The organism is Azoarcus sp. L1K30 (assembly GCF_018122735.1).
Taxonomy (GTDB): domain Bacteria; phylum Pseudomonadota; class Gammaproteobacteria; order Burkholderiales; family Rhodocyclaceae; genus Parazoarcus.
Window position 1 is genome coordinate 2063262 of the sequence record NZ_JAGRRD010000001.1, and the last position, 230686, is coordinate 2293947.

General features: G+C 63.5%; 218 protein-coding genes, 2 tRNA genes, 1 other RNA gene, 1 pseudogene and 1 riboswitch (1 of these 223 running past the window's edge). Of the genes and pseudogenes, 151 read left to right on the plus strand and 71 right to left on the minus strand.

Annotated elements, in window-relative coordinates; translation table 11 throughout:
* The 12 genes from J5J83_RS09385 to ribD all read left to right on the plus strand — a co-directional run.
* Positions 1 to 435, plus strand: a 435-nt coding sequence (locus J5J83_RS09385; protein ID WP_212348343.1) for an OmpA family protein, incomplete at its 5' end; no start/stop codon positions are given.
* A 61-nt stretch (positions 436 to 496) separates the two neighbouring features.
* Positions 497 to 1816, plus strand: coding sequence for a TRZ/ATZ family hydrolase (locus J5J83_RS09390; RefSeq protein ID WP_212348346.1), 1320 nt, complete (start codon positions 497 to 499; stop codon positions 1814 to 1816).
* A 97-nt stretch (positions 1817 to 1913) separates the two neighbouring features.
* Positions 1914 to 2630 carry an OmpA family protein gene (locus J5J83_RS09395; RefSeq protein WP_212348349.1) on the plus strand — a complete coding sequence of 239 codons (717 nt, stop codon included), beginning with the start codon at positions 1914 to 1916 and terminating at the stop codon, positions 2628 to 2630.
* Positions 2631 to 2751: 121 nt separating this feature from the next.
* Positions 2752 to 3456: a bifunctional 2-polyprenyl-6-hydroxyphenol methylase/3-demethylubiquinol 3-O-methyltransferase UbiG gene (gene ubiG, locus J5J83_RS09400; protein ID WP_212348352.1), complete on the plus strand. Its 705-nt coding sequence runs from the start codon at positions 2752 to 2754 to the stop codon at positions 3454 to 3456.
* 85 nt (positions 3457 to 3541) lie between these two features.
* Positions 3542 to 3918, plus strand: a transfer-messenger RNA (tmRNA) gene (ssrA, locus tag J5J83_RS09405).
* A gap of 475 nt (positions 3919 to 4393) precedes the next feature.
* Positions 4394 to 5476: a TRAP transporter substrate-binding protein gene (dctP, locus tag J5J83_RS09410; protein WP_212348355.1), complete on the plus strand. Its 1083-nt coding sequence runs from the start codon at positions 4394 to 4396 to the stop codon at positions 5474 to 5476.
* A complete protein-coding gene (locus tag J5J83_RS09415; RefSeq protein ID WP_249115663.1) occupies positions 5419 to 6204 on the plus strand; it encodes a TRAP transporter small permease subunit in 786 nt (261 codons plus the stop codon). The genes dctP and J5J83_RS09415 overlap by 58 nt, the downstream gene beginning before the upstream one ends.
* Positions 6204 to 7886: a TRAP transporter large permease subunit gene (locus J5J83_RS09420; protein ID WP_212348358.1), complete on the plus strand. Its 1683-nt coding sequence runs from the start codon at positions 6204 to 6206 to the stop codon at positions 7884 to 7886. The genes J5J83_RS09415 and J5J83_RS09420 overlap by 1 nt, the downstream gene beginning before the upstream one ends.
* Positions 7880 to 8527 (plus strand): histidine phosphatase family protein, encoded by a 648-nt coding sequence (locus J5J83_RS09425; protein ID WP_212348361.1) that lies wholly within the window; start codon positions 7880 to 7882, stop codon positions 8525 to 8527. Before J5J83_RS09420 ends, J5J83_RS09425 begins: the two co-directional genes overlap by 7 nt.
* 114 nt (positions 8528 to 8641) lie before the next feature.
* Positions 8642 to 9892: a serine hydroxymethyltransferase gene (gene glyA / locus J5J83_RS09430; RefSeq protein ID WP_212348364.1), complete on the plus strand. Its 1251-nt coding sequence runs from the start codon at positions 8642 to 8644 to the stop codon at positions 9890 to 9892.
* A gap of 60 nt (positions 9893 to 9952) precedes the next feature.
* Entirely contained in the window at positions 9953 to 10468 is a 516-nt protein-coding gene (gene nrdR / locus J5J83_RS09435) for a transcriptional regulator NrdR (RefSeq protein ID WP_212348367.1), read from the plus strand.
* Positions 10449 to 11543, plus strand: coding sequence for a bifunctional diaminohydroxyphosphoribosylaminopyrimidine deaminase/5-amino-6-(5-phosphoribosylamino)uracil reductase RibD (ribD, locus tag J5J83_RS09440; protein ID WP_212348370.1), 1095 nt, complete (start codon positions 10449 to 10451; stop codon positions 11541 to 11543). The genes nrdR and ribD overlap by 20 nt, the downstream gene beginning before the upstream one ends.
* Before the next feature lie 14 nt (positions 11544 to 11557).
* Here the strand turns inward: ribD and moeB are convergent, their stop codons facing one another.
* From moeB to J5J83_RS09460, 4 genes are all read right to left on the minus strand, one after another.
* Positions 11558 to 12307, minus strand: coding sequence for a molybdopterin-synthase adenylyltransferase MoeB (moeB, locus tag J5J83_RS09445; protein WP_212348373.1), 750 nt, complete (start codon positions 12305 to 12307; stop codon positions 11558 to 11560).
* Positions 12308 to 12369: 62 nt separating this feature from the next.
* The gene (locus J5J83_RS09450) at positions 12370 to 12819 is read right to left on the minus strand and encodes a hypothetical protein (protein WP_212348376.1); all 450 of its coding nucleotides are present in this window, start codon (positions 12817 to 12819) and stop codon (positions 12370 to 12372) included.
* A gap of 23 nt (positions 12820 to 12842) precedes the next feature.
* Positions 12843 to 14216: a S41 family peptidase gene (locus tag J5J83_RS09455; RefSeq protein ID WP_212348379.1), complete on the minus strand. Its 1374-nt coding sequence runs from the start codon at positions 14214 to 14216 to the stop codon at positions 12843 to 12845.
* A gap of 51 nt (positions 14217 to 14267) precedes the next feature.
* Positions 14268 to 15584: a peptidoglycan DD-metalloendopeptidase family protein gene (locus J5J83_RS09460; RefSeq protein WP_349251878.1), complete on the minus strand. Its 1317-nt coding sequence runs from the start codon at positions 15582 to 15584 to the stop codon at positions 14268 to 14270.
* A 257-nt stretch (positions 15585 to 15841) separates the two neighbouring features.
* Here J5J83_RS09460 and J5J83_RS09465 point away from each other — a divergent pair, with 257 nt between their 5' ends.
* From J5J83_RS09465 to J5J83_RS09490, 6 genes are read left to right on the plus strand one after another with little or no spacing between them, the layout of a single operon-like run.
* The gene (locus J5J83_RS09465) at positions 15842 to 16180 is read left to right on the plus strand and encodes a metalloregulator ArsR/SmtB family transcription factor (RefSeq protein WP_212348382.1); all 339 of its coding nucleotides are present in this window, start codon (positions 15842 to 15844) and stop codon (positions 16178 to 16180) included.
* A gap of 18 nt (positions 16181 to 16198) precedes the next feature.
* A complete protein-coding gene (locus J5J83_RS09470; RefSeq protein ID WP_212348385.1) occupies positions 16199 to 16615 on the plus strand; it encodes a rhodanese-like domain-containing protein in 417 nt (138 codons plus the stop codon).
* A complete protein-coding gene (gene grxC / locus J5J83_RS09475) occupies positions 16612 to 16887 on the plus strand; it encodes a glutaredoxin 3 (protein ID WP_212348388.1) in 276 nt (91 codons plus the stop codon). The genes J5J83_RS09470 and grxC overlap by 4 nt, the downstream gene beginning before the upstream one ends.
* Positions 16888 to 16919: 32 nt before the next feature.
* Complete coding sequence (gene secB, locus J5J83_RS09480) at positions 16920 to 17375, plus strand: protein-export chaperone SecB (protein ID WP_212348391.1); 456 nt, start codon at positions 16920 to 16922, stop codon at positions 17373 to 17375.
* A 9-nt stretch (positions 17376 to 17384) separates the two neighbouring features.
* Positions 17385 to 17831 carry an SH3 domain-containing protein gene (locus J5J83_RS09485; RefSeq protein WP_212348394.1) on the plus strand — a complete coding sequence of 149 codons (447 nt, stop codon included), beginning with the start codon at positions 17385 to 17387 and terminating at the stop codon, positions 17829 to 17831.
* 5 nt (positions 17832 to 17836) lie between these two features.
* Positions 17837 to 18820, plus strand: coding sequence for an NAD(P)H-dependent glycerol-3-phosphate dehydrogenase (locus tag J5J83_RS09490; protein ID WP_212348397.1), 984 nt, complete (start codon positions 17837 to 17839; stop codon positions 18818 to 18820).
* Between the two features lie 48 nt (positions 18821 to 18868).
* Here J5J83_RS09490 and J5J83_RS09495 read toward each other — a convergent pair whose 3' ends face one another.
* The 3 genes and pseudogenes from J5J83_RS09495 to J5J83_RS23235 all read right to left on the minus strand — a co-directional run.
* Positions 18869 to 19333 (minus strand): tRNA (cytidine(34)-2'-O)-methyltransferase, encoded by a 465-nt coding sequence (locus J5J83_RS09495; RefSeq protein WP_212348400.1) that lies wholly within the window; start codon positions 19331 to 19333, stop codon positions 18869 to 18871.
* Positions 19334 to 19368: 35 nt separating this feature from the next.
* Positions 19369 to 19872, minus strand: a complete 504-nt coding sequence (locus J5J83_RS09500) for a ComF family protein (protein ID WP_349251947.1) — start codon at positions 19870 to 19872, stop codon at positions 19369 to 19371.
* A 9-nt stretch (positions 19873 to 19881) separates the two neighbouring features.
* Positions 19882 to 20247: pseudogene (locus J5J83_RS23235) on the minus strand (double zinc ribbon domain-containing protein); the annotation flags it as partial.
* Here J5J83_RS23235 and bioB point away from each other — a divergent pair.
* The 3 genes from bioB to J5J83_RS09515 are packed head-to-tail and all read left to right on the plus strand — an operon-like array spanning position 20135 to position 22723.
* Positions 20135 to 21127 (plus strand): biotin synthase BioB, encoded by a 993-nt coding sequence (gene bioB / locus J5J83_RS09505; protein WP_212348405.1) that lies wholly within the window; start codon positions 20135 to 20137, stop codon positions 21125 to 21127. The pseudogene J5J83_RS23235 and the gene bioB sit on opposite strands and share 113 nt — an antisense overlap.
* Positions 21128 to 21134: 7 nt before the next feature.
* Positions 21135 to 22058, plus strand: a complete 924-nt coding sequence (locus tag J5J83_RS09510; protein WP_212348408.1) for a methyltransferase domain-containing protein — start codon at positions 21135 to 21137, stop codon at positions 22056 to 22058.
* A 17-nt stretch (positions 22059 to 22075) separates the two neighbouring features.
* Complete coding sequence (locus J5J83_RS09515) at positions 22076 to 22723, plus strand: pyrimidine 5'-nucleotidase (protein WP_212348411.1); 648 nt, start codon at positions 22076 to 22078, stop codon at positions 22721 to 22723.
* 28 nt (positions 22724 to 22751) lie between these two features.
* Here the strand turns inward: J5J83_RS09515 and hemB are convergent, their stop codons facing one another.
* On the minus strand, positions 22752 to 23768 hold the full coding sequence (hemB, locus tag J5J83_RS09520; RefSeq protein WP_212348414.1) for a porphobilinogen synthase: 1017 nt from the start codon (positions 23766 to 23768) through the stop codon (positions 22752 to 22754).
* Between the two features lie 182 nt (positions 23769 to 23950).
* Entirely contained in the window at positions 23951 to 24625 is a 675-nt protein-coding gene (gene yihA / locus J5J83_RS09525; protein WP_212348417.1) for a ribosome biogenesis GTP-binding protein YihA/YsxC, read from the minus strand.
* A gap of 122 nt (positions 24626 to 24747) precedes the next feature.
* Between yihA and J5J83_RS09530 the strand changes: the two genes are divergently transcribed.
* Positions 24748 to 25374 carry a c-type cytochrome gene (locus J5J83_RS09530; protein ID WP_212348419.1) on the plus strand — a complete coding sequence of 209 codons (627 nt, stop codon included), beginning with the start codon at positions 24748 to 24750 and terminating at the stop codon, positions 25372 to 25374.
* A 78-nt stretch (positions 25375 to 25452) separates the two neighbouring features.
* On the opposite strand, the gene J5J83_RS09535 is transcribed toward J5J83_RS09530, so the two are convergent.
* On the minus strand, positions 25453 to 26292 hold the full coding sequence (locus J5J83_RS09535; protein WP_349251879.1) for a ferritin-like domain-containing protein: 840 nt from the start codon (positions 26290 to 26292) through the stop codon (positions 25453 to 25455).
* Between the two features lie 97 nt (positions 26293 to 26389).
* On the opposite strand from J5J83_RS09535, the gene glp reads away from it, so the two are divergent.
* Genes glp through phoU form a run of 3 tightly spaced genes read left to right on the plus strand, consistent with a single transcriptional unit; the run spans position 26390 to position 29093 of the window.
* Positions 26390 to 27640: a gephyrin-like molybdotransferase Glp gene (gene glp, locus J5J83_RS09540; RefSeq protein WP_212348426.1), complete on the plus strand. Its 1251-nt coding sequence runs from the start codon at positions 26390 to 26392 to the stop codon at positions 27638 to 27640.
* Between the two features lie 28 nt (positions 27641 to 27668).
* Complete coding sequence (gene rpiA / locus J5J83_RS09545; protein WP_212348428.1) at positions 27669 to 28331, plus strand: ribose-5-phosphate isomerase RpiA; 663 nt, start codon at positions 27669 to 27671, stop codon at positions 28329 to 28331.
* A 60-nt stretch (positions 28332 to 28391) separates the two neighbouring features.
* Entirely contained in the window at positions 28392 to 29093 is a 702-nt protein-coding gene (gene phoU, locus J5J83_RS09550; protein WP_212352941.1) for a phosphate signaling complex protein PhoU, read from the plus strand.
* 101 nt (positions 29094 to 29194) lie between these two features.
* Here phoU and J5J83_RS09555 read toward each other — a convergent pair whose 3' ends face one another.
* The 5 genes from J5J83_RS09555 to J5J83_RS09575 all read right to left on the minus strand — a co-directional run bounded on the left by J5J83_RS09555 (position 29195) and on the right by J5J83_RS09575 (position 34867).
* Positions 29195 to 29467 carry an oxidative damage protection protein gene (locus J5J83_RS09555; protein ID WP_212348431.1) on the minus strand — a complete coding sequence of 91 codons (273 nt, stop codon included), beginning with the start codon at positions 29465 to 29467 and terminating at the stop codon, positions 29195 to 29197.
* Between the two features lie 107 nt (positions 29468 to 29574).
* Entirely contained in the window at positions 29575 to 31026 is a 1452-nt protein-coding gene (locus J5J83_RS09560; RefSeq protein WP_349251880.1) for a diguanylate cyclase, read from the minus strand.
* Positions 31027 to 31033: 7 nt separating this feature from the next.
* Entirely contained in the window at positions 31034 to 32356 is a 1323-nt protein-coding gene (argA, locus tag J5J83_RS09565; protein WP_212352954.1) for an amino-acid N-acetyltransferase, read from the minus strand.
* 222 nt (positions 32357 to 32578) lie between these two features.
* Positions 32579 to 34066 carry a polyphosphate:AMP phosphotransferase gene (pap, locus tag J5J83_RS09570; RefSeq protein WP_212348434.1) on the minus strand — a complete coding sequence of 496 codons (1488 nt, stop codon included), beginning with the start codon at positions 34064 to 34066 and terminating at the stop codon, positions 32579 to 32581.
* 78 nt (positions 34067 to 34144) lie between these two features.
* Positions 34145 to 34867: a 16S rRNA (uracil(1498)-N(3))-methyltransferase gene (locus J5J83_RS09575; RefSeq protein WP_212348437.1), complete on the minus strand. Its 723-nt coding sequence runs from the start codon at positions 34865 to 34867 to the stop codon at positions 34145 to 34147.
* Between the two features lie 126 nt (positions 34868 to 34993).
* Here J5J83_RS09575 and J5J83_RS09580 point away from each other — a divergent pair, with 126 nt between their 5' ends.
* The 6 genes from J5J83_RS09580 to J5J83_RS09605 all read left to right on the plus strand — a co-directional run bounded on the left by J5J83_RS09580 (position 34994) and on the right by J5J83_RS09605 (position 41809).
* Entirely contained in the window at positions 34994 to 35803 is an 810-nt protein-coding gene (locus J5J83_RS09580; RefSeq protein WP_212348440.1) for an inositol monophosphatase, read from the plus strand.
* Between the two features lie 91 nt (positions 35804 to 35894).
* Entirely contained in the window at positions 35895 to 36158 is a 264-nt protein-coding gene (locus J5J83_RS09585) for a hypothetical protein (protein ID WP_249115666.1), read from the plus strand.
* Between the two features lie 52 nt (positions 36159 to 36210).
* Positions 36211 to 37086: a phosphoribulokinase gene (locus tag J5J83_RS09590; protein ID WP_212348443.1), complete on the plus strand. Its 876-nt coding sequence runs from the start codon at positions 36211 to 36213 to the stop codon at positions 37084 to 37086.
* Between the two features lie 193 nt (positions 37087 to 37279).
* Positions 37280 to 39301 carry a transketolase gene (gene tkt / locus J5J83_RS09595; RefSeq protein ID WP_212348445.1) on the plus strand — a complete coding sequence of 674 codons (2022 nt, stop codon included), beginning with the start codon at positions 37280 to 37282 and terminating at the stop codon, positions 39299 to 39301.
* 90 nt (positions 39302 to 39391) lie between these two features.
* Positions 39392 to 40405, plus strand: coding sequence for a type I glyceraldehyde-3-phosphate dehydrogenase (gene gap, locus J5J83_RS09600; protein WP_212348447.1), 1014 nt, complete (start codon positions 39392 to 39394; stop codon positions 40403 to 40405).
* A gap of 219 nt (positions 40406 to 40624) precedes the next feature.
* Positions 40625 to 41809 carry a phosphoglycerate kinase gene (locus tag J5J83_RS09605; protein ID WP_212352960.1) on the plus strand — a complete coding sequence of 395 codons (1185 nt, stop codon included), beginning with the start codon at positions 40625 to 40627 and terminating at the stop codon, positions 41807 to 41809.
* A 62-nt stretch (positions 41810 to 41871) separates the two neighbouring features.
* Here the strand turns inward: J5J83_RS09605 and J5J83_RS09610 are convergent, their stop codons facing one another.
* Positions 41872 to 42315, minus strand: a complete 444-nt coding sequence (locus tag J5J83_RS09610; protein ID WP_212348449.1) for a hypothetical protein — start codon at positions 42313 to 42315, stop codon at positions 41872 to 41874.
* A 103-nt stretch (positions 42316 to 42418) separates the two neighbouring features.
* Between J5J83_RS09610 and pyk the strand changes: the two genes are divergently transcribed.
* The 3 genes from pyk to J5J83_RS09625 all read left to right on the plus strand — a co-directional run bounded on the left by pyk (position 42419) and on the right by J5J83_RS09625 (position 45595).
* Positions 42419 to 43864, plus strand: coding sequence for a pyruvate kinase (gene pyk / locus J5J83_RS09615; protein WP_212348451.1), 1446 nt, complete (start codon positions 42419 to 42421; stop codon positions 43862 to 43864).
* 145 nt (positions 43865 to 44009) lie between these two features.
* Positions 44010 to 45074 (plus strand): class II fructose-bisphosphate aldolase, encoded by a 1065-nt coding sequence (fba, locus tag J5J83_RS09620; RefSeq protein ID WP_212348453.1) that lies wholly within the window; start codon positions 44010 to 44012, stop codon positions 45072 to 45074.
* 95 nt (positions 45075 to 45169) lie between these two features.
* Complete coding sequence (locus J5J83_RS09625; protein WP_212348455.1) at positions 45170 to 45595, plus strand: gamma-glutamylcyclotransferase family protein; 426 nt, start codon at positions 45170 to 45172, stop codon at positions 45593 to 45595.
* Positions 45596 to 45604: 9 nt separating this feature from the next.
* Here J5J83_RS09625 and J5J83_RS09630 read toward each other — a convergent pair whose 3' ends face one another.
* Both J5J83_RS09630 and J5J83_RS09635 read right to left on the minus strand, forming a co-directional pair.
* Positions 45605 to 47548: a GGDEF domain-containing protein gene (locus tag J5J83_RS09630; RefSeq protein ID WP_249115667.1), complete on the minus strand. Its 1944-nt coding sequence runs from the start codon at positions 47546 to 47548 to the stop codon at positions 45605 to 45607.
* Positions 47549 to 47629: 81 nt separating this feature from the next.
* The gene (locus J5J83_RS09635) at positions 47630 to 48550 is read right to left on the minus strand and encodes a LysR substrate-binding domain-containing protein (RefSeq protein WP_212348457.1); all 921 of its coding nucleotides are present in this window, start codon (positions 48548 to 48550) and stop codon (positions 47630 to 47632) included.
* Positions 48551 to 48642: 92 nt separating this feature from the next.
* On the opposite strand from J5J83_RS09635, the gene J5J83_RS09640 reads away from it, so the two are divergent.
* The 11 genes from J5J83_RS09640 (at position 48643) to prpF (ending at position 61214) form a co-directional block, all read left to right on the plus strand.
* Positions 48643 to 50109, plus strand: a complete 1467-nt coding sequence (locus tag J5J83_RS09640) for a form I ribulose bisphosphate carboxylase large subunit (RefSeq protein ID WP_212348459.1) — start codon at positions 48643 to 48645, stop codon at positions 50107 to 50109.
* A 44-nt stretch (positions 50110 to 50153) separates the two neighbouring features.
* A complete protein-coding gene (locus tag J5J83_RS09645) occupies positions 50154 to 50579 on the plus strand; it encodes a ribulose bisphosphate carboxylase small subunit (RefSeq protein ID WP_212348461.1) in 426 nt (141 codons plus the stop codon).
* Between the two features lie 110 nt (positions 50580 to 50689).
* A complete protein-coding gene (gene cbbX / locus J5J83_RS09650) occupies positions 50690 to 51691 on the plus strand; it encodes a CbbX protein (protein WP_249115668.1) in 1002 nt (333 codons plus the stop codon).
* A 23-nt stretch (positions 51692 to 51714) separates the two neighbouring features.
* Positions 51715 to 52803, plus strand: a complete 1089-nt coding sequence (locus J5J83_RS09655; RefSeq protein WP_212348464.1) for a class 1 fructose-bisphosphatase — start codon at positions 51715 to 51717, stop codon at positions 52801 to 52803.
* 12 nt (positions 52804 to 52815) lie between these two features.
* Complete coding sequence (locus tag J5J83_RS09660; RefSeq protein WP_212348467.1) at positions 52816 to 53694, plus strand: phosphoribulokinase; 879 nt, start codon at positions 52816 to 52818, stop codon at positions 53692 to 53694.
* A 390-nt stretch (positions 53695 to 54084) separates the two neighbouring features.
* Positions 54085 to 56112 carry a transketolase gene (gene tkt, locus J5J83_RS09665; RefSeq protein WP_212348470.1) on the plus strand — a complete coding sequence of 676 codons (2028 nt, stop codon included), beginning with the start codon at positions 54085 to 54087 and terminating at the stop codon, positions 56110 to 56112.
* Positions 56113 to 56141: 29 nt separating this feature from the next.
* The gene (gene gap / locus J5J83_RS09670) at positions 56142 to 57152 is read left to right on the plus strand and encodes a type I glyceraldehyde-3-phosphate dehydrogenase (RefSeq protein ID WP_212348473.1); all 1011 of its coding nucleotides are present in this window, start codon (positions 56142 to 56144) and stop codon (positions 57150 to 57152) included.
* Positions 57153 to 57185: 33 nt separating this feature from the next.
* Complete coding sequence (fba, locus tag J5J83_RS09675) at positions 57186 to 58238, plus strand: class II fructose-bisphosphate aldolase (RefSeq protein ID WP_212348475.1); 1053 nt, start codon at positions 57186 to 57188, stop codon at positions 58236 to 58238.
* A 335-nt stretch (positions 58239 to 58573) separates the two neighbouring features.
* Complete coding sequence (locus tag J5J83_RS09680; protein WP_212348478.1) at positions 58574 to 58879, plus strand: hypothetical protein; 306 nt, start codon at positions 58574 to 58576, stop codon at positions 58877 to 58879.
* A 102-nt stretch (positions 58880 to 58981) separates the two neighbouring features.
* A complete protein-coding gene (locus tag J5J83_RS09685) occupies positions 58982 to 60022 on the plus strand; it encodes an RNA methyltransferase (RefSeq protein WP_212348480.1) in 1041 nt (346 codons plus the stop codon).
* A 10-nt stretch (positions 60023 to 60032) separates the two neighbouring features.
* The gene (prpF, locus tag J5J83_RS09690; protein WP_212348483.1) at positions 60033 to 61214 is read left to right on the plus strand and encodes a 2-methylaconitate cis-trans isomerase PrpF; all 1182 of its coding nucleotides are present in this window, start codon (positions 60033 to 60035) and stop codon (positions 61212 to 61214) included.
* Here the strand turns inward: prpF and J5J83_RS09695 are convergent.
* The 4 genes from J5J83_RS09695 to J5J83_RS09710 form a co-directional block, all read right to left on the minus strand.
* Positions 61204 to 63843: an EAL domain-containing protein gene (locus J5J83_RS09695; RefSeq protein WP_212348486.1), complete on the minus strand. Its 2640-nt coding sequence runs from the start codon at positions 63841 to 63843 to the stop codon at positions 61204 to 61206. The genes prpF and J5J83_RS09695 overlap by 11 nt on opposite strands.
* A 41-nt stretch (positions 63844 to 63884) precedes the next feature.
* The gene (locus J5J83_RS09700; RefSeq protein ID WP_212348489.1) at positions 63885 to 66398 is read right to left on the minus strand and encodes a PAS domain-containing hybrid sensor histidine kinase/response regulator; all 2514 of its coding nucleotides are present in this window, start codon (positions 66396 to 66398) and stop codon (positions 63885 to 63887) included.
* A 32-nt stretch (positions 66399 to 66430) separates the two neighbouring features.
* Positions 66431 to 67549: a two-component system response regulator gene (locus J5J83_RS09705; RefSeq protein WP_212348492.1), complete on the minus strand. Its 1119-nt coding sequence runs from the start codon at positions 67547 to 67549 to the stop codon at positions 66431 to 66433.
* Positions 67550 to 67676: 127 nt separating this feature from the next.
* Positions 67677 to 68573 (minus strand): LysR family transcriptional regulator, encoded by an 897-nt coding sequence (locus tag J5J83_RS09710; RefSeq protein ID WP_212348495.1) that lies wholly within the window; start codon positions 68571 to 68573, stop codon positions 67677 to 67679.
* A gap of 123 nt (positions 68574 to 68696) precedes the next feature.
* Here J5J83_RS09710 and J5J83_RS09715 point away from each other — a divergent pair, with 123 nt between their 5' ends.
* The 9 genes from J5J83_RS09715 (at position 68697) to J5J83_RS09755 (ending at position 77447) form a co-directional block, all read left to right on the plus strand.
* The gene (locus J5J83_RS09715) at positions 68697 to 69518 is read left to right on the plus strand and encodes a class III extradiol ring-cleavage dioxygenase (RefSeq protein WP_212348498.1); all 822 of its coding nucleotides are present in this window, start codon (positions 68697 to 68699) and stop codon (positions 69516 to 69518) included.
* A gap of 35 nt (positions 69519 to 69553) precedes the next feature.
* Complete coding sequence (locus tag J5J83_RS09720) at positions 69554 to 70114, plus strand: cytochrome b (RefSeq protein WP_249115669.1); 561 nt, start codon at positions 69554 to 69556, stop codon at positions 70112 to 70114.
* A gap of 64 nt (positions 70115 to 70178) precedes the next feature.
* Complete coding sequence (locus J5J83_RS09725; RefSeq protein ID WP_212348501.1) at positions 70179 to 70769, plus strand: YceI family protein; 591 nt, start codon at positions 70179 to 70181, stop codon at positions 70767 to 70769.
* A 43-nt stretch (positions 70770 to 70812) separates the two neighbouring features.
* Positions 70813 to 71391 carry a YceI family protein gene (locus tag J5J83_RS09730; RefSeq protein ID WP_212348504.1) on the plus strand — a complete coding sequence of 193 codons (579 nt, stop codon included), beginning with the start codon at positions 70813 to 70815 and terminating at the stop codon, positions 71389 to 71391.
* Between the two features lie 125 nt (positions 71392 to 71516).
* Complete coding sequence (locus J5J83_RS09735) at positions 71517 to 72815, plus strand: DUF3422 domain-containing protein (RefSeq protein WP_212348507.1); 1299 nt, start codon at positions 71517 to 71519, stop codon at positions 72813 to 72815.
* A gap of 56 nt (positions 72816 to 72871) precedes the next feature.
* Entirely contained in the window at positions 72872 to 73807 is a 936-nt protein-coding gene (locus J5J83_RS09740; RefSeq protein ID WP_212348510.1) for a phosphoribosylaminoimidazolesuccinocarboxamide synthase, read from the plus strand.
* A 205-nt stretch (positions 73808 to 74012) separates the two neighbouring features.
* Entirely contained in the window at positions 74013 to 74786 is a 774-nt protein-coding gene (locus tag J5J83_RS09745) for a DUF2189 domain-containing protein (protein WP_212348513.1), read from the plus strand.
* A 100-nt stretch (positions 74787 to 74886) separates the two neighbouring features.
* Complete coding sequence (locus J5J83_RS09750; RefSeq protein ID WP_212348516.1) at positions 74887 to 76980, plus strand: M3 family metallopeptidase; 2094 nt, start codon at positions 74887 to 74889, stop codon at positions 76978 to 76980.
* Positions 76977 to 77447, plus strand: a complete 471-nt coding sequence (locus J5J83_RS09755; protein WP_212348519.1) for a glutaredoxin family protein — start codon at positions 76977 to 76979, stop codon at positions 77445 to 77447. Before J5J83_RS09750 ends, J5J83_RS09755 begins: the two co-directional genes overlap by 4 nt.
* Before the next feature lie 23 nt (positions 77448 to 77470).
* Here J5J83_RS09755 and J5J83_RS09760 read toward each other — a convergent pair whose 3' ends face one another.
* From J5J83_RS09760 to J5J83_RS09770, 3 genes are all read right to left on the minus strand, one after another.
* Positions 77471 to 78853, minus strand: coding sequence for a DUF945 family protein (locus J5J83_RS09760; protein ID WP_212348522.1), 1383 nt, complete (start codon positions 78851 to 78853; stop codon positions 77471 to 77473).
* Between the two features lie 123 nt (positions 78854 to 78976).
* Positions 78977 to 82369, minus strand: coding sequence for an ammonium transporter (gene amt, locus J5J83_RS09765; RefSeq protein ID WP_212348525.1), 3393 nt, complete (start codon positions 82367 to 82369; stop codon positions 78977 to 78979).
* Between the two features lie 276 nt (positions 82370 to 82645).
* The gene (locus tag J5J83_RS09770; protein ID WP_212348527.1) at positions 82646 to 83548 is read right to left on the minus strand and encodes a LysR family transcriptional regulator; all 903 of its coding nucleotides are present in this window, start codon (positions 83546 to 83548) and stop codon (positions 82646 to 82648) included.
* 300 nt (positions 83549 to 83848) lie between these two features.
* Here J5J83_RS09770 and xth point away from each other — a divergent pair, with 300 nt between their 5' ends.
* From xth to J5J83_RS09785, 3 genes are all read left to right on the plus strand, one after another.
* Positions 83849 to 84607, plus strand: coding sequence for an exodeoxyribonuclease III (gene xth / locus J5J83_RS09775; protein ID WP_212348530.1), 759 nt, complete (start codon positions 83849 to 83851; stop codon positions 84605 to 84607).
* Between the two features lie 7 nt (positions 84608 to 84614).
* Positions 84615 to 85286 carry a Crp/Fnr family transcriptional regulator gene (locus J5J83_RS09780; RefSeq protein ID WP_212348533.1) on the plus strand — a complete coding sequence of 224 codons (672 nt, stop codon included), beginning with the start codon at positions 84615 to 84617 and terminating at the stop codon, positions 85284 to 85286.
* A gap of 114 nt (positions 85287 to 85400) precedes the next feature.
* Positions 85401 to 85595, plus strand: a complete 195-nt coding sequence (locus tag J5J83_RS09785; RefSeq protein WP_212348536.1) for a DUF2892 domain-containing protein — start codon at positions 85401 to 85403, stop codon at positions 85593 to 85595.
* A gap of 47 nt (positions 85596 to 85642) precedes the next feature.
* Here the strand turns inward: J5J83_RS09785 and rsmA are convergent, their stop codons facing one another.
* From rsmA to J5J83_RS09805, 4 genes are read right to left on the minus strand one after another with little or no spacing between them, the layout of a single operon-like run.
* Entirely contained in the window at positions 85643 to 86446 is an 804-nt protein-coding gene (gene rsmA, locus J5J83_RS09790) for a 16S rRNA (adenine(1518)-N(6)/adenine(1519)-N(6))-dimethyltransferase RsmA (protein ID WP_212348539.1), read from the minus strand.
* On the minus strand, positions 86443 to 87435 hold the full coding sequence (gene pdxA, locus J5J83_RS09795) for a 4-hydroxythreonine-4-phosphate dehydrogenase PdxA (protein WP_212348542.1): 993 nt from the start codon (positions 87433 to 87435) through the stop codon (positions 86443 to 86445). The genes rsmA and pdxA overlap by 4 nt, the downstream gene beginning before the upstream one ends.
* Positions 87436 to 87440: 5 nt before the next feature.
* Positions 87441 to 88757, minus strand: a complete 1317-nt coding sequence (locus J5J83_RS09800; protein WP_212348545.1) for a peptidylprolyl isomerase — start codon at positions 88755 to 88757, stop codon at positions 87441 to 87443.
* 29 nt (positions 88758 to 88786) lie between these two features.
* Positions 88787 to 91267, minus strand: a complete 2481-nt coding sequence (locus J5J83_RS09805; RefSeq protein ID WP_212348548.1) for an LPS-assembly protein LptD — start codon at positions 91265 to 91267, stop codon at positions 88787 to 88789.
* Between the two features lie 123 nt (positions 91268 to 91390).
* On the opposite strand from J5J83_RS09805, the gene J5J83_RS09810 reads away from it, so the two are divergent.
* The 9 genes from J5J83_RS09810 to hemF all read left to right on the plus strand — a co-directional run bounded on the left by J5J83_RS09810 (position 91391) and on the right by hemF (position 100979).
* Complete coding sequence (locus J5J83_RS09810; RefSeq protein ID WP_212348551.1) at positions 91391 to 92410, plus strand: phosphotransferase; 1020 nt, start codon at positions 91391 to 91393, stop codon at positions 92408 to 92410.
* 8 nt (positions 92411 to 92418) lie between these two features.
* A complete protein-coding gene (murU, locus tag J5J83_RS09815; protein WP_212352973.1) occupies positions 92419 to 93114 on the plus strand; it encodes an N-acetylmuramate alpha-1-phosphate uridylyltransferase MurU in 696 nt (231 codons plus the stop codon).
* Between the two features lie 81 nt (positions 93115 to 93195).
* A complete protein-coding gene (pepP, locus tag J5J83_RS09820) occupies positions 93196 to 94548 on the plus strand; it encodes a Xaa-Pro aminopeptidase (protein ID WP_212348554.1) in 1353 nt (450 codons plus the stop codon).
* Positions 94535 to 95680, plus strand: a complete 1146-nt coding sequence (locus J5J83_RS09825) for an FAD-dependent monooxygenase (protein ID WP_212348557.1) — start codon at positions 94535 to 94537, stop codon at positions 95678 to 95680. The genes pepP and J5J83_RS09825 overlap by 14 nt, the downstream gene beginning before the upstream one ends.
* A 117-nt stretch (positions 95681 to 95797) precedes the next feature.
* Positions 95798 to 96820: a tRNA dihydrouridine synthase DusB gene (dusB, locus tag J5J83_RS09830; protein ID WP_212352974.1), complete on the plus strand. Its 1023-nt coding sequence runs from the start codon at positions 95798 to 95800 to the stop codon at positions 96818 to 96820.
* Positions 96817 to 97053 carry a helix-turn-helix domain-containing protein gene (locus J5J83_RS09835; RefSeq protein WP_108950997.1) on the plus strand — a complete coding sequence of 79 codons (237 nt, stop codon included), beginning with the start codon at positions 96817 to 96819 and terminating at the stop codon, positions 97051 to 97053. Before dusB ends, J5J83_RS09835 begins: the two co-directional genes overlap by 4 nt.
* Positions 97054 to 97150: 97 nt before the next feature.
* Complete coding sequence (gene purH, locus J5J83_RS09840; protein WP_212348560.1) at positions 97151 to 98734, plus strand: bifunctional phosphoribosylaminoimidazolecarboxamide formyltransferase/IMP cyclohydrolase; 1584 nt, start codon at positions 97151 to 97153, stop codon at positions 98732 to 98734.
* Between the two features lie 19 nt (positions 98735 to 98753).
* Positions 98754 to 100031, plus strand: coding sequence for a phosphoribosylamine--glycine ligase (purD, locus tag J5J83_RS09845; RefSeq protein WP_212348564.1), 1278 nt, complete (start codon positions 98754 to 98756; stop codon positions 100029 to 100031).
* Between the two features lie 39 nt (positions 100032 to 100070).
* Positions 100071 to 100979, plus strand: coding sequence for an oxygen-dependent coproporphyrinogen oxidase (gene hemF / locus J5J83_RS09850; RefSeq protein ID WP_212348567.1), 909 nt, complete (start codon positions 100071 to 100073; stop codon positions 100977 to 100979).
* A 27-nt stretch (positions 100980 to 101006) separates the two neighbouring features.
* On the opposite strand, the gene dnaE is transcribed toward hemF, so the two are convergent.
* The 5 genes from dnaE to J5J83_RS09875 all read right to left on the minus strand — a co-directional run bounded on the left by dnaE (position 101007) and on the right by J5J83_RS09875 (position 110732).
* Positions 101007 to 104501 carry a DNA polymerase III subunit alpha gene (gene dnaE, locus J5J83_RS09855; RefSeq protein WP_212348570.1) on the minus strand — a complete coding sequence of 1165 codons (3495 nt, stop codon included), beginning with the start codon at positions 104499 to 104501 and terminating at the stop codon, positions 101007 to 101009.
* 96 nt (positions 104502 to 104597) lie between these two features.
* Complete coding sequence (locus J5J83_RS09860; RefSeq protein ID WP_212348573.1) at positions 104598 to 106073, minus strand: mechanosensitive ion channel; 1476 nt, start codon at positions 106071 to 106073, stop codon at positions 104598 to 104600.
* 166 nt (positions 106074 to 106239) lie between these two features.
* A complete protein-coding gene (locus tag J5J83_RS09865) occupies positions 106240 to 107214 on the minus strand; it encodes a quinone oxidoreductase (protein WP_212348576.1) in 975 nt (324 codons plus the stop codon).
* Positions 107215 to 107263: 49 nt separating this feature from the next.
* Positions 107264 to 108451: a phospholipase A gene (locus J5J83_RS09870; protein WP_349251881.1), complete on the minus strand. Its 1188-nt coding sequence runs from the start codon at positions 108449 to 108451 to the stop codon at positions 107264 to 107266.
* Positions 108435 to 110732, minus strand: coding sequence for an NADP-dependent malic enzyme (locus J5J83_RS09875; protein ID WP_212348579.1), 2298 nt, complete (start codon positions 110730 to 110732; stop codon positions 108435 to 108437). Before J5J83_RS09875 ends, J5J83_RS09870 begins: the two co-directional genes overlap by 17 nt.
* 319 nt (positions 110733 to 111051) lie before the next feature.
* On the opposite strand from J5J83_RS09875, the gene J5J83_RS09880 reads away from it, so the two are divergent.
* Positions 111052 to 111831: a ParA family protein gene (locus J5J83_RS09880; RefSeq protein WP_212348582.1), complete on the plus strand. Its 780-nt coding sequence runs from the start codon at positions 111052 to 111054 to the stop codon at positions 111829 to 111831.
* A gap of 50 nt (positions 111832 to 111881) precedes the next feature.
* On the opposite strand, the gene J5J83_RS09885 is transcribed toward J5J83_RS09880, so the two are convergent.
* Positions 111882 to 114107: a UvrD-helicase domain-containing protein gene (locus tag J5J83_RS09885; RefSeq protein ID WP_212348586.1), complete on the minus strand. Its 2226-nt coding sequence runs from the start codon at positions 114105 to 114107 to the stop codon at positions 111882 to 111884.
* A gap of 332 nt (positions 114108 to 114439) precedes the next feature.
* On the opposite strand from J5J83_RS09885, the gene J5J83_RS09890 reads away from it, so the two are divergent.
* The 9 genes from J5J83_RS09890 to J5J83_RS09930 all read left to right on the plus strand — a co-directional run bounded on the left by J5J83_RS09890 (position 114440) and on the right by J5J83_RS09930 (position 123142).
* Entirely contained in the window at positions 114440 to 114769 is a 330-nt protein-coding gene (locus tag J5J83_RS09890) for a hypothetical protein (protein ID WP_212348588.1), read from the plus strand.
* A 252-nt stretch (positions 114770 to 115021) separates the two neighbouring features.
* Complete coding sequence (leuS, locus tag J5J83_RS09895; protein WP_212348590.1) at positions 115022 to 117643, plus strand: leucine--tRNA ligase; 2622 nt, start codon at positions 115022 to 115024, stop codon at positions 117641 to 117643.
* Between the two features lie 10 nt (positions 117644 to 117653).
* The gene (gene lptE / locus J5J83_RS09900; RefSeq protein ID WP_212348593.1) at positions 117654 to 118169 is read left to right on the plus strand and encodes an LPS assembly lipoprotein LptE; all 516 of its coding nucleotides are present in this window, start codon (positions 117654 to 117656) and stop codon (positions 118167 to 118169) included.
* A complete protein-coding gene (holA, locus tag J5J83_RS09905) occupies positions 118166 to 119173 on the plus strand; it encodes a DNA polymerase III subunit delta (RefSeq protein ID WP_212348596.1) in 1008 nt (335 codons plus the stop codon). The genes lptE and holA overlap by 4 nt, the downstream gene beginning before the upstream one ends.
* An 86-nt stretch (positions 119174 to 119259) precedes the next feature.
* Complete coding sequence (locus J5J83_RS09910) at positions 119260 to 120537, plus strand: glutamate-5-semialdehyde dehydrogenase (RefSeq protein ID WP_212348599.1); 1278 nt, start codon at positions 119260 to 119262, stop codon at positions 120535 to 120537.
* Positions 120538 to 120651: 114 nt separating this feature from the next.
* Positions 120652 to 121137 carry a methylated-DNA--[protein]-cysteine S-methyltransferase gene (locus tag J5J83_RS09915; protein ID WP_212348602.1) on the plus strand — a complete coding sequence of 162 codons (486 nt, stop codon included), beginning with the start codon at positions 120652 to 120654 and terminating at the stop codon, positions 121135 to 121137.
* Positions 121134 to 122051: a site-specific tyrosine recombinase XerD gene (xerD, locus tag J5J83_RS09920; protein WP_212348605.1), complete on the plus strand. Its 918-nt coding sequence runs from the start codon at positions 121134 to 121136 to the stop codon at positions 122049 to 122051. Before J5J83_RS09915 ends, xerD begins: the two co-directional genes overlap by 4 nt.
* A gap of 68 nt (positions 122052 to 122119) precedes the next feature.
* Positions 122120 to 122608 carry a Cys-tRNA(Pro) deacylase gene (ybaK, locus tag J5J83_RS09925; protein WP_212348608.1) on the plus strand — a complete coding sequence of 163 codons (489 nt, stop codon included), beginning with the start codon at positions 122120 to 122122 and terminating at the stop codon, positions 122606 to 122608.
* A gap of 174 nt (positions 122609 to 122782) precedes the next feature.
* Positions 122783 to 123142: an H-NS histone family protein gene (locus J5J83_RS09930; protein WP_212348611.1), complete on the plus strand. Its 360-nt coding sequence runs from the start codon at positions 122783 to 122785 to the stop codon at positions 123140 to 123142.
* 61 nt (positions 123143 to 123203) lie between these two features.
* On the opposite strand, the gene J5J83_RS09935 is transcribed toward J5J83_RS09930, so the two are convergent.
* Complete coding sequence (locus J5J83_RS09935; protein WP_212348614.1) at positions 123204 to 123581, minus strand: dihydroneopterin aldolase; 378 nt, start codon at positions 123579 to 123581, stop codon at positions 123204 to 123206.
* Between the two features lie 110 nt (positions 123582 to 123691).
* Between J5J83_RS09935 and plsY the strand changes: the two genes are divergently transcribed.
* Complete coding sequence (gene plsY, locus J5J83_RS09940; protein ID WP_212348617.1) at positions 123692 to 124285, plus strand: glycerol-3-phosphate 1-O-acyltransferase PlsY; 594 nt, start codon at positions 123692 to 123694, stop codon at positions 124283 to 124285.
* A gap of 18 nt (positions 124286 to 124303) precedes the next feature.
* On the opposite strand, the gene tsaD is transcribed toward plsY, so the two are convergent.
* Positions 124304 to 125332 (minus strand): tRNA (adenosine(37)-N6)-threonylcarbamoyltransferase complex transferase subunit TsaD, encoded by a 1029-nt coding sequence (gene tsaD / locus J5J83_RS09945; RefSeq protein ID WP_212348620.1) that lies wholly within the window; start codon positions 125330 to 125332, stop codon positions 124304 to 124306.
* Positions 125333 to 125469: 137 nt separating this feature from the next.
* Here tsaD and rpsU point away from each other — a divergent pair, with 137 nt between their 5' ends.
* The 4 genes from rpsU (at position 125470) to J5J83_RS09965 (ending at position 129743) form a co-directional block, all read left to right on the plus strand.
* A complete protein-coding gene (gene rpsU, locus J5J83_RS09950) occupies positions 125470 to 125682 on the plus strand; it encodes a 30S ribosomal protein S21 (protein WP_002924646.1) in 213 nt (70 codons plus the stop codon).
* Between the two features lie 82 nt (positions 125683 to 125764).
* On the plus strand, positions 125765 to 127576 hold the full coding sequence (gene dnaG, locus J5J83_RS09955; protein WP_212348622.1) for a DNA primase: 1812 nt from the start codon (positions 125765 to 125767) through the stop codon (positions 127574 to 127576).
* Between the two features lie 48 nt (positions 127577 to 127624).
* Positions 127625 to 129628, plus strand: a complete 2004-nt coding sequence (gene rpoD, locus J5J83_RS09960; protein WP_212348625.1) for an RNA polymerase sigma factor RpoD — start codon at positions 127625 to 127627, stop codon at positions 129626 to 129628.
* A gap of 36 nt (positions 129629 to 129664) precedes the next feature.
* Positions 129665 to 129743 (plus strand) — tRNA-Ile (locus J5J83_RS09965).
* Between the two features lie 114 nt (positions 129744 to 129857).
* Here the strand turns inward: J5J83_RS09965 and J5J83_RS09970 are convergent.
* Positions 129858 to 133064, minus strand: a complete 3207-nt coding sequence (locus J5J83_RS09970) for an EAL domain-containing protein (RefSeq protein ID WP_212348628.1) — start codon at positions 133062 to 133064, stop codon at positions 129858 to 129860.
* 189 nt (positions 133065 to 133253) lie between these two features.
* Here J5J83_RS09970 and thiL point away from each other — a divergent pair, with 189 nt between their 5' ends.
* The 12 genes from thiL to J5J83_RS10030 all read left to right on the plus strand — a co-directional run bounded on the left by thiL (position 133254) and on the right by J5J83_RS10030 (position 143472).
* Complete coding sequence (gene thiL, locus J5J83_RS09975; protein WP_212348631.1) at positions 133254 to 134213, plus strand: thiamine-phosphate kinase; 960 nt, start codon at positions 133254 to 133256, stop codon at positions 134211 to 134213.
* 25 nt (positions 134214 to 134238) lie between these two features.
* On the plus strand, positions 134239 to 134697 hold the full coding sequence (locus J5J83_RS09980) for a phosphatidylglycerophosphatase A (RefSeq protein WP_249115672.1): 459 nt from the start codon (positions 134239 to 134241) through the stop codon (positions 134695 to 134697).
* 2 nt (positions 134698 to 134699) lie between these two features.
* Positions 134700 to 135215 (plus strand): nicotinamide-nucleotide amidohydrolase family protein, encoded by a 516-nt coding sequence (locus J5J83_RS09985; protein ID WP_212348637.1) that lies wholly within the window; start codon positions 134700 to 134702, stop codon positions 135213 to 135215.
* A 28-nt stretch (positions 135216 to 135243) separates the two neighbouring features.
* The gene (recA, locus tag J5J83_RS09990) at positions 135244 to 136281 is read left to right on the plus strand and encodes a recombinase RecA (RefSeq protein WP_212348640.1); all 1038 of its coding nucleotides are present in this window, start codon (positions 135244 to 135246) and stop codon (positions 136279 to 136281) included.
* Between the two features lie 29 nt (positions 136282 to 136310).
* Complete coding sequence (recX, locus tag J5J83_RS09995; protein WP_212348643.1) at positions 136311 to 136760, plus strand: recombination regulator RecX; 450 nt, start codon at positions 136311 to 136313, stop codon at positions 136758 to 136760.
* Entirely contained in the window at positions 136747 to 137469 is a 723-nt protein-coding gene (gene lptB, locus J5J83_RS10000) for an LPS export ABC transporter ATP-binding protein (protein WP_212348646.1), read from the plus strand. Before recX ends, lptB begins: the two co-directional genes overlap by 14 nt.
* A gap of 27 nt (positions 137470 to 137496) precedes the next feature.
* Complete coding sequence (locus J5J83_RS10005) at positions 137497 to 138951, plus strand: RNA polymerase factor sigma-54 (RefSeq protein ID WP_212348649.1); 1455 nt, start codon at positions 137497 to 137499, stop codon at positions 138949 to 138951.
* Between the two features lie 17 nt (positions 138952 to 138968).
* Positions 138969 to 139292 (plus strand): ribosome-associated translation inhibitor RaiA, encoded by a 324-nt coding sequence (gene raiA / locus J5J83_RS10010; protein ID WP_212348652.1) that lies wholly within the window; start codon positions 138969 to 138971, stop codon positions 139290 to 139292.
* 130 nt (positions 139293 to 139422) lie between these two features.
* On the plus strand, positions 139423 to 139908 hold the full coding sequence (ptsN, locus tag J5J83_RS10015) for a PTS IIA-like nitrogen regulatory protein PtsN (RefSeq protein ID WP_212348656.1): 486 nt from the start codon (positions 139423 to 139425) through the stop codon (positions 139906 to 139908).
* Complete coding sequence (hprK, locus tag J5J83_RS10020; protein ID WP_212348659.1) at positions 139877 to 140839, plus strand: HPr(Ser) kinase/phosphatase; 963 nt, start codon at positions 139877 to 139879, stop codon at positions 140837 to 140839. The genes ptsN and hprK overlap by 32 nt, the downstream gene beginning before the upstream one ends.
* Positions 140840 to 140950: 111 nt before the next feature.
* Complete coding sequence (ilvA, locus tag J5J83_RS10025; protein WP_212348662.1) at positions 140951 to 142471, plus strand: threonine ammonia-lyase, biosynthetic; 1521 nt, start codon at positions 140951 to 140953, stop codon at positions 142469 to 142471.
* A 239-nt stretch (positions 142472 to 142710) separates the two neighbouring features.
* Complete coding sequence (locus J5J83_RS10030; protein ID WP_249115673.1) at positions 142711 to 143472, plus strand: ABC transporter substrate-binding protein; 762 nt, start codon at positions 142711 to 142713, stop codon at positions 143470 to 143472.
* Here J5J83_RS10030 and J5J83_RS10035 read toward each other — a convergent pair.
* Positions 143462 to 144019, minus strand: a complete 558-nt coding sequence (locus J5J83_RS10035) for a 5-formyltetrahydrofolate cyclo-ligase (protein ID WP_212348668.1) — start codon at positions 144017 to 144019, stop codon at positions 143462 to 143464. The two genes, J5J83_RS10030 and J5J83_RS10035, sit on opposite strands and share 11 nt — an antisense overlap.
* Before the next feature lie 94 nt (positions 144020 to 144113).
* On the opposite strand from J5J83_RS10035, the gene J5J83_RS10040 reads away from it, so the two are divergent.
* The 4 genes from J5J83_RS10040 to J5J83_RS10055 are packed head-to-tail and all read left to right on the plus strand — an operon-like array spanning position 144114 to position 148954.
* Positions 144114 to 146036, plus strand: coding sequence for a lytic transglycosylase domain-containing protein (locus J5J83_RS10040; protein ID WP_212348671.1), 1923 nt, complete (start codon positions 144114 to 144116; stop codon positions 146034 to 146036).
* A gap of 55 nt (positions 146037 to 146091) precedes the next feature.
* Positions 146092 to 147054: a complex I NDUFA9 subunit family protein gene (locus J5J83_RS10045; protein WP_212348675.1), complete on the plus strand. Its 963-nt coding sequence runs from the start codon at positions 146092 to 146094 to the stop codon at positions 147052 to 147054.
* 26 nt (positions 147055 to 147080) lie between these two features.
* Entirely contained in the window at positions 147081 to 147725 is a 645-nt protein-coding gene (locus tag J5J83_RS10050; protein WP_212348677.1) for a glutathione S-transferase family protein, read from the plus strand.
* Positions 147725 to 148954, plus strand: a complete 1230-nt coding sequence (locus J5J83_RS10055) for a multifunctional CCA addition/repair protein (RefSeq protein WP_212348680.1) — start codon at positions 147725 to 147727, stop codon at positions 148952 to 148954. The genes J5J83_RS10050 and J5J83_RS10055 overlap by 1 nt, the downstream gene beginning before the upstream one ends.
* A 22-nt stretch (positions 148955 to 148976) precedes the next feature.
* Here the strand turns inward: J5J83_RS10055 and J5J83_RS10060 are convergent, their stop codons facing one another.
* On the minus strand, positions 148977 to 149174 hold the full coding sequence (locus J5J83_RS10060) for a DUF2905 domain-containing protein (RefSeq protein WP_212348683.1): 198 nt from the start codon (positions 149172 to 149174) through the stop codon (positions 148977 to 148979).
* 74 nt (positions 149175 to 149248) lie between these two features.
* On the opposite strand from J5J83_RS10060, the gene J5J83_RS10065 reads away from it, so the two are divergent.
* From J5J83_RS10065 to J5J83_RS10075, 3 genes are all read left to right on the plus strand, one after another.
* On the plus strand, positions 149249 to 149869 hold the full coding sequence (locus tag J5J83_RS10065) for a glutathione S-transferase N-terminal domain-containing protein (RefSeq protein WP_212348686.1): 621 nt from the start codon (positions 149249 to 149251) through the stop codon (positions 149867 to 149869).
* Positions 149866 to 150672: an alpha/beta fold hydrolase gene (locus J5J83_RS10070; RefSeq protein ID WP_212348689.1), complete on the plus strand. Its 807-nt coding sequence runs from the start codon at positions 149866 to 149868 to the stop codon at positions 150670 to 150672. The genes J5J83_RS10065 and J5J83_RS10070 overlap by 4 nt, the downstream gene beginning before the upstream one ends.
* 209 nt (positions 150673 to 150881) lie before the next feature.
* Positions 150882 to 151094, plus strand: coding sequence for a hypothetical protein (locus J5J83_RS10075; protein WP_212348692.1), 213 nt, complete (start codon positions 150882 to 150884; stop codon positions 151092 to 151094).
* A gap of 33 nt (positions 151095 to 151127) precedes the next feature.
* On the opposite strand, the gene J5J83_RS10080 is transcribed toward J5J83_RS10075, so the two are convergent.
* Positions 151128 to 152306 (minus strand): SAM-dependent methyltransferase, encoded by a 1179-nt coding sequence (locus J5J83_RS10080; protein ID WP_212348694.1) that lies wholly within the window; start codon positions 152304 to 152306, stop codon positions 151128 to 151130.
* A 114-nt stretch (positions 152307 to 152420) separates the two neighbouring features.
* Between J5J83_RS10080 and J5J83_RS10085 the strand changes: the two genes are divergently transcribed.
* From J5J83_RS10085 to J5J83_RS10095, 3 genes are all read left to right on the plus strand, one after another.
* Positions 152421 to 153170: a pteridine reductase gene (locus J5J83_RS10085; RefSeq protein WP_212348697.1), complete on the plus strand. Its 750-nt coding sequence runs from the start codon at positions 152421 to 152423 to the stop codon at positions 153168 to 153170.
* A 57-nt stretch (positions 153171 to 153227) separates the two neighbouring features.
* Positions 153228 to 154163 (plus strand): tRNA 2-thiocytidine(32) synthetase TtcA, encoded by a 936-nt coding sequence (gene ttcA, locus J5J83_RS10090; protein WP_212348701.1) that lies wholly within the window; start codon positions 153228 to 153230, stop codon positions 154161 to 154163.
* A 100-nt stretch (positions 154164 to 154263) separates the two neighbouring features.
* A complete protein-coding gene (locus J5J83_RS10095) occupies positions 154264 to 155127 on the plus strand; it encodes an FHA domain-containing protein (protein WP_212348704.1) in 864 nt (287 codons plus the stop codon).
* Positions 155128 to 155285: 158 nt separating this feature from the next.
* Here the strand turns inward: J5J83_RS10095 and J5J83_RS22930 are convergent, their stop codons facing one another.
* Together J5J83_RS22930 and J5J83_RS23240 are read right to left on the minus strand one after the other, a co-directional pair.
* Positions 155286 to 155504, minus strand: a complete 219-nt coding sequence (locus J5J83_RS22930) for a PsiF family protein (RefSeq protein WP_249115674.1) — start codon at positions 155502 to 155504, stop codon at positions 155286 to 155288.
* 3 nt (positions 155505 to 155507) lie between these two features.
* Positions 155508 to 155789 (minus strand): PsiF family protein, encoded by a 282-nt coding sequence (locus tag J5J83_RS23240; protein WP_349251882.1) that lies wholly within the window; start codon positions 155787 to 155789, stop codon positions 155508 to 155510.
* On the opposite strand from J5J83_RS23240, the gene J5J83_RS10105 reads away from it, so the two are divergent.
* The 3 genes from J5J83_RS10105 to J5J83_RS10115 all read left to right on the plus strand — a co-directional run bounded on the left by J5J83_RS10105 (position 155788) and on the right by J5J83_RS10115 (position 160630).
* Positions 155788 to 156183, plus strand: coding sequence for a VTT domain-containing protein (locus J5J83_RS10105; protein ID WP_212348707.1), 396 nt, complete (start codon positions 155788 to 155790; stop codon positions 156181 to 156183). The genes J5J83_RS23240 and J5J83_RS10105 overlap by 2 nt on opposite strands.
* 52 nt (positions 156184 to 156235) lie before the next feature.
* The gene (locus J5J83_RS10110) at positions 156236 to 156589 is read left to right on the plus strand and encodes a RidA family protein (protein WP_212348709.1); all 354 of its coding nucleotides are present in this window, start codon (positions 156236 to 156238) and stop codon (positions 156587 to 156589) included.
* 171 nt (positions 156590 to 156760) lie between these two features.
* A complete protein-coding gene (locus J5J83_RS10115) occupies positions 156761 to 160630 on the plus strand; it encodes an FAD/FMN-binding oxidoreductase (RefSeq protein ID WP_212348712.1) in 3870 nt (1289 codons plus the stop codon).
* 65 nt (positions 160631 to 160695) lie between these two features.
* On the opposite strand, the gene J5J83_RS10120 is transcribed toward J5J83_RS10115, so the two are convergent.
* Genes J5J83_RS10120 through pyrE form a run of 4 tightly spaced genes read right to left on the minus strand, consistent with a single transcriptional unit; the run spans position 160696 to position 164849 of the window.
* Positions 160696 to 161478, minus strand: coding sequence for an NAD-dependent deacylase (locus J5J83_RS10120; protein WP_212348715.1), 783 nt, complete (start codon positions 161476 to 161478; stop codon positions 160696 to 160698).
* Positions 161475 to 163550, minus strand: coding sequence for a molybdopterin oxidoreductase family protein (locus tag J5J83_RS10125; RefSeq protein ID WP_212348718.1), 2076 nt, complete (start codon positions 163548 to 163550; stop codon positions 161475 to 161477). Before J5J83_RS10125 ends, J5J83_RS10120 begins: the two co-directional genes overlap by 4 nt.
* Before the next feature lie 35 nt (positions 163551 to 163585).
* Positions 163586 to 164221, minus strand: coding sequence for a hypothetical protein (locus J5J83_RS10130; protein WP_212348721.1), 636 nt, complete (start codon positions 164219 to 164221; stop codon positions 163586 to 163588).
* Complete coding sequence (gene pyrE / locus J5J83_RS10135; RefSeq protein ID WP_349251948.1) at positions 164199 to 164849, minus strand: orotate phosphoribosyltransferase; 651 nt, start codon at positions 164847 to 164849, stop codon at positions 164199 to 164201. Before pyrE ends, J5J83_RS10130 begins: the two co-directional genes overlap by 23 nt.
* A gap of 37 nt (positions 164850 to 164886) precedes the next feature.
* Between pyrE and J5J83_RS10140 the strand changes: the two genes are divergently transcribed.
* From J5J83_RS10140 to J5J83_RS10155, 4 genes are all read left to right on the plus strand, one after another.
* A complete protein-coding gene (locus tag J5J83_RS10140; RefSeq protein ID WP_212348726.1) occupies positions 164887 to 165669 on the plus strand; it encodes an exodeoxyribonuclease III in 783 nt (260 codons plus the stop codon).
* Positions 165670 to 165827: 158 nt separating this feature from the next.
* Entirely contained in the window at positions 165828 to 166139 is a 312-nt protein-coding gene (locus tag J5J83_RS10145; RefSeq protein WP_212348729.1) for a DUF883 family protein, read from the plus strand.
* 9 nt (positions 166140 to 166148) lie between these two features.
* The gene (locus J5J83_RS10150) at positions 166149 to 166532 is read left to right on the plus strand and encodes a phage holin family protein (protein WP_212348732.1); all 384 of its coding nucleotides are present in this window, start codon (positions 166149 to 166151) and stop codon (positions 166530 to 166532) included.
* Positions 166529 to 166897, plus strand: coding sequence for a YqjK-like family protein (locus J5J83_RS10155; protein ID WP_212348735.1), 369 nt, complete (start codon positions 166529 to 166531; stop codon positions 166895 to 166897). Before J5J83_RS10150 ends, J5J83_RS10155 begins: the two co-directional genes overlap by 4 nt.
* An 18-nt stretch (positions 166898 to 166915) precedes the next feature.
* On the opposite strand, the gene J5J83_RS10160 is transcribed toward J5J83_RS10155, so the two are convergent.
* Together J5J83_RS10160 and upp are read right to left on the minus strand one after the other, a co-directional pair.
* Entirely contained in the window at positions 166916 to 168160 is a 1245-nt protein-coding gene (locus J5J83_RS10160) for a uracil-xanthine permease family protein (protein ID WP_212348738.1), read from the minus strand.
* Between the two features lie 118 nt (positions 168161 to 168278).
* Entirely contained in the window at positions 168279 to 168911 is a 633-nt protein-coding gene (gene upp, locus J5J83_RS10165) for a uracil phosphoribosyltransferase (RefSeq protein ID WP_212352978.1), read from the minus strand.
* Between the two features lie 143 nt (positions 168912 to 169054).
* Here upp and J5J83_RS10170 point away from each other — a divergent pair, with 143 nt between their 5' ends.
* Together J5J83_RS10170 and J5J83_RS10175 are read left to right on the plus strand one after the other, a co-directional pair.
* On the plus strand, positions 169055 to 169606 hold the full coding sequence (locus J5J83_RS10170) for a hypoxanthine-guanine phosphoribosyltransferase (protein ID WP_212348741.1): 552 nt from the start codon (positions 169055 to 169057) through the stop codon (positions 169604 to 169606).
* A gap of 11 nt (positions 169607 to 169617) precedes the next feature.
* Entirely contained in the window at positions 169618 to 169953 is a 336-nt protein-coding gene (locus tag J5J83_RS10175) for a DUF1840 domain-containing protein (RefSeq protein WP_212348743.1), read from the plus strand.
* 46 nt (positions 169954 to 169999) lie between these two features.
* Here the strand turns inward: J5J83_RS10175 and J5J83_RS10180 are convergent, their stop codons facing one another.
* From J5J83_RS10180 to polA, 3 genes are all read right to left on the minus strand, one after another.
* A complete protein-coding gene (locus tag J5J83_RS10180; protein WP_212348746.1) occupies positions 170000 to 171013 on the minus strand; it encodes a glycosyltransferase family 4 protein in 1014 nt (337 codons plus the stop codon).
* Positions 171010 to 171987 (minus strand): SDR family oxidoreductase, encoded by a 978-nt coding sequence (locus J5J83_RS10185; protein WP_212348748.1) that lies wholly within the window; start codon positions 171985 to 171987, stop codon positions 171010 to 171012. The genes J5J83_RS10180 and J5J83_RS10185 overlap by 4 nt, the downstream gene beginning before the upstream one ends.
* 76 nt (positions 171988 to 172063) lie before the next feature.
* Positions 172064 to 174784, minus strand: coding sequence for a DNA polymerase I (gene polA, locus J5J83_RS10190; protein WP_212348751.1), 2721 nt, complete (start codon positions 174782 to 174784; stop codon positions 172064 to 172066).
* Positions 174785 to 174874: 90 nt separating this feature from the next.
* On the opposite strand from polA, the gene J5J83_RS10195 reads away from it, so the two are divergent.
* From J5J83_RS10195 to J5J83_RS10275, 17 genes are all read left to right on the plus strand, one after another.
* Positions 174875 to 175600, plus strand: a complete 726-nt coding sequence (locus J5J83_RS10195) for a TIGR00730 family Rossman fold protein (RefSeq protein WP_212348754.1) — start codon at positions 174875 to 174877, stop codon at positions 175598 to 175600.
* Between the two features lie 83 nt (positions 175601 to 175683).
* The gene (locus tag J5J83_RS10200) at positions 175684 to 176007 is read left to right on the plus strand and encodes a DUF2782 domain-containing protein (RefSeq protein WP_212348757.1); all 324 of its coding nucleotides are present in this window, start codon (positions 175684 to 175686) and stop codon (positions 176005 to 176007) included.
* A 17-nt stretch (positions 176008 to 176024) separates the two neighbouring features.
* The gene (locus tag J5J83_RS10205; RefSeq protein ID WP_212352980.1) at positions 176025 to 176543 is read left to right on the plus strand and encodes a DNA-deoxyinosine glycosylase; all 519 of its coding nucleotides are present in this window, start codon (positions 176025 to 176027) and stop codon (positions 176541 to 176543) included.
* Between the two features lie 26 nt (positions 176544 to 176569).
* On the plus strand, positions 176570 to 177514 hold the full coding sequence (locus J5J83_RS10210) for a homoserine kinase (RefSeq protein ID WP_212348760.1): 945 nt from the start codon (positions 176570 to 176572) through the stop codon (positions 177512 to 177514).
* A 68-nt stretch (positions 177515 to 177582) separates the two neighbouring features.
* Positions 177583 to 178359, plus strand: a complete 777-nt coding sequence (locus tag J5J83_RS10215) for a BPSS1780 family membrane protein (protein WP_212348762.1) — start codon at positions 177583 to 177585, stop codon at positions 178357 to 178359.
* 5 nt (positions 178360 to 178364) lie between these two features.
* Positions 178365 to 179135, plus strand: a complete 771-nt coding sequence (locus J5J83_RS10220) for a BPSS1780 family membrane protein (RefSeq protein WP_212348764.1) — start codon at positions 178365 to 178367, stop codon at positions 179133 to 179135.
* Complete coding sequence (nadD, locus tag J5J83_RS10225) at positions 179116 to 179811, plus strand: nicotinate-nucleotide adenylyltransferase (RefSeq protein WP_212348766.1); 696 nt, start codon at positions 179116 to 179118, stop codon at positions 179809 to 179811. The genes J5J83_RS10220 and nadD overlap by 20 nt, the downstream gene beginning before the upstream one ends.
* Positions 179808 to 180179: a ribosome silencing factor gene (rsfS, locus tag J5J83_RS10230; RefSeq protein ID WP_212348768.1), complete on the plus strand. Its 372-nt coding sequence runs from the start codon at positions 179808 to 179810 to the stop codon at positions 180177 to 180179. The genes nadD and rsfS overlap by 4 nt, the downstream gene beginning before the upstream one ends.
* Positions 180180 to 180650, plus strand: a complete 471-nt coding sequence (gene rlmH / locus J5J83_RS10235; RefSeq protein WP_212348771.1) for a 23S rRNA (pseudouridine(1915)-N(3))-methyltransferase RlmH — start codon at positions 180180 to 180182, stop codon at positions 180648 to 180650.
* A gap of 22 nt (positions 180651 to 180672) precedes the next feature.
* Positions 180673 to 181293 (plus strand): Maf family protein, encoded by a 621-nt coding sequence (locus J5J83_RS10240; protein WP_212348773.1) that lies wholly within the window; start codon positions 180673 to 180675, stop codon positions 181291 to 181293.
* Between the two features lie 114 nt (positions 181294 to 181407).
* Positions 181408 to 182862: a ribonuclease G gene (rng, locus tag J5J83_RS10245; protein WP_212348775.1), complete on the plus strand. Its 1455-nt coding sequence runs from the start codon at positions 181408 to 181410 to the stop codon at positions 182860 to 182862.
* Positions 182859 to 183815, plus strand: coding sequence for a prenyltransferase (locus J5J83_RS10250; protein ID WP_212348777.1), 957 nt, complete (start codon positions 182859 to 182861; stop codon positions 183813 to 183815). Before rng ends, J5J83_RS10250 begins: the two co-directional genes overlap by 4 nt.
* Positions 183812 to 184480, plus strand: coding sequence for an HAD family phosphatase (locus J5J83_RS10255; protein WP_212348779.1), 669 nt, complete (start codon positions 183812 to 183814; stop codon positions 184478 to 184480). The genes J5J83_RS10250 and J5J83_RS10255 overlap by 4 nt, the downstream gene beginning before the upstream one ends.
* Before the next feature lie 73 nt (positions 184481 to 184553).
* Positions 184554 to 185153: a Holliday junction branch migration protein RuvA gene (ruvA, locus tag J5J83_RS10260; RefSeq protein WP_212348780.1), complete on the plus strand. Its 600-nt coding sequence runs from the start codon at positions 184554 to 184556 to the stop codon at positions 185151 to 185153.
* Between the two features lie 44 nt (positions 185154 to 185197).
* Positions 185198 to 186256 carry a Holliday junction branch migration DNA helicase RuvB gene (ruvB, locus tag J5J83_RS10265; RefSeq protein WP_212348782.1) on the plus strand — a complete coding sequence of 353 codons (1059 nt, stop codon included), beginning with the start codon at positions 185198 to 185200 and terminating at the stop codon, positions 186254 to 186256.
* Positions 186257 to 186266: 10 nt separating this feature from the next.
* Entirely contained in the window at positions 186267 to 186476 is a 210-nt protein-coding gene (locus tag J5J83_RS10270; RefSeq protein ID WP_212348784.1) for a hypothetical protein, read from the plus strand.
* Positions 186476 to 186856, plus strand: coding sequence for a hypothetical protein (locus J5J83_RS10275; RefSeq protein WP_212348786.1), 381 nt, complete (start codon positions 186476 to 186478; stop codon positions 186854 to 186856). The genes J5J83_RS10270 and J5J83_RS10275 overlap by 1 nt, the downstream gene beginning before the upstream one ends.
* On the opposite strand, the gene J5J83_RS10280 is transcribed toward J5J83_RS10275, so the two are convergent.
* From J5J83_RS10280 to dapF, 5 genes are all read right to left on the minus strand, one after another.
* Positions 186853 to 188043: a class I SAM-dependent methyltransferase gene (locus tag J5J83_RS10280; RefSeq protein ID WP_212348788.1), complete on the minus strand. Its 1191-nt coding sequence runs from the start codon at positions 188041 to 188043 to the stop codon at positions 186853 to 186855. The two genes, J5J83_RS10275 and J5J83_RS10280, sit on opposite strands and share 4 nt — an antisense overlap.
* Before the next feature lie 77 nt (positions 188044 to 188120).
* The gene (locus J5J83_RS10285; protein WP_212348790.1) at positions 188121 to 188477 is read right to left on the minus strand and encodes a hypothetical protein; all 357 of its coding nucleotides are present in this window, start codon (positions 188475 to 188477) and stop codon (positions 188121 to 188123) included.
* 274 nt (positions 188478 to 188751) lie between these two features.
* Positions 188752 to 189660, minus strand: a complete 909-nt coding sequence (locus J5J83_RS10290; protein WP_212348792.1) for a tyrosine recombinase XerC — start codon at positions 189658 to 189660, stop codon at positions 188752 to 188754.
* 5 nt (positions 189661 to 189665) lie between these two features.
* A complete protein-coding gene (locus J5J83_RS10295; protein ID WP_212348794.1) occupies positions 189666 to 190319 on the minus strand; it encodes a DUF484 family protein in 654 nt (217 codons plus the stop codon).
* Between the two features lie 49 nt (positions 190320 to 190368).
* On the minus strand, positions 190369 to 191202 hold the full coding sequence (dapF, locus tag J5J83_RS10300; RefSeq protein ID WP_212348796.1) for a diaminopimelate epimerase: 834 nt from the start codon (positions 191200 to 191202) through the stop codon (positions 190369 to 190371).
* A 91-nt stretch (positions 191203 to 191293) separates the two neighbouring features.
* Between dapF and J5J83_RS10305 the strand changes: the two genes are divergently transcribed.
* Entirely contained in the window at positions 191294 to 191548 is a 255-nt protein-coding gene (locus J5J83_RS10305) for a hypothetical protein (protein ID WP_212348798.1), read from the plus strand.
* Here J5J83_RS10305 and J5J83_RS10310 read toward each other — a convergent pair.
* Together J5J83_RS10310 and J5J83_RS10315 are read right to left on the minus strand one after the other, a co-directional pair.
* A complete protein-coding gene (locus J5J83_RS10310) occupies positions 191542 to 192417 on the minus strand; it encodes a lipid A biosynthesis acyltransferase (protein ID WP_212352982.1) in 876 nt (291 codons plus the stop codon). The two genes, J5J83_RS10305 and J5J83_RS10310, sit on opposite strands and share 7 nt — an antisense overlap.
* Positions 192417 to 193280 (minus strand): lysophospholipid acyltransferase family protein, encoded by an 864-nt coding sequence (locus J5J83_RS10315; protein WP_212352985.1) that lies wholly within the window; start codon positions 193278 to 193280, stop codon positions 192417 to 192419. Before J5J83_RS10315 ends, J5J83_RS10310 begins: the two co-directional genes overlap by 1 nt.
* 226 nt (positions 193281 to 193506) lie before the next feature.
* Between J5J83_RS10315 and metK the strand changes: the two genes are divergently transcribed.
* The 7 genes from metK to metF all read left to right on the plus strand — a co-directional run bounded on the left by metK (position 193507) and on the right by metF (position 200879).
* Positions 193507 to 194673: a methionine adenosyltransferase gene (gene metK, locus J5J83_RS10320; protein ID WP_212348800.1), complete on the plus strand. Its 1167-nt coding sequence runs from the start codon at positions 193507 to 193509 to the stop codon at positions 194671 to 194673.
* Positions 194674 to 194794: 121 nt separating this feature from the next.
* Complete coding sequence (locus J5J83_RS10325) at positions 194795 to 195880, plus strand: calcium/sodium antiporter (RefSeq protein WP_212348802.1); 1086 nt, start codon at positions 194795 to 194797, stop codon at positions 195878 to 195880.
* A gap of 173 nt (positions 195881 to 196053) precedes the next feature.
* Positions 196054 to 196120: riboswitch (S-adenosyl-L-homocysteine riboswitch) on the plus strand.
* Between the two features lie 74 nt (positions 196121 to 196194).
* The gene (gene ahcY / locus J5J83_RS10330; protein WP_212348804.1) at positions 196195 to 197610 is read left to right on the plus strand and encodes an adenosylhomocysteinase; all 1416 of its coding nucleotides are present in this window, start codon (positions 196195 to 196197) and stop codon (positions 197608 to 197610) included.
* Positions 197611 to 197675: 65 nt separating this feature from the next.
* The gene (locus J5J83_RS10335; protein WP_212348806.1) at positions 197676 to 198332 is read left to right on the plus strand and encodes a GNAT family N-acetyltransferase; all 657 of its coding nucleotides are present in this window, start codon (positions 197676 to 197678) and stop codon (positions 198330 to 198332) included.
* Complete coding sequence (locus J5J83_RS10340) at positions 198329 to 199204, plus strand: carbon-nitrogen hydrolase family protein (protein WP_212348808.1); 876 nt, start codon at positions 198329 to 198331, stop codon at positions 199202 to 199204. Before J5J83_RS10335 ends, J5J83_RS10340 begins: the two co-directional genes overlap by 4 nt.
* A gap of 105 nt (positions 199205 to 199309) precedes the next feature.
* Complete coding sequence (locus tag J5J83_RS10345; protein WP_212348809.1) at positions 199310 to 200059, plus strand: TlyA family RNA methyltransferase; 750 nt, start codon at positions 199310 to 199312, stop codon at positions 200057 to 200059.
* Positions 200046 to 200879, plus strand: a complete 834-nt coding sequence (gene metF / locus J5J83_RS10350) for a methylenetetrahydrofolate reductase [NAD(P)H] (RefSeq protein ID WP_212348811.1) — start codon at positions 200046 to 200048, stop codon at positions 200877 to 200879. The genes J5J83_RS10345 and metF overlap by 14 nt, the downstream gene beginning before the upstream one ends.
* A gap of 41 nt (positions 200880 to 200920) precedes the next feature.
* On the opposite strand, the gene J5J83_RS23130 is transcribed toward metF, so the two are convergent.
* The 3 genes from J5J83_RS23130 to J5J83_RS10365 all read right to left on the minus strand — a co-directional run bounded on the left by J5J83_RS23130 (position 200921) and on the right by J5J83_RS10365 (position 204641).
* Positions 200921 to 202024 carry a methyl-accepting chemotaxis protein gene (locus J5J83_RS23130; RefSeq protein ID WP_212348813.1) on the minus strand — a complete coding sequence of 368 codons (1104 nt, stop codon included), beginning with the start codon at positions 202022 to 202024 and terminating at the stop codon, positions 200921 to 200923.
* A gap of 96 nt (positions 202025 to 202120) precedes the next feature.
* On the minus strand, positions 202121 to 203068 hold the full coding sequence (locus J5J83_RS10360) for a DMT family transporter (protein WP_212348815.1): 948 nt from the start codon (positions 203066 to 203068) through the stop codon (positions 202121 to 202123).
* Positions 203069 to 203144: 76 nt separating this feature from the next.
* Positions 203145 to 204641 carry a helicase HerA-like domain-containing protein gene (locus tag J5J83_RS10365; protein WP_212348817.1) on the minus strand — a complete coding sequence of 499 codons (1497 nt, stop codon included), beginning with the start codon at positions 204639 to 204641 and terminating at the stop codon, positions 203145 to 203147.
* A gap of 151 nt (positions 204642 to 204792) precedes the next feature.
* Here J5J83_RS10365 and J5J83_RS10370 point away from each other — a divergent pair, with 151 nt between their 5' ends.
* The 5 genes from J5J83_RS10370 to J5J83_RS10390 all read left to right on the plus strand — a co-directional run bounded on the left by J5J83_RS10370 (position 204793) and on the right by J5J83_RS10390 (position 207568).
* Positions 204793 to 205518, plus strand: coding sequence for a YebC/PmpR family DNA-binding transcriptional regulator (locus tag J5J83_RS10370; protein WP_212348818.1), 726 nt, complete (start codon positions 204793 to 204795; stop codon positions 205516 to 205518).
* A 71-nt stretch (positions 205519 to 205589) separates the two neighbouring features.
* The gene (locus J5J83_RS10375; RefSeq protein ID WP_212348820.1) at positions 205590 to 206471 is read left to right on the plus strand and encodes a DMT family transporter; all 882 of its coding nucleotides are present in this window, start codon (positions 205590 to 205592) and stop codon (positions 206469 to 206471) included.
* A gap of 36 nt (positions 206472 to 206507) precedes the next feature.
* Entirely contained in the window at positions 206508 to 206825 is a 318-nt protein-coding gene (locus J5J83_RS10380; protein ID WP_212348822.1) for a heavy metal-binding domain-containing protein, read from the plus strand.
* Positions 206795 to 207391, plus strand: a complete 597-nt coding sequence (gene ruvC, locus J5J83_RS10385; RefSeq protein WP_212348824.1) for a crossover junction endodeoxyribonuclease RuvC — start codon at positions 206795 to 206797, stop codon at positions 207389 to 207391. The genes J5J83_RS10380 and ruvC overlap by 31 nt, the downstream gene beginning before the upstream one ends.
* A gap of 101 nt (positions 207392 to 207492) precedes the next feature.
* Positions 207493 to 207568, plus strand: a tRNA-Lys gene (locus tag J5J83_RS10390).
* Positions 207569 to 207664: 96 nt separating this feature from the next.
* Here the strand turns inward: J5J83_RS10390 and J5J83_RS10395 are convergent.
* The 6 genes from J5J83_RS10395 to J5J83_RS10420 all read right to left on the minus strand — a co-directional run bounded on the left by J5J83_RS10395 (position 207665) and on the right by J5J83_RS10420 (position 213703).
* A complete protein-coding gene (locus tag J5J83_RS10395; protein WP_212348826.1) occupies positions 207665 to 208996 on the minus strand; it encodes a four-carbon acid sugar kinase family protein in 1332 nt (443 codons plus the stop codon).
* A gap of 4 nt (positions 208997 to 209000) precedes the next feature.
* Positions 209001 to 210275: a ribulose-bisphosphate carboxylase large subunit family protein gene (locus tag J5J83_RS10400; protein ID WP_212348828.1), complete on the minus strand. Its 1275-nt coding sequence runs from the start codon at positions 210273 to 210275 to the stop codon at positions 209001 to 209003.
* Between the two features lie 10 nt (positions 210276 to 210285).
* Complete coding sequence (locus tag J5J83_RS10405; RefSeq protein WP_212348830.1) at positions 210286 to 210840, minus strand: VOC family protein; 555 nt, start codon at positions 210838 to 210840, stop codon at positions 210286 to 210288.
* Positions 210841 to 210850: 10 nt separating this feature from the next.
* Positions 210851 to 212131: a TRAP transporter large permease gene (locus J5J83_RS10410; RefSeq protein WP_212348832.1), complete on the minus strand. Its 1281-nt coding sequence runs from the start codon at positions 212129 to 212131 to the stop codon at positions 210851 to 210853.
* Positions 212128 to 212622 carry a TRAP transporter small permease gene (locus J5J83_RS10415; RefSeq protein ID WP_212348834.1) on the minus strand — a complete coding sequence of 165 codons (495 nt, stop codon included), beginning with the start codon at positions 212620 to 212622 and terminating at the stop codon, positions 212128 to 212130. Before J5J83_RS10415 ends, J5J83_RS10410 begins: the two co-directional genes overlap by 4 nt.
* A 64-nt stretch (positions 212623 to 212686) precedes the next feature.
* Positions 212687 to 213703, minus strand: a complete 1017-nt coding sequence (locus tag J5J83_RS10420; protein ID WP_212348836.1) for a TRAP transporter substrate-binding protein — start codon at positions 213701 to 213703, stop codon at positions 212687 to 212689.
* Between the two features lie 180 nt (positions 213704 to 213883).
* Between J5J83_RS10420 and J5J83_RS10425 the strand changes: the two genes are divergently transcribed.
* The 8 genes from J5J83_RS10425 (at position 213884) to J5J83_RS10455 (ending at position 224671) form a co-directional block, all read left to right on the plus strand.
* The gene (locus J5J83_RS10425) at positions 213884 to 214921 is read left to right on the plus strand and encodes a LacI family DNA-binding transcriptional regulator (RefSeq protein ID WP_212348838.1); all 1038 of its coding nucleotides are present in this window, start codon (positions 213884 to 213886) and stop codon (positions 214919 to 214921) included.
* 124 nt (positions 214922 to 215045) lie between these two features.
* Complete coding sequence (locus J5J83_RS10430) at positions 215046 to 215561, plus strand: DUF2242 domain-containing protein (RefSeq protein WP_212348840.1); 516 nt, start codon at positions 215046 to 215048, stop codon at positions 215559 to 215561.
* Positions 215562 to 215897: 336 nt separating this feature from the next.
* Positions 215898 to 218480 (plus strand): cytochrome c, encoded by a 2583-nt coding sequence (locus J5J83_RS10435; protein WP_249115677.1) that lies wholly within the window; start codon positions 215898 to 215900, stop codon positions 218478 to 218480.
* A gap of 16 nt (positions 218481 to 218496) precedes the next feature.
* Positions 218497 to 219414 carry a hypothetical protein gene (locus J5J83_RS10440; protein WP_212348842.1) on the plus strand — a complete coding sequence of 306 codons (918 nt, stop codon included), beginning with the start codon at positions 218497 to 218499 and terminating at the stop codon, positions 219412 to 219414.
* A 108-nt stretch (positions 219415 to 219522) separates the two neighbouring features.
* Complete coding sequence (locus tag J5J83_RS10445) at positions 219523 to 221427, plus strand: hypothetical protein (protein WP_249115678.1); 1905 nt, start codon at positions 219523 to 219525, stop codon at positions 221425 to 221427.
* Positions 221406 to 221627 (plus strand): hypothetical protein, encoded by a 222-nt coding sequence (locus J5J83_RS22945; protein WP_249115679.1) that lies wholly within the window; start codon positions 221406 to 221408, stop codon positions 221625 to 221627. The genes J5J83_RS10445 and J5J83_RS22945 overlap by 22 nt, the downstream gene beginning before the upstream one ends.
* Before the next feature lie 21 nt (positions 221628 to 221648).
* Positions 221649 to 223172, plus strand: coding sequence for a cytochrome c (locus J5J83_RS10450; RefSeq protein ID WP_212348844.1), 1524 nt, complete (start codon positions 221649 to 221651; stop codon positions 223170 to 223172).
* A 14-nt stretch (positions 223173 to 223186) separates the two neighbouring features.
* Positions 223187 to 224671 carry a cytochrome c gene (locus J5J83_RS10455; protein ID WP_212348846.1) on the plus strand — a complete coding sequence of 495 codons (1485 nt, stop codon included), beginning with the start codon at positions 223187 to 223189 and terminating at the stop codon, positions 224669 to 224671.
* Between the two features lie 113 nt (positions 224672 to 224784).
* On the opposite strand, the gene J5J83_RS10460 is transcribed toward J5J83_RS10455, so the two are convergent.
* From J5J83_RS10460 to J5J83_RS10470, 3 genes are all read right to left on the minus strand, one after another.
* Positions 224785 to 225438 carry an ankyrin repeat domain-containing protein gene (locus J5J83_RS10460; RefSeq protein ID WP_212348848.1) on the minus strand — a complete coding sequence of 218 codons (654 nt, stop codon included), beginning with the start codon at positions 225436 to 225438 and terminating at the stop codon, positions 224785 to 224787.
* An 87-nt stretch (positions 225439 to 225525) separates the two neighbouring features.
* Positions 225526 to 226185, minus strand: a complete 660-nt coding sequence (locus tag J5J83_RS10465) for an ankyrin repeat domain-containing protein (RefSeq protein ID WP_212348850.1) — start codon at positions 226183 to 226185, stop codon at positions 225526 to 225528.
* A 29-nt stretch (positions 226186 to 226214) separates the two neighbouring features.
* Positions 226215 to 230180: an RHS repeat-associated core domain-containing protein gene (locus tag J5J83_RS10470; RefSeq protein ID WP_212348852.1), complete on the minus strand. Its 3966-nt coding sequence runs from the start codon at positions 230178 to 230180 to the stop codon at positions 226215 to 226217.
* Between the two features lie 413 nt (positions 230181 to 230593).
* Here J5J83_RS10470 and J5J83_RS10475 point away from each other — a divergent pair, with 413 nt between their 5' ends.
* Positions 230594 to 230686, plus strand: the 5' end (the start) of a protein-coding gene (locus J5J83_RS10475) for a monovalent cation:proton antiporter-2 (CPA2) family protein (protein WP_212348853.1). 1701 nt of this gene lie beyond the right edge of the window; only the first 93 of its 1794 coding nucleotides appear in the window; the start codon lies at positions 230594 to 230596; the stop codon falls past the right edge of the window.

A 230686-nucleotide genomic window follows, 5' to 3' on the forward strand; every position in this document is an offset into this window, starting at 1 on the left:
GCTTTCTTCGGTGCTGCCAGTCCGGCCACGCCCGCCCCGGCAGCACCGAAGAAAGCGATCACGCTGTCGTCCAAGGCGCTGTTCGGCTTCAACAAATCGACGCTGATCGCCGAGGGCCGGCAGGCGATCGACAACGAAGTCCTTGCCAAGCTGTCGGGATTCGGCCCGATCGCAATGGTCACCGTCTCCGGCCATACCGATCGTCTCGGATCGCACGCCTACAATCAGAAATTGTCCGAACGCCGGGCCGAAGTGGTAAAGAACTACCTCGTCAGCAAGGGCGTGAACGCCAACGTGATCGAAACCATCGGATACGGCAAGACCCTGCCCGTGGCGGGCATCTCCTGCCCCGATTCGCTCGGTCGCACGAAACTCATCGCCTGCCTCGAGCCACATCGCCGGGTCGTCGTCGAGATAAAGGGCGGCACGATGTAAACCCGCATGGCACTATGCCGAACCCCGCCTGGTGCGGGGTTTTTCCTCCCGGAGCCGTAGCGTGACCGAAGCTGTCGATCAACTCATCCATTCGCGCTGGCTGATACCCGTCTCACCGGCAAACACCGCACTGGAACATCACAGCGTGGCGATCCGCGCGGGACACATCGTGGACGTCCTGCCGCAAGCCGATGCGCGCGCCCGGTATCGCGCAACGGAGATCACCGAACTTCCTGACCATATCCTGCTGCCCGGTCTGGTCAACCTTCACGCTCACGCCGCGATGAGCCTGATGCGGGGAATGGGCGACGACCTCCCGCTGATGCGCTGGCTGCAGGAGACGATCTGGCCGGTGGAGGGCAGGCATGCGTCGAAGAGCTTCGTTCACGACGGAACCCTGCTGGCCGCACGCGAGATGCTGCGCGGCGGCATTACCACCTGCAATGACATGTACTTCTACCCTGAAGCGGCGGCAGAAGCGTTCACCCGGGCTGGCATGCGGGCCGTCGTCGGCATTATCCTGATCGACTTCCCGACCCCCTATGCCAGCGACGCCGACGACTACCTGCGCAAGGGCCTGAACATGCGCGATCAGTGGCGCGCGGAACCCCTTCTCGGCTTCTCCATTGCGCCACATGCGCCTTACACTGTGTCTGACGGCGGCCTCGAACGCGCAGCGACGCTGGCGGCCGAGCTGGATATCCCACTTCATATCCACGTTCACGAGACCGCGACGGAGATTTCCGACAGCCTTTCGGCGCACGGCGTGCGCCCGCTTGCCCGCCTTGAACGACTCGGTCTGCTCGGCCCGGGCCTGATCGCCGTGCATGCAGTGCATCTCGATGACACCGATCGTGCCATGCTGTCGCACAACGCTTGCAGCGTTGCACACTGCCCGACTTCGAACATGAAACTGGGGAGCGGAATCGCCCCGATCGCGGACCTTGTGAAACGCAACATCAACGTCGGCCTTGGCACGGACGGTGCGGCCAGCAACAATCGTCTCGATCTCTTGCAGGAAATGCGCCATGCCGCCCTGCTGGCCAAGGTTGCGAGTCTCGACGCAAGCGCCCTGCCCGCACACGCCGTATTGCACATGGCGACACTCGGTGGCGCCCATGCGCTCGGCATGGCCGACAAGATTGGCTCCATTGCGACCGGAAAACTTGCAGACCTTTGCGCAGTCTCGATCGCCGATCCGGTCACCCAGCCTTGTTTCGACCCCATTTCGCACCTTGTTTACGTCTGTGGCCGCGAACACGTCTCGCATGTCTGGGTGGGCGGCGTACCACGTGTACAGAACGGCCAAGTGCTGTTGCAGATAAGCGACAAAGAATTGCTCGGCATCACGTCGCTATGGCAAACTAAACTTGTTAATTGAAAAAAATAACGTGAAATCGAGTGCAAGACGGTATCGTGGCCGCTCGCACTCGTTTGCTGCGGCGCCACCAGTCACCTGCCCTTCACAAGAGGAAACCATGAACAAACAATCCAAGATCCAAATGCTCATGCTGGCCGCGATCGCTTCGATCGGTCTGTCTGCACCCACCGCTTTTGCCCAATCGACCGACGTCGTCGTGGACGGCAAGGGTGTCGTTCCCTACGTCATCGACAGCCGCAATGTCGTCGCCCGCAGTGGTACCGGCCTGTGCTGGCGCACCGGCTTCTGGAGCCCTGCTGCGGCCGCGTCCGCCATGGCAGGCGAATTCCCCGCAGGTTGCGCATGTGACAGCGACATCGTGCCGAAGGACAAGTGCGAGAAGATGGCTGCTGCTGCCCCGATGGCCAAGCCTGCCGCACCGGCACCGAAGCCGACGGCCGACAAGGTCAAGCTGTCTGCCGACACCCTGTTCGACTTCGACAAGGCCGTTCTGAAGAGCGCCGGCATGGCCAAGCTCGATGAGCTGGCCGCCAAGTCCAAGGGCGTGAAGCTCGAGGTCATCCTGGCCGTCGGTCACACCGACCGTCTCGGCTCGGACAGCTACAACCAGAAGCTGTCCGAGCGCCGTGCTGCCGCAGTGAAGACCTACCTCGTATCCAAGGGCATTGAAGCCAACCGCGTCTACACCGAAGGCAAGGGCGAGAAGCAGCCGGTCACCGGTGACAAGTGCAACACGGTCAAGAACCGCAAGGCGCTGATCGAGTGCCTGCAACCCGACCGTCGCGTTGAAGTCGAAGTCATCGGCTCCAAATAATACGGCGTTGTTGTCGAAAAGGCCCTGCCTAGGCGGGGCCTTTTTCATTTTGCGCCTCTAGAACACCTCGAGAGACGCGCTGTCACAATCCCCGTCCGCCACCACGCTTCAGACCATGACCATGACAACGTTAAATGCCGATCCAGCGGAACTGCAGAAGTTCAGTGACCTCGCGCACCGCTGGTGGGATCCGTCGTCTGAATTCAAACCATTGCACGAAATCAATCCGCTGCGCCTCGACTGGATAGACAGCATCGCCGGACTGGCGGGCAAGAAGGTCCTCGATGTCGGTTGTGGCGGCGGAATTCTGTCGGAGGGCATGGCCTCGCGGGGTGCGGACGTGACCGGAGTGGACCTGTCTGAAAAGGCACTCGGTGTCGCCCGACTCCACCTGTTCGAGAGCGGCCAGCGGGTGGACTACAGGCTCGTCAGCGCCGAAGCCTTCGCGGAAGAGAATCCTCAGACGTTCGACGTCGTCACCTGCATGGAAATGCTCGAGCACGTCCCCGATCCGGCGAGCACGATCGCGGCCTGCGCAAAGTTGGTCAAACCGGGCGGCCATGTATTCTTCTCAACCCTGAATCGCAACCTGAAGGCATACACCTTTGCGATCATCGGTGCCGAATACGTGCTGAAGCTGTTGCCACGTGGCACGCATGAGTATGCCAAGTTCATCAAGCCATCGGAACTCAGTCGCTACTGCCGGCATGCCGGTCTCAACCCGCAGGCCCTGATCGGAATGACTTACAACCCGTTGACCAAAGTCTATTCGCTCGGCCGCGATACCGATGTGAACTACCTGCTTCACACACGCCGCGAGCGTTGACCTGCAAGGGCAATTGAGCGCGTGCTACACTGACACTTGAAATTCGACCAAGACACCCCATCTTGGTCATGCTTCACCGATTTCTGGGGCCGACCTGGCTTCGACGTGGGTCGCGAAGCAGTGCAGTGCATACCGAGGACCAGTGACCTCGTAAATCCATCTGGAAAACCATAAACGCCAACGACGAGCGTTTCGCTCTAGCCGCTTAATCCCGGTTAGCGCTGCACCGACAGGTCTCTGGGTCGGGTGGTAAGGCGAAAGCCGAGCCGCTGCAGTGTCATTTACAGAGAATCGCGAGTTGCGCCGGGTTACTTGGTTCAACAGCTAAAGGTAAGGTGACTCGCCTCTGACCGGCCTGCCGACCGGCTAAGTCAGGGGTTAAATCCAAATAGGGCGGACAAGTATGTAGATCTGTCTGTAGAGGACTTGCGGACGGGGGTTCGATTCCCCCCGGCTCCACCAGCATTGGAACCCCAACCGTTTTCGGTTGGGGTTTTTTCTTGCCTTATCGCACCAGCTTCCAACGGCCATCGAGGAAACCCTAGCGAATCTGCCGACGTCGCAGTCTTCTCCCGGCCCGCTGTCTTGCGCATTCCTCTTGAGTCGCCCCCTCGGAGCGAGCCTGTCTTTCGCCATGACCACAAGCCACCGTCTGCGCAACGCCCGGCGCACACCGCCTTTTGCATGCAGGTATCGACACGCCATCAAACCAAGGCCCGGCCTCGACTGGGAGGAAATGGCGCCATCCATTGCCCAAACGAGCCACACCGCGGGAATCGCGCACATCATTGGACGACGAGATGGAATCCCCAGTTAAACGTCATTCAGAATCGGAAATGCCCGTCCCGGTTAGGGTTTTCCGCGGTTTTCCGCGGCCGCGCAATCCCTATAATCGGCCCCCAGCAGTCCGATAAAAGTCTGATAACGAGGAGAGGTCGTGGAACGTCGCAAATTTCTCAAAGGTGCAGGTCTCGCAGGAGTGCTTGCCGCCGGCACGGCGCCAGCCATCGTCAATGCCCAGCAGCAGGTCCGCTGGCGGCTCGCGTCCAGCTTCCCCAAATCACTCGATACGATTTTCGGAGCAGCTGAGGTCTTCTCGAAGAACGTGTCTGATGCCACGGGCGGGAAGTTTCAGATTTCGGTGCATGCCGCAGGCGAACTGGTACCCGCGTTCGGAGTGGTCGATGCGATCCAGCAAGGTGCCATTGATGCTGCACACACCGCACCGTATTATTTCTTCGGCAAGAACGAAGCCTTTGCATTCGACTGTGCCATCCCCTTCGGCATGAACTCGCGTCAACAGACAGCGTGGATGTACGAAGGCAATGGCCTCAAGCTGATGCGCGAATTCTATTCCCAGTTCAATATCATCAACCTCCCGCTCGGCAACACCGGCGCGCAGATGGGTGGTTGGTATCGCAAGCCGATCAAGTCCCCCGCCGACATCAACGGCCTCAAGATGCGCATCGGCGGTTTCGGTGGTCGCGTACTGGGCAAGATGGGCGGTGTGCCGCAAAACATTCCCGGTGGCGAGATCTATCAGTCCCTCGAAAAGGGCACGATCGACGCTACGGAATGGGTCGGCCCCTACGACGATCTCAAGCTTGGTTTCCACAAGGTCGCCCCCTACTACTACTACCCGGGCTGGTGGGAAGGTGGCGCCCAGCTTTCGCTCTACATCAACGACAAGCAGTGGAACTCCCTGTCGAACGAATACAAGGCCATCGTTCGACAGGCCGCCTCGGATGCGCACGTCGTCATGCAGGCTCGCTATGATGCGCGCAACCCGAACGCACTGAAGCAACTGATTGCCGAAGGTGCGAAACTCGACCGCTTCCCGAAGTCGGTGATGGATGCCGCGTTCAAGGCTCGAAATGACGTCTATGCGGAATTGAACGATACCAATCCCGACTGGAAGAAGATCTACGGCGACTACGCCCAGTTCCTCTCCAATTCCTACCAATGGGCACCGATCGCAGAGGGCAGCTACGATCAGTACATGTCGGCACAGAAGTTGTAAGCGCGAGGACTGCGCGCAATCGGCCCCAACCGGTTGCGCGCAGTCCTGGTGGCAAGCCCGTCTCCCATTCGCACACCTTGCCATTTCCTGGGCAGCGCACAGGACAATTCCGGCTCATTCAGCAATCTTGGGGCACCGCCGACGCACTCATGGATATCCTCCTCAAACTATCGAACCTCATCGACGGGTTTACACGCCTGATCGGAAAATCCATCATCTGGCTGGTTCTGGCTGCCGCCATCATCAGCGCGCTCAACGCCATTGCCCGCAAGGCGTTCAACGTTGGCTCGAACGCGTTTCTCGAAATTCAGTGGTACCTGTTCGCTGCGGTCTTTCTCTTTGGCGCAGGCTTTACCTTCCTGCAAAACGCCCACGTCCGCATTGATGCCGTCGCCAACAGTTTTTCCAAGCGAACCCGCATCCTGATCGACATTGGCGGAATTCTGATTTTTCTGCTGCCGATGTGTTACTTCATGATTGACTTCTCGTGGCCCATCGTTGCCGCAGCCTACGAATCGGGTGAGATGTCATCGAACTCGGGCGGCCTCATTCGCTGGCCGGTTTACAGCATGGTACCGATCGGATTCGGCCTCCTCGCCATTCAGGCGCTCTCCGAACTCATCAAGCGCATCGGATTTCTCGCCGGCAAGGCGCCCGATCCGACGCTCCACGGTGGCCACGGCGACTCCCCGAACGATCACGAACCCGACGCAGCAAAGGCCAAATAATGATCGAGTTCTTCGCATCGAATGCTGCCCCGATCATGTTCGGCGCAGTGATCTTCTTTCTTCTTTCAGGTTTTCCCGTTGCCTTCGCGCTCGCGGCCTGCGGACTGTTTTTCGGCTTCATCGGCATTGAAGCGGGGCTCCTGCCGTCATCCCTGTTTCAGGCACTGCCATTGCGCGTGTTCGGCATCATGCAGAACGACACCCTGCTGGCCATTCCGTTCTTCACCCTGATGGGCTTGATTCTAGAGCGTAGCGGCATGGCCGAAGACCTGCTCGATACCGTAGGACAGGTTTTCGGGCCGGTTCGGGGCGGACTGGCACTGGCTGTCATTTTCGTCGGGGCACTACTCGCCGCCACGACGGGTGTGGTGGCCGCCTCCGTCATCTCGATGGGACTCATTTCGCTTCCGATCATGCTGCGCTACGGCTATAGCCGCGAGATTGCGTGCGGTGCAATCACGGCGTCTGGCACTCTTGCCCAGGCCATCCCGCCTTCGCTCGTGCTCATCGTGATGGCCGACCAACTCGGTCGCAGCGTTGGTGACATGTACAAGGGCGCTTTCATTCCAGCCTTCATGCTGGTTGCGATGTACGCCCTGTTCATCATTGCGCTGGCCATTTTCAAACCACGAATGGTGCCGGCCTTGCCGCCCGAGGCGCTGACCCATCGCGAACCCGACGGCAGTTCGGGTTTGCGTTCGCTCGCAGTATTTGCCCTGCTCACCACGGCGATTTCGGTTGCCTTTGGCATGAGTTATGCGGACATCCTGACGGCAATGAAGGGAGCTGTTTCCAAGCCCGCGCTTGACGAAACCATTGTCATGGGTATGTCCTTTGGCACGATCTTCGCGCTGGGCGCAGCAAGTATCAGCCGCGCCCTCAAACTGGGGCTGCTGTCGCGTATTTGCCAGCGAGTCGTGTTCGTGCTGATTCCCCCTCTCGCGCTGATCTTCCTCGTGCTCGGAACGATCTTCCTCGGCGTAGCAACGCCGACCGAAGGAGGCGCGATGGGCGCGGTAGGCGCTCTTCTGCTTGCGGGCGTTCGCAAACGCCTCGATCTGAAAACGCTTACACAGGCGCTCGAGTCGACGACCCGCCTGTCGTGCTTCGTACTCTTCATCCTGATCGGCTCCACACTGTTCAGCTTCACCTTTACTGCGGTGGATGGTCAGCATTGGGTGGAACACCTGTTCGACAAGCTGCCGGGCGGTCAGATCGGCTTCCTGATTTTCGTAAACATGGTCATTTTCGGCCTGGGCTTCTTCCTCGACTTCTTCGAAATCGCCTTTATTCTGCTCCCGCTACTGGCGCCGGTTGCCGACAAACTCGGCGTCGACCTGATCTGGTTCGGGGTGATGATCGCCATCAACATGCAGACCTCCTTCCTGACCCCGCCGTTTGGCTTCGCCCTGTTCTATCTGCGCAGTGTGGCCCCCGTCAGCGCCTTCCTCGACCGGGTCACCGGAAAGCGCATCGAACCGGTGAAGACGACGCAGATCTATCGTGGCTCGATTCCGTTCGTGCTGATCCAGATTTTCGTCCTTGCGCTCGTCATCATCTTCCCGCAACTCGTGACCGGCAACCTGGACGCCGAGGTCAAGGTCGATCTGAATACCATCGAGATCGAAGCGCCGCCGTCCGACGGAGGTTGGGGTGCGCCCAAGGAGTCGGGCGGATGGTAAGGACGGCCACTCGACTGTGCGTCGTCCGCCACGGAGAAACCACCTGGAACGCCGAACGGCGGCTTCAGGGGCATCTCGACGTCGAACTCAATGAAAACGGCCTGGTGCAGGCCGAAGCAACGGGCCGCGCCCTCGCCGGACAACGGTTCTCAGCGGCCTACTGCAGTGACTTGCAGCGCGCGAGCATGACGGCATCGCGCATCGTGGCGGGCACGGACGTCGTCGTAAGTACTCACCCGGGTTTGCGCGAACGCCACTATGGGCACTTTCAGGGACTGACCTATGCAGAGGCCAGCACCCGTCATCCGGAAGAGTACGCCCGCTTCCTTGATCGGGACACCGCATTCGCGTTTTCCGGCGGCGGCGAGAGCCTGATCGCCTTCGCCGCCAGGATTTCAGACACCCTGGCCGACATCGTGCACCACCATGCGGGTGAGCAATTGCTCGTCGTGACGCACGGGGGCGTACTTGACGTCATTCATCGCTTGGCCACCGGCAAGGCGCTCGACAGTCCACGGGACTTCACCATTCCCAATGCAGCCCTGAACTGGATCGCGCACGAGGACGGTCAGTGGCATCTGATCAGCTGGGGCGACGAGGGACACCTGGGCAGCTCGCTGGACGAACTCGCCAACGCTTGAAGTCGTCCCATCGCGAACCGCCCGGCAGCGGCCACCGAAGTCAAGCGTCTTGCCGTGCGCGCTCGCCGCGCGTGGTAATATCCGCTTTTAAAACAACCCTGCCGAGTCCGTTCCATGTTCTCTTCCCAAGATACCATTGCCAAGGTCGATCCCGAGCTGTGGGCCGCCATGCAGGCGGAAAACCGCCGCCAGGAAGACCACATCGAATTGATCGCATCCGAGAACTACGTCTCCCATGCGGTGATGGAGGCACAGGGCTCCCAGCTGACCAACAAGTATGCTGAAGGCTATCCGGGCAAGCGCTACTACGGCGGCTGCGAACATGTGGATGTGGCCGAACAACTGGCGATCGACCGCCTGAAGAAGCTGTTCGGCGCAGAAGCGGCCAACGTTCAGCCCAATTCGGGCTCGCAGGCCAATCAGGCCGTGCTGCTGGCTTTCGCCAAGCCGGGCGACACCATCATGGGCATGAGCCTTGCCGAAGGCGGTCACCTGACCCACGGCATGCCGTTGAACATGTCCGGGAAGTGGTTCAACGTGGTTGCATACGGTCTGAACGAGAAGGAAGAGATCGATTACGACCAGATGGAAGCGCTGGCCCGCGAGCACAAGCCGCGCATCATCATCGCGGGCGCGTCGGCCTATTCGCTGCGCATTGACTTCGAGCGTTTTGCCAAGGTCGCAAAGGAAATCGGTGCCATCTTCTGGGTGGACATGGCCCACTATGCCGGCCTGATTGCGGCCGGCTACTACCCGAATCCCGTTCCCCACGCCGACGTCGTGACCTCGACCACGCACAAGACCCTGCGTGGCCCCCGTGGCGGCATCATCCTGATGAAGGCCGAGCACGAGAAAGCCATCAACTCGGCGATCTTTCCCGGTCTGCAGGGTGGCCCGCTGATGCATGTCATCGCCGGCAAGGCCGTCGCGTTCAAGGAAGCGGCATCGCCCCAGTTCCGCAATTATCAGGAGCAGGTGATCGCCAATGCCCGCGTCATGGCCAGGGTACTGGGTGAGGAGCGCGGTCTGCGCATTGTCTCCGGCCGCACCGAGAGCCACGTATTTCTGGTCGACCTGCGCTCCAAGAAGATCACCGGCAAGGCCGCCGAGGCCGTGCTGGGCAGCGCGCATATCACCGTCAACAAGAACTCGATTCCGCATGATCCGGAAAAGCCCTTTGTCACCTCGGGCATCCGCCTCGGCTCACCGGCCATGACCACACGCGGTTTCACCGAGATCGAGGCTGAGCAGATCGCACACCTGATTGCAGACGTGCTCGACGCACCTGAGGACGCTGCCGTCATCGAAAGCGTGCGCGGCAAGGTCTCCGCCCTGTGTGCGAAGTTCCCGGTCTACGGCAAGTAAGAAGTTTGCGCCGCCGCGCCCGCCACCGGCGCGCAGCGGCCAATTTCCCGCACGCACGCGATGAAGTGCCCCTTTTGCGGTGACCCCAACACCCAGGTCACCGACACTCGAGAAAACGATGACGGAGAGGTCGTTCGTCGCCGGCGTCGCTGCGTGCACTGTGACAAGCGTTTCACGACCTATGAGCGCATCGACCTGAAGATGCCGCACATCGTCAAGCGCAATGGCAACCGCAGCGACTTCGATCACGCCAAGCTCAGCGACAGCATGAAGCTTGCATTGCGCAAGCGACCAGTCACCACCGAGGCACTTGAACAAGCCGTCGATCGCATCGAGGCCCGGCTGCTGGCAATGGGCGAGAACGAAGTTGCGAGCGAGAAGATCGGCGAACTGGTGATGAAGGAGCTCAAGAAGCTCGACAAGGTCGCCTACATCCGTTTCGCATCGGTCTACCGCAACTTCGCCGATGTCGATGAATTCTCCGAAGTGATTCGCGAAGTGCAGAGCCGGCCGAAACGGGGCCGGACGAGCTCGCCGCCACCGGCCGATCCAGAGAATGACCTTTTCGGCAACTGATCATGCCGCCATGGCGCGCGCCATGGCGCTTGCGCGCCGTGGGCTCGAGAGCACCACGCCGAACCCGCGCGTGGGCTGCGTCATCGTGCGCGACGGCGCAATCGTCGGCGAAGGCTGGCATCGACGCGCGGGTGAGGCCCACGCAGAGGTCCTCGCCTTGCAACAGGCCGGCGAACTGGCAAGTGGCGCCACAGCCTACGTCACGCTGGAGCCCTGCGCACATTTCGGCCGCACGCCGCCGTGCGCCGAGGCGCTGATTGCAGCGGGGATTTCGCGCGTCGTTGCCGCGATGGAAGACCCCAACCCCCTTGTTGCCGGTCGTGGACTCGAACGCTTGCGCGCCAGCGGCATCGCGACAGCCCATGGCCTGCTCGAGCACGAAGCCCGTGAGCTCAATATCGGCTTCATCTCGCGCATGAGCCGCGGTCGCCCCTGGTTGCGACTCAAGACCGCCAGCAGCCTCGATGGCAAGACCGCGCTGAACAATGGCGTCAGCCAGTGGATCACCGGTTCCGCGGCGCGTGCCGACGGCCATCGCTGGCGCGCCCGCGCCTGCGCGATCCTGACCGGTATCGGCACGGTGAAGGCCGACGACCCCGAGCTGACCGTCCGTGCCGTCCCCTGCGAGCGCCAACCCTTGCGCGTGCTCATCGACGCCCGCCTCGACATTTCGCCGCAGGCCCGCATCCTGCAAGGTGCCCCGATCGTTATCGCCACGGCGGTTGATGATCTGGCGCAACATGCACGACTGACCGCGGCCGGCCACCGCATCCTGGTCATCCCGAACACTGCGGGCAAGGTCGATCTGCCGGCGCTGATGCTAGCGCTTGGCGAGCTGGGCCTGAACGAAGTGCATGCCGAGGCTGGACTCAAACTCAACGGTTCATTGCTTCGCGAGCGCTGTGCCGACGAATTGCTGCACTACATGGCCCCAATGCTGATCGGCGACGCCGCACAGGGCATGTTCAACCTGCCAGCCCTGACTCGCCTGGACGAGGCGGTTCGACTGGACATCATTGACATCCGCCAGATCGGCAGCGACCTGAGACTCATCGCCCGAGTACGCGATCGTTAGCGGTTCAGGGCGTGTCAGCGGCCGCCACAGACGGCGCAACCGGGGTCGCGGCCCAGCGAAACGCTGCGCCATTCCATGTCGAGCCCATCGAGTAAAAGCAGACGGCCGTCGAGCGATCGTCCGCAGCCGGCAATCAGCTTCAGCGCCTCGGCCGCCTGCGTCGCGCCAATGATTCCGACTAGCGGCGCAAAGACACCCATCACCGCACAACGGACCTCTTCCACCGACTCACCTTCGGGAAACAGGCAGTGGTAACAGGGACTGTCGTCGTGGCGCAGATCAAACACCGAGACCTGGCCATCGAACCGGATTGCGGCCCCGGAGACGAGCGGCTTGCGATGCTTCACGCAGGCGCGGTTCACGGCGTGGCGGGTGGCGAAGTTGTCGCAGCAATCGAGCACGACGTCGGCGGCGCCAACCTCTTCGTCTAGCGCGGTGCCTTCGAGCCGAACTGCCAGCGTCTCTACCCGGGCAAGCGGGTTCAGGCGGTGCAGGGTTTCGCGTCCCGACTCGACCTTCATGCGCCCCACACCGTCGGCACTATGCAGAATCTGGCGCTGCAGGTTAGTGAGATCCACGGTGTCGCCGTCGGCCAGCACCAATGTGCCGACACCCGCCGCGGCGAGATACATCGCAGCGGGTGATCCCAGCCCGCCCGCGCCAATCAGGAGTACCCGCGCGCCAAGAATGGCTTCCTGCCCCTCGACGCCGATCTCGGGCAACAAAATGTGGCGGCTGTAACGCAGCAGCTGATCATCGTTCATCGCGGTACCGCCGAAGAAAAAGGGCCGCAGAATGCGGCCTCGAACAGTGTCGGGGAAAGCAATTACTTGTACTCGCGCAGATCGGGCGGCGTGTCGTCATGGTCGCCGTGCGCGTGGTGACTCCACGCCTGGATATAGACCTCGTTCGATTTCTTCAGCAGGCGCTCCGGTGATACCAGATTATGGCGCTGTGTCTCCTCGCAGAAATAGACAAGCGCCCGCACCATCTTCGAATACAAGGTGTTGTCCAGTGCGAATCCCGCTTCACGCAAGGCGTCCTCGAGCGATTCGAGGCTGTAATCGAGTATTGAATACCGCACGACCAGTGCGTAGTCACCCACACCTTGCTCGACTTCCAGTCCCTTGAGCATGCTCAGTGCCCGCAGCGCCCGTTCGACCTGCCCCGGCGGCAGCTTCTTGAAGCGCAGCTCGCGCTGCTTGTCCAGTCCAGCGCCAACGACGGGATGGTCGTGACGTCTGCCAGCGAGCTTGTAGGCCGTTTCACGTCGCATCACAACCCTCCCGACGAAATGGATTATTTTTTATTCTGGACGATTTGCAGTCCCTTGAGAAGATTGATCGCCTGACCCAGCTGATAATCGTCCTTGCCGGCAGGCTCGAAGCTCGGAGTCGCCTCCTCGTCAGCGCCCGGCTTGGCCGCTTGCGTCTCGCGCGCCTTGCGCTCGGCGTCGGGATCACGATCATTACCCAAGTGCCCATCCAGGTCGGCTTCCCGCACCCGCCTGGCCGAGCCGTTCGCCGACTCTTCAACCACGATATCGGGTTCGATGCCCTTGGCCTGGATCGAACGACCACTCGGCGTGTAATAGCGCGCGGTCGTCAGCTTGATGGCCGTCGTATTGTTCAGTGGCAGAATCGTCTGCACCGAACCCTTGCCGAAACTCTGCGTGCCCATGACCACGGCCCGCTTGTGGTCCTGCAACGCGCCTGCGACGATCTCCGAGGCCGAGGCCGAACCGCCATTGACCAACACCACCATCGGCACCTCTCGGGCCCACTTGGGCAGTGCGCGCAGAAAATCGTCGCGCGAACCACGCAGGTAATCCTCGCTCGTCGCGCGATACTCGCGCTTTGCGTCTTCGGTGCGACCATCGGTCGAGACGACCAGGGTATTGACCGGCAGGAATGCCGCAGCCACGCCGACGGCTCCGTGCAACAAACCGCCCGGATCATTGCGCAGATCGAGCACCAACCCCTTCAGCGCCCCCTCTTTCGCGAGCTTTTCCAGGTGTTGAACCACCGAACTCGCCGTATTCTCCTGAAACTGGGCCACCCGCAGATAGCCATAACCCGGCTCGATCAGCTTCGACTTGACGCTTTGCACCTTGATCACCTCGCGGGTGAGCGTGACGACAAGCGGTCGCACTTCTCCCTTGCGGATGATGGTCAGCGTAATGTCAGTCTTGGGCTTGCCGCGCATGCGCTTGACCGCATCGTTGAGGCTCATGCCCTTGACCGGCGTCTCGTCGAGCTTGACGATGAGGTCACCCGCCTTTACCCCTGCCCGAAACGCCGGCGTGTCTTCGATCGGCGACACCACTTTTACGAAGCCGTCTTCCATCCCGACTTCGATACCAAGACCACCGAACTCACCCTGCGTACCGACCTGCAGATCCTTGAACGCCTCTGCGTCGAGATATGCCGAATGCGGATCGAGTCCGCTCAACATCCCGCTGATGGCGTGGGTCACGAGCACCTTGTCGTCGACCGGCTCGACATAGCCCTGCTTGATCGCGTTAAAGACGTCGGCAAAGGCGCGCAACTCCTCGACAGGGAGCGGCGCCAGCGCCGTTCTGTCGGCATTGGCGGAAAAGTTCAGACTGATCATCACGCCGGCGACAACACCGGTCATCACGAGCCCGAATTGCTTCAACTTGCTGCTGGGCATGAGTACTCCATCGGGGAATATGCCAACACGGTCATCCAACCGCGTCTGAATCTAGTTAAGCCGCACCCATTGCAAGGGGTCGAGCGCCCGTCCCTGATGACGGACTTCAAAGTATAAACCCGATTCCGGGCCCCCTCCGCTCGCCCCGACACTGGCAATGGCATCGCCGCCGTTTACGTTGTCGCCGACCACCTTGAGCAGGGCATCATTATTGCCGTAGACCGACAGGTAGTCGCCACCATGATCGAGGATCAGCAAATTGCCGTAGCCGCGCAGCCAGTCCGAAAACACCACTTCGCCTGCTGCCACCGCACGCACTTCAGCACCACTGGCGGCGCGAATGAAGACACCCTTCCACGTCGTGCCGCCTTCAGCCCTTTGAGCACCGAAACGTCCAATCAGTTCGCCGCGGACAGGAAAGCGCAACTGCCCGCGCAACTGGCCAAAACTGACGCCGGTCGGCGTCGCGCCAGCGGCGTGCCTAACCTCTCCCACCACCGGCTCCGAATGGCGCGGACTGATTCCGCCGGAACGGCCACTGCGTCCGTTGGATCGGCTCTCCGCAGTTTGGGCCTCAGCCTGCGCCCGACGCGCCTCGGCCGCACGTGCGGCAGCCTGCCGCGCCGCCACCTCGCGCGCGCGTTGCGCCAGCGTTTCGATGAGCCGGGTCAGTCGCTGCTCATCGGCCTTCAACTCGCTGACCTCCTGACGCTGCGACTTGAGCTGCGCCGCGATCTGCGCAAGGGCCTCACGCCGTCGCGCATGAACCGCGAGCAGCGCGGTCTGCTGCTCGCGCTGCTCGACCTCGAGCCTGGTCAAGCGATCGCGACGAGCGGCAATCTCAATGGCCCGCGTCGCCTTGTTGCGCAGATCGGCACGCAAATCATCGATCAATGTCAGCCGCGCACGGCCCAGATGCTCCATGTAATGGGCATCCCTGGCGAGCTGATTGAGATCTCGAGCCGAAAGAAAGGGGGCCACCCCGTCTGCTGCACCGTACATGTAGTGACGTCTCAGCCATTCGGCCAATTCTCCCTGGCGCGCATCGATTCGCGCGCCGACTTCGCGCTGCTCGGCTTCGAGCATCGCCAGCTTCTTCTCGGTATCCGAACGCTCTGCGGCCAGGCGCCGCACGCCGCGTTCGGCCGCCGATACTGCACGCTCGGCCTCGGCCAGCGCGTTTGCGGCATCCGAGCGCGTGGCCTCCGTCTGCGCCATGTCCTTCTGCAATGCACGGATACGTTGCTTGAGCTCATCCAGATCGGAGCGCTTTTCGGAGATTTCGACAGGCGCTTCCGCGCCCACTGCGCCCGGCAAACTCGAGATCGCCAGACCCAGCACAAGCGCGCCGCGCATTACGGCATTCACGCGGTCTGCATATCTCACTTTTTCGCGCGGGCCTTGGCATTCGTGACCGCGGCACGCGCCCGGGTCACGCCGCACCTGGCCCCCGCCCGAGCATCGTTGCCGTGAGTGAACAGAACATCCATGTACATAGAGAGATCGGGCCCGGAAAGAATTGATCGTAAGCTGACACCTGCCTTGCGACGATCGAACGACAGAGATGGCGCGCAAGGCGACAACGCGTTATTTTATACTACTGACTTTGCCCTTCCGGCCATCCCGTGAACAATCAAGACATCTTCGAGCTGATCAACAAGCACGAACACATCGAAACCGCTGCGCGTGCGCTCAAGGCGATCGCCCATCCGCTCCGGCTCAAGATTCTCTGCATCCTCGGCGGCGACGAGGTGTGCGTGCAAGACATCGTGGAAGCCGTCGGAACGTCCCAGAGCAATATCTCCCAGCATCTTGCAATACTGCGTGACAAGGGGGTGCTGCAGACACGCAAGGATGCCAACCGCGTCTACTACCGTGTAGGTGACAAGCGCACGCTGCAGTTGATCGTGCTGATGCGCGAGGTATTCTGCGGCGTACCCCCGACCCAACCCAACAAGCCATAACTCCGGAGCAACGATTTCGTGGAATTCCTGCAACAAAACCTTGCGTGGGCGGCGCTGGCTGCCGTTTCCGGCGGCTGGCTGCTCTTTGACTTTGTCCGCAACCAGGGCAACAAGAGCCAGCTCAGCCCGATCGAAGCAACCTCACTGATCAATCGCGAAGACGCCATCGTGATCGATGTGCGCGAGCAGACCGAGTTCAGCAAAGGGCACATTCCCAATGCACGGCACATCCCCCTGGGTGATCTCGGCCGCCGTAGCGCCGATCTGGAGAAATTCAAGGACCGCCCGATCATCCTGTGTTGCGCGACCGGTGCGCGCTCAGCGTCGGCGCTGGCCACCCTGAAGAAGGCGGGTTTCGACAAACTCTACAATCTCCGAGGTGGCATCATCGAGTGGGAGAAGGCCGGACAACCCGTCGGACGCAAGAAGAAATGAGCAAACAGCCCCAGGTCCGCATCTATACGAGCAGCTATTGCCCCTACTGCGTGCGCGCCGAACAGCTTCTGCAAGCCCGCGGCGTCACGGATCTGCGCCGTTTCAATGTCGACAACGACCCGGCACTGCGTGCCGAGATGATGCAGATCACCGGTCGAAGGACGGTTCCGCAAATCTTCATAGGCGACTACCATGTCGGCGGCTGCGACGACCTCCACGCACTCGATGCTGCAGGATCTCTCATGCCATTGCTCAATGGCAACCAAGACTGACCACTTACTCATAACCGATTCAGGCAACTCAAATGACCGAAAACGCACAACCCGTGTTCTCCATCGAAAAGATCTATGTCAAGGATCTTTCTCTTGAAGTGCCAAACGCACCCCAGATCTTCCTCGAGCGCGAGAACCCGCAGATCAACGTTCAGCTGCGCACCGACGGCAACGCCGTCGACGACGGCCTGTTTGAAGTCGTCCTGACCGTCACCGTATCCGCAAAGCTGGGCGAAGACCGTTCCGTCTTTCTCGTCGAAGTGGCCCAAGCTGGCGTATTCCAGATCCGCAATGTCCCCGAGGGCGACCTTGAGCCGGTGATGATGATCGGCTGCCCGAACATCCTGTTCCCGTATGCACGCGAAGCGGTTTCCGACGCCATCACCCGCGCCGGCTTCCAGCCCGTGCTGCTCGCACCGGTCAATTTCGAGGCCCTCTATCAGGCACGCCAGCAGCAAGCACCCACTGGCGACATTCCGGTTCAGTAAGCAGCACCCATGCGCACTCGCTATCTGAAGCTCTGGGCGGCTCTTGCGCTGGCGGCGGTCAGCACCGCCAGCTTCGCGATCGATTTTCGCTCGGTCTCTACGCCGTCGATCGTCTACGACACGCCATCGGACAAGGGCAGGAAGCTCGCCATCGTACTTGCCGGCACACCGGTTGAAATGGTCGTGACGCTCGACAAGTGGGTCAAGGTTCGCGACCCGTCGGGCAGCCTGTCGTGGATCGATCGTCGCGCACTGGCCGACAAGCGCACCGTTCTCGTCACCGTCGCTCAAGCCACGGTCAGGCAGACGGCGAACGACAACGCACCGGCAGTATTCACAACGGTGAAAGACGCCGTCCTCGAATTCGTGGAATCCGCAGCGGCGGGCTGGATCAAGGTTCGTCATGCCGATGGTGCCAGCGGCTATTTGCGCGTCAATGAGGTATGGGGGCTCTAACATAGATGCAGATTTCGGTATTCGGTGCTGGCGCATGGGGCACGGCCCTCGCCCAATCATTTTCGGACGCCCACCAAGTCACGCTGTGGGGACGGGATCCAGCCCATGTCGAAGAACTGCGCCAGGACAAGGAAAATCGCCGCTACCTGCCCGGGCTGCCGCTGAACCCGGTGCTCCGGCTCACCAGCGATTTCAATGAGGCGGCATTCGGTGCCGACCTTCATCTTGTCGTCACCCCGCTGGCCGGCTTGCGCAACACCACGCGCACGCTGCACCGACTGCAGCCCGGTACACCGCTGATCTGGGCCTGCAAGGGACTGGAGGCTGGTAGCGCGCGTCTGCCCCACGAAATCGTCTTCGAGGAACTCGGTGCCGACGCGTCTTGCGGCGTACTCACGGGGCCGAGCTTCGCGGCAGAGGTTGCGCGCGGACTGCCGGCAGCGGTTGCGATCGCCTCGGCCGATGCCGACTTCGCAACACAATGGGTGCACAATCTGCATCAACCCCTGTTGCGGCTGTACGCGAACACCGACGTCGTCGGCTGCGAGATCGGAGGGGCACTCAAGAACGTCATGGCCATCGCCGCTGGCGTCTCCGACGGCATGGGCTTCGGTCTCAACGCGCGTGCCGCACTCATCACCCGCGGCCTGGCCGAAATCGCGCGCCTCGCCGATGCCTTGGGAGGCAAGCCGGAAACATTGATGGGGCTGGCCGGCATGGGTGACCTCATCCTCACCTGCACCGGCGATCTGTCACGCAACCGCAGGGTCGGCCTCGCGCTGGCACAGGGCAAGACATTGACCGACATCCTGCGTGATCTCGGCCATGTTGCCGAGGGTGTTTCCACGGCCCGCGAAGTGGCGGCCATGGCCGAGCGCGTCGGCGTGGACATGCCGCTCTGTACCGCGGTCAATGCGTTGTTGCACGAGGGGCACGTTGCCCGTGAAGTGGTTGAACAGCTCCTCGCACGCGACCCGAAGCAAGAGTAGCGTTCAGGCGCAGCATCGAACGCGGGCTTCGACGCGACCGGCCACGGCTCAGATTGCGCCCTCGAACCCGAGTTGACGCCATCCTTCATAGACCACCACCGCCACCGCATTTGACAGATTGATGCTCCTGTTGGCCGGGCGCATCGGGATGCGCACCCGGCACTCGGGCGCGACCGATTGCAGGACCGTATCCGGCAGTCCCCGACTCTCCGGACCGAATACGAGGACATCACCCGCCCGATACTCGACCCGGTCGTGCCGTACCCCGCCTCGCGTGCTCAGTGCAAACATGCGCTGTCCCGCCAGACTCGACATGCAGCGGTCCCAGCCTGTATGCACCGTCACATGAGCCAGATCGTGATAGTCCAGACCTGCGCGCGCCAGGTGCTTGTCGCTCAGATCGAAACCCAGCGGCTCGACCAGATGAAGTCGGGTGCCGGTATTGGCCGTCAGGCGGATGATGTTGCCGGCGTTCGGCGGGATTTCCGGCTCGAACAGAACGATGTCGAACATTGATCAATGGGCGCTTGCAAAGCGCGCACTTTAGCTCAGAGCGCTGCAGGCGTGCGGGCAACCACGCAATTTTCGACCCGGCGAGCGCCTTGTGCCTTCAGGCAACGGGCCAACGCATCGAGCGAGGCGCCGGTGGTCATGACATCGTCGATGACAAGGACGGACCGGCGATCCAGCTTCAACTCGCAGGCAAACGCCGCGCGCATGTTGCTCACCCTCGCGGCCCGCCCGAGGCTTGCCTGGGATGGTGTATCGCGAACCCGCGCCACCCCTGCGAGCACCATCGGCACCCCCGACGACTTGGCCAACGGGCGAGCAATCTCCACCGCCTGGTTGAATCCGCGCTCGGCCAACCTGCGCGCGTGAAGCGGCATTGGCACGATCAGGTCGAAATCGCCTTTCAGCTCGCCAATCGCCCGCGCAAAGAACGCTGCCAGCGACAGACGGTGACGATACTTCAGCGCCTGTACCAGCACGTCGATCGGAAAGCCGTAGTCAAAGGCGGCACGGGTCGCATCGAAAGCAGGAGGCGCGACCAAGCAGTGCCCGCAAACCGCCCCGGACGGTGTCGGCAGCGCACAGATTGGACAGCCTGGCGCCAGCTGCGCGGGCAGCTCCGCCCGGCAGGCCGCACATAGAGGCTGATCGTACGAGCGCGCCGCACAGAGAAAGCAATCCTGGGGCATGACCACATTTAATGCATGGTTTATCAGGGCACGCAGTCGATCATGTAGGTTTGACAAGTTTTCCTGCTGTGAACGAAGATGGGGGGTTACGGGATTACAGCGTGGACCACGAATCATGACAAGTACATCAACCCTGCAGTTCGTCCGCAAGGCAGCATCTGACGGCAACCCTGCCGAAGTGCGCTGGCGTGTTGCCGACGTCCAGGCACTGTTCGACATGCCCTTCATGGATCTCCTGTTCCGCGCGCAGCAGGTGCACCGCGAGCATTTCACCGCGGGCGAGGTGCAGCGCTCCACGCTGCTGTCGATCAAGACTGGCGGCTGCTCGGAAGACTGCGGATACTGTTCGCAATCCGCCCGTTACGACACGGGCCTGGAACGCGAACGATTGATGCCCATTGATGAAGTTCTGGAGCATGCGCGAGCGGCGAAAGCCAAGGGTTCGTCCCGTTTCTGCATGGGCGCGGCGTGGCGTGGACCGAAGGACAAGGATCTGGTCCCGGTGCTTGAGATGGTGCGCGAAGTCAAGAAACTCGGCCTCGAGACCTGTGTCACGCTGGGCATGCTTGGCGAAGGACAGGCCGCTCAATTGGCTGACGCCGGCCTCGATTACTACAACCACAACGTGGACACGGCACCCGAGTTCTACGGCGAGGTCATCACGACCCATACGCTGCAGGATCGCCTCGACACCCTCGACCGGGTGCGTGGCGCTGGCATCAATGTCTGCTCGGGCGGCATCGTCGGACTCGGCGAGACCCAACTCGGCCGTGCAGGCCTGATTGCGCAGTTGGCAAACATGAACCCACCGCCGGAATCCGTGCCGATCAACAATCTGGTGCAGATCCCGGGAACCCCGCTGGCGGACGGCGGCAAACTCGACCCCTTCGAGTTCGTGCGCACTGTCGCGGCCGCGCGCATCACCATGCCGACCAGTTTCGTCCGCCTTTCTGCCGGACGGCAGGAAATGAGCGATGAGCTGCAGGCCCTGTGTTTCATGGCCGGCGCCAACTCGATCTTCTACGGCGAACGCCTGCTGACGACGGACAATCCGGACGCCGGCCATGACGAACAGCTCTTCGTCCGCCTCGGCCTGACCGCCATCTGACCGGAACGTGGCGCAGGACAACGACTTCGAGCTCGACCGCCGCTTGCTGCGCCGGCGTGCCGGCAAGGCGGCTGCAAGCTACGACAGCGCGGATCCCGTCGGCCGCGAGATCGCCCGTCGCATGGATGAACGGCTCGACTACATCCGCATTGCACCGCGGCGAATACTCGACCTCGGATGCGGTACCGGCCACGACCTGCTGGGCCTGCGCCGGCGCTTTCCTGACGCCGAGCTGATCGGGCTTGATTTCGCACTGCCCATGCTGCACCTCGCCGGACAGCACACCGCACCGCAGACCCGGCTGCCGCAACGCCTGATCGGCCGCCTGCTGGGCAGCGGCCCGCGTGCCATGCCACTGGTCGCGGCGGACGCGATCGCCTTGCCCTTGGCGCGCGCAAGCGTTTCCCTGGTGTGGTCGAACCTGATGCTGCCAGGCCTGCACGACCCGCTGCCGGCACTGCAGGAAATGCATCGGGTGCTCGAGATCGACGGGCTACTGATGTTCACGACCTTCGGTCCCGACACCCTGCGCGAATTGCGCACGGCCCTGCCCACCCAGACAGGCGAACGGGTGCACCGTTTCATCGACATGCATGACATTGGCGATGCGCTGGTCAAGGCAGGCTTCTCAGACCCCGTCATGGACATGGAGGTGCTGACCCTGACCTACCGTGATATCGACACCCTGCTCAACGACCTGCGCGCCAGCGGCGGCAACAACGCGGCCACCTCGAGGCCGCGGGGGCTCAGCGGCCGCAGCGGCTGGGCCGCGGCACGCTCGCACTACGAGCGGCTGCGCATGCAGGGGCGGCTACCGGCCACGTTCGAGGTCATACAGGGGCACGCATGGAAGCCGGCGCCCAGAACCGCCGAAGACGGTCGTGCGGTCATCCAGTTTCGCCCCCGCCCGGGCACCGATCACCGCGGCTGAACGACCGGATCACAATCATGACGACAGCACCTGTCTGGCTATTCGACCTGGATAACACGCTGCACGACGCCAGCCCTAACATTTTCCCCCACATCAATCGCAGCATGACGGCTTATCTCGAGCGTCACCTCGCGCTCAGCAACGACGAAGCCAACGCACTGCGGATGCACTACTGGCGACGATACGGTGCGACCTTGCTGGGGCTGATGCGCCATCACGCCACCGATCCCCACCACTTCCTGCAGGAAACGCACCGGTTCGAGCGCCTGCACAAGTTGATGGTATTCGATCGCGCCCTCAAAGCCATGCTGAAGAAATTGCCCGGGCGCAAGATCGTGTTTTCGAACGCTCCGCGGGCCTACATCGACGCCGCGCTCGAGGTCATGGGGATTCGTGGGCTCTTCGACGATGTGGTCGGCATCGAAGCGCTTGGCATGCAGCCCAAGCCCGGGATTGCCGCCTATCGCAAGATCATCCGGCGCTACCGCCTCGAGCCGCGGCGCTGCATCATGGTGGAAGACACCGCCGTCAATCTGCGCACCGCACGCATGCTGGGCATGCGCACGGTGCTGGTCGGCGCGGGCACGCGTCACCCCGCCTATGTCGACGTAAAGATCCGCTCGATTCTGAAGTTGCGGCGAGCCGCAGGCAGCCTTTACGGCTAAGTCCGCGGCGTCGCCTGGCGCAGCATGATCAGGTGCACGTGCGCATCCAGCGCGCGGCATCGAGGGCAAAGTAAGTCAGGATGCCATCCGCACCGGCACGCTTGAAGGCCAGCAGCGCCTCCATCGCGCTTGCCCGCCCATCCAGCCAGCCGTTGGCAGCCGCAGCCTTGAGCATGGCGTACTCACCACTGACCTGGTACACGTAGGTCGGCACCTGCAGCTCGGTCTTGACCCGACGCACGATGTCAAGGTAAGGCATGCCGGGCTTTACCATGTACATATCGGCGCCTTCGGCGATATCCAGTGCCACTTCGCGAATGGCTTCATCGCTGTTGGCCGGATCCATCTGGTAGGTATGCTTGTTGCCCTTGCCCAGATTGCCGGCGGACCCGACTGCATCGCGGAACGGGCCGTAGAAGCTCGACGCGTACTTCGCCGAGTACGCCAGTATCCGCGTATGAATGCGGCGGTCGGCATCGAGCTCGGCACGAATCCGTGCCACCCGTCCGTCCATCATGTCCGATGGTGCAACGATGTCGGCGCCGGCTTGAGCGTGGCACAGCGCCTGCTTCGCCAATGCCTCCAGGGTCTCATCGTTGAGCACATAAGCGCGAGGATCGGCCGGATCGATCAATCCGTCCTGACCGTGGCTGGTGTATGGGTCGAGCGCCACGTCGGTGATCACGCCAAGATCGGGGAAGCGTGCCTTCAGCGCCTGCACCGCCTGCGGCACCAGGCCTTCGGGGTTCCATGCTTCTTCGGCGGCAGCCGACTTGCGGCCGGCATCGACAACGGGAAACAGTGCCAGTGCGGGCACGCCCAGCGTCTGGGCCTCCTCGGCAACGCGCAGCAGGCCGTCGATCGTTACACGCGACACTCCGGGCATCGACGTCACCGGCTCGACCCGCCCCGCCCCTTCAAGGACGAACACCGGGTAGATCAGGTCGTCCGTCGTCAGCACGTTCTCGCGCATCAGGCGACGGGAAAAATCATCACGCCGCATGCGCCGCATGCGGGTGGAAGGAAAGTTCGAATTGACTGGCATGTCAGGTCCGGCAGCGTTGATTCGGAATGTTGAATGATCGGGCAAGGCAATCACGAAAAATTAACACACGGTAACGTTTGCCCGCGGGAACTTCGCATGGTGGAGAATATCTGAAGCTGAAGATGGTGATGAACCATCTCCCGCTTCACCTCCCTGAGCGGGGCCTCTTCACATGGAGGCTTTCACCCCCGGCCTCCCCCTTCGCCGGGGGTTTTTGTTTGTGCAGGCGAACCATCGGCCGCGGACGAAGCGGCGTCGGGCGCATCCATGCCCAGCCAGCCCGAGACAATGCGTTCGCACTCTTCGACACCCGTCTTTTTCAGGCTCGAAAACAGCTGTGCCGTGACTTGGGGGCCGTAGGCCGCCAACTCCTTGCGCACCGCGATCAGCGTTGCGGCGGCCGGACCACGCGAGAGCTTGTCGCTCTTGGTCAGCAAGACATGGATGGGTCTGCCGGAGGGCGCGAACCAGCCGATCATCTGGCGATCGAGGTCGGTCAATGGCCGCCGGGAGTCCATCATCAACACGAGGCCGATCAGGTTCTCGCGCTCTTTCAGGTAGCTCTCGATCAGCCCGCCCCACTCGCGACGAATCTTCTCCGGCACAGCCGCATAACCATAACCGGGAAGATCGACGAGGCAGGCGCCACAGTTGAGCCGAAAGAAATTGAGCAACTGGGTGCGCCCCGGCGTCTTCGACACGTAAGCCAGCCGGACATGTCCAGCCAGCGTATTGATCGCACTCGACTTTCCGGCATTGGAGCGCCCGGCGAAAGCGATCTCCGCCCCCTTCGGCGGCGGCAGGCCGGACGGCTTGGCGATCGAGATTTCGAATTGTGCGTTGCGGAAAATAGGCATCTAAATGGGGCTCAAAGGCCATTGGACTGGGTAAAAACCCTCATCGCATCGCGCAACGGGGGTTTCGTGATATAGAATACCGCGTTTTGGGACATTCTCACTTACGGCTTTCCGAGGACATCATGATCAAGCGTTCCCTGCTGCTCTCGCTGCTGCTGGTCGCAGGCAGCCTCCAGGCTCAGGATCAGGCACCCGACCTGGCCAAGGCAAAACAGACTGCAGAGACAGTCTGCGCGGGCTGTCACACCGCGGACGGCAACAGCCAACTCCCGGCTTACCCGAAGCTCGCCGGTCAGCACAGTGACTACCTGTTCAAGCAACTGCGCGAATTCAAGGGTTGGGACGGCAAGGCACCGGTACGTGAAAACGCGGTCATGGGTGCCATGGTCGCAGCGCTCGACGAAGCCGACATGAAGGCGCTGGCGGTTTACTTCTCATCGCAGAAGCTGCAGCCCGATGTCGCCAAGAACCTTGACACGATCAATGCCGGTCAGCAGATCTGGCGCGCGGGCATCGCGGCAAAGGGCGTTCCCGCCTGTGCAGCCTGTCATGGCCCCGCCGGTGCCGGACTGCCCGCGCAATTCCCTGCACTTGCCGGCCAGTTTGCGGAATACACCGACACCCAACTCAAGAGCTTCCGTGACGGCGGACGTGCAAACGACCCGAACTCGATGATGCGCATGATTGCGCTCAAGATGACCGACAAGGAAATGAAGGCCGTGGCTGACTACGCAGCCGGCCTGCGCTGAGCACGACCGACGGTGAATACGAAGGGTGGCGTAGCCACCCTTTTTTCGTGCACCGCGCGTGCGCGCCGATGATCTCTTTCAGCGACGGCCCCGCGCAAGCCGATCGAGTTCGGCCGCGCTGAATCCGGCGGCAAGTCGAGCCTCACGATGAAGCGGCGCCTGTGGCCACGGCGCGTTGAAGCGCTCCATCAACTCGAGATAGACCGCCTCCGCATCCAGCCCGCGCCGGGCACAACAATCGCGGAACCAGTAATCGCCGATCGCCACATGCCCAACCTCGTCGCGCAGGATGACATCGAGCACCGCGACACTCTCATCATCACCGATGCGCCTCAGCTTGGCGACGATCATCGGCGTCGCATCGAGCCCGCGCGCCTCCAGCACGCGCGGCACCAGCGCCATGCGCGACAGCACGTCATCTGCAGTGCGGCACGCCATGTCCCACAGCCCGTTGTGCGCCGAAAAGTCGCCATAGCCATGACCCAAGGCATGAAGACGCGCCTGCACCAGTTCAAAGTGAGACGCCTCCTCCGCGGCAACATGGATCCAGTCGCGGTGAAAGGCGGCCGGCATGCTGCGGAACCGATGCACGCAATCAAGAGCAAGATTGATGGCATTGAATTCGATATGCGCGATCGCATGCAACAGCGCGGCATGACCTTCCCGGCTGCCGATGTGTCGGCTCGACAATGCCTGAGGCGCAACCAACTGCGGCCGCGAAGGGCGTCCGGGCTCGGCTATGGCACGCGCATCGTCGCCCCCCTCAAGAACGTCGAGTGTGCGGGCAATCCAATCATGCCGCAGCGCGGCTGCCGCGGCACACTTGGCGACGGGATCGTCGATCATCAGGGCCGCCAGCGCGGCATCGTGCACATTCCGGATCATGCGCCGCATTCTAGCGGCAGCCGGTGGCCGCATGTTCGCCAAACGTCGGTTAGATCCGCCGCCCTGAACCTCGATGTGGTAAAAAAGGAGTCTGCATTACGCATCGTTACCGTCACTCCGGATTGTGCAAATGACTCAGCCAAAGCCCCCTGAAACATCGCCGAAGACTTTCCTCGGCGTCGAGCAGGCACGCAGCGCCATTCTTGCGGCAATTGCGCCGATCGTCGGCTGGGAACGCGTGGCCGTGCGGTCCGCACTGGGCCGTGTGCTTGCGCAGGATGTCATCGCGCCGTGTAACGTGCCGGCACACGACAACTCGGCAATGGATGGATACGCCGTACGTGCGGCCGACCTCGCCGCGAGCGGTGACACCACATTGACGGTGGTGGGAACCGCTTTCGCCGGACGCCCCTTCTCCGGCATCGTCGGCGCCGGACAGGCGATCCGCATCATGACCGGCGCAGCCATTCCGGAGGGCGCCGACACGATCGTCGTGCAGGAGGTCACTCGCGTCGAGAACAAGCAGGTCATCATTCCGCCCGGACAACGCGCCCTACAGAACCTGCGCCGCGCTGGCGAAGATCTCGCGCTCGGCGGCACGGCATTGGCGGCAGGACGACGTTGCGGTCCGGCCGAACTGGGCCTGATCGCATCGCTCGGGATTGCCGAAGTCACGGTATACCGCCGCCTCCGGGTGGCCTTCTTTTCCACGGGCGACGAGATCGCCTCGATCGGCCGCCCGTTGGCGCCCGGCGAGGTATACGACAGCAATCGCTACACCCTCTTCGGTGCGTTGCAGCACCTGGGCTGCGAGCTCATCGACATGGGCGTCATCGCCGACGATCCCGCCGCACTCGAGGCCGCTTTCGACGACGCCTCGCGGGCTGCCGATGTCATCATCACCAGTGGCGGCGTATCAGTCGGCGAAGCCGACTTCATCCGCGAGATGATGAGGCGGATGGGCGAAGTGGCGTTCTGGAAACTGGCCATCAAGCCGGGCCGGCCGATGGCCTTTGGCCGCATCGGCAAGGCCGTGCTGTTCGGCCTGCCCGGCAACCCGGTGGCCGTGCTCGTTACCTTCTACCAGTTCGTTCAGGACGCACTGCTCAAGCTCATGGGGGTTACGCCCCTGCCGCCGGCCGAGCTGTTCGAGGCCAGCTGCACCGAACCCATCCGCAAGCAAGCAGGACGCTGCGAGTACCTGCGCGGCCGACTGAGCCGCGAGGACGGGCAGGTACACGTTTCACCTGCCGCCGCGCAAGGTTCCGGCATACTGCGTTCGATGTCCGAAGCCGACTGCTTCATCGTCCTGCCGGAGGAGTGCACGGGCGTGCAGACCGGCGAACGGGTCCTGGTGCAGCCTTTCCACGGACTCGTGTAACTCTTTTCAACCTCATCTCGGAACATTCATGACTCAGGACGAACTCAAGAAGGCAGCCGCGCTGGCGGCGCTCGATGAAATCGAGGCTGGCAGCATTGTCGGCGTCGGTACAGGCTCGACTGTCAATCACTTCATCGACGGCCTTGCCACGCTGAGCGATCGTGTTCGCGGTGCCGTCTCCAGCTCGGAAGCCAGCTCCAAGCGACTCGCTGCGCATGGCATTCGGCTGTTCGGCCTCGACGAAGTGGACGAGATTCCGGTATACGTCGATGGTGCTGACGAGATCGACGGCAATTTCTGCATGATCAAGGGTGGCGGCGGCGCGCTGACGCGGGAGAAAATCGTCGCCGCGGTAGCACGCCGTTTCGTCTGCATCTGCGACGCCAGCAAGAAGGTCGCCACGCTGGGCCGTTTCCCCTTGCCGATCGAAGTCATTCCGATGGCGGCCCCCCAAGTGACGCGCGAGATCGTGCGCCTCGGGGGCAGACCGCAACTGCGTACCGGTTTCGTCACCGACAACGGCAACCTTATCATCGACGTGCACGGCCTGTCGATTAGCGACCCGGTGGGGCTCGAGGAGAGGCTGAACCAGATCGTCGGCGTGGTCACCAACGGCCTGTTCGCGCGCCGTGGGGCGGACGTCCTGCTGCTGGCGGGCGCCGGCGGCGTCGAGCGTCAGGTTCGTGACTGAAACAATACTTTAATTTTCGCCTGCTAGCCTATCCCCTTCCTGGATCAAGCCATGCTCAAAATGACCGAACACACCCACAAGCAGTTCGACACCGAACTGGAAAAAATCCGCACCGGCGTGCTGCAAATGGGCGGACTGGTCGAAACCCAGGTTGCAAATGCGCTGGAAGGATTGAAAAGCGGCAATGTCGCATTGCTCGACCGCGTGATCGACGGCGATCACCGCATCAATCTGCTCGAGGTCGAGATCGACGAAGAGTGCAGTCAGATCATCGCCAAGCGCCAGCCCGCGGCGGTCGACCTGCGCCTGGTCATGACCGTGATCAAGGCCATCGCCGATCTCGAGCGCATCGGCGACGAAGCGAAGAAGATCGCCAAGGCGGGCAAGCGCCTTCACTCCGGCAACCACCCGTTCTCGATGCGCATCGATCTGAGCCACGCCACAGGGCTCGTGCTCGACATGCTGCGCAGCGCGCTCGACAGCTTCGCCCGCGCGGACGTGTCGAACTGGACGGCCATCACCGCCCAGGACGAGGAGGTGGACGCCAACTTCAAGGGCACGATGCGCCAGTTGATCACATTCATGATGGAAGATCCGCGCACGATCTCCAGCAGCCTGGAAGTGCTCTTCATTGCCAAGGCGATCGAGCGGATCGGCGACCACGCCAAGAACGTTGCAGAATACGTTGTCTTTCTGGTCCAGGGCCGGGATGTGCGCTATGCCAAGTCGGCAGCGGCTGAAGGCGTCAAGCGCGACAGCTGAGCAGCATCAGCATCAATCGAAGAAAGGGGATGGCCCGCCTGCGCGGGCCATCCCCTTTCCGTTTCGTCACATCCGGCCGCAAACCGGGCCGGAAGGCTGCCTCAGTTCGCTGGCGGCACGTAGCCACCAATCTGGTCCGCGCCGCCTTCGAAGAAATGCTTCTCCATCTGCTCGGCCAGATACTTGCGCGCTCGCGCATCCATCAGGTTGAGACGATTCTCGTTAATGAGCATGGTCTGATACTTCACCCACTGCTGCCATGCTTCCTTCGACACACTGGCGTAAATCCGCTTGCCCAGTTCGCCCGGCACCGGCGGCAGGTCGAGGCCTTCGGCTTCGCGGCCCAGTTTCACGCAATTGACCATACGGGTCATCGTTCAATCCTCTTTGCAATAGTCGGGTTGGTCGGCAATTCACGCCTCCATTCTATCAGCCTGCCGAAGCCGGGCAATTGCACGCGCCCACAGACCGCGCGTCAGCTTCAGCCGTCTGCCAGCGTCCACCGGTTGCGCCCGGCCTTCTTGGATCGATACATCGCACGATCCGCCGACGCCATCAGCGATTCCACGTCGTGCGCATGAAGGGGGAAACAGGCAGCACCGATGCTGGTAGTCACGCGGGCATCCTGCCCGGCGAAGTTGAATTGCAGCGCTGACACGCCTTCAAGCAATCGCGTGGCAAGCTCCGACAGTGCATCGGTGCTCGCGTCGGGCATCAGTACCGCGAATTCGTCACCGCCGAGACGGAAGAACATCTCGTTGCGACGCACGACCCGGCGCAGGCTTTCGGCCAGTCCGACAAGCACCTGGTCTCCGGCGAGGTGACCGAAGCGGTCGTTGATGGGCTTGAAGCCATCCAGATCAAAGGACAGCAAGCCAACGGTGGACTGCCTGCGCTCCGCATCGGCGAGCAGGCGATCGAGCTCCTCATGAAACCGCCGGCGATTGAACAGGTTGGTCAGCGGGTCGCGCTCGGCCAGCGCAACGAGTTGTTCGGCCACCTGACGCTGCTCCGTCACATCTTCGTAGATCCACACTCGACCGATGCCTCGCCCGTCGAGATCGCCTTCGACCACAGCCGAGATGTCGGTAACAATGCGGCCGTCCTTGAAGTGGAACTCGTAGGGCTCACTTACCTGGGGCCTTCGTATGACGGACTCGACATGCGCGAAGTAGTCTTCGGGGGCAACGAGCAACGGTGCGATCGTATTCTGCAGAACGACATCCCGCACGCCAATCAGGTTTTCCCCTTGCGGATATGACCAGAGTTTGAGCATCGCGCTGTTGTAATAGAGCACACGATGATCACGATCGATGAACAGGATCCCGAGCCGTATCACGTTGAGCAGCGCCGACAGGCGATGACGTTCGTCATTGCTTCGCTTGAGGTAATGCTCCCGCAATGCTTGCGCCCGGCGCAGCTCGGCAACCGTCTCGAGCAGGGTATATTCGGTTTCCTTGCGGGCCTGGATGTCCTCGGCCGACATCCGCACTCCCAGAACGCCCCCATGGGCATCACGCAGCGCGCGCCAGTGGCACGCCACCCAATTGATCTTGCCGTCGTCACGCAGCAGGCGAAGCTCGAAATCGCGCCCCTCCCCAGTCGCCAGCACCTCGCTCATCGTGCGCCGGCAGTAGGCAAGATCGGAAGAATGCACCAGCATGGCCAAGGCATCGTCTGCACTCAGGTAAAGCGCCGGGAGGCGTTCCGTAAGACGCTCTACGGATGGGCTGATCCAGCGTAGCTGACCATTCCCTGAGAAAAGTGCCTCAACCCCGTGAATGCCCGCAGCAACACTGCGCAGCAGCGCAAGCTCGTCGGCCTCGGCTGCCGTCGATGTCGATACCCGATCGCCAATCCAGCGGCGCAAGCGCGGCAACAGATTCAACACACGCTCCCAGTTGTCCATTCGGCTGAACGAAATCCCGCGCACCGGATTCTCATAGCACCTTCACGAAAACCTTCGAGCGACGCTGAAGATTGTAGAGATCGCGCTTGCGCTGTGGCAGCGCCTCGGGCCCGATTTCGCTGAAACCACGTTCCCTGAACCAGTGCGCTGTCCGGGTGGTGAGCACGAACAGCCGCTCCAGCCGCTGCACCCGCGCACGGCGCTCGATGCGCTTGAGCAGCTGATCGCCCAGACCCGCACGACGATACTCGGGCACGACCGCCAGGCATGCGAGCTCGGCTGCGTTATCCTCGGTAAACGGGTACAGCGCCGCGCAGCCGACCAGCATGCCGTCATGCTCGACAACGGTAAAGCGCTCGGCCTCCTGCTCGAGCAGTTCGCGGCCCCTGCGCACCAATGTACCGTCCGCTTCCATGGGCGAGATCAGCGAAACCAGTGCAGCCACATCGTCGATGCTCGCTTCGCGCAGGCGGAACAGGGCATCGCGCGACACCACGGTGCCGACACCGGAGTGCGTGAAGAACTCAAGCAAGAGCCCGCCATCCTTGTCGCGGTCAATCAGATGGCACCGTGCGACGCCCTTGCGGACGGCGCGGATTGCGCACGGCAGGTACAAGTGCAGGTCTTCGGTCAGGCCCTCACCTGCGTCGAAATGGCGCTGCGCCTCATCGGCCGTAACGGATTCAATCAAGCCGCCCTCACCATCTAGCAGACCGGGCGCATCGCACAGATAGATCAGTTTTTCGGCTTTGACCGCAATGGCAACCGCCTCGGCGACTTCCTCCATGCACAGATTGAAGATCTCGCCCGCCGGCGACACTCCCAAGGGCGTGATCAGAACCACATTCTGCTGATCGAGGTCGGCATTGATTTCATCGGCGATGATCTTGCGCACCGCCCCGGTAAACTGGAAGTCCACCCCGTCGACCACCCCCACCGGACGTGCCGTGATGAAGTTGCCACCGGTGACGCGCATGTAGCTACCTGCCATCGGCGTATTGGGAAGCCCCTGCGACAACAGCGCCTCGACCTCGAAACGCGTGACCGCCATGGCTGCCTTTACGCATTCGAGAGCATCGGGATCGGTAACCCTCATGCCGTTGTAGAAACGCGACTCGAGACCGCGGCGCGACATCTCGGCATCGATCTGGGGGCGGGCGCCATGCACAAGCACCAGGCGAATGCCGAGGGCCGCTAGCAGATTGCAGTCGTACGCAAGCTTCTGCGCCAGTTCGCCACCGGCCACCTCGCCCCCGAAACCTACGACGAAAGTCTTGCCGCGAAAGGCATGGATGTAGGGCGCAGCACCACGCACCCAGGCGACAAAATGGGCCGTCGAGTCGACACTCGCCACCGCCTGCGCGACCGCGCCGGTTTCGGAGGACTTTTCAGGGACGGGCACATCGCTCAAGAAATCACCGCTCGGTTAAGGCGGGCAGCCAGCAGGACGTCTGCTGCCGCGCGTTTGTCATGTCCGGATTCTAGCGGAAGCGGAGCCGCAATTTCGCACCGGCCCGCTCGATCCGAAGTGCAACATTGCGTTTCGCCACCTGTCTCAGTCGCTCCGGTTGCCCCGCTACTTCGCCAGTGCAGCCTCCAGCGCCTCGCAGACGGTACGCAGAATCTTGATCCGGGCATAGAGTTTGTTGTCCGCCTCCACAAGCGTCCACGGCGCGATTTCGGTACTCGTCCGGTCCGCCATGTCGCATACCGCTTGCGCATAATCGTCCCAACGCTCACGGTTACGCCAGTCCTCCTCGGTGATCTTGAAGCGCTTGTGTGGTTCGGCCTCGCGCGCCTTGAAGCGAAGCAGCTGCTCGTCCTTGCTGATTGCCAGCCAGAACTTGACCACTACGGTCCCGGCCTGCACCAGTTGATCCTCGAAATCGTTGATCTCCGCATAGGCACGCATCCAGTCGGCCTCGGAGCAATAGCCCTCCACCCGCTCCACCAGTACCCGCCCATACCAGGAACGGTCGAAGATCACCACCTTGCCCCGTGCCGGCAGGTGACGCCAGAAGCGCCAAAGGTAGGGCTGGGCTCTCTCCTCCTCGCTCGGGGCTGCGATCGGAACGATGCGGTACTGACGCACATCGAGCGCCGCGGTGATACGTCGAACGGCGCCGCCCTTGCCGGCGGCATCACCCCCCTCGAAGACCAGCACCAGCGCGTGCTGACGAAAGGCCGCTTCACGGGTCAGCAGCGCCAGTCGCCCCTGGTAACGCTCCAGCAGATCCTCGTATTCCTTCTTCTCCATATCCTGCCGCAGCTTCAGACTGTTGAGCAGGTTCACCGAATCGATGGCTGGCGGCAGCGGCGCGGCGGTTTTGCGCGGCGCCCAGTGCTTCTGCGCAATGTCGAGCCGCTTGCGCAGCGCATCGAGCAGTACGCGGCCGACGAACAGCGCGCGAAAACGCGGATCACTACCATCGACGATCGTCCACGGGCTGTCTCCGGTGCTGGTCAGGCGCAAGGCCCGGCGGGCCACATCCCGGTAGCGATCGTACTGCTCGTAGAAATGCCAGTCGCGCTCGGTCACCCGCCAACGCGTCTTGGGGTCTTTCTCGAGATCCTTGAGACGTTTCTTCTGTCCCTCCTTGGACAGGTGAAACCAGAGCTTGATCAACAGCACGCCCTCATGGGTGAGCATCTCTTCGAAGCGCCGGATTTCGTCGATGCGCTGGTCGAAATCCGCCTTCTTGCTGCTGCGCTCCACGCGTTCGCGAATCGGATCGGTATACCAGTTGTTGAACAGCACCCCGATCTTTCCCTTTGGGGGCAGCACGCGCCAGAAAGGCCACATGAACGGTCGCCCCGCGGCCCCTTCGGGCGGGCCGTCGAAGGCCCATGCCTCGATGTGGCGCGGGTCCATCCATTCGTTGAGCAGATTGACCGTTTCCCCTTTGCCCGCGCCATCGATTCCGTTGATCAACACTACGACTGCAAACTGCTTGAGGTCGAGCAACTCGAACTGCGCATCGAGCAGCGCGGCACGCAGTGGCGGCACCGCCTCTTCGTAGGTCGCCTTGTCCGTGCTATGGCCCAACTCGGCAGATTCGAACATTCACCCTCCCTTCGCGAACATGGTCAATCCTGACTTTGGTCTTGTCGGTCGCACGCTGCGCCGACTTTCGGCACACGCTCAGAAATCTCCCCAGCGCGCCTGGATCGCGGCGACCGCGGCCAGTCCCGCCGTCTCGGTTCGCAGTATCCGCGGCCCCAGGCCCAGTGCAATGGCGCCAGCTCCTTGGCAAACGGCAAGCTCCGCGTCGCTCCACCCCCCTTCGGGGCCAATCAGCAAATGCATCGCCCCCTCCGGCGGCGACATGGTGCCAAGCGTGTGTGTCGCACCTGGCGCCAGCACCACCTTGGGCACCGCGCTCCAACCCTCGAGATAGGCGCTCAGCGTCTGCACCGGCGTGACCTCGGGCACCCGGTTACGCCCGCACTGCTCACAGGCGGCGACCGCAACCTGCTGCCAGTGTGCCTGGCGCTTCTGCGCACGCTCGCCCGCGAGCCGCAGGACCGAGCGCTCGGCCTGCACCGGGATCACACCTGCGACACCGAGCTCCACCGCCTTCTGGATGATCCAGTCCATCTTGTCGCCACTGGCCAGCGACTGCACCAAGACGATCTCCAGCGGCGACTCGCGGCTGATCGAGCGTCGCTCGCCAAGCACCGCGAAACCGCGCTTCCCGCGTATGTCGAGCCGCGCAGCCACCTCGCCTCCAGAGCCATCGAACAAGACCAACGGGTCTCCATCGCTCAGACGCAGCACGCGCAGCGCATGGTGGGAAACGGCCTCGGGCAGGGGCAACTCGCCCCCCTGTGGCAGGACACCGGGAAAATGAAAGCGTGAAATCATCGTAAGATTATAGGCATGCACGTTCTACGGCGGTGCATCGCAGCCGCAGCGGAAATGCGCTTTTCTGCGCAATATGCACGCAACCGCCAATGAAACAGCCGCCAACAGCCCCACGGAGTGCCTGAGATGCCGACTGCAGCACAACGCCTGGCCCGCGCCCGCGCCCTCGAATCGCTGGTGCGTGAGATCGCACGCGACGAAATTCTGCCTCGATACCTGAAATCCGCGCGCAACCGCAAGGCCGACGGCAGCTTCTTTACCGAGGCCGACCTCGAGTCCCAGCGCAGATTCAGCGAGGCCTTGCCGCAGTTGATGCCCGGCCCGGTGCTCGGCGAGGAGATGAGCGCTGAGGAGCAGGCCCGTCTGTGGAGCGAAGGACGCCGCGGTCTGTGGTGCATCGATCCGATCGACGGCACGACGAATTTTGCCAACGGCATTCCCTTCTTTGCCGTGTCAATCGCCTATCTGGTCGACTACGAGCCGCGGTTCGGCGTTGTGTACAACCCGATTGCCGACGAGAGCTTTTACGCCGCCAAGGGCGCCGGCGCCTTCCTCAACGGCAGCGAACTCCCCTTGCGCAGCGGCACGCTACGCCTCAAGGACGCGGTTGCCGGTGTCGACTTCAAGCGTATCAGCAACCACCTTGGCGATGAGCTCGCGGTGCGCCCGCCCTATTATTCGCAACGCAATTTCGGTTCAAGTGCGCTGGAATGGTGCTTCGTCGCCGCCGGTCGCCTGGATGTCTACCTGCACGGCGGACAGATGTTGTGGGACTACGCCGCGGGCCATCTGATCCTGCAGGAATCGGGCGGAGAGGCGATGGCGCTGGATGGCGGTACCCTGATGGCCGGCCCGGCGGTCAAGCGCGGGGTCGTCGCCGCAGCGAGCCCCGCACTTTTCAACGAGTGGCGCACTTGGCTCCAGGCCCACTCCTGAACCAGCAGGCCTGCCGCAGATGAGCAAGGTCAACTCTGCACCGCACCATCTCGCGCTATGATTGATGCGAAACGTCTTTCTGGCCGCCATCATGTCAATGCCTTCATCGTCTCCCGCTGCGCAGGATGCATCGTCCGAGCAGCGGCGCTACCACCGCGTGCGCGAAATTTTCGACGAAGCCTACACGCTGTTCGCGCCTTTTTTTGCGCGCGAAAGCCGCTGGGCGAACAGCACGCTGGATCATCTTGCCTACCGCGTCGCGCGCGAACGCTATCCGGAACTGTCGGCAGCGGAAGTGCATGTCCTCGTCGTCGCCTGCGCGCGGGCGCACGCCGCAGCCGATCGCAACAAATGACTGGCCCCTTCGACACGCGGGCGCCTGCCTATACCTGCGCGCAGAGCACATCATGTCCCTGAAACATCCAATCATTGCGGTGACGGGCTCCTCGGGTGCGGGCACCACGACGGTCAAGCACACATTCGAGGCCATCTTTCACCGCGAGAACGTCAACGCGGCCATTGTCGAGGGGGACAGCTTTCATCGCTTCACCCGCGCCGAGATGAAGTCCCTGATCGAGGAAGCCGAGCAGGCCGGCGAACGCGGCGTCAGCCACTTCGGCCCCGAGGCCAACTTGTTCGAAGACCTCGAAAACCTGTTCCGGGCATACGGCGAATCGGCGACTGGTCGCCGGCGCTACTACATCCACAACGAAGCCCAGTCGATGCAATGGAACCTGCCGATGGGCAGTTTCACTACCTGGGAAGACCTCCCGGTTGGCACCGACTGTCTGTTCTACGAGGGGCTGCACGGCGCGGTGGTGTCCGAACCGGTCGACGTATCGCGCCATGTCGATCTGCTGATTGGTGTGGTACCGACCATCAATCTGGAGTGGATACAGAAGATCCATCGCGATACCCGGGTGCGCGGCTACTCCGCCGAGGCAGTGCAGGACACCATCCTGCGCCGCATGCATGACTACGTGCATTACATCGTGCCGCAGTTTTCCCGCACCCATATCAATTTCCAGCGCGTCCCGGTCGTCGATACGTCGAACCCCTTCATTTCGCGCGATGTGCCGACGCTGGACGAGTCGATGGTCGTGATCCGCTTCAAGGACCCGCGGGGCGTGGACTTCCCCTACCTGCTGCGGATGATCCACGATGCTTTCATGAGCCGCGCCAACACCATCGTCGTCCCCGGCGGCAAGCTCGACCTTGCCATGCAGCTGATCCTGACGCCGCTGATCTGGAAGCTGATGGAGCGTCGCCGGCAATGGGTCTGAGACACACCCGGTCGCCGGCGAATGCGCAGCCAGAGCACGACAGCGCGTAATCCGGCATCCCGGATCATGCCGCCTCGCGTCCCGAAACAGGCCGGTGCGGCACCACGATCGGGCGCGGCACTACCAAACACCTCGTCTTTTCGGCGATAATTCGCGTTTTTTCCAGCCGCCCCCTCCCGGCTTCGAGGAAACCATGTCGCAGTCCAGAAACGTCACCCCCCCGGTTTTCAACCCCATCACCGGTGCGATTCGCGCGCTGGCAATGGATGCGGTACAAAAGGCCAATTCTGGCCATCCGGGCGCGCCGATGGGCATGGCCGAAATCGCCGAGGTTCTGTGGCGGCACCATCTCAAGCACAACCCGTGCAATCCGCAGTGGGCCGACCGTGATCGCTTCGTGCTCAGCAACGGCCATGGTTCGATGCTGATCTACGCCCTGCTCCACCTCACCGGCTACGATCTGCCGATCGAGGAACTCAAGCGCTTCCGCCAGTTGCACAGCAGAACCCCGGGACACCCCGAATACGGCTACACGCCGGGCGTCGAGACCACCACCGGGCCACTCGGCCAGGGCATCACCAATGCGGTGGGCATGGCACTGGCTGAAAAGGTCCTGGCGGCAGAGTTCAATCGTCCCGGTCACGACATCGTCGACCATCGCACCTATGTCTTCCTCGGCGACGGCTGCCTGATGGAGGGGATCAGCCATGAAGCCTGTTCGCTCGCCGGTACCTGGGGGCTGGGCAAGCTGATCGCCTTCTACGACGACAACAACATTTCCATCGACGGCCATGTCGACGGCTGGTTTACCGATGACACCCCCAAGCGCTTCGAAGCCTACGGATGGCAGGTGATCCGTGATGTGCAGGGCCACGATGCCGCCGCCATCGACGCGGCGGTCCGTGCCGCCCAGGCCAATACGAAGCAGCCGACGCTGATCTGCTGCAAGACCGTCATCGGCGCGGGCGCACCTAACAAGCAAGGCGGGCACGACGTTCACGGCGCACCGCTCGGTGCCGCCGAGATCGAAGCCGCCCGTGCCCATATCGGCTGGAACCACGCGCCGTTCGAGATTCCGGCGGAGGTGTATGCAGCCTGGGACGGTCGTGTCAAGGGCGCGTCCGCAGAAGCCGGCTGGAACGAGCGTTTCGCCGCCTATGCTGCGGCCTATCCGGAGCAGGCGGCGGAGTTCCGTCGCCGTGTGATCGATAAGGCACTGCCGGCGGACTGGTCCGCCCACGTCGACAGCGTGATCGCGAAGATCTGCGACAAGGCCGAAACCATCGCCACGCGCAAGGCAAGCCAGAACAGCATCGAGGCGTTTGCGCCGAAGCTGCCGGAACTGATCGGCGGCTCGGCCGACCTGGCGGGCTCCAACCTCACGCTGTGGTCCGGCGCCAAGGGCGTCAGCCGCAACAGCGGCGGCAATTACGTGTACTACGGCGTGCGCGAATTCGGCATGGCTGCGATCGCCAACGGACTCAGCCTGCACGGCGGCCTGATCCCTTACACCGCCACCTTCCTGATGTTCAGCGAATACGCCCGCAATGCGCTGCGCATGGCGGCGCTGATGAAGCTGCGGCAGGTCTTCGTATTCACCCACGATTCGATCGGCCTCGGCGAAGACGGCCCGACCCACCAGCCGGTGGAGCAAACCGCCACGCTGCGCCTGATTCCGAACATGGATGTGTGGCGTCCGTGCGACACGACCGAGTCTGCCGTGGCCTGGGCCTGCGCGATCGAACGCAAGAACGGTCCCTCCGCGCTGTGCTTCTCACGTCAGAACCTGCCCTTCCAGGCGCGCAATGCCGAGCAGATCGCCAACATCCGCCGCGGCGGCTACATCCTCGCGGAAGCGGCAGGCGGCAAACCACAGGCCGTGATTCTGGCAACCGGCTCGGAGGTCGCGCTGGCCATGGCGGCGCAGCAGTCATTGCTCGACAACGGCATTGCGGTCCGCGTGGTATCGATGCCGTCGACCAACGTCTTCGACCGCCAGGATGCAACCTATCAGGCACAGGTACTGCCCACCGGGGTGCCGCGCATCGCGGTCGAAGCCGGCGTCACCGACGGCTGGCGCAAGTACGTCGGTCTCGAAGGCGCGGTGATCGGCATCGACAGCTTCGGCGAATCGGCGCCGGCCGGCGAGTTGTTCAAGCATTTCGGCATTACCGCCGAGGCGGTCGTGGGCGCAGTGAGACAACGCCTCAACTGATTACGTCGGCGTCCGCAGGCCGGCGCATGAGGTGCCGGCACCGCGGGTGGCGGCACCTTTTCTGCTTTTCTAGTCTGGGAGACTTTTTCGATGACCATCAAGATCGCCATCAACGGCTATGGCCGCATCGGTCGCTGCACCGTCCGCGCACTCTACGAACTCGGCCTGCGTGATCGATTCGAGATCGTGGCCATCAACGCGTCTGGCGACCTGGCCACCAATGCTCACCTGACCCGGTACGACACCACCCACGGCCGCTTCGCCTTCCCGGTGGAGACCGAGGGTGAGAACATGATCATCATCAATGGCGACCGCATCCCCTTCTTCTCCACCAAGGATCCACTTGCCATCAACTGGGGCGAACTCGGCGTAGACGTGCTGCTCGAGTGCACCGGTGCCTACACCGCCAAGGCCAAGGCCGAGGTCCACCTCAAGCAGGGCGCGAAGAAGATCCTGATTTCTGCGCCCGGCGGCGACGACGTCGATGCCACCATCGTCTACGGCGTCAACCACGACGTCCTCACCAGTGCGATGACGGTGGTTTCGAACGCTTCGTGCACGACCAACTGCCTGGCCCCCGTGGCCAAGGTGCTGCAGGACAACATCGGCATCGAGAAAGGCCTGATGACCACCATTCACGCCTACACCAACGATCAGGTGCTGGTGGATGTCCGGCACAAGGATCTGCGCCGTGCGCGCGCCGCCGCGCAGAACATCATCCCCACCAAGACCGGTGCGGCCAAGGCGGTGGGACTGGTGCTGCCCGCGCTCAAGGGCAAGTTCGACGGTTTCGCGCTGCGCGTGCCGACCATGAACGTATCGCTGGTCGACCTCACTTTTACCGCCAGCCGCGCCACGTCCAAGGAAGAGATCAACAATCTGATGATCGAAGCGTCGAAGGGCGCGCTCAAGGGCGTGCTCGCGGTAAACGAAGCGCCGCTGGTATCGATGGACTTCAACCACGATCCGCACTCGTCGGTCTTCGACGCGACGCAGACCCGGGTCATGGACGGCAACCTGGTGAAGGTGCTGGCGTGGTACGACAACGAGTGGGGCTACTCCTGCCGAATGCTCGACGCAGCCGGCGCACTGGCCAAGGCCTGATCACGCCACGCAAGCGCTCAATGCCGACACCGATGAACAGTGCAATAGTGGCTGCGCGTACCACCTGTAGCCGCCGCTTGGCGCCCAGCGCGTCCGGCCCGCACACGACGTCCGGGGAGTCCATCGGCCATGGCGACACCGGGCGCGATATTCGGTAATCAACCAGCCGGGCCGGACTCCTGTCCGGCCCGGCTTTTTTGCGGAACTCATACCATGCCTCTGCAAGTAAAGAAACTCGCCCAACTCGATGTGCGCGGCAAGAAAGTCTTCATCCGTGCCGACCTCAACGTACCGCAGGACGACGCCGGCAACATCACCGAGGACACCCGTATCCGCGCCTCGATCCCTTCCATCCAGTACTGTCTCGACAACGGCGCCGCCGTGATGGTGACTTCGCACCTTGGTCGTCCAACCGAGGGCACGGTCGGCCCCGACGACACCCTCGCGCCGGTTGCAGTGCGTCTCGGACAGTTGCTGAACAAGCCGGTGAAGCTGGTCACCGACTGGGTTGACGGCGGTTTCAGCGTCGAACCCGGCCAGGTCGTCCTGCTGGAAAACTGCCGCTGCAACAAGGGCGAGAAGAAGGACAACGAAGAACTGTCGAAGAAGATGGCTGCGCTGTGCGACGTTTATGTCAACGATGCATTCGGCACCGCGCACCGTGCCGAAGCCACCACGCACGGCATCGCGCGCTTTGCACCGGTCGCGTGCGCCGGCATGCTGATGGGCGCGGAAATCGACGCACTGTCGAAAGCGCTGCATGCGCCGGCACGGCCGCTGGTGGCCATCGTCGGCGGCGCCAAGGTGTCGACCAAGCTCACTATTCTGAAGACCCTTGCCGAAAAAGTCGATCAGCTGATCGTCGGTGGCGGCATCGCCAACACCTTCCTGCTCGCTGCCGGCAAGCGCATCGGTGAGTCGCTGGCGGAACCGGAAATGGTGCGTGAGGCCCACCAGGTGATGGACATCATGAAGGCCCGAGGTGCAGAAGTCCCGCTGCCGGTGGACGTCGTAGTGGCGGACGAGGTCTCGGCACTGGCACGCGCCAACCGTATTCCGGTCGACGAGGTCGGCCCTCACGACCGCATCCTCGACTTCGGCCCGAAGAGTTCGGCAAAGCTGGCAGACATCATCGCCCATGCCGGCACCATTGTCTGGAATGGCCCGGTCGGCGTCTTCGAGCACGCCCAGTTTGCCGGGGGCACGAAGATGATGGCCTCGGCCATCGCGCACTCGGAAGCGTTTTCGATCGCGGGCGGCGGTGACACGCTGGCGGCGATTGCCAAGTTCCACATCGCGGACGACGTCGGTTACATCTCCACCGGCGGCGGTGCCTTCCTGGAATTCCTCGAAGGCAAGACGCTACCGGCGATCGCTGCACTGGAAGCACGTTTCAACGACTGACAGCCCCCTCGTCACCGGCGAGTAAGGGCCATCTTGCGGGATGGCCCTTACACTGCGCGCCATCAGTGCCCAAGATTGAGCATCCGATCGGTATAACGCCGCCCCTGCTGCCTGCGCTCCTGCATGCGCTCGCCCTGTTTGTACGCCTTGTGCAGATAGCCATCCCGGCGCTGGCCCACACGCCTGTCCTCGTAGTGGACGTACACACACGAACATTGCTTTTGTGAGCAGTTCGGCAGCGGAATGGGGGGCGCCTCCGACGACAAGAAGCGCTTGCCTCGAAATGCGCGCACAGTGGCGCAGGCGGGGCCACTCGGCCTGATTTCAACGGCATGATATAAATGCTTGGGATGGCTGTCGCCCTCCTCCACGGGCTCTGGGACATCCTCTCCTTGCCTGTTGCGCATGATCACGAACGCCAACAGACCAAGCGCAATCAGCGCCAAAACCATTGCTGCAGTCTCCATACGGCACCTCCGCACATTCTTGCCTTCAGCATAGAACATGAAGATCGCCCCGTCGCCCCCGCATTGTGCTGCGCGACTCCGCTAGAATCACGCATTGCCTGCACGCGCGCCCATTCGCCGCCCCCCAATTACAGGAGACCACATGGCCCGCCACACCAAGATCGTTGCTACGCTCGGCCCCGCCTCGACCGATGCCCAGGTGCTCGAACGCATGGTCCATGCCGGGCTGGACGTTGTGAGGATGAACTTCTCTCATGGCAAGCCCGAAGATCACATCGCCCGCGCCGAGGGTGTCAGGGAAGCGTCGGCACGGACCGGACGGCCGGTAGGCATCCTCGCCGACCTGCAGGGGCCCAAGATCCGTGTTGGCAAATTCGAGAACGGCAGGATTACGCTGGCAGAGAATGCTGCCTTCATCCTCGATGCACGCTGCGAACTCGGCAATGAACATCGTGCTGGGCTCGATTACAAGGACTTACCCAAGGATGTGAAGGTGGGTGACATCCTGCTGCTCGACGATGGTCGCCTCAAACTGCGGGTGGAACGGATTCTGGGTCACGAGATCCATACCAAGGTGCGTGTGGGTGGCGAACTGTCGAACAACAAGGGTATCAACCGCCAGGGGGGCGGACTGACAGCCCCGGCGCTGACCGCCAAGGACATGGACGACATCAAGACTGCGGCATTGATCGGCGTCGATTTCGTCGCAGTCTCCTTCCCCAAGAGTGCGGCCGACATGTACATGGCGCGCCAACTACTGCGGGCGGCGGGAAGCGACGCCCTCCTCATCGCCAAGATCGAACGCACCGAGGCCGTTGCCAATCTCGAGGAGATTCTCGACGCCTCCGACGGCATCATGGTGGCGCGCGGAGATCTCGCCGTCGAAGTGGGTGACGCTGCCGTTCCGGCGCTGCAGAAAAAGATGATCCGTGCCGCGCGCGACCGCAACAAGCTCACCATCACCGCCACGCAGATGATGGAGTCGATGATCCTGAGCCCGGTGCCCACCCGTGCGGAAGTCTCCGACGTCGCCAATGCCGTGCTCGATGGCACAGATGCGGTCATGCTGTCGGCCGAGACCGCGGCGGGGAAATTTCCGGTTGAAGTCATCGAAGCCATGAGCCGGGTCTGTCTCGAAGCGGAGAAATCCGCCGAAGTGAGCCTCGATCGCGAAGTGCTGAACCGTCAATTCACCCGCATCGACCAGTCCATTGCGATGGCGGCGATCTGGACTGCCTACCACCTGAAGGTAAAGGCCATTGCCGCCCTCACCCAGACCGGCTCCACCGCCTTGTGGATGAGCCGCCTCAACAGCGGCGTGCCAATCTATGCACTGACGCCCGAAACCAGTTCGCGCAACCAGATGACGCTGTATCGCGAAGTCTATCCGCTGCTGATGAGCCAGCTTCATATCGATCGCGACGTGCTGTTGTGGGAGGCAGAGCAGATCCTGCTCGATCAGGGCGTGGTCGAGTACGGTGACCTGATCGTGCTCACGATTGGCGAGCCGATCGGTTCGTCGGGCGGCACCAATACGCTCAAGATCGTGCGCGTCGGCGATCATGTTCCACCCGACGACGCCGACTGATCGCCGGAGCCCCGGTCTCATCGTTCGTGTCGATTGTCTCAATCCATGTGAGCCTGTTTCGGCCCTGCCCGCTCACAGGATAAAATGACAGCTTATTCAACCTGAACCGTCCGGCGACATTGCGCCGGCCCCCCGGAGATTCCTGATGCCTCTCGTGTCCATGCGCCAGTTGCTCGACCACGCCGCCGAACACAGCTATGGCCTGCCCGCGTTCAACGTCAATAACCTCGAACAGGTCCAGGCCATTATGGAAGCGGCCGCCGAGGCTGACAGCCCGGTGATCATGCAAGCGTCTGCCGGCGCGCGAAAATACGCCGGTGAGGCATTTCTGCGTCACCTGATCGACGCCGCCATCGAGACCTATCCCAACATCCCCGTGGTCATGCACCAGGACCACGGCCAGAGCCCGGCAATCTGCATGGCCGCAATCCGCTCCGGCTTCTCCAGCGTGATGATGGACGGCTCGCTGCTCGAAGACGGCAAGACGCCCTCGTCCTACGAGTACAACGTTGCGGTCAGCCGCGAGGTGGTGAAGTTCTCGCACGCCATCGGCGTCACGGTCGAGGCCGAACTCGGCTGCCTCGGATCGCTCGAAACCGGCCAGGCCGGCGAAGAGGACGGCGTCGGCGCCGAGGGTACGCTGGACCATTCTCAACTGCTCACCGACCCCGACCAGGCCGCCGATTTCGTCAAGCAGACCGATTGCGACGCACTCGCCATTGCCATCGGCACCAGCCACGGTGCGTACAAGTTCACCCGAAAGCCCACCGGCGATATCCTCGCCATCGAGCGCATCAAGGCCATCCACGCCCGCCTGCCCAACACCCACCTGGTCATGCACGGCTCGTCGTCGGTGCCGCAGGAACTGCTCGAGATCATCCGCCAGTATGGCGGCGACATGAAGGAAACCTATGGCGTGCCGGTCGAGGAGATCGTGGAAGGGATCAAGTACGGGGTACGCAAGATCAATATCGACACCGACATCCGCCTGGCGATGACCGGTGCGGTGCGCAAGTTCCTGTTCGAGAACCCGTCCAAGTTCGATCCGCGCGAATTCAACAAGCCCGCGCGTGAGGCTGCCAAACTGGTGTGCAAAGCACGCTTCGAAGCCTTCGGCTGCGCCGGCATGGCGTCCAGGATCAAGCCGATGTCGCTGGACCGGATCGCCGCCCGCTACAAGGCTGGCGAACTGGCCCAGGTCGTGCGCTGAGCATCACGCTGCGCGGGCGTAACGGCAAAGCAATATCGAGCGCGCCACCGGCGCGCTTTTTCTTGCCGAGAAACCTGTGGAAAGGGACCTGACCGATGAGCACACCACACCGCCACTGCTTCACCTACGGATCGCTGATGACCCCGCACATCATGTTCGACGTGTGCGGCACGGCGCTGTCTGCCATCGCAGCCCGGCTCTCCGGTTTCAGCCGTCACCCGGTGCGCGGAGAAGACTATCCGGGCATGATCGGAAATGCCGGCCACGAGGTCGCCGGCATTCTCTACCTCGACGTGCCAGCGGACGCCCTTGCCCGGCTAGACGCCTTCGAAGGCGAGCAGTATCGACGCAGCACCGTCACCGTACGCTGTGATGACGGCCGGCACCTTCCTGCCGATACCTATGTGTTCCGCTCCGAATACGCCCACTTGCTGCTACCCGGCGAATGGGACCTGGCGGCCTTCGAACGCGACGGACGCGCGCGCTTCGAGCGCAAGTTCACCGGTATTCCCAAACGTTGATCGGGTCCTTCAGTAGGTTTCGACCTGACCAGTCCACATTTCAGGACTGAAGCACACCACGCGATTGCGACCGCTCTCCTTCGCGCGATAAAGCGCCACGTCGGCGAACTTGACGGTCTGCCAGAAGGTGTTGCTGTCATCGGCGAGCATTGCCACCCCGACCGAGATGGTCTTCTGCAGCACATGGCCATTGATCTGCACCTTCAGCGCTGCAACCGCCTCGCGGATGTTCTCGGCAATTCTGACGGCCGCTGCCTCGTCGGCATCTTGCAACACGATCAGGAACTCTTCGCCGCCGAAACGGATCACCATGTCCGACGCCCGCACCGACTGCCGCAGCACGCCGGCGAGCGCTTTCAATACCGCATCGCCGGCATCATGGCCGTGCGTATCGTTGACGACCTTGAAGTAGTCGAGATCGAGCATGAGCACTGCCAGCGGCGTCTTGCGCCGGCGCGCATTCGCAATCAGCGTATCGACGTACTCTTCGAGGAAACGGCGATTGTTCAGCCCCGTCATCGCATCGCGCAGCGATGACTGGCGCAAGGTCTCGTTTAGACGCTTGGCCTCGAGTACCGGTGCCATCTCGCGCAGATAGACATGTACGTAAGGCACCTGCTCTATCGTCGCCTCGGCGCGCGAGGCGGGAACGACGAGCTGAACCACGCTTCCCACCGAGCCCGACTGGATGATCGGCACACAGTAATACCGTCGGGTCTCGCCGGCATCCACGGGGGCATGGAAGGCGTTGCAGATGTCGGGGCTGACGAGCCCGTCGACCGGATGACCGGTGCGACGCGCGCGGCACATCTCACTGCGTCCCATGATCTGCGGATCGCACCAGCGGCACTCCGCGCCGGGCAGGCCGTCGACCATAATCGACGCCATCTGCTTCGCGCCTTCGGTCTCGTAGATGGAGAACTCGTCGATGCCGAAGCGCTCGACCAAAACCTTGCCGAAACGGCCGTAGATCTCGCGCTTGTTCTCATCTTCCTCGATCGCCTGTTTGAAAGCCGACGCATCTGCCAGGCCATTGACCATGTCGATGGTGGCTTCGAGCTGATTCTCGCCCTGGCGCGGATTGCGGCCGGTCAGTTGCGTCACGCGCTGAGTGATGCGCGACAAGCCCTCGTCCAGGAAGCTCAGCAGCTGATTGGTCTGGCTGGCGATCTTGCCGATCTCGTCCTCGGTGCGCTGTTCCAGCCGCCCCTTGAAGTCCCCCTTGAGCGCACGCTGGACGGTTTTCTCCACCGCCTGTGCGGTATCGCCGACGGGCAGGATCAGGCGTCTGGCCAACAACAGCGACGCCAGCGAGATCGACGCCACGGTCGCCAGGATGATGGCGATGGCGAACAGGGCCGTACGCTTGATCTCGGCCAGGGACAGCTCGATGGTCACGGCCCCCAACACCGTCCCCTCCGACACCTGGTGACATTGCAGGCAATTGGGCGAACCATGCGAACTCGCCGCAAAGGGGATGGTGCCGCGAAAGACGGTTTCACCATCGGCATCATCGAGAAAATAGCGCGCCCGCCCGTCGGCAAGAACATCGCGCTCGGTCGAGTCCGCCGGCGCCTCCTGCGGCATGCCTTCACCAAACTGCTGATTGACGTGCGGCGAACGGATCACACGCGCCGAACGCAAGCCCTGGACTTCACGCAGGCGATCAAGAAACTGCTCGCGCTTGTCGATCACGCCGTGAATCATCGCCTCGGTCAGGTGCACCCGGACCATTTCCGCTGCGGTCCGGACGTGCGCGGTCGACGACGATATCGAAAAACTACGAAAGGCATAAAGGCTGATGATCGTAAGGGTAACCAGGATACCCAGTGTCACGGCGACCAGCAGCAAGGTGACCTTGCGGTTCAGGTTCATTGCAAATCCATCCTGACCGATAATGTTGAAGGTGATGACGAGCGCCGGATTATCGCAGAAAGTCCATGCCAAAAACATGGACTTTCCGTCTTTGTGCCGGGTAGTGTGCGATGCTGCACAAATAAGCGGAAAGTAATATTCGATCAGGCCCCCGTCCGGTCAGTCCGACATCGCCCGCATCATCGTCGCGCCGTCGGACTGCAGAAAATCCAGCAACGCCTCGAGCGCCGGCGTCAATGGCCGGTCGGCATGCACCAGCACATTCCACTCGCGAATCACCGGCGTATCGGCCACGTCGAGGCGCACCAGGCGTCCGCTTTCAACCTCCATCGCAAACGTGTGATGCGACAGGAAGGCGATGCCCATCCCCGCCATCACTGCCTGCTTGAGCGTTTCATTGCTGCCCAGTTCATCGGCCGCGAGCGGCTTGATGCCGTGCGCGCGCAGGAATCGTTCGAGATTGGTCCGCGTTCCGGAGCCGCGCTCGCGCAACAACAGGCGCTCCCCGGCCAACGCCGATGGCGGTATGTTGCGCCGCGTCGCCATCGGGTGATCGGGGCGGGCAACGAAAGACAGCCTGTGCGGGTAGAACGGAATGCGGCGCAGGGCCAGGCCACTCGGCGGCTGTCCCATGATGGCCAGATCCGCCCGCTTCTCCTGCAGCAAGGCATGCACGCGATCGCGGTTCTCCACCGTCAGGCGAAACTTGATGTCCGGATGGCGACGGCCGAACTCGGCCAGCAGATGGGGGACGAAATACTCCGCGGTGGTAATGGCCACCACCTCCAGCGTTCCCGCGGCCACACCGAGCATCGACTTCAGCTCGACCTCGGCCACGTCCAGCGCCACCAGCGCGTCCCGTGCCCGCCGCACCAGGACCTCGCCCGCGGCGGTCAGCCGAATCTCGCGGCGGCCGTCGACCAACACCTGCCCCACCAGTGATTCCAGCTCCTTGATCTGCATCGACACTGCAGGCTGGGTCAGGTGAAGCAAGCGCGCCGCCTGGGTGAAGCTTGCGGTATCGGCGACGGCAACAATGGCGCGCAATTGCTTGAGGGTCAGCCGCTGAGCCAGTTTCATCAGGCTTCCTTATCTCAAAACGACAATATTTATCATTAGATCTTATATCAGCGAGAGCTTAATGTCGCTCTACCAGACCAGAGGAGACAGACATGGGCGCACCCGACAATCCGCAGCAGATTCTCGACCCCAGGAAGCGTTACCAGGCCGGCGTGCTCAAGTACGCCCAGATGGGGTACTGGGACGCGGACTACGAACCGAAGGACACCGACGTCCTCGCCGTCTTCCGCATCACACCGCAAGAAGGCGTGGACCCGATCGAAGCCGCTGCCGCCGTGGCGGGCGAATCATCGACCGCCACCTGGACCGTGGTGTGGACCGACCGCCTGACCGCGAGCGACACCTACCGTGCGAAGGCCTACCGAATCGACCCGGTGCCGGGCCAGCAGGGCCAGTACTTCTGCTGGGTCGCCTACGACCTCGACCTCTTCGAGGAGGGTTCGATCGCCAACCTTACCGCCTCGATCATCGGCAACGTGTTCAGCTTCAAGCCGCTCAAGGCTGCGCGTCTGGAGGACATGCGCCTGCCCTTGGCCTATGTGAAGACCTTCCGCGGCCCGCCGACCGGCATTGTGGTCGAGCGTGAGCGCCTGGAGAAATACGGCCGCCCGCTGCTGGGCGCGACGATGAAACCCAAGCTGGGGCTGTCGGGCAAGAACTACGGACGCGTCGTGTACGAGGCGCTGCGCGGCGGGCTCGATTTCACCAAGGACGACGAGAACATCAATTCGCAGCCCTTCATGCACTGGCGCGACCGCTTCCTGTACTGCATGGAAGGCGTCAACCAGGCCGCTGCGCAGAGCGGCGAGATCAAGGGCCATTACCTCAACATCACCGCCGGCACCATGGAAGAGATGTACAGGCGGGCGGAATTTGCCCGCGATCTCGGTTCCTGCGTGGTGATGATCGATCTCGTCATCGGATGGACCGCAATCCAGTCGATCAGCAACTGGTGTCGCGACAACGACATGATCCTGCACATGCACCGCGCCGGCCACGGCACCTACACCCGCCAGAAGAACCACGGCGTGAGCTTCCGCGTCATCGCCAAGTGGCTGCGCCTGGCCGGCGTCGATCACCTGCACGCAGGCACCGCGGTCGGCAAGCTCGAAGGCGATCCGATGACCGTGCAGGGCTTTTACAACGTGTGTCGCGACACGGTGACGAAACAGGATCTTCCCCGCGGTCTGTTCTTCGACCAGGACTGGGCCAGCATCAAGCGCGTCATGCCGGTCGCTTCGGGCGGCATCCATGCCGGCCAGATGCACCAGCTGCTCGATCTGTTCGGCGACGAGGTCGTACTCCAGTTCGGCGGCGGCACCATCGGCCATCCGATGGGCATCCAGGCCGGCGCCCAGGCCAACCGCGTGGCCCTCGAAGCCATGGTGCTGGCGCGCAACGAAGGCCGTGACATCGTCAATGAAGGGCCGCAGATCCTGGCCGATGCGGCCAAATGGTGCCAGCCCCTGCGCGCCGCCCTCGATACCTGGGGCGACATCACCTTCAATTACACCAGCACGGATACGTCGGACTTCGTTCCCACCGCCAGTGTCGCCTGAGTGACCCGCGTTCAGGCACCAGAACAGCAAGAGGAGACATCATCATGCGCATTAATCAAGGCTGCTTTTCCTTCCTTCCCGATCTCGACGACACGCAGATCGCGGCACAGATCGGCTACTGCCTGCGCCAGCACTGGGCCGTCGCGATCGAATTCACCGACGACCCCCACCCGCGCAATACCTACTGGTCGATGTGGGGACTGCCGATGTTCGACCTTGCCGATGCGGCCGGTGTGATGCACGAACTGCGGGCCTGCCGCGAGGCCAACCCGGAGCACTACGTCCGCGTCAACGCTTTCGACTCGACCAAGGGCTGGGAGACGGTGCGCATGTCCTTCATCGTCCAGCGCCCGACCAAGGAACCCGGCTTCCGCCTCATTCGTCAGGAGACCAGCGGGCGGAACCTGCGCTACACGCTCGAGAGTTATGCGGTGACTGCCGCCACCGAAGGCGCGCGCTACGCCGGCTGAGCGCATTTTTCGTTGTGGCACGGTCGGGGCAGCCGCCCCAGCGGCGCCGCAAGAACGGGCCGGGACCATCCGCAGTCCCGGGCCAGCGATGACGAACACAGGAGACCACCATGAGTGCAAGTGATCTGCAGGGGCTGAGCCCTGCCGCACCGCCGGCGTCCGACATGCACATCGACCTTGCCGCCGAATATGCCGATGCCGGCATCGGCGACGTGCTCGAGCGCCTGGAGCGCGACCTCGTCGGACTGGCCCCGGTCAAACGCCGGGTGCGGGAAATCGCCGCCCTGCTACTGGTCGACCGCGTCCGCCAACGCCTCGGCCTCACGACCGCCGCGCCGTCGTTACACATGAGCTTCACCGGCAATCCCGGGACGGGCAAGACCACGGTCGCCCTGCGCATGGCTGAAATCCTGCAGCGCCTCGGCTATTGCCGCCGCGGCCAGGTGGTGGCCGTGACCCGTGACGATCTCGTCGGTCAATACATCGGTCACACCGCACCCAAGACCAAGGAGGTGCTCAAGCGCGCGATGGGCGGCGTGCTGTTCATCGACGAAGCCTATTACCTGTACCGCCCGGAAAATGAAAAGGACTACGGCCAGGAGGCGATCGAGATCCTGCTGCAAGTCATGGAGAATCAGCGTGACGATCTGGTGGTGATCCTCGCCGGCTACGCCGATCGCATGGAGCGATTCTTCGAGTCGAACCCCGGCATGAAATCGCGTGTCGCCCACCATGTGGACTTTCCGGACTATGCCAATGCAGAGCTGGGCGAAATCGCCGAGCGCATGCTGGCGCAGTGGAACTACCGTTTCGACCCCGCCGCCCGCCTCGCCTTCGACGAGTACATTGCGCTGCGCCGCGATCGCCCCCACTTCGCCAACGCCCGCAGCATCCGCAATGCGCTCGACCGCATGCGCATGCGCCAGGCCCTGAGGCTGTTCGAGTCCGGTGCCACGGTGGATGCCGACACACTGAGCACGTTGAGCGAAGCCGATGTCCGCGCCAGCCGTCAGTTCTCCGAGCCGTCCGCGGCAGCACGCCGGGATGAGCCAGAGTTCGACAGCGAACTCGACTTCGATCCCGAACGCGGTGCCGACCGCATCGACTACTGACCCGACTCGCCGAGACCGCCACCATGTTCAACATCGAGCGTAGCACCCTGACCGAATACCTGATCGACCAGCGCCGCCATCACCCCGATGCCACCGGCGAACTCAATGCTCTCATCCTGCAGGTTGCACAGGCATGCAAGGCCATCTCGCGCGCCATCGCCCATGGCGCGCTGGCCGACATGCTCGGCGACCACGGCGCCGACAACGTGCAGGGCGAACAGCAGAAGAAACTCGACGTCCTCGCCGATAACATATTCCTGCGCGCCACGCACTGGGGCGGCAGCCTCGCCGGCATGATCTCGGAGGAGAACGAGGCACCGATTCCACTGCCCGCAGGTCACAGCCGCGGCAAGTACCTGCTCGCCTTCGATCCGCTCGACGGCTCCAGCAATATCGATGTCAACGTGGCCGTGGGATCGATCTTCTCCATCCTGCGCGCCGCCACCCCCGGCGAAGACGCCGGCGCCGACGACTTCCTCCAGCCCGGCACACGGCAGGTTGCCGCCGGCTACGCCATCTACGGCCCGTCCACGATGCTCGTCCTCAGCGTCGGCAAGGGCGTGGCGGGGTTCACTTTCAATCCGATCCTGGGCGACTTCTTCCTGACCCATCCGGACATCCGCGTGCCGTCCACCACCCGCGAATTTGCGATCAATGCCTCCAACTCGCGCTTCTGGGCGCCCCCGGTGAGGCGATATGTGGACGAATGCCTGGCCGGGCGCAGCGGTCCGCGCGGCACCGACTTCAACATGCGCTGGATCGCCTCACTGGTGGCCGAAACCCACCGCATCCTGATGCGCGGCGGCGTGTTCCTGTATCCGCGCGACAGCAAGGACCCGTCGAAAGCGGGTCGCCTGCGCCTGCTTTACGAGTGCAACCCGATCGGCTTCATCATCGAGCAGGCAGGCGGGCGCGCCTCCACCGGCCACGGCCCCGTACTCGAGGTCACGCCGGAATCGCTGCATCAGCGCATTGGCTTCGTGTTCGGCTCCAGCGACGAGGTCGAGCGCATCGAGCGCTACCACCTGGAGCCGGCCACGACCGCGGAGCGCCCGCTGCCGCTGTTCAACACCCGCTCGCTGTTCAGCGACAGCCCCGCATTCACACAGTAAGGAGGGCACGCCATGTCCGAACGCCACCCCATCGTCGCCATCACCGGCTCTTCCGGCGCCGGCACGAGCACCGTGCAGCGCACCTTCGAGGAGATTTTCCGGCGCGAGAGCGTCACCGCGGCGGTCGTCGAGGGCGACAGCTTCCACGCCTACGACCGCAAGACCATGCGCGCCAGACTTGCCGAGGCGGAGTCCGACGGCCAACTGTCCCATTTCAGTCATTTCGGCGCCGAAGCCAACCTGTTCAGTGAGTTGGAGCAGTTGTTCCGCAGCTACGCCGAGACAGGCAGCGGCCGACGGCGGCGTTACCTGCACAGCCGCGAGGAAGCCGAGCCCTACCATCAGGAGCCAGGCACCTTCACCCCGTGGGAGGAGATCCCGACCGGGACTGACCTGCTGTTCTACGAAGGTCTCCATGGTGCGGTGCAAGGCGAAGGGCTTGACGTCGCCCGCTTCCCCGACCTGCTGATCGGCGTGGTGCCGGTGGTCAATCTGGAGTGGATCCAGAAGCTGCATCGCGACAAGAACATGCGCGGCTATTCGACCGAGGCCGTTACCGACACCATCCTGCGCCGCATGCACGACTACGTGCATTACATCGTGCCGCAGTTTGCCCGCACCCATGTGAATTTCCAGCGCGTGCCGATGGTGGACACCTCCAATCCCTTCATCGCCCGCGCCATCCCCACCGCCGACGAATCAATGGTGGTGATCCGCTTCGCCAACCCCAAGGGGATCGATTTTCCCTACCTGCAGAACATGATCCACGGCAGCTTCATGAGCCGCGCCAACACCATCGTCGTGCCCGGCGGCAAGATGGAGCTGGCGATGCAACTGATCTTCACCCCCTTCATCTGGCGCCTGATGGAACGGCGAAGGAAGCTGCTGTGACGCCCGCCCTTGTTGTCGGCGCCAGCCGTATGTGCCCGCGCTTCGTGGCGCACGGGGTATTCACTCCGACGGCTGCGAAACTCACTCGCTGCGCTCACTCGGACAGTCCTCGCCGTCTCCGTGAATACCCCGCACACCACTTCGTCCGTGCAGGCTCGACGAAAGATCAATCGACGTCTGCCGCCGATACCGGCAGCGGTCGCGCCGCGCACTGGCACCACGGCCAAGCCGGCTGTGCGGGGTATCTGTGGCGTAGCCGAGGACTGTCCGAGCCCGCAGGGCGAGTTCCGCAGGCTACAGAACAGATACCTCGTGCAGCCAGCGGTTCGCAGCACAAACGGCCCCGCTCGAGCTGATTCCCTGATCGACCTTACCCGGAGGAACACTCCAATGAACATGCGCCTGTCCCAAACCGCGCAGGACACCCTGTGTGCCAACGCCCTGCGTTTCCTCGCCATCGACGCCGTCGAAGCGGCGCAGTCCGGCCACCCCGGCATGCCCATGGGCATGGCCGAGATCGCCGTGGCCCTGTGGACCCGCCACCTCAAGCACAACCCCACCGATCCCGCGTGGCCCGACCGCGACCGCTTCATTCTCAGCAACGGCCACGGCTCCATGCTGCATTACGCCCTGCTCCACCTCAGCGGCTACGACCTCCCGCTCAACGAACTCAAGCGCTTCCGCCAGCTCCACAGCAAGACACCCGGCCACCCCGAGCACGGCCTCACCCCCGGCATCGAAACGACCACCGGCCCGCTCGGCCAGGGACTCGCCAACGCGGTCGGCATGGCGCTCGCCGAGAAGCTCCTCGCCGCCGAATTCAACAAGCCGGGCCATCGCATCGTCGACCACCTCACCTGGGCCTTCGTCGGTGACGGCTGCCTGATGGAAGGCATCAGCCATGAGGCGGCCAGCTTCGCCGGCGTGCAACGCCTGTCCAAACTGATCGCACTATGGGACGACAACCGCATCTCCATCGACGGCGACGTCTCCGGCTGGTTCGGGGACGACACCCCGGCGCGCTTCCGCGCCTATGGCTGGAACGTCGTCGAGCAGGTGGACGGCCACGATGTCGACGCCATCGACCGCGCCATCCGAGAAGCGCGCGACAACGCCGCCAACGACCTTGGCCCGACCCTGATCTGCTGCCGCACCGTCATCGGCCGCGGCAGCCCGGCACGCGCAGGCACCGCCGGCATTCATGGCGCGCCACTGGGCAAGGATGAGATTGCCGCCACCCGAACGGCGCTGGGCTGGGATCACGCACCATTTGACATCCCGGCGGAGATTCGCAGCAGTTTCGACGCCCGCGACCGCGGCAGTGCGCGTCAGGCCGAGTGGCAGGCACGCTTCGATGCCTACGCACACCAGTGGCCCGAGGCGGCGGCCGAATTCAGCCGCCGCGCAGGCGGCCAGCTGCCCACCGGCTTCGGCGTGCTCGCCGACGCCATCCTGCGCGGCGTTCACAATGAAGGCATCACCGTTGCCAGCCGCAAGGCCAGCCAGCAAGCCATCGGCCGCCTTGCCCGCGCCCTGCCCGAGCTGCTCGGCGGCTCGGCCGATCTCACCCACTCCAACCTCACCGACTGGCCGGGCTGTGGCGCAGTGCGAGCAGATCAGGGCGGACGCCACATCAACTGGGGCGTGCGCGAGTTCGGCATGGCCGCCGCACTCAACGGCATCGCCCTGCACGGCGGCTATCTGCCCTTTGGCGCCACCTTTCTCGTCTTTTCCGACTATGCCCGCAACGCCATGCGCATGAGCGCGCTGATGCGCCAGCGCGTGGTGTACGTGATGACCCACGACTCCATCGGCCTGGGCGAGGACGGCCCCACCCACCAGCCGGTCGAACACCTGCCCAGCTTGCGCCAGATTCCCAACCTCGACGTGTGGCGACCGTGCGATGCGGTCGAGACACAGGCTGCCTGGAACGCCGCGGTCACGCGTAGCGGCGGCCCCAGCGTACTCGCCTGCTCGCGTCAGAACCTGCCCCACCAGACCCGCGACGCCGACCGTCTGGCCGACATCGCACGTGGCGGATACATCCTCGCCGAGGCACACGGCAACCGCCCCGCGCTGGTGCTGATCGCGACCGGTTCCGAAGTCGCGCTGGCGATGGGTGCGCGAACGCTGCTCGAGGCCGACGGCATTCCCACCCGCGTCGTCTCCATGCCCTGCACCAGTGCCTTCGACCGCCAGGAACCGGGCTGGCGCGACGTGGTGCTCCCGCCGGGCGTGGCGCGCGTCGCGGTCGAAGCCGCACAACCGGACGGCTGGTGGAAATACCTCGCCAACGCGCCCCGCGCCGCCGTCGTGGGCATCGACCGCTTCGGCGAATCGGCGCCGGCGGCCGAGCTTGCCGCGCTGTTCGGCATGACACCGGAGCGCGTGGCCGACACCGCCCGCCGATTGTTCTGACACCGGATCACATCACTCGAGGAGACACCATGAGCATCAGAGTCGCCATCAACGGCTATGGGCGCATCGGCCGCAACGTGCTGCGTGCCCACTACGAAAGCGGCAAACGGCACGACATCGAGATCGTCGCCATCAACGATCTGGGCAGTCCCGACACCAACGCCCATCTCACCCGTTTCGACAGCATTCACGGCCCCTTTCCACACTCGGTGGAGGTCGGTGAGGGCAGCATGGCGGTGGCGGGCGACACCATCCGGGTGTTTGCCGAGCGCGACCCGGCACGCCTGCCATGGCAGCAACTGGGGATCGACGTCGTGCTCGAATGCACCGGGCTCTTCACTTCGCGCGACAAGGCCGGGGCCCATCTGGCTGCCGGCGCGCACAAGGTGCTGATCTCGGCCCCGGGTGGGGACGACGTCGACGCCACCATCGTGTATGGCGTCAATGATCACATCCTGCGCCGCAGCCATCGTGTGGTGTCGAACGCAAGCTGTACCACCAACTGCCTCGCCCCGCTCGCCTTCGCGCTCCATCGCCCGCTGAGCATCGTGCGCGGTCACATGGTGACGGTCCATTCCTACACCAACGACCAGGTGCTGATCGACGTTCATCATACCGACCTGCGTCGCGCCCGCTCCGCCACCCAGTCGTTGATCCCGACCAGGACGGGCGCCGCCGCCGCGGTCGGCCTGGTGCTGCCCGAACTGGCCGGCAAGCTCGACGGCTACGCCATGCGCGTACCCACGCCGAATGTCTCGTTCACCCACTTCACCTTCGCCGCATCGCGCCACACCAGTGTCGGCGAAGTCAACGACCTCGTCCGCGAAGCCGCCCATGGAAGCTTGCGCGGCATTCTCGGCATCAACGATCTGCCATTGGTGTCCTGCGACTTCAACCACAACCCGCACTCGAGTCTGTTCGACGCCACCCTGACCAAGGTCGACGACGATCTCGTCACCGTCACGGCCTGGTACGACAACGAATGGGGGTTCTCCAACCGCATGCTCGACACCGCGTGCGCCATGACGCAAGCCGACTGAGCCCTGCCCACAAACCGCCAAGGAGACAACCCGATGGCCATGATTTCCCTGCGACAGCTGCTCGACCATGCCGCCGCTCACGACTACGGCATCCCCGCCTTCAACATCAATAACATGGAACAGATTCAGGCCATCATGCTGGCGGCCGCCGCGACCGACAGTCCGGTCATCCTGCAGGCGTCGGCCGGCGCCCGCGGCTATGCCGGCGAAGCCTTCCTCAAGAAGATGGTGGAAGCGGCGGTGGAGCAGTGGCCGGACGTCCCGGTCTGCCTGCACCAGGACCACGGCGCCAGTCCGGCCATCTGCCAGCAGTCGATCCGCGCCGGCTTCACCAGCGTAATGATGGATGGTTCTCTGCTAGATGACATGAAGACACCGGCGAGCTACGACTACAACGTCGATGTCACCCGTCGCGTCGTGGACATGGCACACGCAGTCGGGGTCTCCGTGGAAGGCGAGCTCGGCTGTCTCGGCTCGCTGGAGACCGGGCAGGCCGGCGAGGAGGACGGCGTCGGCGCACAAGGCACGCTGGACCACACCCAGATGCTGACCGACCCACTCGAAGCCGCAGCCTTCGTCGCCGCCACCGGCGTCGACGCCCTTGCAGTCGCAATCGGCACCAGTCACGGCGCATGGAAATTCTCCCGCCCGCCGACCGGGGACATTCTCGCCATCGAACGGATCGCCGCCATCCATCGGAGTATTCCGGACACCCACCTGGTCATGCACGGCTCGAGCAGCGTACCGCAGGAATGGCTCGCCATCATTCGCGAGCACGGTGGCGACATCAGCGAGACCTACGGCGTGCCGGTCGACGCCATCGTTGAAGGCATCCGCCACGGTGTGCGCAAGATCAACATCGATACCGACCTGCGTCTGGCCATGAGTGGCGCCATCCGCCGTCTGGTCGATACCGATCGCAAGGAGTTCGACCCCCGCAAATTCTTCAAGGCGGCGCGGGTGGCAGCCGAGGGCATCTGCAGGGATCGCTTCGAAGCCTTCGGCTGCGCCGGACAGGGCAGCCGGATCAAACCCTTGCCACTCGAGGCATTTGCGCGCCGCTACGTGCTCAAGCGCGCCGCTTGAACGCGTCCCGGGTCTCGATTTTCCCTGCCCCTTCCGGGCTTGGGTGTCCCGTATCCAGCCGATACGGGGCACCACTTTCTGGCGCCGGCATGCGGCTCCGCACCTGCCATCATCCGCCCGGTGCGCACCGATCGGAATGGACAAATGAGACCGCAACAATCGGCCCGCACACTCTCGATCAACCCGCCTGAGGCTTGGGGGGGAACAACCCGCATCTCGCTCGGCCGTCCGGAGACACGGCAAATGAATTTGGGGAAAAAAACATTTGACAATGCGGCTGAAGGGCGTAGAGTCATGGTTATTGTGCACCGCAACATAACCACCGGAGGAACACCATGGCCGCAAAACCCGATTTCCAGAACCCGATCGAAGCTGTTCAAGCCCTTATGGCTGTCCAGGCTCAGACCATCGGCAAGTCCATCGAACTGCAGAAGAAGGCCAGCGAAGAGCTGATGGCCTTCTTCCAGGCTGAAGCCCAGAAGGCCACCAAGCTGAAGACGCCGGAGGAGCTGGTTCGCTTCAACGTCGACGCCAACACCGCGCTGTTCAAGCTTCTGCAAGCTCAGGGCGAAGCCTTCACCGCACTGGCCACCGAAGTGAGCCAGGCTGCCATGTCCAAATTCCAGGGCCTGGCGAAGTAATTCACCCCCCTGCTGGACTGCATCACCCCAAACCCCGACGGGTCGCCGTCGGGGTTTTTTCTTGTCCGCGGCGAGCGGGCCAGTGCTAGCATTCCGGTCGCCATGCGACTCGATCAGATTTCCACCCGCCTCTTCAATTCCGGTGCACTCGCCTGCCATGAGCAACGCGTCTTGCGCGCCTGGGTTCAGCGCCGGGCGCTCGATGGCGGACGACGTCCTGCCGAACATTTCCTGCCACAAAGTGTTCGCGATATCGTCCCCGCACTGATGACCGAACTCGAAGGGCTCGCCCGCCTGCGCAGCGAGCATCCGGGCGAGGACGGCTCGTCCAGACTGCTGGTGGACCTGGCCGACGGACAGAGCGTGGAAAGCGTGTTGTTGCCACGCGACGGCCTGTGCGTATCTAGCCAGATCGGCTGTGCGGTGGGTTGCCTGTTCTGCATGACGGGCAAGGACGGCCTTCTGCGCCAACTCGGCAGTGCCGAGATCGTTGCCCAAGTGGTGCTCGCGCGCAGCATGCGCCCTGTGAAAAAGGTGGTGTTCATGGGCATGGGTGAACCTGCGCACAACATCGACAACGTCGTCGATGCCATCGAATTTCTCGGCACCCTCGGCGGTATCGGGCACAAGAACCTGGTGTTCTCCACGGTGGGCGACGCACGGGTCTTCGAACGCCTGCCGAAGATGACGGTCAAGCCTGCGCTGGCGCTCTCGCTGCATTCGAGCATCGCCGACATGCGCGCGAAACTGCTGCCGCGCGCGCCGCGCATCAGCCCCGAGGAGCTTGTCACGCTCGGCGAGGTCTATGCGCGCGCAAGCGGCTATCCGATCCAGTATCAATGGACACTGATAGAGGGCGTAAACGACAGTGAGGACGAGATGGAAGGCATCGTCCGCCTGCTCAGGGGCAAGTACGCGATCATGAACCTGATCCCCTACAACACCGTGGCCGAACTCGACTTTCGCCGCCCATCGCCGGCGCGGGCAACCGAACTCGGGCGCTGGCTGCATCGACGCGGCGTGCTGACCAAGTTGCGCCAGTCCGCCGGACAGGACGTCGATGCCGGGTGCGGGCAGTTGCGCGCACGTTCGATTCGCATCGATCGCCGACGTCCTGCCACAATCGTGGAAACCAGGGCCTGAGGCGCGGATCATGAGACAGGATCGCATTCCAGCCGCCTGGATGCGCGGCGGCACGAGCAAGGGTCTGTTCCTGCTGACCGACGACCTGCCGCTCACGCCAGCGATACGCGACGCGCTGCTGATGCGCCTGATCGGCAGCCCGGATCCGTATGGAAAGCAGATCGACGGACTTGGTGGCGCCACCTCGAGCACCAGCAAGGTCGTCATCGTGTCGGCGTCGTCCCGCCCAGGCCACGACGTGGACTATCTGTTCGGTCAGGTGCCGATCGATGGCGGGCACATCGACTGGTCGGGCAACTGCGGCAACCTTACGGCCGCGGTCGGTCCATTCGCGATCAGTCGTGGCCTGATTCGAACGCCATCGGACGGCATCGCCACCGTCCGCATCTGGCAGGCGAACATCGGCAAGACCATTGTCGCCTATATCCCGATGCAGGGCGGCGAAGTGGTCGAGCATGGAGACTTCGTTCTCGATGGTGTCGCCTTTTCCAGTGCCGAGATCCGGCTCGAATTCATCGACCCCGCCGGCAGTGGCGCCGCGGGGCTGTTTCCATCCGGGCGGACACTCGAGCATCTGCACACCGCAGCAGGTTCGATACCGGTCACCCTGATCAGCGCCGGCAACCCGATGGTGCTGGTCGATGCCACCGTGCTCGGCGTCGACTGCAGCGCACCGCAGGCCGTACTCAATGTGCAGCAGGACCTGCTGGCGCGCTGCGAACAGATCCGCATCGCGGGTGCGATGGCCATGGGGCTTGCCACCAGCGTGGCAGAAGCCAGTGCGCGCGGACACACGCCCAAACTCGCGATTGTGGATGCGCCGTGTGCATTTCGTGCTGCCAGCGGCCACACGTTCGACACCGCCGACACCGACCTGGCTTGCCGGGTGCTGTCGATGGGACTGTTCCATCATGCCATTCCCGGCACCGCGGCGATCGCCATCGCGGCCGCTGTGGCGGTACCGGGCACCCTTGCCGCAGCGCACGTACGCGATGTCCGCCCCGGCCCGATCCGGATCGGCCAGCCTTCGGGGCGCACACTGGTCGAGGTGGAAGCGGTACGTGACGGCACCGCCTGGAAAATCGGGAAAGCAGTCATGACCCGCAGCGCGCGCATGCTGATGGACGGTGTCGTCGGCGTACCGTCCTCGATGCTCCGTGCCGCCAGTGGTCAGTCCCGATCTAGCCGATGAATCCGGCCTCGGTTGTTCGCCGGGCCATCGCCTCGAGCGCCTCTGCTGGCATCGGACGGCCGAACAGGTAGCCCTGATAGGCATCGCAGCCCGCCTGCTCGAGGAAACTGCGCTGCGCTTCCGTTTCCACGCCTTCGGCAATCACGCTCAGGCCCATCGTGTGCCCCAGCGCAATCACCGTCTGCGCGATCGCGGCATCGTTAGGATCGATCAGTACATCACGTACGAAGGACTTGTCGATCTTGAGCTCGGTCAGGGGAAGCCGTTTGAGATAGGACAATGACGAATAGCCGGTACCGAAATCATCGAGCGAGAATCTGACCCCGCGCTCACGCAAGACGCGCATGCGCGCGATCACGGTTTCGGCATCCTCAAGCAGCAGACTCTCGGTCAGTTCCAGACGCAGCAGTTCGGGCCGTGCGCCCGCCTGCGACAACGCAGTCATGACCTCGTCGCAGAATTCAGGGTGATGGAACTGGCGCGCACTGACATTGACCGAGATGGCAAGCGACGCCAGTGCCGGATCATTCGCCCACGCGGCGAGATGGCTGCAGGCCGAGCGCAGCACCCAATGGCCCATTTCCAGAATCAGGCCGCTCTCTTCGGCCACGCCGATGAAACTGAGCGGCGATACCATGCCGCGCTGCGGATGCTGCCAACGCAAGAGCGCCTCCACACCCAGCCAGCGCCCTGCAGCGTTGACCTGAGGCTGAAAATGCAGCGACAACTGCCCCAGCGCAAGCGCGTCGCGCAGATCCGACTCGAGTGCTGCGCGCTCACTGAGCCGCGTCTGCATCGCGAGGCCAAAGAAGCTCAGGCGGTTGCGACCATCCGACTTCGCGTGATACATCGCCAGGTCGGCCCGTTTGAAGAGTTCGTCGGTGCCAGTATCGTGTCCGGCGAACAAGGTTGCGCCGATGCTGGCGGCACTTACGGCCTGGTTGCCGCCGAGTCCGTAGGGCTGATTGAGGGACTCGAGAATCTTGGCACCGATCGCCTTCGTCTGCGCCGTGGCTTCGTCCTCCTGCGCGCTCAGCCCCTCGACGATAACGACGAACTCGTCCCCCCCCAGACGCGCCACGGTGTCGCCCTCGCGCACCGCGGCCAGCAGACGGCTGGCAACTTCCTTCAACAGGAGATCGCCGAGGTCATGCCCCAGTGTGTCGTTGAGTGTCTTGAAGTTGTCCAGATCCAGAAACAGCAGGGCACCACGCTGACCGCTGCGGGTGCTGTGGGTCAGCGCACGCTGCAGCCGATCGCCGAGCAGACGACGGTTTGGCAGACCGGTGAGCGGATCGAAGAATGCCAGCGTATTGATGCGGTCCTCGGCATCCTTGAGCTCCCTGACCTGGGCATTGAGGCGCTCGGCATGGTCGCGCAAGGCCATCTGATTGCGTTGCAGCATCTCGCGCATGCTCTCCTGCGCCTGCGCCAATTGCGCAATCTCCGCGATCGGGCTGGATATCGGCGCCGACGCATTGAAGTCCAGCGCGCCGATCCGCTTGCTCGATTCAGCCAGTGTTTCCAGCGGTTCCGCGATATTACGTGCCTGGGCATGGGCAACGATCGCCGCCGTCGCCAGCACCAGCACAAGGCCACCGCCAAGCGCAAGCGCCAACGTCGACCATCGCGGGGCGAAGTCCGAAGCGGGCGCGAAGACCAGCACCCACAACGACTGCGCCCCCAGCGCGTAAGGCTGCGCGCTGAGCAGCCAGCGCTCATCGCCGGAAACGAACCTGCGCACACGAAACGGTTTGCCATCTGCATGGGACCATTCCGCCACCGCGGCGGAGACCACATCGACACCGAGCGTATCCGCCGGCTGCAGCACCCGCTTGAACCACGCAGCCGCGCTCAAACCTTCGGGACGATTCGGCAGGCCGAGGACGAGACCATCGTCGGTAACGATCAGCGCCATGCCGTGTTCGCCCACCCGTGCGCCGATCGTGGTCAACGACAGGTCGCGCAACATCAGGTCGAAGCCGATGACGAAGTCACTGCCGTCGCTCAACATATTGCGCAGTGAAACCGTGATGCCAGGATCGCCCGTGGTGAAGAAGGTATAGGGTCGCGTCCAGTGCACCGAGCCGGGTGACGCGCCCGACACTGCGCCGACGAACCAGGGTCGCGAGCGAGGATCATAGTCCACACGCTCCCATCTGCTGGTAGCGCCGCCATCGGCCGAAATATCGACAAAGTGCTGCAGTGTCCCCCGGTTCGGGATATCTGTCAGGCGGTTGCGCCACCCTCCGTCCGGTCGCTGCAGCAGCATCCATCCCTGACCGCTCGAGGTGCCCGCAACGATCGAGGTGACGTAGGGCGATGCAGACAGCAAGGGCATGAAATAACGATTGAACGGTGCGGGGTCATCAACGTCCGGCGCCCTGCCGCCAAACCAGCCTGCGCTGATTTCCAGCAATCGCTCCTGCGGCTCGAACGTCTGCCGCAAGCGGGCTTCCACGCGTTCGGTTGCAAGCTGGAATTCGCTTGCGGCGACCCGCTCGAGCACGGGCAACAAGCCAAGCGCGATAAAACCAAGCGTGACGACGAGCGAACTGACGCCGACAAGCAGCAGCGCCCGCACCAATATGGTTTTGCGCAATGAAACGGCAAGGCGTCTGGAATCCACGTCAGCCAGATCTCCGAACAGTCATTCGCATGCCCTGCACCTTACCCCGTTCCCTCATCGACCACACCTGCGGGCATGTGCTGCAGCAACAAGGCCAGCGCCTCGGCATAGCGGAAGGCGCGCATGTGGCGTTCGAAGCGCGCGTAGTCGGTACCGAGTACGGAGACGAACAATGGCCGTTCCGTTTCAAGCAACTGGCTGGCGCGCATGTTGGCCGCGCCGAGCAGGCTCCGCATCTCGACCAGTGCCGCATTGCCGGCATCGGCAGCGGCGACATCGAACAAGGCGGGTGCCGACGGCTGAACGAGTCCCGGGCAAACGTCGCCGGCTTCGGGAAGCCAGCGCAGCAGGGTCGCAAACAGGACGTCAGGATCGACCGGCTTCGCGATGAAATCGTCCATTCCGGCAGCGAAGCAGGCGCGCTTGTCCGCTTCGAAGACGAATGCGGTCAAGGCAAGGATGGGGACATGGCGATCGAACACCTGTTCGCGAAGGACGCGGGTTGCGTCGAACCCGTTCATGTCGGCCATGTGGATGTCCATCAGGACCAGATCGTAGTTCGCGTGGCGGCACCGCTCGACCACCTCGAGTCCGCTGCCCACGGCATCGACCCGGATACCCGCACCCGCGAGCACGTCGAGCGTGACCGCGCGGCTCACGGCGTCATCGTCGCACAGCAACACGTAGGTGCCGCCCTGACGGGCGCGCAACTGTATCGCCGCTGAACGGCTCTTGGCGGTCGGAACCGCAGGCGATTGCGAACCACGTCCGAACAGCGCGGTGAACCAGAAGGCGCTGCCGCGTCCAGGTTCGCTGTCGGCACCGGCCTCGCCCCCCATGAGCTGCGCAAGGCTGCGCGTGATGGCCAGTCCGAGACCCGACCCGCCATAGCGTCGCGAGGTGGACGCGTCAACCTGCTCGAAGGCCTCGAACAACCGCGGCAATGTATCGGCAGGGACACCAACCCCGGTATCCCTGACCTCGAACCTGAGCAAGAGTGCATTGCCGCGATCCTCCACCACCTCAGCACGGATCACGACCGACCCATAATCGGTGAATTTGACCGCGTTCGACACGTAGTTGAGCAGCGCCTGGCGCAGGCGAAGCTCGTCGCCACGCAGCTGCAGGTCTGTCAATGCAGGATCCGCGTACAGGCGAATCCTCTTGCTTCGGGCCTGCTCGGCGACGAGCGACATGACATGTTCGAAGACGCCGCTCAGCTTGAACGCCACATCCTCGAGCTGAAGCTGCCCCGATTCGACCTTTGACAGGTCGAGGATATTGTTGATGATGCGCAACAGGTGATTCGCGGCGTTGTCGATGCGGCTGAGCCGCTCGACCTGGTGCGGAGCCGGGCGATCTTCGCGCAGCAGATGAATAAGGCCGATCACGGCATTCATCGGCGTGCGGATCTCGTGGCTCATGTTGGCGAGAAAGTCGCTCTTGGCCCTGTTCGCCGCCTCTGCACGCGCCGTGGCCGCACTCAGCTCACGGGTGCGGCTGGCCACGAGAACTTCCAGATCCCGGCGATATTGGTCCAGCTCCGCGGCAAGACGCTTCTTTTCAGTAATATCTTCCTGGATGGAGAGGTAGTTCGATATCCGACCATCCATCTGCCGAATCGGCACCACCTTAGCCGATACAACGTAGGTGCTGCCATCTGCGCGCTGATTGACGAACTCGCCGTTCCAGATCTGCCCGGCCCGGAGCGAATCCCACAATCCATCGAACACCTCGGGCGCAGTGTATTCCCTGCCCAGGGCACTCGCGGACTTTCCCTGCATGTCTGCCTGTTGGTAACCACTGTGAGCGGAAAACGCGCTATTGACGTATTCGACCCTGCCGTCGAGATCAGTGATGACGATGGCTTCGGGGCTCTGTTCGACCGCCAGTGACAATTTGCGAAGCTCATACTCCGCCGCCTTCATCGCCGTGATGTCGCGCGAGATGCCGAATATCCCGATCACCTTGCCGTCAGCGCCGCGCAAGGGCCCCTTGGTAGCAAGAAAGGTAAATTCGCCAGCAATCGAATGCACGGACTCTTCAAACGTGATCACTTCGCCACGATCGATCACGAGGCGGTCGTTCTCCATGATGCGGGTGGCCTGCTCGGGACCGAGCACCGTCGTGTCGTCCCGGCCCAGGACTTCGTCGCTCGACCAACCGGTATATCCGGACGCTGCACGGTTGAACAGCAGATAACGTCCGCGGTCGTCCTTGGCGAAGATGGCGTCGCTCGAACCCTCGGCAATCGCATCGAGCAGGCTCAAGGCATGCAGCTTGTCCGACTGCTCTTCGAGCCGACGACGGTCAGCTTCCGTGATCCGTCGCAACATGTCATGGACGACGCCATAGAGCAGGCCGGATGTCACGAGCACGAAGAACCAGCCCTTGAAGGTCTGCAACCAAGCACTGTCGCCACCTGGCAACAGGCTCAAGGCTCGATCGGACAGGACGATCCACAGACAGGCGAACACGGCATAGGGCAGCACCACGCGCCAGACTGCACGCCGGATTCGTTTCGCATCGGTCGACGCGTGTGCGTCAAGCCCCATTTTCTTCGCCTTCTGCTCCCCCGCTCACCCGGTCACGCCCCGTCTCGATAGGTGTTTGCAATCGCGACAAACTCGTCGAATCCGTTTACGAAGGCGTCGACCACGGCGGGATCGAAATGCTTCGCCCTGCCTGCCTCGATCAAGCCTCGCGCCTGTTCGAAGCTCATCGCGGCCTTGTAGGTGCGGCGGGAGATCAGCGCATCGAATACGTCCGCGATGGCCATCAGTCGGGCGGAGACCGGTATGTCCCGACCACCAAGCCCGTCCGGGTAGCCCGTCCCATCCCAGCGCTCGTGGTGCCAGCGCGCAATTTCCTTGGCGAGGGCAAGAAACGGTACGGGTTGGTCGATATCGCGCTCGGCCAGTTCGATGGCCTCGGCACCGAGTCGCGCGTGCGTCTTCATCACGGCCCATTCCGCGGCATCCAATGGCCCTGGCTTGAGCAGGATATTATCCGGAATGCCGACCTTGCCGATGTCGTGTAGCGGCGCCGAGCGCACCAGCAACTCGACGTAGAGATCATCGCGCAACGGCGAGAAATCCGGGTGCCTCTGCAGCCGCATCGCCAGGGCACGCACATAGGCCTGCGTGCGCAGGATGTGGTTACCGGTCTCCGGGTCACGAGTTTCCGCCAAGTGTGCCAAGGCGCGAATCGTTACCAGCTCGGTACGATCGTTGTCAGCCATTCTGCGTGCGACTTCGGCTTCGAGTGCGCGGTTCTGGTCGCGCAGTACATTGCGGGCACGAATGACATCCATCTGGTTGCCGACACGGCTCAGTACGATGGCCGGGCGGATGGGCTTCGAGATGTAGTCAGTGGCCCCCAACTCGAGCCCGCGCGCTTCTTCTGCCGGATCATCGAGTGCGGTCAGGAAGATCACCGGCGTGTCGCGCGTGCTGGCTTGCTGACGCAAGCGCGACAGCACCTCGTAGCCATCGATGTCGGGCATCATTACGTCGAGCAGGATGAGATCGGGTGGCGGCTGCTGCGCAGCGATCTCGAGCGCACGCGCGCCCGACGGGGCGGCAAGAACAGTGTACTTCGGTTGCAACAGGGCGCCTAACACCGCGAGATTGTCCGGCACATCGTCGACAATCAGGATGGTGGCACCCGGTTCGCTGTCCGGGCTCTTGCATAAAGGATCGTTCATCTGTTCTTGTCCGCGGATCTCGGTCGGTGGCGGTCAGGCGTGGCGGCCACTCAAGACTCTATCATCAAGACGTGCGCGAAAAACCCGCCTGTTGCGAGGGAAACACCACCTTGACGCACGCACCCGACTAGGCCCACGCGGTTCTGTCGAGCGCCTCGGCCAGATAATCCACCAGCACCCGGACCTTGACCGAGAGATGCTTGCGTGATGGATATACCGCATACACGTCGATCTGCGCCGGTGTGCACTGCGGCAAAACCTGCACCAGACGACCGGCGGCCAGATCACCGCCGACAATGAAGTCCGGCTGGAGGATCAAGCCTTGATGCGCCAGCGCCAGGGCAAGGCAGGTGTCGCCGTTGTTGCTGCGCACATGTGGCCGGGTCTGCACCTCTCGCACACCGTCTTCCGTGGTGAAACGCCACACATCGCCCCACGCCGCATAGGTGTAGGCAATGACCTGATGACGCGCAATATCCTCGACCGCGGCGGGATGGCCGTACCGGGCCAGATACTCGGGGCTGGCACAAAGCAGGATGCGTGTCGATGCGAGGCGCCGGTGCACCAGCGTCGAATCCTGCAGCCGACTGATGCGGATGACGACATCGAATCCCTCTTCGACCACGTCGACCAGACGGTCGCTCAGCGTGATGTCTAGCTCGACATCCGGATACTCGGTCATGAAGCCACCCCAAAGCGGCGCCAATTGCAGGATGCCGAAAGAAAACGGCGCATTGATGCGCAGCCGTCCGACCGGGTTGCCGCTCACAACCCCGACAACCTGCTCGGCCTCGTCCACATCCCCCAGGATCTGCTTGCAGTGCCCGTAGAAGGCGCGACCCGCCTCGGTCAGGGACAGGCGCCGCGTGGTGCGCTGGAGCAGGCGCGCGCCTAGCCGGGTTTCGAGCTCCATCACGCTGCGCGATACCGCGGCCTTCGACAGGCGCAGTTCGTCCCCGGCGGCGACAAAGCTACCGGCCTCCACAACAGCAACAAAGCAGCTCATCTCTCGAAATCGGTCCATGACGCAAATTGTCTCGAATTTCGCAACAGTAAATCAACCGTAAACGCATTTATCGATTTTCACGTCAACAATACACTGCTGTCACTGCCTGTCCTGTCACGTTGTGACCGTGAGGAGCCCTTGATGTCGCTGCCTACCCTTTTCATTTCACACGGCTCGCCGATGTTCGCCCTTGAACCGGGCGTGCTCGGTCCCCGCCTCGGCGCACTGGGGCGCGCCCTGCCACGTCCGCGGGCAGTGGTTGTCATGTCGCCGCACTGGATGACCCGCGGCCTGCGCGTACTCAATGGCGTCGAACTGGAAACGATCCACGATTTTGGCGGTTTTCCGCGCGAACTGTATGCGTTGCGGTATCCGGCGCCAGCCGCACCGGAGGTGGCCGCGGAGATCATCACAGTGCTCGCCCACCGTGGCATCGAAGCGACCGCCGACCCCATTCGAGGCCGCGACCACGGTGCCTGGGTTCCCCTGATGCATCTGTATCCCGATGCCGACATCCCAGTGATCCAGCTATCGCAACCCGCCGTACCCGCGCCACTGGCGCTGCTCGAACTGGGGCAGGCCCTGCACACCCTGCGCGAGCGGAACATCCTGTTCATCGCCTCCGGCAGCCTCACCCACAACCTGCACGACTTTCGCGCAGAACCGGATGCCGATCGCAGCGTCGAAAACTATGCATCGACCTTTGCGGAATGGGTGTGGGGCCGAATTCATGACGGCGCGCTCGGCGACCTGCTGGACTACCGCACACGGGCTCCGTTTGCTGCACGTGCGCATCCGACGGACGAACACCTCCTGCCCCTCTTCGCGGCAATCGGCGCAGCCGGGCCCGACTGGGTGCATAGCCGGCGCATCCAGGGCGGGCTCACACACGGCGTACTGTCGATGGATGCCTTCATGTTCGGCCTTGCCCAGGACATGCCACTGGCCGACGTATTCGATTGAACCTCGACCCCGACATACCGAAAGACCACAGACCAATGAAAGCTGACACCATGCCTTCCACCTACACTCGCACCGCAATTGCCCTGCACTGGCTCGTGGCGCTCGGGCTGACCGGCGCCTTTGCGCTCGGGCTGTACATGCACGAACTCCCCCTCTCACCGTTCAAGCTCAAGCTCTATTCATGGCACAAATGGGCGGGCATCAGCCTGTTCATGCTGATTCTGGTCCGTCTCGCCTGGCGCATCACACACCCTGCACCGTCACTGCCGCAGCACATGCCTGCCCACGTGCGCGCACTTGCTCATACGACGCATGTTGCGCTTTACGTCCTGATGCTGGCGATTCCACTGAGCGGTTGGCTGATGAGTTCAGCCAAGGGCTTTCAGACAGTGTGGTTCGGCATCCTGCCCCTGCCAGACCTGGTGGCCAAAAATACGGAACTCGGCGACCTCCTGCAGGCGGTGCATGAAACGCTCAACCTGACGCTCGCAGCCCTGATCCTCGGCCACATTGCAGCGGCGCTGAAACATCACTTCGTGGACCGCGACGACATCCTGCGCAGGATGCTCCCAGGCGGGCACGGCAACCCGCCCTGATCAACACGAACGGCACGGATCCGAACGTCACGGATCATCAAATCGCAGCCCCGAAAGGACAAACATGAAAGAACATCAATTCATCCATGCGTTACGCGGCGTGACCGCCGCGGCGCTGCTCGCGCTCGGCACCGTCGGCACAAGCAGCGCCGCCGAATACACCTCGATCGATCCGTCAACCAGCCGCGTGCTGTTCCAGTACACCCAGATGGGCGTAGGCATGGACGGCGCCTTCGACCGCTTCAGTGCGGCCATCAAGTTCGATCCTGCCCGCCTTGCCGACGCGCGCGCCGCGCTCGACATCCAGGTCGCGAGCATCGACACCGGTTCGGCCGAAGGCAACGACGAGGTCAAGACCAAGACCTGGTTCAATACCGCCGCGCATCCGGTCGCACACTTCGAATCGACCGAATTCAAGGCGCTTGGCGGCGATCGTTACGAAGTCGCGGGCACGCTCACGATCAAGGGCAAGACCCGTAAGGTCACCGCGCCGTTTACCTTCAAACCCGACGGCAAGGCGGCCACCGTGCGTGGCGGCTTTGCGCTCAAGCGCAACGACTTCGCCATCGGTGAAGGCGAATGGGCCGATACCTCCATCGTCGCCAACGACATTCGCATCAATTTCGACTTACGCGCCCTGCAGGGCGAAAAGTAGATCCACCCCCATCCATCCACTCCACGCAAGACAGGACCACACCATGAACAAGACCCTTGCCGCACTCGCCTTCACCCTGCCATTCACCGTGCTGGCCGCATCCGCGCATGCTGCACCCGAGCACTACACCATCGACGGCACCCACACCTTCCCCCGTTTTTCCTACAACCATTTCGGCTTCTCGAAGCAGCTCTCGCGCTTCAACAAGACCACCGGTACCGTCACCTTCGACCAGGCGGCCAAAACCGGTGCCGTGGATGTCACCATCGACATGAAGTCGGTCGATACCGGCTTCGAACTGTTCGACGGCCACATCCAGGGCACTGAGTTCCTCGACACGGCAAATCATCCAACTTCGACCTTCAAGTCGACCCGCGTGGTGTTCGAGGGTGACAAGCCGGTCAGTGTCGAAGGCAACCTCACGATCAAGGGTGTCACCCGCCCGGTCACACTGACGATCACCTCCTTCCAGGCCATGCCGCATCCGATCCTGAAAAAGGATGCAATTGGCGCCAATGCCACGACGGTGATCAAGCGCAGCGAATTCAATGCCGGCAAGTACGCGCCCAACGTCGGTGACGAGGTCACGCTCGACATCGCGATCGAAGCCATCAAGCAGTAATCGCATGCGCAGAGCACACGCGGCCGGCCGGAACCGGCAGCGTGTGCTTGTCATGCGCGCGTGCATTGGGCAAGAATGCGGCATCCCGCCCATTCCGTGGCGCCACGAGGCCCTGGACCGACGCCATGCCCCTGTTCAACGAACATCCCCTGCGTCACGCGCTCAATGACGAGGTGCACGCCCGTCCGCCGGTGCCGCTCGAGACGCCCGAGTTCGTCACCTACCTGGCCTTTCTTCACCACGAGGGCAGCGCGGGGCGCGAGGCGCTCCATCTCGAGGCGCTGACCTCGCAGCTCGGCCTTCCCGCCCCCGAAACCGAGACCGGCCACGTATTCATCGATGCCGAGTCCTTCCGCCTGAAGTGGGAGCGGCACAACGAGTTCTCCAGCTACACCTTTTTTCACCATATCGCCGCCGAGGACAGCGCCGGCGACAATGCCCTGCTCGCGGTGCCGGCCGGCTGGCGCAAGGACATTCCCGGTCAGCTCGTCGCCGCCACCCACATCGAGTTGCGCGCGGTGCGCGAAGTCCCTCCCGACACGGTCATGGTGCAGGTATCGCCCTACGGCAAGACCCTGGTCGCCGCGCAGGTCGCCGACGGTGCAGGCTGGATCTTCACCGACTTTCACATCCACGAGGACGGTTTCTCCCGTTTCCTGCTGGTCGATGCCGGCCTGACCCCGCGCCAGGCGGGACGCATGGTGCAGCGCCTGGTTGAAATCGAAACCTACCGCGTCATGGCGCTGCTGGCCTTTCCGGTGGCAAAGCAGGTCGGGCGACTGCTGTCGCGTGCGGAGGACGAACTCGCGGATCTGATGGATGGACTCGAGCAGGCGCGCAATACCGAGGACGACCGTGCCGTGCTCGGCCGCCTCACCCGGCTGGCTGCCGAAATCGAACGCTCGGTGGCTCGCACCACCTTCCGCTTCGGCGCCGCCGCGGCCTACTACCGGCTGGTCGGACAGCGCATCGACGAGCTGCGCGAGGTGCGCCTGCCCGGCTTTCCCACTGTACGTGAATTCATGGAACGCCGGCTGACCCCGGCCATCAGCACCTGCGCCACCATTGCCCGACGCCAGGAGGACATCTCCGGCCGGATTGCACGCAACTCGCAACTGCTGCGTACGCGTGTCGATATCGAGCTCGAACGCCAGAATCAGGAGCTGCTCGCGCAGATGAACCGACGGGCGAAGATTCAACTGCACTTGCAGGAAACGGTGGAGGGCCTGTCGGTGGTGGCCATCACCTACTACGCGTCGCAATTGGTGAACTACATAGCGAAGGGCGCCAAACACTTCATCGAACCGGCCACGCCAGAGGTCATCACCGCCATTTCGATTCCGGTCATTGCCACGCTGGTTGCGATCAGCCTGCGCCGGGTCAGAAACAGCCTCAACACCGACGACAAGGAGCACGCACACTGAGTGTGTGCCGCGCAGCTCACCTATAATCACGTTTTGCTCAAACCGGGAACCTATCCGTGACCACCCCGCTTTTCGAATCCACCATCAAGAGCCTGCCACTGCTTGGGCGCGGCAAGGTGCGCGACATCTACGCAGTCGACGCCGACAAATTGCTGATCGTGACCAGCGATCGCTTGTCTGCCTTCGACGTGATCCTGCCCAATCCGATTCCCGACAAGGGTAGGGTGCTGATCGCGATGGCCAACTTCTGGTTCGACAAGCTCGGTCACATCATTCCCAACCAGCTCACCGGCATCGACCCCGAGACGGTTGTCGCCGCCGACGAGCGCGACCAGGTTCGCGGGCGCGCCCTCGTGGTGAAGCGCCTCAAGCCATTGCCGATCGAGGCCGTGGTGCGCGGCTACGTGATCGGCGGGGGCTGGAAGGACTATCAGGAGACCGGTGCCATCTGCGGCATTGCGCTGCCACCGGGGCTGAAGCAGGCCGCCAAACTTCCCGCCCCGATCTTCACCCCCTCATCCAAGGCCGAAGCCGGCGCACACGACGAGAACATCTCCTTCGCCCAGGCCCAGGCGGATTGCGACGCTCAGCTCGCGAGCGCACTTGCCGGCACCGGCAAGACCGGCGCCGGACTTGCCGAAGAGGCACGCCAGGCCGCACTCGCGCTGTACACGGAAGCAGCCGACTACGCGGCTGGCCGTGGCATCATCATCGCCGATACCAAGTTCGAATTCGGTATCGATGCCGCCGGCACCCTGCACCTGATCGACGAAGCATTGACACCGGACTCCTCACGCTTCTGGCCCGCAGACAGCTATCGCGAGGGCATCAGCCCGCCGTCCTACGACAAGCAATACGTGCGTGACTATCTCGAGACGCTGGACTGGAACAAGCAGGCACCCGGCCCGTCATTGCCCGCAGACGTCATCGAGCGTACCGCCGACAAGTACCGTGAGGCATTTACCCGCCTGACCGGGCAGCATCTGGCTTGAGACGTGGCGGTCTCCGCCGCAACGGCGGGGACCACAGCCGGCGGCAGGCAGTGAAATGCCTGCATGACCCGCGCGCGGCCATTGGGCAAATGGCTGCGCGCAGCATAAAGAACTCTGCGTGAAGATCCCCCTCTAACGGACAGCCCGGGATCGTTCCGCGCCAATGACGGGACTGCCCGGCATATTCCACCCGATGGAGGTTGCCATGGACAAGTCTTTTCATACCCTGGATCACCACTTCGACCTGCCCCACGTCCGCCGGGTCGATGCAAACCGGCCATTTCAATGGCTCAAGCTCGGCCTGAGCGACATGCGGGACAACCTGGCGGCGAGTTTGACTTACGGCCTGTTCTTTGCCGTGGCGGGCTATCTCATCCTCGCCTACGCGGCCAGCATGCCTTATCTCTTCACCGGTGCAGTGTGCGGGTTCTTCCTGATCGGCCCGATCGCCGCCGCCGGGTTGTACGAGATCTCCCGTCAGCACGAGAAGGGGCGCTCGATGTCTTTCGCCGAGTCCCTGCGCAGCCTGTGGACGCACCGTGACAGCATGCTGTTCTTCGGCGTCTTTCTTGCCATCACGCTGATCGGATGGGAACGCATCTCAGCCATCATTTTCGCGCTTTTCTATCATGGCGGATCGCCGGACCTGAGCAACTTCTATCGCGAGGTATTCCTGTCTGGCGACTATACCCATTTCGTTGTCGCCTACCTGGTGATCGGTGGCGCGCTCGCCGCGCTGGTGTTCTCGCTGTCGGTCGTTTCCATCCCGATGACCATGGACCGTGAAGCCGACGGCATCAGCGCAGCGATGACCAGCATGCGCACGGTTGGCATCAATCTCGGCGCCATGGCGGTATGGGCTGCGCTGATCGTCGTGCTGATCGGCATCGGCTTCGCCACGATGATGATCGGCATGGTGATCCTGCTGCCATTGCTGGGACACGCATCCTGGCACGCTTATCGTGACCTGATCGAGTAAATCCGCCCGATCAGTTTCGCCGAGGGCGCCGATAGCGGCGCCCTTTCGATTTTTTGCGGCACAATAGGCGCATCACACGTTCTCAACCGACCCGGACATCATGCAAGCACCGACCCCCGCACCGCTCGACAATCCGCTGCTCGACTTCTCTGGCCTGCCCCGCTTCGACACGATCCGGCCCGAGCATGTGGCTCCAGCGATCAGGCAACTGCTCGACGAATACCGCACGCTCATCGAACGCCTCACCAACAGCGAAAATACACCGACCTGGGATGATTTCATCGTGCCGATGAACGCGGCCGGGGAACGTATGGGGCGCGCCTGGGGTGTGGTCGGGCACCTGCACAGCGTGATGGATATACCGGTATGGCGCGAAGCTTACAACGCCCTGTTGCCCGAAGTCTCCCGCTTCTATGCTGAGGTGGGACAGAACCTGGCCTTGTTCGAAAAGTACAAGGCGCTGAGTGAAAGCCCCGAATACAACTCCCTCACGCCGACCCGCCAGCGCATCCTGGACCACGAACTGCGCGATTTCCGCCTTTCCGGCGCGGAACTTCCCGACGAGCGCAAACCGCGCTTCCAGGCCATTCAGGAGGCGATGTCACAACTCGGCGCCAAATTTTCCGAGAACCTGCTCGACGCCACCAATGGCCATGCCGAATGGATCGAAGACGAATCGGCCCTGACCGGCATTCCCGCCGACGCCGTCAGCACCGCGCGTGCCGCAGCAGAGAAAGAGGGCAGATCCGGGTGGAAGTTCACGCTGCAGATGCCAGCCTATCTGCCCGTGCTGCAGTACGCCGACAATCGTGACCTGCGCGAACGCATGTATCGCGCCTATGCCACCCGTGCATCGGAACTCGGCAAGCCGGAACTGGACAACGGTCCGCTGATCGGACGCATTCTCGCGCTGCGTGACGAAGAAGCCCGCATGCTGGGTTACCGTAACTTCGCCGAAGTCTCGCTCGTACCCAAGATGGCCGATACGCCCGAACAGGTGCTCGGCTTCCTGCGCGAACTCGCAGCCAAGGCCAAACCCTTTGCCGAACGCGACCTCGACGAACTGCGTGCCTTTTCGCGCGACGAACTCGGCATCGTCGATCTGCAGCCGTGGGACGTCACCTATGCCTCGGAAAAACTGCGCCAGGCACGCTACGCCTACTCCGATCAGGAAGTGAAACAGTATTTCCCCGAGCCGCGTGTACTCGACGGGCTGTTTGGCGTGATCCGGGCCCTCTATGGCGTGGATATCCTGCCCGACGAGGCGCCGCGCTGGGATCCTGACGTCGGCTTCTTCCGCATCGAGAAAGCCGGCGAACTGATCGGGCATTTCTACCTCGATCTGCACGCACGCGAAACCAAGCGTGGCGGTGCATGGATGGATTCCGCCCGCAGTCGCCATGTCGGTGCGGATGGGACCACCACCCCCGTGGCCTACCTGGTGTGCAACTTCCCCGGCCCGGTCGGGGGCAAGCCCGCGACCTTCACCCACGACGACGTGCTGACGCTGTTCCATGAGGTGGGCCACGGTCTCCATCATCTGCTGACCCGGGTGGACGAGCTGGCGGTGTCCGGCATCCATGGGGTGGAGTGGGATGCGGTCGAATTGCCGAGCCAGTTCATGGAGAACTTCTGCTGGGAATGGGACGTGCTGTGCGGCATGACCCGCCATGTCGATACCGGCGAACCGCTGCCACGCGCGCTGTACGACAAGATGATCGCGGCGAAAAACTTTCAGAGCGGCATGCAGACGGTGCGCCAACTGGAGTTCTCGATGTTCGACCTCCGCCTTCACGGCGAATTGCGCCCGAGCGGTGAAGGCGATCAGGCAAGCGTCGCCATCGAGCGCGTCATGGCGCTGCTCGATGAGGTCCGGGCCGAAGTCGCGGTATTGATTCCGCCTGCATGGCACCGTTTTCCGCACAGCTTTTCGCATATTTTTGCTGGCGGATATGCTGCCGGCTACTACAGTTACAAGTGGGCCGAAGTCCTGTCGGCGGATGCCTTCGAAGCCTTCGAGGAAGCCGGCGCCGGCAAGGGCAGCCTGCTCGACGCCGACACCGGCGCGCGCTTCTGGCGCGAGATTCTGGCCGTCGGCGGCAGCCGCCCGGCGCTGGAGTCGTTCAAGGCCTTTCGCGGGCGCGAACCGCGGGTCGATGCATTATTACGCCACCTTGGAATGGTCGCCGCATGACTAGAACACGCTTCCTCGCCGTACTGATTGCACTGGGTCTGAGCGCCTTGGCACAGGCGCAAACGACTTATCGATGGGTTGACCGGCAAGGGCAGGTACACTATTCCGACCAGCCGCCACCGCCGGAAGCGGGAACGCCGGAGGCGCGCCGCTTTGCCGCGCCGCCGCCCGATCCGACGCTGTCATACACTTTGCGCAAGCTCGGCGAGGATTTTCCGGTCACGCTCTATACCTCCGCCAACTGCACCGATCTGTGCGCCTCCGCGCGCGCGCTGTTGGGCGCACGCGGCATTCCCTTTACAGAGCGCATCCTCGCCAGCCAGGACGATATTGCCGACTTTCGCGACCGCTTCGGCAGTCCGGAACAGGTGCCCACACTCAGCGTCGGACGAAAACCGTTCAAGGGCTTCGAACCCGGCGGATGGAACCGCCTGCTCGATCAGGTCGGCTACCCCAAGGCACCGTGAGGGGCCGTCACCCGAACGCCCCGTCAGAGCGCCAGCCCAAGCGCTTCAATGGCGCTGAGGGGTGATGGCCTGCCATTGACGAACAGGCTGCCCCCCTCGTAGCGCAATGCAGTGCTCAGCATCCCGTCCTTTTCCCGCAGCACGCCTGCGGCGAGAATATCCCCCATCTGCTTCTTGACCGCAGCACTGACCGCGCCATCGATCTCGGCATCCGAGGCCTCGACCTTCATCGCCTGCACATAGCCGACAACGGACTGACGTGCGTTCAATTGAAGCAGCCGCAACAACAAGGCCTTGGGCATGCTGAACTCCGCACTGGCACCAACACCGGCGACCGGGTCCCGACCCACCGCATCAGCCTTCCCGGCATAGTCGATCCGCGCACTCATCTCTGCGCGACCCTCGCCGAGACTCGCCCCGAGACGCTTGAGTTCGATCGCGGGTGCACGCCCGAGCATCGCGGGCAGTTGCTGTGAGACCACCTCAAGCACGGCAACACGCTGCATCTCGATATCGCTGTCGGCTCGTCGGACCTCCTCGGCACGGCGGGAAATTGCATCCAGCGCTGCGGCATCGATACGTTCGGCCGCAAACGCCAGGCCAAGTTCGTCCACTGTCTCGCCCCCTCCGCTCAGATTGCTGACGCGGAAGTCGACGCTCATATTCACCAAATCCCCGTCGAGCGCGATCAGCGACGCAATCTTCAAGCCGCCGAGGACAAAGCTGTCCTGCCCACTGCGGGCGGAAAACACTGCACGATCGAGGCTCAGCGAGGACGACCCGGTCCAGAACCGGTATTGCTTTGATCGCGATGAATCCAGATCGAACGCAAGATGCTCGATCGTCAGGGCACTGCCATCGGCATCGCGGATATCGAGCTTGGGCATGACGATACGACCCCGCGCCTGCGATTGCCCGGCGCCGAGATTGAGCTCGCCGTCGATGCCGCCCCAGTCGACGGACAAGCCTGCGCCCGCTGCCCCCTTGAATCCGGGTGAAGAAATGCGGTTGAACAGATCCCCGCGCCAGCCCACCACGGTCGCGACTTCGAGCGCCGCACGCCCCTGCAAGACCGCCCCCAGACTGCGTTCGAAAGCGGCCGGCATGATCAGCGTGGAATGGATGCGCGCAGCGCTACCAGCGGCGAAGACGCCTTGGTCGATATGATGGTCGACGGAAAATGTGATCGTCTCGTCGCCATCGTCGATGGTCCACGTGGTGCGGGCCTCGGCGCCGAACACCCCGCGCCGGTAATCGAGCACCTGCACCTGGAGCGCGCCCGCACACATCGCGTCGACGCTGCTGCGAAAACCCGCCTCGACCTTGCCCCCAATCACGAAATTTGCTGCTGCCACTACCACTGCTGCCGCGCCAAGCGCACCCGCCATCACCACCGCCTTGCCCATACCTATCCTTCTCAGACCCGGAACCAACGCGCGCCGGTGCAAACGGCAGCCATTATCGCCGCAGTCCGCTGACTGCAACCGGCCAGGAAGCAAATTTGGGCCGCTGTCTGCGCGTTGGCGAATTCAGCGCGGCATCATTCGAACCCGCCCCATCTCGGCCAACGCACGCGGCATGCCGAGATGATAGCCTTGGCCATAATCGACACCGATCTCGCGCAGAACCTCGAGCACGTCGGCACTCTCGACAAACTCCGCAATCGTGACCAGCCCCATGGTGTGACCAATAGTGTTGATTGCCTGCACCATGGCACGGTTGATCGGATCGGTCGCGATATCGCGCACGAAGGCGCCGTCGATCTTCAGATAATCAACCGGCAGGGTCTTCAGGTAGGCGAACGAAGACAGGCCGCTGCCGAAATCGTCGAGAGCGAACGAACACCCCAACGTACGCAGTTCGCCGATGAAGTTCACGACCCGCGACAGGTTTGCAACGGCCGAACTCTCCGTAATCTCGAAGCACAACGCGCCGTGCGGCAAGGCGGCGCGGGCCAGCCCGGTGCGGATCTGCGTCAGCAGCCCCTCGTCGCTCAGGGAGTTGCCCGACAGATTGATGCACCAGGTTCCTTCTATCCGGCCCTCCTTGCGGTAGGTATCACTCACCCAGGCAAGCACGTTGCGGAAGACCCACTCATCGATTCGCGGCATCAGGTTGTAGCGTTCCGCGGCGGGGATGAAGCTGCCCGGGCTGATCAGGCGCCCGTCCTCCTCCAGCCTCACCAGTACCTCGTAATGGATGGCCTGCGCCGCGGACAGCGGCACGATAGGCTGCACGAACAGACGCAGCCGGTCTTCGTCGAGTGCGCCATGCAGCCGCGCCACCCACTGCATCTGGCCATGCCGTTCCATCAGTTGGTCGTCGTCTGGACGATACACGTGCACCCGATTGCGCCCACCCTCCTTGGCCGCATAACAGGCGGTATCGGCCGCCGACAGGATGCGCCCGATCTCGCGATCTGAGTCGGTCACCGGTACCAGGCCGATGCTGACGCCGATGGAAAACGACTTGCCCTCCCACGCAAAGCGGTAGGCGCGAATCGCTTCGCGAAAACCTTCGGCCATCTCGAGCGCCTTGTCCACCGGGCAGTTGAAGAAGATGACGCCGAACTCGTCGCCGCCCAGACGTGCGAGCAGATCGGCTGCGCGCATGCGTTCGCGCATCAGGGTGCACACCTGGCGCAACAGCTCGTCACCGGCCACGTGACCGCAGGTGTCGTTCACGACCTTGAATTGATCGAGATCGAGATAGCACAGCGTGTGCGTGCCCCCCGGCGGAACACCCGGGATCAGCAGCTCGGAGAGTCGCCGCTCGAATTCGCGCCGGTTGGGGATGCCGGTCAGCGCATCATGACTGGCCTGACGGGTCAGCTCGCGGGTGAGATTCAACGTGACGGTCACGTCCTGGCAGACCAGTACCACGCCGATCAGATAGCCCAGGCGATTGCGGATCGGCGCGGCCGAATCCTGCACCGGCACGCGCTCGCCATCCCGCCTCACCAGCAGTCCATGGTCCATCGCCCGCGTTTCACGCCCCTGGACCAGCACCGCGCGCACCGGATTCTCCAGCGCGCGCCCGCTGCCCTCCTCCTCGAGACGGTAGATGGTGGCGATGTTGCGCCCGCGCGCCTCTTCCGCCGACCACCCGGTAAGGCTTTCAGCCATCGGATTCAGATACTGCACGATGCCGGCTTCATCGGTCGTGATCACGCCGTCACCAATGGACGCCAGGGTCACCTGCGCCAGATCGCGCTCGCGTTGCAGTTGCTCGGCAATGTGGCGCTGCTCGGTGACGTCGCGCATCAATCCGGTATATACCGTTTCGCCGTTCGCCCGCCCCTCACTCACCGAGACCTCCAGAACACGTTGCGCCCTGCCACGGCGATGCAGGCGCAATTCAACATTCTCCTGCACCCCCATCAAGCGCTCGACCTGCCGGTCCGGCCTCAGTGGCGAGTCACCTAGCAGGCTGGCCAGCGGCCGCCCCACCGCGGCCACGCCCTGGACTTCGAGCAACTTTTCCGCCCCCGGATTGAGACTGCGCAAGAGTCCGTCCGCGCCGAAGGTGACGATGCCATCACGGGCATCGCGGATGATCGCCCGCGTCTGTTCAACCGCGCGTTCGAGCGCCTCCATCATGCGGTTGTAGGCGCTGGCGATCTGCCCCACCTCGGTGAATGGCTCCACCGGCACCCGTACCGTCAGCTCCCCGGTCCGCTCCTGGGTCTCCATGGCCTGCAGCAACTCGAGCAACTCGGTGCGTGCGCCATGCTCGGAGACATTGAGCCCAAGAGCTTCGTCGTCCGCCGTCACCCGCAAGGGGATCAGGCGGTCCACGCCGTGCAGCAGCACCCAGGCCATGCCGAAGGACCACAGGCCGCAACTGACGACTCCCACCAGTTGCACCACGAACTGCTCTCCTCGCCCGAGTCCGGTTCCAAGCGCAAGCGGATCGCCGAACAGCGCGACTGCCAGCGTCCCCCATATGCCTGCAGCCAGGTGCGCCGGAATGGCCCCCACGGCGTCATCGATACGGTATCTGAGCAACAACTCATGGCACAGCAACATCACCACCGCGCCGACTGCGCCGACAATCAGCGCGTCGCCCGAGCCCAGCACATGCGCCCCGGCGGTCACCGCCACCAGACCGGCAATCCCGCCATTGAGCGTCTGAATCACGTCGGCATAGCCGCGCAGCCGCCATCCCATCGCCAGACCGGCAAGCACACCGGCCACGCCCGCAAGCACGGTATTGACCAGGATGCCAGGCACCCGCCCATCGAGGGCCAGCGTGCTGCCGCCGTTGAAGCCGAGCCAGCCGAACAGCAGCAGCATCACTCCCAGCATGGCCATCGGCAGATTGCCGCCCGAAATGGACTGAACGCGATCGTCGGCATCGAACCGGCCGCTACGTGGGCCGATAATCAGGATGCCGGCCAGGGCCACCCAGCCGCCGACACTGTGCACGACTGTAGAGCCGGCGAAGTCGACGAATCCGAGCGTGGCCAGCCAGCCGCGCTCGCCGCCGAGCGCGCCACCCCACGCCCAATGCCCGAATACTGGATAAATGAGCCCACCGATGATCGCGGCCACCGCAAGGTAGGCGGAGAAGCGCATGCGCTCGGCCACCGCCCCCGAGACGATGGTTGCTGCCGTCGAGCAGAACATGGCCTGGAACAGGAAGAATGCCGCGAGCGAATTGCTAGCGCCATGCCCCACCGAAACCATGAAGCGGTCTGTGCCCACCAGCCCCAGGGCAGACGCGCCGAACATCAGCGCGAAGCCGAAGCCCCAGTAGAGAACAACGGCAACGGCGAAATCGACCACGTTCTTGATGGCCACATTGATCGCATTGCGACTGCGGGTCAGGCCCGACTCAAGGCACAGGAAACCCGCCTGCATCAGGAACACCAGGCCGGCACACAGCACCACCCACATTACATCGATGTCTACCGCACTCATCTGATTGCCCCGACTTCCCGCCGCCCCGTCCGGAACGGGGCGTAGTCGCTCGCCTGATGCACCACAATGATGCATCCATCCGGCGCACGAAAGATACTTGCGACTGCCGTGGCGCAACCAGCAAGAACAATGCCGCACCCGCCACCACCGCGGAGCGGACGCGGCATGATCGGCACTTCAAGGTCTGCAGCGGCAACCTCCACCGGGCAATTCGCACAGATGCCCTCTGGCGGCGATGACCTCGGTGACGGGAAAGGCCAACAACGGCCAGCCAATCTAGCGATCGACACCCGATGAATAGAGCGCCAGCTTGCTCAGCCGCGCCTTGAGAAAGGCCACCAGCAAATGCACTTTCGGCGCCAGATGCCGACGCTGCGGATAGAGCGCCCACACCGCGGCGCCGGGCGGCGCATGTTGCGGAAGCAGACTCCGCAGCCCACCCGTTTCCAGGTGCTCGTAGACGTAATAATCAGGCAACTGACACAGACCGAAGCCCTGCAACGCCGCATCGAGTACGGCCTTTCCGCTGTTGCAGCGCCAGTTTCCGCTCACGCGCACCAGAGTCTCCTTGCCGTCGGCGACAAACGCCCAGTGCTCGGAAGTCCCGACCAGACAGTTGTGCTGATCGAGGTCGTTCAGCGCTCGGGGCGTCCCGTGCCGTTCGAGATACGATGGCGCAGCGCACAGATACAACCGCCGCGGAGCCAATCGCGTGGCCACCAGACGGGATTCGGGAACGTGGCCCAGGCGCACGGCCAGGTCAAACCCGTCCTGGACGATATCCCGCGGTTGGTTGCTCAACTCGATGTTGACCGACAATGCGGGGAAGGACGACATGAACTCATTGACCAGCGGCACGACAAAGCGCTCGCCGTAGGCAACGGCGCAGGTCATCCTGAGCAGACCCTTGGGCGTACTCCCCAGATCCTGAATCACGCGCAGCGCTTCGTCGAGCCCGTCCTGAAGCTGGCTGCAGTGGCGCAGGAAGATCTGTCCGGTGTCGGTCAGCGTGACCTGGCGCGTGCTGCGATAGAACAGCCTGGCCTGCAGCCGCTCCTCCAGACGCGACACGCTGCGGCTGACGTGAGAGGTCGACACCCCGAGCGCGGCCGCTGCCGCGGTAAAGCTTCCGCCTTCAGCGACCGCGACAAATTCCTCCAGCCCTTCCCAACGTTTCACGCCCGCTCCACTATTGCCCCTAGGCAAACATCTATTCGAACCATGCCGATTATGATTCAGAACGGCGGAATCCATCGCCCTCGGAACAACACAGAACACCGATCCGGCCCAATAGCCCCGGTACCCGATCGGCTATCCGGCTGGTAAGCAGCGGGCACGGATGGGACAATGCGCACCGGCCATGGCTGGATGCGATACCGGACCCGTATGGCGCAAGCCAATCGCCGGATCCGTTGCCAAGGTGATGGAAACCGCCAGAATGATGAATCTCCGTAATGCCGTCCGCGAGCAACGAACAACATGAAAATCGCCACCTGGAATGTCAACTCACTGAAAGTCAGGCTGCCCCACGTCCTCGACTGGCTGGCGGCCAACCAGCCCGATGCCCTGTGCCTTCAGGAGCTGAAGATGGAGGACAAGGCCTTCCCGGCTGCCGAACTGGAAGCCGCGGGATACCGGGCCGCGTTCGCCGGGCAGAAGACATATAACGGCGTGGCTATCCTCAGCCCCCACCCGCTTGATGCGGTCGTGCGCAACATCCCGGGTTTTGAGGACGAGCAGAAACGCATCGTTGCGGCCACGATCGACGGCGTGCGGGTAATCTGCGGCTATTTCCCCAATGGTCAAGCCGTGGGATCGGACAAATTCGAGTACAAGTTGCGCTGGCTTGCGGCGCTCACTGCCTGGGTAAGAGAGGAGATAACGCGACACCCGAGGCTTGTACTCACGGGCGATTTCAACATTGCCCCCGAAGCCGCCGACGCGCACCCGGACTGGAAGGACGAGATTCATATTTCCGAACCGGAGCGGGCAGCCTTTCGCGAACTGACGAAGCTGGGCCTGATCGACGCCTTCCGCCTGTTCGATCAGCCCGAGCGCAGCTTTTCGTGGTGGGATTACCGCATGATGGCCTTTCGTCGCAACGTCGGGCTGCGCATCGACCACATTCTCGTCTCTCCGGCCCTGAAGGACGACTGCCGCAGTTGCACCGTCGACAAGACGCCGCGCAGGCTCGAGCGTCCATCCGACCACGCACCGGTCGTCCTCGAACTGGCATGAGCACTGCATGATCGATACCGAACCGCTGCTGCACACCTATCCCGTCATCGGAGAACTGTCGGACGCCGGGCGCAAACGTCTGCTCGCATGCGCGCGCTGGATGGACGTGCCGGCCGACACCTTGCTGTTCGACGACCGGCAATCGTGTGAAGGCTTTCCCTTCGTGGTCCAGGGTTCGGTACGGGTGGCAAAGTGTGCGCCCAATGGTCGTGAGCTTCCGCTATACCGCGTCAGCCCGGGTGAGACCTGCATCATTTCCTCATCCTGCCTGCTCGGCAACGAAGACTACAATGCGCGCGGCATTACCGAATCCGATACCCGCCTGATGTTGCTGCCCAAGCCGGTGTTCGATGAACTGCTGGCCGAACCGGCTTTCCGTCGCTTCGTGTTCAACCTGTTTGCGGAGCGCATTGCCGACCTCATGCAGCTCATCGAGGAGGTTGCCTTCCATCGCCTGGACCAGCGCCTGGCCGCGCTGCTGCTGGGCAAGGGCCGCATCGTCCACACCACCCACCAGCATCTCGCGGACGAACTGGGCAGCGTGCGCGAATTCGTCAGCCGATTGCTCAAGGGTTTTTCGGCCCAGGGGCTGGTCAGGCTGTCACGCGAGCAGATCGAGATCCTCGATCCGCCCGGCTTGCGCCGTATTGCCAGCGGGAGCGACGGCCGCGCAGGCTAGGGACGCGGCAATCGCGGCAGCGCATGGTGCGGGACAGACGCTATGTATCCCCGGTCACAGACCCGGCCCCATGCGCCATGTTCCAATGAGCTCACTTTCCCCTTGGAGCACATCATGAAATCGAACGTAGGCGGCACTGACAAGATCATCCGCATCCTTGCCGGCATCGTGCTGCTGGCAATGGCCATCATGGGTATCGGCGCCCCGTGGACCTATATCGGCATCGTGCCGCTGGTGACCGGCCTGATGGGCTGGTGCCCGGCCTATCTGCTGATCGGCGTGAATACCTGCCCGCTGAAGAAAGAGTGACCCGGGTCGCATCGGAATGAAAAAGCCGGGCACAACGCCCGGCTTTTTTACGCCCGCTTGCCAGCCATGCTGCAGTAGTTGGCGATGCGGACGAAGTCGGCGACGGACAGTCGCTCGCCGCGCAGTCCCGGATCAAGATCGAGCGCGGCAAATCCCGCTTCGTCCAGGAACTCGCGCAAGGTATTGCGCAAGGTCTTGCGCCTCTGGCCGAAGGCTGCAGTGACGATGGCGCCGAGCAGCCCCTCGTCCCTGGCAGTGAGTTCCTCGGCCGGAAGCGGCACCAGGCGCACGATGCTCGACATCACCTTGGGCGCAGGACGGAAAGCGCCCGGCGGCACATCGAACATCCGCCCCATGCGAAACCGGTACTGAAGCATCACGGACAGCCGCCCGTAGTCCTCGGTACCCGGCTCCGCAACCATTCGCATCACCACCTCCTTCTGCAACATGAAGGTCATGTCCTTCACCCGCTCGGCGAAGCCGGCCAGGTGAAACAGAATGGGCGTGGAGATGTTGTACGGCAGGTTGCCGACGATGCGCAGCGGGTTGCCGAGCGCGCCGAAATCGAACTTCAGCGCATCGCCTTCATGAATGCTGAGGCGCTCGGCCGGATAGCGCTCGCGCAGACGCGCGATCAAGTCGCGGTCGATCTCCACCACGTGCAGGTGTTCGATGCGTTCGAGCAGGGGGGCGGTCATGGCGCCGAGGCCAGGACCGATTTCCACCATCGTTTCGCCGTTCTGCGGGCGGATGGCGTCGATGATGCGGCGGATGATATTGGGATCGGACAGGAAGTTCTGGCCAAAGCGCTTGCGCGCGCGATGGCCGTCGGTCTCGCGGTCGTTGCTCATGCACTGTTCCGTCTGGTTTCTGCCATCGAGATCGCCAGTTCGACAGCAGCGAACAGGCTGCCGGGATCGGCGCGGCCACTGCCGGCAAGATCGAGCGCGGTGCCGTGATCGACCGAGGTGCGGATGATCGGCAAGCCGAGGGTGACGTTGACGCCGCCACCGAAACTGGCGTGTTTGAGTACCGGCAATCCCTGATCGTGATACATCGCGAGCACGGCATCACCCTGTGCCAGCGTGTGCGGCACGAACAGGGTGTCGGCCGGCAACGGCCCCACAAGCACCATGCCTTCGGCCCTCAGGCGCTCGAGCACCGGCATGATGATGTCGATCTCTTCGCGCCCCATGTGTCCGCCCTCTCCGGCATGTGGATTCAGGCCCGCCACCAGGACGCGCGGCGCCGCCAGCCCAAAGCGGGCGCTAAGATCTTCATGCAGGATGCGCAGGGTGCGCTCGAGCAATGCAGGCGTGATCGCTGCGGGAACCGCGGACAAGGGCAGATGCGTGGTCACCAGCGCAACGCGCAGGCCCGCGCCGACCAGCATCATGACCACCAGCGGCGTGCCTGTCTTCTCGGCCAGGTACTCGGTGTGTCCGCTGAAAGACACGCCGGCGTCGCAGATCACGCCCTTGTGCACCGGAGCGGTCACCATTGCAGCAAATTCGCCCGCCACGCACCCTTGCAATGCACGATCCAGCAAGGCGAGCACATAGGGAGCATTTGCCGCATCAAGGTGGCCGGCAACGGCCGGACAAGCCAGGGACAGGTGCAACACGTCGAGGACGCCGGCCTGCGGGCCAGATCCGGGCTGATATGGGCGTACTTGCACTCGACTGCCAATACGGGCAAGACGCTCCTCGATCAGTTCGGCGTCCCCCAGCACCACCAGATGGGCCTGCCAGTCCCGCTCGGCAAGGCGCGCGCACAGCTCCGGTCCGACGCCCGCCGGCTCACCGCTGGTAATGGCCAGAACCGGTACACCCGCCGACATGCTGCTCACTCCCGGTCCTGACGGTACTCGACGTAAGTGCTGTCGCGCAGCTGGCGCACCCAGTCCTCGAACGCGGCATCGGCCTTGCGTTCGCGCAGGATGGAACGTGCGGCATTGCGCTTTCGCTCCTCAGTCACGTCCTGCATGCGTCGCTCGATGACCTTGATCAGATGCCACCCGAACGGAGATCGCACGGGTGGGCTCACCTCACCGGGCTTGAGCGCATTCATCGCGCGCTCGAACTCCGGCACCGTATCGCCAGGGTTGATCCAGCCCAGATCCCCACCCTTTGCAGCAGACAGGTCCGCGGAGTTGGCCTTGGCCAGTTCGGCAAAGTCGCCACCATTGACCACACGCTCGCGCAACGCCAGTACGCGTGCTTCGGCTTCGGTATCGGACAGCACCTCGGAAGTCTTGATCAGAATATGGCTGACATGCGTCTGCTCGAGCTGTTGCGGGCCAGCGGCCGCCCCGCCGCGCTTGTCCACAAGTTTGATGATGTGCAGCCCGGCGGAACTGCGCAGAATCGGAGACAGGTCGCCCGGTTTCATGTCCTTGGCAGCATCGGCATACAGGGCCGGCAGGCGGTCACGCTCGCGCCAGCCGATGTTGCCGCCGCTGATACCATCCGGCGCATCCGATGTCTCGGCCGCCACGCGGGCGAAATCCTCGCCGCCGCGCAGGCGAGCCATGACTTTGTTCGCGCGTTCGCGCAAACGGGCGATCTGCTCGGGCGTCGCGCCTTCCGGCGCGCGCAACAGGATGTGCGCGAGCTCGAACTCGACGCCGGAGAAAGCGTCCGGGTTGTTGGCAAGAAAGTTGTCGACCTCGGCATCGGTTACCACCACCTTGCTGTCGACTTCGCGCTCGCGCAGGCGCGCCAGCACCATCTCGGTGCGAATCTCGTCACGAAAGCGGAACCATGACACGCCGTCCTTCTCCAGCGCCGATCGCAGTCCGGTCACGGGCATGCGGTTGTTCTCGGCTATGCGCGCAATCGCCCGCTCCAGTGCGGCTTCGTCGATCTTCAACCCGGTATCACGTGCGAGCTGCAACTGCGCGCGCTCGACGATCAGGCGCTCGAGCAACTGGCGCTCGAGCACATCAGCCGGCGGCAACTGTCCGCCCTGGCGTTGCAGCTGACGCTTCGCCTGCTCCACGCGTTCGCGCAATTGCAGGGCAGTGATCACCTCGCTATTGACGACCGCGACGATACGATCGACTTCGACCGCCTTCGCGGCGACATGCGCGGGCACCGAGAGCATGAGGCAGGACAGGCTGGCCACAGCCAGCGCACGGGTACGATTTAGGAGTCGGTTCATGGTTTCTCTGAGAAATGTACCAATGTCGATCACTCGACACCGAAAACACGGTTGCTGCCGGGCTCGTTGATCTTGCCGTAGCCGGGCACACTGCGCTTGATCAGGCTGACCGGACTCGTTCCGATACTGGCCAGATCGTTAAGTTCAAGCTGAACGAAAAAGGCTTTCGTCACCTCATCCGCACTGGTGGCGAAACGGTGCATCGCCACCCGCACGACCCAGCAACCGCCGTCATATTCGACACCGCCGATGGCCTCTGTCAGTCGGTCCTCGCGCAGCGAATGGGTCAGCCGGGTGACGCCATACCAGCCCCCGCCCATCGGCCATTGGCCGGACACATCGACATCGCGCAGGATGTCCTTCGCGTAGCGGTAGCTCAGGTTGAGCGCCTTGGCAAAGCCGGGCTGAAAGCGGAAGGTCGTGTTGAAACGCTCGGTCCAGTGGTCGCGCGGGTTGTACTGCCACAAGGACTCGAGCGACGTATCCTGGGTCACGCGGCCGCTGAAGCCTGCGAGCATGTCGGCGCGGCGACTGGTGCGCGGAATCTCGTTCTGGACCAGATTTCCGTTTTCATCGTAGTAGTTGAGCGTGACACGCTGATCGTTGAAATAGTAGCGCTGCCCCAGCAGCACCTTCATGCGCTCGGCTCCGCTGACCGGATCGATCAGTCGCGATGTCACGGCCGCGGTCAGCTGGTTCGCATCGGCGATGCGGTCTCCACCCGTGTACAGGTTCTCGGAAAAAATCTGCGCGAAACCGAAGTCGTAGCGGCTGGTGTCGAACAGCGGGATTTCGTCCTGCCGCCGGTAGGCCGCATTCAGGTAATACAGCCGCGGCTCAAGGGTCTGGACGAAATCGTGACCGAAGAACGCCGCATCGCGTTCGAACGTCATGCCCGAGTCAACCGAGAAAATTGGCACGGTACGGGTGATGGAATCGCGCAGGCCGCTGGAGGCCACGCTGCGGTCGATCTCGTATCCGGTGTAATTCACACCCACTTTGGGCGTGATGTAGTAGCCCGCGCGCTCGAAGGGCAACGACAGCTGCGGATAGGCACTGATCCGGGTCGCTTCCGGCTTGTCTTTGTCGGGATGGGAGAAGCGGGTCAGCTCGCTCTGCCAGCCGAACACGAAGCCGCCGACGAGGTCGGGACGGGACGCATTGAGCAGCAGTTGCGGCAGGCGCCGGTACGGTGTCGTCAGCGGCTTGTCCGCATCCGGGCTGAGGGTCTGGTAGGCCTGCACCAGCGCCGAGGCGCTCCACCACGGACTGCCGGCATAGACGAGTCGCCCCTCGCGCAGAAGGTTGACCTTCGAGGCCACCGAGACCCGCGAGCTCAGGTCCTCGAAATAGGCGTCGTCGGACACCGCATTGATGTCGAGCGAGCCGTACAGCGTCGGCGTGATCCACTGCTGGTGCTGCAGGGAGCCCAACGCGCGTTCGCTGCCTGTGAGATTGTCACGCGCAAGATACTCCGCGCGCGCCTCGCCACGATAGGAATCGCCCAGATAGCGGATCTCCCCGCCCACCTGCATGCCGCGACGACTCATCCACCGCGGCGTGATGGTCGCATCGTAGTTGGGGGCGATATTCCAGTAATAGGGCACTGCCAGATCGAAGCCGGTCTTGTTCGACGTGCCGAAGGTCGGCGGCAACACGCCGGACTGGCGCTGACCCGCAAGCGGAAACTCGGTCCATGGCATCCAGAACAGCGGCACCCCCTGGAACACGACCGTGCTGTCGCGGGCGACACCCATGTCGCGGTCGTAATCGAGCGCAAGATCGCCGGCCTTGATATACCAGTCGGGATCGTCGACGCTGCAGGTCGACCAGGTGGCATTCTTCGCCCGATACTGGTTCTCGCCTTCGAAGTACAGCATGTCGGCATGCCCCCCGCCGCTGATCTCGCGCGGCGGATCACCCGGCTCCAGTGGTTCGGCGGGACGGGTAATGGAATAGCGCGGCGTGTCGAAACTGCCAGTCTGATCACCGAGCACGATGGTTGCCGCGGGCCCGGTCATTTCGTCGCGCCCTTGGCGCAGACGCACGTTCCCCTCGGCCACTGCCTCATCGGTGGGTTCGCGATAGACCAGCTTGTCCGCTGTCAGCAACAGCTCTCCGCGTTTGAGTTCAGCCTCGCCGTCGGCCACGAGCTCGACCGCACGGGTGCCACTGATGCGCAGCGCAGACACTTCGGTCGCACCCGGCTTGGACCCGGTGGCAGGCTTGGCCGCAGATGCCGCCCCTGGCGCTGCGGCTGGTCTGGTCTGGGTTGCTGGCGTCTCGACGCGCTGCACGGCCTGCGACTTGATCTCGCGCTCGCGCGTCTGCGTCTCGATCGCAGCGGGCGCACCTCCGCTCTGCACACGTGGCGCAGCGCTCGCGGCACGACCACCACGTTGCACGGCGGGCTCGCCACGCAACAGATCCGGCGACACCACCAGGGCCGGCAGATCGGCAGCCAGGGCGGCCCCGGACAGCCAGCACAGCAGTAGCGGAATCAGTCTCATCCGCGTGTTCAAACCCAAGTCAGGCAAAGCGAACCCCGTTCTGCAGAATGTGAGCGGCTGCCCGCACAGGCAACCGTATTGATAAACTCGCGAATTCTACACGAACGATCGCGGAGATCCCGTTTGCCCAGACTCGCCCAACTCCAGTCCTGGCTCGACGCCCAGCTTGCCGGTCGCATTTACGAACTCAGCCCGGCATCGGCCGACGCCAGCTTCCGCCGTTATTTCCGCCTCCGCTTCACCGACGGCGGCCCCAACCTGGTTGTCATGGACGCACCGCCACCGCAGGAAGACTGCCGTCCGTGGCTGAGGATCGCCGAGCTGTTCCGCGCCGCCGGCGCCCACGTTCCGGAGGTGCTGGCAGAGGATACCGAACGCGGCTTCCTGCTGTTGTCGGATCTGGGCGACACCACCTATCTTGCGGCGCTTCAACGCCCGGGGAACTCGCCGCTCGACGCCGCTCACCTCTACGCCGACGCGATCGGCTCGCTGATTGCAATCCAGGCAGCCAGCCGACCCGATGTGCTGCCGCCGTATTCGGAAACCCTCCTCCGACGCGAACTGATGCTGTTCCCGGAGTGGTACATCGCCCGCCACAAAGGAATGACGCTGGACGCCAGGGATGAAGCCACGATGATGTCAGCCTTCGACCAGATCATTGACGCCTGCCTGGCCCAGCCCAACGTGTTCGTCCACCGCGACTACCATTCGCGCAACCTGATGCGTGTCGACGGCGGCGTTAATCCGGGAATCATCGACTTCCAGGATGCCGCGTACGGCCCGATCACCTACGACCTCGTCTCCCTGTTCAAAGACGCCTACATCGGCTGGGATGAGGATTTCACACTCGATCTGCTGGCGCGCTACTGGGAAACCGCGCGCCAATGCGGCCTGCCTGTGCGCGACGACTTCGGCGACTTCCACCGCGACTACGAATGGATGGGCGTACAGCGCCATCTGAAGGTACTCGGCATCTTCGCCCGCCTGTGCCACCGCGACGGCAAGGAAGCCTACCTTCAGGACATGCCGCTGGTCATGGCCTACCTGCGCAAGGCCTGCGACCGCTATCGCGCACTCGGCCCCCTGCTCAAGATCATCGACAAGCTCGATCCGGTTCCGGTCCAGTTCGGCTACACCTTCTGATGAAGGCGATGATTCTTGCGGCCGGTCGCGGCGAACGCATGCGCCCGCTCACCGACAGCTGCCCGAAGCCGCTACTGATGGCCGGCGGCAAACCTTTGATCGTTTGGCATATCGAACGCCTGCGCGCAGCCGGCATCACCGACATCGTGATCAATCATGCCCACCTTGGCCACATGCTCGAGGCGGCATTGGGTGACGGGCGCGCCTTCGGCGTGAACATCGCCTGGTCGCCCGAAGTCAGCGCACTGGAAACGGCCGGCGGCATCCGCAAGGCCCTGTCACTGCTGGGCAATGGTGCTTTCATCGTCATCAATGGCGACGTCCATTGCGATGCCGACCTTGCCGCCCTCGGCACCGCCGCCGGCGAACTCCGCGTGGACGGCGATCTTGCCCACCTGCTCCTTGTCGCCAACCCGGCGCACCACCCCGAAGGCGACTTCGTCCTTGACCGGGGACGCGTCCTTGACCAGCGCGCTCGTGGGCAGCGCCTGACCTTCTCCGGCATCGGTGCCTACCACCCGCACCTGTTCTCAGCGCTGGAGCCCGGCACCCCCGAAAAGCTCGCACCACTGCTGCGTACCGCCATGCGCGCAAACCAGGTTGGCGGCACCATGCACCATGGGCAGTGGGTCGACGTCGGCACGCCGGAGCGCCTTCTCGCGCTCGATACCGCGCTCCGCGAAACGGCGGGCCGCACGCCTTGAATCCGATCCATGCCCGGGGCGGCACCTTCGTCCCCGTTGAAGGTCCGAAACCGTATCGCCCAGCCATGCCATAATTTCGCCATGAACGCCCTGACCGAACCCCTGCGCATCGACACCCTTCCCTTCCGGACGCGCCGCGAGCGGCTGCTGTCACGCATGAACGCGGTTGGCGGCGGCATCGCCATCCTGCCGACGGCGCCAGAGCGCACGCGTAACCGCGATGCACACTATCCCTACCGTCACGACAGCTATTTCTATTATCTCAGCGGATTCCGCGAACCCGAAGCAGTACTGGTGCTGGTGGCGGGCGCCACGCCGAAGCAGATCCTGTTCTGTCGGCAGAAGGACGAAGAGCGCGAAATCTGGGACGGCTTCCGCCACGGTCCCGAAGCGGCCAGCGCGCTGTTCGGCTTCGACGAAGCATGGACCATCGACGAACTCGAGAAGCGCCTCCCCGACCTGCTGGCCAATCAGCCCGTGCTGTGGTGCGGCCTGGGCTACGACAATGCGTGGGATACGCGCATCATGGCCGCTCTCAACACCGTACGTGCCAACGCACGCACCGGCGTCACGCCACCGCACTCGGTGCGCGACCTGCGTGCGGACCTCGACGAGATGCGGCTGATCAAGGACACCAGCGAACTCAACACGATGCGCCGCGCCGCCAGCATTTCAGCCACCGCCCACTGCCGGGCGATGCAGCACACCCGGCCGGGACGGTTCGAGTACGAAATCGAGGCTGAGCTGCTACACACCTTCCGCGCCAATGGAAGCCAGGCGCCCGCCTATTCCTCGATCGTGGCCAGTGGCGCCAATGCCTGCGTACTGCATTACGTCGAGAACGATCGCCGCATGCGCGACGGCGAGCTGCTGCTGATCGATGCAGGCTGCGAGCTCGACAGCTATGCCTCCGACATTACCCGCACCTTCCCGGTCAGCGGCCGCTTCAGTGGGCCACAACGCGATGTCTATGAACTCGTGCTGGCCTCCCAGCACGCGGCGCGCGCCGCGATTCGCCCCGGCGCGCACTGGAACGAACCGCACGAAGCCGCCGTCGCCGTGCTGGCGCGCGGCATGCTCGACCTCGGCCTGCTGCAGGGCAGCTTCGAGGAGGTCATGGAAAAGGGCGACTATCGTCGCTTCTACATGCACCGCACCGGCCATTGGCTGGGCATGGACGTCCACGACGCAGGCGAATACAAGCTTGCCGGCGAATGGCGCCAACTCGAACCCGGCATGGTGCTCACGGTGGAGCCGGGCTGCTATATCCGCCCCGCGGCCGACGTTCCGGAGGCGTTCTGGAACATCGGCATCCGCATCGAGGACGACGCCGTGGTCACCGCAGATGGCTGCGAGTACATCACCGATGGCGTGCCACGCGAGATCGACGCCATCGAGGCCCTGATGCGGGATGCGCAACATGCAGCGGCATGACCTGCTGATCGTCGGCGCCGGACCGGTCGGACTGGCACTGGCGCTGTTTCTCAAGGATAGCGGTCTCGACGTCGTGCTCGCTGACGCACGTCCGCGTGATGCCGCAGCAGCGGATCCGCGCACCCTCGCGCTGGCTCATGGAAGCCAACTCACGCTGGCGAAGCTGGGCGTATGGGAGGGCCTGGCGACCACCCCGATCAAGACCATTCACATCTCGCAGCAAGGCAGTTTCGGCCGCTCGGTACTGCGCGCGGCCGACTACGACATCCCGGCCCTCGGCCATGTCGTCACAGCAGGCGCCCTGGCCGGTGCCTTGCGGCGCAAGGTCGACGCCGCCGGCATACCCGTGCTCGACGAAACTGAAGTCACCCACCTCGCCCCTGGCACACAGGACATCGTCGCCAGCCTGGACGGCCCGCGCGTGGCAACCCTGTCGGCGCGCCTGGCGGCCTGCGCCGAAGGCGGATTGAGCGCGAATGACGACGACAGCGTCGAACACGACTACCACCAGCATGCGCTGATTGCCCATGTCGGCGCGGCGGGTGGACACCACGACACCGCGTTCGAGCGCTTCACCCGCTCGGGTCCGGCCGCGCTGCTACCCTGCGGCCGCGGCTTCGCCGTCGTACACGTGGTACCTTCCGGGGATGCTGACGCCCTGCTGGCACTCGGGGACAACACCTACCTCGATCACCTGCAAGGTATTTTCGGCCATCGCGTCCGCCTCGACGGGATTGTCGAGCGCCTGCGCTACCCGCTCGCGCTGCGCTACCGCAGGACCCCGGTCGGTCACCGTACGGTCTGGCTGGGCAACGCCGCACAGACCATGCACCCGGTCGCCGGACAGGGTTTCAATCTGGCCTTGCGCGACGTTCACGACCTTGCCGACCACCTCATCCTGAGCGGCGGCGACCCCGGTGACCCGGCACTGCTTTCGTCGTACGCCAATGGTCGTGGCCTGGACCGCCTTGGCACCATCCGCTTCACCGATGGCCTGGTCCGGCTGTTCAGCAACGATATCGCACCGCTGCGACACGCCCGTGGGGCCGGGCTCTTCGCCCTCGACCTGTGCCCGCCATTGCGTCATTTCGTGGCCAAGCGCATGTTGTTCGGCGCGCGCGCCTGGCCCTGATCGCGGCCCATTCCGGGCAGCGAGCATGAGCATATGGGTGGCGGCGGCGCCACGCCGCCACCCCAAGCGCCCACTGCATGGGGTAAAATGCCGCTCTTTTCCCGCACGCCCCAGCCCATGCAGTTCGCCGGATTCACCTTGCGCAACAACCTCTTCGTCGCCCCCATGGCCGGGGTGACGGATCGTCCTTTCCGCCAGTTGTGCAAGAAACTGGGGGCGGGCGTCGCAGTCTCCGAAATGGTGACTTCGAACTCCCTGCTCTATGGCAGCGCCAAGACGCGTCGCCGGGCCAATCACGACGGAGAGGTCGATCCGATCTCGGTGCAGATCGCCGGCGCCGACCCCGCGATGATGGCCGAGGCCGCACGTCACAACGCCGACCGCGGCGCGCAGATCATCGACATCAACATGGGCTGCCCGGCAAAGAAAGTGTGCAACGTCATGGCGGGCTCGGCGCTGATGCAGGACGAGCCGCTGGTTGCGCGCATTCTTGAAGCGGTCGTGAATGCGGTGCCGAACACCCCGGTCACCCTCAAGTTTCGCACGGGCTGGAACCGCGAGAACAGGAATGCGCCGACGATTGCCCGCATCGCTCAGGAATCAGGTATTCGCGCCATCGCCATTCACGGGCGTACTCGCGCCGACCAGTACATGGGCGATGCGGAATACGACACCATCGCCCTGGTGAAGTCGCTGGTGAGCATACCGGTGATCGCGAACGGCGACATTACTTCGCCGCAAAAGGCCAAGTTCGTCCTCGATTACACCGGTGCCGACGGCGTCATGATCGGCCGTGCCGCACAGGGTCGGCCGTGGATCTTCCGTGAAACCGAGCATTTCCTGCGTACCGGCGAAATCCTGCCGCCGCCCCTGGTCACCGAAATCCTGCAGGTCTGCCGCGAGCACCTTGCCGACCTCTACGATTTCTATGGCGAGGAGACCGGCGTGCGCATCGCGCGCAAGCACATTTCCTGGTACACCAAGGGCCTGGTGGGTTCGGCCGCTTTTCGCCATGCAATGAATCAATTGCCGGACATTCCGGCCCAGCTTGCAGCAGTGGACGAGTTCTTCGGTCGCCTCGCCGAAGCCGATGCCCGCCTGCGTTACGAAGAAGACCTGCCTCAGGAACTCGCAGCATGAGCCGCAGCAACGAGATCGCCGATTCCGTCTTTCGTACCCTCGACCAGTATTTTCGCGACCTTGACGGCGAACGTCCGGCCGCGATCTACGACATGGTGATCCGCAACGTCGAACGCCCCATGCTCGAATTCGTGCTGCAGCAGGCCAAGGGCAACCAGACCGTCGCCGCGGACATGCTCGGCATCAACCGCAACACCTTGCGTCGCAAACTGACCGACTACGATCTGCTCTGATTCGCCTGCCGCACTGGCGGCTGTACCCCTGCATGGCGCAGGGGCGTTTGCACTGCCCCACCGTTTTCCGATTCAACTCTCCAAGCCAGGCCCCACGATGAAAGTCACCCAAGCCCTGATCAGCGTCTCCGACAAAAGCGGCGTGCTCGAATTCGCCCGCGAACTCGCCGCACTCGGCGTCAAGCTCCTGTCCACCGGTGGCACTGCCAGCCTGCTGCGCGACGCCGGCCTCGAGGTCACCGATGTCGCCGAGCACACCGGTTTTCCGGAGATGCTCGATGGCCGCGTCAAGACGCTGCACCCCAAGGTGCATGGCGGCATCCTCGCCCGCCGCGACCTGCCGGAACACATGGCGACGATCGCCGAGCACGACATCGGCCGCATCGACCTGGTGGTGGTCAACCTCTACCCCTTCCAGCAGACTGTTGCCCGCCCCGACTGCACGCTTGAGGATGCAATCGAGAACATCGACATCGGTGGCCCCACCATGGTCCGCGCCGCAGCAAAGAACCACGGCAATGAAGCCGGTGGCGTCGGCATCGTCACCGATCCCGCCGACTACGCCGACATCATCGCCGAACTCAAGTCCGGTGCCGGCAAGCTGAGCTACAAGACCCGCTTCGCCCTCGCGGTGAAGGCCTTCACCCACACGGCCCGTTACGACTCCGCGATCTCCAATCACCTCACCGCACTGGTGACCAACGAAGCCGGCGACGTGTCGAAGCAGACCTACCCCGAGCGCTTCCAGCTCGCCTTCGACAAGGTGCAGAACCTGCGCTATGGCGAGAACCCGCATCAGAGCGCGGCCTTCTACAGGGAGCCGAACGCGCCCGAAGGCGCCATTGCCAGCTACGCACAGCTGCAGGGCAAGGAACTGTCGTACAACAACATCGCCGACGCCGACGCCGCCTGGGAATGTGTCAAGGCATTCGACACCGGTGCCTGCGTGATCGTCAAACACGCCAACCCCTGTGGCGTGGCGATCGGCGCCACCCCGCTCGAGGCCTACAAGAAGGCCTTCTCCACCGACCCGACCTCGGCTTTCGGCGGCATCATCGCCTTCAACAGTGAAGTCGACCGCGCTGCTGCCGAAGCCGTGTCCGCCCAGTTCCTCGAAGTGCTGATCGCGCCGTCCTACACCGCCGAAGCACTCGAGCTGTTGCGCGCCAAGCAGAACGTGCGCGTCCTCACCTGCCCGCTGGGCAAGCCCGCAGGCGCCTTCGACTACAAGCGCGTCGGTGGTGGCCTGCTGGTGCAGAGTGCGGACGAAGCCCGCATCCAGATCGCCGACCTCAAAGTCGTCACCAAGCGCGCGCCGACCGACATCGAGATGCGCGACATGCTGTTCGCGTGGCGGGTGGCCAAATACGTCAAGTCGAATGCCATCGTCTACTGTCGCGACGGCATGACCATCGGCGTCGGCGCCGGTCAGATGAGCCGAGTCGATTCGGCCCGCATCGCGAAGATCAAGGCCGAGAATGCCGGTCTGCAGATTGCCGGCTGCGTAGTGGCATCGGACGCATTCTTCCCCTTCCGCGACGGTCTCGACGTCCTCGCCCAGGCGGGTGCCACCGCGGTGATACAGCCCGGCGGATCAATGCGCGATGCCGAAGTGATCGCTGCGGCCGATGAGCAGAACATTGCGATGGTGCTGACTGGCTTCCGCCACTTCCGCCACTGATCGCCCCAGGGAGCAGTACATGAAAGTCCTCGTTATCGGCTCGGGCGGACGCGAACACGCGCTGGCCTGGAAACTCGCTCAATCGCCCAAGGTCACCCGCGTGCTGGTCGCCCCCGGCAACCCGGGCACTGCGCGCGAACCCAAGTTGCAGAACGTCGCGGCAACCGATATCGCCGATCTGGTGGATCTGGCCCGCAGCGAGCAGGTCGGCTTCACCGTCGTCGGCCCCGAGGCCCCGCTGGCAGCCGGCGTGGTCGATGCGTTCCGTACTGCCGGCCTGCCGATCTTCGGGCCGACGAAGAATGCGGCCCAGCTCGAAAGCTCGAAGGATTTCGCCAAGCGTTTCCTGCTGCGCCACGGCATTCCGACGGCGAAGTATCAGACCTTCTCCGACGCCGTCGCGGCCCACGCCTACATCGACGCCGAAGGCGCGCCGATCGTGATCAAGGCCGATGGCCTCGCCGCCGGCAAGGGCGTCGTCGTGGCCATGACGGCCGACGAGGCCCATGCCGCGATCGACATGATGCTGCTCGACAACAAGATGGGCGATGCCGGTGCGCGCGTCGTCATCGAGGAGTTCATGCAGGGCGAAGAAGCGAGCTTCATCGTGCTCGCGGACGGCAAGAACGCGCTCCCGCTCGCGACCAGCCAGGATCACAAGCGACTGCACGACTGCGACCAAGGGCCGAACACCGGCGGCATGGGCGCCTATTCCCCCGCACCGGTCGTTACACCCGACGTGCACGCCAGGGTGATGCGCGAAGTCATCCTGCCGACGCTGGCCGGCATGACGGCGGACGGCCTGCCCTATACCGGCTTCCTGTACGCTGGCCTGATGATCGGCGCCGACGGCAAGCCGCGCGTCGTCGAATTCAACTGCCGCATGGGCGACCCCGAAACGCAGCCGATCATGATGCGGCTCAAGACCGATCTTGCCGACCTGATCGAGGCGGCCATCGCCGGCCGCCTCGATCAGGTGGAGGCGGAGTGGGACCGTCGGGTCGCGCTCGGCGTCGTGCTCGCCGCCGCGGGCTATCCTGACAGCCCGCGCAAAGGCGATCCGATCAGTGGCCTGACCACCAGTGCCGACGAAGATACGCATGTCTTCCATGCTGGAACCGCAGAGCGCGATGGCCAGGTCATTACCGCCGGCGGTCGGGTGTTGTGCGTCACTGCGCTGGGGGACAACGTCAAGGCCGCACAGAAGGCGGCCTACGACCTCGCCGCGACAATCCAGTTCGATGGCTGCCAGTACCGCCGGGACATCGGCCATCGCGCGCTCGCGCGCAAGGCCTGACTCCGCTCCGCAAGCACATCCGATCGAAGCCGAAAATCAATGAACCCCAGCACCGTCAAGGCCTACTTCACCGATCTTCAGAGCCGCATCGTCGCCCGCCTCGAGCAGTTTGACGGGCAGGCCTTCAAGACGGACGGGTGGGCGCGGCCGGGCGGTGGCGGCGGCGTGAGCCGCGTCATCGAGGAGGGCAACTTCTTTGAGCGCGGCGGGGTGAATTTTTCCCACGTCATGGGCGACGCCATGCCCGCCTCGGCCACCGCACACCGGCCGGAACTGGCGGGAAGGCGTTACGAGGCCATGGGCGTATCGCTGGTGCTGCATCCGCGCAATCCCTATTGCCCCACGGTGCACATGAACGTGCGTTGCTTCATCGCGCTGGCCGACGGCAAGGACCCCGTGTGGTGGTTTGGCGGCGGCATGGACCTGACGCCGTACTACGGCTTCGAAGAGGATGTCCGCCACTTTCACGCGGCGTGCAAGGCGGCAGTCCTGCCCTTTGGCGGTGAAGCCGAGCATGCGCGCCTGAAGGAATGGTGTGACCGCTATTTCTTCCTCAAGCATCGCAACGAACCGCGCGGCGTCGGCGGGCTTTTCTTCGACGATCTCGGTGCCGACGGCAAGACGGATTTCGAGACCGCGTTCGGCCTGACGCAGTCAGTCGGCGATGCCTTCGTCGATGCCTACCTGCCGATCATCGAACGCCGCCGCGACACCCCCTATGGTGAGCGCGAGCGTGACTTTCAGGCGTATCGCCGCGGTCGCTATGTCGAATTCAACCTGGTTTTCGACCGCGGCACGTTGTTTGGCCTGCAATCGGGCGGACGCACCGAATCGATCCTGATGTCGATGCCGCCCATCGTCAAGTGGCGCTACGATTGGCACCCCGAAGCCGGTTCGACGGAGGCCAGGCTGTACGACGTTTTCCTGCAGCCCAAGGACTGGGTGTAAGAGCGCCCTGCAGGGCGCTCAACCTCATCAGTTCGGATACACCACTTCGACTGCCTCGGGCGGCAGCCACTCACGCAGGCTCTCGAGAAGGCTCTCTTCCAGCCGCACCCGCCAGCCCTCGCCCAATGGCAGCTCCGCCTCGGCCACGGCATTGCGATAACGCACCCTGACCGGACAGCCGCCGTCGCGGAACGGTGTCAGCAGGGTCTGCAGGCGATCCGCGGTCGCCGCTGCGCCACCGCTCTCCCCCACCTCCCCATTGAGCTTCAGTTGCAAGGCGCGCGCGAACCGGCTGCGAGCCTCTCCCAGCGTCAGCAGCTTGTCGGCAATGATGCGGAAACCGCCGGAGAATTCGTCGTTGCTGACCTTGCCTTCGATCACCAGCACCTCGTCGGTGACGATCTTGCCACGGTTAGCGTCGAGCACCTCGGAATACACCGCGACCTCGCGCGGCTGGGTACCGTCGTCGAGCAGCACGAAGGCCATCTTGCCCCGATTGCCGACCTTGGTCCGTACCTCCATCACCACCCCCGCCATCATGGTCAGGTCGCGCGAGGGCTCGATCTGGGCCAGCGTGCGGCGCACGAAACGGCGCACTTCGCCCTTGAAGGCGTTGAACGGATGACCGGAGAGGAAGAAGCCGATCGCGGTCTTCTCTTCCTTGAGTCGCTCGCGTTCGCTCCACGGCCGCACCTTGGCGAACTCGACCCCCGCCCCGGCCGCCTCGGGCATCATGTCAAACAGGCCGCCCTGCATCGCATTGGCCGCCGCCTGCTCGGCCGCCTCCATGGCCAGCGAAACCGTGGCCATCAGTTGCGCGCGATCCAGCCCCTTGTGTCCTTCCAGGGTGTCCATTGCCCCTGAGCGGATCAGGGCTTCGATCACCCGGCGGTTGGCCAGCCGGCGGTCGACACGCTCGCAGAAGTCGAACAGGTCGCGGAAGGGAGCGCCCTTTTCGCGTGCGGCGATGATGGCACGTACTGCCGGCTCGCCCACGCCCTTGACCGCGCCCAGACCGTAGCGGATCACCTTGCGGTCGACGGGGACGAAGCGGTAGTCGGACGCGTTCACATCGGGCGGCAGCACCTCGATCTTGTTGGCAACGGTGTCTTCATAGAAGATCTTCACCGTGTCGGTGTTGTCGAGGTCGGACGACATCGTCGCCGCCATGAAGGCCGCGCAGTAGTGGGCCTTCAACCACGCGGTGTGGTAGGTGACCACCGCGTAGGCCGCGGTGTGCGACTTGTTGAAGCCGTACTCCGCGAACTTGGTCATGAGGTCGAAGAGCTGCTCGGCCAGCGCCGGATCGTAGCCCTTCTGCTTTGCGCCGTCGGCAATGGTGGCGCGGTGCTTGGCCATCTCTTCGGCTTTCTTCTTGCCCATCGCCCGGCGCAGCATGTCCGCTCCGCCCAGGGTGTAGCCGCCGATGATCTGGCTGATCTGCATCACCTGTTCCTGGTACACGATGACGCCGTAAGTCGGTTCCAGACAGGCCTTGAGATCGGGGTGGAAATAATCGATCTCCTGCTGACCCTTCTTGCGCAGGATGAAGTCGTCCACCATGCCCGAACCGAGCGGGCCCGGACGATAGAGTGCCAGCACGGCGATGATGTCTTCGAAGCGGTCGGGTGCGAGCTTCTTCAACAGCTTCTTCATGCCGTCCGATTCGACCTGGAAGATCGCCGTGGTATTGGCATCCTTCAGGATCTGATAGGCGGCTGGATCCTTGAAGCCGAGGCTCATCAGGTCGGGGCGCTTGCCGGTCTCGCGCTCGACGTACTGAAGTGCGAGCTCGATAATGGTCAGGTTACGCAAGCCGAGAAAGTCGAACTTCACCAGGCCCACGGCTTCGACGTCGTCCTTGTCGAACTGCGACACCGGAGTCGCGTCCTCACCGTCGGCGATATACAGCGGGCAGAAATCGGTCAGCTTTCCCGGCGCGATCAGCACCCCGCCGGCGTGCATACCGACGTTGCGCGACAGGCCCTCGAGCGGCAGCGCGAGGCTCCACAACTCCTGCACCGATTCGCCGTCGTTGCCATCTTTCATCATGTCGCCGATCTGCGGCTCCATCTCGTAGGCACGCGTCAGCGACACCGGTTTCGCGCCTTCGACCGGCACCAGCTTGGACAGCCTGTCACACAGGCCATAGGGCAGATCGAGCACGCGCCCGACGTCGCGCACCACGGCCTTGGAGGCCATGGTGCCGAAGGTGGCGATCTGGCTCACCGCATCCTTGCCGTAGCGCTCGCGTACGTACTCGATGACGCGATAGCGGTTGTCCTGGCAGAAGTCGATGTCGAAGTCGGGCATCGACACCCGCTCCGGGTTGAGGAAGCGCTCGAACAGCAACGCGTACTCGAGCGGGTCGATATCGGTAATGTCTAGCGAATAGGCCACCAGCGAACCGGCACCGGACCCCCGCCCCGGCCCGACGGGCACGCCATTGGCCTTGCCCCAGCGGATGAAGTCGGCAACGATCAGGAAGTAGCCCGGAAAGCCCATCTGGATGATGGTGTCGGTCTCGAACTTGAGCCGGTCCTCGTAGCGCTTGCGCTCCCGCTCGCGCGTCTCCTCGTCCGGGTAGAGCTGGGCAAGCCTGCGCTCAAGGCCGTCCTTCGCCTCCTTGACCAGGAAGTCGTCCAGCGTCATGCCTTCCGGGGTGGGGAACTGGGGCAAGAAGTTCTTGCCCAGCTGCACCGTCAGCGAACAGCGGCGCGCAATCTCGACCGCATTCTCCAGCGCCTCGGGGAGATCGGCGAACAGCTCGCACATCTCGTCCTGATTCTTGAGGTACTGCTCTTCGGTAAAGTCGCGCGGGCGACGCTTGTCGGACAGCACATAGCCCTGGGCGATACACACGCGGGCTTCATGGGCCTTGAAATCCTCGCGGGTCAGAAACTGCACCGGATGCGTGGCCACCACCGGCAGCCCGAGCTTGCTTGCCAGCATCAGGGCCTGGCGGATGTAGGCCTCGGTGCCGGGATGCCCGGCACGCTGCAGCTCTATATAGAAGCCGCCGGGAAACATCCGTTTCCAGTCCGCCGCCAGCACCTCGGCGATCTCGGGATTGCCATTGACCAGTGCCTGGCCGACATCCCCCATCAATGCACCGGACAGGCAGAGCAGATCGCTCGCGGCGCCGTCATTGAACCATGACCGTTTCAACTCCGCCCTACCCCGGTACTTGTTCTCGAGATACGCCTGCGTCAACAGCTCGCTCAGCTGACCATAGCCAGCCCGGTTCTTGCAGATCAACAGCACCCGGTAGGGTTTGTCGCGCTCGGCCTCGTTCTCGATCCACACGTCGGCACCGACGATCGGCTTGATGCCCTTGCCACGGGCCCCCTTGTAGAACTTGACCATCCCGAACAGATTAGCGAGATCGGAGATGCCGAGCGCCGGCATGCCGTCTGCAGCCGCGGTCGAGATGGCCTGGTCGATCTGGACGATGCCGTCCGTGATCGAATATTCAGTGTGAAGGCGGAGATGAACGAAACGGGGGGAATGTGCGGAACTCATGGGTCGAATTTTACCCGAGCGACGCGATCCCCCCGCACCCCGACAAAAAAAGTCCGTCGCGCACCTTGCCTGCGCACCGGACCCTTTGTCTGCCGCTCAGTCCTTGCCGCTGTCGTCCTTGCGCATCCTGGCCAGCCAGTATTCCATCTGGCGCCCGGCGGCCTCGCGCCCTCCCAGGCCGAAAGACAGCGCCACCGCCACCGCCACGGCACCGAATCCGAGCCCGAACGCCAGATTGACGATATCGTCGGCAATGCCCATCGCACGCAGCCCCATCGCAATCACCAGGCCGAGGATGGCAACGCGGGCAATGCGCGACAGGCCGCGGCTATGCTCGCCGCTGGCCCGGTCGATGGCTTCGGCGGCGACGTTGGCAAGCCAGAAACCGGCAATCAGGATCACGCCACCGAGCAGGATGTCGCCGCCGAACTGCACGAACATCGTCACCAGCCCGCTGACCTGCCCGAAGCCGAGGCGATTGGCCGCCTCGACCACGGCAAACAGCATGGCGAAGAACAGCACCAGACGCCCGGCCAGCGCAGAGGCGCTGAGCCCTTCGCCGAGCGCATGCGCGAGCCCGAGCTTGCCCGGCAGCAGGTCAAAGCCGATGCCGGCGAGCAGGCGTGACACCAGACCGGCGGCGAAACGGGCGACGAACCAGGTTACGACGAGAATGACCGCGGCTGCCAGGATGTTCGGAACGGCGCCGAAGAACTGGTCGAGCATGCTGATCGCCGGCCCGGACACGGCCTCGATCCGCAGCGCGTCGAGCGCGGCAATGAGACTGGGCACGAACACGAGAATGAACACCAACGTACCGGCCAGACGCGACAGCTTGACCGATGCATCCATGCCGATGCAGGTGCCGAGCTTGTCCGCGCCTGCGGCCGCCAGCAGATTACCGACCAGACCACGCAGCACGTTGGCTACCAGCCAACCGACAAAACCGATGACCAGTGCGGCAAAGATGTCGGGCAGCATCTGCAGCGCGCGATCGACCATGCCCTGCACCGGTTCGAGCAGGCCTTGCAGCTGAAACGCCCCGAGAATGGCGGGAAGAAAGAGCAGTACGACGAGCCAGAACGCAACATTGCCCAGATTGGCGCTCATCGGCTCCATGCCGGCCTCGGCGGCGAGGCGCTCGTCCAGCGTCGTCGAGGCCAGGACCTTGCTGGTCAGCATGCGCAAAACGGTCGCGAGCACCCAGGCCACGACGGTGAGGATGCCCCCCGCGAGCAGATGCGGCAGGTAATTCGTGATCTGTGCCAGCAGCCCCGCGAACGGCGTCGACAAGGACTCGAGATCAAGAATGTTGAGCACCGCCACCACGGTGATCAACAGCACCAGTCCGAACACACCGAGACTGAGCATCGACTCGAGATCGACCACCTGCCCCGTTCCGGACTGGAGCCTGTGATTAACCCCGGCCACCCGCAAAAATCGGCGGCTCCCCGCGCGCAGCAGCACGGCCGCGAACCAGCCCAACGCCAGGACTGCCATCGCTGCCAGAATACCCGGCAGGCTGCCGCCGAGCGTGGCCTGCAGACTCGCCATCAAGGTGCTTTGTTCCATCGTTTTCGATCTCCCTGGTCATCATCGGTTGCGCGCAATTGACGCCATGCAGATTCCATCACGTCAATGTTGCATTGCATCATGACCACAACTTATGCCAGACCGAAAAACTTTGCAATAAACATAAAACCGTCGGGCGACCATCATGAATGGTCGCGAGCGCGCTTCAAGGCAGCAGGATGCTCGACCCTGTGGTGCGCCGCGCCTCGAGTTCTGCGTGTGCACGCGCCGCCTCGCTCAGCGGATAACGTTGATTGATCTCGATCTTCACCTTGCCGGCGGCAACGATATCGAACAAGTCCGCGGCCATTGCCACCAGGTCGGCGCGTTTCGCGGCATAAGTGAACAGCGTCGGCCGCGTCAGGAAAAGTGAGCCCATCTTCGCCAGCAGGCCACAATCGAATGGCGGCACCGGACCGGAGGCGGCACCGAACAGTACCATCATGCCCATCGGTTGCAGACACGCCAGCGAATCCATGAAGGTATCGGCCCCGATCGAGTCATACACCACCGGCACTCCCTGCCCGCCGGTGATGGCGCGCACCTGCTCGGCAAACCGCTCGCGGGTGTACACGATCGGGTAATCGCAACCATGGGCGCGTGCAAGTTCGGCTTTCGCATCCGAGCCGACCGTTCCGATCACGGTCGCCCCCAATGCCTTCGCCCACTGGCACACGATCAGCCCCACCCCGCCGGCCGCGGCATGAATCAGGATGGTGTCGCCCGCTTGCACGCGGTATGTCCGACGCAACAGGTATTGCGCGGTCAGTCCCTGCAGCATCATCGCCGCCCCCTGATCGAAGGAGATCGACTCGGGCAGGGTCACCAGGTGATGTGCGGGAATGTTGCGAACCTCGGCATAGGCACCGAGCGGACCGCCCGCGTAGGCAACGCGCTCGCCGACCTCGAGTCCGGTCACGCCCTCGCCGACCGCCTCGACCACGCCGGCACCCTCGAGTCCGATGCCCGAGGGCAGGGGTACGGGATACAGGCCGCTGCGGTGATAAGTATCGATGTAGTTTAGACCCACCGCGTGATGACGGATGCGGGCCTCGCCCGCCGCGGGAGCCTCGGGCTCGAAGGACTCCCAACGCAGGACGTCGGGCGTGCCGGTTTGATGAAAGCGAATGGCGTGCGGCATGGCGGTCTCCTGGCGAGCGGCCCCGCGGCAGCGACTGCCGGGGTTCGCATTATCTGACGATGGAAACGCCGATTCTAAACTGCGGACCGTGGCTTACGTTGTAGTCGAGCAGCGTCTCGCCGTAACCGTTGAAATACTGCAAGTGCGCGAACGCCCCTACTCCCGAAAACACGCTTTGACGCAGCGGATAGGACAGGTCGAGTTGCGAGCTGCCCACACCGGCCTTGCCACGGCGCAGGATGGCCGCAAGCATCAATCCGTCATCGCTGCCCAGACGCAGCCCAAGTTGGGCATAGCCGCGATAATCGGTGATGTCGGGGTTGTCCTCCTTGTCGATGTAGGACCACACCTTGGGCTCGACGCCGACGTAGGTGCGGCCGTTCGGCAAGTAGTAGCGCGCGTCGATGCGCGCGAAGAACGTATCGATGCTGCGCGATTTGTCGCCATCGCGACCGTTCGATTCGTGCTCATAGCCAGCCGCGAGCGCGGCGGAATTGCCGTCCGAGGGGTCGGACAGTTTCCACTGGTAGAACAGCGACGGTCTGAAACTCGTATCGCGGAAAGGCTTGGAGTCGGACGACAGATCCCACAACGAGGTCTGGGTGAAACCGAAATACAACCCGCGCACAAGCGGCAGACTCTCGGCCACGACTCCCTGGTCGTCGAAGAGCCGGTAGCGAAAGCTGATCTGATAGCGCGCCGATTTCGGGTCACTGCCACCGACCACGAAATACATCGGCTCGTGAAAGCTCAACGCCGCCGGTGCGAGCGGCGCATCCGATCGGCCTTGCTGGGTGACCGTACCGGCGTCGGCCACGTCCTGGCGCTGCGCCGACTTCAGCGGCGTTCGCAGCGCCGCCGCCGAGTCGAAGATCAGTCGCGCCGACGGAGACTCGAGCAGCGACAGCGTGGCCATGCCGACCACCTCGCTCGGCCATTGACCAACGTACCGCTGCTGCATCGGGCCGACCGCCCCCACCGGTACCAGATCCACCGCGATCCGCGGCCCACCGTCCGGCAGCTCGACCTGCGCCGGAAGCCGCGCCGGCCATTGCCCCTCTGGCGGGGAGCCAATGACGATCAGTTCGAAGGACTGCCCCGGCGCCACGCGCGGCTCTGGAGACGCCAGCAACCAGCCCCCGGCTTGCGCCGGCATCACCGCACACCACGCCAAGGAGAGCACGCAGACCCGCGCTGCACCGCGGGCCACCGACAACGCATCAAGCACCCTTGGCACGCCTCAGCTCGGCCGCATCAACCACGGCAAGTGCAGTGATATTGACCAGACGCCGGACCGTGGCCGACGGTGTCAGGATATGCACCGGCTGCGCCGCGCCAAGCAGGATCGGCCCCACGGACACGCCATCGCCATTGGCCATCTTCATCAGATTGAAGGAGATGTTTGCGGCGTCGAGGTTGGGCATCACCAGCAGGTTGGCGTCCGCGGTCAGCGCCGAATCCGGATGCAGCTTGGCGCGAATGTCCGGCGACAGCGCGGCATCGCCGTGCATCTCGCCATCGCATTCAAGTTCGGGGGAGGTCGTGCGCAGGATTGCGCTGGCAGCGCGCATCTTGCGCGCAGAGCTCGAGCTCGAGCTGCCGAAATTGGAATGCGACAGCAGCGCAACACGCGGCTCGATGCCGAAGCTGCGCAACTCGGCCGCCGCCATCAGCGCGATCTCGGCCACTTCCTCGGCCGTCGGGTTCTCGTTCACATAGGTATCGGTCACCGCAAGCATGCGCTTGGGCAGCAACAGCAAGTTCATCGCTGCAAACTGCTTGGCGCCCGGCTTGAGCCCAATGACGTCCTGCACCTGGCGCAAATGATAATCGTAGGTCCCGAAAGTGCCGCACACCAGCGCATCCGCATCGCCGCGACGCAGCAGCATCACGCCGATCAAGGTCGTATCGCGACGCATCTTGGCCTTGGCCAGATCGGGCGTCACGCCGTCACGGGCCATCATGCGGTAATAATCATTGCACAACTCGCGATAGCGGGGGTCCGACTCCGGGTTGACGATATCGAAATCGCGCTCGGGCACGAGATTGAGACCGATCTTCTTGATCCGCATCTCGATCACGCTGGGCCGCCCGATCAGGATCGGACGTGCCAGACCTTCGTCGATAGCCACCCGCGCAGCGTGCAGAACGCGCTCATCCTCGCCTTCGGCGTAGAGCACGCGCTTTTGCTCCATCGGCACACGCTTGGCGGCCGAGAACACCGGCTTCATGACAATACCCGTCGTATAGACGAAATCGCTCAGTGAAGCCGCATAAGCCTGCATGTCCTCGATCGGATGGCTCGCGACGCCCGAATCCATGGCCGCCTGCGCCACGGCAGGCGCGATCTTCACGATCAGCCGCGGATCGAAGGGCTTGGGAATGATGTACTCGGGGCCGAAGGTGAGTTCGGCACCGCCATAGGCCGACGCCACGATGTCGCTCTGCTCGGCCTGTGCCAGTTCCGCAATCGCCTTCACGCAGGCGAGCTTCATCTCCTCGTTGATCGTGCTCGCACCGACATCGAGCGCACCGCGGAAGATGAACGGGAAACACAGCACGTTATTGACCTGGTTCGGGAAGTCCGAACGGCCGGTCGCCACGATGCAGTCGGGGCGCACCGCCTTCGCGTCTTCCGGCAGAATTTCCGGGTTCGGGTTGGCCAACGCAAAGATCAGCGGCTGATCGGCCATCTTTGCGACCATGTCCTGCTTGAGTACGCCAGCGGTCGACAGGCCGAGAAAGACATCGGCGCCGACGATGGCATCGCCCAGCGTACGTGCATCGGTGACCTGCGCATAACGCGCCTTGGTCGGCTCCATCTTTTCGTCACGCCCCTGGTAGATCACACCCTTGGAATCGCAAACAAAGACGTTCTCGCGTTTCAGGCCGAGGCTGACCATGAGATCGAGGCAGGCGATGGCGGCCGCACCGGCACCGGAGCACACCAGCTTGACCGAACCGATGTCCTTGCCGACGACCTTGAGGCCGTTGATCAGGCCGGCGGAGGAGATGATGGCCGTGCCATGCTGGTCATCGTGAAAGACGGGAATCTTCATGCGCTCGCGCAGCTTCTTTTCGATATAGAAGCACTCGGGCGCCTTGATGTCCTCAAGGTTGATCCCACCCAGCGTTGGCTCGAGCGAGGCGATGATGTCGATCAGCTTGTCGGGATCATTCTCGTTGAGCTCGATATCGAACACGTCGATATTCGCGAACTTCTTGAACAGGCAGCCCTTGCCTTCCATCACCGGCTTCGAGGCCAGCGGACCGATGTTTCCCAAACCGAGCACTGCAGTACCGTTGGTGACGACCGCAACCAGATTGCCGCGGCTGGTCAGCTCACGCGCCTGCGCCGGGTCCGCGACGATTGCATCGCAGGCAGCCGCGACGCCGGGCGAATAGGCAAGCGCAAGATCGCGCTGGTTGGTCAAGCCCTTGGTCGGTACGACCGAAATCTTGCCGCGCGTCGGCGCACGGTGATAGTCCAGCGCCGCGGCGATGAAATCCTGATCCATGAGTTCTCCCTCTCGGTACGGTATGGTGCTCTTGTGAACAACCAGACCGGACGACGGGCCAATGCCCTCGTCCTGTCAATTGCGATCATCCGCGGCGTTTTCTGTTTGCTTTGGCGTCTGGCGCCTTGCTGCGGACCGGGCCCGACCGGGCCCGCATGCCGAGCGCCCCGGGGAGTAGGCTGCAACGGTCATGAATAACGAATCGGGAGTTTAGCGCAGCGCTCGCAGCTTGGGCAGTGGCCGCTCCCGCAAAACCGCTATCCGCGATCACCGCGCGGTTTTTTGGCACAATGCCGCAACAACCGGAGAGGAATCAACGATGCGACGCGTGGTATTCAATCAGAAGGGCGGCGTGGGCAAATCCACCATCACCTGCAACCTGGCAGCCATCAGCGCCAACCAGGGCCTGCGTACGCTGGTCATCGATCTAGACCCTCAGGGCAATTCCACCCAGTACCTGCTCGGCGCCGACGGCGACGCGCTCGAATACACACTGGCCGACTTCTTCGACCAGACCCTCAACTTCAAGCTCAACCCGAAGGCCACCGGCGATTTCATCGTCGCCTCGCCATTCGATCATCTCCATGTCATGCCCTCGCACCCCCAGCTCGAGGAACTGCAGAGCAAGCTTGAATCGCGCTACAAGATCTACAAGTTGCGCGACGCGCTGGACGAACTGGCGCAAGACTATGACTGCGTCTACATCGATACGCCGCCTGCGCTGAATTTCTACACCCGCTCGGCGCTGATTGCGGCCAACGCCTGCCTGATCCCGTTCGACTGCGACGACTTCTCACGTCGGGCGCTTTACTCGCTGCTGGAAAACGTCGAGGAAATCAAGGTCGACCACAATCGTGACCTCGTCGTCGAAGGCATCGTGGTCAATCAGTTCCAGGCCCGCGCCAGTCTGCCGCAAAAGGTGGTCCAGGAACTCATCGACGAGGGCCTGCCGGTGCTGCAGCCCTACCTCTCCGCATCGGTGAAAATCAAGGAATCGCACGAACAGGCCAGACCGATGATCCACCTCGACTCCAAACACAAGCTGGCACAGGAATTCATCAGCCTGCACGACAACCTGGCGCGCAAGTACGGCGCCTGATTACTCAACACCTCGCAGTGGGTCTGAGGCCTGCACCGTCCCGCAGGCGCTCACATGGGCTCGAGCTTCGCCACCCCGAGCAGCAGCCATTTCATCCCGGCGGCGCCAAAATTGACCTGCACGCGTGCATCACTGCCGCCGCCTTCGGCTGTAACGATGACGCCTTGGCCGAACTTCGCATGCCTCACGTTCTGGCCGATCCGCAGACCACCGGGCAGACTCGAATGCGCGGGGCCTGGCGCGCGCTGCGCGCTCGTCGCGCGCGCGCCGGAGAAGTAGGCCCCGCCGCTGCCACCTGTCGCGCCCCCAAGGGCGGTGCGCGTCGTCGGCGGGCTCAGCCACTTGGTGAGTTCGACCGGAATTTCCTCGAGAAAGCGCGAACGCAGGTTGTAGCGCGTCTGCCCGTGCAGCATCCGGCTCTGCGCGAAAGACAGGTACAGGCGTTCGCGCGCCCGGGTGACCGCGACGTACATCAGCCTGCGCTCCTCCTCCAGCCCCTCGGCCTCGAGAATGCTGTTCTCATGCGGAAACAGGCCTTCCTCCAGCCCTGACAGGAACACGACGTCGAACTCCAGCCCCTTGGAAGAGTGCACGGTCATCAGCTGCACCGCGTCTGCCCCCTGATCAGCCTGATGATCGCCCGCCTCGAGCGAGGCATGTGCAAGAAAATCCGCCAGCAAACGGTGCTCGGACGCATCGACCGACACTTCACCGGCAGGGAGCGCCTGCGCCTCGGCGACGAAGTTGGCGGCGGCGTTGAGCAGTTCATCCAGGTTCTCGAGGCGCTCTGCCCCTTCCTTCTCGGCCTTGTAATGATCGCGCAGGCCGCAACGCTCGAGTACGTGGTCGACGAGTTCGGGCAAGGTCAGCGCCACGGTTTCGCGACGCAGATCCTCCACCAGTCGCAGGAACTGTCCCAATGCGGCACCGGCCTTTCCCGTCAGATGCGGCACCGTGGCATACAGGCTGGTGTTGTAGGTGCGGGCCGCGTCCTGCAACACCTCGATCGAACGCGCGCCGATCCCGCGCGTGGGGAAATTGACCACCCGCGCAAATGCGGTGTCGTCATCCGGATTGGCGATGAGGCGCAGATAGGCAAGCGCATGCTTGATCTCCTGACGCTCGAAGAAGCGCAGACCACCATAGACGCGGTACGGAATGCCGGCAGAGAACAAGCGGTGCTCGAGCACCCGCGACTGCGCATTGGAGCGATACAGCAGGGCGATCTCCGCGCGCGAACGGCCATCGCGCACCAGCCCCTGGATCTCCTCGACGATCCAGCGTGCCTCGTCGGTGTCGGCGTAGGCTTCGAACACGCGGATGGGCTCGCCCGCCCCCTGGTCAGTCCATAGGTTCTTGCCCAGCCGATGCGTGTTGAAACGAATGATGGCATTTGCCGCATCGAGGATATTGCTGTGCGAGCGGTAGTTCTGCTCCAGCCGGATCACGTTACGGACGTGGAACTCGCGCTCGAAATCGCGCATGTTGCCGACTTCAGCGCCACGAAAGCGGTAAATGCTCTGGTCGTCGTCGCCGACGCACAGCAAGGCTGCGCCGCCATCTTCGCCATTGCTTGCCAGCAATTTCAGCCAACGGTACTGCAGGCGATTGGTGTCCTGGAACTCGTCGACGAGAATGTGCCTGAATCGCCGCTGGTAGTGACGACGCACGGGCTCGTTGCGCTCCAGCAACTCATAGGTGCGCAATAACAACTCCGCAAAATCCACAACAGACTCGCGTTGGCATTGCGCCTCATACTCCTGATAAAGCTGCACTCGCTGGCGGGTGAAATCATCCCAGGCCTCGACCGCATGTGGGCGGTTTCCCGCCTCTTTGTTGCCGTTGATGAAGTGCTGCAGTTCGCGCGGCGGAAATTTCTCGTCATCGACGTTGAGCGCTTTCAGCATGCGCTTGATCGCTGCGAGTTGATCTGCCGAATCGAGAATCTGGAACAGTTGAGGCAAACCGGCGTCACGATGATGGGCACGCAGCAGACGATTGCACAGGCCATGAAAGGTCCCGACCCACATGCCCCGCGGACTGACAGGCAGCATTGCGCCCAGGCGGGCGAGCATTTCTTTCGCAGCCTTATTGGTGAAGGTAACCGCAAGAATGCCCGCGGGATCCACCTGCCCGGTCTGAATCAGCCAGGCAATGCGCGTGGTCAGCACGCGGGTCTTGCCCGAGCCGGCACCCGCCAGGATCAGGGCGTGCTGAGGCGGCAGCGTCACTGCCTGGCGCTGTTCGGGGTTCAGATTGGCAAGCAGAGGGGACATGAGATTTCCTTTTCTGCCCGCATTCTAACCGCACGCGCAGCCGCCTTCGCCGTCACCACCCGGCCCCCGCGAGCGCCAGAACACCGGCGCCAGCCTCGATGTTGCAAAATTGCTACACGTACTTGCCGGATGCCGATTGGTCGACTAGCCTTGAATTGTGCACAGCAACAAATTGGTGCACTTTTTAACGGACACACTGACTGATAGCACATAAAATGGATCCAGAGAATCCAGATCACTTTTTTTTGCAGCACAACATACGGAGCGCACACCACAGGCCCACAAGGCCCAGAAGCGCACGATGGCCCACCCCGGCCTTACGGAGAACAGAGATGAAAGCACCCAAATTACTGCCGTGGTATGCCCGCAAGGCCGGCATACCGCTCGAACGTGCCAATACCTTGTGGCGCAGGGCCGTGCGCGAAGCCACCATCCAGACTGGCTGGGTGGGCAACTCCGAGTATTGGGGTGCAGCCAACGACATCTTTCTCGATCTGCTCGAGGCCGAAAAAACCACCCTGTGTTCGCCGTGCGTCACACCGATCCTGCGCAGCCAGCAGCGCATGTGGAACATGCCACTGACTGCCATGGAGGACATGTTCAAGGCCATGTCCGCGAACTGGCAGCGTCAGGTCGGTATCGAGCCGCGCAAAGCCGCCTGATCGAAACCCTGTTTCCGGCATGCCCGCGCAACGGGCATGCCACAAGTCTCCCTCCCTCTCCTATCTTGGAGATTTGGCATCCGGCCCCTCCGCCGGGTGCCATTTTTTTGTCACGCCTTCCGGTGCGGTCCGGGCGGAAGCTGCGACCAAAAGGCACTGAATCGGGGGCCATTGCACACCTGGGCACGCGCCGGCACCGGGCTTCGCGATATACTTTCGCGTTTTCAACGCTTTGAGCGCACGCACCCGCCCATGCAGGACAAATACCAGCCAGCCGCCGTCGAAACCGCCGCCCAGCAGCACTGGGACGCCACCTCGGCCTTTCGTGTATCCGAGGACGCCAGCCGTCCAAAATACTATTGCCTGTCGATGTTCCCCTACCCGTCGGGCAAGCTGCACATGGGACACGTGCGCAACTACACCATCGGGGACGTGCTGGCACGCTTCCATCGCATGCGCGGCTACAACGTGCTGCAACCCATGGGCTGGGACGCTTTCGGTATGCCCGCCGAGAACGCGGCCATCCAGAACAACGTGCCGCCCGCGAAATGGACCTACGCCAACATTGATTACATGAAGACCCAGCTCAAGCGCCTGGGCTTCGCCATCGACTGGTCGCGCGAGATCGCCACCTGCACGCCCGAGTACTATCGCTGGGAGCAGTGGCTGTTCACTCGCCTGTATGAAAAGGGCCTGATCTACAAGCGCCTGGGCACGGTGAACTGGGACCCGGTCGACGACACCGTCCTCGCCAACGAGCAGGTCATCGACGGTCGCGGCTGGCGCTCGGGCGCGCTGGTCGAGAAGCGCGAGATCCCCATGTATTACATGAAGATCACCGCTTACGCCGACGAGCTGCTCGAAGCACTGGATGGCCTGTCGGGTTGGCCGGAACAGGTCAAGCTGATGCAGAAGAACTGGATCGGCCGCTCAGAAGGGGTCGAGGTGCATTTCCCCTACGACCTGTCGACCATTGGTCAGTCGGGTGTACTCAAGGTGTTCACCACCCGTGCCGACACCCTGATGGGCGCGACCTACGTCGCCGTCGCCGCCGAACACCCGCTTGCCACCCAGGCGGCGGCGGGCAACCCCGAACTCGCGGCATTCATCGAAGAATGCAAGCGCGGCGGCGTCGCCGAGGCCGACCTCGCGACGATGGAAAAAAAGGGCATGCCCACCGGCCTGCGCGTGGTGCACCCGATCAGCGGCGAATACCTGCCGGTGTGGGTCGCCAATTACGTGCTGATGGGCTACGGTGAAGGCGCCGTGATGGCAGTGCCTGCGCACGACGAGCGCGACTTTGCCTTTGCCACCCGCTACAGACTGCCGATCACAATGGTCGTGCGCTCCACCCGCGACGCCTACGAACAGACCGTTACGCCGTGGATCGACGCCTACGCCGAACCAGGTCGCCTGATCAATTCCGGCAAGTACGACGGCCTGCACTTCCAGGATGCGGTCGAAGCCATCGCCGCCGACCTCGAAGCCAAGGGCCTGGGCAGCAAGCGCGTACAGTATCGCCTGCGCGACTGGGGCATTTCGCGCCAGCGCTACTGGGGCTGCCCGATACCGATGATCCACTGCGACGACTGCGGCGACGTACCGGTGCCGGACGAACAGCTGCCGGTGGTCCTGCCTGAGAATGTCGAAGTGACGGGTCGCGGCTCGCCGCTGGCCAAGATGGCGTCGTTCTACGAATGCAGCTGTCCCAAGTGCGGCAAGCCGGCCAAGCGTGAAACCGACACCATGGACACCTTCGTCGAGTCGTCCTGGTACTTCCTGCGCTATGCCTGCGCCGACAACAACGGCGCGATGGTCGACGAGCGTGTCAATTATTGGGCCCCGGTGGACCAGTACATCGGCGGCATCGAGCACGCCATCCTGCACCTGCTGTACTCGCGCTTCTTTACCCGCGCCATGCGTGATTGCGGCCTGGTCGATGTTTCCGAGCCGTTCGCCAACCTGCTCACCCAGGGCATGGTGGTGGCCGAGACCTATTATCGCGAGCTCGACGGCGGCAAGAAGCAGTGGATCAACCCGGCCGACGTCACCGTCGAACGCGACGAGCGCGGCCGCATCGTGGCGGCAAAGCTCAGCAGCGACGGTCTCCCGGTCGTGATCGGTGGCATCGAGAAGATGGCCAAGTCGAAGAACAATGGCGTCGATCCGCAAGCCCTGGTGGACCAGTACGGTGCCGATACTGCGCGCCTGTTCACCATGTTCGCCGCACCGCCCGATCAGCAGCTGGAGTGGTCCGATTCTGGCGTCGAGGGCGCATCGCGCTTCCTGCGCCGGGTGTGGAACCTCGGCCATGTCTTCGCCAGCGAAATGCGTGCAGCGCTGCCGTCGGCGCGTCAGCTCGCGGCAGGCAAGCTGCCGGCAGCCCTGGCGGACGTGCGGCGCGAGATTCATACCCACCTGAAACAGGCCAACTACGATTTCGGCAAGCACCAGTTCAATACCGTGGTGTCTGCGGCAATGAAGATTCTCAACGCGCTCGAAAAGGCACCGCGTGACAACCTTGCCGCCCACGCCGAACTGACCGAAGAAGGCCTGTCCATCCTGTTGCGCCTGCTGTCGCCAATCACCCCGCACATTGCCCATGCCTTGTGGCAGGACTGCGGCTATGGTGACGACATTCTCGCTGCGCGCTGGCCCGAGCCGCTCGACGCGGCACTCAAGCAGGATGAGATCGAGCTGATGGTGCAGGTCAACGGCAAGCTTCGCGGCAGCATCAAGGTCGCGGCGGAAGCCGGTAAGGCCGAGATCGAGGCCCTTGGACTGGCCTCCGAAGCGGCGCAGAAATTCATGGAAGGGAAGCCGCCGAAGAAAGTGGTAGTGGTCCCCGGCCGCCTGATCAACATCGTGGTCTGAGGACGGATCCATGCCCCACCAACCACTCCGTCGGCGCCTGTTCGCAAGGACAGCAGCCCTTGCCGCCGCCATCACCCTTGGCGGCTGCGGCTTTCATCTTCGCGGTCCGCAGCCACTCGCCTTTACGACGATGCATGTCGGCGTCAGCGAGTTTTCCGACCTGGGTGCGGCGCTGCGGCGACAGATCGCCACGACCGGCAGTACCACTGTCACCGAAGACGCCGCCACCGCGCAGGCACGCCTGCAGATTCTTGCCAATGATCGGGGCCGCGAGATTCTCAGTCTGACCGGTGCAGGCAAGGTGCGTGAATACCAGCTCACCCAACGCATCCGCTTCCGTCTCGTCGACGCCGGCAACAACGAGCTGATTCCACCCACCGCGATCGCCGCGCAACGGGAGTACACGTTCAACGATGAGTTGGTGTTGGGCAAGGAGCAGGAGGAGGCCCTGCTCTACCGCGACATGCAGTCCGACCTGATTCAGCAGATCATGCGCCGTCTTGCGGCCTACCGTCGTCCCCAGTGAACCTGCGTCCCGACCAGCTTCCAGCCCAGCTCGACAAACCGCTCGCACCACTTTGGGTGCTGCATGGCAACGAACCGCTGCTGGTGCTGGAGGCCGCCGACGCGATTCGTGCCAGCGCCCGGCGACAAGGCTACGTCGAGCGCGAAACCCTGGTCGTCGGCCAGGGTTTTCGCTGGGAAAGTCTCACCATGGCTGCAGGCAACATGTCGCTTTTCGGCGGCGAAAAGCTCATCGACCTGCGCATCCCGACAGGAAAGCCCGGCCGCGAGGGTGGCGACGCACTGCAGCGCTATGTCGCCGCACACCCGGCCGGCGTGCTGACCATGATCACCCTGCCGGAACTCGACTGGGCAACGCGCAAGACCGCCTGGTTCAAGGCCCTTGCCGATCGCGCCATCCTGATCGAGCTCAATGCCCCCGAGCGCGAGCGCCTTCCGGCATGGCTTGCACAGCGCCTGGCCGTGCAGAAGCAGTCCGCCCCTGCCGACGCGCTGGCCTTCATCGCCGATCACGTCGAAGGCAACCTTCTGGCTGCACATCAGGAGATCCTCAAGCTCGGTCTGCTGCATACCGAGGGCGCATTGACCCTGGAGCAGGTTCAGGACGCGGTGCTCAACGTGGCCCGCTACGACATCGACAAGCTGCGTCAGGCAGTGCTCGATGGCGACCCCGCGCGCTGTGCCAGACTGCTCGAGGGCTTGCGCGGTGAGGGTGCCGCCCCGCCGCTGATCCTGTGGGCGCTGGCCAACGAGGCGCGCACGCTGGCCAGCCTGCGTGCCGGCCGCGATGCCGGCCAGCCGCTCGCGGCGCTGTTCAAGGGCGAACGCATATTCGACAACCGCCGCCAGCAGGCGCTCGGCCGCGCGCTCGATCGACTGACTCAGCCCGGCCTGCGCGCGGCACTGATGCACGCGGCACGGATCGACCGCATGATCAAGGGGCTGGCGCAAGGTAACGTCTGGGATGAGTTCCTGCAATTGACACTGCGACTCGCTCGCCGATAGATTGCCTGCCATGCGTGCACACGCGGTGCACTCGACGCCCATTCAGTGTTTTAATCCTTGTTTGCTCTAGCGCTCCGGAATCTCAGATGGACATCCAGAATTACATGCAAACGCTTGGACACCAGGCGCGCGCGGCCTCCCGGCTGCTCGCAGCCGCCTCGTCCGAAGCGAAGAACAATGCACTGCTTGCGATGGCGGCAGAGATCCGCAGTCGTGCCGGCGAACTGCTCGCGGCCAATGCCCGCGACCTGGAGGCGGCGCGTGCGGCAGGGCTCGAGCCTGCCATGGTCGATCGCCTGACACTGAGCGAGACGGGTGTGGAGGCCATTGCCGTCGGACTCGAACAGGTCGCCGCGCTGCCCGACCCGGTCGGCGAAATCACCGACGTAAAGCGCCGCCCCTCCGGCATCCAGGTGGGCAAGATGCGTGTTCCGCTGGGCGTCATCGGCATCATCTATGAGGCACGCCCCAACGTCACCGCCGACGCCGCCGCCCTGTGCCTGAAATCTGGCAACGCAGCCATCCTGCGCGGTGGCAGCGAAGCACTGCATTGCAACCGGACCATTGCCGAGTGCGTGCGCACCGGCCTTGCTGCCGCCGGGCTGCCCGAACATGCCGTGCAAGTCGTCGACACCACCGACCGTGCCGCCGTCGGCACCTTGATCACCATGCCGGAATACGTTGACGTCATCGTGCCGCGTGGCGGCAAGGGACTGATCGAACGCATCTCGCGCGAATCCCGTGTGCCGGTCATCAAGCACCTCGACGGCAACTGCCACGTCTATGTGGACGACGAGGCCGATCCCGCCCGCATCGTTCCCATTGTCGAGAACTCGAAGACGCAACGTTACGGCACCTGCAACACCACCGAATCGCTGTTGGTGTCCCGCACCGTCGCCGATCTCTGTCTGCCCGCGATCGGGGCCATGCTGGCGGCCAAGGGCGTGGAAATGCGTGCTTGCCAGGAGTCACTGGCACTGCTCACCGAGGCAGGCATTGCCGCGGACAAGCTGGTGGCAGCCACTGAACAGGACTGGAGCGAAGAATACCTCGCGCCGATCATTTCGATCAGGATCGTATCCGGCCTCGACGAGGCCATCGAGCACATCAATACCTACAGCTCCGGGCATACGGAATCGATCGTGACCGAGAACTACACCAGTGCCATGCGCTTTCTGCGCGAGGTCGATTCGGCCTCGGTCATGGTCAACGCCTCGACGCGCTTTGCTGACGGATTCGAATACGGACTGGGTGCGGAAATCGGCATTTCGACCGACAAGCTCCATGCCCGCGGCCCGGTGGGCCTCGAAGGCCTGACCAGTCAGAAATGGATCGTGTTCGGCAACGGTGAGGTCCGGCGCTGAACCCAGCGCCGAACGCGGGCGGGCAGTGTAGATCTGAACAAGGAGAAAAACCCGTCCCGGCGAGGACGCTCCTTGTTGCGCCGCCCGAACCACCTGCATCGGATCACACGCATCATGCTCCACACATCTGCAGCTGAAGGCGATTTCGCCACCATTCTTGAACTGCCCTTCGGCACGTTCGGTATCTGCGTCGACGCCGAAACCGTGACCGAACTGCGGTTTCTGCCGCCGCAGACAGAGCCACGGCCAGCCACGACGGAATTCACCGCCGAAATTGCGGCGCGCATACAGACCTGGATCGCCGCGCCAAGCACGCCGCTGCAATTGCCGCTGGCAAGTCGCGGCTCGGCCTTCCAGCGCCGCGTCCGCGCCGCGCTGCAGGCCATCCCCCCCGGAGAAGTGCGGACTTACGGCGAGATTGCCCATCTGCTTGGCAGTGCGCCGCGCGCGGTCGGTCAGGCCTGCGGCGCGAATCCGTTTCCGCTCGTCGTACCCTGCCACCGCGTCGTCGCTGCCAATGGAATCGGTGGATTCGCCAATGCCCGGGACGGCTATCTGCTTGACGCCAAGCGCTGGCTCTTGAACAACGAAGCACAATGAGCCTCTCACCCGCACCGGCGCCCGATGCGCTTCGCGATGAGCTGGACGCCTTTGTCGATACACTGTGGCTGGAGCACGGCCTCGCCCGCAACACGCTGGCCGGCTACCGCAGTGATCTCGGCCTGTTCGGAAACTGGCTCGCCGAGCGCGGCAAATCGATCGATCGCGCAAGCGCGGCCGATCTCGCCGCTTACCTGGCAGCATTCAGTCAGCGCGCCAAGACAACGAGCCAACGCAGACTGCTTTCGGCGTGGCGGCGCTATTACCGTCTCCAATTGGCACACGGTCGCATCACCGAAGACCCCACGCTTCAGCTCGATCCGCCTTTGCCTGCGCAGCGTTTTCCGAAAACACTGTCCGAAGAGCAGGTGGAAGCGTTGCTGGCAGCACCGGACACCGACACCGCACTCGGCATGCGTGACCGTTGCATGCTGGAAGTGCTATATGCCTGCGGCCTGCGTGTTTCCGAACTCATCGAACTCAAGCTCTTTGCCGTCAGTCTGAATGAAGGCGTCGTTCGCATCATGGGGAAAGGCAGCAAGGAGAGACTCGTGCCGCTCGGCGAAATCGCTTCGGAATGGATTACGCGTTATATCGAGACCGCGCGTCTTGCATTGCTGGCCGGACGCCATTGCGATGCCGTTTTCGTCACCCGTCTCGGCAGTGCAATGACGCGGCAGATGTTCTGGCGAATCATCAAGCAATACGCAGTGCGCGTGGGTATTGCGGCACAACGCATCTCGCCGCATACCGTACGGCATGCGTTTGCCACCCATCTGCTCAATCACGGCGCCGATCTGCGCGTTGTTCAGATGTTGCTTGGCCATGCCGACATTTCGACTACACAGGTCTATACCCATGTCGCACGCGAGCGCCTCAGGCAACTCCATCAACGTCATCACCCCCGCAGTTGAAAGCCGCTACCCCCGATCGCGACCCGACATCACATTTCGATCCTGTACGAGAAAATGGAATCCGATTCATGAGCAAGATAGACAAGCACGCTCCCGAGACACCGGCAACCCGCTTCATGCGGCAGCACGGTATTGCCCATTCGAACCATCTGTACGAATACGAAGAACGCGGCGGCACCGAAGTATCCGCACGAGAATTGAATGTTGACGAACATTCCGTCATCAAGACCCTGATCATGGAAGACGAAAACGCCGAACCTCTTATCGTGCTGATGCACGGCGACCGCAAGGTATCGACAAAGGAGCTGGCCCGCCAGGCGGGGCGCAAGCGTATCGAACCGTGTAAACCCGAAGTCGCCAACCGACACACCGGCTTTCTGGTCGGCGGCACGTCACCGTTCGGCACCAAAAAGACCATGCCGGTTTTCATGGAAAAATCGATTCTCGATTTGCCGCTGATCTATATCAACGGTGGCCGTCGCGGCTACCTGGTAGGAATTCATCCCCACGATCTGATAAGGGTCTTGCACGCGACGCCGGTTCAGGTTGCGAACTGAAATACCTGGGTCATTGCTGCCCTGCCCTCACCATCGCGCAATTCAACCCGGCAATTGATAGAATAAGGATTCATTCCGATGGCGATTTGCTGTCAGAATACGGTTATCGAATCCGCTCGAATCCTTATTCACCCCACCCATCTTCTGAAGATGGAAATCTGCCGGAGATAAATCATGGAACTGGGTAACCTGTCGCTGACCGAACTGCGCCGTCTGCAATCGAAAGTGGAAACTGAAATCCGCCGTCGCAGCGACACCGCGCGACGCGACCTGATCAAGCGCATGCAGAAGATGGCGGCCGAGCAAGGCATGTCGCTGGACGACGTACTCGGCAGCGCGCCGGTCGAAAAAACCGCGTCGAAGCCGGGAAAATCGTCCAAGACGGCAAAGCCCAAGAAGACGTCAAAGGTCAGCGTCATCAAGTATCGCAACCCCGCAAATCCGGACCAGGGATGGAGCGGGCGCGGGCGCAAACCGCAATGGGTTCATGACTGGCTCGCCCAAGGCAAGCCAATCGAGGAACTTGCTGCCTGATTTTCCAGCAGTGCAAATGAAACCCGGCATTGCCGGGTTTTTTTGCATATAGACCCGGAAACTAGCCCATCCCGGGCGGTAGCGTGACGCCGTCCTTTCCTCGCTGAATGAAGACACCGACACGTCGCACGTCCTTCATCACGCCGATTTTCGCAATTCGGATCTTTACCCAGGGCGCACCGAATTCTTCGAACAACAGATTGACGACGAATTCGCCCAGTGTTTCGATCAGGTTGAAATGGCGCTCTGCCAGTTCGAGTCGAATGCGCTCGATTACTTCCGCATAGTTGATGGTATCGGCGATATCGTCCTGCTCCGCCGCGGCATCGGGCACCCCGAAGGTAAGGTGGAGCTCGACCGTTTGTGGTGCAATCTTCTCGCGTGCATAAATGCCGACCCACGCCTGAACACGCAACTCTTCGATGAAGATGAAATCCATGTCGTTTCCCGATTAGAATCGCCGCAATTCTAGCTGGATGGCCGGCTGCTGGCGCGCAATGTGTCGCGCAGAACACAAGACCCGCCGCATTCGCGGGTCACGGAGAAATAATGTCTGTCCTGATTTTGCTTGTCGTCGCCTACCTGCTCGGCTCGATCCCGTTTGCGCTGGTGTCCAGCCGTCTGTTTGGCTTGCAGGATCCGCGAACGTACGGCTCGGGCAACCCTGGCGCCACCAATGTGCTGCGTAGCGGCAACAAGGCTGCTGCAGCGCTCACGCTGATCGGCGACTGCGTCAAGGGCTGGATCGTGGTGTGGGTCGCGATGCGCTTGGGGTTTACTGTCGCCGAAGCCGCCCTGGCCGGATTTGCGGCCTTTCTCGGCCATGTATTCACCATCTTCCTCCGATTCAATGGCGGCAAGGGCGTCGCCACTGCACTAGGCGTACTGGCAGGCATCGACTGGCGGCTCGCCCTGGCCTCGCTGTGTGCCTGGTTCGTGGTCGCGCTCGTCAGCCGCTACTCCTCGGCCGCCTCGCTGGCGTCCGCCGCCCTGTCTCCGATCGTCGGCTATGTACTCTTCGGCGCGGACCCGGTCATCGCGGTGCTCCTTGCCATGAGCGCGGTCCTGATCTGGCGACACACAGGCAACATTCAACGTCTGCTGGCCGGCACCGAGGGCAAGCTTGGCGGCAAGAAGGGCTGATCGCCGCTCAACGCCCGATCATTCACCGCCGGGCGAGCACAACTCCGCGAGCGGCCATCGCGGCCGGATGCGAATACCCGGCACCGTCTGCGGCCGGGCGCCACCGGCAAGACGCAAGGCGCCGGCAAAGGCGATCATTGCCCCGTTGTCGGTACACAGCGAAGGCTCGGGGTAGTACACCCGCGCACCGCGGCGTCGGGTGGCGCTATTCAAGCCGCTTCTGAGTTGCGCGTTGGCCCCCACGCCCCCCGCCACGACGAGCGATTTGAGCCCGGTCTGCTTGAGCGCAGCAAGCGCCTTTGCCGTCAACACTTCGACCACCGCGAGCTGAAAATCCGCAGCGAGGTCGGCGGCCCGATCGGGTTGCCAGCCAGGACCCGACACCACATTCAGCACCGCTGTCTTCAGTCCGCTGAAGCTGAAGTCGAGATCGCCCGAATGCAGCATGGGCCGCGGCAACCTGAAGCGTCCCGTCACCCCCTTTTCAGCCAGCGCCGCGAGCTGTGGCCCGCCCGGATAGCCCAGACCAATCAATTTCGCGGTCTTGTCAAACGCCTCCCCGGCCGCATCGTCAAGCGACTCACCCAGCAGTTCATATTCACCCACGCCGGTCACTGCCATGAGCTGCGTATGGCCGCCCGACACCAGCAGCGCCACGAACGGAAAAGACGGCGGGTCTGCCGCCAGAAGCGGCGACAGCAGGTGCCCCTCCAGATGGTGAATGGGCAGAGCGGGAATGCCGGCGGCCATGGCCATGGCCTCTGCCACGCTGGCCCCGACAAGCAATGCACCGGCAAGCCCCGGACCGGCCGTGTAGGCAATGGCATCGATGGCCCCGATCGCCAGCCCGGCGTCGCGCAGCGCCTGACGCACCAGAAGTGGCAACCGCCGTATGTGATCGCGCGATGCCAGCTCGGGCACTACTCCGCCGTACACTGCATGCAGATCGATCTGTGAATGCAGGGTCTGCGACAGCAGGCCCGCCTCGGTGTCATACACCGCGACCCCCGTTTCGTCGCACGATGTCTCGATGCCCAGTACCTTCATGCCCTGCTTCCACAATGTTCAAGCACACCATTTTACCCGCCCGGCAGCACATATTCACACGGACAAGCTTGCCTTGGAGCAACATACCCGCTATATTCACGGTCTTTCTGCCCTCCAGACACTCAAGGAAGTAAGCAATGCCGGGTATCCGCGTCAAGGAAAACGAGCCGTTTGAAGTCGCCATTCGTCGCTTCAAGCGCACGATCGAGAAGACCGGTGTGCTGACTGAGCTGCGCTCGCGTGAGTTTTACGAAAAGCCCACTGCCGAGCGCAAGCGCAAGCTGGCCGCCGCGGTGAAGCGCAATCACAAGCGCCTTCGCAGCCAAACGCTGCCGCCGAAGCTTTACTGATCCCGCACCGGTTCACCCGGTCGCCTGCACGCCGGGCGAAGATCGTCAAGATCTTCGCCCGGCGTGATATTTTTTCTGTTCGATGATTCCTCAGTCTTTCGTTCAGGATCTGCTCGCCCGCGTCGACATCGTCGATGTCATCGAGCGCTATCTTCCGCTGAAGAAAAGCGGAGCGAATTACTTCGCCTGCTGCCCGTTTCACGGCGAGAAGTCGGCTTCGTTCTCGGTCAGCCCAAGTAAGCAGTTTTACCACTGCTTCGGCTGCGGCGTGCACGGCAGCGCCATCGGCTTCCTGATGGAATACAGCGGACTGGGCTTTGTCGACGCGGTCAAGGAACTCGCCAACCAGGCCGGACTCCAGGTTCCGGATGACGGCAAGCCCGGCACCGGCGCCCATGAGGATGCCACATCGAAACTGGCCGATGCCATGGCCGACTCCAGCCGCTTCTACCGCGAGCAGCTCAAGCATTCGAAGGAAGCCATCGACTACCTGAAGCGCCGCGGCCTTTCCGGCGAAATCGCGGCCCGTTTCGGCATCGGCTTCGCGCCGGAAGAATGGCAGTCGCTTCAGCGCGTGTTTCCGGACTACCAGAGCAAGCACCTCGCCGACGCCGGCCTCGTCATCGACAACGATCAGGGCAAGCGTTACGACCGCTTTCGCCACCGGATCATGTTTCCGATCCACGACCGGCGCGGACGGATCATCGGCTTCGGGGGCCGCGTACTCGACAGCGGTGAGCCCAAGTATCTGAACTCGCCGGAAACCCCCCTGTTCGAGAAGGGGCGCGAACTCTACGGACTCTTCCTCGCCCAGAAGGCCATTCGCGACGCCGGTTTCGCACTGGTCGTCGAAGGTTACATGGACGTCGTAGCCCTCGCGCAGTTCGGCGTCGACAACGCGGTAGCGACGCTCGGAACCGCCACCACGCCGCACCACATCAACACCCTGCTGCGTCACACGAGCCGCATCGTCTTTTGCTTCGACGGCGACGCTGCCGGCCGTCGCGCCGCCTGGCGCGCGCTGGAGAACGCGCTTGAAGCGCTGCGTGACGACACCACACTCGCCTTCCTGTTTCTGCCCGCCGAACACGACCCGGACTCATTCGTGCGCGAACATGGCGCCGATACCTTCCGCAAGGCGGCCGCTGCCGCCACGCCCCTGGCGAGCGTCCTGCTGCAGGAACTCAAGGAACGCTGCGAACTCGACACCGCCGAAGGCCGCGCGCGCCTGATCCATGAATCGCGCCCGCTGGTAACCCGCATTGGCGCCCCCATGCTGCGACTGCAAGTCATCAAGGCGCTGGCAGAGGCCAGCGAGATGACCCAGGCCGAGGTCGAACAGGCCTTCGGCATCAAGCCCGCGACAAGACCGAAGCAAGACGGTCCGATGCCAGACTTCAGGCGTAGCCCGCGACCAGCACAGCCAGCACGCCCGCAAGGGAGACGCAAGCCCCCGTCAGCCATTGGCACTCTGCTGCGCCTCATCCTGCAGCACCCGGCCTGGGCCGCGCGCCTGCCGATCGATCTCGTACCCGACGACAGCGCAGAAGGACGCGCGATGATCGCCATCATCGACCTCGTCAGCCTGGGAGAACCAATCCCCGCCGGCGGACTGGGTGCATTGATCGAACGCTTCCGCGACACCCCGCATGGCGAAACCCTTGCCAGGCTCGGCACGGAGCAGGACGAGAGTGAATTTGAAGACGCGGTGATCGAGACGCTCTTCGACGACACACTGCGCAAATTGCACGCCTACGCGATTGATCGTGAGATCGCCGCACTGCTGGAACACTCGAGAGACGGCTCGCTCTCGTCAGGCGAACGACATCGCCTGACAGAACTTCTGCTCGAAAAGCGGAACCTTGCCAGCGCGGGCAAACTCTCAGATCTATAGTACAATTCTCGGTTTACCCATTTATTTCGCCCTGATTCGAGGAGTGCCATGGCACGCGAGAAAGCCAAGGATACGCGCAAGGACAGCCCGAAAGGACGCACCCCCAAGGCCAAGGCCAAGGACAAGCTCGCGCTGATCATCGAGAGCCCGGAAATCGCCCCGCTTGACGCGGAAGTGCGCCGCACCCGGCTGAAGACGCTGATCACGCTTGGCAAGGAGCGCGGCTACCTCACGTATGCCGAAATCAGCGACCACCTGCCGGACGATGTTGCCGACGCCGAACAGATCGAAGGCATCATCGCCACGTTCAACAACATGGGCATCCAGGTCTACGACGCGGCCCCCGCGGCCGAAGACCTGCTCATGTCGGACAACGTTGCCACCACGGTGGACGAGGATGTCGCCGAAGAAGAGGCCGAACAGGCGCTGTCGACTGTTGACTCCGAATTCGGCCGCACGACTGACCCGGTACGCATGTACATGCGCGAAATGGGCACCGTCGAGCTCCTCACCCGTGAGGGCGAAATCGAGATCGCCAAGCGCATCGAAGATGGCCTCAAGCACATGGTGCTCGCCATTGCGGCTTGCCCGACTACGATCGCGGAAATGATCGAGACCGCCGACAAGGTGATTCGCGACGAGATGCGCATCGACGAGATCGTCGATGCCGTCATCGACCCGAACGCACCGACCGAAGCGGAAGCGGCCGCGGCGGCGGCCGAGGCCGAGGAAGAAGCCGACAGCGACGACAGCGACGACGACGCCACCGATGACGACGACGACGCCGATGACGACGGCGGCGACAGTGAAGGCGCGGCCAACGCGGCCTCGCTTCTTCAATTGAAGAACGACGCCCTCGTCCGCTTTGCCGCGATCCGCGAACATTACGAAAAAATGATGGAAGTGCTGGCGAAGAACGGTTCGCAGGACAAGGCCTACCTTCAGTACCAGCAGCTGATCTCGGACGAACTGATCAACATCCGTTTCACCGCCAAGTCGATCGAGCGCCTGTGCGACTCCGTTCGTCGCATGGTCGAACAGGTCCGCGGCCACGAGCGCCACATCCTGCAGCTGTGCGTCGACCGGGCCGGCATGCCGCGGCAGCATTTCATCAAGATTTTCCCCGGGCACGAAACCGACACCGACTGGATCGAAACCGAACTCAAGTCGAACAAGAACTACGTCGACGGCCTGTCGCGAGTCTATCCTGCGATCACCGAGGAACAGCAGAAACTCCTCGATCTGCAGGCGAAGATCGGCATCCCGCTGAAGGAACTGAAGGACATCAACCGCCAGATGTCCACCGGCGAAGCCAAGATGCGTCGTGCCAAGCGCGAGATGACCGAGGCCAACCTGCGCCTGGTGATCTCGATCGCAAAGAAATACACCAACCGTGGCCTGCAGTTCCTCGACCTCATTCAGGAAGGCAACATCGGCCTGATGAAGGCCGTGGACAAGTTCGAATATCGCCGCGGTTACAAGTTCTCGACCTATGCCACCTGGTGGATCCGGCAGGCCATCACGCGCTCGATCGCCGACCAGGCACGCACCATCCGTATTCCGGTGCACATGATCGAGACCATCAACAAGATGAACCGCATCAGTCGCCAGATCCTGCAGGAAACCGGCGCCGAGCCCGATCCGGCAACGCTGGCCGAGAAGATGGAGATGCCCGAGGACAAGATCCGCAAGATCATGAAGATCTCCAAGGAGCCGATCTCCATGGAGACGCCGATTGGCGACGACGACGACTCCCATCTTGGCGACTTCATCGAGGACACCGCCACCCTGGCGCCTGCCGAAGCCGCAATGTATTCCGGCCTGCGCGACGCCACCGGCGAGGTGCTCGACTCCCTGACCCAGCGCGAAGCCAAGGTGCTGCGCATGCGTTTCGGCATCGAGATGAACACCGATCACACGCTGGAAGAAGTCGGCAAGCAGTTCGACGTCACGCGTGAGCGTATCCGTCAGATCGAAGCCAAGGCCCTGCGCAAACTGCGTCACCCGAGCCGTTCTGAGAAGCTGCGCAGCTTCCTCGACAGCGACGCCTGACCCGCACCCACCCGTCAGGACGACCTGACGGGCCAAGGGCCTCTAGCTCATGCTTGGTTAGAGCAGCGGACTCATAATCCGTTGGTGCTGGGTTCGACTCCCAGGGGGCCCACCAGTATGTTCAAGCCCTTGCACCAGGCCTCCCTGGTGCAAGGGCTATTTGCATTGAAGCGGGCAATAATCAGCGGTGCGAGCGGTACCGACGTTCGCCTGTCGCCTCCACACTCCCCTACGACAGCGCCAGCTGTTCCGGGCCGAGCGGATAGCCGATCAGATAGCCCTGCAACTCGTCGCAGCCAAGGTCAATGAGCCGGCTCCGCTGAGATTCCATCTCGACACCCTCTGCAATGACGCGCATTTCCAGGCTGTGCGCTACCGCAATGATTGCCGACACGATGGAAATCGCGCTTTCCGACTGCAGCAAGGCGCGCACGAAGCTCTGATCGATCTTCAGTGAATCGATCTTGAAATACTGCAGATAGGAAAAACTGGAGTAGCCCGTCCCGAAGTCATCGAGTGCGATCGTAATACCCAGAGCCTTCAGCCGCAGAAGCACCTCTTCGGCCTGGTCGACCTTTCCCATCAGCATGCTCTCGGTGATTTCGAGCTCCAGCAACTCGGGCGGCAGTCCCGTCTCCATGAGTACCGCAGCGACACGCTCGGGCAGATTGCCGCCGCGGAACTGCCGCACCGAAACGTTGACCGCAACCCGCACCGGTGAGCCGGCCGCCCGCCACGCGACCGCCTGTTCGCACGCGGTGCGCAAGACCCATTCGCCGATGGGTTCGATCAGGCCAAGCTCTTCAGCAACCGGAATGAATCGGGCGGGCGAGATCGCACCCAGCGTTGGATGCTCCCAGCGCAGCAGCGCCTCGACGGCGGTGCAGCGCCCATCCTGGGCACGCACCTGGGGCTGATAGACAACGCGCATTTCATTGTGATCGAGGGCATGACGCAGGCTTTGCTCGAACATCACCCTGTCGTGCACCTGCTCGTTCATTTCCGCGGTGAAGAAGCGAATCGCGTTACGGCCGGACTCCTTGGCCTGGTACAGCGCGATATCAGCGTGCTTGAGCAATGTTTCTTCGTCTTCTCCGTCCTGCGGATAGAGGCTGACACCAATGCTTGTGGTGAGGACGAAGGGCCTACCGTCGATCTCGGCCGGCGTCGACAGCACAGTCTGGAGACGGTCGAGTACGGCGTAGGCCTGCTCCTCGTTGTCCAGGTCGGGAAGCAGCACCACGAACTCGTCCCCACCTTGCCGTGCCGCAGTATCGCCGTCGCGAAGAACGTGCTTGAAGCGTTTGGCCAATTCGCACAGCAGTCGATCACCAGTGCGATGCCCAAGATCGTCATTCACGCGCTTGAAGTGGTCCAGATCCAGCACGGCCACCCCCAGTGTTGCCTTGCGCCGCCGGGCGGCAATCATTGCCTGCGACAGGCGGTCATCGAGCAGGGTGCGATTGGGCAGACCGGTAAGCGCATCGAAATGAGCCTGATGTTCCAGTTGCTGAACATGGAGCCTGCGCTCGGTTACGTCCCGGATGACGAGCACCACGCAAGAATCCATGCCGTCCGGTACATGCTCGACCCGCCACTCGGACCACATCACGGACCCGTCGCTCCGACTGCCCTCGAACTCGAAAACTGCATCACGCCCGGCCTCCAGCGCCGCCTGGAATGCCTCGACATCTTCACGCTCCAGTACGCTGAAGGCATCGGTTCCACGCCCGATGATCTCTGCGTGCGCCTTGTCCAGAATGCTCGAGGCCGCCGCATTTGCGTCGCGAACCAGATGGCGCCCGTTCTCGGCATGAAGAATGAGCACGCCGTCCCGACTGGCCTCGATGACCCGCTGACGCAGGGTAAGTGCCTTTTCCGCCATCTGCCGGGCAGCCTCCGCGCGCAGGTTCATCAACCCGTAGCCCAGATCCTCTGCCAACTCCTCGAGCAGCTTGACGCCCGCTTGATCCAGATCCGCAGCTTGCCCGGCCCAGATCGACAGGACCCCGAGCGACGTTCCCCCGCTCACGAGTGGAAATGCAATCATGGACGCGCACCCCGACTCAAATGCCGCCCGCCGCAGCGCAGGCTCGGCGAGCTCGTTCGATCTGAGATGAATATGGCGTCCCGAATCGAGCACCATGAGAACTGCCGTCGACCACCGCACCCCATCCTGTTCCAGCGCGGCGAGCAGCCGATTGGCGTCACCATCGGCAGCCGCCCGCCTGAGCGTTCCGTCGACATCGACGACATCTATGGTCGCCAACCGGTACCCCCCTGTATGCACCAGAATGCGGCAGATCGCAGTCACCAGTTCGCGTTCGGTTGACGAGTGGACAAGTGCCTCGTTGCCACGGCTCAAGGTTCGCAACGTGCGCTGCAGGCGCAGCATGGGTCGCATGACCATGCGCCGGATGGCCATGTTCAGTCCCACCGTGAGTAGCACTGCCATGACCACCAGCCACATCGTAATTTCGGCTCTAACCCGTGCAGCGCCGCGACCGAATTCGTCCACGTAGCCGCTGGCGCCGATCAACCAGCCGAGCGATTCGCTCAGCTCGAACGCGGCCAGTTTGCTGCGCGGAGCCGTTTCGTTGCGAGCCTCGTTCTGCCACGCATAGGCCAGCACCCCGCGCCCTTGCTGCAGCATCCGACTGGCAATATCGCGCCCGATATCATTCGGTTGCACCAGCGCCGTATCGCCTTGCTGAGTCGGATGAACGATGAAATTGCCGCGGTTGCGGCCATTGCTTGCATCGACCACAAAGAAATAGCCGGTATCGCCGATCACGAACTGTCTGAGCCGCTCTCGCAGCGTCTGCAAGGCCCGCGTCAAGTCGATTCCAACGACCATGGCACCGACCACGCGCCCACGACGATCGCGTGCCGGCAATACCTCAAGCAGAAAGGGCCGTTCGTCGATGGATACCAATCCTTGCCAGCGCATGCCCGCAGCGATCCTCTCCATCGATGCCCGCTCTAGCTGCAATATCGGCGCCTGCGCATCGTCGCCCCAGCGTGTCGACGAAATCACCTTGAAGCCGTCGCCCTGCGGCACCAATATCGCTGCAAGCGTGCCTTGGAGATCCTCGCCGAATCTCGACAGATCGCCAAGCCGAGCGCTGACCGGTACGCCATCGATGAGAAAATCAGCGCCGCCACGGTCATTCGCAGCGGAATAACTGCCGTGGAAACGCAAGGCCATCGAATCCGCGAGCCGCGACAGGCCGTCGGCAATCGAGGCGTACTGCGTTTCCACAAGATCGTGTGCAAGGCGGCTCAGCGCAACGAGCTCTCCTTCCGCCTCCTCGCGCGCCTGTCGCTCCAGATAGGCATCGCCTAGCACCAGAACCGGAAGCATGACGATGCCGACAATCGCCATCACGATTGCAAGAAGCCTGCCCGCGAGCTCGCCCCGAAATACGCGGATCACCCGCCCTCCGTTTGCCTGTTTTCAGCGAGCATACTACCCAATTTGGGGCGAGGACATCATCCAGATGGCAAAATGTGCGACCTATCTGACATTTGCCTGCAAATGTCATTGGTCCGCATTCTCTGCCCTCGCGTATTTTTGCGGTAAGCTCCAACGTCGTCCTGTCCCGCCCTGCCCGCCCCACGTATCATGCCTTCAGAGTTCGAGCTGATTCGCCGCTACTTTTCGCGCGCCACGTCGCATACGGATCTTGCCGGCGGTGACGATGCCGCCTTGATGCACACGCGCCCGGGAATGCAACTGGCGGTATCGACCGACCTGCTGGTGGCCGGAACCCATTTTTTCGGCGACACGGATCCGCACGGTCTGGGCTGGAAGACGCTGGCGGTCAATCTCTCGGATCTTGCCGCAATGGGAGCGGAGCCACGCTGGGCGTTTCTGGGCCTGACACTGCCCACTGTCGATGAAGGCTGGCTGTCGTCGTTCGCCGACGGTCTGTTTGCCTGCGCGTCGCGCTATGGCGTGGACATCGCCGGCGGAGACACCACCCGGGGGCCGCTTGCACTGAGCATCACCATCCTCGGCGAAGTTCCGACCGGGCTGGCGATCACCCGCTGCGGCGGCCGCGCCGGCGACGATATCTGGATCTCGGGCCAGCCCGGTCGCGCAGCGCTAGGGCTTGCCAGCCTGCAAGGCAAGGTGAGCCTGAGCACGACCGCACAAGCCGAATGCGTTGGGGCGCTGCAACGCCCAGTGCCGCGAATCGAGCTGGGGCTTGAATTGCGCACGCTTGCAAGTGCCATGCTCGACGTTTCCGACGGCCTGCTCGGTGATCTGGGACATATCGTCGAGTGCTCGGGCTGCGGCGCCATCGTCGACGTCAGCCACCTGCCGCTGCAGCCCCTTCTCGACCTCGGCGTCAGCGAAGCCAGTGCGAGGCGGAGCGTACTTGCTGGCGGCGACGACTACGAACTGCTCTTCTGCGCCCCGCCCCGGCATCGCGCCGCGCTGCGGCAACTGGCGCAGGACAGCGGCGTGGCACTCACCCGCATCGGCGAGCTTCATGAACGCGATGCCGATCTCATGCTACGAGAGGCCGACGGCCGATTGCTGGCGCCACTGTTTTCCGGATATGACCACTTTGCCTGATCCACGCCCTACCGTTCGTCTGCTCATGAGCCATCCAGCGCACTTCATCTCGCTCGGATTCGGCGCCGGCCTGTCGCCCAAGGCCCCCGGGACGGCCGGCACCCTGCTCGCGTGGGTGCTCTATCCGCTGCTGCGTGCGCCGCTGTCCGAGCCCACCTTCCTGTTCCTGCTGTGCGCGCTGTTCATCGCCGGCATTCTTGCCGCCGAGCGTACCGGTCGCGCGCTTGGCGTGTCGGATCATGGCGCCATCGTCTGGGACGAGATGGTGGCAATGTGGCTGGTGCTTGCATTCACCCCCGCCACGCTGCTGTGGCAGGCCATTGCGGTCGCGTTGTTCAGGCTCTTCGACATCACCAAACCACCGCCGATCCGCTGGGCCGACAGCAAGATCAAGGGTGGCTTTGGCGTCATGCTCGACGATCTGCTGGCCGCCGGTTTCACGCTGCTTGTTCTGGCCGTGCTGGTCAGTCTGTTCGGTGCCTGACCATGGACCATGAACTCGAACGCCTCTCTGCCCGCATCGGCGCCGCACTCGAGCGCCGCGGATGGATGCTGGGCACGGCCGAATCCTGCACCGGCGGCTGGATCGCCGAGGTCGTTACCGCCACGGCGGGCAGCTCGAACTGGTTCGATCGCGGCTTTGTCACCTACTCCAATGCGGCGAAATCCGACATGCTCGCGGTTGCCGAACACACGCTCAACCGGTACGGTGCCGTCAGCGAAGAGACCGTTGTGGAGATGGTTGCCGGTACACTGAACAAGAGCAAGGCCGACATCGCGGTGGCAGTATCGGGCGTTGCCGGCCCCGGCGGCGGCACCCCAGCCAAGCCGGTTGGCCTGGTCTGCATCGCATGGGCAGTGCGCGGCAGCCCCCCCTTCGCCACCACGCGACACTTCGACGGCGACCGCGAAGCGGTGCGTAGACAGACCGTGATTGCCGCACTTGATACGGTGGTTCAGCTTGCCGATAGCGGCAGCATCTCTGCAATCTCTGTGCCATAATTCGCATCTCACTCAGGAAGGACCACTCATGGACGACAACAAGGCCAAGGCGCTCGCCGCTGCGCTCTCGCAAATCGAGAAGCAGTTTGGCAAGGGCTCGATCATGCGGATGGGCGACGGCAGCATCGAGCGCGACATCCAGACCGTATCCACCGGCTCACTCGGGCTGGACATCGCGCTCGGCCTGGGTGGCCTGCCGCGCGGTCGGGTGGTCGAGATCTACGGTCCGGAATCGTCCGGCAAGACCACGCTGACGCTGCAGGTCATCGCCGAGATGCAAAAGCTGGGCGGCACCGCCGCGTTCATTGACGCCGAACACGCGCTGGACGTCGGTTACGCGGAGAAGCTCGGGGTCAACATCGACGACCTGCTGATTTCCCAACCCGACACCGGCGAACAGGCGCTCGAGATTGCCGACATGCTGGTGCGCTCGGGCGGCGTGGATATCGTCGTCGTCGACTCGGTCGCTGCGCTGACGCCCAAGGCTGAAATCGAAGGTGAGATGGGCGACCAACTGCCCGGCCTGCAGGCTCGCCTGATGTCGCAGGCCTTGCGCAAGCTTACCGCCAACATCAAGCGCACCAACACGCTGGTGATCTTCATCAACCAGATCCGGATGAAGATCGGCGTCATGTTCGGCAGCCCGGAGACCACCACCGGCGGCAATGCGCTCAAGTTCTACGCCTCGGTGCGCATGGACATCCGCCGTACCGGCGCCATCAAGAAGGGTGACGAGGTCGTGGGTTCGGAGACCCGGGTCAAGGTGGTCAAGAACAAGGTTGCGCCCCCGTTCAAGGAGGCGCACTTCGACATCCTCTACGGAGAGGGTATCTCCCGCGAAGGCGAAATCATCGACCTCGGCGTCACGCACAAGATCGTCGACAAGTCCGGCGCATGGTACGCCTACAACGGCGACAAGATCGGCCAGGGCAAGGACAACTCGCGCGAGTTTCTGCGCGCCAATCCCGCGCTTGCGCGCGAGATCGAGAACAAGGTTCGCGCGGCAGTCGGGCTCGACGAAATGGCCGCGATTGGCAAGACCGTGCCAATCGCGTCCGAGGCCTGATCCGGCCGCTGACGCGGTAGGAAGCGCCGATGGGCGAGCCGAGTCTGCGCGAGCGTGCGCTGCGTCATCTCGCCCGTCGCGACCATTCGCGCCAGGAACTGGCGCGCAAGCTGTCGCCCTATGGCAGTGCGGACGAAATCGAAGCCGTCCTTGATCGCATGACCGAACTCGGCCTGCAGTCCGACCCCCGCTACGCCGAGGCCTTGGTGCGGAGCAAGGCCTCACGTTACGGCTCGACCCGGCTGCGGCACGAACTGGCGCGTCGCGGCATCGAGCGTAACCTGATCGATGAGGCAATCGAGCACGAATGTGTGGTTTCCGAACTCGACCGCGCGCGTGCGGTATGGCAGTCTAGATTCGGAACCTCACCCGCGGATCGCCGTGAATGGGCGCGTCAAGCGCGCTTTCTGCAAACCCGTGGCTTTTCCACCGACGTGATCTGCAAATTGTTGAAAGAAGCCCCCGATGAGTCTGCTTAAGGTCAGCGGCCTGCAAAAGCGCTACAAGGCGCGCACCGTGGTTCATGACGTCTCGTTCGAGGTCGGCTCGGGCGAAGTCGTGGGCTTGCTTGGCCCCAACGGCGCGGGCAAGACGACCTGTTTCTACATGATTGTCGGCCTCGTCCGTGCCGATGGCGGCGAAATCGAGCTGGACGCTGCCCGCCTGACCGACTTGCCGATCCACGCGCGAGCACGCCTTGGGTTGTCCTACCTGCCGCAGGAAATGAGCGTGTTTCGCAAGCTCACCGTGGCAGAGAACATCAGGGCCGTACTCGAGCTCAGGGGTCTGGCACAGACAAAGATCGACGAGCGCCTCGAAGAACTGCTGGAGGAGCTCGGTATTGCCCATCTGCGCGACAACACGGCCATCTCACTCTCGGGTGGCGAACGACGCCGATGCGAAATCGCCCGCGCACTCGCCACCGACCCACGCCTGATCCTGCTCGACGAACCGTTCGCAGGCGTCGACCCCATCGCCGTTCTGGACATCCAGAAGATCATCCGTTTTCTCAAGGAGCGCGACATCGGCGTGCTGATTACCGATCACAACGTACGTGAGACACTAGGCATCTGCGACCGTGCCACAATCATCACCGAAGGCCGTGTACTGGCCAGCGGATTGCCGCGTGACATCATTGCAAACGAACAGGTCCGCCAGGTCTATCTTGGCGAGCATTTCCGCCTCTGACGCCGGCCTGAGCGCTCAATTCAATCCATGAAACCGACTCTTCAGCTAAAGCTCTCGCAACATCTGACGCTGACCCCGCAACTGCAGCAATCGATCAAGCTGTTGCAACTGTCGACGCTCGAGCTGAATCAGGAAATCGAGCGCTTCCTGCTCGAAAACCCGATGCTGGAACGCGAGGACGGCGACGGCAGCGACTTCGCGCCAGCAAAGCTCGGCAGCGACGCCCAGCCCGTAACCGACACCCCGCGCGAAAGCAGTCCGGACGCCACCCCCGAGGCCGATACGCGCCCCGACAACGAGAACGCGAATTTCGAAGAAGGCATGGACTGGTCGGGCACCGGTAACGGCGCGAGCAGCAAGAGCGACGACGACGAGGATACCGATTACCAGGAGTTCCAGGCGGCCGGGACCTCGTTGCGCGATCATCTCGATCAGCAGGTCGCCCTGTCGCCCCTTTCCGATCGCGACCGCCTGCTCGTGCGCTTCATCATCGAAGCGCTCGACAACGACGGCTACCTGCATCAGGAACTCGAGGACCTGCTCGAACTCCTGCCGCCGGAGCTCGACGTCGAACTCGACGACCTCGCCATTGCGCTGTGTCACGTGCAGCAACTGGAACCGGCCGGCATTGGCGCACGCACACCGCAGGAATGCCTCGGTCTGCAACTGCGGGCCATGCCTGCCTCGACCAGCCGTGACCTCGCGCTGACCATCGTCGAACAACATCTGGAGCTGCTGGCCGAGCGCAATTTTGCCAAGCTCAAACGTCTCACTGGGTGCGACGACGATGCGCTGCGCGAAGCGCATGCCCTGGTGTGCCGGCTGGACCCGCACCCGGGCTCACAGTATTCCAGCGAGGAAACGCGCTACGTTCTGCCGGACGTCGTCGTGCGCAAGCTGCGCGGACGGTGGACGGTCTCACTGAACGCCGAAGCCATGCCCCGGCTGCGCATCAACCAGCTCTATGCCAGCCTGTTGCAGCAGAACAGGGGGCAGGGCGGCGGTCTGACCGGGCAGCTGCAGGAAGCACGGTGGCTGATCAAGAACGTGCAGCAGCGTTTTGACACGATTTTGCGCGTTTCTCAGGCCATCGTTGACCAGCAACGGCAGTTCTTTGATCATGGCGAGGTGGCGATGCGGCCGCTGACGCTGAGGGAGATCGCGGACCAGCTCGAACTGCATGAATCCACCGTATCGCGTGTCACCACGCAGAAGTACATGGCGACGCCGCGCGGTGTGTTTGAACTCAAGTATTTTTTCGGCAGTCACGTCGCCACCGATACCGGTGGAGCGGCCTCATCAACGGCGATTCGCGCGCTGATTCGCCAGTTGGTCGAGGCTGAAGACAGGATCAAACCCTTGTCCGACGCGAAGATTGCCGATCTGTTGGGCCAGCAGGGTATCGTGGTCGCAAGGCGTACAATTGCCAAATACCGCGAATCACTCAATATCCCGCCGGTCAGCCTGCGCAAAACGCTTTGATAACAAGAGGAGTTACCATGAATCTCAACATCACCGGACACCACGTCGAAGTGACCCCGGCAATCCGCGACTATGTGTCGGGCAAGCTTGATCGCGTCATTCGTCATTTCGACAACGTAACCAGCGTGAACGTGATTCTTTCAGTTGAGAAACTCGACCAGAAGGCGGAAGTGACGGTACATGTGCGCGGCAAGGACATTCACGTCGAAAGCACCGATGCCGACCTCTATGCAGCCATCGACGCAATGACGGACAAGCTCGACCGCCAGGTACTGAAGTACAAGCAGAAGAGCAATGACCACCACCACGACTCCCACAAGCACCAGACTCCCGAGGCGTGACTTTTTCAATAGATCTTCGTGCGCCGGGTGAGGCTATAATCCGCCGCACTGGTGGTCCGGTGAAGTCCGGATCTGGAAGATCTTTCAGCGTGGCGTCCGCTTCGGCGGCGCTGCGCGAGCCCCGACGCGCATGAGCCTCATTTCCCAACTCCTTCCGCTTTCCAACGTAGTCGCCAGCCTCGACGCCAGCAGCAAGAAGCGCGTATTCGAGCAGGCGGGGCTACTGTTCGAAAACAATCAGGGTGTCGCCCGTAGCACGGTTTTCGACAGCCTGTTCGCCCGCGAACGTCTCGGCTCGACCGGTCTGGGACAGGGCATAGCCATTCCGCACGGACGAATCAAAGGACTCAAGGAAGCAGCCGGCGCCTTCCTGCGCCTCGATACGCCGGTTCAATTCGACGCCCCCGACGGGCGGCCGGTCAATATGCTCTTCATCCTGCTGGTGCCCGAGCAGGCCAACGAAACCCATCTCCAGTTGCTGTCGGAGCTGGCGCAGATGTTCAGTGATCGCAGCTTCCGCGAACAGCTGCTGGCCGCGCCCGATGCAGCGGCGCTCCACGCCCTGTTCTCGAACTGGGGTTCCGATGCGGCAAACGAGCGTACGGCAGCTGTATGAGGACAATCGCGTCCGCCTGCAGCTGACCCACGTCAGCGGCAGCATCGATGCGGCGTTGTCGGTTGCGGAAGAGCGCATCTGGCCAGCCGACCTCATCGGCCACCTGAACCTGATTCACCCTGCCCGACTGCAGATTCTCGGTGCGGCCGAGCTGGCTTGGGCGCAGCGCCAGTCGCGCGACAAGGTCGCCCACCACCTCAACGACATCCTGTCAGCCCATCCACCGGCCTTCATCGTCGCCGACGGTTGCGAGGTACCCAATATCGTCTATGGCGTTTGTGCGGCGCACAACGTCGGTCTGTTCATCACGCCCCAGCCTGCCGCCGGCGTCATCGACCAACTGCGTCTCTACCTCTCGCGTCAGCTTGCCGAAAAGGTCTCGCTGCACGGCGTCTTCATGGACGTGCTGGGCCTGGGCGTTTTCATTACCGGCAGCTCGGGCGCGGGTAAATCAGAGCTGGCACTCGAATTGATCTCCCGCGGCCATGGCCTCGTCGCAGACGACATCACCGAGTTCTCGCGCATCGCACCCAATGTGCTCGAAGGTCGCTGCCCCGAACTCCTGCAGGACTTCATCGAGGTCCGCGGCCTTGGCATCCTCAACATTCGCACCATCTTTGGCGAAACCGCCTGCCGGCGCAAGATGCGCCTGCGCCTGATCTGCCATCTCGAGCGCCGCCAGCCGGGTCAGGATGATCCCACTCGCCTGCCATTGCAGCGCGAACATCAGGACATACTGGGTGCCAGCATTCCCCGCGTCACCCTGCCGGTCGCGGCTGGACGCAACCTTGCCGTACTCCTTGAGGCGGCCGTGCGGTCCACCATCCTGCAGCTTCGCGGCGTGGACTCGACGCAGGAGTTCATCGAGCGGCAGATTCTCCAGCTCGAGCGCAATGCGCCGGACGCGCCGTCGGCGACAGACGACGTTTGAACTGACGTACCTTGCCACAACGATGATTCCGGTCCCGCACTTGCCGCGGCGCCGCATCGACTGATACCCTCGTCCTCTTTACCGCAGTGTCTTGAACACAAAGCCCACGCCATGACCGCCGCCAGCCCGGATTATCTGGAACGTATCCTCAACGCCCAGGTGTACGACGTCGCCATCGAGACCCCCCTGGACTTCGCCAGCAATCTCTCTGCCCGAATTCACAATCAGGTGTATTTCAAGCGTGAAGACATGCAGCCGGTTTTCAGCTTCAAGCTGCGCGGCGCCTACAACAAGATGGTCAAGCTCTCGCCCCAGGCCCTGCAACGAGGCGTGATCTGTGCCTCGGCGGGAAACCATGCCCAGGGCGTGGCGCTGTCGGCACAGAAACTTGGTGCGCGTGCGGTGATCGTCATGCCCAGCACCACGCCCCAGATCAAGATTGATGCCGTGAAGTCGCGCGGCGCGGAGGTGGTGCTTGCGGGCGAATCGTTCTCCGAAGCGTACACGCATGCCGTGGAGCTGGAGAAGTCGGAGAAGCTGACTTTCGTGCACCCCTTCGACGACCCCGACGTGATCGCAGGCCAGGGCACCATCGGCATGGAAATCCTGCGCGCACATCCGAAGCCGATCCACGCGGTGTTCTGCTGTGTCGGCGGAGGCGGGTTGATTGCCGGCGTCGCGGCCTATATCAAGCGTCTGCGCCCCGAAACCCGGATCATCGGCGTTGAGGCGGTCGACGCCGATGCCATGACCCGATCGCTGGCCGCGGGCAAGCGCGTCGTGCTCGACCAGGTCGGCATCTTTGCCGACGGCGCTGCCGTGAAGGAGGTCGGCAGCGAGACCTTCCGCCTGTGCCAACAATACGTCGACGAAATGATCCTCGTCGATAACGATGCCATCTGTGCAGCGATCAAGGACGTGTTCGAGGATACCCGCTCCATTCTCGAGCCGGCCGGCGCACTCGCCGTCGCCGGCGCCAAGGAATATGCCCGCCGTCACAAGCTGCGCGACAAGCATCTGGTCGCCGTGGCCTCGGGTGCGAACATGAACTTCGATCGTTTGCGATTCGTGGCCGAACGCGCAGAACTGGGCGAACAGCGCGAAGCCGTTCTCGCCGTGACCATTCCCGAGCAGCCCGGCTCGTTCCGCAAGTTCTGCAGTCTGCTGGGCAACCGCAATATCACCGAGTTCAACTATCGCTACGCCGACGCCGAACGCGCCCACATCTTTGTTGGCGTCACCGTCCACAATCGCGGAGAGGCGACCCGGCTGGTCGAGATGCTCGAGCGCCATTCGCTTCCAGCGGTCGATCTGACCGAGGATGAACTGGCCAAGACGCACATCCGATACATGGTCGGGGGACGTGCGCCGCAGGCGGACAACGAGTCGATCTATCGATTCACCTTCCCCGAACGACCCGGGGCATTGACCAATTTTCTCGGCACCCTGCAGTCAGACTGGAATATCAGCCTGTTCCACTATCGTAATCACGGTGCGGACTTTGGACGCGTGCTCGTCGGCATGCAGGTTCCGCCGGAAGACGGAGCGGCCTTTGACGCATTTCTGCGGCGCCTGGGCTACGAGTACGTAGACGAAACCAGTAACCCGGCATACCGCATGTTCCTTTCCTGACCAGTGTGATTTGGGCGTCGTGGGCCGGTCCACTGTTAACTCAGCGCTTGAGTTCTTACGTCTTTTGTAATAGAAATCAGCAGTAGCCCAGCGTACTTGAGTCCCGCAAATCAACGCTTGCGGTTTCTCACGCGCCACGGCCAGGAATGTCCCGAATCGCGGCAACATTAAGGCACTGCGTGACCTGCCCCAGCCCCCTTCGCCCTATTGGATGGATTTGCGCACTGATCGGTGTGCTCATGACGTTCGCCGTCGGCTCCACCGCTGAAGCCGATCAAAGCCGACTTGAGCGCATCCAGGCCGAAAAGCGCCTGCGAGTCTGCATCTGGCCCGACTATTACGGCATCTCCTTCCGCTCGCCCGCGACTCAGGAATTGCGGGGCCTCGACATTGATCTTGCGCTTGAACTCGGCAGGGAACTGCGGGTCAGCACGCAGTTCATCGACAGCAGTTTCGCGCGCCTGAGCGAGGACGTCCTGAACGACCGCTGCGACGTTGCGATGTTTGCCGTTGGCGTCACAGCAGCGCGGGCGGAGAGGTTGCGTTTTACCACGCCACACCTCGCCAGCGACATCTACGCGGTCACCACCCGCAACCATCCGCGCATCGCGCACTGGGACGATATCGACCAACCCGGCGTTGTCGTCGCCGTCACCAAGGGCACGCTCCAGGAAAATGTCATGCATGCGAAACTGCGCCATGCCCGACTACTGGTGCTCGACTCTCCCCATGCGCGAGAGAATGCCGTAGAGTCGGGGCAAGCCGACGTATTCATGGCAGACTACCCATACAGCATGCACATGGAGCACGACGTCTCCTGGGCGCGGGTCGTCAGACCCGTGGCAAGCTACCACGTCACACCCTATGCATGGGCCATCGCGCCGGGCGACGAGCGTTGGTTAGAGCGCCTTGACCGCTTTCTCGCTGCAATCAAGCGCGACGGTCGCCTGTTGACCGCTGCACGCCGGCATGGCCTGGAGCCTATCGTCGTCACGCGTTGACGCTTTGCACGGGCGTGGCAAAAGCGCCCGCCTCGGTCACGAGCCAGTCCATGGCGCGGTCGTGTTGCTGTGGCAGTACGGAATCGACCCTGCCCAACTCGAACCCGACACCAATGGCCTGCAAACGCTTTGCCGCCAGGGTGCGGTCAAAGTAGCCACCGCCGTATCCGAGCCTGAAACCGCCGGCATCGAAGGCGTTCAGCGGAACCAGTACCACATCGGGCAAAACGGTAACGCCAGCGACGGGAAAAGGAATACCATGCCGGTCGGCCTGCATCGTTGCGCCCGGCGTCCACGCACGGAACACCAGCGGTGCATCCTTCTCCAACACCACCGGGAGTGCGGCGAGCCTGCCCTCACCGGCGCCGAGCCAGCGTGTTACCCAGGCCCTGAGATCGGGCTCGGCGCGGTATGGCCAGCAAAAGGCGAGAGACCGCGGTCGCAATTGTTCGACAAGACCATCGAGATGACCCTCGATGGCGCGCTCCATCACAGCGCGCACCTCGGACGGCAGCGCTTCGCGGGCCACCAGGGCCCGATCGCGCATGAGACGGCGGCGGCGCTGAACGTCTGCTGTAGGAGCGGGGAAAAGTGCGGTCACTGTGATATGGTGAATCGATCTTGAAAAGGAATGGTAAGGGATGCGCAAGGTTTCATGGGGGCTGCTGTTCGCCGCATGTCTGACATTGACGACAAACGCTTTCCCGCAGGAGGGCGACGCTCGCATTCTCGCCGCTCGCGATGCCGTCCGCAGCGGAGACCGTAACACGCTCGAGCGCCTCGTGCAGCAGCAGCCCGACGCCCACCCCCTGGACCCCTACGTGCGCTACTGGCTGCTGCTGAACAAGCTTGCCCGGCCCGAGGTGCCACCGACATCTGAGTTGTCCGAGTTTCTTATGCAGGAAGCAGGCTCGATGCTCGCAGAACGCTTGCGGGCGGACTGGCTGCGACGGCTGGCAAAGGATGGAGATTGGGCGGGCTTCATGCAGCTCTACCCCGACCTCCAGAACCCCGACGCCGAATTGCGCTGCCACCATTGGACTGCGCGCCTGATGAATGGTGACCGCAGTGCCTTATCCGAGGTCGGGGCGCAGTGGCATGAACTGCATGACGCGCCGGGCGCCTGCGATACGGTGCTGCGCGCGTCGATCAGCAGTGCCAATGTCAGTTCCGACGACGTCTGGTGGCGTTTCCGGCGTCAGGTCGAAGGCCGCAATGCGGCCAATGCGCGTGCCACACTGGAGTGGCTGGCACCAGGCAACGGCGGTGCATTCGATCAGGCCTTCAAGAGCCCGTCGCAATACATCGACCGTCTGCCGGCCAATTTCGCCACCCGACGCGTTGGGCGTGAACTCGCGCTCGCCGCGCTCGTGCGCCTGATGCGCGACGACATCGCCGGCGCCCATGCACGCCTGATCAGGCTTCAGGATCGTCTCGAAGGCAACGAACGAGCCTACGTGTTTTCGGCACTCGCACTTCGCGCGGCGTGGACTCAGGGCAGCGAAGCGATGGACTGGTTTCGCGCCGCGGGTGACGTGCCCATGACCCCCGAGCAGCGCGCCTGGCGGGTGCGCGCCGCGCTTCGCAACAGCGACTGGCACGCGGTACTGGACGGCATCGACCAGCTCACCGAGGATGAACAATCGCTTCCGGAATGGACCTATTGGCGCGCTCGCGCGCTGCGTGAGCATCACCGTCAGGCCGAGGCTGACGCATTGTTTGCCCGCATCGCCGGACAAGCTCACTTCTACGGCATGCTGGCTGGCGATGAGCTCGGACGTCCCTTTACCGCCCGTGCCGGCGAAACCAACCTGAGTGCGGCGCAGCTACACCAGGCGGAAGAAGACCCCGGTCTGCAAAGAGCCATGGCGCTGTTTGCGCTGGACATGCGCACCGAGGCCGTGCGCGAGTGGAACTGGTCGCTGCGTGGGCAAAGCGAATCGTTTCGTCTCGCTGCCGCGCGCCTTGCGCTCAAGCACGGCATCTTCGACCGCGCCATCAACACCGCAGAACTGGCCAATCCGAACGGCGCGTTCGACCTGCGCTTCCTGACCCCCTATCGTGAGCTGATCGAGCCCCAGGTGCGCAATCAGGGACTGGACATGAGCTGGGTATATGGTTTGATGCGCCAGGAAAGCCGCTTCGTCGTGCCTGCTCGCTCCAGTTCCGGGGCACAGGGTCTGATGCAGGTGATGCCTGCGACCGGGAAATGGGTCGCAGGCAAGATCGGCATGAGCAATTACTCGCAGAGCCGGCTCGCCGACCCGGACACCAACGTGCAGCTCGGGACCAGCTACATGCGCCTCATCCTCGAGGACCTCGACAATCACCCGGTGCTGGCCAGCGCCGGGTATAACGCCGGCCCGGGACGCGCCAAGCGCTGGCGCGACGCCAAGCCCCTGGAAGGCGCCATCTACGCGGAGACCATTCCCTTCGACGAAACCCGCGACTACGTGAAGAAAGTCATGACCAATACCGTGATTTACGCAGCCATGCTCGATGGTCGCCCGCAATCACTCAAGGCCCGGCTGGGCACCATTGCCGCACGCCCGGACGCCCGATGAATTCACACCGGGAAAGGGACACACTATTCGCAGCAAAAACGGAGCAGGCATTGCAATGAGTCCACAACGTGTCGTACTGATCGGCGGCGCCGGCTTTATCGGCAGCGCCATTGCGAATCGGCTCGCCGAAGCCGGCATCAGCGTCTTGATCCCCACACGCCGACGCAGTCGCGCCGGACAGGTGCTGCTGCTGCCTAATGTCGAGGTGATCGAGACCGACTGTCACGATGAAAGCGTGCTGAACGAGCTGTTCGAGGATGCCGACGCGGTGGTTAATCTGGTCGGCATCTTGCACTCGCGCAGTGGATCACCGTATGGCCCCGATTTCGCCCGCGCCCATGTCGAATTACCGACGAGGATCGTTGCCGCGTGCAAGGCAAGTGGTGTTGGCCAGCTCATTCACGTCAGCGCGCTGGGCGCTGACGCCGCGGCACCGTCGGAATACCAGCGCTCCAAGGCCGCAGGTGAGCAGGCCGTACGCGCTGCGACACCCGAAGTCGCGTGGACGATCTTGCGACCCTCAGTCGTGTTCGGTCGCGACGATGGCTTTCTCAACCTGTTCGCCAGGCTCGCGGGCGTGCTCCCGATCATTCCGCTTGGGGGCGCCAGCGCGCGCTTTCAGCCGGTGTATGTGGAGGATGTCGCCGAAGTCGTATGGCACTGCCTGAATGACAGCGCCGCCGCACGCGATCAAACCTTCGAGCTCGCTGGCCCCACCGTCTACACCCTGCGTCAACTGGTCGAATACGTATCGGCACTGGTCGGACATCCGCGCCCGGTCATTCCCTTGCCAGAAGGGCTGGCGATGCTTCAGGCCGGCCTGATGGAGCTTGCGCCCCGCCCGCTGATGAGCCGGGACAATGTGCGCTCGATGCGCGCCGACAACATTGCCACCGCCGCCCCGCTGCCGTTCGGACTGCGCCCCACCGCCATCGAGGCCGTGGTGCCGGGCTGGCTGGGCCCCGCGGGCAACCAGCGCGCCCGCTACAATCCCATGCGCCGCCACGCGCGGCGTTAACCCCCCTCCTACTGACGGAGTCCGCGATGAAACTCATCATCGGCAACAAGAACTATTCATCCTGGTCACTTCGCGCCTGGCTGGCAGCGCGCGCAGGCGGCTTTACGTTTGAGGAAATCCGCATCCCGCTGTTCATTCCCGGCAGCCGCGAACACATCCTCTCGCATTCGCCCTCGGGCAAGGTACCCTGCCTCATCGATCACGGTTTCGTGGTGTGGGACTCGCTGGCCATCGGTGAATACCTGGCGGAGAAGAATCCGCAGCTGTGGCCGGCCGATGCCAGCGCACGTGCCGTGGCGCGGGCGGTCAGTGCGGAGATGCATTCGGGCTTCTCGCAACTGCGCCAGAACATGCCGATGAACATCCGCAAGGACTACACCGGTCACGGCCACAGTCCCGAAGTCGACGCCGATATCGCCCGTATCGCGGCCATTTGGGCGGATTGCCGCAAGCGTTTCGGAAGCGCCGGCCCCTACCTGTTTGGCGAGTTCAGCATCGCCGATGCAGCCTTCGCCCCCGTGTGCTTCCGCTTCAAGACCTATGGCGTGAAACTCGATGGTGCAGCCGCGGCGTATCTCGATACGATGCTGTCCAACGCCGACATGCGTGAATGGGAAACCGCCGCGCTAGCCGAAACCGAAGCGATTGCCGCCGAGGACCTGTACGGCTGATGCAGGCATACGTCGTCGGTGGTGCGGTCCGCGATGCCCTCCTCGGCCTGGAAGTGAAGGACCGCGACTGGGTGGTGGTGGGGGAAACGCCTGCGACCATGCTTGCCCGGGGTTTCCGCCCGGTCGGCAAGGACTTCCCGGTGTTTCTCCACCCCGACACCCACGAGGAATATGCCCTGGCCCGCACCGAACGCAAGAGCGGACCGGGTTATACCGGTTTCGTCTGTCACACCGCGCCCGATGTCACGCTGGAACAGGACCTGCTGCGCCGCGACCTCACCATCAACGCCATCGCGCGCGATGACGAGGGCCGCCTGACCGACCCCTACGGGGGCGTCGACGACCTCCATGCACGGGTTTTTCGTCATGTCAGTCCGGCATTCGCCGAGGATCCGGTACGCATCCTGCGCATTGCACGTTTTGCTGCACGCTTTGCGGCGTTCACGATAGCACCCGAGACGCTTGCGCTGATGCGGCGCATGGTCGAGGCGGGGGAAGTCGATCACCTCGTGCCCGAACGCGTATGGCAGGAGATCGCGCGCGGCCTGATGGAGGCGACGCCCTCGCGCATGATCCGGGTCTTGCGCGACTGTGGCGCGCTGGCCCGCATCCTCCCCGAGCTGGACCGGCTGTTCGGCGTTCCGCAACCGCCGCAGCACCATCCCGAGATCGATACCGGGGAGCATGTGCTGATGGTCATCGATTGTGCCGCACAGCGCACGCAGCCGCTCGCCGTGCGCTGGGCCTGCCTGTTGCACGACCTTGGCAAGGGCAGCACACCCGATGACATCCAGCCCCATCATTACGGACACGAGGCACGCAGCGAACAGATGGCGCTCGCCGTATCCAGCCGCCTGAAGGCGCCCGCCGAATGCCGTGATCTCGCCCGCATGGTGGCGCGCGAACACGGCATCCTCGGCCAGGTCGAGGTCCTGCGGCCGGAAACGGTGGTCAAGGTACTCGAGCGCTGCGACGCCCTGCGTCGCCCGGAGCGCTTCGAGCAGATGCTGCAGGCGGCGGGCTGCGACTATCTCGGCCGCGGCGGAGAACGTCCGCAGCAGTGGCCGCCGGAAGCACGCTGGCGGCAGTATCTCGACGCATTCAGCGCCGTGGACGCCGCCGGTATCGCGCGTGAATGTGCCGACAAGTCACAGATTCCGCTCCGCATCCACGCCGCACGGGTATCCGCCGTGCGTGCATCGCGTGACCGTATGTCACCCCCAGGCTGAGCAGAACCGCACGGACAGCCGTTCAGATCGACCGCATAATGAGCCACGCCAGCAAGGACAGCACTACGGTCGTGGTAAACGGGAAATGGTAAGCTCTGCCACGAAAACGGAATGCGACGTCACCCGGCAGCCGGCCAAGCCTCAAGCGCGCGGCCGCTCCGGGTTGAATCAGGCCGGTCAACAGGACGACCAGCATGATGACCACAATCCACTTGAGCATCGGTAACTCCGAACAACGATGGCGGATTAGACCCCTTCAGGGGCGGTCACTGCAACCAACAGAGAAGCCGGAACATGATTACGCTGTACACTTGGGGAACGCCAAACGGTCGAAAGATCTCGATCGCGCTGGAAGAACTCAACCTTACATACGAAGTACGCCCGATCGACATCACCCGACAGGCCCAATTCGATCCGGCATTTCTTGCACTCAACCCGAATAACAAGATTCCGGTGCTCGTCGATGACGATGGTCCCGATGGCGCCCCGATTACCTTGATCGAGTCGGGCGCGATCCTGCTCTACCTTGCGGAGAAGCACGGCGCACTGATCCCGGCCGACCCGCGCGAGCGCTACGACATGCAGCAATGGCTGATGTTCCAGATGGGCAGCGTCGGCCCGATGCTGGGCCAGGCGCACCACTTCCTGCGTTTCGCGCCCGAGCGTATCCATTACGCAATCGACCGCTATACCGGAGAAACCGCACGCATTTACGGCGTGCTCAACACCCGCCTTGACGGCCGCAACTGGCTTGCCGGCGGGACCTATTCAATCGCAGACATTGCGACATACCCCTGGATTGCCCGCCACGACTGGCAAGGTATCGACCTTGCCCGATACCCGAAAGTGCAGCGCTGGTTCATGGCCATGGCTGACCGTCCGGCCGTGCGGCGCGGCATGGAGATTCCCCGATGAACGCATCCCGCTTCGGCGACCTTGAAGTACTGTGCCACAGCCCGGCAGAATTAACTGCCCATACGACCCCACTGCTGTTCGTTCATGGCGCCTATACCGGCGCCTGGTGCTGGGAAGAGCACTTCCTGCCGTGGTTTGCGGAACGCGGGTGGACCGCCTATGCGGTATCCCTGTCCGGTCATGGCAAGAGCCTTCACCATGACCATCTCGACGCGCTTTCGATAGACGACTATGTCAACGACGTCGCGGCGGTGGTGGCCCGTCTGCCCGGTGCGCCGGTGCTGATCGGTCATTCAATGGGCGGCATGGTGGTGCAGAAGTATCTCGAACGTGCGACGGCGCCCGCCGCAGTGCTGATGGCCTCAGTGCCACCGCAAGGCCTGATGGGGTCGGCCTTTGGCCTGATGTTCAAGAAGCCGCACCTGCTGGCGGACCTCAACCGCCTGATGAGCGGAGGCGAGGCGCAACTGGAAAGCCTGCGCGAAGCCCTGTTCCACCAGCCGATCGAAGCGCCGGCCCTGCGCCGCTACTATGCGCTGAGCCAGCCCGAATCGCACCGCGCCATCTGGGACATGACCCTTTTCAACCTGCCCCAGCCGGGCAGGATGCGGGACGTGCCGATGCTGGTCCTGGGCGCAAGTCATGATCAGCTCATTCCGCCGGACCAGGTCATGATGACGGCGGCGACCTATGGCCTGAAGGCCGAGATCTTCGACGATCTCGGCCACGGCATGATGCTCGAACACGGCTGGGAAGGCGTCGCGGAACGCATCGCCGTCTGGCTGGACACGCAAGGCATGTAACGGGCGCGCCAGCAGCGGCAAAAAAACCACAATTCGTGTTTTTTTTCATGGCCAGGCCACCGCAGTCTTGTCATGATTGCATCAAAGACGCTGCGCCAGCGTCTTGAACATCGCACCATCGGTCCCAATCTTCCATTCAAGCCCGCCTCGAAAGCGGCCGTTAATGAAATCAGGAGGCCGGCAGAACCGGCCGAGTTGTGGAGGCCATCATGGTGATCTATATGGACATGCAGACCGGCAAAGCTGTTCGGGAAGCCGGGATGCCAGATGAGGCAGTTCCAGCCACCAGCGGGCTGCAGCAGCCTTGGGCAGCACTTCAACTGCAGGAAATCGAGTTCTCCCGAGCGCAGGATCGCATGCCGCCGCCACGCGATATCGAAGGGTTTCTGCGTGCGATGTCGCGAATCGATACCGGCGAATGACCCTGCGTGCGGCCCGGATCTGGCACACCCGACTCACAGGGTGTGCAGCCGGTCTCCGCGGGCAAACCCGATCAGCGCCGTCTCGATGCCCCGCCCCACGGCGAGCACCTTGAACAACTCGCCCATCTCCTGCGGCGTCGTCAGTCGCTGCACGGCACGCGCGGCACGGACGTAATCCGCCGAGCCTTCGGGGCCACGGCGAGCCAGGCAGTCAAGAATTCCGCAATTGAACAGAAACTGCGCCTGGCTGGTATAGCCGAGCACCTCGAGCCCCGCATCGAAAGCTGCTTCGGCCATCGAGGTAAAGTCCACGAACTCCGTAATGTCGTTCAGGCCCGGCCACAGAAACGGATCGGCGTGTGCCTGGTGACGGTAATAGCACAGCAAGGTGCCGCTCGAGCGCGACGGAAGGTAGTATTCCGCGCGCGGGTAGCCATAATCGATCAGCAACATCGCTCCACGTTCGAGACGGTCTGCCCAAGACGCCATCCATGCCTGTCCGGCGAGGTTGATCTCGGTCAGATATTCCCCCTCCTCCGGCACCGGCAGATCGAGCGCAAGGGCGGCCTCGAGCACCGCCCCTTGTGCCGGGCTGTCACCCCAGCACAGAACTTCCCCCTCGCCTTTGATACGTTCGGCAAGCACCACGCCACGCTCGAGCAGCCCGTCGGCAGTCGACACCAGCAGATGTACAGGCATCACATCGAGCACTTCATTGGCCACCACCGCCCCTGAGAAGCTTTCCGGCAAGGCATGCAGCCATTCCACGCGCGCGGCCAGGTGCGGGGCGCGCTGCGCGAGGGTGTCGAACTGGCGCTCGCGCAGTTCGGCGGAAAGCTCGAGAATGCCGTAGCGCAGCGGAAGCGAGCCACGCCGCTCGAGCTCCAGGAGCAGGTCTGCGGCCAACAAACCTGTCCCGGCGCCAACCTCGATCATCTGCATCGCGCTGGCCTTCATCACCTGCTCGACCTGGCTGGCAAGCGCCTGACCAAACAGTGGCGTCAGTTCGGGCGCAGTGATGAAATCGCCCGCAGGACCGAACTTTCTCGCGCCGCCGCTGTAATACCCGAGCCCGGGCGCGTAGAGTGCAAGCTCCATGAAACGCGAAAACGGTATCCAGCCACCAGCGGCGAGGATTTCGGACTGCAGCAGGGCAGTCAGCCGGTGGCTCTGTTCGAGGGCTTCTGCTGAAGGCTGAGGCAGGGATGACATGATCGCGACGCAAAATGGAGACGCGGCATTGTAGCCGACCGTCCTGCGCTCGCTGCCGCTACGACGCGCGAGCAATCCCCCCAACCAAGCCCCTCGACCACCTACAATCGCATCATGAACGATCATTCCCCCGCCCCCGTCTTTCTGGTTACCGGCGCAGCGCGACGGGTTGGCGCCGCCATCGCAAGCGAATTGCACGCGAGTGGCGCGCGTATCGCCTTGCACTGCCGAAGCAGCCGGCTCGAGGCCGAGGCGCTCGCGGCCAGTTTCAATGCGCGCCGCCTGGGATCTGCCTTCATTGTCGGCGGTGATCTTGGCGCGGATGGCGTTCCGGAAGCACTGGCCGACGAGGCCCTGACCCATTTCGGCCGCCTCGACGGGCTGGTCAACAACGCATCGAGCTTCTTCCCCACGCCGCTGGGGCGAATCGACAGCCAGGCGTGGAACGACCTGATCGGCTCCAACCTCAAGGGTCCGCTTTTTCTTACCCAGGCGCTTGCACCAGCGCTCCGGGCCAGCAACGGTGCGGTCGTCAATATCGTCGACATCCACGCCGACAGGCCGCTGCGGCACTACGCGCTGTATTGTGCAGCCAAGGCCGGGCTGGCCGGCCTGACGCGTGCGCTCGCCATCGAACTGGCACCGGACGTACGGGTGAACGGCGTCGCACCCGGCCCGATTGAATGGCCCGAGGACGACCAGTTCGCCAACACGGAGCGTGAGCGCATCATCCGTCATACCTTGCTTCAGCGCGAAGGCAGTCCAGCGGACATTGCGCGCACGGTGCGCTTTCTACTCATCGACGCACCTTACGTCACCGGACAGATCCTCGCCGTGGACGGCGGGCGCAGCGTGCACCTGTAATCGTGCCCTCGAAAGGCAAGTGTATAATCGGGAAAGACTTTTGAATCGAGCACGAGCGTGAACACCGTAACGCCCCAGCCAAGCACCGAGCAAGCCGACAACCGCCACTCCAACACCTTCCTGCGCCTCAAGAAAAAGCTGGAACGCAGCGTTGGCGAAGCGATCGGCGACTACAACATGATCGGAGACGGCGACACGGTGATGGTCTGTGTCTCCGGCGGCAAGGATTCCTACACCCTGCTGTCCTGCCTGCTTGCGCTGCGCGAGCGCGCCCCGGTGAAGTTCCGCATCGTGGCGATGAACCTGGACCAGAAGCAACCGGGCTTTCCCGACCACATCCTGCCCGCGTATTTCGAATCGATCGGCGTCGAATACCGCATCGTGACCGAAGACACCTACTCCATCGTCAAGGACAAGATCCCCGAGGGAAAGACCACCTGCTCGCTATGTTCGCGACTGCGCCGCGGTATCATCTACCGCACCGCAGCCGAGATCGGCGCCACCCGGATTGCGCTCGGACACCATCGCGACGACATGCTGGAAACGCTGTTCCTGAACATGTTCTTTGGCGGCAAGATCAAGGCCATGCCACCGAAACTGGTCAGCGACGATGGCAAGCACATGGTCATCCGTCCGCTGGCGTACTGTACCGAGAGTGATATCGCCCGCTTTGCCCGCAGCATGGACTTCCCCATCATCCCGTGCAATCTGTGCGGCTCCCAGGAAAATGCTCAGCGCAAACAGATCAAGGCCATGCTTCAGGCCTGGGGCAGGGAGTTTCCGGGCCGCATCGAGTCGTTGGCGACATCGTTGAAGAATGTCGTCCCCTCTCATCTGGCCGATCGGAAGCTGTTCGACTTCGTCGGCATCGATCGTGGCACCCTACTGGACGAAGGCGATATTGCGTTCGATCCTCAGCCTTTGCCGGCAAGCGGAGACAATATCGTGCGCCTCGTCGGCGAACCACGAAATATTCCCGAGGCATTGCCTTAGGGCTTGCATCGCCCACGGTGTTTGATCATCATTGGATACATGACGGCGACTTCGTGCCGCAAAAGTGCCTACGCGCCAGACCAACAGTCATTCCAAACCTATGTCCGATCGCAAAAACCTGTGCGTCCTTGTGGCCGAAGTCATTGGTGGCGACCGCCTCGTCGCCCGATTGGGGAAGGACGAGGCCACGCACGCGGTTGATCGCTGCCTGAACCGCATCGACAGGGCAATAGGTGGTAATGGCGGGGAAACGCTTGAACGCAATGGATCGCGCATTACGGCAAGTTTCGAGCGCTGCGATGCGGGCGTGGTCGCTGCGTGCGAAATGCTCGAGCGGGTTCTTAACCTTCCGCCCGTGAGCGGCTCACAGCTCAAGATCCGGATTGGACTTCATTACGGTCTGACGCAGACCGACGAAGATGGCGAAGGCATCGAGGGTGCCCGCCGCTTGGTGGAGACCTGCCAACCGGGGCAGGCGTTGGCAAGCAACACGGCCGTGATGCTGCTATCACCGGCAACCCGCCATTTCGCCGCCGCAGAAGCCTTTCAATCCGAGGCGCAGCGCTCGCTCGAATGGCCAGTGTTCGCCATCGGCCACAGGGTCGGCATGGTCACATCGGTGCCCCCGAATGCGCGAATTTCGCAGCGACTCCGACTAAGGCACCAGGAAGATGTGGTCTTTGTCGAGGAGAATCGCCCGATCGTGCTGATCGGGCGCGAACTGGGCAACGATGTGGTGATCATCGATGCGCGTGCGTCGCGACAGCACGCCCGGATCGAGCGCAGAAGGGAAGGATTCGTGCTGATCGACCAGAGTTCGAACGGCTGTCATGTGTCGATCAACGGCGACCCCGAACGCTGCATCAAGGACGACGAACTGGTGCTGAGCGGTTCGGGTCGCATCGGCTGCGGCTTCTCCTCAAACGAAATCGAACGCGACCTGGTATTTTTCGATCTGGTGTGATGCCCTTATATGGCAGGCGTGCCTGGCGAGAAGGAGAGATGGACGCGCTTTGCGCGCCCCTGTCGGGCAAGTGCTGCGTGACCTGACCCACATTCCGGCATCGCGCGCTGAAGACACTTGCCCATCGGCCTCACGCGGATTGTGGCACCGACAAGGCCTCAGCCTTTAAGGCATTCTGCCATGAAGGTCTTGCGAGCCTCGCCCTTGAGCGACTGCTCGCCGGCCTGCTGATTGCACGCCTTCATTCTGTCCTTCTGCTTTGTTCTCGCCACGTCAGCGACCACCGCAGGCGCCGCCTTTGCTGAGTCCTTGCCGCCGGTCGCCGCTGCAGCGGGCGCTGCGCTACCCTCATGCTTGCCTTTCAGGCAAGTGCTCATGAACTACTTGCGCGCGTCGCCCTTGAGTGACTGCTCCCGCGCCTCCTGGTTGCAGCGTTTCATTCGTTCGTGCTGAGGGTTGGCCCAGGCGTCCGCAGGCGATAATGTTGCCAGCAAGACCCCTGCGAGCGCAGACATGATCATACCTTTCATCATATAGCTCCTCTTTGAAAACAATGAAAAAGCGCCCTCATCTTCCCATCTGGAATATGCCAACGTCAACATTTGGGCAAATAAATCGGCTCTCGAGGGGCCGCAAAATTGATTTTGCACATCATTCCGCATGAGCAGCGAAACAAGCCTTGGCGCACTTTTCGCGTCCGCCTTTCTTTCAGCAACGATCCTGCCCGGTGGCTCCGAGGTCGTGCTGGCCGGCGTATTGCACCTGCGCCCCGACCTCCTGTTTCCCGCGCTTGTCGTGGCAACACTGGGCAACACCCTGGGCGGCATGAGCACCTACCTTCTGGCGCGGCTCATACCGCGCAAGGAGTTGCCGGCGCGAATTCGGATGGCGCAACGACATGGCAGCCCGATTCTGGTCTTGTCATGGGTGCCCATAATTGGCGACGCCTTGTGTGCTGCCGCAGGGGTACTGCGCCTGAACTGGCATGCCTGCCTGCTGTGGATGGCACTGGGCAAGGGCTTGCGCTATGTCGCGATCGCTGCGGCGATGTCGTAGTCCCACCGCGGGCGGTATAATCGGTCGCCTTGTGATCCCACACGGCTAACTCATGCAATCCATACAGCGCAATGGCACGACCGCGCGCTACTCCGATTCGGTGGTCCACGGCGGTATTGTCTATCTCGTCGAGGTGCCGGCTTCTTCGGACGGCGACGTTGCCATCCAGACCCGCGAGATTCTCGACAGCCTGGCACGTCAGTTGAACGCGGCAGGCAGCGCCCCTGACCGCATTCTCAGCGCAACCATTTATCTTACCGACATGGCCGACTATGCCCGCATGAATGCAGTGTGGGATGCCTGGGTTCCGAGTGGCAGTGCGCCTTCACGTGCCTGCGTGCAAGTCGTCGGACTGGCTGATCCGGGCTGGCGGGTCGAGATTGCGATGACGGCAGCCACGCGCTGAGCGAATCGGGATTCCCGCATGGCGGGAACCCCGGAACACCCTTGACGTCCACTAAGCCCGACATGCGGAGACTGAATCCACACTTCGCATAAGGTCTTGTTTTTTGATGCATGTTGCACTGCGGTTCGATAAAATCGCAGGTTCCCCTGCAGCAGCCAACTCGGTGCACTGATGACCCAACGCCTGCGAGAAATTCCGTACAACTACACTTCGTTCTCCGACCGCGAGATCGTGATCCGCCTGCTCGGTGATGAAGCTTGGTCCGTGCTGGACGAATTGCGTACCGAGCGGGTGACAGGCCGTTCTGCGCGTATGCTGTACGAGGTTCTCGGCGACATCTGGGTCGTTCGCCGCAACCCCTATCTGGAAGACGATTTACTCGACAGTCGCGAGCGTCGCGAGGCCTTGATCAATGCCCTCCACCACCGCGTGAACGAGGTCGAGAAACGCAGGCAGGGTAATGATCGTGTTGCATTGCTAATTGCGCGCGCGCGCCAGGCCGTAAGCGATTTCGAAAGCTGGTTCGACGTCACCGCACGCAAGCGCAAGGCTGCGCTCAAGCTCCTGACCCGCCACACGCGGCGGGACAATATCTGCTTCGACGGGCATGCCCGCGTCTCGCACGTGACCGACGCCACCGACTGGCGCGTGGAGTATCCCTTCGTCGTCCTCTACCCCGACACCGAAGAGGAGATGGCGCCGCTGGTACGGGCCTGTATCGAACTGGGCATGACCATCATCCCGCGTGGCGGCGGTACCGGCTATACGGGTGGCGCAGTGCCGCTCGACGCCAACTCGGTGGTCATCAACACCGAAAAACTGATCACCATCGGCCAGGTCGAGGAGATGATCCTGCCCGACGCCCAGGGCAAGCCGATGACCTCGCCCTACGCCACCATCCGCACCGGTGCCGGCGTCGTCACCGAACGTGTGGCTGAAGCGGCCACCGCGGCGGGACGCGTCTTTGCGGTTGATCCGACCTCCGCCAGTGCCTCCTGCGTGGGCGGCAACATTGCCATGAACGCCGGCGGCAAGAAGGCCGTGTTGTGGGGCACTGCGCTCGACAACCTGGCATGGTGGAAGATGGTCACGCCGGACGGCAACTGGCTCGAAGTCGAGCGCCTCGACCACAACTTCGGCAAGATCCACGAACAGCACACGGCACGCTTCAGGTTGCGTCGCTTCGACGGCATCACCTATGCGCCGCTGGGCGAGGAGTTACTGTCCATGCCCGGCGCGCACTGCCGCAAGGACGGGCTGGGCAAGGACGTCACCGACAAGTTCCTCGGTGGTATACCTGGCGTGCAGAAGGAAGGCACCGACGGGCTCATCGTCGCCTCGCGCTGGGTGCTGCACAAGATGCCCCCGGTAACCCGCACCGTCTGCCTGGAGTTCTTCGGTCAGGTGCGCGAAGCCGTACCGGCCATCGTCGAAATCACCGATTATTTCAAGCCAGGCGGCGCGGGCAATACTGCCGGCGTGCTGCTGGCCGGCCTCGAGCATCTCGACGAGCGTTACGTGAAGGCAGTGGGCTATACTACCAAGGCGAAGCGCCACGGCCGCCCGAAAATGGTCTTGATCGGCGATATCGTCGGCTTCGACGAGAACGCGGTCATGGCTGCGGCGTCCGATGTCGTGCGTATGACCAACACCCGTGGTGCAGAGGGCTTCATCGCCGTATCGCCCGAGCAGCGCAAGCGCTTCTGGCTGGAGCGCTCGCGCACCGCAGCCATCTCGCGCCACACCAACGCCTTCAAGGTCAATGAGGACGTCGTCATCCCACTGCCACGCATGGGCGACTACTGCGACGGCATCGAGCGCATCAACATCGAACTGTCGACGCGCAACAAGCTCGAGCTCTGCGATGCGCTGGCCGAATTCCTGCGCGGCGACCTGCCGTTGAACCAGGGCGACGCCAACCTTGCCGCCGACGAGCTGATCGGTGACCGCCGCGATGCCGCGCTCAACTATGTCGAAGCAGTGCGCCTGCGCTGGGAATGGCTGCTCGAGAACCTCGACCTGCCGCTGGCCGAGGCGGAAAGCCGCTTCGCCGCCTACGGCGTTCAGGCCGGCGAACTGAGCAACCGCGCCGCCGATCCCAGGCTCTTCCACCGCCTGCAGGATTACTCGATCCGCGTGTCGTGGAAGACCGAGCTGAAGCCGCGACTGGACAAGATTTTCGACGGCACCGTGTTCGCGCCGGTTATCGAGCGCATCGAGGCGCTGCACAAGGAGGTCCTGCGCGGACGAGTCTTCGTCGCCTTGCACATGCACGCCGGTGATGGCAACGTCCACACCAACATCCCGGTCAACTCCGACAACTACGACATGCTGCAGACTGCCAACCGCGCAGTCGACCGCATCATGGCGCTGGCACGTTCACTCGACGGCGTGATTTCCGGCGAACACGGCATCGGCATCACCAAGCTCGACTATCTCACCGATGACGAGATGGCCAGCTTCTGGGATTACAAGGCAAGGGTCGACCCGGAAGGCCGTTTCAATCGCGGCAAGCTGATGAAAGGCGGCAATCTCGACAACGCCTACACACCCAGCTTCAACCTCATGGGCCACGAGTCGCTGATCATGGAGCAGACCGAGATCGGCGAGATTGCGCACGACATCAAGGACTGCCTGCGCTGCGGCAAGTGCAAGCCGGTGTGTTCGACCCACGTGCCGCGTGCCAACCTGCTCTACAGCCCGCGCAACAAGGTGCTCAGCACCTCGCTGCTGATCGAGGCCATGCTCTACGAGGAGCAGACCCGTCGCGGCGTGTCGCTCGCGCACTGGGCCGAATTCGAGGATGTGGCCGACCATTGCACGGTATGCCACAAGTGCGAAAAACCGTGCCCGGTGGACATCGACTTCGGCGATGTGTCGATCAAGATGCGCAACCTGCTGCGCAAGCAGGGCAAGAAGTCATTCAATCCGGGCAAGGCCGCTGCCATGGCCTTCCTGACCATCAAGGATCCGGCCACGATCAAGCTGATCCGGACCGGCATGATCGAATGGGGTTACAAGGCACAGCGCTTCGCCCACGGCATGGGCAAACGCTTCGGACTCATCCAGGCCCAGGTCAAGGCGCCGCCGGCAACACTGCACAAGGCACCGATCAAGGCCCAGGTGATCCACTTCATCAACAAGCCGATGCCGGGCAACCTGCCGAAGAAGACCTCGCGTGCACTGCTCGACATCGAGGACGACAAGGTCATCCCGGTCATCCGCGATCCACAGAAGGCCGGCACGGACACCGACGCGGTATTCTATTTCCCCGGCTGCGGCTCGGAGCGCCTGTTCAGCCAGGTGGGACTCGCCACTCAGGCCATGCTGTACCACGTCGGCACACAGACCGTCCTGCCGCCGGGCTACCTGTGCTGCGGTTACCCGCAGACGGCCGCGGGAGAGGAAGACAAGGGACAGAAGATCACCACCGACAACCGGGTGCTTTTCCACCGCGTCGCCAATACGCTGAACTACCTCGACATCAAGACTGTCATCGTGTCCTGCGGCACCTGCATGGATCAGCTGCTGAAATACGAGTTCGACAAGATCTTCCCCGGTTGCCGCCTGCTCGACATCCATGAGTATCTGATGGAGAAAGGCGTGAAGCTCGAGGGCGTACAAGGCGTGAACTACATGTACCACGAGCCCTGTCACACCCCGATGAAGGTGCACTCCGGCATCAAGGTGGCCAACGAACTGATGGGCACGCGCGTGGATCTGTCGGACCGTTGCTGTGGTGAATCAGGCACGCTGGCGGTCGCGCGTCCCGACATCTCTACCCAGGTGCGCTTCCGCAAGCAGGAGGAGATCGAAAAGGGCGTGGCACTGATGCAGGAGGCCGCCCCCACCGCCCCGACCAAGATCCTCACGTCCTGTCCGAGCTGCCTGCAGGGCCTGAGCCGCTACGCCAATGATGCCGGCGGCGTCGAGCCGGACTACATCGTGGTCGAACTCGCAAAGCACCTGCTGGGCGAAAACTGGCTGCCCGAGTATGTCGGCAAGGCCAACAACGGCGGTATCGAGCGCGTACTGCTGTGAATTGCTGAAAAAAGGGGGCGCCGCCGGCGCCCCCTTTTTTTTGTCTCTGCGTGTGCCACACCGGCTCAGGGCGTCGAGTGCATCCGCGCCCACAACTGCGTCATCGCATCGGCGGCGCCCATGCGCAGCCGATAGTCGACGATCGAGCTGACCTCGGTTTCGCCCGGATTGATCTCGATCGACGGGATGCCATTGTCCCGTGCCCACCACACCGGCCCCGAAATATACGGAAAGACGCTGGTCGTGCCGATCGAGACCACCGCGTCGATACCGGCCTCAATAACGTGAGCCAGGCGATCGAGCGCCTTTTGCGGCAGCATTTCGCCGAACAGGACCACATCGGGGCGCAGCAGACCACCACATACCGGGCACGCCGGTGGCAGCGCAAGGCCTTCGAAATCGATCACACTGCGCTGATGCGGGCACTCTGTGCAGCGCAGGTGATGCACGGTGCCGTGAATCTGGATCAGCTTCTGTGAGCCGGCCATCTGGTGCAGACCATCGACGTTCTGGGTGAGCACCCAGACACCCGGTTTCTCCTGCTCCAGATCGGCAATCCGCAGGTGCGCCGCATTGGGGCGCGCGCCGCGACAATTGGCCTCGATCTCGCCGATGTAGCGCCACGCGATGTCAGGTCGCGTCGCCATCATCTCTCCCGACAAGGCCGCCTCGATGGTCAGTCCTTCGGCGGTCAGGCGCTCATGGTACAGGCCGCCGATGCCGCGATAGGTCGGCAGCCCGGAATCCGCGGATATGCCCGCGCCAGTGATGAACAATATGCGCCGGGCGCGCTTGAGCACGGCGGCAGCCGCATCCAGATCGGCGTCGGCAATCGACGAGTGCGTCATACCGGCGTGACCTCGACCAGGCAGTCGTAAAAGATCGGCCCCCCGCCCATGTCCGTCAGGGCAGACGACGTGACCGCATTGGCGTTCTCACCGTCGCCCGAGAGCTTCTGCCACCATACCGACGGGCTCACGACCACGCCGGCACGCACATCCTCGGTCACCACCGCGCGGGCATGGAAGGCGCCGCGGTCGTTCTGGATGCGCACCCGATCACCATCCACGATTCCCCGCCGCAATGCATCCTGCGGATGGATCTCCAGCTTCGGAGAGCCCTCCTGCTGCACGAAACGCGGCAGATTGGCAAAGCTGGTATTCAGGAAATTGCGCGCTGGCGGGGTAATCAGCGCAAGCGGGTAGTGCTGCGCCAGCGCGGGATTGCTCGACACCGACTCGGCCGGCGGCGACCACGCTGGCAACGGGTCATGTCCCTGTTCGGCCAGCCTTTGCGAAAAGAACTCGCACTTCCCCGACGGCGTCCCGAACCCGCCCTGCGCATACGGCACAGAAGGCCGCGGCAGGTTCAGCCGCATCCACCCCTTGGCCTTCAAGGCTTCCGCACTCAACCCGAGCGCGCGCGGGTCGTCGCGCCTGAAGGCCTGCGCAGCAATCGCCTCATCCGAGTCGGAAAAAGCCGCATCGGCAAACCCCATGCGGGCTGCGAGCAGGCGAAAGACCTCGGTATTGGGTTTGGCCTCACCCAAGGGCGCGATCGCCGGCACGTTGGAAACAGCGTAAGTGTGACCGTAACTGGCATGCACGTCGCGGTGCTCGAGCTGACTGGTGGCCGGCAGCAGGATGTCGGCATAATCCGCGGTGTCGGTCTGAAACAGTTCATGCACCACGCAAAACAGATCCTCGCGGGCAAATCCCGCACGCACCTGGTTGCTGTAGGGTGCCACCGCCACCGGGTTCGAGTTGTATACGAAAATCGCCTTCACCGGCGGATCGTCGGTGTTGAGCAGCGCCTCACCGATGTTCGACATGTTGATCGTACGCGGCGGAAAACGCACCGGATCCGGATGCAGATCGGGGCGCGCCAGTGCGCTCACATCCTTCGGAAAGTGGCCCGACACCGACAGCAGCGCGCCGCCTGCTGCATGTCGCCACGCCCCGGTCAGGGCAGGCAGGCAGGCGATGTTGCGCACCGCCATGCCAGCTCCCGCGCAGCGGTTCAAGCCGTAGTTCAGCCGAATCATCGACGGCCTGGCCCGACCGTAGTCGCGGGCAAGCGTCCGGATCACATCGGCGTCAACACCGGTCAGTGGCGCAGCCCATTCCGGTGTCAGCGTACGCACGCGCTCGACCAGTGCATCGAATCCGAGCGTATGGGCAGCGATGTAGTCGTGGTCAAGCAGGTCTTCCTCGATCAGCACCTGCATCATCGCCAGTGCCAGCGCACCATCAGTGCCGGGCAGCGGTGCGATATGCTGATCACATTTCTTCGCGGTGTCCGTGCGGCGCGGATCGATACAGATCAGACGCGCGCCCCGGCGCTTGGCCTCCTGCATGTAGCGCCAGCCGTGAACGTTGGACACGACCGGATTTCCGCCCCAGATCAGGATCAGCCTGGCATCGGTCAAGGCTTCCGGATCGGCCCCCACCGCGGCCCCGACAGTCGCCTTCCACCCCGCGGCCCCGGCCGATGCGCAGATTGTGCGATCCAGCAGCGAGGCCCCGAGACGATGAAAGAAACGCCGGTCCATGCTCTCGCCCTGCACCAGCCCCATGGTGCCGGCATAACTGTAGGGCAGTATGGCGCGCGGATCTCCTGCAGCGATTTCACCGAGTCTTGCCGCAATGGTGTCGAGCGCCTCGTCCCAGGAGATGCGCTCGAAACGTCCTTCGCCCTTGCGCCCCACCCGCTTCATCGGGAACAACAGGCGTTGATCGGAATACACACGCTCAAGGTAATGAGCAACCTTGGTGCACAAGGTCCCGTTTGTAAACGGCATGTCCGACGCCCCGCGTACGCGAACGGCCCTGCCCGCCTCCACCGTCACCTCCATGGCGCAGGTGTCGGGGCAATCGTGTGGACAGGCGGCCTTGACCACCTGCGCATCTGTGGCGTTCATCAAGCCCTCTCCGGACAACGGCCGCAACGTTGCGCTCAACGCCGACGGGCGTTTGACGGCGCAGTCAATTCGAGAAAACGGCTACGGTCCTCTTCAAACCGCGACTTCACTGCTTCGCGCTCACGCATCTTGACATCGATCACCGAACGCTGAGCGGCGATCTCGCCCTCAATGTTGCGCAGATCCTCAGCCAGATCCGCCGGCAGCGGCTGGCCACGATAGAACTCGGTCTCCTGCGCCAACCTCGCCTTGCGCTCGAGCAATCCCTTCTCTCTCACGCGCAGGTCCGCAATGGTCCGGTCGATGTCGGCGAGCGCCCGATCGCGGCGTGCGACCAGCACTTCCTCGTTCGGGTAGGTATCGAGCAGCGCCCGGTCGAGCCGACGCTGCCGCAGCGCCGCGGCTTCGGCCTCCTTGCGCCGGCGCTCCTCCTGCTCGTGGCGTGCCGCCTCTTCCGCCGTCATCGGCGGCGGCACATAGCGCAGCAAGGTGCCCTGCGGGCCGATCTCGCGATAACCTCGGCCATAGCATGCGGCAGGCAGGATGTCCCCGCAGACCGGCTGACCGCCAATATCGCAGCAGAAAATTGTCCTTGCCTGCGCCGTGGCCACGGCCGGAGCGGCCAGTAGCAGCAGCGCCAGCGTGAGCTCAGGCAGCCTGATTGATGCCATAGGTTTTGCGATAAGCCCTGACTGCATCGAGATTGGCCGCAAGCTCGGGGCTGTCCGCCAGGTAGGCGATCAGATCTTCGAGTGTGGCGACGGCAATGACCGGCATGCCAAAGGTCTCCTTCACCTCCTGCACGGCCGAGAGCGCACCCTTGCCGCGCTCCATTCGATCCAGTGCGATCACGACTCCGGCAGGCGTCGCACCGGCGTGGCGAATGATCTCCACCGACTCGCGCACCGAGGTGCCGGCCGAAATCACGTCATCGAGAATCAGCACGCGCCCGGCAAGGGGCGCACCGACGAGCGTGCCACCTTCACCGTGATCCTTGGCCTCCTTGCGATTGAACGCGAAGGGCACGTCGATGCCCTCCTCGGCCAGCCGGATTGCCGTGCCGGCAACCAGCGGAATGCCCTTATACGCGGGACCAAAGAGCATGTCGAACGCCACGCCCGACGCTCGAATGGTTCGTGCGTAATGCCCGCACAGCGCGCGAAACGACACCCCGTCATCGAACAGACCGGCGTTGAAAAAATAGGGCGACGTACGCCCTGCCTTGGTCACGAATGAGCCAAAGCGCAGCACGCCCTTTTCGCAGGCGAGGACAATGAAATCCCGGCTAAAATTCACGATCTGTTTTTCGCTCCGCAACACGACTGGACGTCTGCCAATGTTACGCATCATCTCTGCCAACCTCAACGGCATCCGCTCCGCCACCAGCAAAGGATTTCTCGGCTGGCTGCAAAAACAGGATGCCGATTTCGTGTGCGTTCAGGAACTCAAGGCCCAATCGGCAGACCTGAGCGACGACATGCGGGCTACCGGCGCGCTGTCGGGCTGGTTTCACGCCGCGGAAAAGAAAGGCTACAGCGGCGTCGGCATCTACAGCCGGCATACACCCGACCGCGTCGTGGAAGGACTCGGCATCGCCGACATCGATGCCGAGGGTCGCTACCTCCAGCTCGATTTCGGCGCGCTGTCAGTAATTTCGCTCTATCTGCCTTCGGGGTCGAGCTCGGAAGAGCGCCTGCAGATCAAGTTCAGCTTCATGGACCGTTTCCTGCCCCATCTCGACGAACTCAGTGCAAGCGGACGCGAAGTCGTGATCTGCGGCGACTGGAACATCGCGCACAAGGAGATCGACCTCAAGAACTGGAAGAGCAACCAGAAGAACTCCGGCTTCCTGCCCGAAGAGCGCGCCTGGTTCAGCCGTCTGTTCGACGAACAGGGCTGGATCGACGTCTATCGACGCCTCTACCCCGACGCAGGCGACAGCTGCTACACGTGGTGGTCGAATCGTGGCCAGGCATGGGCGAAAAACGTGGGGTGGCGGCTCGACTACCAGATCGCCACGGCCGGCATTGCACAGACGGCTCAGGCAGCGACGGTCTACAAGGAGGAGCGCTTCAGCGATCACGCCCCGCTCACTGTCGACTATGCATGGACGATTTGAGCAAGAAGCTGCGCGGCACGCGTGAGGCGGCTTGAGCAAAACCGCAGCGACCTGCATTCAAATCGGGTTTGCCATCTTGCCGCATTCGGACTAGCGTGGACCTGCATTCGCAAGGTTGCGCAAGCAGCCGTTCATTGCTGCAGGCAAGGAGATCCATCATGAATGACACGATCCATCCGTCAAGCGACAAGCTCGTATCCGATCTCAAACTCGTCGTCGCAGACGCGGAAGAATTGCTCAAGATCACAGCCGACCAGGCTGGCGGCAAGATTGGTGACGTTCGTGCCCGTCTGACCGAACGTCTGGTCCTTGCAAAAGAACGTATCGCCGACGCCGAAGCGGCCCTGATCGACAAGACCCGCAAGGCTGCGCACGCGACCGACGACTACGTACACGCCCATCCCTGGGAATCGGTTGGCGTCGCCGCCGGTGTCGCTTTCCTGCTCGGCCTGCTGGCCGGGCGCAGATAAGCACCTGCCGTGGGGGAGAGAAGGAGACCGCGCCTGGCCGACGGACTGCGTGGCTTTCTCGGTCAGGCGCTGGAAACGGCGCAGACTCGGGTCGAGCTGCTTGCGGTAGAGGTTCAGGAAGAAAAGCTGCGCCTCACCGGGCTGCTGTTCAACATCCTGCTGTGTGCGCTGTTGCTGGCGTTCGGCATCGTGTTCCTGCTGATCTTTCTGACCGTACTGCTGTGGGAGGAACACCGCTTGCTGGCGCTTGGCATCGCCACCGGCGTCTGTCTGCTGGCGGCCCTGCTGACGGCCACCAATGCAGCACGCGAACTCAGGCGCGGCTCGCGGCTCTTTGCCGCCAGTCTGGCCGAACTTGCGCGTGACCGCGCCGCACTCAGACGCGAAGAATGAATCCGCGCCTGATCGAAATTGCATTGCGCAAGCAGGCGCTGCAGATCCGCGCAGAGCGGCAACGCGACGCACTGATGGCCCATCTAGAGGGTTTCGAATCGGCGCTCGATGTCGTCGACGAGTTCCGGGACGGCGCGCACTGGGCACGCCATCACGCCCCGCTGCTGTCGGGCGCCGTCCTGATCCTGCTCGCGAGCCGCCCCCGACAGACGTTCAGACTGGCAAAACGGGCATCGATCGCCTGGTTGCTTTACCGCCGCCTGCGTGGCGAGTCCTCAGCCAATGCCGGGCTGATGGCAATTGCGCTCGTGCGTCGCGCGGCTTCGCAACTGGTGCGCGCTGCCAAGGCAGGTCGCGCCCGGTAACGCCGCGCGGCGTCCAGCTCAGCGAGTGCGGGTGGCGGGCAGGAGCAGATGCAGCAGGATCGCCGCAATCCCGCACAGGCTCACGCCCTGCAGGCTGACACCATCGAGGTTGAGCGCCAGTCCGCCGATCCCGAAGACCAGCACCGCCGATACGATGACCAGGTTGCGTGGCTCGTCCAGATTGGTGCGGTCCGCGATCAGGGTCTTGAGGCCGATGCTCGCGACAGAGCCGAACAGCAGCATCATGATGCCCCCCATCACCGGTACCGGGATCGACTGCAGCAGGGCATTGAACTTGCCGAAGAAAGCCATCAGGACGGCAAACACGGCAGCCCACGTCATCACCTTGGGATTGAAGCTCCGGGTCAGCGTCACCGCCCCGGTCACTTCGGAATAGGTCGTCACCGGCGGCCCGCCGATCAGTCCGGCAAAAAGCACCCCCAGCCCGTCCCCCGCCAGCGTGCGATGCAGTCCCGGCTTGTCGGTATAGTCCTTGCCCGTGACGCCGCCGATCGCTACCACATCGCCCACATGTTCTATGGCCGGCGCCAGTGCGACCGGCACCATGAACAGGATCGCCGCCCATTCGAAGGTCGGTGCGACGAATTCGGGGATGGCCAGCCAGGGCGCCGACGCGATCTTGCCGAAATCGACCAGCCCCAGCACGGCGGCAAGCACGTAGCCGGTGCCAACACCGATGAGAATCGGCACCAGGCGCAGCAACCCACGTCCGAATACGGCCGCGGCGACGGTGGCGCCGAAAGACACGGCAGCGACGATCATCGCCGTGCCATACGGAACGAGTTCGACCTTGCCGTCGCCGGTCTTTCCCATCGCCATGTTGACTGCCACGGTCGCCAGCGACAGCCCGATGATCATGATGATCGGTCCAATCACCACCGGCGGCATGAAGCGGTGCACGATCTCCGCACCGTGGCGCCACACCAGGCCGGAAAACACGAAGTAAACCACCGATACGCAGGCCAGCGCCCCCATCGTGGCCGGCAGACCCCAAGTCTGCATGCTGTAGATGATGGGCGCGATGAAGGCAAAGCTGGAGCCGAGGAAGATCGGCACCTGGCGCCCCGTCACAAGCTGGAAGAGCAAGGTCCCGACGCCCGCGCCCAACAGGGCCATGCTCGGATTGAGGCCGGTCAGCAACGGCACCAGCACCAGCGCGCCAAAGGCCACGAAGAGGATCTGGGCACCGGAAATCGCCTGCCGCCACACGGGATCGGCAGACTCGATGGGCACTTCACGCATTGCAGTTCTCCTGTCGCGCCGGCCATGCGCGCCGGCGACGATCACTATCGTCAAGAGGAAATGACCGTGTCACTCAGCGGCGGTCTGACGCCGGACCGTCTGCGCGCACGGACCGGATTCAGTTGTGTTTGGTACCGAAGATCTTGTCGCCCGCGTCGCCCAGCCCGGGGATGATGTAGCCATGCTCGTTGAGATGACTGTCGATGCTGGCGGTATAGATGTCGACGTCGGGGTGGCGCTCGGCCATCAACGCAATGCCTTCCGGCGCGGCCACCAGCACCAGCGCCCGCACCTGGCCACAACCGTTGCGCTTGAGCATGTCCACGGTGGCCGCCAGCGAACCGCCCGTCGCCAGCATGGGATCGATGATCAGCGCCATGCGCTCACCGAGGTGACCAACGAATTTCTCGAAATACGGCGCTGGCTGGAGCGTCTCCTCATTACGCGCGATCCCCACCACGCTGACCTTTGCACTTGGAATCATGTCCAGCACCCCGTCCAGCATGCCGAGCCCGGCACGCAGGATGGGGACGACCGTCACCTTCTTGCCCTTGATCTGCTCGATGTCGACCGGACCGGCCCAGCCCTCGATGGTGACCGGCTCGAGCGGAAAATCCTTGCACGCCTCGTAGGCCAGCAAGCGCGCGAGCTCGGCGGTCAATTCGCGAAATTTCTTGGTGCTGATGTCGCCAGCACGCATGAGTCCGATCTTGTGGCGGACAAGGGGGTGATTGATCTGGTGGATCGGCATGGACATTCCTCGGCTCAAGGGTGGGTGAGCCGCAGTTTACCTCCAAGTTTGCGTGCGAGCCGGGGGGGCAGGCGCCCATTGCGATAAAATCTCGCCTTACTCCCGCCCCTCGTGGCCTCAAAGCACTCAAGAGAACCGTCATCATGAACATGGACGAAGTCCGGCGCGCGCGCGAAGAAGCAGACTGTCTGGCCGACGAAGCCGCCGTAGAGATGGCGCTGAACCGGATGGCAAAGGAGATCACCGAACGCCTTGCCGACAGCAACCCGCTGGTCTATACGGTGATGAACGGTGGGTTGATCCTGGCGGGGCGTATCCTCACCCGCCTGCCCTTCCCGCTCGAAGTCGCCTATCTGCATGCCACGCGTTACGGGCACGCCACGCAGGGCACGTTGCTCGACTGGCGCGTGCGCCCGACCCAGGATCTGCGCAAGCGGACGGTCCTCGTGCTCGACGATATCCTCGATGAAGGCCATACGCTCAATGCCGTCATCGAATATCTGAAGGCCGAAGGCGCCGCCGAAGTCCTTTCGGCGGTGCTGGTGCACAAAGCGCATGATCGCAAGGCCTACCCGGGCATGCGTGCCGATTTCACCGGACTCGACATCGCCGATCGTTTTCTGTTCGGTTGCGGGATGGACTACAAGGGATACTGGCGCAATGCGCCCGGCATCTACGCAGTGAAGGGCCTTTGAGGAGCAATGTCATGCTGATCATTTTCAAGTCGGGCGCCAGCGCGGACGTCATCATGCTGGGCGACGCAGGCAAGAAGCTCATTACGGCGATGGGTAAGGACGCAGACGATCCCAAGGGGATCGTCACGGTCGAACAACTGCCGGCCGCGATCGCGGGTCTCAAGGCGGCCATCGAAGCCGACCGTGCGCGCCAGGCGCAGCGTACCGAAGCCGACGAGGCCGCCGACCGCGAGGCCGGACGCACCGGCATGGCTGCGCCGGTGAGCCTTGCCCAGCGCGCCTGGCCGCTGCTGGACATGCTGGAACAGGCGGTAAAGGAAAAAGTGCCGGTGGTCTGGGGCGTCTGAGCAGGTCCGGAACGGCACCGGGCTGCCGGCACGCAATCAAGCAGCGTCAGCGCTCCGGCACACCGGCCCCGAGCCAGATGTCGAGGGCAAGCAGGGGCAGGTAAGCAAGTACGGTGGCAAGCGCCCCATCCACGCCACCGACTGCCACCCAGCAGGCGATCGGCAGCAGCCACAGCAGGTTGATCGCCGCCACTGCCAGAGTCACGGGCAAGTGCCCGCCGTACTTCAGTGCCGCGCGCTGATAGGCATGACTGCGATGCGCCTGATAGACCTTTTCGCCGCGCGCCAGGCGCCGCAGCAGCGTGAAGGTCGCATCCACCACGAATACCCCTGCCAGGATCACCCATGCCCAGAACAGCTCGGGCGCCTGAGCTGCTGCGTGGATGGACAGCGCGCCGATGACGAGGCCGAGAAAGCCGCTGCCCGCGTCTCCCATGAAGATTCTCGCAGGCGGCAGATTCCATTGCAGAAAGCCCGCCACTGCAGCCGCCAGCAACAGCGGCAACAGGGCGGATTGCGTCTGACCGAGCACGACATGGAGCAGCGCCCCGCCGCCGCAGATACAGATCGCCTCGACGCCGGCCAGACCGTCGATGCCATCCATGAAGTTGTAGAGGTTCAGCATCCACACCAGGTAGAACGCGCCGAACACGCCCGCACCCCAGCCCGGCGCCAGCACCCATCCCGCCACCGTGATCGGCGGCATGCCACCGAGCCATGCCAGCACGCAGGCCGCGGCGGCGAAATGCGCCAGCAGACGCCATCGCGCCGCAATATGACCGTGGTCATCCGCAAAGCCAATGGCCGCCACCAGTCCGCCACCGCAGACCAGGGACCACGATACGGCCGCATCGACGTTTCCAGCAGCCGCGGCCAGCGGCAAGGCGCCGAGAAAGCACAGGACGATGGCAACACCACCGCCGCGCGGCGTGGGCACCGAATGCGAACTGCGCGCAGTCGGTCGATCGAGCAGATCGCGCGCAAGCGCATAGCGGCGCATCCATGCGGTCAATGCCGATGAGCACACCAGTACGAGCGGCAGCAGCCACCACGGACTCATTGTTCCGTCCTCCGCGCCATATCCTGGTGCGCGAGGAAATGTCTCGCTGTCGCGCGCAGGCCGGCATCCAGTGAGCAAGGCGGCGTCCACTCCAGCATCTCACGGGTTTTGGAAACGTTCACCTGCAGCGAGCCCAGCAGGCGCGCAGCCGCCGCACGCTGCCCAAGCACAGCGGCAACGTGGGCGAGCAGCGCCGGCGGAACCGCAAACAGCCGATCTCGACAGCCGACAGCAGCGCACAGTTTTCGCAACAGCACCGACGTCGACACATCCTCGTCGTCGGACACCAGGAACACCTGATTGGCCGCCGCCGGATGGTTCATGCACAGGATGATCAGATCAACGAGATTATCCAGCCCGACCAGGCTGCGCCGATTGTCGACCGCGCCGAACGGTAGCGGGACGCCGCGTCGCACCCAGCGCAGCATGCGCTCGAAATTGGCACCGACGCCAGGGCCGTAGACCAACGGCGGACGGAGGACAACGAGCTCCATCCCCGACGCCCGGGCCATCGCCGTCAGCCGCTGCTCCGCCTCCAGCTTCGACATGCCGTACGGGCATTCGGGCGCAGGCATATCCTCCGCCCGGAACGGCCTTCCCGGCGCCGTCTGCTCGCCATTGACCTTGATCGAACTGATGAACACGAAGCGTCGCACCCCCGCCGCGGCGGCCTGCCGTGCCAGGTTCAGTGTGCCGTCGACATTCACCTTGCGGAATTCGGTCAGCGGGTCGCGTGCCGCTTCGTGCATGACATGGACCCTGGCTGCGGTGTGGACAATCGAGTCCACGCCGGCAACGAGCTGCGTCCAGTCGGCCTCTGCATCGAGCACGGGGCCGCGCTGAAAGCGGCCCTCCGCGTCATCGGTCCGCGCCACTGCGCGCACCGCGTGGCCGCGCTGTCGCAGTTCACGCACCAAGGCTGCACCGACGAACCCGCTCGCGCCGGTAACAAGGCAAACGCCGGTCTGCATCATCCGTGCATCGCCGCGCCGCCGACGCCTTGCGAAACAGCCTCGAGGCGATATTCAGCGCCAGCCAAGCTCTCCATGCTCAATGCGCCTCGTCCCAGTTTTCGCCTGCACCCACCTCCACCAGCAATGGCACAGCCATATCTGCCACGCTGCCCATCAGCCTTGGCAATTCCGCGCGTATCGTCTCAAGTTCGTCCGCCGGTACCTCCAGCACCAGTTCGTCATGCACTTGCAGTACCAGGCGCGACTTCAGGCCCGATGCTGCCAGCCAGGCGTGCACGGCAATCATCGACTTCTTGATCAGGTCGGCTGCTGTTCCCTGCATCGGCGCATTGATTGCCGCACGCTCTGCCGCCTGCCGGCGTCCGGCCTGGCTGGCACGAATGTCCGGCAGATGGAGACGACGGCCGAATACGGTTTCAACGTAGCCTTTGTCCCTGGCCTCCGCCTTGATGCGCTCCATGTAGTCCGCCACCCCCGGATAGCGGGCAAAGTAGCGATCGATCCAGGTTTGCGCGGCCGAACGTTCGATGCCCAGGTTCTTGGCCAGACCGTGCGCGCTCATGCCATAGATCAGGCCGAAATTGATCACCTTGGCATAGCGACGCTGCTCGCTGCTGACGTCTGCCGGCGCAACGCCGAACACTTCGGCTGCGGTGGCACGGTGTACATCCTCGCCGTGGGCAAACGCGTCGAGCAGACGGGCATCGCCCGACAGATGCGCCATGATGCGCAGTTCGATCTGCGAGTAGTCGGCGGACACGATGAGGTGGTCGCGCGGCGCGATGAAGGCTGCCCGGATGCGTCGCCCCTCCGCAGTGCGGATCGGGATGTTCTGCAGATTGGGCTCCGAACTTGCCAGGCGCCCTGTGACTGCGGTGGCCTGCGAGAAACTGGTATGAACGCGGCCAGTGCGCGGATTGACCATGCGCGGCAGCTTGTCGGCATAGGTGCTTTTGAGCTTGGCCAGACTGCGATGCTCGAGCAGCAGCTTGGGCAAGGGGTAGTCCTCGGCAAGCTGGGTGAGCACGTCTTCGTCGGTCGACGGCTGGCCAGTGGCAGTCTTCTTCACCACCGGCAGGCCAAGCTTGCCGAACAGGATTTCGCCCAGTTGTTTGGGTGAGCCGAGGTTGAAGGGTTGCCCGGCAAGGTCGTGCGCCTCGCCCTCGAGCACCATCAGCCGGCGACCGAGCTCCTCGCCGTGCTGGGCAAGGAGAAAGGGATCGATGAGCACGCCGGTACGCTCCATGTCGAGCAGCACAGACAGCGTGGGCAGCTCGATCTCGCGATACAGCGTGGCCAGGCGCGGCACGGACTCGACCTGCGGCCACAGCTTGCGGTGCAGGCGAAGCGTAATGTCGGCGTCTTCCGCGGCGTACTCGATGGCACGCTCGACCGCGACCTCGTCGAAGCCGATCTGCTTGGCGCCCTTGCCACACACGTCGGTGTACGGGATGGTGGTAAGGCCAAGGTGGCGCTTGGCCAGCGAATCCATGTCGTGCGTGCGGTCGCTCTCGATGACGTAGGACTCGAGCAGGGTGTCATGCGCAATGCCGCCGAGGCGGATGCCGTGATTGAGCAGCACATGGGCGTCGTACTTGAGATTCTGCCCGACCTTGGCGTGCGCATCGGATTCCAGCCAGGGTTTGAGCGCTTGCAATGCCGCATCCAGCGCCAACTGATCGGGCGCATCCGCGCCGCGATGGGTCAACGGCAGGTAGGCGCCCTCGCCCTTTTCGGTGGAGAAGGACATCCCCACCAGGCGCGCCGCCATCGGGTCGAGGCTGGTGGTCTCGGTATCGAAGGCGGTCAGCGCCGCCGCATCGAGCTTCGCCAGCAAGGCATCGAAGGCCCCCTGATCGAGGATGCCGACATACCCGGCACGATGCGCGTCGGGATCGGCCGGCGCTTCGTCGGAGGAGTCGGGCGCGGTGGCCGCCCCGTCGCCCCGGTCGCCGTCGCCCAGATCCTTCAACCAGCCGCGGAATTCGAAGCGCTCGTACAAAGCCTTGAGCGCCGCCTTGTCGTCTGCGCGCGCCGGCAGGTCCTCGAGTTGAAGCGGGAGTTCGACATCGGTGGCAACCGTCACCAGACGCTTGCCCAGGGGCAGAAAATCAAGATGCTTGCGCAGGTTCTCGCCAACCTTTCCACCGACCTTGTCGGCGTTGCTTATCAGGTTGTCCAGCGTACCGTATTCGCTCAGCCACTTCACCGCGGTCTTGGGACCGCACTTCTCCACGCCCGGCACGTTATCCACGGTGTCGCCGACCAATGCCAGGTAATCGATGATGCGATCCGGCGGCACGCCGAACTTGGCGGCGACACCGGCTTCGTCCAGCACCTCCTCGCTCATCGTATTCACCCAGCGCACGCCTGGCTGCACCAATTGCGTCAGATCCTTGTCGCCGGTCGAGATCACCACGTCCCAGCCACGTTCGACAGCCATCCGTGTCAAGGTGCCGATGACATCGTCGGCCTCGACCCCCTCGATCGACAGCAGCGGCCAGCCTTCCGCCTGCACCGCTTCATGCAGCGGTTCGATCTGGGCACGCAGGTCGTCTGGCATCGGCGGGCGGTGCGACTTGTATTCCGGATACCAGTCATCACGAAAGGTCTTGCCCTTGGCATCGAATACGCAGGCGCGGTATTCCGCCTTGTAGTCGCTCTCGAGCCGACGTAGCATCGACAACACGCCACGAATGGCGCCAGTCGGCTCCCCGCTCGAATTGCGCAGGTCGGGAAGGGCGTGGAAGGCACGATAGAGATAGCTGGAGCCATCGACGAGCAGCAGGGTGGGCATCCTGGAATATCCTTGGGGAAACCTCGGCCGTGCGCAGCGTTCAAACCCGCGTGAGCACACCGAACCAACTAGAAAAAGAGAAGAAACATCATGACCGCAAAAGAGAAACTCTCCCGCAGTGCTCCCGAGCGCACCGCGACGCGCTTTCACGCGCGCGAGTCGTGGCGAATCTTCGGAATTATGGCAGAGTTCGTCGAAGCCACCGAACGCCTCAACGCCATTCGACCGGCCGTCTCCATCTTCGGCAGCGCACGCATTCCGCCCGACCACAGCTATTACATCCTGACCGAGAAGATCGCCCGACTGCTGTCCGATGCCGGCTTTTCGGTGATCTCGGGTGGCGGGCCCGGCATCATGGAGGCCGCCAACAAGGGCGCCTACTTCGGCAAGAGCCCGTCGATCGGGCTCAACATTCAGCTGCCGATGGAGCAACAGGCCAACCCTTACCAGGACATCTCCCAGACCTTCCAGCACTTTTTCGCGCGCAAGTTCATGTTCGTGCGCTTTGCCAGTGCCTATGTCGTCATGCCAGGCGGTTTCGGCACGCTGGACGAACTGCTGGAGGCGATGACACTGATCCAGACGCACAAGAGCCGCAGCATTCCGATCATCCTGGTGAACGGCCCGTTCTGGAAAGGTCTGATCGACTGGTTCCGCGACCGGCTGGTCGCCGAGCGCATGATCAATCCTGCGGACCTCGATCTCATCCAGATCATCGACGACCCCGAGGATGTCGTCGAGGCCATCTTCAAGCACTATGAAACGCGCGGTTTCATGCCGCTGCCCGAAGAACACGAATTGATGCTCAATCTTTGACCAACGCTGCGCGGACACCGGCGCACGGCGTCCGTGACCACCCGATCCGAATGCTAGAATCCGCTCCTCTGAAGGAGAACACCATGCGCCGTACCCTGATTGCCCTGTTGCTGGCCGCATCGATGCCGGCACTGGCTCAGCAAGCCCCGAAGCTCGAACCGATCCCCGAGCCGCCACCGCCACCGCCGGGCATGACCGATATCGAAGAGCCGCAGGTCACCATCGTCAAGCGCGGCGAGGACACCGTCTCCGAATATCGCATCCACGGCAAGCTCTACATGGTCAAGGTCACGCCACCGCACGGCGTACCCTATTACCTGATCGACCGCGAAGGCACCGGTCAGATGGTGCGGGACGACAGCGCCCCCACGCTGTCCGTGCCGATGTGGGTCATCAAGTCCTGGTGAGTCTTGTCGCCCATCGCATGCTGCGCGGCTTTGCACCGGTCTATCGCAAGGATGCACGCGTGCTCCTGCTGGGCAGCATGCCCGGGCAGGCCTCGCTCGTCGCCGGCCAGTATTACGCGCATCCGCGCAACGCCTTCTGGCCGATCATGGGCGAATTGTTCGAGGCCGGCCCCGCCCTGCCCTACGCTGCGCGTCTCGAGCGCCTGCTCCACGCCGGCGTGGCGCTGTGGGACGTAATCGGAAGCTGCCAGCGCGATGGCAGCCTGGACAGTGCCATCGAATCGAACAGTATCGAGGCCAACGACCTGCAGGCCCTGTTCGAAGCCTGCCCCTGCCTGAACCACGTCTTCTTCAACGGCACTGCCGCGGAAAACGCATTCCGGCGCCATGTGGGCCTGTCGGGCACTAGCCGTCCGATGCATTTCCAGCGCCTGCCCTCGACCAGCCCTGCGCATGCCGCCCTCACCTTCAGCGCCAAGCTTGCTGCATGGCAGGCGGTACGCATGGCCGCGCACACCACTGACTGCGCGGCCTGAGCCCCAGTTCGCATCCCGGAGTTCCAATGTCCGTGTTCACCCCCGTGTCCGAAGCCGTACTGTCGCAGTGGCTGCAGAACTATGCCATCGGCCGCCTGACCGAACTCAAGGGCATTTCCGCCGGCGTCCAGAACAGCAATTTCTTCGTCACCACCACCCTGGGACGCTATGTGCTGACGCTGTTCGAGGGCATCGGCCGCGCCGAACTGCCTTACTACCTGCACTTGATGGCCCACCTGGCCCGCCACGGGCTGCCGGTACCGGCACCAATCGCGAACCGCGACAACGAGTATCTCGGCACCCTCGAGGACAAGCCGGCCGCGCTGGTGGTGCGCCTGTCGGGCGCGTCGGTGATGGCCCCGGACGACGCCCACTGCATGCGCGTCGGCGCCATGCTCGCCGGTCTCCATCTCGCCGGCCAGTCATATGGCCGCCGCCAACCGAATCCGCGCGGACAGGAATGGCGCCAGGCCACCGCGCTTCGCGTACTTCCCCACCTGCCAGCGATCGAACGCGAACTTCTCGAACGCGAGATGCAATATCAGGCCGGCATCGACACCGCATTGCTGCCAGCTGGCGCCATCCATGCGGACCTCTTCCGCGACAACGTCCTGTGGGATGGCGGCATCATCGGCGGCGTGATCGACTTCTACTTCGCCGGCCACGATACCTTGCTGTTCGATGTTGCGGTCACGCTCAACGACTGGTGCTCACACGAAGACGGCGCGCTCGATGCCGTCAGATGCCGGGCATTTCTCGATGCCTATCATGCCGAGCGCCCCTTTACCCCGCACGAGCGTGCATGCTGGCCGGCCATGCTGCGCGCGGCCGCACTGCGCTTCTGGCTGTCGCGGGCAGAAGACTTCCACCTCCCGCGCGAAGGCGAAATGGTGCTGGTCAAGAACCCCGACGAATATCGCGACATCCTGCGCCAACGAATCGCCTTCGCCCCGAGTCTGCCGGCGGTTTGAACTCACGCCCCCAATCCGCTAGCATCGATCACACGGCGCTGCGCCGCAACGCCCCTCGGAACTCCGCCATGCCAGCCCCGCACGCCAGCCATCATCGTCGCCATCCCCTGCCGCCACCGGGCACGGTCACACCTGCCCATGTGCTGCAATGGCTGACGAAAGGCTGGCAGCTGTTCCTCCTCAGTCCCGGACGCTGGGCAGTGATGACACTGATCTTCATTGTCATCATCGCCGCACTCGGTGTCGTACCCCTGATCGGCTGGGCCGCGGCACCGGTTGCCCTGCCAGTCCTGGTCGCGGGACTGGTCGCGGGCGCGGACGCCCTCAGCCGAGGCGAGGCACTGCGTGTCGACCATGTGTTCGACGGCCTGCGCCGGCACGCCGGCAACCTGCTGCTGGTCGGTGGCTTTCATCTGCTTGGCGCGCTCATCGCCGCGCTCGTTGCCGCCGCCGTCGGCGGCAGCGCGATGATGACCGGCATGATGGTGGGCACCTTCGCCGGCATGGGCATGGCAGCCGGCGGCATGATGCTGGGCGTGCTTGTCTTCTCACTGTTGTGGGGCCTGCTGATGATGGCCTTGTGCTTTGCACCCGCTCTCGTCATGCTGCAGGACGTCTCTCCGCTAGACGCCATGAAGCTGTCCGCACAGGCCTGTTTTCATAACCTGCTCACCTTCCTCGTGCTGGGCGTCATCATGTACATCCTGGCGTGGGTCGCGATGCTGCCCGCAGGGCTGGGCGTATTCGTGCTGATTCCGGTGTTCGCCGGTACGCTTCATGCCGCGTGGCGTGATACCTTCTCGCCCCTGCACGCTTTGCCGGCGCACCTTGCCCACTCCGAATAGACTCCATGCAAGCGAATCAACTTCCCACCCAACGCGGCTGGCACTGGCTGCGCGACGGACTGCTGCTATGGCGCCGCAGCCCGGCGCTGCTCAGCTTTCTTGCTTTCGGCTATCTGCTGTCGCTGCTGGTCATCAGCATCTTCCCCTTGATCGGACAGCCGATCGCATCGCTGCTGATGCCCATCCTGTCGTTGGGCGTGCTCAATGGCTGCAGGGCAATCGATGCCGGACGCAAGGTCGGCCCCGAAGTGCTGTTTTCCGGATTCAAGCGCAATGTGCAGAGCCTGATCACCATCGGCGGCATCTATCTTGTCGGCAGCGTATTGGTCCTTGCGCTGACGGCGCTCGTGGACGGCGGCGGCCTGCTGAGCGCGATGACCGGGGGTGGCATGAGCGAGACCGCCACCAACGAAGCCTCGCTTCCGGTCGCGCTGCTGTTCGCGATCGCGCTGTCGACCCCGGTGGTCATGGCCTACTGGTTCGCGCCGGTGCTGGCAGGCTGGTGGGATCTCAATGCGCCCAAGGCGATGTTCTTCAGTTTCTATGCCTGCCTGCGCAACTGGCGCCCCTTCCTGGCCTACGCCATTGCGCTGATGGTTTTCGGCGCGCTCGTACCCGGCATCATCATCGGCGTCATCGGCCTGATCTCGCCGACGTTCGCGACCATTCTCACTGTACCCCTGCCGCTGATTCTGGTGCCCGTGATCTTCGCCAGTTTCTACACTTCGGCGCGCGACGTGTTCGGCCTGCCCGACGATGTCATCATCGGGCGCTGAACAGCACGCCACGGGCCCGCTCGGCCTCCTGGGCGGCACCTTCGATCCGATCCACCTGGGCCACCTGCGCCTGGCCGAAGAGGCCCGCGGTGCGCTCGGACTGGACCGCGTTCGCCTCATTCCCGCGGGTCAGCCGCCGCATCGGGGCGAACCCGGCTCGACGCCTGACGACCGATTGCACATGGCGCGGCTGGCGATCGCGGGCAACCCGCATTTCGAAGTCGATGACGGCGAGGTGCGCTCACCGCGCAAGAGCTATACCGTCCTCACCCTCGAGCGCCTGCGTGCAGAACTCGGCCCCACCCGCCCGCTGGTGCTGATACTGGGCGCAGATGCCTTCGAAGGCCTGCCCGGCTGGCATCGCTGGCAGGAGCTGTTTGACCTCGCCCACTTCGCGGTGGCCAACCGCCCCGGCTATGCGCCACATGGCCGACGCTGGCCCGGCACCCTTTCCCCCGCGCTCGACCAGGCGTGCCGCGACCGTCAGATCAGCGATCCCGCACTGTTGCGCACGTGCAGCAGCGGTTATGTCATACCGTTCGACATGACCCCCCTGGCCATCTCGGCCTCACTCATCCGCGACCTGGTCCGTACCGGCGCCAGTTCGCGCTATTTGCTGCCCGATTCCGTTCTCGACTATATTGGGTTGCACCACCTCTACGAAAATCACGAATGAACACATCCAAGCTGGAGAAAATCGTCGTCGCTGCACTTGAGGACATCAAGGCGCGCGATATCGAGGTCATCAATACCACCAAGCTCACCGCCCAGTTCGAGCGCATCATCGTCGCCAGCGGCGAATCCAACCGGCAGACGCGATCGCTGGCTCGCAACGTGCAGAACAAGGTCAAGGAAGCCGGTGGCGAGGTGATCGGCGTCGAGGGCGAGGACAGCGGCGAATGGGTATTGGTGGACCTGGGCGATATCGTCGTGCACATCATGCAGCCGGCCATCCGCAGCCACTACAACATCGAAGAGCTGTGGGCCACCACGCCGGCGGCGCGACGCAAGGCGGCTGAGGCTGCGCGTAACGGCGACGAATAGATGAAGCTGCTCGTCGTTGCCGTGGGCCATCGCATGCCCGCGTGGGTGGAAGCCGGTTTCGACGAGTTCGCGCGCCGCATGCCAAGGGAGCTCCCGCTACAACTGCTCGAGATCAAGGCCGAGCCCCGCAGTTCGGGCAAGACGGTCGAGGCGATGATGAGTGCTGAAGCATCCCGCATCGAGGCGGCGCTGCCCGCACGCTGCCGACGCGTGATCCTCGACGAGCGCGGCGCAGACCTCACCAGCGTGGGACTGGCAGGGCGACTGACGGCCTGGCAGGACGAAGGCCAAGACGTCGCCTTGATTGTCGGGGGTCCCGACGGTCTGGCGCCGGCATTCAAGGCCACCGCCGCGGAAGCTCTGCGGCTGAGCAGCCTCACCCTGCCCCACGCCCTGGTGCGTCCGCTGCTGGCCGAGGCGCTCTATCGCGCGTGGAGCATCACCCGGAATCATCCTTACCATCGCGAATGAGCGATCCAACAGGACGCAAGCCATGACGGTCATCCAGCCACGCATCTACCTCGCCTCGAAAAGTCCCCGCCGGCGCGAACTGTTGCGCCAGATCGGCGTTCAGTTCGACGTACTCACCTTTCGCGGCGGCGAACGCGGAGAAGACGCGGACGTCGATGAGTCCCCGCAGGACGGGGAGGATGTTGCGCATTACGTCGAACGCCTGGCGCTGACCAAGGCCGAAGCGGGCATGCGCCGGGTCCTGTGGCGCAAGCTCACCCGGCAACCGGTGCTTGCCGCCGATACCACGCTCGAACTCGACGGCCGGATCATCGGCAAGCCGAATGATGTCGATGACGCGCGTGACATCCTTCGCTGCCTGTCCGGTCGCACCCACCGCGTGCTCACCGCCATTGCACTCAGCGACGGCACCCGCACCCGCAGTTGCATCTCCGATAGCGAGGTGCGATTCCGCGCGCTGACCGAGGCCGACATCAAGCACTATGTCGCCACCGGCGAGCCCATGGACAAGGCCGGCGCCTATGGCATACAGGGGCGGGCAGCGATTTTCGTCGAGGAGATCCGCGGAAGCTACAGCGGCATCATGGGCTTGCCGCTGTTCGAAACCGCCCAGCTTCTGGAGGTCTTCGGCTTCACGCTGTAAGCTGTGCTGCCGCGAACACGCGGCCGGGCGGCTTGCAGCCCGCCCCCCGATGAGCAATGCGCAATCGCAGACACCTGACTGCCATTGCGTATTTCCCATTGGATCGCAGTTAACATGAGCATCGAATTCCTCATCAACTTTACCCCGCAGGAGACGCGGGTGGCCATTGTCGAACAAGGCGTCGTCCAGGAACTCCACGTCGAACGCACCGCGAGTCGCGGCATTGTCGGCAACGTTTACCTTGGCAAGGTGGTTCGGGTGTTGCCGGGCATGCAGTCGGCCTTCATCGAGATCGGACTCGATCGCACGGCATTCCTGCACGTGGCCGACATCTGGTGTGACCGCCAGCACGGCGAAGCGTCCAAGCCGATTGAGAAAATCCTGGCAGAAGGTCAGAGCCTGCTGGTCCAGGTGCTGAAAGACCCGATCGGCACCAAGGGCGCGCGCCTGTCCACCCAGGTCAGCCTGGCCGGACGCCTGCTCGTCTATCTGCCGCAGGAAAAGCACATCGGCATCTCGCAACGCATCGAGGACGAATCCGAACGCGAGCTGCTGCGCGAGCGCCTCACCCGGCTCGTACCCGAGGACGAACCGGGCGGCTTCATCGTCCGTACCATGGCCGAAACCGCCACCGACGAAGAACTGGCAGCGGATATCGCCTATCTGCGCAAGCTGTGGAGCGAGATCCGCAACACTACGGTTGGCGCCTTTCCGCCCCGACTGCTGCACGAGGATCTCAGTCTGGGCCAGCGCGTACTGCGCGACCTCGTCGACGAGGAAACCACCCGCATCCGCGTAGATTCGCGGGAAAACTACCAGAAGCTCACGACCTTTGCTGCCGAATACACGCCCAAGGTGCTGCCGCTGCTCGAGCACTACACCGGCGAACGGCCGCTGTTCGACATCTTCAATGTCGAAGAGGAAATCCAGAAGGCGCTCGCGCGCAGGGTGGACCTGAAGTCCGGCGGCTACCTGATCATCGACCAGACCGAAGCGATGACCACGGTGGACGTCAATACCGGCGGCTTCGTGGGGGCGCGCAACTTCGACGACACCATTTTCAAGACCAACCTCGAAGCCACCCAGACCATTGCCCGCCAGCTGCGCCTGCGCAACCTCGGGGGCATCATCATCATCGACTTCATCGACATGGAAAACGTCGAGCACCGCGAGATGGTGCTCGACGAGTTCCGCAAGGCCCTGGCCCGCGACCACACCAAGATGAGCATCAACGGCTTCACCGCGCTCGGCCTGGTAGAGATGACACGCAAACGCACGCGCGAGTCGCTTGCGCACCTCCTGTGTGAATCCTGTCCCACCTGCGGCGGGCGTGGCGAGGTCAAGACCGCGCGTACAGCCTGCTACGAGATCCTGCGCGAGTTGCTGCGCGAAGCGCGCCAGTTCAACGCCAAGGAGTTCCGCGTGCTCGCCGCCCCCAACGTGATCGATCTTTTCCTCGATGAAGAGAGCCAGTCGCTGGCGATGCTGTCCGACTTCATCGGCAAGAAGGTCTCGCTACACCCCGAGGCGAGCTACACCCAGGAACAATTCGACATCGTGCTGCTATGAGTCGTCCTGCCGAACCCGCGCAAGGGGCCTACCCCAACCAGGCGGTGAAGCTGTTTCTCGCCACCCGCCCGGCATTCCTGTCGGTCACCTTCGTTGCATGCCTGGTCGGGCTGGCCAGTGCGCACGCCAGCGGCACGCCGCTGAACGTGGTCACCGCCGTCGTCACTCTGGTTTTTGCCCTCGTCGCCCACGCCGGGGTCAATGTCATCAACGACTATCACGACGCCGAAAGCGGTGCGGACGCAGCCAATACCCGGCGCCTGTTCCCCTTCACCGGCGGCAGTCGCTTCATCCAGAACGGGGTGTTGAGCGCGGCCGAGACCGGCCGCTTCGGCTATGCCCTGCTCGCGGCGGTGGTGCCTGCCGGCCTGTGGCTGACCTGGCATGCCGGCACCGGACTCATCTGCATCGGCCTGACCGGGCTCTTCGTCGGCTGGGCCTACTCCGCCCCCCCGTTGAAGCTGATGAGTCGCGGTCTGGGCGAGTTCGCCATCGCCTTGGGCTGGATTGCCGTAGTCGTCGGCACCGATTACGTCCAGCGCGGCAGCTTCAGCCTGTTCCCTTTTGCCGCCGGCCTGTCATATGCTCTCCTCGTGGCCAGCCTGCTGTTCATCAACCAGTTTCCCGATCACGACGGCGATGCTGCCGCCGGCAAGCGCACCCTTGTCGTCCGCCTCGGCCCCGACGTGGCGAAATGGGGCTATCTGCTGGTCGTGCTTGTCGCCTACATCTGGCTGGTTGCGATGGTGAGCATTCGCATTCTGCCCCAGTACGCAGCCGCCGCGGCCCTGACCCTGGTCCTGTCCTTTACCGCGGCGCGCGAACTCATTGCCCACGCCCGCACACCCGATGAACTCGAGACCCCGATCAAGCGCACCATCCTGGCTGCCAACTTGCATGGCGTGCTGCTTGCCGCCGCCCTTGCCTTTTCCCGCCCCGGGGCTCCCGCATGAGTACCTTCGACGCCCGCAGCATCCGCGCCATCATTTTGGATATGGACGGCCTGCTCCTCGACTCCGAGCGCGTGGCCTACGCCATCGGCCGTGAAGCGAGCGAGCATCTGGGTCTGGCGTGGGACCACGAGGTGGCGATGCGGATGATCGGCATGAACTCGCGCGACGGTTATCGCCTGTTGCAGGAGGCATTCGGCCCTGATTTCCCGGTCGATGCCCATCAGGCCGAGTTCGGTCGCCGCTACGAGCAGGCCATTGTCGATGGCCGCTTTCCGCTCAAACCCGGTGTCACCGAGCTTCTCGACCGGATCGAATTGCGCGGGCTCGAAAGCGCCGTCGCCACTTCGACCCGACGCAGCCGGGCGCTCCCCAAGCTCGAGGGCGTCGGTATCCTGCGCCGCCTCAAAGGCGTCATTGGCGGCGACGAAGTGCGCCACGGCAAACCCGCACCGGACATCTACCTGGCGGCGGCAGCGCTGCTGCAGACGCCGATCGAACACTGCCTGGTACTCGAGGACTCCAACACCGGAGTGCGCGGCGGATTGGCCGCAGGTGCCCAGGTGGTGATGATTCCCGACCTGCTGTCGCCCGCCGCAGACGTGCTCGCGCGCGGGGTCACGGTCATGGCCGATCTCCACGAGGTGGCCCGCCACCTCGCCGCCTGAACCCGGCCGACGTACAACCCGCAACCCGCCGCTGGCAGAGCCTGATCGCGCAGCGGCATCCGGAGCCTTATCGATGATCGGACGCATTACCGGCACACTGCTGGAAAAGAACCCGCCGCAGATCCTGATCGACGCCAACGGTGTCGGCTACGAAGTCGATGTGCCGATGAGCACCTTCTACAACCTGCCCGCAACCGGCGAACGCATCAGCCTGCACACCCACCTTGCGGTGCGCGAAGATGGCCACTTCCTCTATGGTTTCGCCACCGACGAAGAACGCACGGCATTTCGCCAGCTGCTCAGGATTTCCGGCATCGGTGCGCGCATGGCGCTGGCCGTGCTGTCCGGCCTGTCGGTCAGCGATCTCGCCCAGGCCATTGCGCTGCAGGAGGCCGGTCGCCTGGTGAAGATCCCCGGTATCGGCAAGAAGACTGCGGAACGCCTGCTGCTCGAATTGCGCGACAAGCTCGGCAAGGCCCTTCCCAACAACGGCGGAATCCGTCTCTCGGCGGGATCGGAGCACGCGCCGGACGCGAAGAGCGACATCCTCAACGCCCTGTTGGCCTTGGGCTACAACGAGCGCGAGGCGCTGGGCGCGATGAAGGGCCTTGGAGACGATACCGGCGTGTCCGACGGCATCCGGGCAGCACTGAAGCTGTTGTCACGGGCCTGAGCATTGCCTCGCACAGCGCACCGACAAGCCGCTAAACTCGCACCATGATCGAAACCGACAAGCTCCGGACTGCAGGCCAAGACAGGCTGATTTCAGCCGAACCCAGCGACCGCAAGGAAGACGCGATCGAGCGCGCATTGCGCCCGAAACGGCTGGCCGAATACGTGGGCCAGGCCAAGATCCGCGAGCAACTCGAAATCTTCATCGAGGCCGCACGCAACCGCAAGGAAGCGCTCGACCATGTCCTGCTGTTCGGCCCCCCCGGCCTGGGCAAGACGACGCTGGCCCATATCGTCGCTGCCGAAATGGGTGTGAACATGCGCCAGACCTCGGGGCCGGTGCTCGAACGCGCGGGCGACCTCGCCGCCCTGCTGACCAATCTCGAACCGCACGACGTCCTGTTCATCGACGAGATTCACCGCCTGTCGCCGGTGGTGGAGGAAATCCTCTACCCCGCGCTGGAAGATTTCCAGATCGACATCATGATCGGCGAAGGCCCGGCAGCCCGTTCCGTGAAGCTCGATCTGCCACCGTTCACACTGGTGGGCGCAACGACGCGCGCCGGCATGCTGACCAATCCCTTGCGCGACCGTTTCGGCATCGTTTCGCGCCTGGAGTTCTACACCCCGGACGAGCTCGCCTTCATCGTCAGCCGCTCGGCGCGCTTGCTCAACGTGCGTATCGACGACGCCGGCGCGCTCGAGATCGCGCGCCGGGCACGCGGCACGCCACGCATTGCCAACCGCCTGCTCCGTCGCGTGCGCGACTATGCCGAGGTCAAGTCCGGCGGCGACATCACGAGTGCCGTCGCCGATGCCGCGCTGGTAATGCTCGATGTCGATGTGCTCGGGCTCGACCTGATGGATCGCAAGCTGCTGTCAGCCATGCTGGAGAAGTTCGGCGGTGGCCCGGTCGGGCTTGACAATATCGCCGCGGCCATCGGTGAATCGTCCGACACCATCGAGGACGTCATCGAGCCCTACCTGATCCAGCAGGGCTACCTGCAACGCACACCACGTGGGCGCATGGCAACGCACTCCATCTGGCAGCACTTCGGCCTCAACGCTCCACGTGCGCCGGGCACGGACCTGTTCGGGCAATAGGCGCACAGCCGTGGCAATGGGCTTCATCCTCTTTGTCGGCGTGATCCTGTGCCTGATTTATCTCGCCAACAGGAAGGGCAAGGGGCGGGACTCAAGTGCAGACACTGGCTCTTACGCCGGCGACAGTGGGTCATGGAGTGTCGGTGCCGACTGCAGTTCGGACAGTGGCGGCGGAAGTTGTGGCGATGGTGGTGGCGGCGACGGTGGTGGCGGCGACTGATGCGAACCTTCCAGGTCCTGATGCTCACCCTGTGCGTGGTCGGCGGACTCCACCTGCTGTTGCAGGCGCCCGGCTTCTTCATGCCCGATCGCTGGGACCCGGCCGTTGGCCGTCAGTTCGATGCCATCGCATCGCGCCTGCTTGGCTGCGGTTTGCTCGCGATGGCGGCCATGGCGCTGATCTTCCTTCGCCACCACTTCTACGCTGACGTGCGCCGACTGCCATCGTCGAGCGTGCAGAAATGGTATTTCGCCCTCGTGGTTCTTGCCGTCGGCCTGATCACGCTGGCCTTCAACGTCGCCGAACAGGTTCCGAACCCGGATCGTCCGGCACTTCCAGCGCCATCAAGCCGCCAGGCTGCAAACGGTCCAGATACCTAGCCAACCTGGATGGCCAGGCCCTTGAGGTATTCACCCTCGGGCACTGCCAGCCCGACCGGGTGATCCGGCGCGGCGGCCAGACGATGCAGGATGCGCGCGTCGACGCCGGCATCGCCGGCAGCACTGGCGACGATCTTCTGGAACATCTCGAGTCCGATTCCGCCCGAACAGGAATAGGTCATCAGGATACCCCCCGGCGCCAGCAATCGGAATCCGAACAGGTTGATGTCCTTGTACGCGCGTGCGGCGCGTTCGGCGTGGGCGGCAGAGGGCGCGAACTTGGGCGGATCGAGGATGATCAGGTCGAACTTCCGCCCTTCGGCATTCAGACCGCGCAGGGCTTCGAACACATCGTCCTCGCACCAGTCCGCGCGTGAGGCGTCGAGCTGCGGATTGAGTGCGAGATTGCGCGCTGCCGTTGCCAACGCCGGGCCCGAGGAGTCGATCGACAAGACGCTGCTCGCCCCACCAGCCAAAGCCTGAAGCGAAAAACCGCCCGTATAGCAGAAGCAGTTCAGTATGCGTCGGTCGCGCGCAAGCTCCCCGGTCAGCTTGCGATTGTCGCGCTGGTCGAGATAGAAGCCGGTCTTGTGCCCACCGACGACATCAACCTCCATGCGCACGCCGTTTTCGACGATCTGCAGACCGTCGGCGGGCAGCTCGCCATATGCAAGACCGGCCCGCGGCTCCAGTCCTTCGAGCCGTCTCACTTCGGAATCGGAGCGCTCATAGACTGCCACGCAGCCGGTCGCCTGCACCAGACCGGCAACGATGGCATCACGCCACTTGTCGGCACCCGCACTGGTCAGCTGCACGACGACGACCGCACCATAGCGATCCGCAATCACACCGGGCAATCCGTCGGATTCGCCATGAATCAGGCGCACCCCGTCCTGCGCACTCAGCATGGGATGGGTCGCACGTCGAGCCACCGATTCGGCGACCTTGCGCTTGAAGAAGGCATGATCGACCGCCGCCTCGGCATCGAGCGACCATACGCGCGCGCGGATCTGCGATTCGGGCGACCACGCAGCACGCGCGATCACCGTGCCATCGGCCGCCACGACATCGACGGTATCGCCCGGGCGGGCCCGCCCCTCAAGCCGTGCAACCGACCCGGCAAAAATCCACGGATGACGGCGGAGAACGGTGCGTTCGCGACCGGGCTGGAGGTGAAGTCTGGCCATGGGCAAAGATCCTGCAAAAGGGCGCCAAGTTTAGCCCCTGCGCCTGCAGCTGCGCCACTGCCAGTACATTTCCACGTTCAATCCGGGAGAATCCTGCGCGCGCGCTCTGCCGTATCGAGCAGGTCCGCAAGCTCTCTCGAACTCAACAACTGTCCAAAGTGTTTCACTGCAACCGACGATACGTACAGATGGCCGTTGCTCCGCCTGGACACCCATCCCAATTCGACCAGTCGCACGATCTTGCGCCGCACGGTCTCGCGCGGCAGGCCGGTCGCGGCAGAAATCGAGTAGGCGTTACAGGGTTTCAGATCGCAATCATCGCCATCGGCATTGCTCCCGTTGCCGGAGCGCAGCGTAATATTGTGCAGCGCGATCTCACCAAGGAGAATGGGCAGCAGAATGTCGCGATCGAATTCCTCGAACCAGCGTCGCAAGTGTTTGACTTCATGCCGGGCAAGAAGAATAGCCACATCCCGGAGGGCACGCGACCTTCGATTGGCGCGGGACGACGCGTCTTCGTCCGCCGTTTGGCCGGGCAAGGACCCCGGCTCTAAAATCTCTGATGGCATATGCCCCCTGAATATTATGTTTTGATCAGGACGAAACGCGCTGACTGGAATTATTATGTAATTTGTTGCATATCAGCATAACCCAAGCCGAACAGCGCCAGAATTTCTCGCTACCCATTATGGGGAAGTTGCGTGAAATTCATCGTTTCCTTGCCCTGGGGTGAGCAGCATCGTAGACCTTGGCGAGATGCTGGAAATCCAGGTGGGTATAGATTTGCGTGGTACGTATGCTTGCGTGCCCGAGAAGCTCCTGCACGGCGCGCAGATCACCGCTCGACTGCAGCACGTGGCTGGCAAAGCTGTGGCGCAGCATGTGCGGATGGACGTGAACACCCAGCCCGACGGCATCCGCGCGCAAGGCCAGCCTGCTGCGAATTGCGCCCGGACTCATGCGGGTGCCGCTGCGCGTCACGAACAATAGCGGGCAATCTGTTGCGGCCAGACTGGCGCGAAGCGCCAGCCATGCATTTACGGCCTCAATGGCTTTCGATCCGACCGGTACCGTTCTCGACTTGCTGCGCTTGCCGATCACCGTCACCAGACCGCCGCCGAGCGCCAGTCCGTCGTCGAGCGTCAAACCGGACAGCTCAGACAAGCGCAGGCCGGAAGAGTAGAAAAGTTCGAACATGGCGACATCGCGACATTCGAGCAAACCGTCGGCGGGCGCATCGAGGAGCGCCTTGGCCTGGTCAGGGGATAGCACCCGCGGCAGTCTCGCGGGTGACTTCGGCGCCCGTATGCCCTCTGCCGGGTTGTGCTTCAAGCCCTGATGACGGATGAGCCAGCGGTACAGTCCGCGCCAAGCGGACAGGCAGCGCGCAATCGAGCGCCCGCCCAGGCCCTGCGCATGCAAGCGCCCGACGAAACGGCGTAATTCGGGCGCAGACATAAGGCCCGGATCACGCCCCTCGGACAGTGCGTGCAAGCGGCGCAGGTCGCGGCGATAGTTTTCCAGCGTCAGCGCCGCCGCGCGACGCTGGGTCGCCAGCCATGCCAGATAGGCTTCGATCCAGACCGGATCGGAAACGGCGGCTGGCGGTCCCGACATGGAGATCAGCCGATCTGGCCCAGCAGCGCGGCGGCGGCAAGCTCACCGATGCGGCCAAGATAGAGCGTTCCCATTTCAGGGTAGAAGCGCTCGGGCTCCTCGCTGCCAAGTGCCAGCAGGCCGACGACCCGGGTCTGGCGCACCAGCGGCATCAGCGCAACCGAACGGATGTGGGGGGCGGACTCACCGAACCAGCTCAACACCTCGATGTTGCTCGGCGCACCGCAATACGGATGACGCAAGTCGGCCGCAAACAGGCGAACCCCCTCCCCGACGGGGGAAAAATCCACTTCGCTGCGTGCCAGCACGCTGTTCCAGATACGCAGCGCCACGTGGGGAATGGCGAAGTCCTGCTGCATGCTGGCAAACAGTTCATGGCGCACGCCCTCGTACCCATGCGCCTCGAGCAACAACAATGAGAGGCGATGCACTTTTTCGCTGATTTCGTCGTTCTCTTCGCCGAAACGGATCAGCTCCGCAAGCTTGATCTCGAGCTGCCGGATCTTGTCGCGCAGGGCATGGAGTTGACGTTCGGCGAGCGAAATCGCCTGCCCTTCGTGCTGCGGATGCGGTACCGTCAGCTCAGTAAACAGTTCGCTGTGATCTGACAGAAAATCAGGGTGTTCGCGCAGGTAACGTGCGACATCATCGGCATTCATCGGCAACGACTCCACTCGGGCGTGACGCCCTTTCAAATGGCTGACAGCATCAGGCGAGATCCATCTCACCCTCGAAAACGGTAACGGCAGGCCCCGTCATCAATACCGGCGCGCCCCGCCCATCCCAGGCGATCTCCAGCGCGCCACCGCGCGTCTCCACGCGTACCGGCGACACCGCCAGCTGGCGCAGGATCACGGCAACCACGGCGGCACAGGCACCCGTGCCGCATGCGAGGGTTTCGCCCGCACCGCGCTCATACACCCGCAGCCGGATGTTGTGTTCGTCGACCACCTGCACATAGCCTGCATTGACCCGGGCAGGAAAGCGCGCATGGCGTTCGATCAACGCGCCCTGCGTGTCGACCGGCGCGGAGTCGACATCGTCCACGACCTGAACGGCATGCGGATTGCCCATCGACACGGCCGTAATGGCGACCGTGTCCCCGCCGACATCGAGCGCCTGCACGACTGCATCGGACGCGGAGACGAAGGGCACATCGGCAGACGCCAGCACCGGCACGCCCATATCGACCGTCACCAGTCCGTCCTCGCGCAGGCGCGGCGCAATGATGCCCGAACGGGTCTCGACGCGAATGTCGGTCTTGTCCGTCAGACGCTTGTCATGCACATAGCGCACGAAGCAGCGCGCGCCATTGCCACATTGCTCGACCTCGCCACCATCGGCGTTGAAGATCCGGTAGCGGAAATCGACGTCCGGCGCGCTGGGCGGCTCCACCACCAGCAACTGGTCGCAGCCCACCCCAAAATGCCTGTCGGCGATGGCCCGCACACGTGCCGGCGTGAGATCGACCGCCTCACGGGTCGCATCGATGACAACAAAATCGTTGCCGAGCCCTTGCATCTTGGTAAAGCGCAGCTTCATGGGAATCCGTAGAAAGGCACAAAATGTGTGAGGATTCTCCCCCAGCGTCGGGAGATCGTCCAGCACGGCACAACATGCGAAAATGACGTACATGACAAGCAAGCCATCTCATCGACGCCGCGTCCTGCCAATATCCGCCTGGCTATTGGGCGTGCCCGGCCTTGCCTGCCTGATCGCAGGCCTGACCCTGCTGCTCGGCGACTTCAGCGAACTTCATCCTCTGCTGGCTGAAAGCGGCACCGCGATCGCGCTCATCGTGTCCGCGATCGCCTTGCTGGGCAGCGCCGCGTTTCCGGTCGCATTGCGTCGGCTGGCAAACGCCGACACCCCGGCGCCCGATCAGTAGAACTTCACCTCACCCGGCGGCCGCGTCTTGAAGCGCCGGTGCACCCAGTAGTACTGCTCCGGCATGGTACGCACCACGCCCTCGAGCCACGCGTTCATGCGCCGGGTATCGGCTTCGACGTCAGCGCTCGGAAAGTCGGACCAGCGCTCGCCGATCTCGACCACGTAGCCCGCGCCGCCCGGCAACATCCGGGTGACACAGGGCAACACGGCGGCACCGGCGACACGCGCCAGCCGCGACAATCCGGTGATGGTCGCCGCCGGCACACCGAAAAAGGGAACGAAGATGGCATCGCGCCGACCGTAATCGAGATCTGGCAGGTAATAGAACGGACGTCCCGCCTTCATCGCCTTCACCGAACTGCGCACGCCGTCCTGGCGCGCCAGCAACAATTGGTCGCCGAACCGGCTGCGGCCATGATAGAGCCAGCGATCGAGTACCGGATTGTTCTTCTGCCTCGAGTACACGCTGACAACGTCGAAGTTCATCGTCAGCCGCGTGCCGCCCATGTCGAGCCCGACAAAGTGCGGCGCCAGCAGTATGACCGGCGTTCCCGCGGCCTGCAGGTCACGCAGGCGCTCGGCGCCCTCGACACGCACCATGCGCGCCAGGCGTTCGCGACTGCCCCACCACACCACACCGCGCTCGAGCAGGCTACGCCCCACGACGCGGAAGTGGCGGCGCGCAAGCCGCCCGCGCGCCGCCGCGTCGAGCTCGGGAAAGCACAGGGCCAGATTGGTATTCACCACACGTCGGCGCGAGTTGCCGAAAACGTAGAGCACCAGTCCGAGCACTTCACCCAGGCGCGACAATACGGCCAGCGGCAACCAGTGCAGGACCCAGAACACGACCACACCGATCCGACTCATCATGGTGTCTGTGTCTCCACAGTCGCGCGTGCCGCGCGCGGTTTCTTGTAGCGGTTGTACCCCCACATGTACTGCCCCGGGCACTGCAGGATGACACGCTCGATTTCTCGATTCATGGTGGCGACGCGTGCCTGAAGATCCCCTTCCAGCGCCTCGACCGGCGCAGACAGGCGAAACACGAAACCCTTTCCATGCGGCAGGCGCTCCGCCCAGCAGTAGATCACATGCACCCCCTTGACCTCGGCCAGGCGCGCCGCCAGCGTCATCGTCCACGCCGGACGGCCGAAGAAATCCGCCCATACGCCTTCACCCGCGCCGGGCACCTGGTCCGGAAGCATGCCGATCGCTTCACGGTTGCGCAGCGTCTTGACCAGGCGGCGCACGCCGGACATGTCCGCCGGTGCCGTGCGCATCATGCCGCGCACGCGCCCGGCCTGCATCAGGGGCTCGAGCGCGGCGTAGCGCGGCGGGCGGTACAGCACCGTCACCGGTGCGATCGATGCGGCATACTGCGCGGTAATCTCGAAACACCCCAGATGCGGCGTCATGAACAGGATGCCCGCTTCTTCCCGGTGTGCCGCCTCGACCAGCTCCCAGCCCTCGACGCGTACGACCTTGGAGACAACCTCGTCGGCCGGGCGTAGCCACATCCAGGGCAACTCGAACGCCTGCTTGCCGGCCTCGGCGATGGCGCTCCGCAGCACTAGCGGATCGTCGCGACCGATTGCCTGTGCAAGATTGCGCCGCAATCGCCGCCGGTAGGTCGGTGACGAGGCGTAGGTCACCCATCCCGCGAGGCCGCCGACAAAGTGGAGGACGAACAGCGGAAGGCGGGCAAGAATACGAAATAGGATATTGACCATCACGTTGGGGCGGCAGGTTTTGGCCCGAAGACAGATTGACCTGAGAGAAACACAGCCTATAATTGTGCCTCAGCCGCCGAGTTAACTCGACAACTTGCAGGGCGGCTGTCGCTGCAAACACGCAGTGACCCACAAATACTGCTAAAGCGTCGGCTGCTCGACGAGATCCCCGGAGCTGGCCGCCACGCCAGATTACGGGGATTTTTGTTTCGGGAGTACACGCATCATGGCTACAGAGTTCCTCTTCACTTCGGAATCGGTTTCCGAGGGTCATCCGGACAAGGTCGCGGACCAGATCTCCGACGGTGTGCTCGATGCCATCCTCGCCGACGACCCCCACGCCCGCGTGGCGTGCGAAACCCTGGTCTCGACCGGCCTGGTGGTCATCTCCGGCGAGATCACGACCCACGCCCATCCCAACTATCGCGAAATCGCGCAGGACGTGGTGCGCCGCATCGGCTACGACAGCTCCGACATCGGCTTCGACTACAAGTCGTGCGCGATCCTCACCGCCATCAATCGTCAATCGTCCGATATTGCACAAGGCGTCAATGAAGGGGAAGGCCTCGACCTCGACCAGGGCGCTGGCGACCAGGGATTGATGTTCGGTTACGCCTGCAATGAAACCCCAAGCCTGATGCCGCTGCCGATCTACTATGCCCACCGGATCATGCAGCGCCAGGCCGAAGTCCGCAAGGATGGCCGCCTGCCCTGGCTGCGCCCTGACGCCAAGAGCCAGCTCACGGTGAAATACGTCGACGGCAAGCCGGTCGCCATCGACACCGTTGTGGTGTCGACCCAGCACAGCCCCGAGGTGTCGCATGCGCAGATCTCGGAAGCCATCATCGAAGAGGTGATCAAGCCTGTCCTGCCCAAGGAACTGATGCAGGGCGAAGTGCGCTACCTGATCAACCCCACCGGTCGTTTCGTCATCGGCGGCCCGCACGGCGACTGCGGCCTGACCGGACGCAAGATCATCGTGGACACCTACGGCGGCGCGGCCCACCACGGCGGTGGCGCGTTCTCGGGCAAGGATCCGTCCAAGGTCGATCGTTCGGCAGCGTATGCCGGCCGTTATGTGGCCAAGAACGTGGTTGCAGCCGGTCTCGCCGACAAATGCGAGGTGCAGGTGGCTTACGCGATCGGTGTGGCAAAGCCGGTGTCGCTCATGGTCAACACCTTCGGTACTGGCCGGATCAGCGATGAGAAGATCGTAGACCTGATCCGTGCCCATTTCGACCTGCGCCCGAAAGCCATCATTCAGACCCTCGACCTGCTGCGTCCGATCTACGCCAAGACCGCTGCCTATGGGCATTTTGGCCGTGACGAGCCGGAGTTCACCTGGGAGCAGACCGACAAGGCAGCCGCCCTGCGCGCCGACGCCGGCCTTTGAGCCCGAGCGGTGCCGGCAAGGCACCGTCACTCACGCAACGGCTGCGCCGCCCCCGTCCGCAACGGGGAACCCGGGCGGCCGTTCGCACTCTCAAACCATCTATTCCTTTTTCACCGCCCACATGCTTGAGCAAGCCCTGTTGTTCGTCTTCGGCCTGACCACGCTTGTCATCGGCGCCGAACTGCTCGTCCGTGGCGCCTCGCGGCTGGCGGTCTCCTTCGGCATATCGCCGCTCGTGGTGGGTTTGACTGTCGTCGCGTTCGGCACCAGCGCGCCTGAAATGGCGGTATCCGTCGGTTCCGCATTCAACGGCAATCCTGATATCGCCATTGGCAACGTCGTCGGCAGCAACATCGCAAACGTCCTGCTCATCCTGGGCATCGCCGCGCTGATCGCTCCGCTTGTGGTGGCAGAGCAGATCATCCGGCAGGAAATTCCGATCATGATCGGGGCCTCGGTGCTGCTGCTCCTCATGGCCCTTGACGGCGCTATCGGACGCACCGAGGCGGGCATCCTGTTCGGCCTGGTCGTCGGCTACACCGTGTTTCTCGTGCGCCAGTCGCGCAAGGCCTCCAAAGCCGCGGAAGACGCTTTCGCAGGGGAAATCCCGACCAGCAGCTGGGACCGGCACTGGAGCGTACAGACCCTGCTGATCGTCGCCGGCCTCGGTTTGCTGATCCTGGGTGCGGACTGGCTCGTAAGTTCGGCGGTGGCCTTCGCCCGTGTCTTCGGCGTCAGCGATCTGGTGATCGGGCTGACCGTCGTCGCGATCGGCACCTCGATGCCCGAGATCGCAACCTCCATCGTTGCGGCATTGCGCGGTCAGCGTGACATCGCTGTCGGTAACGTGGTCGGCAGCAATGTATTCAATATCTGCGCCGTGCTCGGCATGACCGGGCTGGTCGCGCCGGCCGGACTGCCGATTTCCGAGGCCGCACGCAACTTCGACCTGTGGGTGATGCTGGCAGTGGCCGTCGCCGCGCTACCGGTCATGATCACTGGCCGCGAGATCGCACGCTGGGAAGGCGCCGTGTTCCTGCTCTATTACGCGGCCTATACCGCCTGGCTGGTACTCGCTGCGCAACGCCATGCCGCCCTGCAGGCCTTTTCCGGCATCATGCTCAGCTACGTGATCCCGCTGACTGCCCTCACGCTGCTCGTCAGTTTCGTCCTTCACCGCCGATCGACGACGGGAGGCGGGGACTAGACGCGCGCCGCGTGAAACATGGTGCCAAGTCGCCGTTTCATTGCCGGCTTGCGCCAACCGAACGGTCAGCCGGGAAAGCCCCACGATCCAAGGGAAACGCCTCTCGTCGCGCACTCCGCGTACCGACGCGTCGACGCCGACTGACGAATGTTCGAAGTCAAGATATAATTCGCCTTACCGAGGAGCGCTGCAAGATCTTTAGTCCCAGGCTCGGTCATTTTGGAACTGCGCTCACCTTTACCCGTGCCGGGCACGGGGTGTTCAGGTGAGCCCACCGTACCACCCCCTCCCGGCCACACGTTCAAGGAAACGACATGAACTCTGTGGCTGACAACACCTTTACCGATTTCGTCATCGCCGACCTGTCGCTCGCCGACTGGGGACGCAAGGAAATCCGCATCGCCGAGACCGAGATGCCTGGCCTGATGGCGATTCGCGACGAATACGCCGCCAGCCAGCCGCTCAAGGGCGCACGCATTACCGGCTCGCTGCACATGACGATCCAGACCGCGGTGCTGATCGAGACGCTGACTGCGCTCGGTGCCGAAGTGCGCTGGGCCTCGTGCAACATCTTCTCCACCCAGGACCACGCAGCCGCAGCCATCGCGGCCAGGGGAATTCCGGTCTTCGCGGTCAAGGGCGAATCGCTGACCGACTACTGGGACTACACCCACCGCATCTTCGACTGGTCCGACGGCGGCTATTCGAACATGATCCTCGACGACGGCGGCGATGCGACGCTGCTGCTGCATCTGGGCGCGCGTGCGGAGAAGGACATCTCGGTCGTGGCCAAACCGGGCTCGGAAGAAGAGACCATCCTCTTCGCTGCCATCAAGGCCAGACTCGCCACCGACCCGACCTGGTACTCGACGCGCCTCGCACAGATCAAGGGCGTGACCGAAGAGACCACGACCGGCGTGCATCGCCTGTACCAGATGCACCAGCGCGGCGAGCTCAAATTCCCGGCGATCAACGTCAACGATTCGGTGACCAAATCGAAGTTCGACAATCTCTATGGCTGTCGCGAATCGCTGGTCGATGGCATCAAGCGCGCCACCGACGTCATGATCGCCGGCAAGGTTGCCGTGGTGGCCGGCTACGGCGACGTGGGCAAAGGCTCGGCACAGGCGCTGCGTGCGCTCTCGGCCCAGGTCTGGGTCACCGAGATCGACCCCATCTGCGCGCTGCAGGCGGCGATGGAGGGCTATCGCGTGGTCACCATGGAGTATGCCGCGGACAAGGCCGACATCTTCGTCACCACCACGGGCAACTTCCACGTCATCACCCATGAACACATGGCCGCGATGAAGGACCAGGCGATCGTTTGCAACATCGGACACTTCGACAACGAGATCGACGTCGCATCCCTCGAACAGTATCAATGGGAAGAGATCAAGCCGCAGGTCGACCATGTCATCTTCCCCGACGGCAAGCGCATCATCCTGCTGGCCAAGGGGCGCCTGGTGAACCTGGGCTGCGGTACCGGTCATCCGAGCTACGTCATGTCGTCCAGCTTTGCCAACCAGACGATCGCCCAGATCGAGCTCTATACTCGTACCAGTGACTATCCCGTCGGCGTCTACACGCTGCCGAAGCATCTGGACGAGAAAGTTGCACGTCTGCAGCTGAAGAAGCTCAACGCCGAACTCAGCGTGCTCCGTCCCGAGCAGGCTGCCTACATCGGCGTACCCGTCGAGGGCCCTTACAAGGCGGACCACTACCGCTACTGACAAGGGGCACACGGCTGCGCTGCCAGGTTGCGAGCAGCGCAGCCGCAAGAAGAAGGAGACACAGCATGAATGCCATTAGCGTGCGACATACTCGCCCGGAGGACATTCCTGCACTGATCGCGATGCAGGCCGAGGTCTATCCGGATATTCCGCCCTGGAGCCAGCGCAAGCTGCGCGAGCAACTCGATGTCTTCCCGCAAGGGCAGATCGTCGCTGAAACTGCAGACGGGCTGGTGGGGTGCGCCAGTTCGCTCATCGTGCAGTGGGACGACTGGGCCGAATCACACAGCTGGAAGGAGATCACCGGTGCCGGCACCTTCGACAGCCACAATCCCAACGGCCGCACGCTGTATGGTGCCGAGGTCTTCGTCGATCCGCGAGTGAAAGGGCGCGGGATTGGTCACCTGCTGTACGAAGGTCGCCGGACCCTGTGCCGCGCAATGAACCTCAAGCGCATCATTGCGTGCGGGCGGCTGCCCGGCTATCGGCCGCATTCGGCAGACATGAGCCCGGAGTTCTATGCGCAGAAGGTCGTATGGGGCGATTTCGGCGATCCGGTGCTGAGCTTCCAGCTCAAGGAGGGATTCAGCTATTGCGGCGTCATCGAGGATTACCTGCCGGAAGACATCGCCTCCTGCGGTCATGCCTCGCTGATCGTGTGGCTCAACCCGGACTACCGTCCCGACCTGCCCACCACCATCCCGGAGGAAATCGCACTATGATCGTTCGAATTGCTGCCGTGCAATACCTGCTGCGTCCGATTCACGACTGGTCGGGCTTCGAGAACCAGGTCCGCTTCATCATGAAGGCTGCCGGGGACTACAAACCGCAGTTCGTGCTGCTGCCGGAGATCTTCACCACCCAGCTGCTGTCGTTCATGGATACCAGTGATGTGCGCGCCGCCGTCCGCAACATGAACGACTACACCCGGCGCTACAAGGATCTGATGCAGGAGCTTGCCGCGCAGTGGAACGTACACCTCATCGGTGGCACGACACCGCAGGTCAACGACGAAGGGCGTCTGCTCAACACGGCCTACTACTTCACCCCGACCGGAGAGATCTACGAGCAGGACAAAATTCACCGCACGCGCTGGGAACGCGAGAAGTGGAATACCGACGCGGGTGACCAGCTGCGCCTGTTCGACACCCCGTTCGGCAAGATCGCCATCCTGATCTGCTACGACATCGAGTTCCCCGAACTCGCGCGCATGGTATGCGAAGCGGGCGCCGACATCCTGTTCGTGCCGTCATGTACGGACGACCGCCAGGGCTTTCTGCGCGTGCGCTATTGCTGCCATGCACGGGCGATCGAGAACCAGGTCTTCGTCGCCATGACCAGCACCGTCGGCAACCTGCCGGTGGAGGGCCTGGGCCTGCACTACGGCCAGGCCAGCATCATCACCCCGTCCGATTTCGCGTTCGCGCGCGACGGCATCGCCGCCGAAGGTACGCCCAATATCGAGCAGATCGTGGTTGCCGATGTCGACCTCGCCGACCTCGAAAGCGGCCGCATCAACGGCACGACCATTCCTCTCTACGACAAGCGCAAGGATGTCTACGAGCACCCTGTCGAAGTGGTGAAGGTCAGCTGAGCACGGACGGAAGCGCGATTGAAATCCTTCCACCGCCGTGCCGCGCGCCCGGCCCCCACACCCTCAGTTGCGCAGCCCGGACCTGCAGCCGAACGACACGGACTGATGCGGGCGGACAGCCTCTTGGCGGCGCAGGGGCTGGCGTCTTCGCGCACCGCCGCGCGCTGCCTGATCGAGGCCGGACGCGTACGCTGGGAAGGCGGACCGGTCACCAAGGCATCACTGGCACTACCGGCATCGGCAAGGCTTGAGGTCGCACCCGACGCGGACGACTGCTTCGTTTCGCGCGGCGGCCTCAAACTCTCCGGCGCGATGGCCGCGTCCGGCGTTGCCGCGCGCGGGCGGATTTGCCTGGACGTCGGGCAATCAACCGGCGGCTTTACCGACTGCCTGCTGCAAGCCGGCGCAAGTCGGGTGGTCGGCGTAGAGGTCGGACATGGACAGCTTCATCCCCGACTCGGCACCGATGCCCGCTGCGTGACACTTGAAGGCATCAACGCCCGTCACCTCGCGGCACAAGACCTCGGCGAGCACTATCCGGCGGGCGGATTCGATCTCATCGTGTGCGACGCCAGCTTCATTTCACTCACCCTGCTGATGCCGCAGTGGCCAGCACTTCTTGCGGATGACGGCGACATTCTCGCACTGGTAAAACCGCAGTTCGAAGTGGGCCCCAAGGGGATATCAAAGGGTGGCATCGTTCGCGACACCTCGCTTTACGCCGGCGTCGAAAGCCGACTGCGGCAAACTGCGAGGCAATGCGGCCTGGCCGTCCATGGCTGGTTTGACTCCCCCATCACCGGTACCGACGGCAACCGCGAATTCTTCATCTGGATGAAACATGACCCACACTGAGCTTTCGATTGAATTCTTTCCGCCCCAGACCGAAGAGGGGGCGGAAAAACTGCGCAGTGTCCGCGCGCGCTTGGCCGAGCTCAACCCGAGCTTTTTCTCGGTCACCTACGGCGCCGGCGGATCGACCCGCGAACGCACGTTCGCCACCGTCAGGGAGATTGCCGCGAGCGGCAGCGAAGCGGCACCGCATCTGTCGTGCATCGGCTCCACCCGCGACAGCATCCGCACCATCCTGAGCGAATACGCCGATGCGGGCATCAAGCGCATCGTGGCATTGCGCGGTGACCTGCCCTCGGGTGTGGGCGACGCCGGCGAATTCCGCTACGCCAATGAACTGGTGGCCTTCATTCGTGCGGAAACCGGGAATCGCTTCCGCATCGAAGTGGCCGCCTACCCGGAATGGCACCCGCAGGCCCGCAGCCCGCTGGACGATCTGCACGCCTTCAAGCGCAAGGCCGAGGCCGGTGCGGACTCCGCCATCACCCAGTATTTCTACAACATCGATGCCTACCTGCATTTTGTGGACGCGGTGCGTGCGATGGGCGTCGACATTCCGATCGTCCCGGGCATCATGCCGATCGGAAGCTTCTCCAAGCTGGCACGCTTCTCAGACGCCTGCGGCACCGAGATTCCACGCTGGATGCGCAAGAAATTCGAAGCCTTCGGAGACGACAGCGAATCGATCAAGGCCTTCGGCCTCGACGTCGTCACCTCGATGTGCGAAAAGCTCATCGCCAGCGGCGCGCCTGGACTGCATTTCTACAGCATGAACCAGTCCGCACTCACTACCGAGATCTGCAAACGGCTCAATCTCGCCTGACGCGATGAAGGGCGTGCCCCGCAGCGGGCACGCCCGCTCACTCATGCCTTGCGCTGGGCGGACGAATCGGCAATCGACTGCAATTCGGCGAGCACGCGCACGCTGGCCTCTTCCATCTCTTCGATACCGGACAGGGCATCATCCAGACGCCCGGCCCGCAATGCTTCGAGCGCGCGCTTGCCCGAGGCGTGCACGCGCGCATGCGGTGCGTCGAGGTTGCGATAGGCCGGCAGATGCGAGAAGCACTTGCCATCCCCCTCGTGGTACCACTTGCCGAGCCGACATTCGTGGTGGCTGGCAAACTCCTCGGTCTTGCGATCAGAATGGCCCGACACGACCTGATAAACGTCGAGTTTGAAGATCAGGTGATCGAGCTTGGCCAGCTCGGCGAAGCTGCGCACCGCGGCATCCTGCATCGTTCCGGCCAGCTGGCGCGCGATGATGCACAGCTCGTCCATGCTGCGCCGCGCCTGTCCACCTTCGTCGGCGGCAACCGAAGCCCGCTCCGACAGTGCGCCGATGACGCCCTGAACCTGTCCCGTCTCACCCTGAATGGCCGTGACCAGTGCCGAGATTTCGTTGGTCGCACCCGCGGTGCGTTCGGCCAGCTTTCGCACTTCGTCCGCCACGACTGCAAACCCGCGCCCCTGCTCTCCGGCGCGTGCGGCCTCGATCGCAGCATTCAGCGCCAGCAGGTTGGTCTGGTCCGCAATCTCGCGAATCAGCCTGACGATCCCCCCGATCTGGGCCGCCCGCTCTGCCAGCTGCTGCACGGACCCCACGGTGTCACCGGTCTCGCTCGCCAGCAAGCCCAGGCTCTCCGATACACTGTCGATCGCGGCCACGCTTTCGTCGGCCGCCGACGTCGACCGCGCCGCGACGCGTTGCTGCTCGGCGAGTCGATGCGCCAGATCGCCGAATGTGCCCTGCACGGACACCAGCGTCTGGCCGTAACTGCGCAGCTGGACGAACAAGGCGTCGAACAAAGCCTCCCTTCGCCGTGCCTCGGCACACGAACGTTCCTGCTCCGCCATCCGCGCCTCGAGCGCATTCGCCCGTTCGCGTTCGGATTCGAGCGCATTGCGCGCGAGATCCAGCTCAGCCCTGAGCACTGCGAGCTCGGCGCTGTTTCCAAACCACCCCATGACCAATCTTCTCCTCAAATCCGCTCAATCGGCGCGGGATCGCGTCTGCTATTGACGATATATCGTCCGTAACAGCAAAAGCTTAAGTATGGCGCATCATTTCGCGCGCGGCCTAATCATGATCAAGATACCCGCTATTACCATGGCCGTACCCATGAGCTGCGTTGCGCCGATCGCTTCGTCGAGCAGAAGCCAGCCCAGGAAAATCGTGATTACCGGTCCCAAGGTGCCGGTCAAGGACACAGGCCCCGCACCAAGGCGGCGAATCGCCTCGGACACCAGCCACACTGGCCCGACGGTACTGAATGCAGCCATCGCCAGCGCCAAACCGTACACCTGCCATGGTTGCGCCAGCGCGTCGAGCGGTCGCATGACGATAAATTGCACGATGCTGAAGATGCAGGCGAAGGACGACGCATAGGCAGCTACGCGAGCAGACCCCAGACGGCCGACCACTTGACCGTTTCCCATCAGGTAGAGGGCGTAACTCACCGCACTGGCGAACACCAGCCCGCACCCGATCAGCACTTCCGCCGCCTCGCCGGTAACCTTGAGATCGTGCCCGACGGCGAGCCCGATCCCCAGATACGATATTGCCAGCGCGACCGCCATGCGGCGCGTGATCGGCTTGCCGAGAAACAGCGCCGAAACGGCAATCACAATGGTCGGATAGAGAAACAGGATCAGACGCTCGAGCGCGGCGGAGATATACGCCAGACCGAGAAAGTCGAAGTAGCTGGCCAGGTAATAGCCGAACAGTCCGAGCAGCGCCATCCACAACCAGTCGATACGGGTAAGGGCGACCGCCGCTTGGCGACCGCCGATGGCCCCGAGCAGCAAGAAGAAGGGCAACGAAAACGCCATGCGCAGGGCCAGCAAGGTCTCGGCATCGACGCCGAAACGGTAGGCCAGCTTGACCAGGATGGCCTTGAACGAAAACCCCACGGCGCCGGCCACTGCAAACAGCAGTCCGACGCGCATCGACGCCTGCTCCATCTCCTGAACTCCGTCGTCGGCGTGCCGGGAACAGGCCACCAGCGTCATCAATACACATCTATCCGATGCGCCCGCCCCCCTGGGGCACGAGCGCTCAACACCGCCACAATGAACAGAAACCGGCTCAGCGTTTACGGCCGAGCAAGGACCCCAGCAGGCCGCGCACGATCTGGCGCCCGATACTGCTGCCGATCGTTCGGGTGACAGTCTTGGCCGCAATCTGCACCAGTCCATCGCGCTGGCCGCCGCGCGGCCCGGTCGAGCCGAAAAGGATGTCGTTCAGCGCGCCACCGCTACTGCCGCCGTTCCCGGCCGCTGTCTCGGTGGCCGCGGCGTCGCGCGCAGCCGCCTGCGCACGCAAGCGTTCGTACGCCGACTCGCGATCTTCGACCTTCTCGTAATGACCGTAGATCACCGACGCGGTGATCGCCGTCTTGCGTTCTGCCTCCGACAGCGGGCCCAGACGCGAATCGGGCGCGACCACGAAGGCGCGCTCGACCACATTGGGGCGCCCCTTCTCGTCGAGAAAGGAGATCAGCGCCTCGCCCACGCCCAACTCGGTGATCGCCGCCGCGGCGTCGAAGGCGGGGTTCGCGCGCATGGTGTCAGCTGCGGTCTTGACCGCCTTCTGGTCGCGCGGCGTGAACGCGCGCAGCGCATGCTGGACGCGGTTACCCAGCTGCCCGAGCACCGTGTCGGGCACATCGAGCGGATTCTGGGTGACGAAATAGACGCCAACGCCCTTGGAGCGGATCAGCCGCACGACCTGTTCTATCTTTTCGATCAGCGCTTTCGGCGCGTCGTTGAACAGCAGATGCGCTTCGTCGAAGAAGAACACCATCTTCGGCTTGTCCGGATCGCCCACTTCGGGCAAATGCTCGAACAGCTCCGACAACAGCCACAGCAGGAAGGTCGAATACAGCTTCGGCGAGTTGTACAGCCGATCGGCCGCCAGCACGTTGATCACACCGCGACCGTCGGCGTCGGTCTGCATCAGGTCATTGATGTCGAGCATCGGCTCGCCGAAGAAGATGTCGCCCCCCTGCTCCTCGAGCCCGAGCAGATTGCGCTGGATCGCCCCGATGGACGCAGTCGAGATATTGCCGTACTCGGTCGTAAACGACTTCGCGTTCTCGCCCACGTATTGCACCATCGCCCGCAGATCCTTGAGATCGAGCAGCAACAGCCCGTTGTCGTCTGCCACCTTGAACACCAGTTGCAGCACCCCGGTCTGGGTGTCGTTGAGGTTGAGCAGGCGCGACAGCAGCAGCGGCCCCATGTCGGAAATGGTGGCCCGTACCGGATGCCCCTGCTCGCCGAACACGTCCCAGAACACCGTCGTATTGGCACGTGGATGAAAGGTGTCGATACCGAGCGCGGCCAGCCGCTGCATGAGCTTCTCGGAAGCAGTGCCGGCAGCGCCGATGCCGGACAAATCCCCCTTGACGTCCGCCATGAAGACCGGCACGCCAATGCTGGCAAAGGACTCCGCCATCTTCTGCAGGGTGACGGTCTTGCCGGTACCGGTGGCACCGGTAATCAGCCCGTGGCGATTGGCGAGGCGCGGAAGCAGTGTGATGTCCTTGTCTCGGGTCTTGGCGATCAATAGTGGCTCGGCCATGCGCCTCTCCTGCAGATGTACGGAATTGACGGGAAATATGCCGAATATTACCCCGCGCGCCCCGTTTACGTGCCGCCGGATACCAGCCCCGGGCGCTGCATCTGTATAATGCAGCGACTTTTCAATCGCACACGCTGCTCCAGAGGTTCGTATGGCTGGTCACTCAAAATGGGCCAATATTCAGCACCGCAAGGGTCGTCAGGACGCCAAGCGCGGTAAGGTCTTCTCCAAGCTGATCAAGGAAATCACCGTCGCGGCCCGCATGGGCGGAGGTGACGTCAGCGCCAACCCGCGCCTGCGCCTCGCCATCGACAAGGCGAAGGGCGAGTCCATGCCCAAGGAGAACATGGACAACGCCATCAAGCGCGGCACTGGCCAGCTTGAAGGCGTGACCTATGAAGAGGCGCGCTATGAAGGCTATGGCATCGCCGGTGCAGCCGTCATCGTCGACTGCCTGACCGACAACAAGGTGCGCACCGTCGCCGACGTCCGCCATGCATTCTCGAAATATGGCGGCAACATGGGCACCGACGGCTGCGTGTCGTTCCAGTTCAAGCATTGTGGTCAGCTCATGTTCGCCCCGGGCACAGACGAAGACGCGCTGATGGAAGCGGCGCTCGAAGCCGGCGCCGAGGACGTGGTCACCAACGACGACGGCTCCATCGAGGTGATTACCGGTCCCTGGGAATTCACCGCAGTCAAGGAGGCGCTGGAGCAGGCCGGCTTCACCGCCGAATTCGGCGAAGTCACGATGAAGGCCCAGAACGAGACTGAACTCAGCGGCGATGATGCGGCCCGCATGCAAAAATTGCTCGACGCACTCGAGGCCCTGGACGACGTGCAGGAAGTCTACACCTCGGCCGTCATGGACGAATAACTGCTGCAACTGCAGCTTCACGGGGCGGCGCACTGCGCCGCCTTTTTTGTTTTGGCGACGCGAGACGACTCATGACCACGACCACGCTTGCCCAACGCACCATGCCCCTGCTCTTCGTACTGCTGTGGAGCACCGGTTTCATTGGCGCGAAGTTTGGCCTTCCCTACGCCGAGCCTCTGACCTTTCTCAGCACCCGCTATGCCATGGTGATCGTACTGATGGCAGTGATCGCCACGGCGATGCGCGCACCGTGGCCGGCGTCTCCGCGAGCGGTGCTGCATATCGGCATCACCGGCGTCCTGGTTCATGCACTCTACCTCGGGGGCGTCTTCATCTCCATCCACCGCGGACTTCCGGCCGGCGTCACGGCCCTGGTGGTCGGCATGCAGCCCTTGCTCACCGCTCTTGGTGCGGGCTTCCTGCTCGGAGAGCGGATCAATATCCGGCAGTGGGGCGGACTCGCGCTGGGCTTCTTCGGTGTCAGCCTTGTCGTCAGCAACAAGATTGCCGTCGATGGCATGTCGCCCGACGAACTCGGCTTTATGCTCGCCCCCGCCTTTGTCGCCCTGATCGGCATCACGGTCGGCACCCTGTACCAGAAGCGCTTCTGCCCTCGTTTCGACCTGCGCACCGGATCCGTCATTCAGTTCGTACCCACGCTGATCCTGACCGCATTGGCCGCCAGCCAGACCGAGAACATGGAGATCGTCTGGAGCGGTGAGTTCGTCTTCGCGTTGCTGTGGCTGGTGGTGGTGCTATCGCTGGGGGCCATCAGCCTGCTCAATCTGCTGATCCGAAGCGGGAGCGCAGTCAATGTCGCCAGCCTCTTCTATCTCACCCCGCCCACCACCGCCCTGATTGCCTGGGCCATGTTCGACGAGACGCTGAGCGGCATGGCGCTTGCCGGCATGATCGTTGCGGTCGCAGGCGTATGGCTGGCGCGCAAGGCCTGATACGATTCACCAGGCATTCATTCGCGGAGAACGTTCATGCAACTGTCGACCACGCCTACCCTCGAAGGCCGCACCATCCAGCGCTATCTCGGCGTCGTCGCCGGTGAGGCCATCATCGGCGCCAACATTTTCAAGGACCTGTTCGCATCGATTCGCAATATCGTCGGCGGACGGGCCGGCGCCTACGAGCGCTCGCTGGCCGATGCGCGTGAAATGGCCATGGAAGAAATGGCGGAACAGGCGGCAAAACTGGGCGCCAACGCCGTGGTCGGCATCGATATCGACTACGAGGTCCTGGGCCAGGACAATGGAATGCTCATGGTATGCGTGAGCGGCACCGCGGTGGTGGTTTGACCCAGCCCGGCCCGAGCGGCAGCGCATCGCGCACGGTCGTCACCCGCATCCTCGGTCTCGACCCCGGGCTGCGCATCACCGGCTTCGGCCTCATCGACGTGCTCGGCAGCCAGTTGCGCTATGTCGCCAGCGGCTGCATCAAGACCCGCGACGGCGAGCTGCCCGGCCGCCTCAAGACCTTGCTCGACGGCGTGCGCGAGGTCATCGCCACCTACTCGCCGGACACCGTCGCCGTGGAAAAGGTGTTCGTCAACGTCAATCCGCAATCCACACTGCTACTGGGTCAGGCACGCGGAGCTGTGATCTGTGGTGCCGTGTCGTGCGACCTTCCGGTGGCCGAATACACCGCGCTGCAGGTCAAGCAGTCGGTCGTCGGCCATGGCAAGGCGGCCAAGGAGCAGGTGCAGCACATGGTCCAGCGCCTGCTCGCGCTCGACGCCTCGCCCAGCCCGGACGCGGCCGATGCTCTCGCCTGCGCGATCTGCCACGCCCATGGCAGCCAAGGCCTGGGCGCCATCGCCGGCATCGGGACGCGGCGGCGCGGCGGGCGCATCCAGGCGCTCTGATCAACTTTTCTTTCGAAAGTCCTTGCGCATGCGCAGCCTATTGGCTATTATGCGCGCCTCTCGACGAAACACGGTTTCGACGACGCCAGCAAGACGGCACCGGGGGTATAGCTCAGTTGGTAGAGCAGCTGACTCTTAATCAGTAGGTCCTAGGTTCGAATCCTAGTGCCCCCACCAAGAACAACAAGCACTTAGGCCAATCCTCCGGGGTTGGCCTTTTTGCTTTTGCAGCACACGGTCCGCTGTTCGACCTCTCTGCGCGGACGGATCAGATCAACTGCGCCCGTTCAGCAGGCGCAGAAATATATCGGTCGTGCCCATCTGCCCCCCCTTGAGCATCAATTCGAGGCCATCCAGGCGGCACTCATCCGCGCACGCGCGCACCACCGACACCCCGGGCGACAACACGCCAGCATGGGCCAGCGCCCACGGGGCCAACGCACGCAGGGCCAAGCTGGAGGTATCGCCTCCGGCCACGCCGACGCGACGTACATGCGGCGCCCCCTCCAACACGAGTACCAGCATGCGCGCGCACAGCGCGGCGACCATTGCAGGAGCATGGCCGTCGACGCGGGCTGGCGTGGTCCGCGCCAATACCGACCGTCCCTCGCTCAATTGGCGAACACAGCGATCGATCACAAGGTCAAAGGCCGCGGGCTGACGGACGATGTTGTCGATGTCTATCGTCACGCCGACGTATGCAGATCCTCCGCCCTCAGACGAGAGCGCATGGACCACTTGCTGTGCGGTCTGCGGAGACTGACTTCCAGCCAGCACGAACACGGGGCCGGCAGCGGGACCGACGGGCCTTACTTGCGTTTCCAGCGGCAGTTCGCCCAAGGCCTTCCAATGCAGGACAAGGGCCTGGGCCACACTGCTCGCGCCCAGCGCCAACACGCGCTGCCGGGCGGCCTGACGGCACAGCAGGCGACCGATGCGCTGGAGGTGGGCCGTGCGCAACACATCGAACAGCACGGCATCGGGCTTGCCAGCGATGGCGAGCGTCACAATTTCATCCAGCGCCGGATCATCCAGCTCGTCAAGACCGCGCATATCCACAAGTGGCACCTGCCGCAGTCCCTGCTCTGCCAGATGCTGACGCAAATCGGATTCGCGCATGGGCGTCACCGGATGACGACTCATGGTCGGATGGCGGTCGATCCGAAACACGGGACCATCGCGCGATGCAGAGGCAAACAGGTGACCGAACGCGCAGTAGCGGCCCAGACTCGGCTGGCCACCGAGCACCGGCACAAAGGCATCCGGCAATTCGGACCGCAGCATCTCCAGCGCGACCCCGAGGCTGCCCACATGCGGCGCACTGTCGAAGGTCGAGCAACACTTGTAGTGCAGCAGGCGCGCGCCCAGCCCGGCGAAGAACAATCCCACCGGCGCCAACTCCTCACGCATCGCATCGTGGTCCATGGCCCGGGCCGCGCCGGCGATACCCAGCGCATCAAGTGGCCCGACAGCGGCCAGTTGCCGAGGTGTAGGCACTCCGAGAAAGAGGCGTGCGCTCAGACCGGCGTCCGCAACCGTCGCCAGCGTATCGGAGGCTCCGGTAAAGTCGTCGCCATACCAGGCGTATCGAATGACGGCCGACACGTGCTCAGTCCTTGCCACCGAAGAATTCAAGTGCAGCGGCCAGCTCAGGCGCAGTACGCCCGGCGTCGTTCAGTGACTGGCCGCGCCGAATGGCCTGCCAGGCTTCGCGAATGCTGATCACCCCGTCCCCGGGTCCGCCTGGATGCGCCAGGATGCCGCCGCCACACATGAACATCAGATCCGCATCGGGCACAGCAGCGATCGTCTGGGGAAGGGTGCCTGCCCATTGTCCCGACGAAAACGCCGGCATCACGATATCGGCGTCATCTTCGGGATCGCTCAGGGGTCGGAGGCAGTCGTGCGCCGACGACACGACCTCCTCGTCGGACTGGGAGAACTTGCCGGAGAGACCATGCACGTGCATGTGGTCGACCCCGGCCAGACGCCAAAGCAGTTGATAGGGCTGAAAGTCCATGCCGAGCGCTGGATGCCGCGAGAACATGCCAAAGCCGTTTCGATGTCCATGCACGGCCAGATCCGTGCGCCGCCGCAGCGCCTGCACCGACGACATCCCCACCCAGTTCATGCTGACCATGACGCAACTGCCGCCCTCCCGTGCCACCAGGTCGGCGTGACGCAGCATCTCGTCGTGCTCGTCGGTGATGTTGAACGCCACCATCACATGCTTGCCGCTGCGATCCTGCCAGCGGCGCACGACCTCCATGACCGCCCGGATGCGCTCGGGCGTCGGCGCATGCTCGGGATTGCCGCAGCACTCATCATCCTTGATGAAATCGATTCCGGCATGGCACAGGTCCTCGACCAGCGCTGCGGTTTCCGCAGCGGTCATGCCGACATTGGGCTTGATGATGGTACCCACCAGCGGCCCCTCGGCCACACCAGTGAGCGCCCTGGTTCCCGCGACCCCCTGCTTCGGCCGCTCGAATCGCGCCCTGAACCCGGCCGGAATCCGCACCTGTTGCAGGCGCACGCCCGTCGTCTCGCCCAGATCGTACAGGTTGCCGGCCAGCGTCGCCGCCAGTGTCGGCAGATTGTGACCGATATTGGCGACCGGAAACGCGACCTCAACCGTCGCGCGGCGCCAGGGCCCTGCCTGCCGCCGACGTTCGAGCAAGGCGTTAGGCAGACTCGGCGCAGCCAGGGACGGCAACGCATCGACGCGCAGCACAGTCGCCCGCGAACGCGCCTTCAGCGCTTCGGTCTCGCCCGCCACACGCACGAACGTGCCACTGCTCTGCTCACCGGCCAGCACCTCGGCCACGCGTGCGGGTTCCAGCGGCGTTTCGATCAGATAGGTCGCGGTGATCAGTTCGCTCATTTCACGTCCTTCAAAGCGTGGTCAGATCGGGAAACGGGCGCACCGGATCGCTGCCGTCCCAATTCACCGCTGCCTCGCGGATGAGCTTGAACAGGCGGCCCTTGGGTCCGGCCACCTCGGACAACTCGATGACCGTGCCAGGGTGTGACTCGGGCCGCCCGGTCTTGTCGTCGAAATAGACAAAGCGGCCGTTATCGCCGACCTCCCCGCTCATGCAGACGCGGAACCCCTCCGCTTCGGCACGCGCCAGATCGGCGTCGAACTGTTCGGTCCAGTAGGCGACGTGCTGAACGCCCGACAGGCCAGCGAGCTGAAAATCCCGGTACATCGACGGCACATCATTGCGGGTCTGCAGCAACTCGATCTGCAGTCCGCCGGCATTGGCCAACGCGACTGAGTTGTGCGGCTCATACCGCATTCCGCGATACATGTAGTTTCTGATGGGAACGCGGGGGTTGTAATACCAGGGCCCTACGCCCAGCACCTGCGACCAGTACGCCATCGCCTCCTCGATATCCGGAACAAGGTAGGCAACCTGGCGAATCTCTCCGAAAAAACGGCTCATGGCGTGTCTCTCATTTCATGACTAGGTTGGGGAGCCAGGTCGACAGCGCTGGCACGAAGGTGATGATCCCGAGAGCGATGAAGAGCGGCCACAGGAAAGGCAACGCGCCGGCGATGACGCGCGACAGCGGCATGCGCCCGACCTGCGCGACCATGTACAGGCTCATGCCGATCGGCGGGGTGAGCAGGCCGATCATCAGGTTGAGCACCATGACGACAGCCAGGTGCACCGGATCGACGCCCGCTGCCACCAGCGCGGGGGTGAAGATCGGCGCCAGGATCAAGATCGCCGCAATCGACTCCATGAACATGCCCACGATCAGCAGCACGAGGTTCACCACCAGCAGCAACACCCAGGGGTTGCTCGATTGCGCGAGCAGGAACTCGCTGGCACGGGACGGCAACTGGTCGATGGTCAGCACCCAGGCGAACAGGGCCGCAGCGCCGACGATGAACAGGACGCTGGCCGTCGAATGCACGGTTTCGCGCGCGGCCTCCACAAGGCCGTTCCAGGTCAGCTCGCGGTATACGAACTGGCCCAGAAACAAGGCGTAGATCACGGTGACCGCGGCCACCTCGGTCGGCCCGAAGAAGCCGCTGGCCAGGCCGCCAATCAGGATCACCGGGGCAAACAACGCCGGCAGCGCCTTGATGAAGGCCTTGAACAGTGGCGGCGCATCCTCGGTGATGGTGTCGCGCGGCAGATTCTGGCGCCGTGCCATGACGGCGATCTGCACCATCAACACCGCCGCAATCACCAGTGCCGGCAGCGCACCGGCCAGCAGCACCTTGACCGCACTCACCTCGGCCGCGGCGGCGAAGATGATCAAGGGGATGCTCGGCGGAAAGATGGGCCCGATCGTCGCCGCCGCCATGATAATGCCCGCGGCGAATTCATCCTTGTAGCCCTGCTCCCTCATCATGCGGATCTGCGTACCGCCCAGCGCGCCGATGTCGGCCAGCGCCGCCCCCGAGATACCGGAGAACAGCAGATTGGCAAGCACGGTCACATGGCCGAGGCCGCCGCGGATTCCCCCCACCAGCAGGCGGATCAGCACGAACAGGTGCCTGGTGATTCCCGAGGCGCCGAACAGCGCCGCGGCCAGAATGAACATCGGGACGGCCAGCAGGGGCAAGGAATCGAGCGCATTGATGGTGCGCTGGGCCACTACCGTCAGTGGCATGTCGAACGCCCAGATCACGATCGCCGACGACACACCGAGGGCCATCGCAATCGGCACCCCCATCAACATCGTCAGCAGGAACAGGATCATCACGATCAGACTCATCATGACGGCTGTCTCCCGTAGATCAGAGCGGACAGGCGCGACAGCGCAACCAGCGTCAGCAGCGTCATTCCCACCGCGGCCGGCAGGTAGTAGAGCCAGTTCGGAATACCGAGCGCCGCCGTCGAAAAGTGCGCGGCACGCTTGAGAAAATGCCAGCCACCCCAAAGGAAAAACAGACAATAGGCAAGCACGACAAGCTCATTGACGAGCTTCAGGACGAAAGCCGAACGCCGCCCCAGGACATTCGGCAACCACTCGACCTGGATGTGTCCACCCTTGAGCAGGAGCAGCGGCACCGTCAGGTAAACCACACCGAGACCGCAGTAGCGTGCCAGCTCCTCCGCCCATGGCAGCCCGGCGTTGAAGAGGTTTCGCCCCAGCACCTGGACGACGATGAAGGCCGTCATGACACCGACCAGCAGCATCGCCACCGTTTCGAAGAGGACACAGGTACGCGGCAGCCAGCCTCGCGGCGGCGGCAAGTCAGAACGCATCGGAAAGCTCCTTGAGCAGGGTAAGCGGTGCCTCGACGGCAACCGCTCCGTAGGTCGTTCCGACTTACTGGATCGCGGCAATGTCCTTGTACAGATCGCCGTACTTGGCATCGAAGCGTTCATGCACCAGCTTCTGCACCGAGGTCTTGAAGGCATCGAGCTTGAGCCCCTCGCCCGTGCCGATCACGGTCATCTTGAGTGCCTTCAGCTTGGCAAGCTCGTCATCCTCTGACTTACGCACCATCTCCGTCGCGCGCAAGCGCACCTCTTCCGCCGCCTTGGTGACGGCCGCCTTCTGTTGGGCCGACAGGCCCTGCCAGACCTTCTCGTTGATCACGATCAGTTGCGCGTTCATCACGTGACCAGTCAGCATCATGTGCGACTGCGCCTCGTAGAGTTTCGAGGACAGCACGACATTGACCGGATTCTCCTGACCGCTGACCACCCCGGTCGCGAGCGCCGTCGGCACTTCCGACCAATCGACCGGCACTGGCACAGCGCCCAGCCCCTCGACAGCTGAGGTGTAGATCGGGAAAGGAATGGCGCGGATCTTCACCCCGGCGAGATCGGACGGCTGGTACACGGCCTTGTTCGCAGTCAACTGGCGGGTGCCGAAGTAGTAACCGTAGAGCACGCGTACACCCGCTGCTTTCACCAGCCCTTCGTTGAGCTTTTTCATCACCGGCGAATTGACGTCGACGACTTTCATCAGATGATCGACATCGCGGTAAAGATAGGGCGTGTCCAGCGCGGCGAACGGCTCGTAGAGCGAGCCGATGCCGGCCGCCGTGTTGTGCGACAGGGCGATCGTTCCGGTCGATACCGCCTCGGCCAGTTCCTGCAGCTTGCCCAACTGTGACGACGGGTAGACCTTGGTCTTGATCTCGCCACCGCTGTGCTTCTCTATCGCTTCGGCCAGCCAGTTGGCCTGGATGCCTGCCGCACTCGTCGGCGGGTTCATATGCCCGTAGCGGAACTCGACGCCCTGGTCCGAACGGGCACCAGTGGCGGCACCCAGCGCAAGGGACAGCCCAAGGGCAAGCGTCAGACGGCGGGTAAGGGAATGCGGTCGTGCGGACATATCGTCTCCTTTGTAGTCCCCCGGAATGGCTGACGCAGAGACGCCAGCCGCAATTCACGACATCGCACAGACACGCGAAATGCCGCAGATCGTGATGCAATCTGAGGGTTTTCATTGCATCCGTGATCGATGCTAGGCTTCGATACATACATCCGCAATCAATGGGCTTGATGTTTTTTGATGGAAAAACCCGAATCAAGAAGCCGGATTCCCGATATCGCCAGGCTCGCCGGCGTCTCCACCGCCACCGTCGACAGGGTGCTCAATGGTCGCGGCCATGTGCGCGGTGCGACGGCACAGCGCGTGCTCAAGGCGGCTGCCGAACTGCAGTACCTGCCCGAGGAGGACCTGTGGAAATCCATGCGTCCTCCGCCGATGGAGATCGTCTTTCTGATTCCCGCGGGCACCAACCGCTACCTGCACATGCTGGCCGATACCATCGGCTATGCAACCGACGCACTCCTTCCGTTCAACGTGCATTGCCGCGTCAACACCATCGACAGTTTCGATCCGGACGGCGTCGCCGCGGCCCTGCGCCACCACGGTCAACGCGTCCAGGGACTGGCCTTCATGGCCTTGGAGCACCCAAAGGTGCGCGACGCAGTAGACGCGCTCGTGGAGCGCGGCGTACATGTGATCACCTTGATTTCGGACGTATCGAATTCGCGCCGCGCAGCCTACGTTGGCATGGACAACCGCGCCGCCGGGCGTACGGCCGGCATGTTGATGGGGCGCTTCATCGGGCCGCGCAGCGGCCCCGTGGCGATGATCGCAGCATCGCGCCACTACCGTGGCCACGAGGATCGGGAACTGGGCTTTCTCCATCTGATCCAGGAACAGTTCCCCGCACTGCAGCTGGTCGGGGTCAGGGAGGGGCGCGACGACGCCGACACCAACCACCGGCTCGCCCTGTCGCTGCTACGCCAGTACCCGAACCTCGTCGGTCTCTACAACATCGGCGGCGGCGCCGAAGGCGTGGGTCGAGCACTCAAGGCGTGCAGAACGGAGCAGCCCGTCGTGGTCATCGCCCACGGGCTGACGCCCGACACGCGTGCGCTGCTGATCGACGGCACGCTGGACGCCGTCATCAACCAGCACCCGCAGACCATGATCCTCAATTGCGCGCGCATCTTCAGCAACCTGCGTGACGGGCGCAATGCGACCTCCGGCGTCGAGCCGATGCGGATCAGTATCGTCCTGCGCGAAAACCTGCCATGACCACCACCGCCTTTCCCGCGCGCTGGCGCCGAAACACGCGCCATGGCTTGACCTCGATCAGTTGTCCCACCCCTTCCCCGGGCGTATGCTGAAAACGTCGATGCGAAAAGAACAGGAGACCACCATGCGCGCAGTCGTAGCATGCCTTCTGAGCACTGCGGTGCTGACTGCCTGCGGCGGCCCGAGCGTATACGAAGACGAAACCTTCGATTCCGCGTCGCCGTATCAGGCCCGATTCGCGGCCAACGCGAGCACCACCTGCGAAGCCGCCCGGCGAACCCTGCTCAGTCAGGGCTACACCATCGTCTCGGCACTGCCCGACGCCATTCGCGCCACGAAGAATTTCCAGCCTGACGAAGACGTTCATTTCCAGATCGAATTCAACGTGAACTGCGCGGAGGCAGGCAGCGAGACCATCGCCTATGCCAATGCCGTGCAAACCCAGTACGAGCTCAAGCAATCGTCGAGTTCTGCCGGCTTCAGCGTATCGGGCGTCGGGTCGCTGTCGCTGCCGTGGAGTTCCAGAAACGACTCGCTGGTGAAGGTCGGCGGCGAAACCGTCAGCGATCCGCAGTTCTACGAGCGTTTCTTCAAACGCATGGGCGACCACGCGCCACGCGTCAAGCGCAAGGACAGGTAGTCACGCACATTGCATCCCCACCGGGCGCTGTTTCCGCAGCGGGAATCGCCCCGCCTGCACCCGTGCCTTGCGCGAGAAATGGCATTGCCATTGAGGTGCGCGCATGTTTCGAACCTTGCAAATGCGATGTTTCCAGCTATGAATGAAGTACAAGATATACAGGATGAGTGCGCCGTTGCAGTATGGCGACGCGCTCCCATGGCCGACAGAGCAGTTTGCCGCATGTAATCGAGATTGCCGACGCGGGCCTTTCCCGACCGGGAAAAGGCGCATCGCCGGACGTCCGGATGCGCGCGTCCCGAGCGACTGACGGCCCGCCCAATCGGAGAACGAATCATGAGGCGTGCGCTGTTCCTTGCCACTCTGCTCGTTGCGATTCTCGGCATCGCGTTTCCGCACACGGCAACCACCCAGCCCGCCACATCCCCGCCTGCCGCACAGACTGCGGACACGCCGACCGCGCCGCCCGCCATGCCGCGCATCGCGCACGCCCAGAACACCCCCTATTACGAAGCCTGCGCGCGCGAAGGCCTGAACGAGTCCGAATGCGCCGGGCGCATGATCTGGTTCAAGGCCACCGCGGGCAACGAGCGCTTCCACACCTACGTGTTCCAGCAACGCGTCGGCGTACTCATCGATTGGTTCCGCGTTTTGCGCGCCGACCAGCGCGGCGACCGCTTCCGCGCCTGGGGCATCATCAACGACCCCGCCTGCTGCACCCCCGGATCGGCCAATTGTCCGGCGAAGTCGCTCGACGAGACCTACGGGCTCGACTGGTGCCCGGGCGACGAAGAACTGCTCGGCTATGTCGGGCGCCAGGGCTACCCCGACCCAGCCTGCGATTTTGTCGATGCGCCGATCAAGCCCGACGACACCCACGGCCCCAAGGATCAGCGCCAGTCGGCCTGCGATCTGCGCTTCGGCACCTCGACCGGCGCACTGGGCATCCGCAAGTTCCCCAACCCACGTTTCGACAAGGCCGCCTGGCTGCGCCTGAACGGCAGCGCCGGCAGCTGGGAAGGCTATAACCGCCCGATTGCGGCGGCCGGCGGTCATCGCGATGCGGCCCGTTCCCACCTGCAGGACGGTGCGATCGAGCCGCCATTTCTCATCGGCACCGCCTGTGGCTCATGCCATATCGCCTTCGACCCGCTCAATCCGCCCGCCGACCCGGCCAACCCCAAATGGGAGAACATCAAGGGGCTGATCGGCAACCAATACACGCGGATCTCCGAGATCATGGTATCGGGCATGGCGAGCAATACGCTGGAATGGCAGATGTTCGCCCACGCCCGCCCGGGCGCGACCGACACCTCCGCGATTCCGACCGACCAGGTCAACAACCCCGGCACCATCAACGCGCTGATCAACATTGCCAAGCGCCCCACATTTGCCGGCGAGTCCGTTCTCAAGTGGCGCAAGGTCAACACCTGCGGCGAAGACAGGAACGAGGCGAGCTGCTGGTGCGAACCGGGCCGCGACGGCAAGTGCTGGAAGAAGTCCCTGCAGCCGGAGACGGTGCACCACATCCTGAAGGGCGGCGAGGACTCGATCGGCGCCATCGAGGCGATCCAGCGCGTGTATTTCAACATCGGCTCGTGCTCCGAACAATGCTGGATGAACCACCTCTCCGACCTGCGCCAGATCGACCCGCAGCAACGCGGCTTCGGCCAGACCCCGTTCAATATTGCGCAATGCCGGCGCGACTGCCCCAATTTCCGCGCCATCGAAGACCGCCTCACCAACGTCCTCGACTTCTTCCTGTCGGCCGAGGCCCATGTCACCGACCTGCGCGACGCACGCGAGAACGTTCTGCGCGCTTCGTCCCCGGCGGCGCGCTATACCGAGCAGGATCTGATCTCCGACCTCGAAACACAGTTCGGCAAGGGCGCAGTGGCGCAGGGCCGCGAAGTCTTCGCAAAGACCTGCGCACGCTGCCACTCCAGCCAGGACGGCGGCGCCGACGGCCAGTTCGTCAATGTCGATTTCCACAAGCTCGATCTCGCCACCGGCCTGCGCCAGGACTGGATGGGCAATGACCAGCCGACCCCGGTTTCCGAAGTTGGCACCTTCCGTTGCCGCGCCCTGCATTCGAACCACATGACGGGACGCATCTGGCAGGAATTCGGCTCCGAAACCCTGCGCGCGCAACCGCCCGACCCCAACGTCAAGGAGCCCGGCGATGGTGGCCGCGGCCACTATCGCAACATCTCGCTGCTCAACCTGTGGGCGCACGCGCCCTTCATGCACAACAATGCGATGGGACCGGAGCTGTGCGGCAAGCCACAGAACGCCAACAATGACTTCTACGCCAAGCGCCCGCGTTACGTCGACGCCAACAACAAACTGCTGCCTCCGGAACAACAACCGGCCTGCTTCGAGTACGACCCCAGCGTGGACGGCCGCTTCCGCCTCTATGTCGAATCGATGCGCGAACTGCTGAACCCGGCGCAGCGCCTCCCCAAGGTCACCCTGCTCAGCGAGGACATCACGCTGCGTATCGGGCCACGCCTGTGGGACGGTACCGAGAAGGAAAAGCTGCTCGGTTTCGAGCTCACCATCCCCAGCGAAATCGACGGTCGCGGCGTCACCGCAGGCACCATCGGCAACTTCCAGCACAAGCAGTTCATCGTCGATCTGGTGAAGGCGAAGACCGCACCCAAGGATCTGCAGGCCGATCTAGACAAGCGCTTCGGCGCGGATGCCGGCGGCAAGGTTTTCGCCGACCTCAAGGCCATCACCGGCGAGATCGTCGGCAAGCCCAACGCACTCGTCGAGGCCCTGAAGGCACGTCCCTACCTGATCAAGCAGGCCTACAGCAGCTGCACGGCCGAGATCGAAAATGACGGACACCGCTTTGGCGAGGACTTGTCGGAGGCGGACAAGAACGCGCTGATCGCCTTCCTGGCCACGCTATGACTCAAGGGGGAACGCCATGCAAACCGCCACCCGGATCACGCGTGCACTCTGCACCGTCAGCGCGCTGCTCGTAACCGCCTGCGGTTTCTTCGACAGCGCCGACAAGGCTGCGCCCGACATTCCGTTTGCGCCTTACAGTGCGGACTATGCCGGCAAACCCGATTTCGCCCAGCTGGAGTACGAGCACCCCATCGCCACCGCAGATCTGTACAAGATCACGCCGAAGAACCTGTCGTTCCTGGACCAGGAACAGGTGGACCAGATCTACGCCCGCCTCGCCGCCGGACCGATTCCCGACGGTGCCTTCGATGGCGATCTGTTCTTCCCCCGTGGCGGCAGCGGCAAGCTGCGGCTGTCCGAGATTGCCGGCGGCGGGCTCAAGGGCCTGGTGGTCAATATCGCCGGCGCCAAACTCGACCTGGTCGGCGAAACGCTGTGGAAGGGCAAGGTTTTCTATCGCGACGAACGCGTACTGCGCAACCGCATCGAAGACCTCTCGCTCCTGAAGAAGGTCGGCCTGGTGGAAGAGAGCGCGGACAACCCACTGACGAAAACGACGGTCAATGGCAAGGACCAGTGGCTGCTGTTCCCGGCCAAGCTCTACTGCGGACAAAGCCTGCTCGACGGTCGCCGCGAGTCGATCATCATCGACTACGCCTTCACTGACGAGCTGCCGGGCTACCACCGCATGCCGGACATGCTCGCCGGACGCGACGGTTTCGCCATTCGCGACGAAATCCGCATGGTTTACCCCGGCTTCTACCTGGGCCGCGCGTACATGGATCGCACCTTCGTGGTCAATTTCGTCCTCTACAACAAGGAGATTGCCGAACGCGCCCGCGACGAGTTCCTGAAAACCGGCCAGGTGCAGCAGGACTGCTGGACCGGCACGCAACAGCGCATGGTGGTTGCGGCACGGACGGATCGGGGCTGAGCCGTCCGACCTTGCCGGCAGACCGGATCGCACGCGCGAAGACGCCACGATCCGGCCCGCTGGTGCCAGAGCAGAACATCCCGCGGCGCGCGCAATGGGAGACGGAGCATGCTTCGATGGGCATCGCAACATGCGTGGCGGTCACTCGCTCTGTGCGGTGCGCTGCTCACTGCGCCCTCCGTCGCGGCCACCGACGCACTCGCATCCCGTGCCCCCGAAGACACTCTGCCCCCGGTGGGGCAATCGCTGTTCGACCGCCTGATGGCAGATGAGGCACCGGGCGCGCCGGACGTTCCGTTTCCGTTCGCCGCGCTGCTGCAACGGCTTGCTACCCGACTCGACAGCGAGGAAGCCTCGGGAGGCCTGTCGGTGGTGCTGATCCCGCTCGGACGTTCGCTGCAAAGGCATGCCGCGGGAGACGTCGACGCCTTTCGCTACCCCCGCGTCGTGGTCGCGGCCACGGGCGAACCGCCGCCACATGCTGCACCCGGGCACGCCTACCTCAGGGATCGCCTCTATATCGCCTACCACGAGAAGGCGGCAGCGCTCGAGGTGATCAGCTACAACGAAGACGCGGCACGCTTCGAGTTCCAGCTGGTGCGCGACTACCGCGAAGGCGGACGTCCCCGGACCGGCTACGCCAACCGCACGCTATGCCTCGCCTGCCATCACGATGGCGCACCGATCTTCTCCCGCCAGTCGTGGGACGAAACCAGCGCCAATCCGGTCATCGCCGCCCGTCTCGCTGCAACCGGGAGGTCCTTCTACGGCGTGCGTTGGCGCCACGGTGTAGACGTGCCCGACGCCATCGACGCGGCCACGAAACGCGCCGGCCTGCTGCCCATCGCGCAGCAGATCTGGCGCGACGGCTGCGAGACGGACAGCCGCGCCGCCACCATCGCCTGCCGCGCCGAGGCACTCAGGCAGGCGCTGCATTACCGCCTCACCGGCGACACTGCCTTCAGCGCCGCCACCGAGCACACGCTGCTTGCGCCCTTGCGGGCGAACTGGCGCAGGCGCTGGCCCGACGGACTGCCGATTCCCGATCCGCAACTGCCCAATCGGCAACCCTTCGCCGGGCTGCTCGCTGGCGAGAAGACACCGGACGATGCGGCCCTTCGCCTGTACGCCGACATCAGTGCGGCCTTCGATCCGCTGGCCCTGCGCGCACCGCTCGAGATCTGGCATGGCGACGACGCGAGCGACGTTCGCAGATTCATCCAGGCACTGTCGATGTCCTTCTCCGCCACCGACATCGCGCTCATCGACCGACGTCTCGCAAGCATGCGCGCAGCCCCCCGCACGCGCCTGACCATGGAATGCAGCACACGCGAACACCCCGACGGCCGACGCATCGACTACGACTGCAGTCATCCCGATGGCAGCCGCCTGCTGGCGCGCGTCGACCTTCGCGGCGAGCGCCCCACGGGCGGGACCATCGACCGTCTGCAACTGCACGGCACGCACAATGTCGGCGCGATCGCGCTGGCCGACGCCCGCCCCACCGCCGCGGACACACACGCCGCCGCCTTTGCGCTGGCGCGCGATGGCCGCAGCGTACGCACGCGCCAGGGCTCGGTCATCCGGCAGGTCGTCCTTCGGCCCGCGACGAGCACGGCGCCCGCCCAGGCAAGCCTGGACCTGGTCGCCGACCTCGCGCCGCTGAATACCGCCATCGACCGACTGTCCGCCGCGACGCTCGCCGGCACCATCGACGCACTGGCCGATCTGCCCCTGCGCCGAACGGCGGTGCTCGGCCCCCTGTTCCATCAACTTGGCATCGCCGCCACCGCGCCCCCAACAACCCCCGTCTGCCCCCACCGCGTCCAGCAGACGCCGCCGACGCGCGCGCCACGCTATGGCCCCCGGACCTGCAGGCCTTCGCCCGCCAGTGCAGCCAGTGCCACGGCGCCGCAAGCGCGTTTCCGCCCGGTTTTCTGCACGGTGACGACGAACAGGTCCGGCATCATCTGGCGGTCTGCGCGCAACGCATGTACTACCGCCTGCAGATGAACCTCACCCCGCTTGCGGAACGCAGCAAAACGCCGATGCCACCGCCGGCCGCCGCACATTCGCCCGCCTTCACCCGGTCGCCAGAACTGCCCGCCATGCTCGCCGCCGTCGAGGCGCTGCTCGCCGCCGAGGGCCAGTCCGCAGCCGCGGTGCTGAACCGTCCCTACGCCACGCTGCGCCCCTGTGTGGCCCAGGATTGAACCCGATCAAGGAGAGCGCCCGTGACCGCAACGCCAACATCCGCAAGCTCGACGCAACGCTCGCCCCTGCGCTGGATCGGACGCCTGATTGTGTGGCTGCCATGGTTGCTGATCATGATCGGAGCGATCTACGCCGCCGCGCGCTTTCTGCCCGACGAGCCCGTGACCTACGCCGACCCGGTCGAGCACTTCAAGTACGGTTCGACCGGGGGCGAGCGTGAATCCGGTTTTCCGTACTGGATCTGGCAAGCCTTGCCGCAGGTGTGCCCCGAACACCTGCCGGGCAAGGGCTACGCCTCCCTCGGCATGAGCTTCGAGCCCGGCCACGACCTCCCGATCGGCGTGTCGAAGCGGCGCCACCTCGGCATCGATCGCGTCTTCCTCAACTGCGCGGTGTGTCACACCAGCACCGTACGCGAGTCGCCCGACGCGCCCCCTCGCGTCATCGTCGGCATGCCGGCACACCGTTTCGACATTCGCGCCTTCGAAACCTTCTTCTTCAACTGTGCCGCGGGCCCGACGTTTTCAAGCAGCTTCATCGTGCCCGAGATCGATCGGCTGACGGGCGGCATCAGCCTCATCGACCGCTACCTCGTCTATCCGGTGGCGATCGCCCTGATGCGCGAGCGCCTGCTGATGCTGCGCGGCCGCTTCGAATTCGTATTCGACCAGCCCGAATGGGGGCCGGGTCGCGTCGACACCTTCAACTCGGCCAAGGTGCTGTTCAATTTTCCGATGAAGCAACTGCCGCCGCACGAACTCCTCGGCGCATCCGATTTTCCTTCGATCTGGAACCAGCGCAAGCGCACCATCCGCGATGACGGCCAACGCATGGAACTGCACTGGGACGGCAACAACACCCACACCGAAGAGCGCAACAAGAGCGCCGCCTTCGGCACCGGCACCACGCCGCCGACCATCGACCTCGACGCCATCGGCCGCGTCGAGAACTGGCTGCTCGATCTGCGTCCGCCCCCCTGGCCATGGCCCGTCGATACCGCACTGGCCGAACGCGGTGCGCCGATCTACGCCGAATATTGCGCCAGCTGCCACGGCGCCAGCGGCGAGGACTTCCGCGGCGCCGCGGTCGGCCATGTCACGCCGATCGCCCAGATCGGCACCGACCGCGCCCGGCTCGACTCCTACAGCCGCGACCTCGCCGTCAATCAGGCCACGCTCTACGCCGGCTATCCGCACCGCTTCCGCTTTTTCCGCAAGACCTGGGGCTACGCCAACATGCCGCTGGACGGCATCTGGCTGCGCGCGCCCTATCTGCACAACGGTTCGGTACCGACGCTGCGCGACCTGCTCGAACCCGCCGCCGCCCGCCCGCTCCGCTTCTACCGCGGTAGCGAGTTCTACGACCGCCAGCGCGTCGGCTTCGCCTCCGGCCTGCCCGCATCCGGCGCTGCCGCCCCCTCGGGCTTTCTCTTCGACACCACCTTGCCCGGCAACGGCAACGGCGGACACGAAGGCGCAGCCTACGGTACGGCGCTGTCGGCGACCGACAAGGATGCGCTGGTCGAATACCTGAAAACCTTCTGACGAGGAGCACCGCCATGCCCTGCGCCGCACGCACCACCCACCGCCGCACCAACCGGGGCCGCAGCCTGGTGACCGTGCTCGTCGTCCTCCTTCTGCTGGCCGCGGGCGGCGGCGCCTTCGCCTGGTACAAGTTCTTCCGCGAAGAGCCCCAGCCCGAATGGATCACCAGCGACCCGGACATGCGTTTCAAGTACGGTTCGATCGGCGCCGAGCGCGACGCCGGCATCCCCTACTGGATTTTTTACGTACTGCCGCGCATCTTTCCCGACAAGCTCCCCGGCCCCGGCGGCTATGCCGCCTTCGGCGTGGTATGGGAAGAAGGTCAGGAACTGCCGGTCGGCTTCTCCAAAAAAGTCGTGGGCTTTCCGCGCGTGGCCAACAACTGCGCCGCCTGCCACACCGCGAGCTATCGCGCGAGCACGGATTCGCCGCCGGTGTTCGTGCCCACCGGCCCCAATCACACGCTCAACCTGTGGGCCTTCTTCCGCTTTCTGGTCGACTGTGCCAAGGACCCGCGCTTCAACGCCGACGACCTGATGGCCGAGATCCGCCTGGTCACCGACCTGTCCTTCCTCGACCGCATGATCTATCGCTTCCTCATCATCCCGATCACGAAGAAGACACTGCTGGAACGCGAAACCCAGTTCGCCTGGCTGTACCGCGACGACTTTCCACCCTGGGGGCGCGGGCGTGACGACGCGATGAACCTGACCAAGTACTTCATGATCCGCTGGCCGATGGACGACAGCTTCGGCCCCACCGACATGCCTTCTTTGTGGAACCTGGGCAAGTACAAGCCGGAAAATGGCATGCGCATGAACTTCGCGGGCGACAGCCACGACCCCTACTCGGTGATCATCGACTCCGCCCTCGGCCTGCTCGGCGCCCCGCCCAAGCACAACGACGAATTCCTCGCCGAAGTGCGCTGGCTTCAAGCCTATGTATCGGCCAAGCGCGCCCCGGCCTATCCGTTCGCCATCGACGACACGAAGGCAGCGCGAGGCAAGGGCGTGTTCGACGCCACCTGCGCCAGCTGCCACGCATCGCCCCGCACCGGCACCGTCGTGCCACTGGCCGAGGTCGGCACCGACGTCAATCGCATCGAGACCTGGAACGAGAAGGCCGCACGTGAAGCCAACACCGTGGTGCGCGACATGGGCATCGACCGCCCCGGCCTCGTCGAGGCCCCCCTCACCGGCTACGTCGCGGCCTTCCTCGACGGCATCTGGCTGCGCGCGCCCTACCTGCACAATGGCTCGGTACCCACCCTGCGCGACCTGCTCGAACCGGCCGCCCGCCGTCCGCAGGTATTCTGGCGCGGCTTTGACCTCTACGATCCGGAGCGGGTGGGATTCGTCACCCAGGGCGCAGAGGCCGAACGCATCGGCACCCGCCACGAGGTGGCCGCCAAAGGCGGCGGCAATGGCGGCCACGAATTCGGCACCGAGCTGTTCGACGAAGACAAGGACGCCCTCGTCGAGTACCTGAAGACGCTTTGACTAACGACGCCAGGCACCTCAGCTATCCTGCACTCCATCGCGTCGCAGGCTGATCGCAAACCTGTGTCAGGTCGTTGCTCCGCTCCGGATGCAATCTACTGGGGGACTGTGCCTCACACGCCCGGGCGGCAGGCGGCAATCAGTTCCGGCGGACGCACCCGCGCTTCCACCGGATCGCCGTCCCAGCGCTTATCCAGGAACTTGGCGCAGCAGCCGGGCAGGTCGGGCATGATGGCCCAGTGCGACCAGCGGTGGGCAAACATGCAGGCATCCCAGCCCCGGTCGCTCTGGATCGACGGGTCGGCACCATGGGCGAGAAGAAACCGGGCCCCTTCGGTATTGCCTTTCCAGATGGCCGTCAGCAGCGGCGTTCTGGCGTGAGAGGTGCCAAGCGCGTTGACATCAGCGCCTGCGGAGACCAGATAGCGCAGGATTTCCAGTTGCTTGGCGCTCCCATAATATGCCGAGATTCGCAAAGGTGTGCTTTGATACGTGTCGTCAATGATGGTGTTAACGTCCATCCCCACCACTTCGATGAAATAACGAACAATGTCTAGATGCTGTCTCGCGATGGCGTGATTCAGCGCAGAGGGAAGGTTGCGCATCGTATCGACTTCGCATTCCTCTCGCTCTTCGCAGCGCTTATCCACCACGCAGCGCGAGCAGTAATTCCACACACGTTGAACCTCGTCGAGGTCCGGCAGCGCTGCGACGATGCTGTAGTGCGTGCAGCCCTGTAGCGTCCAGAGCATTGCCGCCAGAACCAACAGTCTCCAGACTCTCACCATGTCTGCATTCTCTCGTCGATCATCTTCCAGAGACCACACCGAGTCACGTCCATGTAAGAGGCATCGTCACTGCCCGGGCGTTGCGCCGGGCGCGGCAGGGCGGCAGGCGGCGATCAGTTCCGGCGGACGCACCCGCGCTTCAACCGGATCGCCATCCCAGCGCTTATCCAGGAACTTGGCGCAGCAGCCGGGCAGGTCGGGCATGATGGCCCAGTGCGACCAGCGGTGGGCAAACATGCAGGCATCCCAGCCCCGGTCGCTCTGGATCGACGGGTCGGCACCATGGGCGAGAAGAAACCGGGCCCCTTCGGTATTGCCTTTCCAGATGGCCGTCAGCAGCGGCGTTCTGGCGTGAGAGGTGCCAAGCGCGTTGACATCAGCGCCTGCGGAGACCAGATAGCGCAGGATTTCGAAGACTTTGTCGCTCCTATAGTATGCAGCGGTGTGCAATACAGTGTCGTGGTAGGTGTCATCAATAATGGTGTTGACGTCCATCCCCGCCACTTCAATGAGATAACGGACGACATCAAGGCGCTGTCGAGAGATCGCTTTAATTATTGCCCGCGGAGGTTTCGTCATCGTCTTGAGCTCGCATTCTTCCTTATTTGGACAGCTGTGCTCGCTAACGCAGCGCACGCAGTAACCCCATACCCGCTGTACCTCCTCCAGGTCCGGGCTTGCCGCGGTCAGGCTATAGTGCGTGCAGCCTTGCAGAATCCAGATCATCGACGCCAAAACCATCAGTACTCGGTATCTCACCATGTCCGCATTCTCTCGTCGATCATTTTCCAGAAAGCCTCCTCCTGCGCTGCGTCGAAAGCCGGCTGCCCCAGATTCATGTCCTTGAGCACCAAGCGATAGAAAGAGCCGACGCCCTTGCACAGGGGTTTGTAAATGACATGAAGACCCAGGAGATCTTGATCACATGCGGCTTTCATATTGGTCTCAAGGGCGTCGTCACAGGCATTCTTGTCGGAGCCGAACGTACCGTAGCATTCGTCATGCTTGCTGCAAGCGCGGAAGAAATCCGCTTTTCCAAAACTGTCCGGGACATACTGGTCCGTGGCTGCGTCTCCACATCCTGCCCCCCACTCAAACCCATCCGGTCTCTTCGCCGGCCTTTGGTAGGGTTCGATGTCGTACGGATAGAACGCATCGGAGAGCCCGAGTGGATCGAGGCGGGCAAGGGGGTTGGCGGTGTACGTGTAGAGGTTGAGGCCGCCGATTGCCCCGATCGGATCCTGGGTCACATACCGCCCCTGCTCGGGATCGTAATACCGGTAGCGGTTGTAGTAAAAGCCGGACTCCTCGTCCTCCCACTGTCCCTGGAAGCGAATCGGCTGGCGGATGTCGCCTTGCGGGTCCGTGACGGCCCGCCAGTCATCCGGGCGCGCCTGCCATTCGGTGCGGCCGTGCGCATCGGTAAGGCGCAGCGGGGTGCCCAGGTGATCGGTAAAGAACACGCTCACCCGTGCCGGCGCGGGCCCGGGGCGCAACGCATCTGGCATTGACAGGCCATGGTGGGCGAGAAGTTGGGCGGCGTGGGCGAGCAGCGCACGGGTCTCACGCGCATCTTCGTCATCGTCGCCTTCCGCATCCTGCGCATGGTGCGCTTGTTCGATGCGCAGCAAGGGCACGAAGCTCGCCGGTTCGTACACGATGGTGGTGGTCGCGGTGTCGGTGGCCTCGCACACCAGGCGCTCGCCGTCCCAGCCGTAGCGGGTGAGGCGGGCAACGCCATCCGGCCCCTCGACCGTCTTGGCGATACGCCGTGAGCGCGCATCGTAGGCGTAGCGGGCGATGGTTCGGTTACCGTCGGGCTGGACGCGCTCGAGGCGGACCGGGCGATGCGCGCCATCGTAACCCAGGGTGAGCCGGGTACCGTCGGGGTAGCTGCGCTCGACGAGGTTGCCCACCGCGTCGAATCGGCTGCTGATGCCTGCGAGCCGGGCGATGCGGTTGTCCTGCCAACGCGGGTCGGCGGGCGTATCCAGCCCCAGTTCGGCCAGCGGATTGAACTCGGGGTCGCTCAGGCGCTCGCGCACGACCACGGCCCACTCGGCCTCGGAGAGGCGGCAACGCTGCTGCACGGGGTCAGTGCGGTTGCCTGCGGGATCGAAGCGGTAGTGCCGTTCGGCCGCACTGTTGCGGCTTGCGACCAGCCGCCCGGCGCCATCGTACGCGTAGGCGATGTTGTGCTCGGGATGGGCCGGATCCGTGATCGCAACGAGTTGAGCAAGGGCGTCGTAGTGATAGGCGCGCACCCGGGGCGCGGCCTCGGCCCCGCCAACGATGGGAATCAGGCGGCTGCTCGCCAGCTGTCCGGTGCGCGTGTAGCCGCGCGCCTCGACCAGGGTAGCCCCGACCCCCTCGGACGGACGCACGATGCGTTCAATCTCGCGATGCAGAGGGTCACGCTCGAAATCCACCGCCAGTCCGGGCACGCGAACGCCATGCAGGTGACCTGGGCCGTAGCTGAGCCACTCGAGGGTGGGGGCATCACCCAGCGTGCTCGCTTCGAACTGGCCGAGCGCCCCAAAGCGGTGGGCTGCGGTATAGGACCAGCCGTCGGCGTGAGACTGGGTCTCGCGAACGGGGCGACCACCCGCATCGAAGCCGAAGGCCACCTCCGCCCCTGGACTGGCAAAGCCGGCGAGCGATCCATCGGGACGCCAGCGGAAGGTCTCGGTGCAAGCCGGAGCATGCTCGGTGGCCGGCAGATGGCGGGCGGTGAGGCGACCGGCCGCATCGCGGACGTAGCGGATCGTCGGCGCGCCGGGCAAGCTGAGCTCGGTGCGAGCGATGAGCTGCCCGGCCTCGTCGTAGGCGTAGCGCTGGGTGCGGGCATCGAAGCCGCGCTCTTCGACCAGGCGGTCCATCGCGTCGTAGACGAAGCGACTCACCGCACCATTCTCGTTCGTCAGTTCGGTGAGCCGCCCGGCCTCGTCGTAACGGTAACACTGGGTGTGCCCAAGCGCGTTGGTGTGAGCGGTGAGGCGACCGAATCGGTCCCAGTCGAATGTGTCGGCCCTGCCGTCGGCCTGCGTGATACGGACGAGCCGCCCAAGCACGTCGTACGCAAAGGCAGTATGGATGTCGTCGGCGCGGCGCGTCTCGATCACACGCCCAGGACGGTCGTAGCGGTAGTGGATGGTCTCGCCCAGTGCGTTGCGCTCGGCAGTGAGACGGCCTTCGGCATCGAAAGACCTGCGCGTCGTGTGACCCGAGCAGTCGGTATGGGCGATGAGTTGGCCCAGCGCGTTCCATTCGAGGCGGCGCACACCGCCGCGCGCATCGGTGATGGTGGTGGGGCGGTCGGGCAGGCGCGGGTCGGCGTAAGCATAACGGGTGGTGGCCCCGTCGGGACCGGTGATGGCAATCGGGTTAGCGCGTGAATCGCGCTCGATCGTCCAGGTGAGCCCTGCAGGATTGCGGATCTCGAGCGCCTCGCCGGTGTCGCCGTCGAGCCGATACTGCCAGGTGCTTCCATCGGCCTCCTGGCGGGCAATGAGGCGGCCCTGTCCGTCGCGCCGCAACCAACTGGTGCGCCCGAGCGGGTCAGTCGTCCCCACGCGCCGGCCGAATCCGTCGTAATGGAAGCGCACCTGACTGCCGTCGGCGCAGGTGTGCGCAACCCAGCGCGTGTCAGCACCTTCGCCTTCGAAATGGTAGGTGTCCGCGCGCCCCAGACTGTCGCTGACCACGGTGCGCCCGGCATGGTAGGCGAAGCTGCGGGTGAGCCCGTCGCCCTCGCTCTGACGCAGCACCCGCCCACGCGGGCCGGGTTCGTCCCAAAGGTAGCGTACCTCGACACCACCGGGTTGACGGTGGGCGCTGATCACCGAACCCTGCCACTCGAACTCGCGCGCACACTGGCCGTCGCGGTCACGTACGGCGACGAGCCGGGCGGCGCTGTCGTAGTCGTAGCGTACCAGCCAGTCGATGCCGGGATCATGGAGATCGACATCGTCTGTGTATGGACCATCGTGCCCGGCGAGCACAACCCCCCGTAGCCGACGGGCCTCGCCCATCATCACGTAAACGAACACGTAGCGGCGCCCGGCGCTGTCGCGTACCGCGACGGGCCAGCCCTGCCCGCACCAGTCGAAATCGGTGCGGTAGCCATTGATGTCGAGAACGGCCGCCAGATGCCAGGCGGCCCCTTCGCGCGCGAAATACAGCATATTGGTACCGCGGCTGACGAAAATCGCATCACGCGCGTGCTGCAAGGCCTCGGGGATATGGCGCCAGCGCCCTTCCCACTGGGAAAACGCATCGACCTGCGGAATCAGCGGCCCCCCTCGCCGAATCCACAAGCCCTCGGTGGGCGAGAAACGGGCTTCGCCCGGTGCAAGCGGGCCGAATGTCAGGCGCCGCCCCTGACCGTCGATGAGCACGGTGCGCTGGTCGGTAACCTCGAGCCCGAGCGCCTCGCCAGGAACCGACCAGCCCGGGCCGAGCACGCCTACACGTTCGTCATTGGAAGCATAGCTGCGGGTAAAGGCAAACACGGCCGGTGCTGGCAGTGCAAAGTCGGTCTCGGCCGGCAGCAGCTTGGCGCCGACGATGGGATTGACCGGCTGTCCCACCAGCGGCTCGCAGGTGGGACAGCGGTCGGCCGCGCCTTCAGCAGCATCGCCGATGAGAACGGTGGCCGAACCGGTAACAATCTTGCCCTTTGCGACTGCGTCGCCGATGCGCGCGGCGGGTTTGCCACTCATTGCGGCACCATTCCGACGGCTTGATCCTTAACGGGATCGAGGGCGTCTGGCGCAGCACCGCCAAGGCCTGCAGTGAATTGCCGCAGGACATCGCCAAGCGGGTTGCGACCGGACAGGAAACGGATCATGGCGACACATCCAATGACTTTGGAATTTTCGGATGATATTGAAATCGGCTTTCCCTGTCGACGAGCCATTGAAAATGCATAGACAGCAGACGAGGAGAACAGGCATTTCCTGCGAGCACCCTGCTCGGCCCGGTCATTGCCGTGGAACCGAACCCCAGCTTTGCGCCGTGCGATGTCGATGCCCCCTCCGCGCAGAAAATCACGGCATAATCGAATCTGCCAGATTCGCCCCACCCCGCAGAGGGCCTGAGACCGCGGTCTCGACACACACCCGAATCGACCCCGATGCAATCCGTTGCCACTTTTGCCGCCCTGCTTGCCGTTGCCGTCTTGCTCGTGCCCTTTTTCAAGCGCGCCGGCCTCGGCACGGTGCTGGGC

Bases quoted from the DNA above. Each gene is read 5' to 3' on its own strand.
- J5J83_RS10185 (WP_212348748.1), bottom strand. From the start codon at position 171,987: ATGATGCAGACCGGCGTTTGCCTTGTTACCGGCGCGAGCGGGTTCGTC.
- J5J83_RS10210 (WP_212348760.1), top strand. From the start codon at position 176,570: ATGTCCGTGTTCACCCCCGTGTCCGAAGCCGTACTGTCGCAGTGGCTG.
- dusB (WP_212352974.1), top strand. From the start codon at position 95,798: ATGCAGTTCGCCGGATTCACCTTGCGCAACAACCTCTTCGTCGCCCCC.
- J5J83_RS10215 (WP_212348762.1), top strand. From the start codon at position 177,583: ATGCCAGCCCCGCACGCCAGCCATCATCGTCGCCATCCCCTGCCGCCA.
- J5J83_RS10275 (WP_212348786.1), top strand. From the start codon at position 186,476: ATGCGAACCTTCCAGGTCCTGATGCTCACCCTGTGCGTGGTCGGCGGA.
- J5J83_RS10405 (WP_212348830.1), bottom strand. From the start codon at position 210,840: ATGAGCCGTTTTTTCGGAGAGATTCGCCAGGTTGCCTACCTTGTTCCG.
- J5J83_RS10445 (WP_249115678.1), top strand. From the start codon at position 219,523: ATGCTTCGATGGGCATCGCAACATGCGTGGCGGTCACTCGCTCTGTGC.
- J5J83_RS09530 (WP_212348419.1), top strand. From the start codon at position 24,748: ATGATCAAGCGTTCCCTGCTGCTCTCGCTGCTGCTGGTCGCAGGCAGC.
- J5J83_RS10170 (WP_212348741.1), top strand. From the start codon at position 169,055: ATGAACATGGACGAAGTCCGGCGCGCGCGCGAAGAAGCAGACTGTCTG.
- leuS (WP_212348590.1), top strand. From the start codon at position 115,022: ATGCAGGACAAATACCAGCCAGCCGCCGTCGAAACCGCCGCCCAGCAG.
- ilvA (WP_212348662.1), top strand. From the start codon at position 140,951: ATGACCGCCGCCAGCCCGGATTATCTGGAACGTATCCTCAACGCCCAG.
- grxC (WP_212348388.1), top strand. From the start codon at position 16,612: ATGAGCAAACAGCCCCAGGTCCGCATCTATACGAGCAGCTATTGCCCC.
- J5J83_RS09875 (WP_212348579.1), bottom strand. From the start codon at position 110,732: ATGGATCAGGATTTCATCGCCGCGGCGCTGGACTATCACCGTGCGCCG.
- J5J83_RS10380 (WP_212348822.1), top strand. From the start codon at position 206,508: ATGCAACTGTCGACCACGCCTACCCTCGAAGGCCGCACCATCCAGCGC.
- J5J83_RS09835 (WP_108950997.1), top strand. From the start codon at position 96,817: ATGAGCCGCAGCAACGAGATCGCCGATTCCGTCTTTCGTACCCTCGAC.
- ribD (WP_212348370.1), top strand. From the start codon at position 10,449: ATGACCTTTTCGGCAACTGATCATGCCGCCATGGCGCGCGCCATGGCG.
- J5J83_RS10340 (WP_212348808.1), top strand. From the start codon at position 198,329: ATGATCGTTCGAATTGCTGCCGTGCAATACCTGCTGCGTCCGATTCAC.
- J5J83_RS09755 (WP_212348519.1), top strand. From the start codon at position 76,977: ATGACTAGAACACGCTTCCTCGCCGTACTGATTGCACTGGGTCTGAGC.
- J5J83_RS10420 (WP_212348836.1), bottom strand. From the start codon at position 213,703: ATGTCCGCACGACCGCATTCCCTTACCCGCCGTCTGACGCTTGCCCTT.
- J5J83_RS10030 (WP_249115673.1), top strand. From the start codon at position 142,711: ATGACGTTCGCCGTCGGCTCCACCGCTGAAGCCGATCAAAGCCGACTT.
- J5J83_RS09395 (WP_212348349.1), top strand. From the start codon at position 1,914: ATGAACAAACAATCCAAGATCCAAATGCTCATGCTGGCCGCGATCGCT.
- J5J83_RS23240 (WP_349251882.1), bottom strand. From the start codon at position 155,789: ATGCGGAATGATGTGCAAAATCAATTTTGCGGCCCCTCGAGAGCCGAT.
- J5J83_RS10280 (WP_212348788.1), bottom strand. From the start codon at position 188,043: ATGGCCAGACTTCACCTCCAGCCCGGTCGCGAACGCACCGTTCTCCGC.
- J5J83_RS10175 (WP_212348743.1), top strand. From the start codon at position 169,618: ATGCTGATCATTTTCAAGTCGGGCGCCAGCGCGGACGTCATCATGCTG.
- ruvB (WP_212348782.1), top strand. From the start codon at position 185,198: ATGATCGAAACCGACAAGCTCCGGACTGCAGGCCAAGACAGGCTGATT.
- J5J83_RS09710 (WP_212348495.1), bottom strand. From the start codon at position 68,573: ATGGACCGATTTCGAGAGATGAGCTGCTTTGTTGCTGTTGTGGAGGCC.
- pdxA (WP_212348542.1), bottom strand. From the start codon at position 87,435: ATGTCGGCGGGTGTACCGGTTCTGGCCATTACCAGCGGTGAGCCGGCG.
- J5J83_RS09750 (WP_212348516.1), top strand. From the start codon at position 74,887: ATGCAAGCACCGACCCCCGCACCGCTCGACAATCCGCTGCTCGACTTC.
- J5J83_RS10315 (WP_212352985.1), bottom strand. From the start codon at position 193,280: ATGGTCAATATCCTATTTCGTATTCTTGCCCGCCTTCCGCTGTTCGTC.
- upp (WP_212352978.1), bottom strand. From the start codon at position 168,911: ATGCCGATCCACCAGATCAATCACCCCCTTGTCCGCCACAAGATCGGA.
- J5J83_RS10075 (WP_212348692.1), top strand. From the start codon at position 150,882: ATGGTGATCTATATGGACATGCAGACCGGCAAAGCTGTTCGGGAAGCC.
- J5J83_RS10335 (WP_212348806.1), top strand. From the start codon at position 197,676: ATGAATGCCATTAGCGTGCGACATACTCGCCCGGAGGACATTCCTGCA.
- J5J83_RS10195 (WP_212348754.1), top strand. From the start codon at position 174,875: ATGACCGCAAAAGAGAAACTCTCCCGCAGTGCTCCCGAGCGCACCGCG.
- rsmA (WP_212348539.1), bottom strand. From the start codon at position 86,446: ATGAGCAACGACCGCGAGACCGACGGCCATCGCGCGCGCAAGCGCTTT.
- J5J83_RS09890 (WP_212348588.1), top strand. From the start codon at position 114,440: ATGAAAGCACCCAAATTACTGCCGTGGTATGCCCGCAAGGCCGGCATA.
- J5J83_RS10050 (WP_212348677.1), top strand. From the start codon at position 147,081: ATGAAACTCATCATCGGCAACAAGAACTATTCATCCTGGTCACTTCGC.
- J5J83_RS09760 (WP_212348522.1), bottom strand. From the start codon at position 78,853: ATGGGCAAGGCGGTGGTGATGGCGGGTGCGCTTGGCGCGGCAGCAGTG.
- J5J83_RS09780 (WP_212348533.1), top strand. From the start codon at position 84,615: ATGATCGATACCGAACCGCTGCTGCACACCTATCCCGTCATCGGAGAA.
- tkt (WP_212348445.1), top strand. From the start codon at position 37,280: ATGTCGCAGTCCAGAAACGTCACCCCCCCGGTTTTCAACCCCATCACC.
- purD (WP_212348564.1), top strand. From the start codon at position 98,754: ATGAAAGTCCTCGTTATCGGCTCGGGCGGACGCGAACACGCGCTGGCC.
- J5J83_RS10290 (WP_212348792.1), bottom strand. From the start codon at position 189,660: ATGTCGGGACCGCCAGCCGCCGTTTCCGATCCGGTCTGGATCGAAGCC.
- J5J83_RS09635 (WP_212348457.1), bottom strand. From the start codon at position 48,550: ATGAAACTGGCTCAGCGGCTGACCCTCAAGCAATTGCGCGCCATTGTT.
- glp (WP_212348426.1), top strand. From the start codon at position 26,390: ATGACTCAGCCAAAGCCCCCTGAAACATCGCCGAAGACTTTCCTCGGC.
- nadD (WP_212348766.1), top strand. From the start codon at position 179,116: ATGTCATCATCGGGCGCTGAACAGCACGCCACGGGCCCGCTCGGCCTC.
- J5J83_RS09805 (WP_212348548.1), bottom strand. From the start codon at position 91,267: ATGAGACTGATTCCGCTACTGCTGTGCTGGCTGTCCGGGGCCGCCCTG.
- xth (WP_212348530.1), top strand. From the start codon at position 83,849: ATGAAAATCGCCACCTGGAATGTCAACTCACTGAAAGTCAGGCTGCCC.
- J5J83_RS09455 (WP_212348379.1), bottom strand. From the start codon at position 14,216: ATGCCCAGCAGCAAGTTGAAGCAATTCGGGCTCGTGATGACCGGTGTT.
- phoU (WP_212352941.1), top strand. From the start codon at position 28,392: ATGACCGAACACACCCACAAGCAGTTCGACACCGAACTGGAAAAAATC.
- J5J83_RS10470 (WP_212348852.1), bottom strand. From the start codon at position 230,180: ATGAGTGGCAAACCCGCCGCGCGCATCGGCGACGCAGTCGCAAAGGGC.
- J5J83_RS09680 (WP_212348478.1), top strand. From the start codon at position 58,574: ATGGCCGCAAAACCCGATTTCCAGAACCCGATCGAAGCTGTTCAAGCC.
- J5J83_RS10375 (WP_212348820.1), top strand. From the start codon at position 205,590: ATGACCACGACCACGCTTGCCCAACGCACCATGCCCCTGCTCTTCGTA.
- tsaD (WP_212348620.1), bottom strand. From the start codon at position 125,332: ATGAAGGTACTGGGCATCGAGACATCGTGCGACGAAACGGGGGTCGCG.
- J5J83_RS10180 (WP_212348746.1), bottom strand. From the start codon at position 171,013: ATGAGTCCGTGGTGGCTGCTGCCGCTCGTACTGGTGTGCTCATCGGCA.
- plsY (WP_212348617.1), top strand. From the start codon at position 123,692: ATGTCTGTCCTGATTTTGCTTGTCGTCGCCTACCTGCTCGGCTCGATC.
- J5J83_RS09580 (WP_212348440.1), top strand. From the start codon at position 34,994: ATGCCGACTGCAGCACAACGCCTGGCCCGCGCCCGCGCCCTCGAATCG.
- polA (WP_212348751.1), bottom strand. From the start codon at position 174,784: ATGCCCACCCTGCTGCTCGTCGATGGCTCCAGCTATCTCTATCGTGCC.
- J5J83_RS10205 (WP_212352980.1), top strand. From the start codon at position 176,025: ATGCTGCGCGGCTTTGCACCGGTCTATCGCAAGGATGCACGCGTGCTC.
- J5J83_RS09935 (WP_212348614.1), bottom strand. From the start codon at position 123,581: ATGGATTTCATCTTCATCGAAGAGTTGCGTGTTCAGGCGTGGGTCGGC.
- J5J83_RS10060 (WP_212348683.1), bottom strand. From the start codon at position 149,174: ATGCTCAAGTGGATTGTGGTCATCATGCTGGTCGTCCTGTTGACCGGC.
- J5J83_RS09720 (WP_249115669.1), top strand. From the start codon at position 69,554: ATGAAAGCTGACACCATGCCTTCCACCTACACTCGCACCGCAATTGCC.
- pepP (WP_212348554.1), top strand. From the start codon at position 93,196: ATGAACGCCCTGACCGAACCCCTGCGCATCGACACCCTTCCCTTCCGG.
- J5J83_RS10310 (WP_212352982.1), bottom strand. From the start codon at position 192,417: ATGAGTCGGATCGGTGTGGTCGTGTTCTGGGTCCTGCACTGGTTGCCG.
- dnaG (WP_212348622.1), top strand. From the start codon at position 125,765: ATGATTCCTCAGTCTTTCGTTCAGGATCTGCTCGCCCGCGTCGACATC.
- J5J83_RS09450 (WP_212348376.1), bottom strand. From the start codon at position 12,819: ATGCGACGTGAAACGGCCTACAAGCTCGCTGGCAGACGTCACGACCAT.
- thiL (WP_212348631.1), top strand. From the start codon at position 133,254: ATGCCTTCAGAGTTCGAGCTGATTCGCCGCTACTTTTCGCGCGCCACG.
- J5J83_RS09885 (WP_212348586.1), bottom strand. From the start codon at position 114,107: ATGTCCCCTCTGCTTGCCAATCTGAACCCCGAACAGCGCCAGGCAGTG.
- hprK (WP_212348659.1), top strand. From the start codon at position 139,877: ATGCGGCAAACGAGCGTACGGCAGCTGTATGAGGACAATCGCGTCCGC.
- recA (WP_212348640.1), top strand. From the start codon at position 135,244: ATGGACGACAACAAGGCCAAGGCGCTCGCCGCTGCGCTCTCGCAAATC.
- J5J83_RS10415 (WP_212348834.1), bottom strand. From the start codon at position 212,622: ATGCGTTCTGACTTGCCGCCGCCGCGAGGCTGGCTGCCGCGTACCTGT.
- cbbX (WP_249115668.1), top strand. From the start codon at position 50,690: ATGAGTGCAAGTGATCTGCAGGGGCTGAGCCCTGCCGCACCGCCGGCG.
- murU (WP_212352973.1), top strand. From the start codon at position 92,419: ATGATTCTTGCGGCCGGTCGCGGCGAACGCATGCGCCCGCTCACCGAC.
- ruvA (WP_212348780.1), top strand. From the start codon at position 184,554: ATGATCGGACGCATTACCGGCACACTGCTGGAAAAGAACCCGCCGCAG.
- fba (WP_212348475.1), top strand. From the start codon at position 57,186: ATGGCCATGATTTCCCTGCGACAGCTGCTCGACCATGCCGCCGCTCAC.
- J5J83_RS10045 (WP_212348675.1), top strand. From the start codon at position 146,092: ATGAGTCCACAACGTGTCGTACTGATCGGCGGCGCCGGCTTTATCGGC.
- J5J83_RS22945 (WP_249115679.1), top strand. From the start codon at position 221,406: ATGTACTACCGCCTGCAGATGAACCTCACCCCGCTTGCGGAACGCAGC.
- J5J83_RS09730 (WP_212348504.1), top strand. From the start codon at position 70,813: ATGAACAAGACCCTTGCCGCACTCGCCTTCACCCTGCCATTCACCGTG.
- ubiG (WP_212348352.1), top strand. From the start codon at position 2,752: ATGACAACGTTAAATGCCGATCCAGCGGAACTGCAGAAGTTCAGTGAC.
- J5J83_RS09495 (WP_212348400.1), bottom strand. From the start codon at position 19,333: ATGTTCGACATCGTTCTGTTCGAGCCGGAAATCCCGCCGAACGCCGGC.
- J5J83_RS09575 (WP_212348437.1), bottom strand. From the start codon at position 34,867: ATGATTTCACGCTTTCATTTTCCCGGTGTCCTGCCACAGGGGGGCGAG.
- ybaK (WP_212348608.1), top strand. From the start codon at position 122,120: ATGAGCAAGATAGACAAGCACGCTCCCGAGACACCGGCAACCCGCTTC.
- J5J83_RS10055 (WP_212348680.1), top strand. From the start codon at position 147,725: ATGCAGGCATACGTCGTCGGTGGTGCGGTCCGCGATGCCCTCCTCGGC.
- J5J83_RS10160 (WP_212348738.1), bottom strand. From the start codon at position 168,160: ATGCGTGAAGTGCCCATCGAGTCTGCCGATCCCGTGTGGCGGCAGGCG.
- ruvC (WP_212348824.1), top strand. From the start codon at position 206,795: ATGCGTGAGCGGCACCGCGGTGGTGGTTTGACCCAGCCCGGCCCGAGC.
- recX (WP_212348643.1), top strand. From the start codon at position 136,311: ATGGGCGAGCCGAGTCTGCGCGAGCGTGCGCTGCGTCATCTCGCCCGT.
- J5J83_RS10430 (WP_212348840.1), top strand. From the start codon at position 215,046: ATGCGCGCAGTCGTAGCATGCCTTCTGAGCACTGCGGTGCTGACTGCC.
- J5J83_RS09535 (WP_349251879.1), bottom strand. From the start codon at position 26,292: ATGCGGCCACCGGCTGCCGCTAGAATGCGGCGCATGATCCGGAATGTG.
- J5J83_RS10085 (WP_212348697.1), top strand. From the start codon at position 152,421: ATGAACGATCATTCCCCCGCCCCCGTCTTTCTGGTTACCGGCGCAGCG.
- J5J83_RS10240 (WP_212348773.1), top strand. From the start codon at position 180,673: ATGACGGTCATCCAGCCACGCATCTACCTCGCCTCGAAAAGTCCCCGC.
- ptsN (WP_212348656.1), top strand. From the start codon at position 139,423: ATGAGCCTCATTTCCCAACTCCTTCCGCTTTCCAACGTAGTCGCCAGC.
- J5J83_RS10440 (WP_212348842.1), top strand. From the start codon at position 218,497: ATGCAAACCGCCACCCGGATCACGCGTGCACTCTGCACCGTCAGCGCG.
- yihA (WP_212348417.1), bottom strand. From the start codon at position 24,625: ATGCCTATTTTCCGCAACGCACAATTCGAAATCTCGATCGCCAAGCCG.
- J5J83_RS10040 (WP_212348671.1), top strand. From the start codon at position 144,114: ATGCGCAAGGTTTCATGGGGGCTGCTGTTCGCCGCATGTCTGACATTG.
- J5J83_RS10455 (WP_212348846.1), top strand. From the start codon at position 223,187: ATGCCCTGCGCCGCACGCACCACCCACCGCCGCACCAACCGGGGCCGC.
- J5J83_RS09800 (WP_212348545.1), bottom strand. From the start codon at position 88,757: ATGAACCGACTCCTAAATCGTACCCGTGCGCTGGCTGTGGCCAGCCTG.
- J5J83_RS10140 (WP_212348726.1), top strand. From the start codon at position 164,887: ATGTTACGCATCATCTCTGCCAACCTCAACGGCATCCGCTCCGCCACC.
- J5J83_RS09420 (WP_212348358.1), top strand. From the start codon at position 6,204: ATGATCGAGTTCTTCGCATCGAATGCTGCCCCGATCATGTTCGGCGCA.
- J5J83_RS09515 (WP_212348411.1), top strand. From the start codon at position 22,076: ATGACGACAGCACCTGTCTGGCTATTCGACCTGGATAACACGCTGCAC.
- J5J83_RS09700 (WP_212348489.1), bottom strand. From the start codon at position 66,398: ATGGGGCTTGACGCACACGCGTCGACCGATGCGAAACGAATCCGGCGT.
- J5J83_RS09490 (WP_212348397.1), top strand. From the start codon at position 17,837: ATGCAGATTTCGGTATTCGGTGCTGGCGCATGGGGCACGGCCCTCGCC.
- J5J83_RS10220 (WP_212348764.1), top strand. From the start codon at position 178,365: ATGCAAGCGAATCAACTTCCCACCCAACGCGGCTGGCACTGGCTGCGC.
- J5J83_RS10115 (WP_212348712.1), top strand. From the start codon at position 156,761: ATGACCCAACGCCTGCGAGAAATTCCGTACAACTACACTTCGTTCTCC.
- J5J83_RS22930 (WP_249115674.1), bottom strand. From the start codon at position 155,504: ATGAGCACTTGCCTGAAAGGCAAGCATGAGGGTAGCGCAGCGCCCGCT.
- J5J83_RS09555 (WP_212348431.1), bottom strand. From the start codon at position 29,467: ATGACCCGTATGGTCAATTGCGTGAAACTGGGCCGCGAAGCCGAAGGC.
- pyk (WP_212348451.1), top strand. From the start codon at position 42,419: ATGGCCCGCCACACCAAGATCGTTGCTACGCTCGGCCCCGCCTCGACC.
- J5J83_RS09745 (WP_212348513.1), top strand. From the start codon at position 74,013: ATGGACAAGTCTTTTCATACCCTGGATCACCACTTCGACCTGCCCCAC.
- J5J83_RS10370 (WP_212348818.1), top strand. From the start codon at position 204,793: ATGGCTGGTCACTCAAAATGGGCCAATATTCAGCACCGCAAGGGTCGT.
- moeB (WP_212348373.1), bottom strand. From the start codon at position 12,307: ATGAACGATGATCAGCTGCTGCGTTACAGCCGCCACATTTTGTTGCCC.
- J5J83_RS09930 (WP_212348611.1), top strand. From the start codon at position 122,783: ATGGAACTGGGTAACCTGTCGCTGACCGAACTGCGCCGTCTGCAATCG.
- dapF (WP_212348796.1), bottom strand. From the start codon at position 191,202: ATGAAGCTGCGCTTTACCAAGATGCAAGGGCTCGGCAACGATTTTGTT.
- J5J83_RS09655 (WP_212348464.1), top strand. From the start codon at position 51,715: ATGTTCAACATCGAGCGTAGCACCCTGACCGAATACCTGATCGACCAG.
- J5J83_RS09415 (WP_249115663.1), top strand. From the start codon at position 5,419: ATGGGCACCGATCGCAGAGGGCAGCTACGATCAGTACATGTCGGCACA.
- pap (WP_212348434.1), bottom strand. From the start codon at position 34,066: ATGTTCGAATCTGCCGAGTTGGGCCATAGCACGGACAAGGCGACCTAC.
- secB (WP_212348391.1), top strand. From the start codon at position 16,920: ATGACCGAAAACGCACAACCCGTGTTCTCCATCGAAAAGATCTATGTC.
- J5J83_RS10250 (WP_212348777.1), top strand. From the start codon at position 182,859: ATGAGTCGTCCTGCCGAACCCGCGCAAGGGGCCTACCCCAACCAGGCG.
- J5J83_RS10105 (WP_212348707.1), top strand. From the start codon at position 155,788: ATGAGCAGCGAAACAAGCCTTGGCGCACTTTTCGCGTCCGCCTTTCTT.
- J5J83_RS09910 (WP_212348599.1), top strand. From the start codon at position 119,260: ATGGACATCCAGAATTACATGCAAACGCTTGGACACCAGGCGCGCGCG.
- J5J83_RS10130 (WP_212348721.1), bottom strand. From the start codon at position 164,221: ATGGCATCAATCAGGCTGCCTGAGCTCACGCTGGCGCTGCTGCTACTG.
- J5J83_RS10435 (WP_249115677.1), top strand. From the start codon at position 215,898: ATGAGGCGTGCGCTGTTCCTTGCCACTCTGCTCGTTGCGATTCTCGGC.
- J5J83_RS09825 (WP_212348557.1), top strand. From the start codon at position 94,535: ATGCAGCGGCATGACCTGCTGATCGTCGGCGCCGGACCGGTCGGACTG.
- J5J83_RS10145 (WP_212348729.1), top strand. From the start codon at position 165,828: ATGAATGACACGATCCATCCGTCAAGCGACAAGCTCGTATCCGATCTC.
- amt (WP_212348525.1), bottom strand. From the start codon at position 82,369: ATGAGTGCGGTAGACATCGATGTAATGTGGGTGGTGCTGTGTGCCGGC.
- J5J83_RS09785 (WP_212348536.1), top strand. From the start codon at position 85,401: ATGAAATCGAACGTAGGCGGCACTGACAAGATCATCCGCATCCTTGCC.
- rpsU (WP_002924646.1), top strand. From the start codon at position 125,470: ATGCCGGGTATCCGCGTCAAGGAAAACGAGCCGTTTGAAGTCGCCATT.
- J5J83_RS10345 (WP_212348809.1), top strand. From the start codon at position 199,310: ATGCGGGCGGACAGCCTCTTGGCGGCGCAGGGGCTGGCGTCTTCGCGC.
- J5J83_RS09985 (WP_212348637.1), top strand. From the start codon at position 134,700: ATGGACCATGAACTCGAACGCCTCTCTGCCCGCATCGGCGCCGCACTC.
- J5J83_RS09860 (WP_212348573.1), bottom strand. From the start codon at position 106,073: ATGGAACAAAGCACCTTGATGGCGAGTCTGCAGGCCACGCTCGGCGGC.
- nrdR (WP_212348367.1), top strand. From the start codon at position 9,953: ATGAAGTGCCCCTTTTGCGGTGACCCCAACACCCAGGTCACCGACACT.
- hemF (WP_212348567.1), top strand. From the start codon at position 100,071: ATGAACCCCAGCACCGTCAAGGCCTACTTCACCGATCTTCAGAGCCGC.
- J5J83_RS09640 (WP_212348459.1), top strand. From the start codon at position 48,643: ATGGGCGCACCCGACAATCCGCAGCAGATTCTCGACCCCAGGAAGCGT.
- J5J83_RS10200 (WP_212348757.1), top strand. From the start codon at position 175,684: ATGCGCCGTACCCTGATTGCCCTGTTGCTGGCCGCATCGATGCCGGCA.
- metF (WP_212348811.1), top strand. From the start codon at position 200,046: ATGACCCACACTGAGCTTTCGATTGAATTCTTTCCGCCCCAGACCGAA.
- J5J83_RS09630 (WP_249115667.1), bottom strand. From the start codon at position 47,548: ATGTTTTTGGCATGGACTTTCTGCGATAATCCGGCGCTCGTCATCACC.
- J5J83_RS23130 (WP_212348813.1), bottom strand. From the start codon at position 202,024: ATGGGGTGGTTTGGAAACAGCGCCGAGCTCGCAGTGCTCAGGGCTGAG.
- J5J83_RS09725 (WP_212348501.1), top strand. From the start codon at position 70,179: ATGAAAGAACATCAATTCATCCATGCGTTACGCGGCGTGACCGCCGCG.
- J5J83_RS10410 (WP_212348832.1), bottom strand. From the start codon at position 212,131: ATGATGAGTCTGATCGTGATGATCCTGTTCCTGCTGACGATGTTGATG.
- J5J83_RS09625 (WP_212348455.1), top strand. From the start codon at position 45,170: ATGAGCACACCACACCGCCACTGCTTCACCTACGGATCGCTGATGACC.
- J5J83_RS10065 (WP_212348686.1), top strand. From the start codon at position 149,249: ATGATTACGCTGTACACTTGGGGAACGCCAAACGGTCGAAAGATCTCG.
- J5J83_RS09585 (WP_249115666.1), top strand. From the start codon at position 35,895: ATGTCAATGCCTTCATCGTCTCCCGCTGCGCAGGATGCATCGTCCGAG.
- J5J83_RS09865 (WP_212348576.1), bottom strand. From the start codon at position 107,214: ATGCCGCACGCCATTCGCTTTCATCAAACCGGCACGCCCGACGTCCTG.
- J5J83_RS09735 (WP_212348507.1), top strand. From the start codon at position 71,517: ATGCCCCTGTTCAACGAACATCCCCTGCGTCACGCGCTCAATGACGAG.
- fba (WP_212348453.1), top strand. From the start codon at position 44,010: ATGCCTCTCGTGTCCATGCGCCAGTTGCTCGACCACGCCGCCGAACAC.
- J5J83_RS09425 (WP_212348361.1), top strand. From the start codon at position 7,880: ATGGTAAGGACGGCCACTCGACTGTGCGTCGTCCGCCACGGAGAAACC.
- J5J83_RS09485 (WP_212348394.1), top strand. From the start codon at position 17,385: ATGCGCACTCGCTATCTGAAGCTCTGGGCGGCTCTTGCGCTGGCGGCG.
- J5J83_RS09880 (WP_212348582.1), top strand. From the start codon at position 111,052: ATGCGACGCGTGGTATTCAATCAGAAGGGCGGCGTGGGCAAATCCACC.
- glyA (WP_212348364.1), top strand. From the start codon at position 8,642: ATGTTCTCTTCCCAAGATACCATTGCCAAGGTCGATCCCGAGCTGTGG.
- tkt (WP_212348470.1), top strand. From the start codon at position 54,085: ATGAACATGCGCCTGTCCCAAACCGCGCAGGACACCCTGTGTGCCAAC.
- J5J83_RS10005 (WP_212348649.1), top strand. From the start codon at position 137,497: ATGAAACCGACTCTTCAGCTAAAGCTCTCGCAACATCTGACGCTGACC.
- J5J83_RS09610 (WP_212348449.1), bottom strand. From the start codon at position 42,315: ATGTTCTATGCTGAAGGCAAGAATGTGCGGAGGTGCCGTATGGAGACT.
- J5J83_RS10095 (WP_212348704.1), top strand. From the start codon at position 154,264: ATGTCCGATCGCAAAAACCTGTGCGTCCTTGTGGCCGAAGTCATTGGT.
- J5J83_RS10465 (WP_212348850.1), bottom strand. From the start codon at position 226,185: ATGATCTGGATTCTGCAAGGCTGCACGCACTATAGCCTGACCGCGGCA.
- gap (WP_212348473.1), top strand. From the start codon at position 56,142: ATGAGCATCAGAGTCGCCATCAACGGCTATGGGCGCATCGGCCGCAAC.
- J5J83_RS10110 (WP_212348709.1), top strand. From the start codon at position 156,236: ATGCAATCCATACAGCGCAATGGCACGACCGCGCGCTACTCCGATTCG.
- J5J83_RS10295 (WP_212348794.1), bottom strand. From the start codon at position 190,319: ATGAATGCCGATGATGTCGCACGTTACCTGCGCGAACACCCTGATTTT.
- J5J83_RS10125 (WP_212348718.1), bottom strand. From the start codon at position 163,550: ATGAACGCCACAGATGCGCAGGTGGTCAAGGCCGCCTGTCCACACGAT.
- J5J83_RS09915 (WP_212348602.1), top strand. From the start codon at position 120,652: ATGCTCCACACATCTGCAGCTGAAGGCGATTTCGCCACCATTCTTGAA.
- J5J83_RS09660 (WP_212348467.1), top strand. From the start codon at position 52,816: ATGTCCGAACGCCACCCCATCGTCGCCATCACCGGCTCTTCCGGCGCC.
- J5J83_RS10400 (WP_212348828.1), bottom strand. From the start codon at position 210,275: ATGAGCGAACTGATCACCGCGACCTATCTGATCGAAACGCCGCTGGAA.
- bioB (WP_212348405.1), top strand. From the start codon at position 20,135: ATGACAAGTACATCAACCCTGCAGTTCGTCCGCAAGGCAGCATCTGAC.
- purH (WP_212348560.1), top strand. From the start codon at position 97,151: ATGAAAGTCACCCAAGCCCTGATCAGCGTCTCCGACAAAAGCGGCGTG.
- J5J83_RS10425 (WP_212348838.1), top strand. From the start codon at position 213,884: ATGGAAAAACCCGAATCAAGAAGCCGGATTCCCGATATCGCCAGGCTC.
- J5J83_RS10305 (WP_212348798.1), top strand. From the start codon at position 191,294: ATGACAAGCAAGCCATCTCATCGACGCCGCGTCCTGCCAATATCCGCC.
- J5J83_RS10325 (WP_212348802.1), top strand. From the start codon at position 194,795: ATGCTTGAGCAAGCCCTGTTGTTCGTCTTCGGCCTGACCACGCTTGTC.
- dnaE (WP_212348570.1), bottom strand. From the start codon at position 104,501: ATGAGTTCCGCACATTCCCCCCGTTTCGTTCATCTCCGCCTTCACACT.
- J5J83_RS09980 (WP_249115672.1), top strand. From the start codon at position 134,239: ATGAGCCATCCAGCGCACTTCATCTCGCTCGGATTCGGCGCCGGCCTG.
- J5J83_RS10255 (WP_212348779.1), top strand. From the start codon at position 183,812: ATGAGTACCTTCGACGCCCGCAGCATCCGCGCCATCATTTTGGATATG.
- rpoD (WP_212348625.1), top strand. From the start codon at position 127,625: ATGGCACGCGAGAAAGCCAAGGATACGCGCAAGGACAGCCCGAAAGGA.
- metK (WP_212348800.1), top strand. From the start codon at position 193,507: ATGGCTACAGAGTTCCTCTTCACTTCGGAATCGGTTTCCGAGGGTCAT.
- prpF (WP_212348483.1), top strand. From the start codon at position 60,033: ATGAGACAGGATCGCATTCCAGCCGCCTGGATGCGCGGCGGCACGAGC.
- J5J83_RS09685 (WP_212348480.1), top strand. From the start codon at position 58,982: ATGCGACTCGATCAGATTTCCACCCGCCTCTTCAATTCCGGTGCACTC.
- rng (WP_212348775.1), top strand. From the start codon at position 181,408: ATGAGCATCGAATTCCTCATCAACTTTACCCCGCAGGAGACGCGGGTG.
- rlmH (WP_212348771.1), top strand. From the start codon at position 180,180: ATGAAGCTGCTCGTCGTTGCCGTGGGCCATCGCATGCCCGCGTGGGTG.
- J5J83_RS10080 (WP_212348694.1), bottom strand. From the start codon at position 152,306: ATGTCATCCCTGCCTCAGCCTTCAGCAGAAGCCCTCGAACAGAGCCAC.
- gap (WP_212348447.1), top strand. From the start codon at position 39,392: ATGACCATCAAGATCGCCATCAACGGCTATGGCCGCATCGGTCGCTGC.
- J5J83_RS10155 (WP_212348735.1), top strand. From the start codon at position 166,529: ATGAATCCGCGCCTGATCGAAATTGCATTGCGCAAGCAGGCGCTGCAG.
- lptB (WP_212348646.1), top strand. From the start codon at position 136,747: ATGAGTCTGCTTAAGGTCAGCGGCCTGCAAAAGCGCTACAAGGCGCGC.
- xerD (WP_212348605.1), top strand. From the start codon at position 121,134: ATGAGCCTCTCACCCGCACCGGCGCCCGATGCGCTTCGCGATGAGCTG.
- J5J83_RS09715 (WP_212348498.1), top strand. From the start codon at position 68,697: ATGTCGCTGCCTACCCTTTTCATTTCACACGGCTCGCCGATGTTCGCC.
- J5J83_RS10120 (WP_212348715.1), bottom strand. From the start codon at position 161,478: ATGACGCACTCGTCGATTGCCGACGCCGATCTGGATGCGGCTGCCGCC.
- J5J83_RS09590 (WP_212348443.1), top strand. From the start codon at position 36,211: ATGTCCCTGAAACATCCAATCATTGCGGTGACGGGCTCCTCGGGTGCG.
- rpiA (WP_212348428.1), top strand. From the start codon at position 27,669: ATGACTCAGGACGAACTCAAGAAGGCAGCCGCGCTGGCGGCGCTCGAT.
- lptE (WP_212348593.1), top strand. From the start codon at position 117,654: ATGCCCCACCAACCACTCCGTCGGCGCCTGTTCGCAAGGACAGCAGCC.
- J5J83_RS10360 (WP_212348815.1), bottom strand. From the start codon at position 203,068: ATGACGCTGGTGGCCTGTTCCCGGCACGCCGACGACGGAGTTCAGGAG.
- rsfS (WP_212348768.1), top strand. From the start codon at position 179,808: ATGAACACATCCAAGCTGGAGAAAATCGTCGTCGCTGCACTTGAGGAC.
- J5J83_RS10035 (WP_212348668.1), bottom strand. From the start codon at position 144,019: ATGCGCGATCGGGCCCTGGTGGCCCGCGAAGCGCTGCCGTCCGAGGTG.
- J5J83_RS10070 (WP_212348689.1), top strand. From the start codon at position 149,866: ATGAACGCATCCCGCTTCGGCGACCTTGAAGTACTGTGCCACAGCCCG.
- J5J83_RS10365 (WP_212348817.1), bottom strand. From the start codon at position 204,641: ATGGCCGAGCCACTATTGATCGCCAAGACCCGAGACAAGGACATCACA.
- ahcY (WP_212348804.1), top strand. From the start codon at position 196,195: ATGAACTCTGTGGCTGACAACACCTTTACCGATTTCGTCATCGCCGAC.
- J5J83_RS09645 (WP_212348461.1), top strand. From the start codon at position 50,154: ATGCGCATTAATCAAGGCTGCTTTTCCTTCCTTCCCGATCTCGACGAC.
- hemB (WP_212348414.1), bottom strand. From the start codon at position 23,768: ATGCCAGTCAATTCGAACTTTCCTTCCACCCGCATGCGGCGCATGCGG.
- raiA (WP_212348652.1), top strand. From the start codon at position 138,969: ATGAATCTCAACATCACCGGACACCACGTCGAAGTGACCCCGGCAATC.
- J5J83_RS09705 (WP_212348492.1), bottom strand. From the start codon at position 67,549: ATGAACGATCCTTTATGCAAGAGCCCGGACAGCGAACCGGGTGCCACC.